205 protein-coding genes, 5 tRNA genes and 10 pseudogenes (2 of these 220 cut by a window edge) are annotated in these 230686 nt (G+C 48.8%); 130 read left to right on the forward strand and 90 right to left on the reverse strand.

Features of this window, described 5'->3' with window-relative positions; genetic code table 11:
* A protein-coding gene (gene tyrA, locus AC566Q_RS09205; protein ID WP_105936071.1) for a bifunctional chorismate mutase/prephenate dehydrogenase crosses the window boundary here: on the forward strand, positions 1–29 show its end. The gene continues 1123 nt to the left of window position 1, outside the view; the window shows 29 of its 1152 coding nt (coding positions 1124–1152); its start codon lies beyond the left edge, outside the window; it ends in the stop codon at positions 27–29.
* 33 nt (positions 30–62) lie between these two features.
* On the opposite strand, the gene pheA is transcribed toward tyrA, so the two are convergent.
* The 3 genes from pheA to AC566Q_RS09220 form a co-directional block, all read right to left on the reverse strand.
* A complete protein-coding gene (gene pheA / locus AC566Q_RS09210; RefSeq protein ID WP_105936070.1) occupies positions 63–1247 on the reverse strand; it encodes a prephenate dehydratase in 1185 nt (394 codons plus the stop codon).
* Between the two features lie 221 nt (positions 1248–1468).
* Positions 1469–2269, reverse strand: coding sequence for a response regulator (locus tag AC566Q_RS09215; RefSeq protein WP_499616007.1), 801 nt, complete (start codon positions 2267–2269; stop codon positions 1469–1471).
* 56 nt (positions 2270–2325) lie between these two features.
* Positions 2326–2652 (reverse strand): SUI1 family translation initiation factor, encoded by a 327-nt coding sequence (locus AC566Q_RS09220; protein ID WP_123324160.1) that lies wholly within the window; start codon positions 2650–2652, stop codon positions 2326–2328.
* Positions 2653–2787: 135 nt separating this feature from the next.
* Between AC566Q_RS09220 and AC566Q_RS09225 the strand changes: the two genes are divergently transcribed.
* From AC566Q_RS09225 to AC566Q_RS09240, 4 genes are all read left to right on the forward strand, one after another.
* On the forward strand, positions 2788–3090 hold the full coding sequence (locus AC566Q_RS09225; RefSeq protein ID WP_105936067.1) for an STAS domain-containing protein: 303 nt from the start codon (positions 2788–2790) through the stop codon (positions 3088–3090).
* A 20-nt stretch (positions 3091–3110) separates the two neighbouring features.
* On the forward strand, positions 3111–4787 hold the full coding sequence (locus tag AC566Q_RS09230) for a fused response regulator/phosphatase (RefSeq protein WP_105936066.1): 1677 nt from the start codon (positions 3111–3113) through the stop codon (positions 4785–4787).
* A 97-nt stretch (positions 4788–4884) separates the two neighbouring features.
* Positions 4885–5325, forward strand: coding sequence for a tellurite resistance TerB family protein (locus AC566Q_RS09235; RefSeq protein ID WP_105936065.1), 441 nt, complete (start codon positions 4885–4887; stop codon positions 5323–5325).
* Between the two features lie 72 nt (positions 5326–5397).
* Complete coding sequence (locus tag AC566Q_RS09240) at positions 5398–7416, forward strand: putative bifunctional diguanylate cyclase/phosphodiesterase (RefSeq protein ID WP_499616012.1); 2019 nt, start codon at positions 5398–5400, stop codon at positions 7414–7416.
* Here AC566Q_RS09240 and AC566Q_RS09245 read toward each other — a convergent pair whose 3' ends face one another.
* A complete protein-coding gene (locus AC566Q_RS09245; RefSeq protein ID WP_146129616.1) occupies positions 7417–7770 on the reverse strand; it encodes a hypothetical protein in 354 nt (117 codons plus the stop codon).
* Positions 7771–7841: 71 nt separating this feature from the next.
* Positions 7842–9059 (reverse strand): hypothetical protein, encoded by a 1218-nt coding sequence (locus tag AC566Q_RS09250; RefSeq protein WP_499616015.1) that lies wholly within the window; start codon positions 9057–9059, stop codon positions 7842–7844.
* 322 nt (positions 9060–9381) lie between these two features.
* Between AC566Q_RS09250 and AC566Q_RS09255 the strand changes: the two genes are divergently transcribed.
* The 5 genes from AC566Q_RS09255 (at position 9382) to AC566Q_RS09275 (ending at position 14654) form a co-directional block, all read left to right on the forward strand.
* Positions 9382–9630 carry an EF-hand domain-containing protein gene (locus AC566Q_RS09255; protein ID WP_105936062.1) on the forward strand — a complete coding sequence of 83 codons (249 nt, stop codon included), beginning with the start codon at positions 9382–9384 and terminating at the stop codon, positions 9628–9630.
* A gap of 55 nt (positions 9631–9685) precedes the next feature.
* Entirely contained in the window at positions 9686–11143 is a 1458-nt protein-coding gene (locus AC566Q_RS09260; protein ID WP_499616019.1) for a sensor histidine kinase, read from the forward strand.
* Positions 11144–11145: 2 nt separating this feature from the next.
* Complete coding sequence (locus AC566Q_RS09265; protein WP_499616022.1) at positions 11146–11727, forward strand: hypothetical protein; 582 nt, start codon at positions 11146–11148, stop codon at positions 11725–11727.
* On the forward strand, positions 11724–13064 hold the full coding sequence (locus tag AC566Q_RS09270; RefSeq protein WP_105936059.1) for a sigma 54-interacting transcriptional regulator: 1341 nt from the start codon (positions 11724–11726) through the stop codon (positions 13062–13064). Before AC566Q_RS09265 ends, AC566Q_RS09270 begins: the two co-directional genes overlap by 4 nt.
* Before the next feature lie 165 nt (positions 13065–13229).
* A complete protein-coding gene (locus tag AC566Q_RS09275; protein WP_499616025.1) occupies positions 13230–14654 on the forward strand; it encodes a hypothetical protein in 1425 nt (474 codons plus the stop codon).
* Between the two features lie 15 nt (positions 14655–14669).
* Here the strand turns inward: AC566Q_RS09275 and AC566Q_RS09280 are convergent, their stop codons facing one another.
* Positions 14670–15557, reverse strand: coding sequence for a DUF72 domain-containing protein (locus tag AC566Q_RS09280; protein ID WP_499616028.1), 888 nt, complete (start codon positions 15555–15557; stop codon positions 14670–14672).
* 196 nt (positions 15558–15753) lie between these two features.
* On the opposite strand from AC566Q_RS09280, the gene aspS reads away from it, so the two are divergent.
* The 19 genes from aspS to AC566Q_RS09375 all read left to right on the forward strand — a co-directional run bounded on the left by aspS (position 15754) and on the right by AC566Q_RS09375 (position 29374).
* Complete coding sequence (gene aspS, locus AC566Q_RS09285) at positions 15754–17517, forward strand: aspartate--tRNA ligase (protein ID WP_499616031.1); 1764 nt, start codon at positions 15754–15756, stop codon at positions 17515–17517.
* Positions 17517–17957, forward strand: a complete 441-nt coding sequence (gene nudB / locus AC566Q_RS09290; protein WP_499616034.1) for a dihydroneopterin triphosphate diphosphatase — start codon at positions 17517–17519, stop codon at positions 17955–17957. Before aspS ends, nudB begins: the two co-directional genes overlap by 1 nt.
* Positions 17954–18475 carry a crossover junction endodeoxyribonuclease RuvC gene (ruvC, locus tag AC566Q_RS09295; RefSeq protein ID WP_240622029.1) on the forward strand — a complete coding sequence of 174 codons (522 nt, stop codon included), beginning with the start codon at positions 17954–17956 and terminating at the stop codon, positions 18473–18475. Before nudB ends, ruvC begins: the two co-directional genes overlap by 4 nt.
* 42 nt (positions 18476–18517) lie before the next feature.
* A complete protein-coding gene (ruvA, locus tag AC566Q_RS09300; protein WP_499616037.1) occupies positions 18518–19150 on the forward strand; it encodes a Holliday junction branch migration protein RuvA in 633 nt (210 codons plus the stop codon).
* Positions 19151–19212: 62 nt separating this feature from the next.
* Positions 19213–20217, forward strand: coding sequence for a Holliday junction branch migration DNA helicase RuvB (gene ruvB, locus AC566Q_RS09305; protein WP_499616040.1), 1005 nt, complete (start codon positions 19213–19215; stop codon positions 20215–20217).
* A gap of 99 nt (positions 20218–20316) precedes the next feature.
* Entirely contained in the window at positions 20317–20502 is a 186-nt protein-coding gene (locus tag AC566Q_RS09310) for a YgaP family membrane protein (protein ID WP_105936051.1), read from the forward strand.
* 474 nt (positions 20503–20976) lie between these two features.
* Positions 20977–21378 (forward strand): tol-pal system-associated acyl-CoA thioesterase, encoded by a 402-nt coding sequence (gene ybgC, locus AC566Q_RS09315; RefSeq protein ID WP_499616044.1) that lies wholly within the window; start codon positions 20977–20979, stop codon positions 21376–21378.
* Positions 21368–22051 carry a protein TolQ gene (tolQ, locus tag AC566Q_RS09320; RefSeq protein WP_123324142.1) on the forward strand — a complete coding sequence of 228 codons (684 nt, stop codon included), beginning with the start codon at positions 21368–21370 and terminating at the stop codon, positions 22049–22051. The genes ybgC and tolQ overlap by 11 nt, the downstream gene beginning before the upstream one ends.
* A gap of 28 nt (positions 22052–22079) precedes the next feature.
* The gene (gene tolR / locus AC566Q_RS09325) at positions 22080–22502 is read left to right on the forward strand and encodes a protein TolR (protein WP_105936048.1); all 423 of its coding nucleotides are present in this window, start codon (positions 22080–22082) and stop codon (positions 22500–22502) included.
* Positions 22503–22516: 14 nt separating this feature from the next.
* A complete protein-coding gene (tolA, locus tag AC566Q_RS09330) occupies positions 22517–23287 on the forward strand; it encodes a cell envelope integrity protein TolA (RefSeq protein ID WP_240622023.1) in 771 nt (256 codons plus the stop codon).
* 5 nt (positions 23288–23292) lie between these two features.
* Positions 23293–24651 (forward strand): Tol-Pal system beta propeller repeat protein TolB, encoded by a 1359-nt coding sequence (gene tolB, locus AC566Q_RS09335; RefSeq protein WP_105936103.1) that lies wholly within the window; start codon positions 23293–23295, stop codon positions 24649–24651.
* Positions 24652–24696: 45 nt separating this feature from the next.
* On the forward strand, positions 24697–25263 hold the full coding sequence (gene pal / locus AC566Q_RS09340; RefSeq protein ID WP_105936047.1) for a peptidoglycan-associated lipoprotein Pal: 567 nt from the start codon (positions 24697–24699) through the stop codon (positions 25261–25263).
* Between the two features lie 49 nt (positions 25264–25312).
* A complete protein-coding gene (gene ybgF, locus AC566Q_RS09345) occupies positions 25313–26074 on the forward strand; it encodes a tol-pal system protein YbgF (protein WP_105936102.1) in 762 nt (253 codons plus the stop codon).
* 222 nt (positions 26075–26296) lie between these two features.
* Positions 26297–26372, forward strand: a tRNA-Lys gene (locus tag AC566Q_RS09350).
* Positions 26373–26398: 26 nt separating this feature from the next.
* Positions 26399–26474 (forward strand) — tRNA-Lys (locus tag AC566Q_RS09355).
* A gap of 46 nt (positions 26475–26520) precedes the next feature.
* Positions 26521–26596: transfer RNA gene (locus AC566Q_RS09360), tRNA-Lys, on the forward strand.
* 318 nt (positions 26597–26914) lie between these two features.
* The gene (gene nadA / locus AC566Q_RS09365) at positions 26915–27973 is read left to right on the forward strand and encodes a quinolinate synthase NadA (RefSeq protein ID WP_499616048.1); all 1059 of its coding nucleotides are present in this window, start codon (positions 26915–26917) and stop codon (positions 27971–27973) included.
* 110 nt (positions 27974–28083) lie between these two features.
* A tRNA-Ser gene (locus tag AC566Q_RS09370) sits at positions 28084–28174 on the forward strand.
* 270 nt (positions 28175–28444) lie between these two features.
* Entirely contained in the window at positions 28445–29374 is a 930-nt protein-coding gene (locus tag AC566Q_RS09375; protein WP_499616051.1) for a hypothetical protein, read from the forward strand.
* 407 nt (positions 29375–29781) lie between these two features.
* Here the strand turns inward: AC566Q_RS09375 and AC566Q_RS09380 are convergent, their stop codons facing one another.
* From AC566Q_RS09380 to AC566Q_RS09395, 4 genes are all read right to left on the reverse strand, one after another.
* Positions 29782–30162: a VOC family protein gene (locus AC566Q_RS09380; RefSeq protein WP_105936044.1), complete on the reverse strand. Its 381-nt coding sequence runs from the start codon at positions 30160–30162 to the stop codon at positions 29782–29784.
* Positions 30163–30184: 22 nt separating this feature from the next.
* The gene (locus AC566Q_RS09385) at positions 30185–30688 is read right to left on the reverse strand and encodes a hypothetical protein (RefSeq protein WP_499616054.1); all 504 of its coding nucleotides are present in this window, start codon (positions 30686–30688) and stop codon (positions 30185–30187) included.
* Positions 30689–30721: 33 nt separating this feature from the next.
* The gene (locus AC566Q_RS09390; RefSeq protein ID WP_499616056.1) at positions 30722–31399 is read right to left on the reverse strand and encodes a YehS family protein; all 678 of its coding nucleotides are present in this window, start codon (positions 31397–31399) and stop codon (positions 30722–30724) included.
* 188 nt (positions 31400–31587) lie between these two features.
* A complete protein-coding gene (locus AC566Q_RS09395) occupies positions 31588–32502 on the reverse strand; it encodes a LysR family transcriptional regulator (protein ID WP_499616058.1) in 915 nt (304 codons plus the stop codon).
* 120 nt (positions 32503–32622) lie between these two features.
* On the opposite strand from AC566Q_RS09395, the gene AC566Q_RS09400 reads away from it, so the two are divergent.
* Genes AC566Q_RS09400 through AC566Q_RS09410 form a run of 3 tightly spaced genes read left to right on the forward strand, consistent with a single transcriptional unit; the run spans position 32623 to position 36742 of the window.
* The gene (locus AC566Q_RS09400; RefSeq protein WP_499616061.1) at positions 32623–34299 is read left to right on the forward strand and encodes an ABC transporter transmembrane domain-containing protein; all 1677 of its coding nucleotides are present in this window, start codon (positions 32623–32625) and stop codon (positions 34297–34299) included.
* Positions 34292–35329 carry an efflux RND transporter periplasmic adaptor subunit gene (locus tag AC566Q_RS09405; protein ID WP_499616064.1) on the forward strand — a complete coding sequence of 346 codons (1038 nt, stop codon included), beginning with the start codon at positions 34292–34294 and terminating at the stop codon, positions 35327–35329. Before AC566Q_RS09400 ends, AC566Q_RS09405 begins: the two co-directional genes overlap by 8 nt.
* Positions 35330–35338: 9 nt before the next feature.
* The gene (locus AC566Q_RS09410; protein ID WP_499616067.1) at positions 35339–36742 is read left to right on the forward strand and encodes a TolC family protein; all 1404 of its coding nucleotides are present in this window, start codon (positions 35339–35341) and stop codon (positions 36740–36742) included.
* A gap of 43 nt (positions 36743–36785) precedes the next feature.
* Here AC566Q_RS09410 and AC566Q_RS09415 read toward each other — a convergent pair whose 3' ends face one another.
* The 7 genes and pseudogenes from AC566Q_RS09415 to AC566Q_RS09445 all read right to left on the reverse strand — a co-directional run bounded on the left by AC566Q_RS09415 (position 36786) and on the right by AC566Q_RS09445 (position 42273).
* Complete coding sequence (locus AC566Q_RS09415; RefSeq protein ID WP_499617434.1) at positions 36786–38126, reverse strand: S41 family peptidase; 1341 nt, start codon at positions 38124–38126, stop codon at positions 36786–36788.
* Positions 38118–38891 (reverse strand): annotated as a pseudogene (locus AC566Q_RS09420) (S41 family peptidase); the annotation flags it as partial. The gene AC566Q_RS09415 and the pseudogene AC566Q_RS09420, both read right to left, overlap by 9 nt.
* 45 nt (positions 38892–38936) lie before the next feature.
* The gene (locus AC566Q_RS09425; RefSeq protein WP_499616070.1) at positions 38937–39347 is read right to left on the reverse strand and encodes a hypothetical protein; all 411 of its coding nucleotides are present in this window, start codon (positions 39345–39347) and stop codon (positions 38937–38939) included.
* A gap of 122 nt (positions 39348–39469) precedes the next feature.
* Positions 39470–40450: an IS5 family transposase gene (locus AC566Q_RS09430; RefSeq protein ID WP_230237739.1), complete on the reverse strand. Its 981-nt coding sequence runs from the start codon at positions 40448–40450 to the stop codon at positions 39470–39472.
* A 22-nt stretch (positions 40451–40472) separates the two neighbouring features.
* Complete coding sequence (locus AC566Q_RS09435) at positions 40473–41255, reverse strand: PD40 domain-containing protein (protein WP_146129548.1); 783 nt, start codon at positions 41253–41255, stop codon at positions 40473–40475.
* 134 nt (positions 41256–41389) lie between these two features.
* Positions 41390–41602, reverse strand: coding sequence for a helix-turn-helix domain-containing protein (locus tag AC566Q_RS09440; RefSeq protein ID WP_105934650.1), 213 nt, complete (start codon positions 41600–41602; stop codon positions 41390–41392).
* Between the two features lie 2 nt (positions 41603–41604).
* Complete coding sequence (locus AC566Q_RS09445) at positions 41605–42273, reverse strand: DUF2975 domain-containing protein (RefSeq protein WP_105934651.1); 669 nt, start codon at positions 42271–42273, stop codon at positions 41605–41607.
* 393 nt (positions 42274–42666) lie between these two features.
* Between AC566Q_RS09445 and AC566Q_RS09450 the strand changes: the two genes are divergently transcribed.
* The 3 genes from AC566Q_RS09450 to AC566Q_RS09460 are packed head-to-tail and all read left to right on the forward strand — an operon-like array spanning position 42667 to position 45436.
* On the forward strand, positions 42667–44295 hold the full coding sequence (locus tag AC566Q_RS09450) for an ATP-binding cassette domain-containing protein (RefSeq protein WP_499616077.1): 1629 nt from the start codon (positions 42667–42669) through the stop codon (positions 44293–44295).
* A 40-nt stretch (positions 44296–44335) separates the two neighbouring features.
* The gene (locus AC566Q_RS09455) at positions 44336–44797 is read left to right on the forward strand and encodes a hypothetical protein (RefSeq protein ID WP_499616079.1); all 462 of its coding nucleotides are present in this window, start codon (positions 44336–44338) and stop codon (positions 44795–44797) included.
* A gap of 30 nt (positions 44798–44827) precedes the next feature.
* Entirely contained in the window at positions 44828–45436 is a 609-nt protein-coding gene (locus tag AC566Q_RS09460) for a GNAT family N-acetyltransferase (RefSeq protein WP_499616082.1), read from the forward strand.
* On the opposite strand, the gene AC566Q_RS09465 is transcribed toward AC566Q_RS09460, so the two are convergent.
* From AC566Q_RS09465 to AC566Q_RS09475, 3 genes are read right to left on the reverse strand one after another with little or no spacing between them, the layout of a single operon-like run.
* Positions 45423–47444: a transglutaminase TgpA family protein gene (locus AC566Q_RS09465; protein WP_499616085.1), complete on the reverse strand. Its 2022-nt coding sequence runs from the start codon at positions 47442–47444 to the stop codon at positions 45423–45425. The two genes, AC566Q_RS09460 and AC566Q_RS09465, sit on opposite strands and share 14 nt — an antisense overlap.
* Positions 47431–48420: a DUF58 domain-containing protein gene (locus tag AC566Q_RS09470; protein WP_499616088.1), complete on the reverse strand. Its 990-nt coding sequence runs from the start codon at positions 48418–48420 to the stop codon at positions 47431–47433. Before AC566Q_RS09470 ends, AC566Q_RS09465 begins: the two co-directional genes overlap by 14 nt.
* Entirely contained in the window at positions 48420–49379 is a 960-nt protein-coding gene (locus AC566Q_RS09475; RefSeq protein WP_276309512.1) for an AAA family ATPase, read from the reverse strand. The genes AC566Q_RS09470 and AC566Q_RS09475 overlap by 1 nt, the downstream gene beginning before the upstream one ends.
* A 205-nt stretch (positions 49380–49584) precedes the next feature.
* Here AC566Q_RS09475 and seqA point away from each other — a divergent pair, with 205 nt between their 5' ends.
* The 10 genes and pseudogenes from seqA to AC566Q_RS09525 all read left to right on the forward strand — a co-directional run bounded on the left by seqA (position 49585) and on the right by AC566Q_RS09525 (position 61803).
* Complete coding sequence (gene seqA, locus AC566Q_RS09480; protein WP_499616091.1) at positions 49585–50211, forward strand: replication initiation negative regulator SeqA; 627 nt, start codon at positions 49585–49587, stop codon at positions 50209–50211.
* Between the two features lie 39 nt (positions 50212–50250).
* Positions 50251–51903 carry a phosphoglucomutase (alpha-D-glucose-1,6-bisphosphate-dependent) gene (gene pgm, locus AC566Q_RS09485; RefSeq protein ID WP_499616094.1) on the forward strand — a complete coding sequence of 551 codons (1653 nt, stop codon included), beginning with the start codon at positions 50251–50253 and terminating at the stop codon, positions 51901–51903.
* A 191-nt stretch (positions 51904–52094) separates the two neighbouring features.
* A complete protein-coding gene (locus AC566Q_RS09490) occupies positions 52095–54575 on the forward strand; it encodes a glycogen/starch/alpha-glucan phosphorylase (protein WP_499616097.1) in 2481 nt (826 codons plus the stop codon).
* Between the two features lie 513 nt (positions 54576–55088).
* Positions 55089–56477 (forward strand): group II intron reverse transcriptase/maturase, encoded by a 1389-nt coding sequence (ltrA, locus tag AC566Q_RS09495; protein ID WP_499616099.1) that lies wholly within the window; start codon positions 55089–55091, stop codon positions 56475–56477.
* A gap of 110 nt (positions 56478–56587) precedes the next feature.
* The gene (locus AC566Q_RS09500) at positions 56588–57625 is read left to right on the forward strand and encodes an IS110 family RNA-guided transposase (RefSeq protein ID WP_105933382.1); all 1038 of its coding nucleotides are present in this window, start codon (positions 56588–56590) and stop codon (positions 57623–57625) included.
* Positions 57626–57993: 368 nt separating this feature from the next.
* Positions 57994–58418, forward strand: a pseudogene (tnpA, locus tag AC566Q_RS09505) (IS200/IS605 family transposase).
* A 198-nt stretch (positions 58419–58616) separates the two neighbouring features.
* Positions 58617–59942, forward strand: coding sequence for a putative bifunctional diguanylate cyclase/phosphodiesterase (locus tag AC566Q_RS09510; RefSeq protein WP_499616101.1), 1326 nt, complete (start codon positions 58617–58619; stop codon positions 59940–59942).
* Between the two features lie 109 nt (positions 59943–60051).
* Positions 60052–61080, forward strand: coding sequence for a succinylglutamate desuccinylase (gene astE, locus AC566Q_RS09515; RefSeq protein WP_499616103.1), 1029 nt, complete (start codon positions 60052–60054; stop codon positions 61078–61080).
* Positions 61073–61486: an HIT domain-containing protein gene (locus AC566Q_RS09520; protein WP_499616105.1), complete on the forward strand. Its 414-nt coding sequence runs from the start codon at positions 61073–61075 to the stop codon at positions 61484–61486. The genes astE and AC566Q_RS09520 overlap by 8 nt, the downstream gene beginning before the upstream one ends.
* Positions 61483–61803, forward strand: coding sequence for a heavy metal-binding domain-containing protein (locus tag AC566Q_RS09525; protein ID WP_123325731.1), 321 nt, complete (start codon positions 61483–61485; stop codon positions 61801–61803). The genes AC566Q_RS09520 and AC566Q_RS09525 overlap by 4 nt, the downstream gene beginning before the upstream one ends.
* An 11-nt stretch (positions 61804–61814) precedes the next feature.
* On the opposite strand, the gene AC566Q_RS09530 is transcribed toward AC566Q_RS09525, so the two are convergent.
* Genes AC566Q_RS09530 through AC566Q_RS09545 form a run of 4 tightly spaced genes read right to left on the reverse strand, consistent with a single transcriptional unit; the run spans position 61815 to position 64151 of the window.
* Positions 61815–62000, reverse strand: a complete 186-nt coding sequence (locus AC566Q_RS09530; protein ID WP_499616108.1) for a DUF2897 family protein — start codon at positions 61998–62000, stop codon at positions 61815–61817.
* Entirely contained in the window at positions 61997–62680 is a 684-nt protein-coding gene (locus AC566Q_RS09535) for a M15 family metallopeptidase (RefSeq protein ID WP_499616111.1), read from the reverse strand. The genes AC566Q_RS09530 and AC566Q_RS09535 overlap by 4 nt, the downstream gene beginning before the upstream one ends.
* Positions 62677–63804, reverse strand: a complete 1128-nt coding sequence (dapE, locus tag AC566Q_RS09540; protein ID WP_499616114.1) for a succinyl-diaminopimelate desuccinylase — start codon at positions 63802–63804, stop codon at positions 62677–62679. The genes AC566Q_RS09535 and dapE overlap by 4 nt, the downstream gene beginning before the upstream one ends.
* On the reverse strand, positions 63804–64151 hold the full coding sequence (locus AC566Q_RS09545; protein ID WP_499616116.1) for an ArsC family reductase: 348 nt from the start codon (positions 64149–64151) through the stop codon (positions 63804–63806). The genes dapE and AC566Q_RS09545 overlap by 1 nt, the downstream gene beginning before the upstream one ends.
* Positions 64152–64448: 297 nt before the next feature.
* Here AC566Q_RS09545 and AC566Q_RS09550 point away from each other — a divergent pair, with 297 nt between their 5' ends.
* Positions 64449–64880 (forward strand): OsmC family protein, encoded by a 432-nt coding sequence (locus AC566Q_RS09550; protein WP_499616119.1) that lies wholly within the window; start codon positions 64449–64451, stop codon positions 64878–64880.
* Positions 64881–64891: 11 nt separating this feature from the next.
* On the opposite strand, the gene AC566Q_RS09555 is transcribed toward AC566Q_RS09550, so the two are convergent.
* On the reverse strand, positions 64892–65404 hold the full coding sequence (locus AC566Q_RS09555) for a PTS glucose transporter subunit IIA (protein WP_499616121.1): 513 nt from the start codon (positions 65402–65404) through the stop codon (positions 64892–64894).
* Between the two features lie 341 nt (positions 65405–65745).
* On the opposite strand from AC566Q_RS09555, the gene AC566Q_RS09560 reads away from it, so the two are divergent.
* Both AC566Q_RS09560 and AC566Q_RS09565 read left to right on the forward strand, forming a co-directional pair.
* Complete coding sequence (locus tag AC566Q_RS09560; RefSeq protein WP_499617437.1) at positions 65746–66822, forward strand: patatin-like phospholipase family protein; 1077 nt, start codon at positions 65746–65748, stop codon at positions 66820–66822.
* 114 nt (positions 66823–66936) lie between these two features.
* Positions 66937–67013 (forward strand) — tRNA-Val (locus AC566Q_RS09565).
* 519 nt (positions 67014–67532) lie between these two features.
* Here the strand turns inward: AC566Q_RS09565 and AC566Q_RS09570 are convergent.
* Together AC566Q_RS09570 and AC566Q_RS09575 are read right to left on the reverse strand one after the other, a co-directional pair.
* Positions 67533–69473: a RecQ family ATP-dependent DNA helicase gene (locus tag AC566Q_RS09570; protein ID WP_499616124.1), complete on the reverse strand. Its 1941-nt coding sequence runs from the start codon at positions 69471–69473 to the stop codon at positions 67533–67535.
* Between the two features lie 337 nt (positions 69474–69810).
* Positions 69811–70086 (reverse strand): hypothetical protein, encoded by a 276-nt coding sequence (locus AC566Q_RS09575; RefSeq protein ID WP_499616127.1) that lies wholly within the window; start codon positions 70084–70086, stop codon positions 69811–69813.
* A 168-nt stretch (positions 70087–70254) separates the two neighbouring features.
* Here AC566Q_RS09575 and AC566Q_RS09580 point away from each other — a divergent pair, with 168 nt between their 5' ends.
* A complete protein-coding gene (locus tag AC566Q_RS09580) occupies positions 70255–70482 on the forward strand; it encodes a DUF2271 domain-containing protein (protein ID WP_499616129.1) in 228 nt (75 codons plus the stop codon).
* Here the strand turns inward: AC566Q_RS09580 and AC566Q_RS09585 are convergent.
* The 4 genes from AC566Q_RS09585 to AC566Q_RS09600 form a co-directional block, all read right to left on the reverse strand.
* On the reverse strand, positions 70427–71527 hold the full coding sequence (locus tag AC566Q_RS09585; RefSeq protein ID WP_499616132.1) for an ankyrin repeat domain-containing protein: 1101 nt from the start codon (positions 71525–71527) through the stop codon (positions 70427–70429). The genes AC566Q_RS09580 and AC566Q_RS09585 overlap by 56 nt on opposite strands.
* 10 nt (positions 71528–71537) lie before the next feature.
* Positions 71538–72893: a DUF1552 domain-containing protein gene (locus AC566Q_RS09590; protein WP_499616135.1), complete on the reverse strand. Its 1356-nt coding sequence runs from the start codon at positions 72891–72893 to the stop codon at positions 71538–71540.
* Positions 72862–75339, reverse strand: a complete 2478-nt coding sequence (locus AC566Q_RS09595; protein WP_499616137.1) for a DUF1592 domain-containing protein — start codon at positions 75337–75339, stop codon at positions 72862–72864. The genes AC566Q_RS09590 and AC566Q_RS09595 overlap by 32 nt, the downstream gene beginning before the upstream one ends.
* Before the next feature lie 224 nt (positions 75340–75563).
* Positions 75564–75692 carry a hypothetical protein gene (locus tag AC566Q_RS09600; protein WP_499616140.1) on the reverse strand — a complete coding sequence of 43 codons (129 nt, stop codon included), beginning with the start codon at positions 75690–75692 and terminating at the stop codon, positions 75564–75566.
* Between the two features lie 132 nt (positions 75693–75824).
* On the opposite strand from AC566Q_RS09600, the gene AC566Q_RS09605 reads away from it, so the two are divergent.
* From AC566Q_RS09605 to AC566Q_RS09615, 3 genes are read left to right on the forward strand one after another with little or no spacing between them, the layout of a single operon-like run.
* Positions 75825–76478, forward strand: coding sequence for an ABC transporter ATP-binding protein (locus AC566Q_RS09605; protein ID WP_499616143.1), 654 nt, complete (start codon positions 75825–75827; stop codon positions 76476–76478).
* An 11-nt stretch (positions 76479–76489) separates the two neighbouring features.
* Positions 76490–78775, forward strand: coding sequence for an FtsX-like permease family protein (locus AC566Q_RS09610; RefSeq protein ID WP_499616146.1), 2286 nt, complete (start codon positions 76490–76492; stop codon positions 78773–78775).
* Positions 78772–79839, forward strand: a complete 1068-nt coding sequence (locus tag AC566Q_RS09615) for a lipocalin-like domain-containing protein (protein WP_499616149.1) — start codon at positions 78772–78774, stop codon at positions 79837–79839. Before AC566Q_RS09610 ends, AC566Q_RS09615 begins: the two co-directional genes overlap by 4 nt.
* On the opposite strand, the gene AC566Q_RS09620 is transcribed toward AC566Q_RS09615, so the two are convergent.
* The 3 genes from AC566Q_RS09620 to AC566Q_RS09630 all read right to left on the reverse strand — a co-directional run bounded on the left by AC566Q_RS09620 (position 79826) and on the right by AC566Q_RS09630 (position 82693).
* Positions 79826–80773 (reverse strand): septation protein IspZ, encoded by a 948-nt coding sequence (locus AC566Q_RS09620; protein WP_499616152.1) that lies wholly within the window; start codon positions 80771–80773, stop codon positions 79826–79828. The genes AC566Q_RS09615 and AC566Q_RS09620 overlap by 14 nt on opposite strands.
* A 124-nt stretch (positions 80774–80897) precedes the next feature.
* Entirely contained in the window at positions 80898–81347 is a 450-nt protein-coding gene (locus AC566Q_RS09625; RefSeq protein WP_499616154.1) for an energy transducer TonB, read from the reverse strand.
* 62 nt (positions 81348–81409) lie between these two features.
* The gene (locus AC566Q_RS09630; RefSeq protein ID WP_499616157.1) at positions 81410–82693 is read right to left on the reverse strand and encodes a nitrate- and nitrite sensing domain-containing protein; all 1284 of its coding nucleotides are present in this window, start codon (positions 82691–82693) and stop codon (positions 81410–81412) included.
* A 480-nt stretch (positions 82694–83173) separates the two neighbouring features.
* Between AC566Q_RS09630 and AC566Q_RS09635 the strand changes: the two genes are divergently transcribed.
* The 14 genes and pseudogenes from AC566Q_RS09635 to mobA all read left to right on the forward strand — a co-directional run bounded on the left by AC566Q_RS09635 (position 83174) and on the right by mobA (position 99063).
* On the forward strand, positions 83174–84037 hold the full coding sequence (locus tag AC566Q_RS09635; RefSeq protein WP_105936662.1) for a formate/nitrite transporter family protein: 864 nt from the start codon (positions 83174–83176) through the stop codon (positions 84035–84037).
* A 6-nt stretch (positions 84038–84043) separates the two neighbouring features.
* A complete protein-coding gene (locus AC566Q_RS09640; protein WP_499616161.1) occupies positions 84044–85768 on the forward strand; it encodes a bifunctional protein-serine/threonine kinase/phosphatase in 1725 nt (574 codons plus the stop codon).
* Between the two features lie 302 nt (positions 85769–86070).
* The gene (nirB, locus tag AC566Q_RS09645) at positions 86071–88617 is read left to right on the forward strand and encodes a nitrite reductase large subunit NirB (protein ID WP_499616164.1); all 2547 of its coding nucleotides are present in this window, start codon (positions 86071–86073) and stop codon (positions 88615–88617) included.
* A gap of 10 nt (positions 88618–88627) precedes the next feature.
* Positions 88628–88981 (forward strand): nitrite reductase small subunit NirD, encoded by a 354-nt coding sequence (gene nirD, locus AC566Q_RS09650; protein WP_499616166.1) that lies wholly within the window; start codon positions 88628–88630, stop codon positions 88979–88981.
* A gap of 23 nt (positions 88982–89004) precedes the next feature.
* Positions 89005–90471, forward strand: a pseudogene (locus tag AC566Q_RS09655) (molybdopterin-dependent oxidoreductase); the annotation flags it as partial.
* Between the two features lie 330 nt (positions 90472–90801).
* Positions 90802–91116: pseudogene (locus tag AC566Q_RS09660) on the forward strand (molybdopterin dinucleotide binding domain-containing protein); the annotation flags it as partial.
* Positions 91117–91278: 162 nt separating this feature from the next.
* Positions 91279–91740, forward strand: a complete 462-nt coding sequence (locus AC566Q_RS09665; RefSeq protein WP_499617440.1) for a (2Fe-2S)-binding protein — start codon at positions 91279–91281, stop codon at positions 91738–91740.
* On the forward strand, positions 91724–92620 hold the full coding sequence (gene cobA, locus AC566Q_RS09670; protein WP_499616169.1) for a uroporphyrinogen-III C-methyltransferase: 897 nt from the start codon (positions 91724–91726) through the stop codon (positions 92618–92620). The genes AC566Q_RS09665 and cobA overlap by 17 nt, the downstream gene beginning before the upstream one ends.
* Complete coding sequence (locus tag AC566Q_RS09675; RefSeq protein WP_499616172.1) at positions 92601–93599, forward strand: glycosyl transferase family protein; 999 nt, start codon at positions 92601–92603, stop codon at positions 93597–93599. The genes cobA and AC566Q_RS09675 overlap by 20 nt, the downstream gene beginning before the upstream one ends.
* Before the next feature lie 266 nt (positions 93600–93865).
* Positions 93866–95257, forward strand: a complete 1392-nt coding sequence (locus AC566Q_RS09680; protein WP_499616175.1) for a CmpA/NrtA family ABC transporter substrate-binding protein — start codon at positions 93866–93868, stop codon at positions 95255–95257.
* A 108-nt stretch (positions 95258–95365) separates the two neighbouring features.
* Positions 95366–96289 carry an ABC transporter permease subunit gene (locus tag AC566Q_RS09685; protein ID WP_279318845.1) on the forward strand — a complete coding sequence of 308 codons (924 nt, stop codon included), beginning with the start codon at positions 95366–95368 and terminating at the stop codon, positions 96287–96289.
* A 28-nt stretch (positions 96290–96317) separates the two neighbouring features.
* The gene (locus AC566Q_RS09690) at positions 96318–97166 is read left to right on the forward strand and encodes an ABC transporter ATP-binding protein (protein ID WP_499616178.1); all 849 of its coding nucleotides are present in this window, start codon (positions 96318–96320) and stop codon (positions 97164–97166) included.
* An 81-nt stretch (positions 97167–97247) separates the two neighbouring features.
* The gene (locus AC566Q_RS09695) at positions 97248–98462 is read left to right on the forward strand and encodes an alginate export family protein (RefSeq protein ID WP_499616182.1); all 1215 of its coding nucleotides are present in this window, start codon (positions 97248–97250) and stop codon (positions 98460–98462) included.
* A 7-nt stretch (positions 98463–98469) separates the two neighbouring features.
* Positions 98470–99063, forward strand: coding sequence for a molybdenum cofactor guanylyltransferase (gene mobA, locus AC566Q_RS09700; RefSeq protein WP_105936653.1), 594 nt, complete (start codon positions 98470–98472; stop codon positions 99061–99063).
* Here mobA and AC566Q_RS09705 read toward each other — a convergent pair.
* Positions 99052–100209, reverse strand: coding sequence for an HDOD domain-containing protein (locus AC566Q_RS09705; RefSeq protein WP_170308562.1), 1158 nt, complete (start codon positions 100207–100209; stop codon positions 99052–99054). The two genes, mobA and AC566Q_RS09705, sit on opposite strands and share 12 nt — an antisense overlap.
* A gap of 203 nt (positions 100210–100412) precedes the next feature.
* Between AC566Q_RS09705 and AC566Q_RS09710 the strand changes: the two genes are divergently transcribed.
* The 3 genes from AC566Q_RS09710 to AC566Q_RS09720 all read left to right on the forward strand — a co-directional run bounded on the left by AC566Q_RS09710 (position 100413) and on the right by AC566Q_RS09720 (position 104301).
* Positions 100413–101591: an FIST signal transduction protein gene (locus AC566Q_RS09710; protein ID WP_499616186.1), complete on the forward strand. Its 1179-nt coding sequence runs from the start codon at positions 100413–100415 to the stop codon at positions 101589–101591.
* A gap of 8 nt (positions 101592–101599) precedes the next feature.
* Positions 101600–102952: a sensor histidine kinase gene (locus AC566Q_RS09715; RefSeq protein WP_499616189.1), complete on the forward strand. Its 1353-nt coding sequence runs from the start codon at positions 101600–101602 to the stop codon at positions 102950–102952.
* A gap of 65 nt (positions 102953–103017) precedes the next feature.
* Positions 103018–104301: a diguanylate cyclase gene (locus tag AC566Q_RS09720; RefSeq protein WP_105936649.1), complete on the forward strand. Its 1284-nt coding sequence runs from the start codon at positions 103018–103020 to the stop codon at positions 104299–104301.
* Positions 104302–104409: 108 nt separating this feature from the next.
* Here the strand turns inward: AC566Q_RS09720 and AC566Q_RS09725 are convergent, their stop codons facing one another.
* From AC566Q_RS09725 to xdhA, 7 genes are read right to left on the reverse strand one after another with little or no spacing between them, the layout of a single operon-like run.
* Complete coding sequence (locus AC566Q_RS09725) at positions 104410–105630, reverse strand: urate hydroxylase PuuD (RefSeq protein ID WP_105936648.1); 1221 nt, start codon at positions 105628–105630, stop codon at positions 104410–104412.
* Positions 105631–105632: 2 nt separating this feature from the next.
* On the reverse strand, positions 105633–106934 hold the full coding sequence (gene guaD, locus AC566Q_RS09730) for a guanine deaminase (RefSeq protein ID WP_499616193.1): 1302 nt from the start codon (positions 106932–106934) through the stop codon (positions 105633–105635).
* A complete protein-coding gene (uraH, locus tag AC566Q_RS09735) occupies positions 106934–107257 on the reverse strand; it encodes a hydroxyisourate hydrolase (protein ID WP_105936646.1) in 324 nt (107 codons plus the stop codon). The genes guaD and uraH overlap by 1 nt, the downstream gene beginning before the upstream one ends.
* Positions 107257–107781: a 2-oxo-4-hydroxy-4-carboxy-5-ureidoimidazoline decarboxylase gene (uraD, locus tag AC566Q_RS09740; RefSeq protein WP_105936645.1), complete on the reverse strand. Its 525-nt coding sequence runs from the start codon at positions 107779–107781 to the stop codon at positions 107257–107259. The genes uraH and uraD overlap by 1 nt, the downstream gene beginning before the upstream one ends.
* Positions 107768–108631: a xanthine dehydrogenase accessory protein XdhC gene (xdhC, locus tag AC566Q_RS09745; protein WP_164464628.1), complete on the reverse strand. Its 864-nt coding sequence runs from the start codon at positions 108629–108631 to the stop codon at positions 107768–107770. Before xdhC ends, uraD begins: the two co-directional genes overlap by 14 nt.
* Position 108632: 1 nt before the next feature.
* Entirely contained in the window at positions 108633–110969 is a 2337-nt protein-coding gene (xdhB, locus tag AC566Q_RS09750; RefSeq protein WP_105936643.1) for a xanthine dehydrogenase molybdopterin binding subunit, read from the reverse strand.
* Positions 110962–112404 carry a xanthine dehydrogenase small subunit gene (xdhA, locus tag AC566Q_RS09755; protein ID WP_499616197.1) on the reverse strand — a complete coding sequence of 481 codons (1443 nt, stop codon included), beginning with the start codon at positions 112402–112404 and terminating at the stop codon, positions 110962–110964. The genes xdhB and xdhA overlap by 8 nt, the downstream gene beginning before the upstream one ends.
* Positions 112405–112815: 411 nt before the next feature.
* Here xdhA and AC566Q_RS09760 point away from each other — a divergent pair, with 411 nt between their 5' ends.
* Positions 112816–113469 carry a TetR family transcriptional regulator C-terminal domain-containing protein gene (locus AC566Q_RS09760; RefSeq protein WP_499616200.1) on the forward strand — a complete coding sequence of 218 codons (654 nt, stop codon included), beginning with the start codon at positions 112816–112818 and terminating at the stop codon, positions 113467–113469.
* Positions 113466–114374: an allantoinase PuuE gene (gene puuE / locus AC566Q_RS09765; protein ID WP_105936640.1), complete on the forward strand. Its 909-nt coding sequence runs from the start codon at positions 113466–113468 to the stop codon at positions 114372–114374. Before AC566Q_RS09760 ends, puuE begins: the two co-directional genes overlap by 4 nt.
* Before the next feature lie 974 nt (positions 114375–115348).
* On the opposite strand, the gene AC566Q_RS09770 is transcribed toward puuE, so the two are convergent.
* On the reverse strand, positions 115349–116677 hold the full coding sequence (locus AC566Q_RS09770; RefSeq protein WP_499616203.1) for an NCS2 family permease: 1329 nt from the start codon (positions 116675–116677) through the stop codon (positions 115349–115351).
* 250 nt (positions 116678–116927) lie between these two features.
* Here AC566Q_RS09770 and AC566Q_RS09775 point away from each other — a divergent pair, with 250 nt between their 5' ends.
* On the forward strand, positions 116928–117941 hold the full coding sequence (locus AC566Q_RS09775; RefSeq protein ID WP_499616206.1) for an adenosine deaminase: 1014 nt from the start codon (positions 116928–116930) through the stop codon (positions 117939–117941).
* Between the two features lie 70 nt (positions 117942–118011).
* Here the strand turns inward: AC566Q_RS09775 and AC566Q_RS09780 are convergent.
* The 10 genes and pseudogenes from AC566Q_RS09780 to AC566Q_RS09825 all read right to left on the reverse strand — a co-directional run bounded on the left by AC566Q_RS09780 (position 118012) and on the right by AC566Q_RS09825 (position 131530).
* Positions 118012–119168: pseudogene (locus AC566Q_RS09780) on the reverse strand (purine nucleoside permease).
* A 26-nt stretch (positions 119169–119194) separates the two neighbouring features.
* A complete protein-coding gene (locus AC566Q_RS09785) occupies positions 119195–121672 on the reverse strand; it encodes a TonB-dependent siderophore receptor (protein WP_123325271.1) in 2478 nt (825 codons plus the stop codon).
* A gap of 282 nt (positions 121673–121954) precedes the next feature.
* Positions 121955–123346 (reverse strand): uracil-xanthine permease family protein, encoded by a 1392-nt coding sequence (locus tag AC566Q_RS09790; RefSeq protein ID WP_499616209.1) that lies wholly within the window; start codon positions 123344–123346, stop codon positions 121955–121957.
* A gap of 3 nt (positions 123347–123349) precedes the next feature.
* Positions 123350–124843, reverse strand: a complete 1494-nt coding sequence (locus AC566Q_RS09795) for an adenosine deaminase family protein (protein WP_499616211.1) — start codon at positions 124841–124843, stop codon at positions 123350–123352.
* Positions 124844–125040: 197 nt separating this feature from the next.
* Positions 125041–125406: an AraC family ligand binding domain-containing protein gene (locus tag AC566Q_RS09800; protein WP_105936632.1), complete on the reverse strand. Its 366-nt coding sequence runs from the start codon at positions 125404–125406 to the stop codon at positions 125041–125043.
* Between the two features lie 29 nt (positions 125407–125435).
* Positions 125436–126671, reverse strand: a complete 1236-nt coding sequence (locus AC566Q_RS09805; protein WP_499616214.1) for an allantoate amidohydrolase — start codon at positions 126669–126671, stop codon at positions 125436–125438.
* Positions 126668–127891 (reverse strand): pyridoxal-phosphate-dependent aminotransferase family protein, encoded by a 1224-nt coding sequence (locus tag AC566Q_RS09810; protein ID WP_499616217.1) that lies wholly within the window; start codon positions 127889–127891, stop codon positions 126668–126670. The genes AC566Q_RS09805 and AC566Q_RS09810 overlap by 4 nt, the downstream gene beginning before the upstream one ends.
* Before the next feature lie 8 nt (positions 127892–127899).
* The gene (locus AC566Q_RS09815; RefSeq protein ID WP_499616220.1) at positions 127900–128718 is read right to left on the reverse strand and encodes a sulfite exporter TauE/SafE family protein; all 819 of its coding nucleotides are present in this window, start codon (positions 128716–128718) and stop codon (positions 127900–127902) included.
* The gene (locus tag AC566Q_RS09820) at positions 128718–130316 is read right to left on the reverse strand and encodes a gamma-glutamyltransferase family protein (protein ID WP_499616223.1); all 1599 of its coding nucleotides are present in this window, start codon (positions 130314–130316) and stop codon (positions 128718–128720) included. The genes AC566Q_RS09815 and AC566Q_RS09820 overlap by 1 nt, the downstream gene beginning before the upstream one ends.
* Positions 130317–130327: 11 nt before the next feature.
* Complete coding sequence (locus AC566Q_RS09825; protein ID WP_499616226.1) at positions 130328–131530, reverse strand: amidase; 1203 nt, start codon at positions 131528–131530, stop codon at positions 130328–130330.
* A 236-nt stretch (positions 131531–131766) separates the two neighbouring features.
* Between AC566Q_RS09825 and AC566Q_RS09830 the strand changes: the two genes are divergently transcribed.
* Positions 131767–133041, forward strand: coding sequence for an MFS transporter (locus tag AC566Q_RS09830; protein WP_499616230.1), 1275 nt, complete (start codon positions 131767–131769; stop codon positions 133039–133041).
* A 56-nt stretch (positions 133042–133097) separates the two neighbouring features.
* Here AC566Q_RS09830 and AC566Q_RS09835 read toward each other — a convergent pair whose 3' ends face one another.
* The 9 genes from AC566Q_RS09835 to AC566Q_RS09875 all read right to left on the reverse strand — a co-directional run bounded on the left by AC566Q_RS09835 (position 133098) and on the right by AC566Q_RS09875 (position 140593).
* Positions 133098–133643, reverse strand: a complete 546-nt coding sequence (locus AC566Q_RS09835; protein WP_499616233.1) for an ABC transporter permease — start codon at positions 133641–133643, stop codon at positions 133098–133100.
* Between the two features lie 3 nt (positions 133644–133646).
* Positions 133647–133865 (reverse strand): ABC-2 transporter permease family protein, encoded by a 219-nt coding sequence (locus AC566Q_RS09840; protein ID WP_105936624.1) that lies wholly within the window; start codon positions 133863–133865, stop codon positions 133647–133649.
* The gene (locus AC566Q_RS09845; protein WP_105936623.1) at positions 133849–134073 is read right to left on the reverse strand and encodes a hypothetical protein; all 225 of its coding nucleotides are present in this window, start codon (positions 134071–134073) and stop codon (positions 133849–133851) included. Before AC566Q_RS09845 ends, AC566Q_RS09840 begins: the two co-directional genes overlap by 17 nt.
* The gene (locus tag AC566Q_RS09850; protein WP_499616238.1) at positions 134070–134774 is read right to left on the reverse strand and encodes an ATP-binding cassette domain-containing protein; all 705 of its coding nucleotides are present in this window, start codon (positions 134772–134774) and stop codon (positions 134070–134072) included. Before AC566Q_RS09850 ends, AC566Q_RS09845 begins: the two co-directional genes overlap by 4 nt.
* A 105-nt stretch (positions 134775–134879) precedes the next feature.
* Entirely contained in the window at positions 134880–135701 is an 822-nt protein-coding gene (locus AC566Q_RS09855; RefSeq protein ID WP_499616240.1) for a MurR/RpiR family transcriptional regulator, read from the reverse strand.
* Between the two features lie 125 nt (positions 135702–135826).
* Positions 135827–137473 carry a SulP family inorganic anion transporter gene (locus tag AC566Q_RS09860; protein ID WP_499616244.1) on the reverse strand — a complete coding sequence of 549 codons (1647 nt, stop codon included), beginning with the start codon at positions 137471–137473 and terminating at the stop codon, positions 135827–135829.
* A 25-nt stretch (positions 137474–137498) separates the two neighbouring features.
* Positions 137499–138155, reverse strand: a complete 657-nt coding sequence (locus AC566Q_RS09865) for a carbonic anhydrase (RefSeq protein WP_499616247.1) — start codon at positions 138153–138155, stop codon at positions 137499–137501.
* 231 nt (positions 138156–138386) lie between these two features.
* A complete protein-coding gene (locus tag AC566Q_RS09870) occupies positions 138387–139919 on the reverse strand; it encodes a SulP family inorganic anion transporter (protein ID WP_499616250.1) in 1533 nt (510 codons plus the stop codon).
* Positions 139920–139933: 14 nt separating this feature from the next.
* Complete coding sequence (locus tag AC566Q_RS09875) at positions 139934–140593, reverse strand: carbonic anhydrase (RefSeq protein ID WP_499616253.1); 660 nt, start codon at positions 140591–140593, stop codon at positions 139934–139936.
* A gap of 137 nt (positions 140594–140730) precedes the next feature.
* On the opposite strand from AC566Q_RS09875, the gene AC566Q_RS09880 reads away from it, so the two are divergent.
* Both AC566Q_RS09880 and AC566Q_RS09885 read left to right on the forward strand, forming a co-directional pair.
* Positions 140731–141672, forward strand: coding sequence for a hydrogen peroxide-inducible genes activator (locus AC566Q_RS09880; protein ID WP_499616256.1), 942 nt, complete (start codon positions 140731–140733; stop codon positions 141670–141672).
* A gap of 371 nt (positions 141673–142043) precedes the next feature.
* Positions 142044–142679 (forward strand): CPBP family intramembrane glutamic endopeptidase, encoded by a 636-nt coding sequence (locus AC566Q_RS09885; protein WP_499616260.1) that lies wholly within the window; start codon positions 142044–142046, stop codon positions 142677–142679.
* Positions 142680–142689: 10 nt separating this feature from the next.
* Here AC566Q_RS09885 and AC566Q_RS09890 read toward each other — a convergent pair whose 3' ends face one another.
* Together AC566Q_RS09890 and AC566Q_RS09895 are read right to left on the reverse strand one after the other, a co-directional pair.
* Positions 142690–143736 carry a DUF3080 family protein gene (locus AC566Q_RS09890; RefSeq protein WP_499616263.1) on the reverse strand — a complete coding sequence of 349 codons (1047 nt, stop codon included), beginning with the start codon at positions 143734–143736 and terminating at the stop codon, positions 142690–142692.
* A 10-nt stretch (positions 143737–143746) separates the two neighbouring features.
* Positions 143747–144646 (reverse strand): fructosamine kinase family protein, encoded by a 900-nt coding sequence (locus AC566Q_RS09895; RefSeq protein ID WP_499617442.1) that lies wholly within the window; start codon positions 144644–144646, stop codon positions 143747–143749.
* A 195-nt stretch (positions 144647–144841) separates the two neighbouring features.
* Between AC566Q_RS09895 and AC566Q_RS09900 the strand changes: the two genes are divergently transcribed.
* From AC566Q_RS09900 to AC566Q_RS09945, 10 genes are all read left to right on the forward strand, one after another.
* Positions 144842–146320: an SLC13 family permease gene (locus tag AC566Q_RS09900; protein ID WP_499616266.1), complete on the forward strand. Its 1479-nt coding sequence runs from the start codon at positions 144842–144844 to the stop codon at positions 146318–146320.
* Between the two features lie 83 nt (positions 146321–146403).
* Positions 146404–147144 carry a 23S rRNA pseudouridine(2604) synthase RluF gene (gene rluF, locus AC566Q_RS09905; RefSeq protein ID WP_499616269.1) on the forward strand — a complete coding sequence of 247 codons (741 nt, stop codon included), beginning with the start codon at positions 146404–146406 and terminating at the stop codon, positions 147142–147144.
* Between the two features lie 210 nt (positions 147145–147354).
* Positions 147355–149271: a threonine--tRNA ligase gene (gene thrS, locus AC566Q_RS09910; protein ID WP_499616272.1), complete on the forward strand. Its 1917-nt coding sequence runs from the start codon at positions 147355–147357 to the stop codon at positions 149269–149271.
* Between the two features lie 132 nt (positions 149272–149403).
* Positions 149404–149943 (forward strand): translation initiation factor IF-3, encoded by a 540-nt coding sequence (gene infC, locus AC566Q_RS09915; protein ID WP_499617445.1) that lies wholly within the window; start codon positions 149404–149406, stop codon positions 149941–149943.
* A gap of 119 nt (positions 149944–150062) precedes the next feature.
* A complete protein-coding gene (rpmI, locus tag AC566Q_RS09920) occupies positions 150063–150260 on the forward strand; it encodes a 50S ribosomal protein L35 (protein ID WP_012518091.1) in 198 nt (65 codons plus the stop codon).
* A 16-nt stretch (positions 150261–150276) separates the two neighbouring features.
* Positions 150277–150633, forward strand: a complete 357-nt coding sequence (gene rplT / locus AC566Q_RS09925; RefSeq protein ID WP_070174515.1) for a 50S ribosomal protein L20 — start codon at positions 150277–150279, stop codon at positions 150631–150633.
* Positions 150634–150859: 226 nt separating this feature from the next.
* Positions 150860–151039, forward strand: a complete 180-nt coding sequence (locus tag AC566Q_RS09930) for a hypothetical protein (protein ID WP_105936610.1) — start codon at positions 150860–150862, stop codon at positions 151037–151039.
* 279 nt (positions 151040–151318) lie between these two features.
* Positions 151319–153136, forward strand: coding sequence for an alkaline phosphatase PhoX (locus AC566Q_RS09935; RefSeq protein ID WP_499616276.1), 1818 nt, complete (start codon positions 151319–151321; stop codon positions 153134–153136).
* Between the two features lie 521 nt (positions 153137–153657).
* Positions 153658–155046, forward strand: a complete 1389-nt coding sequence (ltrA, locus tag AC566Q_RS09940) for a group II intron reverse transcriptase/maturase (protein WP_499607873.1) — start codon at positions 153658–153660, stop codon at positions 155044–155046.
* A gap of 86 nt (positions 155047–155132) precedes the next feature.
* Positions 155133–156797 (forward strand): Aq_1262 family (lipo)protein, encoded by a 1665-nt coding sequence (locus AC566Q_RS09945; RefSeq protein ID WP_499616279.1) that lies wholly within the window; start codon positions 155133–155135, stop codon positions 156795–156797.
* Positions 156798–157010: 213 nt separating this feature from the next.
* On the opposite strand, the gene AC566Q_RS09950 is transcribed toward AC566Q_RS09945, so the two are convergent.
* The 4 genes and pseudogenes from AC566Q_RS09950 to AC566Q_RS09965 form a co-directional block, all read right to left on the reverse strand.
* On the reverse strand, positions 157011–157721 hold the full coding sequence (locus AC566Q_RS09950) for a LysR family transcriptional regulator (RefSeq protein ID WP_499616282.1): 711 nt from the start codon (positions 157719–157721) through the stop codon (positions 157011–157013).
* A gap of 49 nt (positions 157722–157770) precedes the next feature.
* Positions 157771–158529, reverse strand: coding sequence for an IS5 family transposase (locus AC566Q_RS09955; RefSeq protein ID WP_499616285.1), 759 nt, complete (start codon positions 158527–158529; stop codon positions 157771–157773).
* Between the two features lie 165 nt (positions 158530–158694).
* Positions 158695–159676: pseudogene (locus AC566Q_RS09960) on the reverse strand (ISL3-like element ISPst2 family transposase); the annotation flags it as partial.
* A 2-nt stretch (positions 159677–159678) separates the two neighbouring features.
* The gene (locus AC566Q_RS09965; RefSeq protein WP_023302365.1) at positions 159679–163119 is read right to left on the reverse strand and encodes a molybdopterin-dependent oxidoreductase; all 3441 of its coding nucleotides are present in this window, start codon (positions 163117–163119) and stop codon (positions 159679–159681) included.
* Between the two features lie 120 nt (positions 163120–163239).
* Between AC566Q_RS09965 and AC566Q_RS09970 the strand changes: the two genes are divergently transcribed.
* The 3 genes from AC566Q_RS09970 to AC566Q_RS09980 all read left to right on the forward strand — a co-directional run bounded on the left by AC566Q_RS09970 (position 163240) and on the right by AC566Q_RS09980 (position 167796).
* Positions 163240–164322, forward strand: a complete 1083-nt coding sequence (locus AC566Q_RS09970) for an efflux RND transporter periplasmic adaptor subunit (RefSeq protein ID WP_499617447.1) — start codon at positions 163240–163242, stop codon at positions 164320–164322.
* A gap of 2 nt (positions 164323–164324) precedes the next feature.
* Positions 164325–167384 (forward strand): efflux RND transporter permease subunit, encoded by a 3060-nt coding sequence (locus AC566Q_RS09975; RefSeq protein WP_499616288.1) that lies wholly within the window; start codon positions 164325–164327, stop codon positions 167382–167384.
* 220 nt (positions 167385–167604) lie between these two features.
* Positions 167605–167796, forward strand: coding sequence for a CsbD family protein (locus AC566Q_RS09980; RefSeq protein WP_105936604.1), 192 nt, complete (start codon positions 167605–167607; stop codon positions 167794–167796).
* 51 nt (positions 167797–167847) lie between these two features.
* Here AC566Q_RS09980 and AC566Q_RS09985 read toward each other — a convergent pair whose 3' ends face one another.
* Positions 167848–170424, reverse strand: a complete 2577-nt coding sequence (locus AC566Q_RS09985) for a TonB-dependent siderophore receptor (protein WP_105936603.1) — start codon at positions 170422–170424, stop codon at positions 167848–167850.
* Between the two features lie 388 nt (positions 170425–170812).
* On the opposite strand from AC566Q_RS09985, the gene AC566Q_RS09990 reads away from it, so the two are divergent.
* The 5 genes from AC566Q_RS09990 to AC566Q_RS10010 all read left to right on the forward strand — a co-directional run bounded on the left by AC566Q_RS09990 (position 170813) and on the right by AC566Q_RS10010 (position 176012).
* Complete coding sequence (locus tag AC566Q_RS09990) at positions 170813–171352, forward strand: isochorismatase family protein (protein ID WP_499616291.1); 540 nt, start codon at positions 170813–170815, stop codon at positions 171350–171352.
* Between the two features lie 217 nt (positions 171353–171569).
* Positions 171570–172550, forward strand: coding sequence for a phenylalanine--tRNA ligase subunit alpha (gene pheS / locus AC566Q_RS09995; protein WP_105936601.1), 981 nt, complete (start codon positions 171570–171572; stop codon positions 172548–172550).
* Between the two features lie 11 nt (positions 172551–172561).
* Complete coding sequence (pheT, locus tag AC566Q_RS10000) at positions 172562–174949, forward strand: phenylalanine--tRNA ligase subunit beta (RefSeq protein ID WP_499616293.1); 2388 nt, start codon at positions 172562–172564, stop codon at positions 174947–174949.
* A gap of 5 nt (positions 174950–174954) precedes the next feature.
* Positions 174955–175254 carry an integration host factor subunit alpha gene (ihfA, locus tag AC566Q_RS10005; protein ID WP_499616296.1) on the forward strand — a complete coding sequence of 100 codons (300 nt, stop codon included), beginning with the start codon at positions 174955–174957 and terminating at the stop codon, positions 175252–175254.
* Between the two features lie 173 nt (positions 175255–175427).
* On the forward strand, positions 175428–176012 hold the full coding sequence (locus tag AC566Q_RS10010) for a hypothetical protein (RefSeq protein ID WP_499616299.1): 585 nt from the start codon (positions 175428–175430) through the stop codon (positions 176010–176012).
* A 7-nt stretch (positions 176013–176019) separates the two neighbouring features.
* Here the strand turns inward: AC566Q_RS10010 and AC566Q_RS10015 are convergent, their stop codons facing one another.
* The 3 genes from AC566Q_RS10015 to AC566Q_RS10025 are packed head-to-tail and all read right to left on the reverse strand — an operon-like array spanning position 176020 to position 179331.
* On the reverse strand, positions 176020–176520 hold the full coding sequence (locus AC566Q_RS10015) for a zf-TFIIB domain-containing protein (RefSeq protein WP_499616302.1): 501 nt from the start codon (positions 176518–176520) through the stop codon (positions 176020–176022).
* 23 nt (positions 176521–176543) lie between these two features.
* Complete coding sequence (ybaK, locus tag AC566Q_RS10020) at positions 176544–177011, reverse strand: Cys-tRNA(Pro) deacylase (RefSeq protein WP_499616305.1); 468 nt, start codon at positions 177009–177011, stop codon at positions 176544–176546.
* A gap of 31 nt (positions 177012–177042) precedes the next feature.
* On the reverse strand, positions 177043–179331 hold the full coding sequence (locus AC566Q_RS10025) for a penicillin acylase family protein (protein ID WP_499616308.1): 2289 nt from the start codon (positions 179329–179331) through the stop codon (positions 177043–177045).
* Between the two features lie 216 nt (positions 179332–179547).
* Between AC566Q_RS10025 and nagZ the strand changes: the two genes are divergently transcribed.
* Positions 179548–180543, forward strand: coding sequence for a beta-N-acetylhexosaminidase (gene nagZ / locus AC566Q_RS10030; protein WP_499616310.1), 996 nt, complete (start codon positions 179548–179550; stop codon positions 180541–180543).
* Positions 180533–181903 (forward strand): SLC13 family permease, encoded by a 1371-nt coding sequence (locus AC566Q_RS10035; RefSeq protein ID WP_499616313.1) that lies wholly within the window; start codon positions 180533–180535, stop codon positions 181901–181903. Before nagZ ends, AC566Q_RS10035 begins: the two co-directional genes overlap by 11 nt.
* Positions 181904–181907: 4 nt before the next feature.
* On the opposite strand, the gene AC566Q_RS10040 is transcribed toward AC566Q_RS10035, so the two are convergent.
* From AC566Q_RS10040 to AC566Q_RS10055, 4 genes are read right to left on the reverse strand one after another with little or no spacing between them, the layout of a single operon-like run.
* Complete coding sequence (locus AC566Q_RS10040) at positions 181908–182447, reverse strand: cob(I)yrinic acid a,c-diamide adenosyltransferase (RefSeq protein ID WP_499616316.1); 540 nt, start codon at positions 182445–182447, stop codon at positions 181908–181910.
* Between the two features lie 2 nt (positions 182448–182449).
* A complete protein-coding gene (locus tag AC566Q_RS10045; protein WP_499616319.1) occupies positions 182450–183841 on the reverse strand; it encodes a CsiV family protein in 1392 nt (463 codons plus the stop codon).
* A complete protein-coding gene (mfd, locus tag AC566Q_RS10050) occupies positions 183838–187338 on the reverse strand; it encodes a transcription-repair coupling factor (RefSeq protein WP_499616322.1) in 3501 nt (1166 codons plus the stop codon). The genes AC566Q_RS10045 and mfd overlap by 4 nt, the downstream gene beginning before the upstream one ends.
* 48 nt (positions 187339–187386) lie before the next feature.
* A complete protein-coding gene (locus AC566Q_RS10055) occupies positions 187387–187980 on the reverse strand; it encodes a PilZ domain-containing protein (protein WP_105936672.1) in 594 nt (197 codons plus the stop codon).
* Positions 187981–188143: 163 nt separating this feature from the next.
* On the opposite strand from AC566Q_RS10055, the gene AC566Q_RS10060 reads away from it, so the two are divergent.
* The gene (locus AC566Q_RS10060) at positions 188144–189349 is read left to right on the forward strand and encodes a lipoprotein-releasing ABC transporter permease subunit (protein ID WP_499616326.1); all 1206 of its coding nucleotides are present in this window, start codon (positions 188144–188146) and stop codon (positions 189347–189349) included.
* 98 nt (positions 189350–189447) lie between these two features.
* The gene (locus AC566Q_RS10065; RefSeq protein ID WP_499616330.1) at positions 189448–190014 is read left to right on the forward strand and encodes a phosphoribosyltransferase; all 567 of its coding nucleotides are present in this window, start codon (positions 189448–189450) and stop codon (positions 190012–190014) included.
* Between the two features lie 14 nt (positions 190015–190028).
* Here the strand turns inward: AC566Q_RS10065 and AC566Q_RS10070 are convergent, their stop codons facing one another.
* The gene (locus tag AC566Q_RS10070; RefSeq protein ID WP_499616332.1) at positions 190029–190997 is read right to left on the reverse strand and encodes an integron integrase; all 969 of its coding nucleotides are present in this window, start codon (positions 190995–190997) and stop codon (positions 190029–190031) included.
* Positions 190998–192640: 1643 nt separating this feature from the next.
* On the opposite strand from AC566Q_RS10070, the gene AC566Q_RS10075 reads away from it, so the two are divergent.
* The 9 genes from AC566Q_RS10075 to AC566Q_RS10115 all read left to right on the forward strand — a co-directional run bounded on the left by AC566Q_RS10075 (position 192641) and on the right by AC566Q_RS10115 (position 203736).
* Entirely contained in the window at positions 192641–192988 is a 348-nt protein-coding gene (locus tag AC566Q_RS10075; RefSeq protein ID WP_499614639.1) for a hypothetical protein, read from the forward strand.
* A 1370-nt stretch (positions 192989–194358) separates the two neighbouring features.
* On the forward strand, positions 194359–194907 hold the full coding sequence (locus tag AC566Q_RS10080) for an AbiU2 domain-containing protein (protein WP_499616335.1): 549 nt from the start codon (positions 194359–194361) through the stop codon (positions 194905–194907).
* 491 nt (positions 194908–195398) lie between these two features.
* Entirely contained in the window at positions 195399–195722 is a 324-nt protein-coding gene (locus AC566Q_RS10085; RefSeq protein ID WP_499616338.1) for a low molecular weight protein tyrosine phosphatase family protein, read from the forward strand.
* Positions 195723–197225: 1503 nt separating this feature from the next.
* Positions 197226–197516 carry a hypothetical protein gene (locus AC566Q_RS10090; protein ID WP_499616341.1) on the forward strand — a complete coding sequence of 97 codons (291 nt, stop codon included), beginning with the start codon at positions 197226–197228 and terminating at the stop codon, positions 197514–197516.
* Positions 197517–199679: 2163 nt separating this feature from the next.
* Positions 199680–200117 (forward strand): hypothetical protein, encoded by a 438-nt coding sequence (locus AC566Q_RS10095; RefSeq protein WP_338851449.1) that lies wholly within the window; start codon positions 199680–199682, stop codon positions 200115–200117.
* A 142-nt stretch (positions 200118–200259) separates the two neighbouring features.
* Positions 200260–200550, forward strand: a complete 291-nt coding sequence (locus AC566Q_RS10100) for a hypothetical protein (protein WP_499616344.1) — start codon at positions 200260–200262, stop codon at positions 200548–200550.
* Positions 200551–200656: 106 nt separating this feature from the next.
* Positions 200657–201076 (forward strand): hypothetical protein, encoded by a 420-nt coding sequence (locus AC566Q_RS10105; protein WP_499616347.1) that lies wholly within the window; start codon positions 200657–200659, stop codon positions 201074–201076.
* Positions 201077–201595: 519 nt separating this feature from the next.
* The gene (locus AC566Q_RS10110; protein WP_499616350.1) at positions 201596–201991 is read left to right on the forward strand and encodes a DUF6228 family protein; all 396 of its coding nucleotides are present in this window, start codon (positions 201596–201598) and stop codon (positions 201989–201991) included.
* 500 nt (positions 201992–202491) lie between these two features.
* Positions 202492–203736, forward strand: coding sequence for a type II restriction enzyme NmeDI-related protein (locus tag AC566Q_RS10115; protein ID WP_499616353.1), 1245 nt, complete (start codon positions 202492–202494; stop codon positions 203734–203736).
* A 146-nt stretch (positions 203737–203882) separates the two neighbouring features.
* Here the strand turns inward: AC566Q_RS10115 and AC566Q_RS10120 are convergent, their stop codons facing one another.
* A complete protein-coding gene (locus AC566Q_RS10120; RefSeq protein WP_499608588.1) occupies positions 203883–205004 on the reverse strand; it encodes an ISAs1 family transposase in 1122 nt (373 codons plus the stop codon).
* A gap of 180 nt (positions 205005–205184) precedes the next feature.
* Here AC566Q_RS10120 and AC566Q_RS10125 point away from each other — a divergent pair, with 180 nt between their 5' ends.
* The 5 genes from AC566Q_RS10125 (at position 205185) to AC566Q_RS10145 (ending at position 211707) form a co-directional block, all read left to right on the forward strand.
* A complete protein-coding gene (locus AC566Q_RS10125) occupies positions 205185–205397 on the forward strand; it encodes a hypothetical protein (protein WP_499616356.1) in 213 nt (70 codons plus the stop codon).
* A 1312-nt stretch (positions 205398–206709) separates the two neighbouring features.
* On the forward strand, positions 206710–207057 hold the full coding sequence (locus AC566Q_RS10130; RefSeq protein ID WP_499614639.1) for a hypothetical protein: 348 nt from the start codon (positions 206710–206712) through the stop codon (positions 207055–207057).
* A 2511-nt stretch (positions 207058–209568) separates the two neighbouring features.
* A complete protein-coding gene (locus tag AC566Q_RS10135) occupies positions 209569–209790 on the forward strand; it encodes a hypothetical protein (RefSeq protein WP_499616359.1) in 222 nt (73 codons plus the stop codon).
* A gap of 551 nt (positions 209791–210341) precedes the next feature.
* Positions 210342–210689, forward strand: a complete 348-nt coding sequence (locus tag AC566Q_RS10140; RefSeq protein ID WP_499614639.1) for a hypothetical protein — start codon at positions 210342–210344, stop codon at positions 210687–210689.
* Between the two features lie 607 nt (positions 210690–211296).
* Positions 211297–211707: a hypothetical protein gene (locus AC566Q_RS10145; RefSeq protein WP_499614645.1), complete on the forward strand. Its 411-nt coding sequence runs from the start codon at positions 211297–211299 to the stop codon at positions 211705–211707.
* A 684-nt stretch (positions 211708–212391) separates the two neighbouring features.
* Here AC566Q_RS10145 and AC566Q_RS10150 read toward each other — a convergent pair.
* The 5 genes and pseudogenes from AC566Q_RS10150 to AC566Q_RS10170 all read right to left on the reverse strand — a co-directional run.
* Positions 212392–212622, reverse strand: a pseudogene (locus AC566Q_RS10150) (IS110 family transposase); the annotation flags it as partial.
* Between the two features lie 21 nt (positions 212623–212643).
* A complete protein-coding gene (gene tnpC, locus AC566Q_RS10155; protein ID WP_499611566.1) occupies positions 212644–214200 on the reverse strand; it encodes an IS66 family transposase in 1557 nt (518 codons plus the stop codon).
* A 23-nt stretch (positions 214201–214223) separates the two neighbouring features.
* Positions 214224–214559, reverse strand: a complete 336-nt coding sequence (gene tnpB / locus AC566Q_RS10160) for an IS66 family insertion sequence element accessory protein TnpB (protein ID WP_499611571.1) — start codon at positions 214557–214559, stop codon at positions 214224–214226.
* Entirely contained in the window at positions 214559–214843 is a 285-nt protein-coding gene (gene tnpA, locus AC566Q_RS10165; protein WP_126874056.1) for an IS66 family insertion sequence element accessory protein TnpA, read from the reverse strand. The genes tnpB and tnpA (AC566Q_RS10165) overlap by 1 nt, the downstream gene beginning before the upstream one ends.
* Positions 214844–214931: 88 nt before the next feature.
* Positions 214932–215747, reverse strand: a pseudogene (locus tag AC566Q_RS10170) (IS110 family RNA-guided transposase); the annotation flags it as partial.
* A gap of 125 nt (positions 215748–215872) precedes the next feature.
* Between AC566Q_RS10170 and AC566Q_RS10175 the strand changes: the two are divergent.
* The 4 genes from AC566Q_RS10175 (at position 215873) to AC566Q_RS10190 (ending at position 218499) form a co-directional block, all read left to right on the forward strand.
* Positions 215873–216175, forward strand: coding sequence for a hypothetical protein (locus AC566Q_RS10175; RefSeq protein ID WP_034325342.1), 303 nt, complete (start codon positions 215873–215875; stop codon positions 216173–216175).
* A 123-nt stretch (positions 216176–216298) separates the two neighbouring features.
* Positions 216299–216694: a hypothetical protein gene (locus AC566Q_RS10180; protein WP_499616363.1), complete on the forward strand. Its 396-nt coding sequence runs from the start codon at positions 216299–216301 to the stop codon at positions 216692–216694.
* Positions 216695–216744: 50 nt separating this feature from the next.
* A protein-coding gene (locus tag AC566Q_RS10185) for an IS3 family transposase (RefSeq protein WP_240491637.1) occupies positions 216745–217919 on the forward strand; the annotation gives its coding sequence in 2 pieces (ribosomal slippage) (positions 216745–217012 and positions 217012–217919; 1176 coding nt in all).
* Positions 217920–218142: 223 nt separating this feature from the next.
* Entirely contained in the window at positions 218143–218499 is a 357-nt protein-coding gene (locus AC566Q_RS10190; protein ID WP_499616366.1) for a hypothetical protein, read from the forward strand.
* Positions 218500–218851: 352 nt separating this feature from the next.
* Here AC566Q_RS10190 and AC566Q_RS10195 read toward each other — a convergent pair whose 3' ends face one another.
* Positions 218852–219052: a hypothetical protein gene (locus AC566Q_RS10195; RefSeq protein WP_499616369.1), complete on the reverse strand. Its 201-nt coding sequence runs from the start codon at positions 219050–219052 to the stop codon at positions 218852–218854.
* A 68-nt stretch (positions 219053–219120) separates the two neighbouring features.
* On the opposite strand from AC566Q_RS10195, the gene AC566Q_RS10200 reads away from it, so the two are divergent.
* From AC566Q_RS10200 to AC566Q_RS10215, 4 genes are all read left to right on the forward strand, one after another.
* On the forward strand, positions 219121–219357 hold the full coding sequence (locus AC566Q_RS10200; protein WP_071951665.1) for a DUF4160 domain-containing protein: 237 nt from the start codon (positions 219121–219123) through the stop codon (positions 219355–219357).
* On the forward strand, positions 219338–219592 hold the full coding sequence (locus tag AC566Q_RS10205; RefSeq protein WP_105934834.1) for a DUF2442 domain-containing protein: 255 nt from the start codon (positions 219338–219340) through the stop codon (positions 219590–219592). The genes AC566Q_RS10200 and AC566Q_RS10205 overlap by 20 nt, the downstream gene beginning before the upstream one ends.
* 112 nt (positions 219593–219704) lie before the next feature.
* A complete protein-coding gene (locus AC566Q_RS10210; RefSeq protein WP_499616373.1) occupies positions 219705–220502 on the forward strand; it encodes a hypothetical protein in 798 nt (265 codons plus the stop codon).
* Positions 220503–220635: 133 nt separating this feature from the next.
* A complete protein-coding gene (locus tag AC566Q_RS10215) occupies positions 220636–220947 on the forward strand; it encodes a hypothetical protein (RefSeq protein ID WP_499616376.1) in 312 nt (103 codons plus the stop codon).
* Positions 220948–221032: 85 nt separating this feature from the next.
* Here the strand turns inward: AC566Q_RS10215 and AC566Q_RS10220 are convergent, their stop codons facing one another.
* A complete protein-coding gene (locus AC566Q_RS10220; protein WP_499616379.1) occupies positions 221033–222013 on the reverse strand; it encodes an IS5 family transposase in 981 nt (326 codons plus the stop codon).
* 8 nt (positions 222014–222021) lie between these two features.
* On the opposite strand from AC566Q_RS10220, the gene AC566Q_RS10225 reads away from it, so the two are divergent.
* From AC566Q_RS10225 to AC566Q_RS10240, 4 genes are all read left to right on the forward strand, one after another.
* Positions 222022–222249 (forward strand): hypothetical protein, encoded by a 228-nt coding sequence (locus AC566Q_RS10225; protein WP_499616382.1) that lies wholly within the window; start codon positions 222022–222024, stop codon positions 222247–222249.
* A 184-nt stretch (positions 222250–222433) separates the two neighbouring features.
* Positions 222434–222652 (forward strand): addiction module protein, encoded by a 219-nt coding sequence (locus AC566Q_RS10230; protein WP_013783722.1) that lies wholly within the window; start codon positions 222434–222436, stop codon positions 222650–222652.
* A gap of 3 nt (positions 222653–222655) precedes the next feature.
* The gene (locus AC566Q_RS10235) at positions 222656–222952 is read left to right on the forward strand and encodes a type II toxin-antitoxin system RelE/ParE family toxin (RefSeq protein ID WP_105933275.1); all 297 of its coding nucleotides are present in this window, start codon (positions 222656–222658) and stop codon (positions 222950–222952) included.
* A gap of 853 nt (positions 222953–223805) precedes the next feature.
* Positions 223806–223922 carry a DUF4160 domain-containing protein gene (locus tag AC566Q_RS10240; RefSeq protein WP_499616385.1) on the forward strand — a complete coding sequence of 39 codons (117 nt, stop codon included), beginning with the start codon at positions 223806–223808 and terminating at the stop codon, positions 223920–223922.
* 11 nt (positions 223923–223933) lie between these two features.
* Here AC566Q_RS10240 and AC566Q_RS10245 read toward each other — a convergent pair whose 3' ends face one another.
* Positions 223934–224692, reverse strand: coding sequence for an IS5 family transposase (locus AC566Q_RS10245; RefSeq protein WP_499616285.1), 759 nt, complete (start codon positions 224690–224692; stop codon positions 223934–223936).
* A 37-nt stretch (positions 224693–224729) separates the two neighbouring features.
* On the opposite strand from AC566Q_RS10245, the gene AC566Q_RS10250 reads away from it, so the two are divergent.
* From AC566Q_RS10250 to AC566Q_RS10270, 5 genes are all read left to right on the forward strand, one after another.
* The gene (locus AC566Q_RS10250) at positions 224730–224918 is read left to right on the forward strand and encodes a DUF4160 domain-containing protein (protein ID WP_499617450.1); all 189 of its coding nucleotides are present in this window, start codon (positions 224730–224732) and stop codon (positions 224916–224918) included.
* Positions 224899–225153, forward strand: coding sequence for a DUF2442 domain-containing protein (locus AC566Q_RS10255; protein WP_499616388.1), 255 nt, complete (start codon positions 224899–224901; stop codon positions 225151–225153). Before AC566Q_RS10250 ends, AC566Q_RS10255 begins: the two co-directional genes overlap by 20 nt.
* 136 nt (positions 225154–225289) lie before the next feature.
* Positions 225290–225568 carry a type II toxin-antitoxin system RelE/ParE family toxin gene (locus AC566Q_RS10260; protein ID WP_020745301.1) on the forward strand — a complete coding sequence of 93 codons (279 nt, stop codon included), beginning with the start codon at positions 225290–225292 and terminating at the stop codon, positions 225566–225568.
* Positions 225568–225864 (forward strand): HigA family addiction module antitoxin, encoded by a 297-nt coding sequence (locus AC566Q_RS10265; RefSeq protein ID WP_020745300.1) that lies wholly within the window; start codon positions 225568–225570, stop codon positions 225862–225864. The genes AC566Q_RS10260 and AC566Q_RS10265 overlap by 1 nt, the downstream gene beginning before the upstream one ends.
* A gap of 95 nt (positions 225865–225959) precedes the next feature.
* Positions 225960–226385, forward strand: coding sequence for a hypothetical protein (locus tag AC566Q_RS10270; RefSeq protein WP_499616392.1), 426 nt, complete (start codon positions 225960–225962; stop codon positions 226383–226385).
* Between the two features lie 96 nt (positions 226386–226481).
* On the opposite strand, the gene AC566Q_RS10275 is transcribed toward AC566Q_RS10270, so the two are convergent.
* From AC566Q_RS10275 to AC566Q_RS10285, 3 genes and pseudogenes are all read right to left on the reverse strand, one after another.
* Positions 226482–226769 (reverse strand): type II toxin-antitoxin system RelE/ParE family toxin, encoded by a 288-nt coding sequence (locus AC566Q_RS10275; protein ID WP_499616395.1) that lies wholly within the window; start codon positions 226767–226769, stop codon positions 226482–226484.
* The gene (locus AC566Q_RS10280; RefSeq protein WP_499616398.1) at positions 226766–227050 is read right to left on the reverse strand and encodes a type II toxin-antitoxin system TacA family antitoxin; all 285 of its coding nucleotides are present in this window, start codon (positions 227048–227050) and stop codon (positions 226766–226768) included. Before AC566Q_RS10280 ends, AC566Q_RS10275 begins: the two co-directional genes overlap by 4 nt.
* A gap of 339 nt (positions 227051–227389) precedes the next feature.
* A pseudogene (locus tag AC566Q_RS10285) lies at positions 227390–227515 on the reverse strand (IS110 family transposase); the annotation flags it as partial.
* A gap of 152 nt (positions 227516–227667) precedes the next feature.
* Here AC566Q_RS10285 and istA point away from each other — a divergent pair.
* Together istA and istB are read left to right on the forward strand one after the other, a co-directional pair.
* A pseudogene (istA, locus tag AC566Q_RS10290) lies at positions 227668–229188 on the forward strand (IS21 family transposase).
* Positions 229189–229203: 15 nt separating this feature from the next.
* A complete protein-coding gene (istB, locus tag AC566Q_RS10295; protein ID WP_276309522.1) occupies positions 229204–229977 on the forward strand; it encodes an IS21-like element helper ATPase IstB in 774 nt (257 codons plus the stop codon).
* Between the two features lie 30 nt (positions 229978–230007).
* On the opposite strand, the gene AC566Q_RS10300 is transcribed toward istB, so the two are convergent.
* Positions 230008–230686, reverse strand: the 3' portion of a protein-coding gene (locus tag AC566Q_RS10300) for an IS110 family RNA-guided transposase (RefSeq protein ID WP_499616401.1). Its footprint extends 239 nt past the window's final position; the window shows 679 of its 918 coding nt (coding positions 240–918); the start codon falls outside the window, past its right edge; it ends in the stop codon at positions 230008–230010.

Raw genomic sequence — 230686 nt, forward strand, 5'->3', positions numbered from 1 at the left:
CTGATGATGACCAAATGCTGAGAACCTGAGAAGTGCCCTGTTTGGCACTTCTCAGATAAAAATTACCCTGCCGTCAGCGCTTTTGATGCCGCAACCTTAGTGGGGTTAATTTCTTCACTGGGGTAGCAACCCAGCACCTTCAGGTAACGGGTGATGCGCTTGAGCTCAATCAACGCACTCTGCACCGGTCCATCCTGAGTGTTACCTTCCACATCAATATAAAATAACTCTTCCCACGGGTTACCCGGGATCGGACGGGATTCCAGTTTAGTCATGTTGATGTTGTTTTCTTTAAGCACCATCAAGGCCTCAACCAGAGCGCCCGGCTTTTGCACGGTCGACATAACAAATGTGGTTTTAGCCGGTACCTGTAACGGTACCACTACCGGCTGTTTGGCCACTACGATGAAACGGCTGTGGTTTTCTTTCTGGTTAGCCAGGTTCGACTTGATGGCAAACAGGCCATACAGATTACCGCCGGCTTCGCTGCCGATAGCCGCCACATCGTCACGGTTCAGTTCACTCACCTTTAGCATGGCCGAAGAAGTGGCATCCATGGTTTTTACTTCAACATTACCCAGTTCGGCCAGGAAGTGGCTGCACTGAGTGAACACCTGAGGGTGTGCATAGAGCGTTTTGATATTGGCTAGCGTGGTTTCTTTGGCAACCAGCAGGGAATGCTTGATAGCGTGAGTCAGTTCGCCAATGATGCTTAATTCGGTATTCTGCAGTTGGTCATAAACCTCGTTAATGCTGCCTGAGGTAGTGTTTTCTACCGGCAGCACGGCGTAATCAGCTTCATTATTTTCTACTTTACCAACCACTTCGCGGAAGCTCTGGCAGCCCAGCTCTAACAAGTCGCCAGGGCGACGGGAAAAGTACTTCTGGGTGGCCAGGTAGCTGTATGAACCGCGATCACCTAAAAACGCTACACGGTTAAGAGGCAGGGCGCTGCCGGGGTTGGCTCGCTCGGCCAGCATCGCCTGCTGGTTTAATACCGAGTCTTCAATGATCACATGAAAAATCTGCGTGATGTAGTGGGCATCTAGTCCTTTTTGCTGACCTTCTTTAATCAGCCGAATCAGCAATTGCTCTTCGCGAGCCTGGTCGCGCACCGGAATATGGTGTTTGATTTTGGTTTCAGCAACCTGGTTGGTCAGGCCACGACGTTCAGATAGCAAGCTGAGTAGCTCGGTATCCAGCGCTGTAATACGCTCTCTAATTTGATCTAATTCAGGGGCAGACATAAATTCTCTCTTAACACTTCAGGCAAAAAAAAACCTCCCGTAGGGAGGTTTGTTCGCACGCGCTACGTATCCTCCCTCAGATGAAGGTGATAAACACGAAGAAGCGAGCGATGATGTTTGGATTACATAATTTCATACCGGTACTTTATTTCGCCACTGGCTGACTGTCAACCCATTTTTACGCGTGAGGTAATATTATTCATGGGTATTTCTTGACAGGCTTAGTCACTCAGCAGCGCCGCCAACATGGTTCTCACTTCCGCCGGTTCAAAGGGCTTGTCACACAAAGCGTTGACACCGGTTTGCTGGATATTGGCCATGTGAACACTGTTAGCGGCTTCGGAGGTCACCATAATGATCGGGATATGCGACGTTTCCGGATTAAAGCGAATGAACTCGGATAGTTCCCGGCCGTCCATCTCTGGCATGTTGTAGTCGGTAACCACCAAATCAAAGGGTTCGTCTTTAATCAGCGTTAACGCCATGGCGCCATTTTCTGCCTCTTTAATTTTTTGCAGCCCCATGCCCTCTAATACCCGGCGAATATGATTTCTGGCCAGCTTACTGTCATCTACCAGCAGTACGCGTACTTCATGGATGTCAAACAGGTCGAGTTCGAGTTCGTCGGTGTTGAGCAAATCCAGGCTGGCATTCAGCGCCCGGTGCAAATGAATTGTTTCAAACGGTTTCGGCAGGATAGCCGCCACACCGGCTTGTTTAAATTCTTCAAGCTTGCTGGTGCGGGATTCACTGGACACCAGCATAAAAGGAATATGCTTATAAGAAGCATGTTCTTTGGTAAATTTGAGTAAATCCAGCGCCGTGCCGTCTTCAAAATACATGGCGCTGACAATCAGGTCGGCACCGTGCAGCTCAACCACTTTTGTGGCCTCAGCAATGTTGGCTGCGGTGTCGATTTGCTTCACATTTTCTTTTGTGAGCATGCCGGAAATAATCTTACGCTGTGTATCGGAAGGCTCTACCAACACGATATTCAGATCTGAGATTGATAACTTTTCCATTCAAATTCTCTTCGTTGTGTATTCTGGTTGTTATTATATTGACGTTTGGATTAGTACTAACCACCTGCCACTTTGGATTTGATACCCTGCTGTTCAAGTAATTGCTGAATTTTATCCCTGGCGTCAGTTTGCAGCTCAATGGTGCCGGCCTTAACCGCGCCACCACAGCCACATTTTTTCTTTAATACAGTACACAGCGCTTTTAATTCATCAGCATTTTGGTCGAGCCCGGTAATGATAGATACCCCTTTACCTTTGCGACCTTTGGTTTCGCGCTGAATACGGGCGATTCCATCTTTATTAACCGAGCGGGTGTCCGCTGCTTGCCGGGACTGATCGACTTTACCGCCATCAGTGCTGTAAACGAGTCTCGAATTTTGCATACTTTGCTGTAACTCTTTAAAACTGGACTACAATCAAATAAGCCGAAGTGGTTGTAACAACTTATTCTGCAGTGGATAAATTAACGCGTTGCTAGTATTAATAGTAGCAAACGCCAGTTGTGAGTGGGAGCACAAATGAGTATAAAAGCTGAAGTTGTCAATGATTCGACCTTCAACATTAAAATTGGTGAGCGGTTTGACTTCTCGTTGGTAACCGAGTTTCGTAATACCTACGAAGATCTCGATCCCCGGGTAAACCAAATCGACATTGATTTATCAGCCACACAGTATATGGATAGTTCGGCTCTGGGCATGTTGCTGAATATGCAAAAAGTACTGGCAGAGCGCCAGTTAACCTACCGTATCCTGAATACCCGACCACAAATAGCGCGGATCCTGCAAATTTCGCGATTTAATAAAAAGTTTGATATTCAATAGAAGCGGGTAGTGGTCTCTGCATGATAAAAATCCTGATAGTTGACGATGAAGAAATCAACCGCATTATGCTGCGGGAAATACTCATTGAAGCGGGCTACAGTGATTTTATCGAAGCAGGCAATGGCCTGGAAGCGGTTGAAGTAGCCCGGCGGCATAAGCCGGATATTGTCTTGCTCGATGTGATCATGCCGGGGATGTCGGGCATAGAAGCAGCCCCGCAAATCAAAGCCTCGTCACCGGATTGTTATTTACCCATCTTGTTTATTACCAGTCTGGATGACGAACAAAGCCTGGTAAAATGCCTGGAAAGCGGCGGCGATGACTTTATTTCCAAACCCTTTGAAAAAATCATCCTGCATGCCAAGGTAAAAGCCCATGAGCGAACCCGGCAGCTGAGTCTGGAAATTCAGGATAAAAACCAGTCGCTCACGTATTTCCAACTGGAAGTGGAAAGAAATCACCATATTGTTGAGCATATTTTTGATAATGCCATTGGTCGCAATCCAATAACCACGGATTATTTCGATTTTTATACCCAGCCTGAAGCACAATTCAACGGCGATCTGTTTTTATGTGAGCAAAGCCCCTCCGGCGGGGTTTATTTGTTTATCGGCGATTTTACCGGTCATGGTCTGGCTTCGGCGATTGGCGCTATACCGGTTGCCCAACTGTTTACGGCCATGACATTAAAAGGCCTGGCTGTGGGCGAGATGGCCTCAAGGCTTAATCGCTTGCTGGTTAACTTATTACCTGCTGATATGTTTTGCGTGGCCAGCATCCTCGAGATTCATGCTAACGGCAAAAATTTTACGCTGTGGAGCGGTGGCCTGCCCAGGCTGGCAGTGAAAACACCAGAGCAGGAGATTCGACTGCTAATTGATCCACAGCATATGCCGCTGGGCATTCTCGAAGATCACGAGTTTGACAACCAGACCCAGAATTTTGAAACCGAGTGGGGCGATACCTTACTACTCTACACTGATGGCCTGATGGAAAGTCATCATAAAGAATTAGGGATGCTTGGCGAGGAAGGGGTGGAACAGTGGTTTACCCGCAACAACCAGGTAAATGCTCAGTTATTGGTCGATAAGGCAGAGCTCTATCGCGCCGGAGCTGCGGCTGAAGATGATATTACCATTGTCTTGTTCAAGAGCAGGCCATTTCAGTTTAAACTCCCGGAGCTGCTGGCTGAGCCAATTCCGTTTAATCTGTCATTTCATTTAACCGCGCAACACATTAAAGACGCTCAGGTGATCGACCAGGTCGTTGCTATCGTAAACAGTATTCCGGGTCTGGCCGCGATACGTTCTGAGCTGTTTACTGTTATCACCGAGCTTACCAACAATGCCATAGAGCATGGCATTCTGGGCTTATCATCAGACCTGAAAGCCGAACCGGAAGGGTTCATTGAATATTATGAACAGCGCACGGAAAGAATTGAGCAGTTGGAGCAGGGCGATATCTGGATTACCGTGGAGCGGCTGATGCCAGAAAACGTGTTGGAAATTAGTATGCAGGATAGTGGCCCTGGTTTTGACGCGGCATCGCTTAAAAATTGCGAAGATGAAACCTTTGGCCGCGGTTTCGTGCTGATAAAAGAATTATGTCAGTCCTTGCAAATATCCGGTTCTGGCAAGCAAATCAAAGTAATACTACCCATTGCTCCCATTATTGATGATGCCGATATCCCCAGTTAGGTTCAGTGCTACAAAACGCAGGATTAACGAAAGATTTCCTGGCTCAGTTCGCGGTCAAATTAATGAACTAATGGACAATAGCAAAGCGGAGTAAAGCATGTTGAAATCCATCCTGAATCTGTTTAAAGATTCACCAGAAGTCAGCCAGAGCCCTCATCAGGTGGAGATCGCTACTGCGGCGTTATTGAGTGAGGTGGTCAGAGCAGATAGCCTGTCCGATGAACGTGAATTGGCTACACTTAAACAACTAATTCGCGAAAACTTTGATCTGACTGAAGAAGAGATAACAAATATTGTCAGTGTGGGTGAAAAACGTTCAGAAGAAGCCGTAGATTTAGTACAGTTTACCAAAGCATTAAATGAAGGAATGAGTGCTGAACACAAGGAGCGGGTGATGAGAGGGTTATGGCAGATTGCTTTCGCAGATGCAACGCTGAGCCCGGATGAAGAACATATAATACGTAAGATTGCCGACCTGCTTTATATTCCTCATAGCCGTTTCATTAAGGCAAAGCTGGAAGTGCAGACCACGAAATAAGATGATGAGATAACCTTTATAATGTTCAGTAGTATCCGAACGGCGATGGCCGTGATATTGAGCATCGTTGTGATGACATCTTCAACATGGGTGCTTTGGCTCGCTGTTGCTGAACATGAAGAACTTTTTCTCGAATCGCAGAAGAACAACCTGTTCGCGCTAACCCGCAATATGGCTAACGACTTGGTGCCCTACATGGAGCAGACCGAGAGGGATAGTTTTGCGCTGAGTATCGTGTTGTTGAGGCTTGAGCCGTACAATAATGTGATCAACGCCACTATTTATGACAACGAGTATAACCAGGTTGAGCATTACGTAGGGCGCGGCGCACGCCGAACTGAGCAGGGCTTACAGGACCCGCCGATAGATCCGTCAGTGTATGAACTGGGAATTAACATTGAACAGGGCAAACTGATTAGCCTGGAACGTATCGGTGAACAGGCTTTCCCGGTTGGCTATCTGTTGATCGTAAATGATCTGAACACCAGCCTGGCAGAAAGCCGCCGCTCATTAATTTTCAGAACAACACCCTGGGTGGTACTGCTTCTGACTGCGACTATTTTTCTTTCTTTAATAATGCTTCGGCGCTCCTTTAAGCCGTTGGAGCTGTTATCCCGTTTTACCCAGATGGTCATCGACTCCAAGGATTACACCTCCCGTCATGATGTGCAGGGTACCTCAGAAATCAAGCGTCTTGGCGAACACATCAACCGCCTGATGGCGACCATTGAAGATGAACTATCAATTAACCAGCAGCAAACTCAAACATTGATGGAGCAGCAGGTCACCATGACCCGGCTGGCCAACTTTGACAGCCTGACCGGTTTACCTAACCGGCAGTTTGTAATGGATACGATTCGAATTGAACTGTCGCGGGCAAAGCGTGCAGACAGCGACCTGATCCTGATGTTTTTCGACCTTGACGGCTTCAAAGGTATCAACGACTCTTTAGGTCATGAAACCGGCGATATGATCCTGATCGAAGTGGCTGAAAGGGTGAAAGCTATTCTGCGTGATGGTGATATTCTCGCCCGGCTGGGCGGTGACGAGTTTTTAATCATCCCGGACCGCGATGTTACTGAACTGAATATGGCCACCGTATCGGAACGGGTATTGTCGGCATTTGCAGAGCCTTTCAAACTAAAAGGCCTGTCGCTGAGAGTTGGCGTGAGTATTGGCGTGGCGAAAGCCCGCGAAGCCGGTTACGACCTCAGTCAACTGGTGAGTAATGCCGACCTTGCCATGTATCGTTCAAAAGCGCGGGGGCGGGGTGTTTATACAATATTCGACCCTGAGATGTCGGAATCTCATAAGCGCAAGATCCTCATCGCCAACAGCATAGAAGCGGCGATAGAAGAAAACCAGTTCAGCTTACATTATCAGCCTAAAATTAACCTGAATGGCGAGATTGATTCGCTGGAGGCGCTAATTCGCTGGCACCATCCTGAGTTAGGTCCGGTCATGCCCTCTGAGTTTATCCTGGTCGCTGAACAGGCGGGTAAAATTACTTCTATTACCCAGTGGGTACTTAATCAGGCCAGTAAGGAACTGGCCGAGCTGATGAGTATCTACACACCTAAAATACGCCTGGCGATCAATTTATCGGTGCATGATTTGCGTCATAGCGAGTTATTTGACTGGATATATAATGCGTTTCAGGCTCACTCCGTCAATCCGGAGAATGTGGAGTTTGAGGTAACTGAGTCTGCCTACCTCGACAACTTTGAAACCAGCGAATCCTTATTTAAGCGCTTGCACAACCTCGGTTGTACCATCGCATTGGATGACTTTGGCACCGGCTACTCGTCGCTAAGCTATCTGACCCGGATTACGATAGATACCCTCAAAATTGACCGTCAGTTTGTGATGGAGCTGGATACCTCTGAACGCAGTCGGTTGGTGACTATCTCGATTATCGATCTGGCGCGGCGGCTGTCACTGAAGATTTGCGCCGAAGGTGTGGAAACGATTTCGCAGTGGGAATACCTTAAGGCGTTAGGCTGCGACACGCTACAGGGATACCTGTTCAGTAAACCCCGGCCATTAGCCGACATTAAAAACCAACCGGACTATCAGCGTCAGGCTGGTTAGTTACTGCGCAGAGCTGCGATAAATTATCTTAATATCTTCGGGTAATGGCGTGCCTTCCGGCAGATACCCTATGGTGTCTTTTGAAGACTCTATCATTAAAATCAGCTCATCAATACTGTCTGCGGTCTCTGGCCGTTGTTGCCGACCGCTGAAGCGCATTTGCGCCCAGTATGCCTGGATCCGTGACTCGGTGAGTCCGATGACCCTGATGTTAAAAATCGAGCGGGCCACTTCTCCCGGCGACAGTGCAATGGGTGTTACGTCAGGCAATGCCAGATTACTCATAAACAGGTTTCTCAGTTGAGATTTACTGATGGTATTAATGGATGAGTCCTGACGCGTTATAACGACCACATGATCACTGCTTTTAGCATGAGTCGCTAGGCAATTGACTAACAGACAAGTTAAAAGGAATAAACGTTTCATCAGAACACCCACTCCAAAGCCACCTGATATAGCGTGGCAGAATTGTCGAAGTCAGCATTTTTTACTTCAAAAAAGGCTCTCTGCTGGCCTTGTCCGCGCAAGAAGGATACATCGCCTTTGATAGCGAAGTGGGCGTTAAAATCGTAGCGCATGCCAATGGCAATACTGTTCAGTGAGTCACGGTTAAACTGGTCAAAAATCGATTCGTAAGCGGTAGATAAAACGTCTAACTCTGGCGAGAGTCCAAGGGGGATCTCATTTGTAGGCTCAGGATATGAAACTGACGATGTCGCCAGAGTAACATGGTAAGTCATAGGCGGACTGTAGATGCCGGTTGTCAGGTAAGCGCTGAGCATAGCCGGAAATGCCGATGGCTCGCCTATGAGTTTCATCACCTCAGCTTCTGCAAAATAATCAAAGCTATGATATGACAGACCAGCAGTTAACACTTCTACTTTGCCTTTCGGTGACAGGGAGTCTGCCGACACACTATAACCAGCAGACTGCAGAATTGAGCGGAAATCATCCAGCTCCTGCAGGGTCACATCGATATCGCCACGATGGAAAGCCAGCGTAAACTGCAGATTCTGACGATTTATCCGACCAATAAAACCATGCAGATTCGTTACATCGGGTTTTACCTGTACATCGGCAATTTCGTATTCATCGTTATAACTGCCCCAATAGGCTTCAATGGATGCCTGTATGTCTTCGTTACCAAACCGATAATTAACATTCACCCCTTCATAGGTAGGGAACAGTACACCGTTGTAAAGTTGCTGAGGCGGGTTTATCCAATGATAAGCAAAACCAACATTAAGCACGTCGGAATAGTGGAAAAAAGGCGTACGCTGTTTTCCGGCACGAAACTGCCAGTTGTCATTGAGTTGATAGGTCAGGTATAACCATTCTACACCAGATTCCCGATCTGAGTTACTGTGAGCCAGTAATTGCGAGGTGACGCTGAGTTTATCAGTTGCCTGCCAATCGAGCTGCAATGCTGCCAGAGACTGACTGTCAAACTTGAACTCATCGGTGTAATCAAGATAAGCGGCATCGCCGGTATCCAGATAGCCGCCAATAACACGGCCGAAACCGGACACCTTAAACCCGGAGGCCAGCTCCACATCCGCCTGGCTTGCAGCCGGGACAAGCATAAAAAAGGTGCTAAGCAGGCAGACAACAGGAGATAAATGCTTTTTAAACCACATCATCATTTACCAAACATACTGATGCATTAAAAGTAATCCAAGCCCTGGGTTTTCACAAGTTTACTCGCGGCTTTATTTGCTTTATCTGCGGGGCTGCGAGCATTGAAAGTAGCTTGGTGGCTTTACCGTTATTACAAAAACGCTGCTAACGAGCGGGCCTTTCTTGCAAAGAACTGTTGCTTAATAGCAACAAATAAGTGTTGTCAGAACGCCGAAATATCTGGTGATTATATTTAAGTATATGAAAAGTATATAAAATGATGTTTTGGTACGAGTTCTGCTCTGGTAAGGAAACATAACCGAATAAAGACAATAAGCGGAGACAGCCATGCGTACTATTATTCTGGCCTTAGCAGCGGTAACAACCTTTTCAGCAGCAGCGATTCCAACCAGTCAGGAATTCATGGAAAAGATGGACTCTGACGATGATGGATTTATTACCCTGCGCGAAGCAGTAAAAAACACCGATTTGTTGCGCGAGTTTGGTGACATCGATATCAACGAAGATGGCAAAATCAGTGAAGCCGAATTAATCAGTTCAGATTATGGCCGTGAAGTACTGTCGCTGTCAGTGTAAATCAGCGTTTTGCAGCCATTTAGTCCGGTGAATTTGCCAAATAGGCGTTAACACGTTGTCGAACTCTCAACGCTATGCGATGCTTGCGTCACGTTTAATAGATAGTGGTTCGCTCTTGCGTTTAGGGTCGTTACGTCAGCTCATTATCGGCAGCTTTTTAGTTGCCCTCATCCCGTTGGCCGCCTTGTTGTGGCAAAGTCATACTGACTTAACCAGAGTTAGTCGGATGACCATTGATGAAACTCAGCAAATAGCGGGTATCGTCTCGAAAGTGCAACAACTCGAAAGTGCCAGCGTGGTGCTTGAGCGTGCTTTGCGCCAGTATCAGGTACTTAAAAACGACGTCGCGGAACGGTTGGTGCAAAATGCGTTAATACGTTTTGATGAACGCTATGCGGCATTGTGTGATGCTAAGGTCAGCGTAGATGGCTGTGAATCGGTAAATACTGTTCTGGCCGAACTTAAATCTTTGTCAGCCTTTACCAGCGAAGCCGATTTAGCGCCCGGGCTGGGACGTTTGCGCACAGCGCTGGTGGATGTTCACGAAAGTGTGGATGATGCCATTGAGGCGCGCTTAACGGTACAGCGCCAGGACGTGGCAGACATGCAGGCTAAGCAGTCCTGGCTGAGCGCATTGTTAGTATCGGTATCGCTGGCGCTGATTTTGTTAGGCAGCCAGTTGGTTATCAACCCGGTGCGTAAGTTAAAATTAATCATCCGCATGCTTGCCAGACAACAAGGCCGATTGCCGCCGCTGTCGACCCGGGCACCCAAAGAACTGGTCGGTGTAGAGAAAGATCTTCACTGGCTGGGCGAGCGGCTGGCGCAACTGGAGCATATTCGCACTGCACTGCTAAGACACGCCGCTCACGAATTAAAAACCCCGTTAGCGAGTATAAAGGAAGGGTGTGCTTTACTTACTGATGGCACGGTGGGGGCATTATCCGAACCCCAGCAAGAGGTAATGAGTTTACTGGCCAGCAGTACGTCGCGGTTAAACACGTTGATCGAGAAACTGCTGGATTACAATCTGCTGTTGCAGCAGGCCCAGGCCAGTTTTACCCGCGTCGATGTGGAACAAATGGTTAGTCAGTGTATCGAAGATTATCAGTTGGCCTTGCAGAACCATAAATTAGCGGTGAATATTGAAGCCAGCACGATCAGCGCAGACGCTGAACTGTTGCGCCGCATATTCGATAATTTGTTGTCTAATGCCGTGGCGCATGGTGCGTTAGACAAAACCATTTACATCCGGGTAGCTGTTGATGATGGTACCGCGCTGATCGACGTAGCGAATCACGGTAACAAAATCCCCCCGGAAAAAATTAGTAATTTATTTGAACCCTTTGTGCGGGGCGATGGTGCCCGGAACGATAATGTAATAGGCACCGGACTGGGATTGTCCATTGTGGCCGATTGCGCCAGGATCATGCACGGAGAAGTAAATGTGATTGACGTAGATTACGCCGAGGTTTGTTTTCGGGTTGTAATCCCTCAGCAGGAAGACCAATAACAATGAAGCACTTTGCTGCCCTGAGCGCAGCTCTTATTTTAACCGGTTGTACGTTAACACCGGAAAAGGAACCCCAGACTCAGCCTGACAACTATCAACCGACGCTGGAGGCGAGTGAGGACGATTGTGTGTTTCAGTCAGACATGCAATTGGATCCGGCCCGCTGTGATTTAAGCTTCTGGCTTGATTATTGGGCCCAGGTTGATCAAATGACCTGGCCAAAGCGGGAATCACTGATTGAGCAGCTTGGGGATGCCCCCGACATGTTGTTGCAAAAAGTCATTTTGTCGCAGCCGGTTAATACACCCTACAAAGCCAGATTGCGCGCTCAGCACTGGTTTGAACAACTGCTGCCGGCATTATCGCCAGCAAATCAGCAGCGCATGAAAGCGATTATTCATAAGCCGAGTGAACATATGCTGGAGTTTGAGTCGGCAGTAACACTGCTCAGCAAAATGAATAACGGCCAGGATAAAACCATTGAGGCCCAGGAAAACCAAATTAATGAGTTAAAAGCCCAGCTTGAGGCATTACTCAATATCGAATCAAACCTGATGAGTCAGGAAGAGGAGACACAGCAGTGAGTGTTAACGCAGAGCAGCCATCGCATATTCTTTTGGTCGATGACGATCAAAGCCTGTTACGCTTAATGACCATTCGTCTGCAAAGCGAAGGGTTTCAGGTAACCGCAGTTGAAGATGGCCAGGCAGCCCTCAAAAAAATCAATACCGGTACCTTTGATCTGGTGCTAAGTGACCTGCGCATGCCGGGGCTGGACGGTCTCAGTCTGTTTGAAGAAATTATGGCCATCCGCTCTGATATCCCGGTGATCCTGATGACTGCCCACGGCACCATCTCCGACGCCGTTGAGGCAACCCAGCGCGGCGTATTCGGCTTCTTAACCAAGCCGGTGGATCACGATAAATTACGGGAGTTGCTGGGCAAGGCGCTGCAACATTCAAAAGCCGCCGAGCCGGGCGAGTGGTGTAAGGAAATTATTACCCGTTCACCCGAAATGTTGCATGTGCTTGATCAGGCATACCGTATTGCCAAGCGGGAAGTCAGTGTGCTGGTTACCGGCGCCAGCGGTACAGGTAAAGAGTTGCTGGCAAATGCTATACATCGCGCCAGCGACCGTGCGGATTACCCGTTTGTCGCTATTAACTGCGGCGCGCTGCCGGAGAACCTGCTGGAGTCAGAATTATTCGGTCACGTAAAAGGGGCTTTTACCGGCGCCGTTACCGCTAACCAGGGCCTGTTCAGAGAAGCTCATGGCGGCACCTTGTTCCTCGACGAAATTGGCGATATGCCCATGACTCTGCAGGTTAAGTTACTCCGTGCACTACAAGAACGTCAGATCCGACCGGTGGGCAGCAGTAAGTCGGTGGATATCGATGTCCGGGTGATTTCTGCAACGCACAAAGATTTACACAAGGAAATGGAAGAGGGCAGTTTTCGGGAAGATCTGTTTTATCGCCTGAATGTGGTTAACCTTAAATTACCTGCACTAAAACAACGCAGCGAAGATATTCCGCTACTGGCCCGCAGCCTGCTCAAACAAAGTGCTGAGCGCCACGGTGTAAAGGTTACTCAGTTTTCTGAAGATGCCATGCAATTACTGGTAAAAAGTGACTGGCCGGGCAATGTACGCCAGCTGGTAAACGTGGTGGAGCAGTGTGTCGCCCTCACGCAAACGCCTGTGGTGCCGTTACACCTGGTTGAACAGGCGCTGTCTGCCACGCGTCAAAGCTGGCCAACCCTGACCGAAGCCCGCGATGCCTTTGAACAGAAATATCTGTTTAAACTGCTTAAAATGACCGACGGTAATGTCACCCGTGCAGCTGAGCTCGCCGGCCGCAACCGCACCGACATGCATAAATTGATGAAAAAACATAGCCTCGACGCCGGCGACTTCCGCTAGGCTGATCTTATCTGGTAACGCCGGGGGACAACGTCCTCCGGGTATCCGGGCCTTCCATCGATAGTTAATAAAGCGTAAACAGCAGCCATTTTTAGGTTGGCAAAAAGAGTCAGTCATGGGATAGTGTGTCGATATTGGACGACAGTATACTTTTGACCGGTAGTGATGGAAGCACGTATTAACATCTGGATTATTGTAGCAAGCTTTATTGTCATATTTTGTGGACAGCCTGCTCAGGCACAGGCAATGAAAGAATCGCAGATCGTCACCCGGTTAAATGACATTATTCGCGCAAAAAATACGCCCGCCAATCTACAAATCGACCAGGTTAATGAGTTACTCGTCAGCGCCAATGCATTGCATGCCGATGCTGCAGAAAATGCTATTCTGGCTTACAAGTTACTTATCACAGCACAGCAGGAAAACTTCGAACCCGTTCGCAGCATGGCCGATGAAGTGCTGACCACAGCCGTTCGTCGTCAGGATTATCGTTCACAGGCATTTACTTTGCGGGCCAAACTGCGCTATCAGGCCATCGCTTCTCCCGATGACGTAGAGTCGAGTAAACAACAGTTGCTTGGTCTGCTATCCCGTCGTTTATCCGCTGAAGATAAAGCACAAATATTGTTTGATATTGGTGTGGCAGATATTCAGACCGGCAACGTTATGTCGGCGCTGGAATACTTTAATCAGGCTCAGGAAGCGTTCTGGGCACAAAGTAATTATGTCAGCTGGCGTGAAGTGTTGAATCAGCAAATAGAGTTACTGGTTGCCATGCAGTGGTTTGACCGGGCACTGGAAAAAGTTCGTCAGTTGGTCGACTTTTCAAAAGATGTTGGCGGCGAAGCTGGCATAGCGCTACACGATAAGTTACTGGCTATTATGGCAGCAGATAATCAGTGGCAGGACATGGAGACGGTTGCCCTTACGCTGCTGGAAGAGAGTGCTGAAAGTGGCAGTATCAAAGGGCAGTTTATTGCTGGCTACTGGCTTATGCATGCGAATGTGCAGCAACAGAACATGGATCTGGTGGTACGCTGGAACCGTAAAATTGAAGACTGGCTGGATGAACACCCGCAACTTTCAGCGCCAAAGTTATATACTCTGAATAAAATTACTTATTTGATTGAATCCGGTGATCTGTCTGCCGCAAAGTCGCTACAGGCGTCGGTGACGATGGGCAATGAGGAAGACGTTTTATTGACTTACCTGACTACCCGCCAACATTTACTCAATCAGGTTGGTCTTGCCGCAGCGAATAATAATATTGCAGGTATTACATCAGCCTATGAAGAGCTGATTGCCTGGATGGACGCAGAGCGAAACCGTGTATTAAGCCTCACAATGGATCAGATTTCTCAGGATTTCGCAGCCATGCAGCGCAGCACTCAGCGAGAAATTCTGTCGCTCAATCAAACACTCGAAAGTGAAAAAGAAGCGGTCAGCAAAGAAGCCACTTTTAATAACCTGTTAATTGTTATTGTTGGCTTACTTATGGGCGTTATCGCCGTATTAAGCTACTTCTATATTCGCCTCAAAAACCAGAAACATTCCACTCGTCGCCGACGCAGTTCACGCTCGCGTACTTAAACCCAATCAGGTTTATCAGAACAGTTGGTTTTGCAGATCATCCTGGTCTGGAGCAAAGTGTAGTGCTGGTATGGCAGCGTCCGGAAAACGCTGATTATACGCTGCAATAAACTGCTGAGCCAACCAGGGCGCGTCCTGATTGTCGGGACGATGAAAAAATAAATAGCAGGCTTTACCCTGTTTCCGCCATTGCTGACATTTATCTATCCAGGGTTGTAAACAGGCCGCATTGTCCTGCTCGTTATTGTTACCCACAAAGCGCATTACCGGCTGATTTGAGGTAGCGATAACATTCACTGGCACCCGTGGCTTCTTGGTTCGCACTTCGGCCGTCAGCGCACTATCCTCTGGCCCGGTAAACAAAGCCCGGGTATCCATTATCACACGGTTAACACCATGCGTCATAAGCAGCCTGTTAAGGGCTTTCTCTTCCTCACCCTTGGCAAAGAATGCCAGATGACGGACTTCCACCGCATAACTGAAAGCCGGCGATAAACGCTTAAGGAATGCTTCCAGTACCGGTAGCTGAGCGGGACCGAATCCGGCGGGTAACTGCAGCATCAGCTGGCCCAATCGATGCTCTAAGCGAGCCAGCAGATTAAGTTGCTCCGTTACCAGGTGGTCACAATGCTGTAAGCTGCTTTTGTGACTGATGTCACTATGAAATTTAAACGTGAAACGAAAATCTGCTGGTGTTGCCGCTGCCCAGTTATCCAAGGTCTGAGGCGAGGGTAGGTGATAAAATGTGGTATTTCCCTCAACACTGTTTAGTTGCCTTGCGTAATCGGCCAGTTGCGTGCCCGATCGGTTAGCAAACCAGCGTTTTGGCCAGCTACTGTGCTGCCATTGGGGAAGACCGATAAAAACAGGGCCTAATGTGCTGGTTGATTGGATATTTGTCATTGGGCTTTGGGTAGCATTTGTTTATACTATGCGGCCTTAAATTTAAAACATAACAGACGTGTTGGCGGTCATTATCCTCATGCCGGTAAAGCAGGTAAAGGAATAATCAGGTGATTATCGGTAGATTCAGGTCGGTATAGCCAGCACCTTCACGCAACCACAAAATAGCTAACAAAGTAATTAGGGGTCGAAGACCATGCGCACAGATTACTGTGGGAAAATTAACGCATCTTATATTGGACAAGAAGTCACGCTGTGTGGCTGGGTAAACAAACGCCGCGACTTGGGTGGCCTGATTTTTATCGACCTGCGCGACCGCGAAGGTTTAGTACAGGTCGTTTTTGACCCTGATTTACCTGAAGTGCAGGCGCTGGCCAATACACTGCGTGCCGAATTCTGTATCAAGTTAACCGGTACGGTGCGCGCTCGTCCTGAAGGCCAGGTAAATAAGCAAATGACCACCGGTGAAGTGGAAATTCTTGGTACTGGCCTGGAAATCTTTAATAAGTCTGCCGTGTTACCACTGGACTGGAACCAGGAAAACTCTGAAGAGCAGCGTTTGCGCTATCGTTATCTTGATCTGCGTCGCCCGGTAATGAGCAACAAACTGCAGTTTCGCGCCAAGGTTACCGCAGCAGTACGCCGTTACCTTGAAGGCGAAGGTTTTCTGGATATCGAAACGCCAATCCTGACCAAAGCTACGCCGGAAGGGGCTCGTGATTATCTGGTGCCAAGCCGTACCCACAAAGGTGAATTCTTTGCTCTGCCGCAGTCTCCACAATTGTTTAAGCAATTGCTGATGATGTCGGGGATGGACCGCTACTACCAAATCGTTAAGTGCTTCCGTGACGAAGATTTACGTGCCGATCGTCAGCCTGAATTTACCCAAATCGATATCGAAACCACCTTTTTAGGCGCTGATGGCGTAATGGCCATTACCGAAGGTCTGATCCGCGATTTGTTTAAGCAAATGCTTGATGTGGACTTAGGCGACTTCCCGCAAATGACCTACGCCGAAGCGATGAAGCGCTATGGTAGTGACAAGCCGGACTTACGTAACCCGCTGGAACTGACCGATGTGGCAGATCTGCTGGCTAACGTTGACTTTAAAGTGTTTAGTGGTCCGGCTAACGATCCGAAAGGACGCGTTGCCGCTATCCGGGTACCGGGTGGTGCATCACTGTCGCGTAAGCAAATTGATGAGTACACCAAGTTTGTTGGTATCTACGGCGCGAAAGGCCTGGCCTGGGTCAAAGTTAACGAAAAAGCCAACGGCCTGGAGGGGTTACAGTCGCCAATCCTTAAATTCCTTAACGCTGAAATCGTTAGTGAAATCCTTGCTCGTACCGGTGCTGAAGATGGCGATATTCTGTTATTTGGCGCTGATAATGCAACGGTTGTTACCGAAGCCATGGGGGCATTACGCCTGAAGCTGGGTGAAGATTTTGAGTTGTTGGAAGGTGATTGGCGCCCGCTGTGGGTGGTTGACTTCCCAATGTTCGAAGAAGCCGATGGTCAGTTGCACGCGCTGCACCATCCGTTTACTGCACCGCGCAACTTAACGCCGGAGCAACTGGCACAAGCGCCTGAAACCGCTTTATCTGATGCCTATGACATGGTGTTAAATGGTGTTGAATTAGGCGGTGGTTCGGTTCGTATCCACGACCAGGCCATGCAATCGGCAGTGTTCAGCATTCTGGGTATTGAGAAAGAAGAAGCCGAGCTGAAATTTGGCTTCCTGCTTGAGGCGCTGCGCTACGGTGCACCACCACACGCTGGTCTGGCTTTCGGCCTTGATCGTCTGGTGATGCTGATGACCGGTGCTACCTCTATCCGTGATGTGATGGCGTTCCCGAAAACCACCACTGCCGCTTGTCCGCTGACCGATGCGCCGAGCCCGGCTAATCCTCAGCAACTGGCCGATTTGGCCATCGCAACAGTGAAGAAAGACGCCGAATAATGGCTTATAAGCGTCCCGAGTCGGTCCTGGTTGTGCTCTACAATGAGCACAACCAGGTGCTTATTATGCAGCGCAATGATGATGCGGATTTCTGGCAGTCGGTGACCGGCACCATCGAAGAAGGCGAACTGCCGCTCGCGACAGCCTATCGTGAAGTCGCTGAGGAAACTGGCCTTATGCTGTCTCCCGAGTCAGGTGACATTATTGATTGCCAGCACATTAATCAGTATGAGATCCGCCCCGAGTGGCGCTACCGCTATCCCCCCGATGCCTTTGTGAACACAGAATACGTGTTCGTAGTACAAATCAGCAGTCAGGCACCTATCATCTTAACCGAACACTCCGCTTACGAATGGGTTGAAAAATCCGTTGCCGCAGAGCGTGTTTGGTCACCTTCTAATCAAGCTGCCATTCTGGCATTTGTACCTGAGTCAAAATAATGGTAATACTGGGTATAGATCCAGGTTCTCGCGTCACCGGCTATGGTTTAATTCGTCGGCATCAGGGCAAATTACATTATGTGGCCAGCGGTTGTATTCGTTTAACCGATAAACCATTGGCGCCCCGGCTGGACAAAATTTTTATTGGTGTGAGTGAGTTAATCGAGCAGTTTAAACCGGATTGCCTGGCCATTGAGCAGGTGTTTCTGGCCCGCAACCCCGACTCAGCATTAAAGCTGGGCCATGCCAGGGGAGCGGCGATGATTGCCGCAACGCAGGCCAGTTTAAGTGTGTCAGAGTATTCCGCCCGGCAAATAAAGCAAGCTGTGGTAGGCACCGGTGGCGCCGATAAAACCCAGGTGCAGCATATGGTGAAACACCTGTTAGGGTTATCCGGCACACCGCAGGCCGATGCGGCCGATGCGCTGGCAGTGGCATTATGTCATGCCCACAGTGAGCAAAACCTGGTGAAGTTAGCCGGCCAGGCGCGTAAAACGGTACGCGGTCGGTTGCGGTAAACGCCTCACTTCGAGCATAGCAAAACGGAGTAAAAGAATATCATGATTGGACGTATTCACGGCCAGCTATTGGAAAAAGCACCACCTGATGTGTTGGTAGATGCAGGCGGTGTGGGTTATGAGCTGCAGCTTCCCATGACCAGTTTTTACCAGTTACCCGCGGTGGGAGAGACCTGCACGTTATACACGCATTTTGTGGTGCGTGAAGATGCCCAGCTGCTATTTGGCTTTGCCGATAAACTGGAGCGTGGCCTGTTTCGTGAGCTTATTAAGGCTAATGGCGTGGGGCCGAAACTGGGGTTGGCAATCTTATCCGGAATGTCTGCTAAACAGTTTTTACAGGTGGTTCAGCACGAAGACGTAACCTCGCTGACCAGGCTACCCGGTATCGGCAAAAAAACCGCAGAGCGATTAGTGGTAGAGTTGCGCGACCGGCTGGCCAAGTTTACCCAGAATTTAGAAACATCCGGCAGTGAACTGCTTGTTGCTGGTAGTCTCGACAATGGTGGCGAAAACGCTATTGTGGCGCTCAGCGGCGTAAAAGAAGAAGCCATGAGCGCATTGGTAGCGTTAGGTTATAAACCGCCGCAGGCAAGCAAAATGGTGAATGCGGTGTATCAGGACGGTATGGATAGCGAGGCCCTCATTCGCCAGGCGCTAAAAGCCGCTTTGTAAGCGCCAGTCAGTGGCGTGTTGAATTCAGCAATAAGTATCAGCAGTGATAGAGAGAACAGTAAATGATTGAAGCAGACCGTTTAATATCTGCCAGTGAAAGCGACGAAGACGCCGTGATTGACCGGGCGATTCGGCCTAAGCTGTTGCAGGATTATACCGGGCAACCACATGTCTGCGAACAGATGGAAATCTTCATTGAAGCTGCCCGTCGTCGCGAAGACGCGCTTGATCATTTGCTGATTTTTGGCCCGCCGGGGTTGGGGAAAACAACACTGGCCAACATCGTGGCCAATGAGATGGGGGTAAACATTAAAACTACGTCCGGGCCCGTCCTCGAGAAGGCCGGTGATTTAGCGGCGCTGCTGACCAACCTGGAGCACAACGATGTGTTGTTTATTGACGAAATTCACCGCTTAAGCCCGGTGGTGGAAGAAATACTCTATCCGGCCATGGAAGACTATCAGTTAGACATTATGATTGGCGAAGGGCCGGCAGCGCGTTCCATTAAACTGGATTTACCGCCCTTTACACTGGTAGGAGCGACCACCCGGGCTGGCTCACTAACTTCACCGCTCAGAGACCGGTTTGGCATTGTTCAGCGTCTGGAATTTTATTCGGTAAAAGATCTCACCGACATCGTTGCTCGCAGCGCGCATTATATGCAACTGGAAATGGACGAGAGCGGTGCGTTTGAAGTGGCTAAGCGGTCTCGTGGTACACCGCGTATTGCCAATCGGCTATTGCGCCGGGTGCGGGATTACGCCGAGATTAAATCGGATGGGACGGTAAATGGTGGGGTAGCGGCCGCTGCACTGGATATGCTCGATGTGGATAAAGAAGGTTTTGACTACATGGACCGCAAGCTGCTAAATGCCATCATCGAAAAATTTGATGGCGGTCCGGTAGGCCTGGAAAACCTCGCTGCGGCCATTGGCGAAGAAAAAGAAACCATTGAAGATGTTATTGAGCCCTTCCTTATTCAGCAGGGCTTCCTGCAGCGCACCCCGCGCGGACGCATAGCCACCCAACGCGCTTATCTGCATCTGGGATTTCAGGTGGGCAGCTAATAGCTGCCCTACAAGACCAGGGTCTGATTTTAATCAATATTCAACTTGCCAGCGTATCTACTATAGCGATGACATTATCGTATCAGTGGAGGATAACAAATGAACGCAAACGTTGGTGGCATAGATAAAGTACTAAGGGTCGTATTTGGACTACTCATCATTTCGGCTGGCGTGTATTACCAGTCCTGGTGGGGTGCAGTTGGCGCCATAATTCTGCTCACCGGCATTATTAATTTTTGCCCGTTATACCTGCCATTCGGTATTTCTTCCTGTAAAAAAGACTGAGCCGCTAATATCCCGAGTGACATTATGATGATACAGAGTGCTGTATTGTGGTTTACTGTGTTTGTGCGAAAAATAAAATCACCCGAAAAACAGGCAAAAAAAACCCGCTTCAGAGAAGCGGGGTGAGAACAACAAGTGTTGAAGGAAAAAATCCAGGGAACTCATGTCTAACAGGCAATAAATAGAGAACTCATTCATCTGTCGACTTGATGAGGCGTATTATAGAGATAATTTGGTTGCTCACAATTGAGAATATTTTAGTTTTAAGATTAGAAAAACTAATCTGTAAATGAAATGTTAACGGCGGGGATTTTTATCCTTAGCCTAGTAATATTAAGCTTTTGCGGTAGATTTCTGGTGGCTGATGCAATTCATCTTGCGATACATTTATTTGGTCGTAGTTCTCAGGCGCTATAGACAGCAAACCGCCTTTTACCTACCATGTGAAGCATCTTAATTAACAGAGATTTCAAGGTGCACACACTCAGTATACGGGTCTACTACGAAGATACCGACGCCGGTGGCATAGTGTATTACGCTAATTATTTAAAGTTTGCGGAGCGGGCCAGAACCGAGTGGCTTAGAGATTTAGGCTTCGAACAAGACGAATTGCTGGAACAAAACATTGCCTTTGTCGTCAAACACGTTGAAATGCACAATAATGCGCCTGCTCGCTTCAATCAAATGTTGAGTATTCACTCGCACATTGTAGAATTGAAGGGCGCTAGCATGACATTTAAACAAGATATTATAAATGCACAGGATCAGAAACTTCTGGTTACCGTGCAAGCAAAAATCGCCTGTGTGGATTTGGCCAATATGCAGCCGCGTCGGATACCAGAGGCAATGTTAGGGGAATTTTCGCGTGTCATCTGATTTAACCTTTATAGGCTTGTTTTTACAGGCAAGCTTTGTAGTACAGCTGGTTATGTTATTGCTAATCAGTGTTTCCATTGCCTCCTGGGCGTTCATTTTTCAGCGTCAGAAAGCACTTAACGGTGCACGCAGCGAAATGAAGAACTTTGAAGATGAGTTCTGGTCGGGCGCCGATCTTAACCGCTTATACCAACAACTCTCCAGCGAAGAGCAGGTGAGTGGTATGGGCCATATCTTCTGTGCTGGCTTTAAAGAGTTTGTGCGCCTGCGTAAAAGCAATACCAACGCTAATGTGGTTGTCGACGGTACCTACCGGGCAATGCGCGTGGCGTTATCACGGGAAGTGGACAACCTTGAAAGCCGCCTGTCATTCCTTGCCACGGCCGGCTCTATCAGCCCTTATATCGGCTTATTTGGCACCGTATGGGGTATTATGAACGCCTTTATTGCACTGGGCGAAGTTCAACAGGCTACATTATCTATGGTTGCGCCGGGGATTGCTGAAGCACTGATAGCCACCGCGATAGGTTTATTTGCCGCGATCCCTGCGGTGATTGCCTATAACCGCTTTAGCCACCAGGTAGAGAAACTGGAAAACAGTTACGTCAACTTTATGGAAGAGTTTTCAGCCATCCTGCAGCGTCAGGCCCATGCGTCGCAGCAAAGCGCATAACATCCTAAGTTAACAGGAGAGTCCCGCTATGTATGTGCGTAAACGCCGTCGTCCGGTTTCTGAAATAAACGTGGTGCCTTACATCGACGTAATGCTGGTGCTGCTGATTATCTTTATGGTTACCGCTCCTTTGATCTCCCAGGGCGTTAAAGTGGATTTACCCAAAGCCAGCGCCCAGCCCATAGAGCAGGAAGATAAACCACCCATTATTGCGTCGGTGGATATTAAGGGCGATTACTACCTTAATCTGGGCGATAACCAGGAGCAGGCCGTTGATGAAGAAGAAATGGCGGCACTGGTTCAGGCGCAGTTAAAGCAAAGCCCTGACACGCCGGTAGTGGTTAAAGGGGATGGCCAGGTTGCCTATAACGAAGTGATTCAATTGATGGTACTGCTGCAAAAAGCGGGTGTGCCTTCGGTCGGCCTGATGACCGATCCGGTTGAAAAGTAAAACAGGCGCAGATTGTGGATCAAGCGGATAAATCGGCCTTAGTTAAATCACTGGGTTTGCACCTGCTCCTTGTGATAGTGTTGCTAATAAGCGTCAGTTTGTCATCGTCACCGGTAATGCCAGTGGCCAACAGTACGCCTGCGCCGGTGATTAAAGCTACTTTTATAGATGCGCAGGCTATTTACGATCAGCAGCGAGCCCAGGCCCAGGCAGAAGCTCAGGCCCGGGCCGAAGAGCAGCGCAAACGCCAAGCGGCTGAAGAACGAAAGCGCCAGGAAGCGGCTGCACGCAAAGCCCGTGAGCAAAAAGCCCGGGAAGCGGCAGAAGCAAAACGCCAGTCTGAATTGCGCCGGTTAGCCGAACAAAAGGCACAGGAACGCAAAGAGCGCGAAGCGGCCGAGAAAGCCGAAGCGGCGCGTAAAGCCAAAGAGGCAAAAGAACGCGCCGAAATGGAAAGAATTATGCAAGAGCAGTTAGCGAAAGAGCAGGCGGCTATGCAGCAGCAGCGTCGCCAGCAGGTATTGTCGGAAGTTGAGCGTTATCAAATAATGATACAACAAACCATCATGCGCTATCTGAATGCAGACTTTAAAGGTAAGAGCTGCCGGCTGAAATTAAAACTGGCAACCACCGGTTTTGTTTCCCAGGTCAGCATAGTCGACGGCGATAGCGCATTGTGCAGGGCTGCCGAAAGTGCGGTAAGACGCGCTGAAACACTGCCTATGTCAGAAGACCCGGCGGTTTACGAAGAACTTAAAGACATTGATTTGAAGGTGGAGTTGTAATGCCTATGAGAAAACTGGGTTTATGGATTACCCTGGCCTATTTTAGCGTGGTTGGTCAGTTACATGCTGCGCTGGAAATTGTAATCACTGAAGGCGTGGACAGTGCCCGGCCTATTGCGGTGGTGCCTTTTAAATGGGAAGGCGAGGGCATGTTACCCGGTGATCTGACCGATGTGGTGATGAACGACTTACGCCGCAGTGGCAAGTTTAACCCGGTTGCGCGTTCAGCTATGCCGGAATACCCGTCTACCGATAGCGAAGTTAACTACGGTGCCTGGGCGGCGCAGGGTATTGATACCGTGGTAGTCGGCAGCGTTAAGCCTGAAGGCGTCGACCGCTATCTGGTGAGTTTTGAGATCATTGATGTGCTGCGCGGACAAATAACCGGTGGTCAGTCGAAAGTACTTAATAAAGACGGCGGTCTGATTAACAGTAAAGACCATATTATTGATGAACGTGCGGTGGTCATTGGCGGCGATGATTTCAGACAATACTCGCACCGAATTAGTGATGTCATCTATGAAAAACTGACCGGTGTTAAGGGGGCGTTTTTAACTCGTATCGCATACGTGATTGTGCGCGACCGTACTAAGGTGAAGCTTCCTTATCAGCTGGTAATCGCGGATTACGATGGCTTTAACGAAACCCGATTGCTGTCGTCGCCAGAGCCATTAATGTCACCATCATGGTCTCCGGATGGCGAAAAACTTGCCTATGTGAGTTTTGAAAACAAACGCCCGCAAATTTTTGTGCAGAATATTTATACCATGGAGCGTGAGCGGATCACGAATTTCCCGGGTATTAACGGCAGCCCGGTGTTCTCGCCAGACGGCAAGCAGATGGCCATGGTACTGTCGAAAGATGGGAACCCTGAAATCTATGTTATGGATTTAGCCAGTAAAAATTTACGCAGAATTACCCGAAATCGGGCAATTGATACCGAGCCAGCCTGGGCTCCTGATGGCAAGAGTCTGATATTTAGCTCCGAACGGGGTGGTAAACCACAGATTTATCGCGTAAATTTAGATACTGGCACAGTTAGGCGTTTAACCTTTGAAGGTGAACAGAACTTAGGAGCCACTTTTACACCCGACGGCCAGGAGGTCGTTTTGGTGAACAGGACCCGCGGCGACTACCACATTGCCAGACAAGATGTGGATAGCGGTGCGATTCAGGTACTGACGAGAACCTATTTAGATGAATCTCCCAGTATCGCTCCGAATGGAAGCATGATAATTTATAGTACATTATACGGGGATACTCAGGTATTGTCGTTGGTGTCACTGGATGGGCGCTTTAAAGCGAGATTACCGGTGGCTGACGGGCAGGTTAAATCGCCGAGCTGGTCACCTTATTTGTTTTAACAGATTTGATAGAATCACAACGATATAAGTATAAGGATTAAGAGGATGCAAATGAATAAAGTAATGAAGAGCTTCATCATCGCCCTGCCAGTGGTGACTATGATGGCATGTTCATCAGGTCCTAGCGAAGAGGAACTGGCTGCAGAGCGTAACCGCATCGCGCAACAACAAGCCGCTGAAGAGCAAGCCGCTCAGGAAGCAGAAGAAGCGCGCGTTAAGGCTGAAGCAGTAAAACGTCAGCAAATGGCTGAAGAAATGGTTAAACAAGAGCTGCAGGCTCTGCAGAATGAACAGACTGTTTATTTTGATTTCGACCGTTCAAATATCAAATCTGATTTCTTCCCGGTACTGGATAAGCATGCCGAGTTCCTGATTAAGAATCCAGGTACTAAAGTGGTGATTGAAGGCCATACTGATAGCCGTGGTACGCCTGAGTACAACATCGCCCTGGGTGAGCGTCGTGCTAAATCTGTACAAACCTACCTGCTTAACGCTGGTGTTAGCTCAAGCCAGATTTCAGTAGTCTCTTACGGTGAAGAGAAGCCAGAAGTGATGGGTTCTTCTGAGTATGCATTTGCTCAGAACCGTCGTGGTGTAATTGTTTACCAATAAGATGAGCAATCCCAACAAATCCTATAAGAAAGCCATTGCACCTGTTGCAATGGCTTTGTTGTGTCTGCCGTTAGGTGCTTTAGCGCAGTCGACAGGTGCGCCTGTTTACAACGTTAATGATAACGACATCGAATCACGGTTAACCGTGTTAGAACGAAAAGTTGATAACCGTTCGCAAATGCAACATCGCCTGCAACAACAGATCGACAACATGCAAATCGAGTTGGACGAGCTACGCGGAGCCGTTGAGGTACATACTAATCAACTGCAAAAAGTACTCGACCGACAACGCGAATTGTATCTGGAAATCGATAAGCGCGTAGAGGCGTTAAAACAGTCAGGATTTAGTGGTGGGGCAGGCAACGGCGCTGCGGCCGTAACCAGCACGCAGCCAACGGTGACGCCGTCATCAACGCCAGCTTCAACGGCAAACGCTGCGGCAGGGATGTCGGAGTCTGATGCTTACGAAAAAGCCGTAAATCTGATCCTTAAGTCCCGTGAGTACGATAAAGCGATCCCTGAGTTTCAGGCCTTTATTGAGCGCTTTCCGGACAGCAGTTATGCGCCTAATGCCCACTACTGGCTTGGACAGCTGCTGTTTAATAAGCAACAGTGGCAGGATGCCGCCGCGCAATTTGAAGTGGTGGCGACTAAGTTTGCGGATTCAGCTAAGCGTCCTGATGCATTACTTAAACTCGGTGTAATCGCCGAGAAAGTAGGTAATCAGGCTCGGGCTAAAGCGTTATTCGAAGAAGTGATTAACACTTATCCGGACTCGTCGGCTCGAAAATTAGCCGAGGCCAGACTATAATTTTCTGACGCGGTATCAATGTTTAAAAAAGGAGCCAGCGGCTCCTTTTTTATTTTACTGAGGAACATTCAGTTCGATTACCATCCGAATTGATTTGTTTTTAAGCGGTTAAACGGTTTTTGCCACAAAAGTACAAATAAATCGTTTTTTAAGGTTGCACCGCCGCCGGAAATGAGTAATATATGCGCCCGTCGCCAAGACAAGGTGACGCGATAAATCGAAGGGTCGTTAGCTCAGTTGGTAGAGCAGTTGACTTTTAATCAATTGGTCGCTGGTTCGAATCCAGCACGACCCACCACTCCTCGATTTATCACCATTTGAAATGGGTCGTTAGCTCAGTTGGTAGAGCAGTTGACTTTTAATCAATTGGTCGCTGGTTCGAATCCAGCACGACCCACCATTTCAAAGATTCTCAGGTTACTCCCGGTTTTATACCAGATTAAGATGGGTCGTTAGCTCAGTTGGTAGAGCAGTTGACTTTTAATCAATTGGTCGCTGGTTCGAATCCAGCACGACCCACCATCTTCCTCAATAGCAATAACCCTATCACTGTATGAACAAACCATACATGCCCGCGTAGGATACGAACCAGCGAAGCTGTTCGACACTAAACTATTCCTCTTATCAGCTCGTAGTAGGGCAAAGCTTGAGGAGTGGTGTCTACGCTCTAGATCTGCTGCTTGAAAGAAGCAACACCAGCCCCACATCTACAAAGAGAGGCAAACCGTAAACATTATTCTGATTATTTAATAAACAAGCGTCCGAGTGTATGAAATTTTTATGACACTCGTGTATAATCGCCGCCCGTTGAGCCATAACCAGGTTAGGTATTTAGTAGCCATGACAATAGCGTATCGTATCGACCAGATTGATTATCCGTTTCCGGCAAAACCAGCCGTGCTGTCTGACGCCCGTAAAGCGCAGCTTAAAGATAAGATCAAAGCGTTGCTGAAAGAAAAAAATGCAACCATGGTCGCGCACTACTATACCGAACCTGAAATTCAGGCGCTGGCAGAAGAGACCGGAGGTTGCGTTGCAGATTCACTGGAAATGGCGCGTTTTGGTCGTGATGCCGCCGAGCAAACGCTGTTGGTTGCCGGCGTAAAGTTTATGGGCGAAACAGCCAAAATCCTGAGCCCCGAAAAGCGCGTTTTTATGCCTACCATGGAAGCAACCTGCTCGTTGGACTTAGGCTGTCCTATTGAAGAGTTCTCTGCGTTCTGTGATGCGCATCCTGATCACACTGTAGTGGTGTACGCTAATACCTCAGCCGCGGTTAAAGCTCGTGCCGATTGGGTGGTTACTTCCAGTATCGCGCTTGAAATCGTCGAGCACTTAGACAGCCTGGGCAAACCTATTATCTGGGGCCCGGATCGTCACTTAGGTTCTTACATTGCCAAGAAAACCGGTGCTGATATGCTAATGTGGCAGGGAGAGTGTATCGTTCATGACGAATTCTCCTCACAAGCACTCCAAGACATGAAAGCACTCTATCCTGAAGCGGCAGTACTGGTTCACCCCGAATCGCCGGCCAGCGTGGTTGAGATGGCCGATGCCGTGGGTTCTACCAGTCAGCTGATTCAGGCTGCACAGGATATGCCTAACCAAATTTTTATCGTTGCTACCGATAAAGGCATTTTCTATAAAATGCAGCAGCTGATGCCTGAGAAGCAGTTTATAGAAGCCCCTACGGCCGGTAATGGCGCAACGTGTAAAAGCTGCGCACACTGCCCGTGGATGGCTATGAATGGCCTTGAAGCTATCTATGAGTCGCTTTCTACCGACGATACCAGTGCTCACGAAATCTTTGTTGATGACGCCCTGCGTGAAAGAGCTCTCATTCCTCTTAACAGAATGTTGGACTTTTCTGCACAGTTAAAAGCAAAGAAAAGCGCATAGTGTTTAATTAATCAGCATTTGACTGATTTTTTAAGGGTAGTTCTTGATTCGAAGCGCGGCTTTACCTACTATACGCGCACTTATTCGCAGCGATGCGGTAAAAACAATTTGGAGAGATGGCTGAGTGGCTGAAGGCGCACGCCTGGAAAGTGTGTATACGTTTATAGCGTATCGAGGGTTCGAATCCCTCTCTCTCCGCCAAATATAAAGAAACCGGTTTTTGCCGGTTTTTTTATGTCCGATAGAGATTGGATGAGAACCCGGGTGCAAGCCTCGCCTCGCGAGGCTTTGTATTATCAAGACCACAGAGAAACGGCATAACCACCTACTTGCGCAAAAAGACAGGTCGTGACTGTCCACTATTCTCCACTATCCACTATTCTCTATTTCGAAAACGTTGCACTTTTGACTCTATTTTAATAGCCTTCGATATGAGGACGATGCATTTTAAACTTATATAAGGATATATTTATGTCAAAAATTGTATTATTAATTGTTCTGTTCTGTTCTGCTCAGATTGCTATTGCGCAAGCAAGCCAAAGTATCTCATCGACAAACTCAATATATTGCCATGGTTGTTCTGAGTCCACTTTAAGGCAGGAACTTTATGAAAAAGCCCTGGAGATTGGTTTTCCCGATCCCATGTTTGACCCAGATGATAACATACCAGTAACGGTATATTCGTTTGATATTGCTACCGGTATGGCTAGTAGTCATGATGTTTATAATCGGATGGATTTGTTAACAAATTCTCCATATATGACACTAGATGTATCGCATATGGTGCCCGGAGAGGTAGGTAGTGCTTGGTATGAATTTTCAAGTACTACGAAGGATTTTTTTAGTTCGCCATTTGAAAGCTCTTTGAATGGGTATGATGTTCTTTTAAGTCCGCAACTACAAAGTCAGGTTGCTAGTGATATCAATAACACTTGGTATATATTGGTTAACGCCGCAGTTCGCGATTTGGACGTGCTTGGAGCTATTTTTAAATCTATTGATTTTAGTGTTATTAGCTCTATCAATGTGACTTTTGCTGACAATATAGTAATGACTTTCAAACTGGAGAACATTGAGCAAGTTACTCTAAATGACATTTCTAATTTAGATTTAAAATACCTTCCAGATAGCGCTTTTCTTATTATGGAAGACGGTACGCTTTTAAAAATACCGGACGATTCTTCAGATAATTTTGGTCCATTAGTGGTAACGCTGACTGAGGACGAAGCTCTGCCTTTGTACGATTATTTAAGCAATTATGGATATACAAGTACCGGCGGTGGCGCGCTTGGTGGATTTGGTAATTCCAATATTGTGTGTAATGTGACACATGTCGAAGAAACCGTAGAACCAGATGGAACGATAAAGCGTTCAGCGACTTATCGTTGTACAATTCAATAAGAGGCTGGTATGGGAAATAATCATTTATTAGCGTTAATAATAGCATTTATAATTTTATTATCTGTCTTGAGTCTATTGCCAATCTACCTGTTCAGAAATAAGTTTTATTCAAAGGCCGAAATGGTCGTATGGGGAATTGTTTTTCTGCTCTTTCCATTTGTTTCAGTGCTGATCTTTTTGATTATAAAGCTATCATTTCCAAAAAATGAATGTGGTAAATAATTAAAGTAAACACAGTAAAGCGCAATGATTGTCCTCTCTTTGCGTTTTACTGCTCTATATCCGGATGAAACTGCGTGCTGAGATTGGCAATCAATAAATCGGATAATGACTGTCCGGTATTGCGAATTCTACTCTATTTACTTTGCATAATGGCAGTAGCTGGGACCATAAGCCTTTTTAAGCTATCAGGCTTTGATGTTGACCTTCCAGGGCGGGTTCAGCCGATTGTCACCGGCCCAATACAACTTAATTTTGTTGCCAGAAGGATCGTGCAAAATGGCCTCTTTCCACAGATAACGTTGCTCTGTGGGCGGTTGCTCAAAAACGATACCCTTTTCAAGTAACTCCTCGTAGAGCTCATCGAGCGCTTCATGTTCAAAATAAATCACCGTAGGATTGGTTATCCCGGCATCTTCCAGCGACAGTGAGAAGGTGGTATCGCCATCAGGGCAACTAAAGCGCGCGTAGTGGGGTGTATCAACAATCTGGGTAAAGCCCAGGGTTAAATAAAACTGCACCGCTTGTGACATGTCCTGCACTGGCAGGGTGACCTGATTGAGCTCCATATCGCTGATTTCCTCAACTGTGTTAATAATGCTTTTTACGGGTGTGCCATTGCACGGCATAAAATATAACCGCCCCAAGCATACCATTGTACAGACAGAGTTTGTGCAGGGTACTCACAGATATCATTCCCAGCAACGGGTTATCCAACGTCAATGGATACGCGGGCTGGACATCGCCATGCATGATGGCATCCAGTCCCACGTGGCTGTAACTGCCAATGAAGGCGCTCAGAAACGCGACCCACCAGGCGATAATGATTGGCTGGGCGGGCTTAGCGATACCTAACAATCTCAGACCAAACTCGGATAAATACTTACCGGTTAACGCCGCGAAAACAGCAATGAGTGAGCTACCGACTATAGTGTGAGAAAAACCGTGCAGGTGGCCGTGACCCACAATCATCACCCATAACGGCTGCACGTCCATCACAATTTGCGTCCAGCCAAATACCATCAAACTAAAGCTACCTTGTAGTAGTGCTTTAATCAGCAGGCCCGGGCCCATATGTACAGGTGTAAATGGCATAACAGGTTGTGGTTATCAGTTAACTGGTGGCTACTAATCCTGCTCGCGGCGTTTTGCCGGGCGTTTGGCTTTCTTACTATCATCCGGCTTATGCCATACGGAGATGCGGCCACCAGACTTAGTCCGCTTTTCATCCGGCTTGTTAGTCGCTCCCGGGCGCTTGGGTTTAACTTTCTTTTTCAGCGATTTTTTGATGGCAGGGGAGTTAACCGGTGCACCATTGTCGGTTACCGGGGAAGCGACATCGGGTCTTAATTTACGGGCCAGACCGAGCAGAAAATACCGCAGTACCTGATCGCCGCAGGGTTTAAAATTACGATGGTCGGGCTTACGGAAAAACGCCGACATTTCACCCTTACTCATATTGAAATTGCCGAGCTTCATCACTTCCAGCATATCGTCGTCACGAAACGACAGGGCAATTCGCAGTTTGCGCAGAATTTCGTTATTGCTTAAAAACTCTCCCTTGGCCAGCTGTGGTGGTGGCGTATCAGACTGCGCTCCGCGCATTTTGATGATCAGGCCATCCAGAAACATGGCCATCACGCTGTCCCGGCAGGGCAAATAACCCGCTTCTTCTTCTTTTCGCATGTTGGCTTTCAGATACTCAATATCCATTTTATAGCCAGCTAACTTAAAAATATTAATGGCGGCGGTATCGTCTATTCGCAGGGCGAAGCGCACTCTGCGCAAAACATCATTGTGGTTCATATTAATTGGGACTTATAGGTTGTCGAAGGTCTGTTGTGCCATGGGATCATTTGCGTGTTGCATGCAGCAGGATGAGCCAGTAAGGCAGGCAGGCCCGAAATAGGTGGCGGTAAGTGCCACGTCGCTGGTTAACAGTATACGTTAATTCGGCCTTGCACGTATTGTTTGTTGCTGGCCATAGCTAATTTTTACAAAGTTTTATGCTGATCCTGGCCAAGCAGGTTTTTTGCCTCATCTACGATACGGTTAACCAATATGTGCTGAGCACGGTTCTTGCCGGTGATGGCATAAAAGCGCTCGGTAATATCGGTAATCTCGCCAATGCATGCCACGTTGTAAAAATCTGCCACGTGGTCAGCGATTGCTGATGGCGCGCAAAATACGCCAAAGCCCTCGCTGCCAAACACTTTAAGCAGCGCGCTGTCGTCAAACTCGGCCACAATTCTGGGATGCAACTGGTTGGCTTCAAGCCAGCTTGTAAGGCCAAGGGTAATGCCTGATTTTATGCCCGGTAACAATAAACTCACGCCGTTAAGCGAGCGTGGGAAATCCTGATGATGACTAAGCTGGCCATGACTGGTAAAAAAGCTTAAGTGGGATTCACCCAAAAAATAGCTGCTGGCATTTAACTGAGTACCGGGAGCCACCCCACGGTCGGCGATTATCAGATCGACGTGGTTTAACGCTAAGTCACTGATTAACGAGTCAAATGGTCCTTCCCTGAAAATAAAGCGTACATTATTCGACAGGGCCATGGTGGAATGCACAAAATCATAAGCCAGGACCTTGGGGATGGCATCAGTAATCCCTATAACAAAAGTCTGATCGATGATGTCATTATCGGCATGGAGTAACTCAACCAATCTGGCGCCTTTTTGAAATATTTCGCTGGCATGCTGGTAAACCAGTTTACCTTTACTGTTAAGGTAGAGGCGCTTGCTCACCCGATCAAACAGCGAATAACCCAGTTGTTTCTCAAATGTACTAAGCTGACCGCTAACGGTTTGCGGTGTAACATGCAACAGTTTAGCGGCACTGGCGATACTGCCTTCACGGGCGATGAGGTAAAAGTAGTAAAGATGATGATAGTTTAGTTGATGCATAATAAGGAAAATTCGATGTTTATAGTAGAATATAACAGTTTTATTCTTTTTTGTGGTCGTTTTATTATTGCCTTTAGTAAATGATTTTGCATTCTTATCTTTAGTTGGATAAATATTGAAATGGAAAAACACATCGATTTACGACAAACCAGAAAGTACCTGATTTCCTTATTAAAGCCGGAAGGCGGCTTTTTTGGTGTGGCAGCGGTATATGGTGTGGCAATCAGTTTGCTCACCCTGGCCGTGCCGATTGCGGTGCAAACCCTGATCAACAGTATTGCCAACATAGGCTCTATCCGCGCCGTAACGATTCTGGCAGCGATCCTGTTTACTACACTTTTTGTATCGGGCATTTTCAGTGCGCTGCGTATGCGGGTGATGGAGTACTACGAGCGCCGTGTGTACACCCGGCTGGTTTCACAACTGGGGCTTAAAACCATTATGGCGCCCCATAGCTTTTTTGAAGGGCGGCGTAACACGTCGATTACCCACCGCTATTTCGACATCATGACATTGCAGAAAAACATTCCATCACTGATGGTCGATGGGTTTGCCTTAGTGCTACAAATTATTGTGGGTTTTACCCTGGTGTCGTTTTATCACCCGTTTTTGTTTGTACTCAATATGATCATATTGCTGGTGATGTACCTGGTGTGGAAAGTATGGGGCCCGGGCGCGAAACGCACTGCTATTGAGTTATCTCAAACCAAATATGATACCGCGAAGTGGTTAAACGATGTGGCGGCTGCCCATGAGTTTTTTAAATCCTCCGATCATATGGAATACGCCGGGCGTAATACCGAAAGCTTTATCAAAAACTACATTGCTAAACACAAGGGCCATTTTACTTTTACCTTTTCCCAGGCGGTGTCCTTTTTACTCCTGTATGCCTTTGCCAGTGCTACCTTGCTCGGCCTTGGCGGCTTTCTGGTTGTGCAAGGGCAACTGTCGATTGGTCAGCTTGTTGCGGCAGAGCTGATTATGTCGGCGGTGTTCTTTGGGATCTCGAGGTTCAGCCAGTATCTTAAACTGTACTACGAGTTGTACGGTGCAGCAGAAAAAATAGGCTCTGCACTGGTTATCCCGCAGGAAGAAACTCATGATGACGGCGCACGCATTCCTTCTTCTTCCAAGCTGGTGTTTAAACGCCTGGCCCTGAGCCATTTTGATGACAGTTGTTATCTGGATGCCACGCTGGAGGCGGGCCATAAATACTTTATTACTACCCGTAAGAGCTGGGTACAAAAGCAGCTGGTAGGTTTTCTTAAGCGCTTTGAACGCCCGGCAAAAGGGGAGATTCTGCTCGGTGATTACAGTTTGTTCGACTACGATATGTACGAATTAAGGCAGGCCGTGAGTACGCTCGACCGCTCATTGATTGTGGAGTGTACCATCGAAGAATACCTGCGTCTGGCGGCCCCTGAGGCAACCGTAGCAGAGGTGCGTAAAGCCCTGGAGTACGTCGGACTAGATGAAGTTATTGATAATATGGAGGAGGGGATTGCAACGCGTATTTCGGTATTGGGCGCTCCCCTGCAGCCGTTGGAATTCTTGTTGTTAAAACTGGCTGCCGCTGTCCTTTCCAAGCCACAGGTACTGGTGATCAATCAACATTTCGACGCCATTCCTCAAAGTATAAAAGTACGCTTGCTGGAGCGCATCGACCGGCTGGACTGCACGGTTTTATACTTTACCAATACGCCGCTGAAAGGCATGTTTAATGCCACCTTAAACTTGCAGGACGTGTTATACGTGGAAGACAGCGTTGCCGACAACAAAGGAGACGGTCATGAGTAAAGCTGAAAACCGTTTTATGCAAAATATCACCTCCTTGCCAGCGCAAATTATTCCCAGCGTGCATAAGGTAGTGTGTTGGGTGATTGCCTTTTTAGTGCTGGTGGTGGCAGCTGGACTCTACTTTACGCCGTGGATCCAAACCGCACATGGCTCGGGTGCGATAGACTCACTGGATCCGGTCGATCGTATGCAGGCGATTTCAGCGCTGGTTGATGGCCAGATCCAAACCTGGCATGTACGAGAGGGAATGCAGGTGAGAGCTGGCGATCCCATTGTTACGCTCATTGATGTGGATGCCCAGCGACTGGAAAAACTGCAGTCGCAGTTAGCGGCCACAAGGCTGGCTCATCAGGCCAATGAAACCGCTGTTGCCAATGCCGAAAGCAACCTGCAACGCCAGCAGGCACTTCAGGAGCAGGGGCTGGTATCCCGTAAAGATGTGGAAGCGGCGCTGATCAAAGTACAGGAGCTAAAAGCTAAGGCGGCTTCATCATTGGCCGACATCAATCAGGTGTCCATGGTGCTCTCCCGTCAGGCCACCATGACCAAAACGGCACCGGTGGACGGTACTATCCTGCGGTTGTTTAACGGCGGTGGTTCAACTTTTGTGAAAGCCGGTGATGTGCTGGCGCAGTTTATCCCGAAAAACGCCGAGCGCACGGTACGGGTGATCATCAGCGGGCTGGATGCACCACTGGTGAAGCCCGGCGCAAAAGCCCGCCTGCAGTTTGAGGGCTGGCCGGTGTTTCAGTTTAGCGGCTGGCCTGGCACGGCCGTTGGCACCTTTGGTGGGGTAGTCACTTATGTTGAGCCTGTGGCGGATGCCACCGGTGCCTTTCAGGTGTGGATAAAGCCCGATGAGTCCGAGATGCCCTGGCCGGAGGAAAGCATTGCCCGCTTAGGTAGTCGGGTGAAAGCCTGGATCCTGCTCGAAGAAGTGCGCCTGGGTTACGAGTTATGGCGACAGCTGAATAACTTCCCGCCCCAGAAACCGGCCACGCAGGCCAGTTCGTCTGCTCCAGGCTGGTAGGGGGCCGCAATGACTAAACGCATTTTAGCGGCCGCACTCCTTACGCTTACCGGCGGTACGGTGACGTCGCTCAAGGCTGAGCAGGTGCTGCCCACGGTTCCCTCGCTTATCAACAACATGCAGCAGTTGCACCCGTATGTGAATGTGCTGACTGAGAAAAATAACCAGTTGGTTTACGGCCTCGATAGTGCCCAGAGCGAATTCGACGGCCGCATTGAGCAGGATGTCAGTGGCCGGGTAGCCGGTTATTACGACGGCTCTGCCGCGGCCCAGCGCTTTGTAAAACCACTGGGTGACATGAACGCTAAGCTCATCAGTGAGTACCGTGTTGCCACCGGCGACTTTCCGGTTTACGAAGAGCAGTACAATACCTTATCAGGCGGTGAGGCCAGTATTGGTGTCGCCCTGTCGCTGCTGCAAAACCGCAGTATCGATAAGCGCCGGGTAGGGGTGAGTAACGCCGCGTTAGCTATAGAGCAGTACCAGGCTGAATTAGCCCTGAGCATGAATGACTTTTTGTATAAGGGCCTCAGCCAGTATTTAAAATGGTATGAGGTAAGCCTTAAAATTGCCGCGGTACAAGAGCTGCTTGGTACCCTGAAATACCGGCGCGAAGGGCTGTCTACCCGTTTGGAACGCGGCGACTTAGCCGAAGTTGATCTCACTGAGTTTGAAGCCAGTATTCTGGAGCAGAAGCTGGCCTTGTCACAACTACGTCAAACTCAACGTGCCTCGGCACAGGCGCTGGCTTTTTACTGGCGTAACAGTGATGGACAGTCACAGGTGATTGCCAGCGATGCCGAGTTGCCAGAAGATATTCAGTGGCCGTTTAACATTACCCCGGCGCAGGCGGCCCGGTTGCGTAATGCCATCATGCAACATCCGGCGTTGGCGGTGCTGCGCACCGAACAGAGCGTAACGCAGAATAAGTTTCGATTGGCAGAAAACCAGTTGTTGCCCAAACTCGACGTAAAGGCGCTGGTGGCTAAGGACATGGGCAGCGGCCCCACATCACTGGCCGAAACCGAAGGTAAAATTGGCCTGACGTTCTCGTATACGCTGGGTAACCGCAAAGCCAAAGCTGAACAGGCGACCATGCGTTCAAAACTTAAAGTGCTGGAGTATGAGGTTAGGTTGGCGCAGGACCAGCTAAATCAGCAATTTGAACAAGCTTATGCTTACTGGCAGCAGGCCCACGAAGTATTAGCACTGCAACAGCAAAATGCTGAGCTGGCGGTCACTCTGTCGCAGCTTGAACGTAAGCGGTTCGACGCCGGTGACAGCGATATGTTTAAGCTAAATGCCCGGGAGTCGGGAGTGCTGAAAGCGAAACTAAAAGCCATTGAGGCACAGGTGGATTTACTGTCTGCGGAGCTTAGCCTGCATAAAGTAGTAGCGGCGATTACGTCGTAAGAAAGAAAAGCGCTGCCCTGTTAATAGGGCAGCGCAGGTTTCGTTATGGCTCAATGTCACCCGCAGGTTCAGTAACGCCAGGATAGGCCTGAGGCGTTAAAGGTTTTACCGGACGCTGCTCAATACGCTGCTGCAGATACTCAATCGCGGCATCTAGCTGCGCATCTTCACCCCTAAAAGTGGCATGAGGCAGGTTGTCTACTTCAATGTCCGGAGCAATCCCCAATCCTTCGGTGATCCAGCGGCCATCTTCGGCAAAGACCGGCAACTCCGCTACCCGCGCCATGCCGTTATCGGCCAGGCGGTTACGGCCACGCAACCAGATGCCGGCACCAGCGGTTTGTTTGCCGATCACCGGGCCTAAATCCATGGCTTTCACGCCTGCCGTGAAGGTTTCACCGTCAGAGTAAGTATATTGGTCGGCCAGTACCACCAGGTGACCACGGAAAGTCTGTTGCATGTTGGTATTCGGCTCGCGGTTGTCACTGGTCCAGAACATCCACACTTTACGTAGCAGTTTCTCTAAAATCCAGCTATCGATATTACCGCCGCGATTACGGCGTACATCAATGATCAGGCCGTCTTTCTTGTAGGCGGCGTAAAACTCGCGAGCGAAATCCGACACATCGTTGCTACCCATGGCATACAAATGCAGGTAGCCAATATCCTGGTCGGCCTGTTCGACTTTCTGGCGGTTACGGGTTGTCCAGTCCTGGTAACGCAGGCGTGCATCGGTGCGATTGCTTACCGGGTACACAATAGTTTGTAAGGCTTCACCATTACGGTTAAGACCCAACAGTACCTGACGGCCAGCCTGATTAAGCAATGCCTGATTTAATTCAGCCAGCGAGCCAATCGGGCGTGCATTAATACTGGTAATAATGTCACCTTCTTTGGCGTCAGTGCTCGGTTTTAACAACGGTGAGGCTTTGGCAGGCACTTCGTTGTCGTACTGGTATATGCTGGCAATTTGCACGCCTTCATCGGTTTGCAGCAAATTGGCGCCTAAACTGGCCGGCGCGGGGCGATCAGGCTCCTGCGGTGTGTCGCCGCCATATACCTGTGAGTGCAACACATTAAGCTCACCGGTCATCTGGCCAAGCACGTCATTAAGTTCAGCGCGGTCGGTAATGCGAGCGATCAATGGCTGGTATTTTTGTTTTATTGCCGCCCAGTCAACACCACGCATGGCCTTGTCGTAAAAATAGTCACGGTGCATCAGCCAGGCGTCATGAAACAGTTGTTGCCATTCCTGCTGTGGATCGATGCGTAACTTCCAGGCCGACACATCGGCTTTTTGATCGGTGGTGTCTGAAGGAAAACTGCTGCCAGCGCTCACAATATAAATCTGATCGTTATTGCTGCTTTGTTTTAACACCAGCATACTTTTGCCATCAGTACTAAGCTTGTAGCCGCTCAGGCCTGCCGTAAAGGTGCTGGTTTTATGATGCGGTGTTTGTTCAATTGCTTTAAGCACCGGTTTGCTGCCGGGCTCCGTCACCCGATCCCTGACATACAGGTATTTGGCGTTGGCTGCCAGGTCGCTATAGTTGCCGGGACTCACCGGTACCTGCCAGAGTCTCTCGCTTAACTGCTCCCAGTCAATAAGCGGTGCCTCTGGCGCATTCTCGGCTTCCTCGCTGTCGTCATTTTCTTCCGGTTCGGATTGTGTGTTCAGTTCGGTAGGCTTTTGGAAGGGGAAAGTCGCCTCGGCTTTCAGTGCATAGGCGAAAATCTGAGTGCGGCGGTCAAAAGTAGTCCCCATATTGCGGTCGCCCCAGGGCGAACTAGTGGTGGGGGTAAATTCCCGGTCCGACAGGAAGTACAGCCATTGCTGGTCCTGACTAAAGGCCGGAGAGTATGAGTTGTACTTGTCGCTGGTCAGCACCTGGCCGCGGTTTTCGGCAAAGTTGTGCACATAAATGCGCTGGCGTTCGTCGCCGAGTTTACTGGTGGTAATCGCCAGTAATTCACTGTCGGCACTAAACACGATATCGGCGTAAGGGCTCATTTCGGTCTGGCCTGAATAGAGCTTTTGGGTATCGCCGGTGTTGATATCGAGGATCCACAGATCGCCGTTGAAGTCGTCGTAAGCGAGCTTTTCACCGTTTGGCGATAACACCAGTTGCCAGCGGCTAATGGCGGCGCCGCTGGTGAGCTGTTTGCGCTTGGATGAACCATCGGCAGCAAACTGTCAGATTTCCATTTCGCCACTGGCATCATTAATCGCGTACACCCATTTACCGTCATGGCTTAAAATGGCTTTACGGGAGCGCGAAGCGGGGGGGGTGTCAATTTCTACCAGGCGTTTGCCGTCGGTGCTGGCTATGGCCAGACGGCCGCGGGCGGTAATGATGACCTGTTTGTGGTCGGCATTAAAATCCAGTGAAGTCAGGTATTGGGTGGGTTTAGTCAGCCAGTTCTCCCGTAACTGAGGGAAGTCGCCACTCAGGGCAATGTCCAGCGTGCGGGTGCGGCGTTTGGCAATGTCGTAAATTTTAAGGTCTGCGCCATGCTGAAAGATAATCCGGCCGTTATCGAGGCTGGCCCGTTTAATGGGAAAGTCCTGAAAATCGGTTAGGGAAACTGCGAATAAGTCCTGCAATTTAGTTCTTGAACCAGCCTTTGCACTTACCGTCTAATTTTTGAACGCTAAAATTTCAATTTCGGCAAATATACTGCCGTTTTAGGCCTGATTTCGGCCTTATTCCGGGTTATTCCCGGATTTCAGATAGATCTTGGCTGTCGCCTTAACATCTGGTCTACTTTAAACAGGTTCGCTAAGGTGAATAACATGGCTAACTGTGAGTCATTTTTCATCAGCCCTTTATAACGTGCTTTGATAAAGCCAAACTGACATTTGATGATCCGAAACGGATGCTCCACTTTTGCTCTGATGCTGGCTTTTAAGTATTCGATGTTAATGGCCGTTTTGTTTTTGCGAGGATGCTTTTTCAGTGCCCGGACTTTTCCGGGGCGTTCAGCAATCAGCCATTCCACATTCGTATCTTGCAACTCTTCCCGCATCGAAGCGCCCTGATAACCGGCATCGCCGGAAACGAATTCTTCTTCGCCATGCAACAGGTTCTTCAACTGGTTCAGGTCATGCTCGTTTGCGGCGGTGGTCACCAGCGTATGGGTGAGGCCACTCTTGGCATCCACACCAATATGGGCTTTCATACCGAAGTGCCATTCATTGCCTTTCTTGGTCTGATGCATATCAGGGTCTCGTTCATTCTTTTTGTTTTTAGTGGAGCTGGGTGCTTCAATAATCGTCGCATCCACCAGTGTACCCTGCGTCATCATCACACCGCAGTCAGACAGCCATTGGTTGACCGTTTTGAATAATTTGCGAGTCAGCTTGTGCTTTTCCAGCAAGTGCCGAAAGTTCATAATGGTAGTGCGGTCTGGAATGGCTTTATCCAATGACAGTTGCACAAACTGACGCATCGAGGCAATTTCATATAACGCATCTTCCATGGCTTCATCACCGAGGCTATACCATTGCTGCATACAATGAATGCGAAACATGGTCTCAAGCGCGTACGGACGTCTACCATTGCCAGCTTTAGGATAAAAGGGTTCAATCACTTCCAGCAGTTGAGGCCACGGCAGCAGTTTATCCATTCTGGATAAGAATATCTCTTTACGAGTCTGGCGGCGCTTGCTGGAAAACTCACTATCGGCAAAAGTTAACTGTTGGCTCATGGGCGGTAATGGCTGTGATTTACTATGCAGCTATGATCTCACATCGGGGACTTATTCGCATCTTCCTTAGCGCTTTGGCGTTTTTACCGGAGGCCGACATTACCCACAGGTTGTCGTTACCGTTTTGATTACTCACAAAATACAGTTTGTCGCCAGTCACCATGGGTTCGCGTGCCGAAGCGTCGTGGGCGTCGGTAAGCAGCAGCGCCTCGGTTTGGCTACCCAGCTTGTAACGCCACAATTCGCCCTGGGCACCACCGCGATAATAACGGGCGTTGTCGCGTGACACCTGCAGGCCAAACTGGGTGAAATAAAGCGTGTCAGAAGCTTCGTCAATGGCGCCTTCAATGGCATCGGCAACCGGTACTTCCTCGGTATTCAGGGTAGCCGGATCCACCTGTTTTAACGACCAGTTATTAGCGGGGCCTACCCGGGTATTGGTGCTGTATAACAATTTACCGTCGCTGGTCCACTGCTGCAGATACACGTAGCTGTTTTCAAAGGTTACCCGCCTGGCTACTCCGCCTTCGGTGGGGATCACATACACTTCGGTTGCGCCTTCATAGTTAGCGGTAAAGGCGATTTGTGTTCCGTCTGACGAAAAGGCCGCTTGTTGTTCCTGCGCCAGATTAGTGGTCAGGCGGCGGGTGGCTGCGCTTTCCATGTCATGTAACCAGAGGTCGCCTTCGGCGGTAAATACCACCTGGTTATCGTGCAGGTCCGGGTCGCGGTGGTAGCCGGATTTGGCCATCGAATGGAAGGACATGAGCAATAGGCTCATGCCGACAATAGTTCGTTTTTTCATGGTGTTATTCACTTTGTCGTCGTTTTTTATAGTAGGTCGTGCTCATGGCAGTAAACGAGAGAAAGTGAGTAAAGTCAAACCGGGGCCGACCGATGGCTGTAAATCCCGGTTTGCTGGCAGGAGCAGGGCTAATGCTAATCTTCTTCCAGTTGAATAAGGTCGCCCGGCTTGCAATCCAGTGCCTCACACAGCGCCAGTAGAGTGGAGAAACGAATAGCTTTGGCTTTGCCGGTTTTCAGGGTAGACAGGTTAGCCATGGTGATACCAACGCGTTCAGATAACTCGGTGAGTGACATCTTGCGCTGCAGCATGACCATATCCAGATTTATTTTAATGGCTTTAGACATAATTATATGGTCAGTGATTGTTCTTGTTTCATCTGAAAAGCGTACTCGAGTATCTGGGCCAGTACCAGCAATGCCCCGCTAATCAGAATGCCCTCGATAGGTATTGAAACATAGGGAGAAAGTTGAAGTTGTTTATGAAACTCACCGATTTCCGCCAGTATCGCCATGCCGCACAGGTAGGTAAGAAAAGGCGAGACAAGGCTATAAACCAGGATAAGCAAGCCTAGCTTTTTTACATAAGCGACATTTTCCAAATCGAAAATACGCTGAGTAGCCAGGTTAGCGAACAATTTACGCAGGTTATAAAATGCCAGCAAACTGAATATACCGCTGATGAGTATGGAATCTGTATTAGCAATAAAAAAGGCTGCCCGGCCGCTGGTATTATTGAGTTTAAGTTTGCCATCGACCTGCATAATTTCACTCGCCGCTGCGGTGACATCATTGGCAATCACCGTGGCGTTAAACCAGTATTCGATATCGGTGTGGCGCTCGCTGATTTCCCCGGGAATATTTAATCCGACAACGAGGATAAAACCAGCTCCTACCAGCATTGCGAGTCCACTTAAATAATAAAGAAAGTCGAACCACGTCTTGAGCGCCGGGGTGTATTTCGGGGCCGGTAACTGGCTGCTGGTATTCATAATATCTGATGATTCCTGACTGGTCATGGTCAATTCCTTGCTTAGTTATGCTGACTATTACTTTAGCACTCGCTTCTTCTTTTACAATAATTATTTATCGAAAAACAATAAACATTTATCGTTGTTCGTTGTTTTTCTTTACTGTTCAGCTGCTTATATAAGCGCCGAATCTGTAACAAAATGTTGTTAGCGCTTGCAATGAATAGGGTTGTTGGTTAAATTCTGCACACTACATTATTCGGAGTTACCGCCATCATGAACAACTAAGCCTGTCGTCCATTTTTATCGTTATTTTTTTGGATCTACAGGGTTAGTCGGCGTAGCTCACTATCGTAATAGTATGGCGTTTTACCGGCGCGATGCTGCCTCTTAAATTTGCAATGTGCTGCTAAGCTGAAGCCCGCTTAACGGGAGGCGTTAATGCCTATACTTCAAGCACACAATCTTAGTTATCAACTGCCTGCGGGCGACACGCTTTTTCATTCTGTTTCGGTATCAATGTCTTGCCGCCGTGTGGGGCTGGTGGGCCGTAATGGTGCCGGTAAATCGCTATTGGCAACAATTTTAACGGGTAAGCGGGTGCCTACCGGTGGCACCGTAGTTTGCAATGCCGATACCGGCGTATTCTGCCAGCAACCTTCGCACTTGCTGGCGAGTGAGGCGACTATCGCCGAAGTTCTTGGCGTGGCACCTGTACTTGATGCGCTTTCGCGAATTACCAAAGGTGAATGCACTGACCATTTGTTTGAGTCGGTGGGTGAGCAGTGGGATTTGCCTGCCCAGCTTGCCAGTCAACTGGCAACGCTGGGCCTGCCTGATGATCCGCAAACCCGATGCGCAACACTCAGTGGTGGTCAACTGGCGATACTACGCCTATGGCAACTTTTTAAGGGCGAACACAACTTGTTAATTCTGGATGAGCCATCTAATCATCTGGATCGCCGTGCCCGGCGCTGGTTACAAGCGCAAGTTCAATCCACTGCGGCAGCGGTACTGCTAATAAGTCACGACCGTGAATTATTGCAGGGAATGGCAGAAATCTGGGAGCTTAATCAAAACGGGATAACAGTGTATGGCGGTAATTACGCTCAGTATGCCGCGCAAAAGCAATCTCATGAGCAGGCATTAAACCGTCAGATTGAAACACTGCACAAGCAGCAAAAGCAAGTTCAGCAACAAGCCCAGCGAAGCCTTGAGAAGGCCGCGCAACGCGCTGCCCAGGGGCAAAAATTGCGGGGCAGTCAGGCTAAATGTTTACTGGATAAACAAAAGGACCGCGCGACGGCCAGTGCTGCTAGTCGCAATAAGAATATCGAAGGCAGGCAAAAACAGTTACAGCAACGAGCGAGCCAGTTGCAATCAGTACAATGCAAAACACAAAAGCAGGCTATTCATTTATCATTAGTTAATGCGGGCAATAAAAAAGCTATCACCCTGCTCAACGGCGTGCTGGCATTTGGTAGCTCACGGCCAGTTAATTTGCAGGTTGGAGAGGGAGATAAACTGCACCTGCAAGGCGGTAATGGTAGTGGTAAATCCACTTTACTAAAAACGCTGACGGGCCAGCTATCGCTGCAAGCTGGAGAGCTGCATGTTAATACTCCGCTGTGTTATCTCGATCAGCACTTTAGTTCGGTGGTGCCTACGCTCAGTTTACTGGATAACCTTTTAAAGCAGTGCCCGGCGTTAAGCGAGTCTGACGCGCGCACTTTACTGGCTGGTATCGGCTTTCGCCGCGACAGTGTTTTTAACCCGGCCGAAAGCTTAAGTGGCGGAGAGAAAATGAAACTGGCTATGTTAATCGTCAGTCATCAGCCGCAGCAGCCATTTTTGTTACTCGATGAGCCCGACAATCACCTGGATTTGAATGCAAAAATCCTGTTGGCAGCAGCGCTAGACCGATATCAGGGCGGTTTTATTTTAATTAGTCACGATAGCGCATTTGCTATTGAGGCCGGGGTTAAAAGTGCTTATCACCTAAACAGTGGCGAGAGTCAGGCAGCATTTGGTGCTGGTATTTTGTCAGACGTTACTGTACAAGGGCGGTAAATTTACATAGGGACTACGCTTTTATGAGTCATGAGCAGCAGTGAAAGTTTATCCTCAAGCCGGAATAGACCGGTTATATTTTGGCATGACCATGACCCAGGTACGCGAGGCCTGGGGGCAACCAGAAGACATCTACCATTTCCATCCACTTTGCGACAGCCTGGAAGAACGGGATGTGGTATGGCAATACGCCAACGGTACTGAGCTGAGTTTTTCATCCAGCGACAATTTTGTGCTCGGGACGATTTCGGTGTCATCCACCGAAGCTGAGCTGGAAGGTAAATGTGTTATTGGTAAATCGATTCTGGAAATTCGCTTAATGTTTCCTGAGTTGGAATTAGATGATGATTTCGATGAATTTGGCCAGGACTACCTGCTGGCCGACAAGGATGTGTCACTGTGGGTGGTTGCTGGCAAAGTTGACACCATTAGTCTGTATCCTGACTATGATGAACATGGCAGTATGAGAGTTAATCAACCGCTCAGCGAGCAGGGCAGTTAAGCGGTTATTATCAATCGTTGAGAGTATGGCATGACGACCTTTGTTAAATCTGTAACCCTTAGCGCTAACGGCGTGACGATGATACCACTGGAAGCCGCTCATGAGGCAGGTTTAAAGGCTGCTGCCGCCGATGGCGAATTATGGCAGCTGCGGGTGACTTCAGTACCCGAGCCCGAGGCCACGGCGGATTATATTAACGCAGCACTGCGCGCCCGCGAGGCCGGTGAGCGCTTTGCCTTTGCGGTGATCGAGCAGACAACAGGAAATGTGCTGGGGACAACCAGTTACCACGATATTCTGCCTGCGGTTAAACGTCTTGAAATTGGCTATACCTGGTATGCCAAAAGCGCCCAGCGAACCCATGTGAATACCACCTGCAAGTTGCTGATGCTGTCACACGCTTTCGATGTACTCAACTGCCACGTAGTCGGGTGGCGCACCGATAATTATAATTATGCCAGTCAGCGGGCCATAGAGCGTTTAGGCGCGAAAAAAGACGGTGTGATCCGCGGCCATCATATGCGCCGCGACGGCACCATCCGCGATACCGTGATGTACAGCCTGCGCCAGGGCGAATGGCCGGAAGTGCGTGCCCACCTTAATTACCTGTTAAGCCAGCACGGTGTTAAAGAGCTTTAGCCTGGCGTATAAACGTTTTGCACTGCGTAATAAAAGCATTGCTCTGGGCGCTGACCTCACCATCGCGTGCGTAATTGAGAGCGATAAAAGCCTCACAGATTGCCTTAAACTGACTGGCCGATTGGGGAGATAGCCGCTGCGCAGCGCGTTCGGCAAAGTGCTCCGGACCGTCATTATGACGCTCAATACCGGTAATCTGCTCAGCCTTTTGGCTGGCCTGTAAAAACCAGCGAAGATTGGCTGGTGGGCGTTTACGCTGCCAGTGCGGGATAAAGTAAAGTGCCAGCAACAACCCGATCACCAGGCATATTCCCAGCATCAGAAACATAATCCGCTGAGTGGTCACCTTGCCCAACAACAGTGCCAACAGGTTCTGCTGACGTTCGGCGTCGAACCCCAGCACCCAGCGGCTCCACTGGTAATCCAGTAAACTGTAAAGATTGCGTAGCTCGGCAAACAGCGGCAGCTGTTGCAGTCTGGCCATCTGGTTATTGGCCAGGAAGGACTCTTCTTCCACGGCTTGCTGTAATCCCAGCTCCAGTCGGGCCGGAGCGACAATACCGCTGGGATCAAACCGGACCCAGCCGCGGCCGTCCAGCCATGCCTCTACCCAGGCATGAGCATCATACTGATAAACGCTAAGCACGTCTGGTTGTAACGATTCGCCGCCATGATACCCGGCTACCATTCTGGCCGGAATGCCCAGTAACCGCAGTACATAGCTCATGGCACTGGCATAATGAGCACAAAACCCTTCCTGATGGATGAACAGAAAATCATCAATGGGATGATCCGGCATAGGGGGCGGTGTAAGGGTATAACGGAAGCCCTGGTCGACAAAATAATCCAGCACTGCCTGCACCCGTCCAACCTGGGTAGCGTTGTCGGTGGCGATTTGTTCGGCCCAGGCCTGGGTTAGCGGATTAACCGCTGTATTATTCGGTAACTGCAGGTTAAGCCGGCTGTCGATGCTGTAGAGTGTCTGGTCCATCGGCGTGGTGGGATAAGAACGCACCCGATAAGCTCGCCGCGACGTAATCGGTGTTTCGCTGAGCAAGGAATAGTCACTGCTTTGCCAGATGGCTTGTGAACTGTTCAGGTCGTCGGGTATGGCCACATCTATGCTGAATAACCAGTGCTTGTTAGTGGGCTCGGTAATTACCTCATACTCCCACCAACTGCCACTCACCCGGGGCTTAAACTCGTTATTAAGTAAGCGATATTGCTTGCGCACCTGTTTGCGCAGCGGACTGACAGACCACTGTTTGCCATCAAAATACTCAAGGGTCAGGGCCCGCCAGTAACGTTCAGCCGGTGGCGGCAGAGCGCCATCAAACGTGGCTCTGAAGGCCAGTTTGCCGGACTGAGTCAGGTTGGCAATATCGCCTGGGCTTACCGTATCGGTTAAGCCGGTTTCGGTACTTTTCGATACCGGCATTTTCCATAAGGGGGGCAGCTTAGGTAATATCAGGAACAACAGGATAGCGATGGGCAGAGCCTGCATACTCATCACTGACAGCCGTTTGATATGCCAAGGTAAATGCTGTGAAGGTGAAAAGTAGCGACCAATGGCAACTAACAACGACAAGGTTAACAGGCCATAAAATAACGTCATGACGACAGATTGATGGAAAGTAAAACCCATGCCAATAACAAACAGGCAGGTGCAAAACAGGTGAAACAAATCCCGTGGCCGGTTGAGTATAATGAGCTTTAAGGCGCCTGCCAGGATCAGTAAATTAACCATGGTGAGCAACAGGCCAATCTGCAGGCTGAACCAGCCCAGACACAGGCAGCATAACAACCCCAGTAGATTAATGGTACGCAGCGAGGGCATGGGCTGATACCAGCCAAAGTACATCACGAGGCGAATGCCGGTAGCGCACAGGGAAATTAGTAACACCCAGAATAACAGGGGGGCAAACAGACTCAGGCTCAATACGCAAAACACCAGAGCGATAAGTGCACTGGCGGTTTGGTTGCGAATGGGTTTATCAATCGGCTGCATAGTCTTGCTCGGATTGCCGGTAACGGGCCAGTGATTTAAGGCAACGATGTTTATGAGCCTCGCCGGTGGCGGGCTCTATGCGTTTATTGCCAATGCTCAGGCCGAAAACATGTTGCTGAGAAGATAACCGGTTAACCTGATAGGTAAGCAGGCCCAGGGCTTTCTCAAGAGGTTCACCGGCGTAAGTATCGAGGCTCAGCCAGCCGCCCTCCTGTTGCGCCTGGTTAAAGATTTTTGTGCTCAGTTCGCCGCCTTTGGCAGCTTGTTTCCAGGCCACTCTGTTCATTGGATCACCGGGCTTAAAGGTGCGTAGCGTGTCAAATTCGTCAATACCGGCCACGTTTCCAGCTGTATCGCCCTGACTGGCGTCGGTGGACGTCAGTTTTAACGCCGAGGCGATGGGCTTGGGGTAGATGGCCAGCGACTTATTAAAATCAAGGTGCGTCCAGCAGCGAAACAGGCCAAGAGGGTAGGTAGATGACAGAGTGATTCTGGGTAAACGAAAAATACCGCGTTGCGCAGCGGGCAGCAGTAATTTAACTTCGCGGTCCTGGTCCGCGCGGCGATTCAGCAAGGCCAGAGAAGTGCCCCGCAGCTGAATATGTAACCCCCCGTAAAAGGGCATGTCCTCACTATTGACGTGCAGTTGCAAACTCAACAGGGCGTGCTCTGAAACGTAGACCGGCTGGATATCCTTCAACGATAGCGATACGGCGGTAAAGTTACGGTAGCTGACAAATAGATGCAGCAAGAAGATAGCCAGCAGAAACTGGCACAATAACAACATCAGGTTGTTCTGATAGTTGGTACCTAAAATAAACAGCCCCACACAGGTGAGCAGGTAGCCAAAGCCAAATCGGCTGGGGAAAATAAACACGTTTTTCAGGTTTAGCTGATAGCGTGGGCTCGGCGGTATTCGCCGCTGCAACCAACGGTTTTGCAGATTGTAAACTGAACGTTTAATTCGCGAGACCATCAGGCAGCGAGCGGATCAGTAAGGTCAAGAATACGCTGGCTGAGCAGGCCATCTTCACGGTAGTCGGTCTGACTGCCACGCAGGCGGTGCTCAGCAACGGCGGTAAAGATTGCCTGTAAATCTTCAGGCAATACAAAATCCCGCTGATGAAGTAATGCCCAGGCCTGCGCGGCGCGCATCAGCGCTTTACTGGCCCGCGGCGAGAGCGGGTAGGGAAACTCGCTGTTATCACGGCTTTGATTGACCAGCCGTAGCAGGTAATCCAGGATCGGATCGCTCACATGAATATCGCTGACCTGCTTTTGAATAGCCTGTAATTGTTCGGCACTTAATACCTGACTGGCAGGCTTTTGGTGATGACTGCTGACACCTGCTGATTCTCGCAACATGCGCTTTTCAGCTTCGCCGTCGGGATAGCCCAGGCTGATACGCATTAAAAAGCGGTCAAGCTGAGACTCTGGCAGCGGATAGGTACCGGCCTGATAGCTGGGGTTTTGCGTGGCGATAACAAAAAACGGCGAGGGCAGTGAATGCGTACTGCCGTCTATGCTGACCTGATTTTCTTCCATGGCCTCAAGCAGTGCACTCTGCGTTTTCGGGCTGGCCCGGTTAATTTCATCCGCCAGCACTACCTGACTAAATACCGGGCCCTGATGAAATTCAAATTCGCCCTGCCGGGTATTGTAAATATTGACCCCTAACATATCAGCGGGAAGCAGGTCGGAGGTAAACTGGATGCGGGAAAAGTGCAAACCAAACACCGTTGCTAAAGCATGGGAGAGGGTGGTTTTTCCCATGCCGGGTAAATCTTCTATCAGTAAATGTCCGTCTGCCAGCAGGCAGGTCACCGCGAGCTTAATCTGATGTTGCTTACCAAGGACCTGGCTATCGAGATAAGCCAGCGCCGGTGAGAGATCTGTATGCATGATAATGTCCGGTTTTAGCGCTTTCGTTTTTATACGTCAATTCCATTAGCAGGATTACTCTAGCAAATATAAACAGCAACTTAGGTGATTGTCCTGATACTTAAGTATAGGAGAGAGTGGCGCCCCTGACAGAGATTTTAGGCAGTCGGTTGGCGATCGGTTGAAGTTGTCTGTATAAAGTGCTGCGATCCTCAGCCGGGTTGACTATAATGACCGCCAAAAAACGGAAGTAGTATGTATGAAAACAATAGAAATAGATGATGAGCTGTATGCGTTTATCGCCAGCCAGACAAAACATATTGGTGAGAGTGCTTGTGAAATTTTACGTCGGTTACTGATCGACGAGCCCGGAATCGTTACTACCGTAGTAACCAGCGGCGCTCCAATTCCTGCGACATCCGCTGCACCCGCTCAGGCAGAAACCACTCCGGAGCCGGTAGCTGCAACGCCGGTTAAAACCACTCCGGAGGCAACGCCAGCGCCTGCGCCAGTAACAACAGCCTCTGCGCCGGCATTATCGGGCGATGACTTACTGCAGTGCGTTAATAAAGATGCCCTGAGCCAGTTCGACAAACGGGTTGATCAGTTTCTGTTTATTCTGCAACAGATTTACCTGCAGCACCCGGGCGATTTTGCCAAAGTTGAATCGATTGTGGGCAAAAACCGTAAGTACTTTGCCAGCAGCAAAGAAGAACTGCTTAAATCTGGTAGTAGTACTAATCCCAAAGCCATTCCTCAAAGCGGTTTTTGGGTAGTAACAAACAACAATACGGCAAAAAAACTGGCCATGCTGAGCCAGGTTTTGCAGATTTTAGGATATGACGATAAGGTAGTGGAAACCGTTAGCGAAACCTTTGATTCGTAAACAATGATGTGATTTCACGACTTACAAAAGGATATTTTCATGGCGTTACACCCGGAAGCTGGTAAGGCGGCTGCTCCAGAGCAGCTTATTAATGTGGCCCAACTGGTTAGCCAGTATTTTAGTTATCAACCGGATGCCACCGACCCTGCTCAGGCGGTTAGCTTCGGCACCTCAGGCCACCGTGGTACAGCGGCACAAACAACCTTTAACGATATGCATATCGCTGCCATCTGCCAGGCGCTGGCGGAATATCGTGAGCACCAGCAAATTAGCGGCCCGGTGTTTATTGGTAAGGATACCCACGCGCTCTCAGAGCCGGCCATGATTACGGCAATTGAAGTGCTCAGTGCTAACAACGTATCGGTAGTGATTCAACGCGATGATAACGATTCTAAAGGGTACACGCCAACGCCGGTTATTTCCCGCACCATTATTCGTTACAACCGCGGCCGCAGTGAAGGCCTGGCTGATGGCATTGTTATCACGCCTTCACATAACCCGCCGTCTGACGGTGGCTTCAAGTATAATCCGCCGCACGGTGGCCCGGCCGACAGTGATGTTACTAAGATCATTCAGGAACGGGCAAACAGCCTGATTGTCAATGGCAATAAAGACGTTAAACGTATCGATTTAAAAGCGGCTATGTCCTCTGACTTCGTATCGGAGCAGGATTTTATGGTGCCGTATATTGAAGACCTGGCAGAAGTGGTAGATATGCAGGCCATTGCTAAAGCCGGTTTAAAGCTGGGCACCGATCCGCTCGGTGGCGCCGGTGTGGGGTACTGGCAATATCTGGCAGAACATTATGGCCTGGATATTACCGTGGTGAATCCGCAGGTTGACCCGCAGTTTGGTTTTATGCGCCGTGATAAAGACGGTAAGTTACGGATGGACTGTTCTTCGGCCTATGCCATGGCCGGACTGATAGAGCTTAAAGATAAGTTTGATTTAGCCTGGGGCAACGACCCGGACTTTGACCGCCACGGTATTGTTTGCCCCAGCAGCGGTCTGATGAATCCCAATCATTATCTCGCGGTTGCCATTAATTATCTGTACCAGCATCGACCGCAGTGGGATGCCAGCCTGAAAGTAGGTAAAACACTGGTCTCCAGTTCCATGATCGATCGTGTAGTGGGCGATATGGGTCGCGAACTGGCAGAAATGCCAGTGGGCTTTAAATGGTTTGTTGAAGGACTGTCGGATGGCACGCTCGGGTTTGCCGGCGAAGAAAGTGCCGGTGGTATTTATCTGCAACGTGACGGACAGACCTGGGCCACCGACAAAGACGGCTTTATCATGTGTTTGCTGGCGGCGGAAATTCTGGCCGTTACCGGTAAGGATCCCGGCGAGCATTATCAGGCACTGACCGAGAAATTTGGTTCACCCTGTTATCAGCGTGTGGATGTGGCGGCCAGTCTGGAAGAGAAAGCCAAACTCTCGGCCATGGACGCCAGCGTAGTTACCAGCGAATCGCTGGCCGGCGAGCCGATAACCAACGTGCAGACTCATGCGCCTGGTAACAATGCCGCCATCGGCGGGGTTAAAGTGTCGACCGAAAATGGCTGGTTTGCTGCGCGTCCGTCTGGTACCGAACAAATCTACAAAATTTATGCGGAAAGCTTTAATGGTGAAACTCACTTACAGGAGCTCATTAAAGAAGCCGAGCAATTAGTAGCAAAAATTATCAAATAGCTACTTCATCTCATTAATTGTTGTAAAATAAATGTTAAAATCCAGCGTGTTGATTAAAATTCATGCTGGATTTTTCTATTTTTAACAAATATTTTACAAACAAGCTGTTCCTTTGCTGTTATATTTGAACTATAGAGTTGTAATTAAATTACATTTTACTGTTAACCAGACATCTATAGTGAGAACCACACATGAGCGCCAAGAAACCCAACGTTGAACGCAATGTGACCATCAACAAAAGCGAATTTAAAGCTGCGGTTGTTAAGCACCTGCACTGTACTTTAGGTACAGATGAGAACAAAGCCAATAACCATGCATGGTGGAAGGCAACCTGCTCAGCCATACAGGAGCAAGTGCTGGAAGGGATCCGCAAAACCCAGAAAACCCATTATCTGAATGATACCCGTGCGGTACATTATTTTTCGGCCGAGTTTTTGATGGGCCGCTTACTGTCCAATAACCTGCAAAACTTTGGTTTGTTTGAGGTCGCGAATGATGCACTCAATGAACTGGGGGTTAGCCTGAGCGATGTCTTGGAAGAAGAGCCGGACATGGCGCTGGGTAATGGCGGCCTGGGCCGACTGGCTGCTTGTTTTATCGACTCATTAGCCACCATGGAATTGCCAGCCATTGGTTATGGTATTCATTACGAACACGGCTTATTCCGCCAGGAGATTCAGGGTGGCGCGCAAATTGAGCGTCCCGATAGCTGGCGTGATTATGGCAACCCTTGGGAAATTTGCCGTCCTGAGTCGATTCAGGAAGTCTCGTTATACGGTTACGTAGAAACAAAGTACGGTGAAAACGGCCGTATCCAGAAAGAGTGGCACCCGGGCCACATAGTGAAAGGTATCCCATGGGATATTCCGGTAGTAGGCTACGGCGGCAAAACCGTTAACGTCTTGCGTTTGTGGCAAAGTAAATCATCAGGTTACTTTAACTGGGATGTCTTTAACGCTGGTGGTTATGTCGATGCACAGGTCGAAAACGTGCAGGCCGAAACCATCTCAAAAGTGTTGTACCCGAATGATGAAACTGAAGCGGGTAAAGAGCTGCGTCTGATCCAGCAGTATTTCTTTTGTGCCTGTTCACTGAAAGACATTATTCGCCGTTATAAGCGCGCCCACGGTGATGACTGGAGTCGCTTTATTGATCAGGTGGTTATCCAGTTAAACGACACCCACCCGGCTATCGCTATTCCGGAGCTGATGCGTATTTTAGTCGATCGCGCCGAGCTCGACTGGGATAAAGCCTGGGGTATTTGTACCAAGGTTTTTGCTTATACTAACCATACCTTGCTCCCAGAGGCGCTGGAAAAATGGCCGGCACGAATGTTGGAGAAGATCCTGCCGCGTCACCTGGAAATTATTTACGAAATTAACCACCGCTTCATGAAAGAGGTTGATAAGAAATGGCCAGGTGATAATGCCGTAAAAGCCCGCTTATCAATTATTGAAGAAGGCAACGAGAAAATGGTCCGCATGGGGCATCTGTCTGTTATTGGCTCGTTTGCTGTTAACGGCGTGGCTGAACTGCATTCGCGTTTGGTTAAACAAAACCTGTTCCCGGAGTTTGATGCATTGTGGCCAGGCAAGCTGACTAACGTCACCAACGGTATTACGCCGCGTCGTTGGTTAAAAGCCTGTAACCCGGCACTGTCTAAACTTATCGATAAAAAAGTCGGCGCCGACTGGCCGCTGGAACTTAAAAAGCTTGAAGGGCTGGAAAAATACGCCGGTAACAAAACCTTCCAGAAGCAATTTATGCAGGTGAAGCAGCAGAATAAACAGCTGCTGGCCGCCGAAATTAAAGAATCGCTGGGTTTTGATGTAGACACTAACGCCATCTTTGACGTGCAAATTAAGCGTCTGCACGAATACAAGCGTCAGCACCTGGCGTTACTGCATATCATGGCGCTGTATCGCCGACTGCTGGAAAACCCGGATTACGATATGCATCCCCGGGTGTTTATCTTTGGCGCCAAAGCGGCACCAGGCTATAAACTGGCGAAAGATATTATCTATGCCATCAACAAAGTGGCCGATAAGATCAATAACGATGCACGGGTGAATCAAAAACTCAAAGTGGCGTTTTTGCCTAACTATCGTGTGTCGCTGGCCGAGAAGATGATCCCTGCGGCCGATGTGTCAGAGCAAATCAGTACCGCTGGTAAGGAAGCTTCGGGTACCGGTAACATGAAACTGGCATTAAATGGTGCAGTAACCATCGGGACCCTGGATGGTGCTAATATTGAAATTGCCGAGGAAGTGGGCGATGACAATATCTTTATTTTTGGTTTAACCGTAGATGAAGTCAACGAGCTTAAAGCGTCTGGCTACAAGCCGTACGATTACTACTACAAAAACCCGGAAATAAAAGCAGTGCTGGACTGGCTGGAAACCGATTACTTCACGCCAGGTAAACCTGGTGCGCTGGCGTCAATTAAGCAAAGCCTGCTGGATCATGGCGACCAATACCTGGTACTGGCCGACTATGAAGCTTATTCCAAAGCGCAGGAAGAAGTGGATAAAGCCTACCGCGACAAGGAGCGCTGGGCGAAAATGGCCATCATTAACACTGCCAAAATGGGTAAATTTACTTCCGACCGTTCAATCAGAGATTACGTTGAACGCATCTGGAAGCTAAATGCCTGTCCGGTACGAAAAGGCTAACTGCTGGTTTTACTAAAGCCCCGTTACGGGGCTTTTTTTATTTTGTGCGCCGGGCATGGCGCGTAGTGCGAAAGCACTGTTCGATTCATTGTGGTGGTGAGTCGATGACTTGGAGGTGAAAGTCCTCTGCACACCCGGCAAGGGGAAGTGCTAGCCGAACGGCAAGGGTGTTCATCGCGAGGTGAAATCTGAAGGAAGCCGAAGGCAAAATGCTGGCCTGACGAACAGGAAGCGGTTTAGGCGTTGTTGCAGGGTGAGGTGGCGATTATCACTAAAGCCCAATACTTGCACGGAATGCAGCAACGTAAAGCCGACAGGCATAAGCAGGAAGGTCGCGCGAATTACCCCGGGAGGTCTGGTGTTCTGCCTCTGATTTTTTTTTAACAGTGTGCTACTGACATCGAGAGGTGTCAGGACGGAATACCAGAAGTCAGCCGAGGCCGTAGTAGTGCTAGTAAACCGATAGCGTGAAGGGCTGAACATACTTAACCGTGATTAGGACACTGTTACTCGATGTCGATTAATGATGCACAAGCGCAGAATACTGCGGCCAGTGAGTGCGATGACGGGCGGTACCCGTCGGGATACGCCACGGGTGCTGAAATTGACACGGCGGTCAGTGGGCGAACGAAAGCGGAACCATCGGTGACGATGGAAGCAGTGACAGACCGAGCCAATATGATGTTGGCCTATCAGCGGGTGGTGGAGAATAAAGGCGCAGCGGGTGTAGATAACCTGAGCACGCTGGATTTAAAACCGTGGCTGAAACAGCACTGGCAAGGTGTGAAGGTATCACTGACAGAGGGCAGCTATCTACCGCGGGCCATCCGTAAAGTGGACATCCCGAAACCGAATGGCGACGTCAGGACGTTAGGCGTGCCAACGGTGGTAGACAGACTCATCCAGCAAGCGATAGCACAACGGCTAAGTCCGTTGGTGGAACCGCACTTCTCTCAGTCCAGCTACGGATTCAGACCAAACCGCAATGCATGGCAAGCCGTGCAACAAGCACAGCAATACATACGTAGCGGAAAGCGATGGGTTGTAGACATGGATTTGGAGAAGTTCTTCGACCGGGTAGACCATGACATCTTAATGTCGAAACTGGCGCACCTGATAGAAGATAAACGGCTGTTGAAACTCATCCGCCGCTTCCTTGAAGTGGAAATGATGGCCAATGGCCAGCGGGTAACGCGGGACAGAGGCATGCCGCAAGGCGGCCCACTGTCACCATTGCTATCAAACATCCTGCTGGATAGCTTAGACAAGGAATTAGAGCAACGAGGTCATAGCTTCTGCCGCTATGCTGATGACTGCAATATTTACGTGAGCAGTCAGAAAGCAGGCGAGAGCTTACTGGCCGATATCACCGACTTCCTGTCTAACGAACTGAAGCAGCAAGTCAATGCCGACAAAAGCGCGGTAGCCCGGCCGTGGGAACGCAAGTTCCTAGGCTATAGCTTTACCCGGCACAAAGAGAGCCGGGTGAAAATCGCCGTGCAAAGTGTAAATCGCTTCAAGGATAAAATCCGCGAAATGACGACAGGGCATTACTCTCGCTCTATCAGTGAGACAATACACGTAATGACACCCGTGCTTCGGGGTTGGATAAGCTACTTCCGCCTGACAAAAGTCAAAGGCGTGCTGGAGGAACTGGACGGTTGGATACGACGAAAACTCCGCTGCCTGTTATGGCGGCAGTGGAAACGCGTATACACCCGCGCCAGAAACTTAATGAAAGCAGGGCTTGACGAGAATCGGGCATGGTGCTCAGCGACCAACCAACGAGGCGCATGGTGGAATGCGGGGGCCAGCCACATGAATCAAGCCTTTAGGAAAGGATGGTTCGACAAGATGGGGTTGGTATCGCTGCTGGATTGTCACCGACAGTTCCAGTGTTAATATGAACCGCCGTGGTACGGAACCGTATGCCCGGTGGTGTGAGATGTATGGACTCCCTTCCCTGAAAGGGGTACGGTCTTAATTGTCAAATTAGCCAAAGGGGTCCATACATGATTAAGAATACAATTATTGCAATTGACCTTGCAAAGCATTCCTTTCAGGTTTGCAAGTTCAACAGTGACGGAAAAATTGATTATAACAAAGCAATGAGTCGTAAAGCATTGATAGCACTTCTGGGAAACCATGTGTCAGCGTTAGTGGCAATGGAAGCCTGTGGTGGCTCGAATTACTGGGCGCGTTTAGCGAGGCGGCATGGTCATCAAGTAAAAATCATTCAGCCTCGCGCAGTAAAAGGGCTGCAATTAAAGCAAAAAACAGATAAAAATGACGCCTACGCTATCGGTATTGCGGCTCAATTACCTCATATAAACTCTTGTGGCATCATGGAGGAAGATGAACAGGGTCTTCAGGCCCTGGAGCGGGTGCGAATGCTGCAGTTGGAGCAAAGGACGGCGTTGGCAAACCAGATACGAGGACTGTTGACGGAATTCGGGATTGTGATAGCAAAGGGGTTAAATCATTTAGTCACTGCGCTGCCTGACATTTTAGAAGATGCAGAAAACGGCTTGCCGATGAATTATCGTCAGGCTTTGGCTGCGCAGTCACAAATGTTACAACTCTATACGACTCAAATAGAAAGTTATGACAGGCTCATAGCAGAACACACGCGGCATAATCCTGTTTGCCAGAAATTAAGTAAACTCGAAGGCGTAGGCCCTTTGATTGCTTTGGGGTTAACCGTTCGATTGGGAAATGCGACAGAGTTCAATACAGGCCGGGATGCATCAGCATGCATAGGTTTGACACCGAAGCAGCATTCGACCGGCGGTAAAGAGCGATTGGGACATATTTCTAAAAACTGTGCAGATAAAAGATTGCGAAGTTTGCTCTATCAGGGAGCAATGTCGGTAGTGAATAAAGCAGTATCCAGAGAGCCTAAGACTGTGAAAGAGCAGTGGCTGAAGGCGTTAGTTGACCGAAGGGGAAAGAAGGTTGCTGCCATCGCGTTAGCAAATAAAACGGTGAGAACCGCTGTTGCTCTAATAAAGAATAATGACGATTACAATCCGATACTGTTAGCAGCCTAAGAGTTAGTAAATCAACAAATTGCGAAAATAAATGGTAAGACCAACCAGCAGAATTCAGCCAGTCCTCTCAAGTGACTAAACACTGTGTGTGAGAATTGAACTGTTGGTGCGTATACATCGAAGGGCAGGAGTAGCTCTCCATTTAAAGCCCGTATATAAGAGCGCATCTACTACTAATTTTTCAAAAGATGTTGATTACTTCAGGGAGTCCATATAAGAGGACGGGAGTTGTAAAACTCCCTCCTACTCGATCAGCCCTAAACCACCTACTTCAGTAGGTGGTTATCATGCATGGTAGGGCTTTGCCCGTATACCTACCCATGTTAAATCTCCCTTTGATTTTTAGCGAAGTCAAAAAGGAAATTAACATGAGTAGATACGAGCAAGCATCGCATGTGTTCTGGCGATGTCAATATCACATAGTTTGGACGCCGAAGTATCGGTTTAGGTTTTTGAAGAATAAATTAGGAAAAGATGTTTACAGGTGTATTGCCAGCAACTCGGCTGCATAGTAGTGGAGTTGAATGTACAGATTGACCATGTCCATCTGGTAGTAAAAATTCCTCCAAAGTTATCCATATCGAATTTAATGGGAGCTTTAAAAGGAAAAATAGCATTGAAGCTATTTAGCAAATATCCGCATTTGAGAAAGAATAAGATGTGGGGCAACCACTTTTGGCAAAGAGGCTACTTCGTTGACTCAGTTGGCATAAACGAAGAGATCATAAGACGGTATGTTCGTCACCAAGAGAAGGTTGAAAGACAAGAGCAAGCTCAGCTAGCCCTTGAATAGAAGGCCCCCTTTTAGGGGGTTAACGCAAAGCCACCTTCTTTAGAAGGTGGATTCTTTACTGCCTGATTAGGCGAATTTGTAAATAATACTAAGGTATTGCGAAGAATACGTGAAAGCGCTTGCATGTCAGAGTGTTCAATGTTTCTATAGTTTATTATCAATAACTTGCGTTATTTTGTTTTAGGATTTCATCACTGCATGCTTCGCACACATTTATCGCTGGCCACCATCCCCAATCGATATGCGTTTATCGATAAAATAGCACATTGCGGGGATCGTCACGACCAGCTTTCGCTGATGCTGATTGATGTGGTGCGCTTCTCAGACGTAACGACCAGCTTCGGCATTGAGGTAGGCGATCAATTCCTGCTGGAAATTGCCAACCGTTTGCAGGGACTGTTTAATCACGATTTTGAGTTTGGCCGCATTAGTGGTGATGTATTTGGTGTGGTGTTGCCCGGTGTTCACTCGCCGGTGGTGTTACAGCAACAATTTGAGTTCCTGGTTGAGCATTTCAAATCGCCCATGTATTACGACGGCCATGCGTTCATTGCCGACTTTAATGTTGGCGTGGTGTCTAAGTCCCAGGGCGAATTTGATCTTACTCTGTTTGTTTCACGGGCTGAAACCTCGCTTAAGCAGGCAAAGGAAAACAAATACGAAAACTTTTATCTGCTGGGCATGATGGATAAGGCCGAGACCGGTCGCAGCCTTGCACTAAAAGCAGATTTAAAGCGGGCGCTGGCCAGAAATGAACTGGAGCTGTACTTTCAGCCCAAGGTCAATTTACAAACGCTGGAAATCGTTGGGGCAGAGTGCCTGCTACGATGGAACCATCCAACCGACGGTTTGCTGTTTCCCGGGCCGCTTATCGAAGCTGCCGAGTCCTACAACATGATGAATGAACTGGGGTACTGGACGTTAGAAACAGCGTTAAAAGGCCTGGTGGATTTTGACCTGCAGGGGCTTGATATCACCTTATCAGTGAATATTTCCCCAACCCAGTTATACGATACCCGCCTGATTGCCAATCTCAAATCCTTAAGTCACAAACACAATATCCATCTGTCCCGTCTTGAACTCGAGCTCACCGAAGACATTGCGGTGTCCAATTCACTGATGGTGAAAAAGCAGCTAGCCGAACTTCATCAACTGGGCATTAAGATTGCCGTGGACGACTTCGGTAAAGGGTATTCTAATCTGGCGTATATTCGAGAAATTACTCTGGATGCGCTCAAGATTGATAAAACCTTTGTAATGGAGTTGAGTGATAACCCGGTGAATAAAGCCATCATTGAAGCGGCCCGGGTGATTGGCAATGCTAAACACTGCGAAGTGATTGCCGAAGGCGTGGAAACCATAGAGCAACTGCATGTACTTAGAGAAATTGGCATCAAAACGGGGCAGGGCTACCTGTTTTCCAAAGCCATCCCGAGTCATGAATTTGTGCGTCTGGCGAACGGCGATATTATCGTTGGCGATTCGCCTTCCCGGCGTAAAGTGGTAGCTGCCAGTCATCGCTGAAACGCCAGCTTGACAGTTCTTTTCTAACAACTTTTTGTGTTGCTGTTATCCTCTGTGCTATCGCGCTAAACTATTCCTACGTTATTTTAGGACTTAACACAGACTTGATATGGAACTTTCCGATCTGGCGAATGGCCAGTTTCTGCACCTTTCCCGTTTTCAGCCCGACACCTTTGTGCAAACCCGGCAGTGGGCGTTACCCTCCGGTGATAAAGTGGTGGTCTCGGCACCTGGTATTATCGTTATCGAACCAGTTGATGCCGGCAACAAGCACATAGTGCTTTCCTGTGGTGTGCACGGCAACGAAACCGCTCCCATTGAAATTTGCTCAGATATTCTGGATGCAGTGTTAACTGGCGCTTTGCAGCTTAAACACCGCGTATTGCTGATTTTTGGCAATCTGCCAGCCATGAATATTGGTAAACGTTTTGTTGAAGAAAACATGAACCGGCTGTTTAGTGGCGCCTGGCAACAGGGCAGTAACGCAGAGTGTCAGCGGGCAAAGCTTCTTGAAGAAACGGTTATCGATTTCTTCAGTCAGGCTGGCGAGGGCGATGAAAAACTTCACTATGATTTGCACACCGCTATTCGTGACTCCAAGAACGAAAAGTTTGTGGTCATGCCGTATCTTGATGACGAGCGTGAACACAGCGCCAAACAGTTTGGTTTTCTGGCTGCCTGTGGGGTCCATACGTTCCTGCTGTCCTCAGCACCCACCACGACTTTTAGTTATTTCTCTACCGCTACCTGTAAAGCCCGCGGGTTTACCGTAGAGCTGGGTAAAGTAAGACCATTTGGCGAAAATGATATGGCGCGCTTTGCCGCGGCCCGGGCATCTTTAATTGCCTTGCTCAGCGAAACCGATTATGCCCCAGAGGTTAACGTGGACAGCTTGCTGATTTACCGGGTCAATCAGGTGATTAACCGCCATCATGCCGATTTTAAACTGCATTTCGATGACGATACCCCCAATTTTACCGATTTTAAGCAAGGCGAGGTGTTAGCCTCTGAGCCTGGTTGCGAATACGTGGCCGAACACGAAGGTGAGGCGATAGTATTCCCTAATGCAAAAGTGGCTATAGGCCAGCGGGCACTGTTAACCGTGGTGCCAACCACAGTGGAGAAACTGGATGTTTGAACTGGACCCGGTACTTGGTGCCGACACGCTGGTAGTGGGGGATTTACCCTTATGCCGCGTATTATTGATGAATGACAGCCAGTATCCCTGGCTTATTCTGGTGCCCCGGCGCCCACAACTGGTGGAGTTGGCCGACTTAGATGAACAGGACTACCTGCAGTTTTGTGCCGAAAGTCGCACTGTGGCAATAGCGATGATGAAGCATTACGCTGGCCATAAAATGAATATCGGCGCTTTAGGTAATGTGGTGGCTCAGCTTCACATTCATCATGTGGTGCGTTTTCATGACGACCCAAGCTGGCCGGCTCCTGTGTGGGGCAAACTACCCGCCGTAAAATATACCGATGCGGAGGCGGCCCGCCAGGTCGCACAATTACAACAAGTACTATTTAAGGGATCAGCATGATATTAACGACAACACCGACCATTGAAGGTAAAGAGATCAAAAGCTACCACGGTATTGTGATTGGCGAAGCGATTATGGGCGCCAATATTTTTAAGGATCTGTTTGCCTCTATCCGTGATATCGTGGGCGGGCGTTCGGGATCTTACGAGGATGAGCTAACCAAAGCGCGGCAGATTGCTTTTCGCGAGCTGGAACAAGAAGCTCTGGGCATGGGAGCCAATGCCGTCGTGGGTATCGATTTGGATTACGAAGTGCTGGGCGACAAAAACAGTATGCTGATGGTAAGCATCAGTGGCACAGCGGTGACGGTTGCCTGATAGCGTTAACGCTAGTCGGAGCGCTTTTGCTCCGATTCCTCACCGCTATCTGCTTCTGCCTGTTTTTTACCGGGCACTTCCGGCGGCGTATAGGCCTTTGGCATTTTGAATTTCGCACTGTATTTCAGCAACATAATATTGCTAATGATGATGCCCAGAACACCAACAATAATACCAATAACCACCCACATGCTCATCGCTGCTGTACTCCCTGATTTAACACAAAACGGCTGAATAATTCGTCCAGCATGGCAAGCACCGTGGATTTACCTTCCATGGGCGCGTTGCTTAAGCATTCATAAAGTGCTTGTTGATTGCGTCGGGCTTCAAACGCTGCCGCGCTGCTGCGGTGGGTGAGATGCCATAACTCGGTGGCAACGCCGCCGTTATCCTGCAAAAAAGGCCGGCTAAAGCCAAAGTCTGCCAGGTGTTTATCCATCCACTGGGCCAGCGCATAACAAGGCCCACCCGGGCGGTATTCTGCATCAACCAAATCAAACTGGCCGCCACAGGCGTCTACGGTGGCTTTATCATAAACATCCAGATCGGTGCCCCAATGGTGACGACTGCCTCCAGGCAGGGCCGACCAGATTAGTATAGCGTACACTTTTTCCTGGTCTGATAAGGAAGCGGCATCGAGTTGCTCGCCCTGATGGTTATACAGTGGCAATTCGCCACGCCATTTACGATTCCAGATAGACAACTGGCGGTTAAAGTTACGATAGCTGCTAACAATTTGCATATCCTGACCGGTCTCGCGGGCATGCTGTTGCATAGCGTTAAACGCTTCGGCTACTGCTGGCAGCAGCCAATGCTGTTCACCTACGTTAATCAGGGCGCTGTCATCGCGCCCGAGCCAGGCTTGTTCCAGGTTCATGTCAGCAGGTTTTCCAACAGGCGATAGTAAATGCGCTCCAGATGATACAGGTCTTTAATCCGCACGTGCTCATCAATTTTATGGATGGTGGCATTCACCGGCCCTAATTCAACCACCTGAGCACCGGTAGGCGCAATAAACCGCCCGTCTGAAGTACCGCCAGCGGTAGATAAAACCGTATCAAAATCCATTTCACTGGCAATGGCTTTTTGCGTGGCGGTTAACAACTCGCCGTGGTCGGTTAAAAAAGGCTGACCGTTAAAGGTCCACTTTATTTCGTATTCCAGGCCATGCTTGTCGAGGATGTCTTCTACCTTAGCGATAAGCTGCTTATCGGTGACTTCGGTTGAGAAGCGGAAGTTAAAGCACACATGCAGTTCGCCGGGGATCACATTACCGGCACCGGTGCCGCCGTGAATATTGGAGATCTGAAAGCTGGTGGGCGGGAAAAAGTCGTTACCGTTATCCCAATGGGCTTGTGCCAGCTCGTCCAGAGCTGGGGCAGCCTGATGTACCGGGTTACGCGCCAGATGCGGGTAGGCCACGTGCCCCTGAATGCCTTTTACCACCAAATCGCCGGTAAGTGAGCCACGACGACCATTTTTCACCACATCGCCAACAATATCGGTACTGGAGGGTTCGCCCACTACGCACCAGGTGATTTTTTCGTTACGGGCTTCCAGCGTATCGATAACCCGGGTTGTACCATTAATAAACGGACCTTCCTCATCACTGGTGATAAGGTAGGCGATGCTGCCATGGTGATCCGGGTAATCCGCCACAAATTGGCGGGTAGCTGCGAGCATTGCGGCCAACGAACCTTTCATATCGGCTGCGCCACGGCCATGCAGGTTGCCGTCTTTCTCGGTAGCTACAAACGGCGGCGTTTGCCAGGCATCTTCCGGGCCACTGGGAACCACATCAGTATGACCGGCAAAACAAAATACCGGGCCATCACTACCACGGCGGGACCACAGATTGGTGGTATCCTCAAACACCATGGTTTCATTTTCAAAGCCCGATTCTGCCAGCCAGGCTTTCATAAAGTCCTGACAACCGGCATCTTCAGGAGTGACTGAACGGCGATTAATCAGCTCTTTGGTTAACTCGAGTACGTCGGTCATTAGTTAAAGATCTCCTCGTACTGCGCCGGCTTAAAGCCCAGGTGCATGGCATTATTGGTAACCAGTAAAGGGCGTTTAATCATCGCCGGATTGTCTATTAGCAATGCCAGCGCGGTGGATGCCGAAAGGTTTGCTTTTTGTTCGTCGGAGAGCTGGCGGTAAGTGGTACCACGCTTGTTTAACACATTTTCCCAGCCAAGCTCGTTAAGCGCTTCAGACAGTACGTCCTGGGGCACACCCTGTTTGCGATAGTCGTGAAATGTGAAAGAAATATCGTGCTCAGTTAACCAGTTTTTTGCTTTTTTGATGGTATCGCAGTTGGGAATACCGTACATCACTACCGTCATGCTGTTGCCTCGTTGAATCGATAAATGCTGGCAAGTCTATCCTGACCACCTCAAGCTGTAAAATCGGCTGAGCGAAGAAGACACTGCCAGTATGAAAATTTTGTGCAATGCCGGTAATTATGACACAGACAGCCGCCGGAGTTTAACTATTTGATACTGCAAAGATAACCTCATTGCCTGCCAGTAAAGGCTTGCAGGGCATTTGCCCACACCGGCATGACACATGCTTCATCGACTATACATCATTATTGTCGGCCGATTCAGCGCCGGCTTCAAACAGACTATCGGAGGTCATCGATGAGTATTGTAAAAACGGCATCTGCACATTATCAGCCACTGGGCAAACAGGGGAAAGGTAAAGTCAGTACCCAGAGCGGAGCACTGAAAAATCAACCTTATGGTTTTAATACCCGCTTTGAAGACGAGCCGGGCACCAACCCGGAAGAGCTACTGGGCAGTGCCCACGCCAGTTGCTTTGCCATGGCCTTATCATTTGCATTGGCCGACGCGGGCTTTGACGATGGCGAACTATCTGTAGAAGCGCACGTAACGTTGGAAAAAGATGGCGACGGCTTTAGCGTGGTAAAATCAGAACTGGTACTCGACGCCGTGGTTAATGGCATCGAGGAAGCACAGTTTAAGGAAATTGCTGGCGGGGCAAAAGATAACTGTCCGATTTCCAAAGTACTGAATGCCGAAATTACCCTGACACATACGCTGAATAAATAATGGGTGATGGCTCAGGCGTAAAGGGTGAGAAAATCATCGTCATTGATTCTGATCTTCGGGTCGGAGGTTAAAACGATGGCACCGAGCCTGCCAGCATTTAATAAAGTCAGGACGCACACCGGAAGTGCGTCCTGCTGTTTTATCCACAATGGATCGCTTTGTAGCAAAGGCGTTCCGGCCTCACAGCGCTGGCCTTTTTTAACCAGCCATTTAAGTCTCTCTCCGTAACTAATCTCACCAGGCTGACCGATTTGTAATTGAAGTTTAAGGCCTTTGGCGTGCACCAGTACTAATTGCGCTTTGGCAATATTAATATTTTGAACCACTGCGGTTATTGGCGCACTTACTTCACCGGTGGTCATATTAATAGCAGCGCCAGTGCCCGTAAGACCAGCCTGAAGCAGCGGATGAGGCAATTCATCCAGCCGCAATACCTCGCCGGTAGCAGGCGCATTAAGCCGCATTACCGCTTCGCCGGAAGCGGGTGCTGAGAAACTGAGCGGTTTGGCAATGGAGAAGGTCATAAAAGGCCGGGTAACTTAATTCCACATCATTTATACCTTAACCAAAATCCGAACCCAAGTGTTATTTTACCAGGCAAAGGTTATCCACTATATCTGTGGATAACTTTGTTGAGTAGTTATGTGGTAACTTGTAAGTTTATGAAAATAATGATTTTATCTGGCTGTATAATATATGTTCAGTATGTTGATGGGCATAAATCAGAGCAGGAATCCAGACTTTTTCACAACTTTTTATGGTGAGTAAAACCTGTACCTCAGGGCAATTTACCTGATCAGGCCATTAGGGTAGGATTAAGCAATAAAATCATAATTTAACCGTAAAGGTACATACCGTTTTGGGAATGCCGCTCTCCATTTATGCCGGGCCAGCTGCACTGGCAAGTATTCGTGAACACGGGCTGACGCCTGCTTTATTCTTTCATGTGCTGGGCGCCTCGGGCGGGCCCAAGTGGTTTGTGCTGGCTGGGATCGACCGGATCCTGTTTCCGGCGTTTTTTGCGGGCTCTTCACAACCGGTTAATGTTATTGGTTCCTCTGCCGGCGCTTTTCGTTCGGCTTGTTTCGTTCAGCGCGATCCAGTTGCCGCCATTAACCGGCTGGCCGAACACTATTCTCAAACCGTGTATTCACCTAAACCTGGCCCCGGAGAAATCACCCATAAAGCCCGCGAGCTGATCGATTATGTGATGGGGCGTAATGGTGTAATGGAGGTACTTACCAACAGACGGTTCAAGCTTCACGTAATTGCCGCTCGCTGCCATGGCTTAATGCAGCATTACGGCCGGTATCGCCAGATGCTCGGCCTGGGAGTGAGTGCGGCAGCGAATACTATGAACCGCCGGTTACTCAAAAAGCTGTATACCCGCAGTGTCTTTTCTGCCCCGGACAGCGAATTGCAGATTAACGATCCATATCAGTTAAACACCGAATATATCGAACTGGGCTTTAATAACGTAAAAGACGCCTTATTAGCCTCTGGCTCAATCCCACTGGTAATTGACGGGGTAGAGCGCATGGTGGCAGCGCCAGAGGGAATGTACCGCGATGGCGGGATCATCGATTATCACTTTGATTTATCGTTCGGTCCTCAGGAGGGCCTGGTGCTGTACCCGCATTTTTATCCCCGGGCCATTCCCGGTTGGTTCGACAAAGCGCTTAAGCGACGTATCCCCCACGCCAGCAGTTTTGACAATGTGGTGATGCTGGTGCCATCGGATGAGTTTGTTGCATCCTTGCCCTATGGCAAAATTCCCGACCGAAAAGACTTCGAAAAGCTCGATGCCAGCACCCGTATTAAGTACTGGCAAACGGTAATCAGCGAGTCAGATCGCTTGGGTGAATGTTTTGCGGATATCTATCGGAAGGGCAATATTATGGATGTTATCCAGCCGCTGCCTTTCCTGTGCCGGGCAAGTTAACTTGTGATTGGTTAAACTACAGGCAATTAAAGCAATTCTCGCAATTTATGCTTGCACAGTGGCGGGGGCATAGCTATTATACGCGCCACTCGGTATTCACCGACGTTCAGATTTGCGTCTATAGCTCAGTTGGTTAGAGCGCTACCTTGACATGGTAGAGGTCCCCTGTTCGAATCAGGGTAGACGCACCATCTATTTACTGGCCTTAAAAGTAACACCCTGTGTTTTTAAGACAATAAAGCGCCCCATTTCAGTCCCACTATTGTACCAAAATCCAGTATTAGTCGATTTTTATCTCAGCGGCCTCTAGACGGTTCCATTCAACGTGCCCTTTTAAATATATTTCTGTGGTTCTTGCATTGGTATGCGCTGCACGTTGTTGCGGGTTAATGTGCTGCTCTTTAAAAAGGTGGATCGCCAGTGCTCGGATCTCATGAAAGGGACTGTAAGTTCGTGTGTGTAAGTCGTGGCCACTTCCCCTTTAATGACGCAGTTCTAAACTAGAGTTTTCCAGTTCGCGCTTATTGTGCGACTGGCCTTACATGTTGCTGCGGTCTGATTAAATCAACTTCTACCGAACTGAATGCTCGTCATTACCTGTTTTCGGTTTTGACAGCAGGCTTTCCAACCGTATTTTAATTTATGAATAGCTTGTGGTGCATTGCTGAGCTTTCGGGCTAATCAGCTGATTACGAAAACGGCGCCCTGATTCAATGTGACGGATTAGTCAGCACATTTTGTGCGCAGGCGAGTATTGTGCTGTAAGACACATTTTCATGTTTACCAAACTGCGCGTGCTGGCGGACTTTTAGTTTGGTAAATACCGGCTGGGTTAATCCTGCCGCAAAACGTGTAAGCAGTGCAGCAGTTACGTGGATATCCGGCGATTGCTGAGACAGCCAGCATTGGATCTCCCGTAAATCCTCAGTCAGTAACGAGGGATTGACGCTATCTTCGTTTTTATCGAGCCGCAGCACCTGACTGCGGCATACCGAACAATGCCCGCATCGCTCCGGCGCGTTCTTGTCGCCAAAATACAGTGCAAGATTATGATTAAGGCAGCGGTTTAAGTTAAAAAATCGCAACATGGTGGCGATTCGGGCTAATTCCGATTGTTCGTTGGCTTCGCAATAAAGTTGGAGTTGCGTGGCTAACTTAGCCGTTAACTGATCTGGCTCAACGCGGTAGACGTCAGTTAGTTTTTTGGTTTCCACCACAAGCTGGTTGGCATCGGCGAGTTGATTAAGAAGCGTTATCACCGTGTCTCGGTTGAACCCCTGCTGGTGAAGTTGCGTAAAATCAGGCTCACCCCAAACCTTTTTGAACCGAGTGTGCCGGACAATAGCGTGAAAGAGAGCCTGCTGTTCATTCGGCAGTGCCTGGCTGATTTGCTCAGGGTGGGTTTGCCATTTTAGTTTGATGTCTGCGTAATAACTGTATTTTGCCTGAATAGCGCCGCATAACTCGAGCTGAACAAGCAGGGTTTTAAGCGGTAAGGCGCGTATATTGGTTAACTGTGAAAGCCCGTAAGACTGCGTTTCCCACTGGTTGTCTTGGGCAGTGGTGGCAATATCATGCAACAGTGCCTGAATAGCATGCGGCTCAGGCGTATCGCCAAGAACAAAATTCTCCAGCACATTTAAGCCATCCAGACCAGCCAGTAAAATACAGCGGCTGGGTAGGCCATCTCTGCCAGCGCGGCCAATTTCCTGGCTGTAGTTTTCGATGGATTTTGGTAAATCAAAGTGGATCACAAAACGAATATCCGGTTTATCGATACCCATTCCAAACGCAATAGTGGCAACAATAATGGCAGTTTCACCTGTCATAAAACGGGTTTGAATGGTACTGCGAAGGTCACTATTCAGCCCGGCATGGTAGGCGCAGGCATTATAACCACGCTGCATTAAAAAGGTGGCTATCTCTTCCGCTGTTTTCTGTTGAGTCACATACACAATGCCTGCGCCCTCTGTTCGTTCTAGTGCTGTGAGTAGCGACTGTTGTTTATTATGGTCATTAGCCGGGACAATATCCAAATCCAGGTTTGGTCGGTAAAAACCGGTTTGTACGATATGCGGGTAGGCAATGCTAAACTTCAGTGCCATGTCTTTTTGTACTCGTCGCATGGCGGTTGCGGTAAGTAGCAGTACCAAGGGAATATTAAGCTGTTTTTGATAATGCGGGAGCTTTAGATAATCAGGTCGGAAATTGTGCCCCCATTCAGAGATACAATGCGCCTCGTCGACCACCAGCATCGATATTGGCACAGTTTCAATGAAGCGGCGGAATCGTTCGTTTTTAAACCGTTCAACTGAAATCATTAAGATCTTTAATTCACCCTCTCGTACCTGTTGGATCACCTGTTGCGCTTCCTCGTTACTTTGCGTGGAGTCTAAGCTGGCTGCCGGGATCCCTTTTTTACGCAGAAAGGTCAATTGGTCGTGCATCAGCGCAATTAACGGTGAAATGACCAGGGTGAGGTGAGGGAGCAGTGTCGCGGTAAACTGATAGCACAGTGACTTGCCCGAGCCGGTAGGGAATACCGCCAGAGTAGAGTGGCCGTTAAGCAATTGCTCAATCGTTTGTTGCTGGCCTTCGCGGAAATGAGAAAATCCGAACTGGTTCTCAAGCTGTTGTGTCAGGTTATGCATAGTGGCTGTAATGTGTTTAAGGCTCTGCTGATGTTAAGGTTTCTTGTTGTCGATATTTACGGTATCACTTTAATACTGATAAAGCATCGCGCTGCTGCAAAACTGTACTTTTTAATACGTTAAATTATTCGAGGGCAATTCAAGGTGTATTGAATTTTGTCGACGATCGTTGATTCGGCTTGTCACATGGAGCCTGTTTGAAGCGCGTTTAAGGGCTGTAAGTCAGGATTGGGCTCCTTGTGGATAGTCTGTTGCTGGCGGGCTGAAAAACCACGCCAGGATGATGTGACAGGAATATTAAGAGTGCGGAACAGCGGTCATCAACGTTATGGTGCTCTCAAACTCGTTTAAACAGCAAAGCGCCCGCGACTAGCTGAACCAGCCAATCTTTGTGATCGCGCCAAATTAAAGCCGCAACAATACCGACAGCCCAGATGGTAAAAAAGGTCCAGATTTCCCCACAACGAGCGATCAGCAAGATATGTTGGCTCCAGGAGGCCCAGAAATAGGCACCGCAAGCGGTCACTAACCTGGCGATGCTGCCAATGTTCAGGCCGCGGATCAGTTCAAACCCAAATCGACCGGCCTGCTGTTTGCCACGCGTAACGGCCAAAAATAGCAGCCAGCGAATGATGTTATCTGAAAACCGGATCTGGTTACTCAGGCGGGAACGTTTCTAACAGTTGAGGTAATAAAGCATCGGCTTAAATCTTTATAACCACTTTCTTGTTTACGTGCTCTTCTTCTGTGTTAACCGTAAATTTTAAATTACCTGAGTTTAATGTCGTCAATTATAACGCGCCCTTATGCTGCTATTTTAGTGGCGTCAAACAAAGCCAGTGGAACCCTGGCGCTGTTTCACTCAGACAGCCAGCTCAAAAATAAATGGCTGGTTGATATACGCCGGTGGTGGCGAAAAGCCGGCCGGTACGGCAACGTTAATTTACCCGATATTAAATACCCGCCAGTGACGGGGTGTTCTGTTGCAGCAATTCTACAATGGGGGTGAGATTATTTTGCTCGGCAATTTCCAGGGGCGTCAGCTGTGGTGGAATATAGTTTTCGGTTTTAAAGTTGGCCTCGTATCGCCACGTTAGGGTTGATGGCTCACTACGCTGATTTGGATTAGCGCCAAGCGCCAGCAGCCTGGCAACCATCTGTGGCTGATTGGCTTTAACAGCGGCATGGAGCAGTTGATAGCCATCCCGGTCGTATGCGGAAACAACGGTATCAATGCTTTGCTCATCCATCAATGCCGGTAGTTCACTCATATACCAGGTTAAAAATGCGTAGTTTTTCGCATATACCGCAAGTTGCGTTGCTGTAGTGCCATCTTTTGCGGCTGCAAATATGTCGGCGCCCAGTGAGATAGCTATCTGAGCCGTTGTACTATCCTGACTTTTGATAGCAAAAAATAGCGGGCTATAACCCGCAAGAGTTTGTGCATTAATATCGGCGCCTGCATTCACCAGATATTGCAGGCTGTGGGCGTTCCCTTTGGCAGCCGCAAACATCAGCGTGGTTTGGCCATGCTCATTGCTGGCATGGATATCTGCGCCCAGGCTTACCATCTGATCCAATACTTCATAATTAGCTGAACCCGCACACAAATGGAGTGCCGTAGTGCCGTCTTCCACCGCATCACCAGGGTTTGCCCCGGCTGCCAGTAACGCGTTAATGATCTCAGTGTTGCCGTAGCGGCAGGCCTGAATGATAGGCGTAAAGCGGTTACCGCCGGTGGGATTAGCATTAGCGCCGTTTGCCAGTAACAGGCTAACCAGTTTCGGGTCCTGAGTTTCCACTGCCCAGGCCAGCAAGCTGGCGTTATCAGGTAACGGGTGATTAACGTCAATCTGGCTACTAAGCTCTGTGAGTCGGCTTATATCAGAAGCCAGAATGGCCTGTTTGGCCTCTATGAGCAGGCTATCGTGTTGCTGGCTGGTTAGCGCAGGTCTCGCATCGGTGGTCTGTAACTCAGACTGACAGGCCGATAACGCGGCAATGCCCAGCGCAACCACGAGAGCCTTAATCGGGAAATTAGTGATTGAATTCATTGCTTACTCCTCAGGCAATCAAACCGTCCAGCGGCCCGGTACTGTCGCCAAAGCTTTCCACCGGTACGTTCATTTGCTGCAAAACCGAAAGCAGTAAATTGCACATGGGCGTATGTTTTGGAGTGGCAATATGCCGGTTCCCTTCCAGACCGCCACCGGCGAGTATGATGGGTAAATCCATATGATCGTGTTCATTCGACTCACCCATACAAGCGCCGCGGATCACAAAGGTATTGTCGAGCAGAGTAGATTCTCCGTCCGGGATGCTGGCCATTTTCTCCAGATAATCGGCGAACAGCTGCATGTGATAGGCGTTTATTTTTACCAGTTTATCGATTTTTTCCGGCATATTGGCATGATGGCTCAGGGCATGATGGCCGTCTGGAATACCCAGATTGTTATAGGCGTGATTACTCAGTTCCCGGCCGAGCATAAAGGTACTCACCCGGGTCATATCCGTTTGCAGTGCAAGCATCTGCAAGTCGAGCATGATCTTCACGTGTTCTTCGTAATCCACAGGGGTGTTAGCGGGTACGATAAAGCCTTCCAGATTCATTTCGATGGACGTTTCCCGCGCTTTGGCAATACGCCGCTCCACATCGCGAACGGATTCCAGGTATTGGGCCATTTTATGCCGGTCGTTAACGCCTAACCGTTTATTTACCCGCTTGGCTTCATCGTTAATAAAATCGAGTATGCTGCTTTTATGGGCCAGTTGCATCTGGCGGGTTTGTTCGTCAATGTGATTGCCGTCGCCAAACAGGTGCTCAAACACATCGCTGGGAGCGACCATGGCGGGCAACGCCTGAGTAGGGCTCTTCCAGGAAATGGTGTTGGTATACGTACAGCTGTAATTAATATCGCAACTGCCCATTAAGCTGGGTGGCTCAATACCCAGTTCCAGCGAGGTGAGCTGCGTGTCTTTAGCGAAGTAACTGGCGGCTACCTGATCGGCAGAAATACCACATCGAATATCGGCACCCTCGGTGGCCCTGGCATGAGCTCCGGTTAAAAAGGCCGGGCAACTGCGACCATGGCCGGCCGGCGGTGCACCGAATGCACTGGCCTGATAATGGGCCAGACCCGAGATAACCGAAAACTTATCACGTACTTTTTCAAGGGGCTTTAAAATGGGCGTCATCGCGTAATTTTTGCCGGCAGTTACCGGTGTGTAACGCTGCATTCTTACGCCGTTAGGCGAGTAAAAAACGGTCATCCGTTTAGGTCGTCGTTCCAGGGATTTGGCCATGGCAGCAGGCACCAATGATTCCATTGCCGGCAACGCCATGCTAACGCCCAGGCCTTTTAAAAAGGTACGGCGGGATAACATTGAATTACGGCGCTTTAGCGACTTGTTGTGGTTCATTAGCGGCCTCTGGTGCTTTTTTAAAGTTAAATGGTGTACTGGTAACAACCGCTTCGATAATGCTGTGAATGCGGTAGTTATCGTCACTGGCTTGTCTTGCAATGGTGCGGATGACGGGCTGATCGTAGGCTTCTAATCCGCGGCCCAGAGCGTAAGTGAGCAGACGGTCGATAAAGGCCTGGGTAAAGCGCTCCCGTCGGTCCCACAGGACATCGTGAAGACCGCTCAGGCCCTCAAATTGAGTGCCATCGGGCATGGTAGCGCTGGCATCAATGGCCTGGTCGGCATAGCGGGTACGAAAAGCGCCCACGGCATCGTATTGCTCAAGCGCCAGGCCGAGCGGATCCATGCGTACATGGCAGGCGGCGCACACCGGGTCAGCCCGGTGCCGTTTGAGTTGTTCTCTGGCCGACAGCGCCATACCGTCGTGTTCGGCAACCAGTGCGGGCACGTCCGGCGGCGGTGGCGGAGGACTGGCCGCGAGCAGGTTATCCAGGATCCACTTACCACGCTTGACCGGCGAGGTATGATTGGGGTTGGAGGTCAGGGTTAAGATACTCGCCTGGCCCAGCAATCCGCCGCGATGGGATTGGTCACTTAAACTGACTTTGCGTAAGGCATAGCCTTTCACGCCGTCGATACCATAATGCTTTGCCAGCGGTTCATTAAGGTAACTGTAATCGGCATTTAAAAAGTCGAATATGGGTAAATCGTCTTTCAGAATGCGGGTAAAGAACAGTTCCGTTTCGCGCTGAATGGAATGCCTGAGCGGGATAGTAAACTCTGGAAATTCAAATGCATCGGGAAAATGGTAGGGCAGATTACGTAAATACAACCATTGTCCGGCAAAGTTATCGGTAAGCGCGCTGGCTTTGTCTGATGCCAGCATGCGTTTGAGTTGCTGCTTAAGCACCTGCGGCTCTCTTAACGTACCCGCACTGGCCAGAGCGGTAAGTTCCTCATCCGGCAAGCTGCTCCATAAAAATAACGCTAGCCGGGCGGCGAATTCTGTATCGCTAATGCGGTAAACGCTGCCAGGCTTAACATCGGCAGGCGGAATTTCCTGCAGGTATAAAAACTGAGGTGATACCAGCAGTGCCTGCAATGTGGTGGCGATGCTGGCGCGAAAGCCGACATCTTTGCGGGCGCGTTCAAAAATGGCCAGTAAGGGCTTTATATCGCTGTTGTTGACCGGGCGGCGATAAGCCTCAGTGGTTAACCGGCTGATAATTTGCCGGGCACAATTAAGCTCTGACTCAGCGGTGGCTTCGGCCTCAGGCAGGCAACTGAAAATTTTGCGGGTGCTGGCAGTGTGCCATGAGGCATTGGTTTGGTCTGAATCCAGCGGCCCGATAACCTCTATCTCCAGTACATCGCGTAAAAAGGCAGCCTGAGAAAAACGAGGCGATAGGTGGTAAGACGGCACCTGCGTTGAATGGCGGCGAGCGCCATCTACAATAAAATCGAGATCCAGTGTTTCCGGCTCCCTGTCGGGCAGCACTACATGGTCGGTGCCTTTGCGGACGGTGGGTATATGTTCGCTGAGTGCCAGGTCTTTACGAAAGCTCATACCAATTTGGTGGTTGCCTGCGCTAAGCGTTAGTGTGTGGCTATAGCGATGAATATCAAGCCGGTCGACTTCATTGTTGGTATTGGCATTTAAATAGCCGGCAATTTCGTAAAACCCGCTAACCGGTGCATAAAATTCAAAACTGCCGCCGCCTCTCGAGTCCAGCGGCAGCGCATCACTCATGCGTAGATCAAACGAGGGCACGCCGCTGTTTTTTACCGGGCCGTCTTTAGGCACCATGTAGCTCTCTTTACCGGCAGTATCGCCTGCCGTACCGGTAGCCAGTTTGCTGAGTTTGCCTGCCACAAATAAATAGCGTTCAAGCAGGGTGGTGGACACGCCCAGTACATCGGCGTTGTTATCGAAACCATAGCCGGAATCATCGCCGGGCAGGGAGTCGGTAATATCCACTTTCAACGCCAGCAGGTCCTGCACTGAGCGGGCGTATACGTTGCGGTTCAGGCGTCTTAAGGTAGCTCTGCCTGGGTTAGGATTGGCCGCGCTGTAATCATCCAGCGAGCCTGCCAGCCAGTTCAGAAAAGCGCTTTTTTCCCGTGCGGTTAACTGTTTTTTATCGGCCGGTGGCATATCGCCCATGGCAACCGATTTAAGAATGCCTTCCCACAGCTTTTGATTTTTGCCTTTGGTAATATCGCTCACATGAATATCGGCCACAGACCAGTTCCCGGCAAACTCGTAGTCGTTGTGGCAGGTTTCGCATCGGTCGTCGATGATGTCGGCAGCCAGATCGCGGGTAAATGCCAGCTCCTGGGAAAAGGCATAAGGACTCAATACCAGAGCGAATAACCAGTAAGTCAGAAAAAGGCCGGAACGCCTCAGGGAAAAGCCCAACTTTGGGGAGAGATAAAAGACCATTTGCACTCTCTTAGCGCAACTGCAGTGCTAACAGCGCGTTTCACGAATAAGTCTTGGGAAGTAGCAGTTTGCATGCCAAATGTCTTTTTAATCAGATGGTTACCTCAGCAGGATGTTATCAGTTTGTGTGAGCCGGAGAGGCTGGAGCCCGTCTAAACGGGTTCGTTATTGCTAACTATCTGATACTTAAATTAAAACGATAGAATACCGATAAAGTATTAGTGTTACCCGGCGATTAACATTTTAATTACCGGTAAAAACGGAGCAAAAGTCTGATGCACCACATTGATCGATTGTTCGCGGGCATGTCTGGCATTACGGCGATAAGCGAAAACCAATGGCAGGTAACTCACTCCGGTTTGCCTAATGAATTGATGTTGCTCATCTTGTGAGCTTGTAATTAATCTTAATTGGATTAAATTACGTTAAACTAGAGGTATACAGCGCCTCGTTAGGTGCGGTCGATTAAGGAATAAAATCGAATAATGATCGCAGTATCTGGTCTCCTTAAACACTACCCTGGTTCAACCACCCCTATCATCGACCAGCTCTCGCTGGAAGTTGCGGCCGGTCAGTCGGTGAGTATTCAGGGTGCATCCGGTTGCGGGAAATCTACCTTACTGGCGCTACTGGCGGGCTTCGAGCAAAGCTCTGGCGGCACCATTGTGATTGCCGGCCAGGCGATAGAGCGTTTATCTCAGGATGCTGCCGATGCGTTTCGAATGCAACACCTTGGCGTTATCTTTCAGCAGTTTAATCTGCTGGACTGTTTTAACGTTTGGGATAACGTGGCTTTTACTGCCCGCTTAAAAGGTAACTACAACGCAGAACGTCAGCAAACCTTGCTCAACAAACTGGGGCTGGCGGAGCGGCACAAAGCGCCGGTCAGTATGCTTTCCGGTGGCGAACAGCAACGGGTAGCTATTGCCCGCGCGCTTAACCACCTGCCTGATGTGGTGCTTGCTGATGAACCCACCGGAAACCTTGATGAGCAAACCAGCGATGTGGTAAGCCAGTTGCTATTTAATTACTGTCAGGAGCAGGGCGCTGCGTTGGTGGTAGTTACTCACAGCCCGGATGTTGCCAGGGGTGCTCAAACTCAGTATCGGCTCCATCAGGGCCGGTTAGCGCAACTATAATGTCGCGGGCCATGCGAGTTCTTATCCTGGCACTGCGCACCCAACTGGCCACCTATCGGCGACGGTTTTGGGAGCCATTGCTAATCGTCGTGGCCATCTTTATTGCCAGCGCTGGCCTCACTGCCGTAACACTTATCAATGCCGGTGCGTCTTCGCAGTTAAAGCAGTTTGTCTTAGGGGACGTACCGGTTAATTTTCGTGTCGTTTCGCGTAGTGAAAATAACCCAATTACGCGCTCTGATTATGCTCACCTGCGGCGACAGGGGCTTAACGCCTTAGTGGCTTACACTCAAACCAGTGATCGGCTAGCGGTTGATACGGTTACGCTGTTTAATCTGCTGCCAGAGACTAATGGTGGTACATCACAGCAAAACAGCTTTGCACACCAGGCCGCGCTCAATGGTATTGAAGATATCAATCAGTTTTACCGTAGCGAGGTTACATTACAAACCCATCCGCTAAGCGGCCTGCTGGTAATGGGGGCGCTGTCTCCCGAGCAGTATAAGCTGCTCGAAGAATCACTCCCTGCACACCTTCAGTTAGCGCCCTTTGAATTGACTTCCTCCGCCAACAATCTGAGTGACAGTTTCAGCCTCAATTTGTGGGCCATGGGCGCGCTGATGGTGTTGGTGAGCATTTTTATTGTATTTAATGCCTTTAATCTGCTGTTGGCTGCGCGCACGCCGGTGTTGGTAAAGCTGCGCCAGCTGGGTGTTAGTCAGGCAATATTACTCCGGGTGTTGCAACTAGAAATGTTTATCCTGGCGCTGGTTGGCGCGGTTGGCGGAGTATTTGCCGGGGCTTCGCTGGTTAGTGCTATCACGCCGGTGCTGAGTAACATTTACCGGTTTTTACTGGACGGGCAGTTTAGCGGTGGTCAGTTTTCCACACCGCGACTGATGTTGCTGGCCGTGGTGTTTTGTGCAATAGCAGTGATGATAATGGGGCTGTTGATCAGGCAACGTCTGGCCCACAGTCTGGCCCGGCGCAGTTATCTGGTGGCGGCGTTTAATCGGCGTTTAAAACCGCTCTATAACGTCTGGCTGTTGCTGAGCTTAATGTTAGTGGCGCTTGGTGCGTGGCTGGTAGCCAGCCAGTTACAGGCACTCTTATACATTGGTCTGGTTTTAATTACCGGTTGCACTACGGTGGTGTTGCTGATGCCGCAGTTAATGAGCCTGGTTGCACAGCGGATAAGTACAACAAAGCCGCTACTGCACTGGAGCATGCACAATGCGGTGAGTCTGTCGCAGCGCACCAGACTGGCGGCCTGTGCATTTTTTATCGCGCTGGCGGCCAATATTGGCATGAATGTGATGGTCGACAGTTTTCGCCAGGCCACCGAGCAATGGCTGGAACAACGCCTGTTTGCACCGTTTTATCTCTACACAGATTTTGAAGGGGATTTGTCGGCCGAAGAGGGCGCGCCGGTGCCACTGTTAGCCCGTTATGGCAAAGACGTCCGCGTTAATGGGCAAACCCTTGAGCTACGCAGTTTTCCCGATGGCGCTGAATATCAGCAGTACTTAATGCTTGATAGTGAGTCAGCCAATGCCTGGTCTGCCTTTTATGCACAGCGCGGTGTGTTCATTAATCAACAATTTGCCTATCGGCAGGGGCTTAACACCGGTGATGCTGTTAGCCTGCCTTCAAACGCCGGGTTGCAGGCCTTTGAAATAGTAGGCGTGTATCCGGATTACGGTAACCCGAAAGCGCAGGTGTTGCTGCCAGAGGCATTGCTCTCTGGTGAGTATGAGTTGATTTCAGCGTATGCCGCTTTTGCTTCGTCTTCAGAGCAGGCTGCGCTCGAAAGCTGGCTTAACGAGCAGAGTGAGTCGGCACGTCTTATCCCGCGAAGCACCCTGATTGAGCAGTCGATGATGGTGTTCTCCCGCACATTTTTAACCACTGACACGTTAAACCTGGTCACTATGCTGGTGGCCGCGCTATCGTTTTTTGTATCGATTACGCTGCTGGTGATGGATATTAAGCCGCAGTTGTTGCTGCTGCGCAGCGTTGGCGTCAGCCCGTTGCGTATCAAGCTGTCGTTGTTTACGCAGTATTGTTTTATTGCGGTGAGTTGTGCGCTGCTGGCACTCCCATTTGCGCTGTTACTGGCCTGGCTGCTGGTGAATAAGGTGAATCGTTTTGCCTTTCACTGGACTTACCCGTTAATCCTCGATCCGATGATTATTATGCAAAGTTTGCTAATCGGGCTGGGTCTCTTATTGCTACTCATGGCATTGCCGCTTGGCAGGTTACAGGCCCGATTTTATTCGCAGCAGGAGGCATTATGAACAGAATATGGCTTTTACTGCTGGGACTGGGCTGTGCTTTTTCAGCGCCGTTGCACTCTCAACAAGACAACCGTGCTTCACTGTTTGGCGGTTTTAAAGCTGACAATAAGGCGCAGGTAAGCATTGCACAACCTGTGTCTTTACCCGCCGATCACGCACCGCATCAGGGCTATCAGATTGAGTGGTGGTACCTTACGTTACTGATGGAAAACGAGGCAGGTGAGCCGTTTAATTATCAGTTTACCTTGTTCAAATTTGCCCGCCCTGAATTAGCCTCAAATTGGGGCGAAGGTAATGTCTGGATGGGGCACTCCTCGTTGCACACTCAGACTCAGCATTATTTTGATGAAAAATTTGCTCAACAGGGTACCGGTATCGCCAGCTTTAGTTCTGCGCCAGTAGCGTTTTATATTGATAACTGGCAGTGGCAAAGTAAGCGGGAGGCAGCGTTATTTCCTGCAGCGCTTAATACCACCTCTGGCCCTGCGGCGCTAACACTGAAACTAACTGCCGATAAGCCGTTTGTAAAACACGGCCAACAGGGCGTGAGTTTTAAAACCGGTGACGGACGTTATCGTTCTTACTACTACAGCCAGACGTTTATTAACGCCAGCGGCCAGATCATTTTAGATGGCGTAACCCATAAGGTTAGCGGCCTTGGTTGGTACGATCACGAATGGACATCACAACTGGCCGACGAGGACGCGCTGGGTTGGGACTGGTTTTCACTGCATTTTGACGACGGGCGAAAACTGATGGCCTTTACCATGTATGTGGATGGCGGCGAGTCATACACCACAGGTACATTAATCACTGCTCAAGGCGAACCGCAACCGCTGGGTCCTAACGAGCTGCAGATTTTACCTCTTAACACCAGTGAAGTCGCGGGCCGGGATATCCCTACTGAGTGGCAAATTAGCATTCCCGCTCAGCAAATCGACATTACTACTAAAGCGTTTAAAACCGATCAGTGGAATCACAGCCGCTTTCCTTATTACGAAGGGGCAATTTCCTTTGGCGGCAGCCATGCCGGTAAGGGCTATATGGAGCTTACCGGTTACTGATTTCGGACGCTTCTTTTTGGCTTGTTTTCGATATCAGCATAAAGAACAAAATGAGATAGAGGGGCATATCAATAAATGTGGTGTAGGTTAACCACTGATCTTCGGTAAGCAGTATCGCCACAGCGTAATTAATGCCTGCCATTAATAGCCCGAGAACACTCAGCCCTATTACAAATGGCTGATGTTGTATCGGTGCATTCAGGTAACGCTCAAAACGAGGGGCGAAGTACTTTCCTTTACGGAATACGCCATCGATTAGCAATACCAGTGCGCCCAGCACTCCCATTATTGTGCCTTTTAGCTGAACAAATAACTCACTGTCGAAAGTGAGCGATAACAATGCGGATATCAACAGCATAACCGTGCCAAAAACAGCAAAGCCGCCGAGTAAGTCAACTTTAACAAAGCGCTGTACCACCACCAGAGCTAAGCCTAAAGCGATGCTGGTAAATGCCGCCACGGTTAAGTCGCCGGTTGTTTTGGACACAATAAAAAATGCCGCGCCTAAGCCGATATCGGCGAAGATAGAGTGTTTGTTCTTGCGCCACTGTTCACTTTGTTTCTGGCGTTCCTGTTTGAGTGTTTCGGTCTCTTGTGCGTGGGTACCGGCGAGTTTTTTTAGTTTCTTATCGGCAAAGTAAATGTCGTTATCCGGGTGACTGGCGTAGATGCGCTCATGGTTATGGTAAACCTCAATGCCAACGGTCAGCCAGTTGATATAGCCCACCGACACTTTTAGCGTATTGCCTGCGTCATCAGATTGGACATTATGGGTAAGTACTTTTAGCTCGTCGATAAAGTTACCGGTTAACTCATCAATCAGGTGTCCGTTTTTATACAGCCGCGATGTATAAGTAGTAAATGAAAACGAATAGTGGGCTTCATAGTTGCTGTTGTCATAGTAGAAAGGACGCCGATAGGTCCATAATCGCATCAGAGTTCTCCTTAAAAACCGGGGAGTTTGACGCAACAACGTTGCGTCTGATCAGGGTTATTCCGGAAAAATGGGAGTGGAACAACCGGGAGTGGCGAGCCCATTAATCGCCGCACCATCTTTATTAAAACGAAGGTATCTTTATACTACAGCGTTGTTCTGCTTCGGTGATGTTTTTGCTGTACTGGACCATAAAGTCCAACTGCACGGTAGAGCGGGCCGGCTGGTTATCCGGGTTAGCCGTTGTGGGTTTCCAGCGCCACCGCTTTAAAGCCTCAATGGCCTTCTTTTCAAATACGCCCTTAGGGAATGAGTCGGTCACTTGTTGTTCTGTAACCCTGCCTTCATTGTTAACCACAAATGACAAATTCACACAACCTGATAAACCGTCTTTTGCTGCGCTGATGGGATATTGTGGATTTACCCGTTTTGTCTGGGTCCAGAGTGATGCGAACTCAGACTCATCTGCCGGTTGTTCGAGCCCGCTGTCTACCGCCTGTGAATCTGTGGTCAGTTGGTTACTCGCACAGCCGGCAAGCAGGCTTATCAGACTGATAACAAGGTACTTCTTCATGGCTATGTCCTTTAGCTAATTACGTTGGCAGCGATTTATAGCAAAATTTTAGCAGTGCGTCATTAGCCAACACGGCTCACTACTCGCTGGGCCAGATCCGATAGGCGCATATTTTGCTCCATGGCGGAGCTTTGTAATTTGCGGTAAGCCTGCTGCTCCGACAAGTTGCCTTGCTGCATCAACAGCAACTTGGCCCGGTCAATCACTTTTTGCTCACTAAGTGCCTGTCTGGCGGCACCGAGCTCATCGGCCATATCCTCAATACGCTGAGCCTGACCGCGGATAAGGTCATAAAATGATTTATGCGCTGACAGGGCAGAACCTTCGGGCAGTTTTTTCGCTTCTCTTCCGGCGCCCTTAAGGCCCTTTACCGTATTGTCGTAAAGCATGGTAATTGGCGTATCAGTAAGTGGTGGTGAACTGTTCAGTGTTGCGATCAGTAATTCATGATTACGCAGCTCTTCTTCGGCCTGTTGAATGCGCAGTGTAGCCTGATCGGTAAGGCGGTCGGTCAGGTGCTCTTCAATTGACTGCATGGCATCAATACGCTGCGTCGCGATGTCGTACCAAATTTCGCTGAGTTCAGCCGAGCATTCTCCGCCAGAGGCCAGCGACTGGATCATTTCGCGTAATCGGGTGATCTGGGTGGCCGTGTCGCTGGTTTGCTGTAACTGCCACATTTGCATTTCTTCTTCATCAGCAAAGTTTTCGAAGGTTTCAAAACAGTGTAGTTGAGAATCACTGAGGGCACTCACCCGATCGCCCAGATCACTGTCGAAGTGACTCTCGGCAAAGCCAATGGCACCCCACGCCCGTTCCTGCCCGGCGTATTCTTTTCCCTGCATAAAGTTAAACAGGGCAACCAGTAAGCGTGTCATGGTGGGATCGCTGGCCACATCGGCCGCCTCAAACACTACGTCGAGTAAACCGGTAATTAAGCGGCAGTACGCGTTGGTAGATTCCAGCGGCGTAAGTTGTTGCTTGGCAATTTTATTGCGCAAATCGGGTAAGTGATCCATACCCTGCAGGGCAAAGGTGATACTGCTAAGCAATCGCATGGACTGGCCGTTGTCGTGCTGGCCAAGATAAAGCGACTTAAGCAGGCTGCGTAAATTCTGCTCGCAGACTTCACTGGCGGTTATTTGCTGCTGACGTTGCTCACCAAACCGGTCGCCCTTAGAACCTAAGAATACATTGCTTAAACCACGTTCGCGCTGGAGCTGATGAATCATGTCTTTTACGGCTTTTACCGTGCGGCAGTTTGAAGACAAATGCTGTAATGCCTGAATTTCCTGATGCTTAGCTGACAATAAAAATCGCTTGGTAATGTCACTGTGTTTGCTCATCAGGCGCTCCGAAATGTTCGCTGGCTGTTAAACCTGAGAGATAAGCAATTCTTATTCCTATGTAATACTTTAGTCATAAAGCGCGCTGTTTGCGGTTTAAATCAACAGTAAATGGACGGTTTGCCTAAAATACGCGCAATAATAACCGCAGCATAGTAAGTTGTACCGTTAATGGATGCACTTAATTGGTGAAATTGCGCTATCGTGGCGCGCTATGCTTAAGGGGAATTGTTTTGAAAAATTACAGACTATTTTTAAGTTGTTGATAAATAGATTTAATTTGTTTTTATATGAATTGGCATCGAAATTGTATTTGTAAAAACAGCAAACCGTAATGGTTTTACAATTGGAAAAGAATTCGGATAAAGGCGTCCGCAACTTACTTCTCAGGGGGTGAGTGCGGACGCCTTTTTTTGTGCCTGACGATTGTAATGAAGTGTTTGTGGGTGTGTTTTTGTTCAATATATTTAGGTGATTAATATGGCGTATTTACTACCTTCTGAGTTTGCAACCAAAATGGTTGATGCGGGTGAATCGAAGATTTACATGTCGACCCGCGACACGTTAATTCGTGCTTTTATGGCTGGTGCTATTCTGGCGCTTGCTGCAGTATTTGCGATTACAATCGCTGTTAAAACCGGTGTGTTTCTGATTGGGGCTATCCTGTTTCCGGTTGGGTTCTGTATGCTTTATCTGATGGGCTTTGACCTGTTAACCGGTGTGTTTGTATTGGCGCCGCTGGCCTGGCTGGCTAAACGGCCCGGTGTTACCTGGCCGCAAATTTTACGTAACTGGGGACTGGTGTTCCTGGGTAACTTTGCCGGTGCGTTAACCGTTGCTTTTATGATGTCGTTTATCTTTACCATGGGTTACAACACCGATGGCGGCGCTATTGCTACCAAAGTGGCCGGTATCGGTGAGGCGCGTACTCTGGGTTATGCTGAATACGGTGCAGCTGGCTGGTTTACTATTTTTATCCGCGGCATGCTGTGTAACTGGATGGTATCACTGGGTGTAGTCGGTGCGATGATTTCTACCCACGTGAGCGGTAAGGTACTGGCGATGTGGATGCCTATCATGCTGTTCTTCTTTATGGGTTTTGAACATTCAGTGGTTAATATGTTCCTGTTCCCGTTTGGCCTGATTATGGGGGGTGACTTCTCTGTGATGGATTATTTCATCTGGAACGAGATCCCAACAGCTTTAGGTAACCTGGTAGGTGGTTTAGCGTTCACTGGTCTGACGCTTTATTCAACGCACGTTAAAACGGCACCTAAGCGTGTACTGGCCACAGGTGGTACTAACAAAGCAGTGCCTGCGGCGAAAGTGAACGATAAAGTATAATATTTTATGCCTGAAGTACGCTGGGGAGCATTCTCCGGCAAAGGAATAAAAAACATTAATCAGGACTGTCACGCTGTGACAGTGCCTGATTTTTCGCGTTTGCAGCGTCGTGGCGTGATTGCCGCCGTAGCAGACGGGATCAGCAGTAGTCAGGTAAGTCAGTACGCCAGCGAACTGGCTATAAATGAGTTTGTTCGCGATTACCTGATGACTGCCGACGTATGGTCACCAGCGCGTGCCGCCGAGCTGGTCCTGCGAACCCTTAACACCCGCTTGTATATCAAGTCACAGCTTAGCCCTTATCGGGAGAATCCGGATAAGGGCTACGTGTGTACTTTTAGTGCCGTGCTGCTGCATGGTGACAAAGCCATCTTGCTGCACTGCGGTGACAGCCGTATTTATCATGTGCGTCAGCACAAGGCCCAATTGTGTACCGTAGACCATCGTCAGCAAGGTGAGGGCGGCCAGTATTATTTGAGTAATGCACTGGGTATTAAGCCCGAATTACATGTCGATATTAGCGTCAGGGATATTCAGCCCGGCGATACCTTTGTGGTGATGACCGACGGTATCGCCGAAACGCTTAGTGTCGAAGACTGGTTAGCCGTTTTACATCAAGCTAACACCGACTCCGACTTAAATAAGGGCTGCGAACAGGTTGCTACGATGGCACTGGATTTTGGTTGTAATGATAACCTGACCATCGCTGCGGTTAATGCTGAGTCCATTCATCCGCCGGCACCGGTGAGCTATGAGTCATCCGGTTACCTGCCATTTATTCAGAGCCCGCTAACCACTGGCAGCGTTATTGACGACTGGCGAGTGGAAAAGCAGCTTAGCAACACCGAACGCAGTAGCGTGTATCTTGCACGCCATCAGCACTTCAATGAGCTCGTGGTGCTTAAACTGCCTGCCGTGTCGATGCAGGATAACAGCGGCTTTCTGGATGAAATGATTAAAGAGGAGTGGGTGGCTAAGCGGGTGAGTCATCCACAATTACTTGCTGGCGTTGGTGAGACGTTTTCCCGCAGCTGTTTTTACGTTGTGCTGACATACTGTCCGGGCATTAGTATGCGGCAGTGGCGTGATGATAATGGCGCGCCTGATCTGATGGTACTCAGAGACTGGGCTACGCAAGTAGCGGGCGCATTAACTGCGCTGCACCGGCAGGGGATATTGCATCAGGATATTCGTCCGGAGAATGTGCTGGTTGGCGACAACAATACCCTTACGCTGATTGACTATGGCGCTGCCAGCATTTCCGGTCACAACTTTTTAATGGCCAGCGAGCAGTTGTTTATTCCCGGCGACTTGCTGTTTGCTGCGCCGGAGTATTTCGTTGGCCTGTGGCCAGATGAGCGCGCTGAGCAGTTCTCTCTTGCGGTATTACTGTATTACCTGTTGTCGGGGGAGTATCCCTATGATGCGGGCGTGGCCAAAAAGACCAGTTATTCAGCCTTACTCAAACTGCGCTACATCAGCTTAAATCAGCGCAATGTGTCGGTACCGGCGTGGCTGGATGCCACCATAAAGCGTGCCTGTCATCCTCAGGCTACCAAACGCTACGAAAGTTTGTCGGAATTTGTTTATGACCTGCACCATCCTAATCCGGCGTATGGACGCACGCTACCCTTGATGGAGCGTCACCCGGTTCGGGTATGGCAGGGAATCTCCGGCATTCTGGCTATTACGGTAATTGTATTGCTGGTGCTGCTGTTCGACGCACCCTAAAGTAGCCAGTGCGATGCACCAAGAACAGGATTCTGCTTCGTTTTGGTGCGTGTCAGTATGGGGCAGATGAGCATTAAAAAAGCTAAGTGATTGAAAGTCATTAATTATAAATGTTGGCACTTAACTTGTATTGCTTTATTGGTATCAGATTTACATCAAGACTCTTGTGCCATTTACATTGCTAAGCAATAGCGTAGTACAAGAGCCTACACAAACAGATTAGCAAATGCTTAAACAGGCAACGAAGCCCACAACCAGGAATGGTTGTGGGTTTTTTTTTGCCTTTAAAAAAGGTAGACGAAATGAACATGTCATCACGGCAACAACGCATCGTTATTATTGGTAATGGTATGGTGGGTCACCACTTTGTTGAGCAATTGATTAACAGTGAGCATAACTGCCATATCACGGTATTAAGTGGCGAAAGCCGACTGGCTTATGACCGTGTTTATCTCTCTTCTTACTTTTCCGGCAAAACCGCTGCTGACCTGGCGCTGACCGATGAGCAAACCTATCAGAACTGGGGCGTAAATGCTGTCACCAACGCCTGGGTTACCAACATCGATCGTGAAAAGCAGGTTGTTACAACCCAATCAGGCGACACGTATGAGTACGATACCCTGGTACTGGCAACCGGTTCTTACCCTTTCGTGCCGCCTATTCCGGGTAACGATCAGGAACACTGTCTGGTGTACCGGACTATTGAAGACTTAGAAGCCATCAGCGCTTCTGCCGCGCAAAGCAAGGTGGGCGTTGTGGTGGGCGGCGGTCTGTTAGGCCTGGAAGCGGCGAATGCGCTGAAACAGGCCGGGCTTGATACCCATGTGGTGGAATTTGCCCCGCAGTTGATGGCCGTCCAGCTTGACCCGATGGGCGGTGAGTTGCTGAAAGACAAAATTGAAGCGCTCGGCGTGCAGGTTCACACGCAAAAAGCCACCGAATGTATTGAAGCCGGCGAAACCTGTCGCTACCGCATGAAGTTTTCCGACGGTACGCACCTGGAAACCGACCTGGTGCTATTTTCTGCCGGGATCCGTCCCAGCGATCAGCTGGCTCGTGAATTCGGGTTAGTTATCGGCGAACGGGGTGGTATTGTTATCGATAATCAGTGTAAAACCTCTGATAAGAATGTTTATGCCATCGGCGAATGTGCCCTGTGGGATAAGAAAATTTATGGTCTGGTTGCGCCTGGTTATGCCATGGCTCGCGCTGCCGTCGCCGATATCATCGGTAATGAAGGTGAATTTGCCGGCTTTGACATGAGCACCAAACTGAAACTAATGGGCGTAGAAGTAGGCTCAATTGGTGATGCCCATGGCCGTACACCAGGCGCGTTGTCATACACCTACCACAATCAGCCGGAAGGGGTGTATAAAAAGCTGGTTGTCGATGCTAATAAATCCCTGGTGCTGGGCGCCGTGTTAATTGGTGATACCAGCGATTACGACACCTTACTTCAGTATGCATTAAACAGTATTGCGTTACCGGATAGCCCGGAGTCTTTAATTTTACCGTCAGCAGGGGAAAAACCGCTGCTGGGGGCCGATGCGCTGGGTGATACGGCAACCATTTGTTCGTGCCACAACGTTTCTAAAGGCGACATCGTGGGTGCCATCGACGGCGGTTGCTGCTCGGTAGGCGATGTAAAATCCAGCACCAAAGCAGCTACAGGCTGTGGTGGTTGTGCGGCATTACTGAAAAACGTGGTCGACAGCGAACTGGAAAAACGCGGCGTAGAAGTGTCCAAGGCCATTTGTGAGCACTTTGACTACTCCCGTCAGGAGCTTTATCACCTGATTCAGGTTGGCAAAATCCAAAGCTTTGAAGAACTGCTGGAAAAACACGGTAAAGGCCTTGGCTGTGATATCTGTAAACCGGCTGCCGGATCGATTTTTGCCTCGGTGTGGAACGATTACATTCTGGCTAAACAGCATCAGCCGCTGCAGGACACCAACGATACCTATCTGGGCAACATGCAGAAAGACGGTACTTATTCCATTGTGCCGCGTGTAGCAGGTGGTGAGATCACGCCGGATAAACTCATTTTATTAGGTGACGTGGCCAAGCGCTATAACCTGTATACCAAAATTACCGGTGGTCAGCGTATCGACCTGTTCGGTGCCCGTGTCGACCAGCTTCCGGCTATTTGGGAAGAACTGGTGGCCGGCGGCTTTGAAACCGGGCATGCCTATGCTAAAGCCTTGCGTACCGTTAAATCCTGTGTAGGCAGTACCTGGTGCCGTTATGGCGTGCAGGACTCAGTGGGTCAGGCAATTGATTTAGAAAACCGCTACAAAGGCCTGCGTGCACCGCACAAAATTAAATTTGCTGTGTCTGGTTGTACCCGTGAATGCGCTGAAGCGCAGGGTAAGGACATTGGCGTTATCGCCACCGAAAACGGCTGGAACCTCTACGTGTGTGGTAATGGTGGGATGAAACCGCGCCACGCAGATTTATTCGCCACCGATCTGGACGATGCCACGCTGGTGAAATACATCGACCGGGTGCTGATGTTTTATACCAAAACGGCCGATCGTCTGCAGCGTACATCAGTATGGATGGAAAATCTTGAAGGCGGACTGGAATACTTAAAATCAGTCGTCATTGACGATTCGCTGGGCATTTGCGACGAGCTTGAAGCGCAGATGCAGCATATCGCCGATACCTATCAGTGCGAGTGGAAAACCACCGTTGAATCGCCTGAAGCATTAAAACGTTTTCGTCAGTTCGTTAACAGTGATGAGTCGGATTCAAATATCCAGTTCGTTACCGAACGCGAGCAGATTCGCCCGGCCACCAAGGCCGAAAAATTTTCGGCTGGTAAAGCCATTCCCGTAGAACTCGTGTAGGAGAATTATCATGCAGGCTCAGGCTAATATTATTGCTCAATGGCATGATGTGTGTCATGTGGATGACCTGGTCACTAACAGTGGTGTGTGTGCGCTAATCGGCGATGTACAGGTAGCGATTTTCAGTGTCCAGCTCGACGGCGAGGAGAATCTCTATGTTATCAGTAACTGGGATCCGATTGGTGAGGCTAATGTGCTGTATCGCGGCATCGTGGGCACGCTGACCGATAAAATTGTCGTGGCGTCACCGCTTTATAAAGAACACTACGACCTGGCTTCGGGAACGTGCCTGGAACGTGATGATATCAGCGTTAACACCTATCCGGTGCGCGTTGATCACGACCGTGTGTTAATCGAACTTTAATCACGAGCGAAACTATGAATGCCATGCTGCCAGATGTAAGCCCCCAACGCCAACCAGCCAGTAAACTGGTGCAAACCACCTGTCCATATTGTGGTGTGGGGTGTGGTGTGGATGTGATGCAAAGCGGTGGCATGACAGGTAGCCTCAGCGAGCTCAAAGGTTCCGCTGAACATCCGGCTAACTTTGGGCGCCTGTGTATCAAAGGCACCCATCTGCTGGAAACCCTGGACGGTAATAAGCGTTTACTCAAGCCCGTGGTGTTTGGTCGGCAGGCCAGCTGGGATGAAGCAACGTCGATCATTGCGGCCAGAATGAAAAGTATTGTTGAGCAACATGGCCCGGATGCCGTAGCGATTTATGGCTCAGGTCAGTTGCTTACCGAAGATTACTACGTTGCCAATAAGCTGATGAAAGGGTTTATTGGTACTGCGAATATCGATACTAATTCGCGGCTGTGTATGTCTTCTGCGGTGGTTGCTCATAAACGGGCATTCGGTGAAGACATCGTGCCGTGCAATTACGAAGACCTCGAACACACCGATTTACTTATTCTTACCGGCAGCAACGCGGCCTGGACGCACCCGGTATTATTCCAGCGCATCGAACGGGCTAAACTGCGTAACCCGGACATGAAAGTAGTGGTCGTAGACCCCAGAGAAACCGACAGCTGTTCACTGGCCGATTTGCATGTGGCGCTTAAGCCAGGCACCGATGCCGTATTGTTTTGTGGCCTGCTGAATTATCTTGCCCATCACAATTCCCTAGACGATACGTTTATCCAGAATTCAACCAATGGATTTGCCGAGGCGCTGGCTGAAGTATCAGCGTGGACGGTAGCGAAGGTTGCTGAAACCTGTGATGTACCGGTTGCCGTAATAGAGTTGTTGTTCAACTGGTTTACGAGCCTGCCCCGGGCTATTACGTTTTTCTCCATGGGCATTAACCAGTCAACCAGTGGTGTGGATAAAGGCAATGCCATTATCAATTGCCACCTAGCCTCAGGCAAAATCGGCAAAGAGGGCAGTGGGCCGTTTTCGATTACCGGTCAGCCTAATGCCATGGGAGGCCGTGAGGTTGGCGGTTTATCCAATATGCTGGCCGCGCATATGGATATCGATAATCCTCAGCACCATGCTACGGTTAAAGCATTCTGGCAGGCGCCGAATCTAATCACTAAGCCCGGTTTACGGGCGGTGGATATGTTTCAGGCGGCGGCCGATGGCAAAGTTAAATGCCTCTGGATCATGGCAACTAACCCGGTAGCCAGCATGCCAAACCGGGCGTTAGTGGAAGCCGCGCTAAAAAATTGTGAGCTGGTCATCGTATCAGACACCGCAGCACAAACCGATACCCTTAACTATGCACATATTGCGCTGCCAGCCACCGGCTGGTCGGAGAAAAACGGCACCGTAACTAACTCTGAGCGGCGGATTTCCCGTCAGCGCGGATTGGTTGAACCTATGGGTGAAGCCAGGCACGACTGGGAAATTCTGTCGATGGTAGGCCGGGCAATGGGTTTTGAAGAGGCGTTTGCCTATCAGCATCCGGCCGAGATTTTTGCAGAGCATTGTGCGCTGACCGCTGCCAACAACAACGGCAGCCGTGCGCTGGATTTAGGCCCGTTGGCCGATTTAAACATCGCACAATACGATAGTCTGCGCCCGCAGCAATGGCCCCTGAGTAACACCCACCGTATTGGGACAGACCGGCTGTTTGCTGACGGGTCTTTTTACACGCCAGACGGCAAAGCTAATTTTGTGGCCATCACGCCACGTTTACCTGAGCAGCAAACCAGCGCCGAATACCCGTTTGTGTTAAACACCGGCCGCGTGCGGGACCAGTGGCACACCATGACCCGTACAGGTAATGCGCCGCGCTTACTCAAACATATCGACCGGCCCTGGTTAAGTATTCATCCAGTGGATGCACAAGCACTTGATGTTAAAGACGGTGATCTGATCAAAGCGGAAGCTGCCTGTACTGGCGATTTAGAAGTCATTTTGCCGGTAAAAATCGATGATAAACAGCGTCGTAAAGAAGTGTTCGCGCCGTTTCACTGGTCTGCTACCTGGGGCTCTCATGCCCGGGTTGGCGCCTTATTGAATGGCGTAAACGATGCGCTGTCTGGTCAGCCGGAATTAAAACACGGTGCTATTAAATTAAGCCCGGTGAAGATGCAGAGCTATGGCATTATTTTTGGTGAAGAATCACTGGTACAGCGTTTACAAAAGGCGGCTTATTATTATCTTAAGATGCCAACGCCTGTGGCGCACAGTATTGATGTGGCGGACCCGCGCATGCCACAGGAAGTGCTCAGCGATATCCTGCCGTGTTTACCGCGAGATGCGCAGTGGGCTACCAAGCAAGGGCCTGACCAGCTAAGTGTTGTGGTTACCCGGAAAGAAAAGCTTATTCTCGCCGTTCTTATTAACCACCGGCCAAACGATATACCGCGCGACTGGCTGGACTCATTGTATAGCAGTGAGTCACTAACACCTGAACAGATTAACGGCTTGTTAGAACAGCAGCCAGACGAAGCATTCCGCCTCGGTAAAGTGGTATGTAGTTGCTTCGGCGTGCGTGAAAAGACTATCACGCAAGCCATTAGCCAGGGCACTAACACCGTTAGTGAGCTTGGCAAGACGCTGAAGTGCGGTACTAATTGTGGTTCGTGTAAAACCGAACTGGCCAGTCTGATTGCATCGATGCCCCTCGATGCGCAGCAAAACGAGGAAACGACTAATGAATATGCGCTTTAATACTCTGATGATGCCGCTAATGTTAAAAGTGTCCCGTTTGGGTGCGGCATTGTTTGGCCCGCAACATGATACTCCGGCAGACAGAAATACCGCCGGGCGAACTGGTCAAACTGGTGAAGTGTTTATCGTTGGGGCCGGACCGGGTGATGCTGAACTGCTCACGCTGAAGGCACACCGCTTATTACAGGAAGCCGACGTGGTGTTATTTGACTGGCTGGTGGATCAATCGGTACTCGATTGTATTCCCCGTCATGTGGCCCGCGAGTTTGTGGGTAAACGTTGTGGCAAGCACAGCGTGCCCCAGGAAATGATTTGCCAGAGGCTGGTTGAGCTTGGGCTTGAGGGTAAGCGGGTAGTGCGCTTAAAAGGCGGCGATCCGGCGATTTTTGCCCGCACCAGCGAAGAAACCGATGCCCTGCATCAGGCGGGTATTCCGTTTGCTATTGTGCCCGGAATAACGGCGGCGTCCGGCGCTTCCGCTTACACCGGCATTCCACTCACTGATCGCCGTTTTGCTCAGTCTGTGCGATTTATGACCGCGCAGTTTAAGGACCCGGCCAAAGAGGCAGACTGGCAGGCCATTGCCCAAAGCAGTGCGCGGGAAACCACGGTGGTTTATATGGGGCTGAAGCGTTTAGCGTTGTTATCTCAGCGTCTTACAGAAGCCGGTGTTGATGCTAACTTACCCGTTGCAGTGATTGAAAACGCGTGTTGTAATCAACAGCAGGTTATCGTTGGCACCGTCAGCGATATTTATCAACGCGTGCTCGACGCGGCAATCGAAGGACCGGCACTTACCGTGATTGGTCATGTGGTTTCTGCCCGTCAGCCCATCACCGCCGATTTGTTACATCATACCTATGAGCAACGCGCCATTTAGCGAATACATCAAAGCCCTCGGCAAAGGCCAGCGGGGCGCCCGGCATCTTACTCAAGCTGAAGCTTTTGATGCTTTTTCTCAATTACTCAACCAATCTATAGCGCCGGAACAAGCCGGCGCTTTTTTGATGCTGCTGCGCATGCAGGAAGAATCTGTTGAAGAGCTATGCGGCTTTATTGCCGCCTGTCGCGACAAGTTACCCGCCGCATTAAGCGCAATGCAAGCCAGTGTGGATATTGGTTGTTATGCCGGTAAACGCCGACAATTACCCTGGTATTTATTGAGCGCGGCGTTACTTGCAAGCGTTGGCTACCGGGTGTGCCTGCATGGGGCGTCAGAACCCGGTTCAAAACGCTTTTATGCCAGCCATGCCCTGGCCGAGTTGGGTTTGCCACTGGCAACGTCGGTGCAACATGCCGAGCAAACCATGGGCAGCATGAATGTCTGTTATCTGGATTTAGGCATTGCCCTACCCGAGCTTGATCGCATTATTAAACTGCGCGAATTATTTGGCTTACGGTCCTGTGCCAATACCCTGGCAAGGCTGTTAAACCCCAGTAATGCGCCGTTTGCAGTACAGGGGGTATACCATACTCACCTGGATGAGCGACATGCCAAAGTTAATGAAACCTTTAGCTCACAGCAGTCACTGGTGTTTCGTGGCGACGGCGGCGACCCTGAGGTGAATCGCGACAGACCAACAGATTTGTATTACACCCGAAGCGGCGCCACTACCAAACTGGTGTTACCCGAAGCGGATGGCTGGGCAATGAAAGAACGTGATTTCTCAGTGGCGACGATGTTAGCGGTGTGGCGGGGCGATCTGGAACACGGTTATGCCCGTCAGGCCGTGATTGCTTCGCTGGCGGTGTATCTGATGTTACTGGAAAAATTAAGCCAGCAAGAGGCCCAACAGCGGGCAACAGAGCTATGGCAAATGCGCCATAAGCAGGCATTGCCTTTTCACAGTGAGCACTGACAGTGCACAAAATGCACTACGATGAGTCGCTGAATTTCGGCGACAAATAACCGAAATTCATAAGTTGTTGAAATTAATGGTTATTAAATGTTGGCACTAAATGTGTATATATCTAAATAGCAATACTAGTATGCGCTATACCTAAACAATTTATTAATACCTTGCTGTCTTCTAACGAGGCGAGGTACACGGCAACGAAGCCCACCCGTTCACAATGACGATGTCATTTCGAACGGGTGGGTTTTTTTTTGGCTTAAGGAAAGTACATGTTACACAAGACTGTAAAACACAAGTTCAAGCAGGTGGCAGGTTCTCTGACACTGGTTGCGTCATTATTTACTGCCTCAGTGACTACCGTGTCTGCTGAGGATATTGGCTGGCCAGAAAAAGAAGAGCTGAAGTTTGGTTTTATCAAGCTTACCGATATGGCGCCACTGGCGATTGCTTATGAAAAAGGCTATTTCGAAGACGAAGGTCTGTACGTCACGCTGGAAGCTCAGGCTAACTGGAAAGTGCTGCTCGACCGCGTTATTGACGGCCAGCTTGACGGCGCGCACATGCTGGCTGGTCAGCCGCTCGGCGCCACCATTGGTTTTGGTACCCAGTCCCACATTATTACTGCTTTCAGCATGGACTTAAATGGTAACGGGATCACCGTTTCTAACGATGTCTGGGCTGAGATGGAAAAGCACATTCCGGTTGAAAATGGCAAGCCAGTACATCCAATTAAAGCCGACTACTTAAAGCCGGTGGTGGAGAGTTACAAACAAGCGGGCAAGCCATTTAAAATGGGCATGGTATTTCCGGTTTCCACGCATAACTATGAGCTGCGCTACTGGTTAGCCGCAGGCGGCATCCACCCAGGTTACTATGCACCGCACAAAGGTGATACCTCAGGCCAAATCGATGCTCAGGCGCTGCTGTCGGTAACGCCACCACCGCAAATGCCAGCGACCATGGAAGCCGGCACCATTTATGGTTACTGCGTAGGTGAACCGTGGAATCAACAAGCGGTATTTAAAGGGATTGGTGTACCGGTTATTACCGACTACGAAATCTGGAAAAACAACCCGGAAAAAGTGTTCGGTGTGAGCAAAACCTGGGCCGAAGAAAACCCCAATACGCACATTCGCGTGGTTAAGGCGATGATCCGCGCGGCCATGTGGTTAGATGCAAACAACAACGCTAACCGCCCGGAAGCCGTTAAAATTCTGGCCAAGAGCAGCTATGTAGGTGCCGATGCCGACGTTATTGCTAACAGCATGACCGGTACCTTTGAATACGAAAAAGGCGATAAGCGTGACGTGCCAGACTTTAATACCTTTTTCCGCCACAACGCGACTTACCCGTTCTACAGCGATGCAATTTGGTATTTAACCCAGATGCGCCGTTGGGGACAGATTGCAGAGCCTAAGTCTGACGACTGGTACATGCAAACAGCAAAGAGCGTATATCGCCCTGATATCTACACCCTGGCTGCAAAAGCGCTGATTGAAGAAGGTCTGGCCGATCCTAAAGATTTTCCTGACTTCGACACAGAAACCGGCTTTAAGCCGCCGCAAACAGAGTTTATCGATAACGTGACGTTTGATGGCAGCAAGCCCAATGAATACTTAGAGAAATTCTCAATTGGTCTGAAAGGCGACACGGTTCTGTAACCGTGCCTCCCGGACCCTCGATGATAAAAGGTAAAGACGATGAGTAAATCGGTACCAGTTGTCAGCCATATTGGCCAGATCCGCGGTAAAAATGTGTTAGGGAATATTATGTCCACCGTACCAAAATTATTGATGCCTGTTGTTGGCATATTATTATTCCTCGCGATTTGGAATGTGGTAGCCAAAAACATCGATACGTCGCTGGGGCAGTTTCCTGGCCCGGCGCAGGTGTGGGAACAAACCTTTACGTTAATCGATGAACACAGTGCACAGCGTGAAAAGGCAGAAGCTTTCTACGCTCGTCAGGAGGAGCGCAACGCAGCACGGGTAGCAAAAGACCCGACCTACGAGCCGAAAATCCGTGATTTCACCGGCGCGCCAACGTTCTTCGATCAGATATGGACCAGTTTATACACGGTGATGGTGGGCTTTTTTATTGCCAGCATCGTGGCGGTGCCGGTGGGAATTCTGTGTGGTTTGAGTAAGTCCGCTTACTCGGCCATGAACCCGCTGATCCAGATTTTTAAACCGGTGTCACCGCTGGCCTGGTTACCTTTGGTGACCATGGTGGTCAGTGCTGTGTATGTCAGTGATGACCCGATGTTTTCCAAATCGTTTATTACCTCGGCTTTCACAGTATCGTTGTGCTGCTTATGGCCCACGCTAATTAATACTGCAGTAGGCGTTTCCAACATCGATTCAGATCTGGTGAACGTGAGTAAGGTACTGCGGTTAAAGCCATTAAGCCATGTGCAGAAAATCGTATTGCCAGCGTCTATTCCAATGATTTTTACCGGTTTACGTTTGTCACTCGGCATAGGCTGGATGGTGCTGATTGCGGCTGAGATGCTGGCACAGAACCCGGGCCTGGGTAAGTTTGTCTGGGACGAGTTCCAGAATGGCAGCTCAGAGTCACTGGCACGCATTATGGTAGCGGTTATCACCATTGGTTTAATTGGTTTCCTGCTCGACCGTCTGATGCTGTCGGTACAGCGGTTGGTGAGCTGGGACAAAAACGCAGTGCTGCGCTAAGCGGCTAACACATTCGAGGAAATAAATTATGCAAAGCAGACATTTAGAACTCAGTCAGGTAGGGATTGATTTTCCTACGCCTAAAGGGCCGTTTACTGCGTTAACCGATGTGAATCTGAAGATTCAGAAAGGGGAGTTTATCTCGCTGATTGGTCACTCAGGCTGCGGTAAATCTACCGTATTAAATATTGTCGCCGGTCTGCATCAGGCAACCACAGGTGGCGTTATTCTCGACGGTGCTGAAGTGAAAGAGCCTGGCCCAGAGCGGGCGGTGGTGTTTCAGAACCATTCACTGCTGCCCTGGTTATCCTGCTACAAAAATGTAGAACTGGCTGTAAAGCAAACCCAGAAAGGAAAATCCAAACAGGAAATCCGCGACTGGGTAATGCACAACATGGAACTGGTGCATATGACCCATGCACTGGACAAGCTGCCATCGGAAATCTCTGGCGGTATGAAGCAGCGGGTGGGCATTGCCCGGGCGCTGGCCATGGAGCCCAAAGTGCTGCTAATGGATGAACCCTTCGGTGCCCTTGATGCGCTGACCCGGGCTCATTTACAGGACTCACTGATGGAGATCCATGCAGATTTGGGTAATACGGTGATCATGATCACTCACGATGTAGATGAAGCCGTATTGTTATCTGACCGCATCGTCATGATGACCAACGGCCCAGCAGCTACCATTGGCGAAATTCTCGACGTTAAACTCGAACGTCCCCGGGACCGTCTGGCACTGGCTGATAATCCTGAATATAACCACTATCGGCATGAAGTACTGACCTTCCTGTACGAAAAACAGAAAAAAGTGGAAACCGTTTCGGGCCATAGAAAAAACAAGCAGTCCGGCGCCAAAAAGAAGTCTGACGCCGCTTAAGTAATCTTAATAAAAACAATTTTTTAGCTCGGCCTTAAGAGGCCGGGCCGGGTATTCTCACGCTCAATTTAGGAATTTATCATGAAAACACAATGCACATTTTTCAAACGAGGCCTGCTGGCTACGGTTATCTCTGCGGCCTTATTACCTGCCGCTCAGGCGGCTACTGAGTGGCATGATGCCTTATCTGACTCCAAGGCATCAGCCAGTTTTCGCCTGCGTTACGAGGGCGCGAACCAGGATAATGCGGTAAAAGATGCCAGCGCACTGACGCTGCGTACTTTACTGAGCTTCGAATCCGGTGAGTATAACGGTTTTTCATTTAAAGCGGATTTGGAAGATGTGACCATCGTAATGGGTCAGGGCGACTACACCGTTGGCCCGGCTGGTTACAACCCAGGCGAATATTCGGTGATTGCCGACCCGGAAACCACCGAACTGAATCAGGGCTATGTTCAATTTAAAAATGACGGCCTGACCGTAAAAGCCGGACGGCAGATTATTGCGCTGGACGGCCACCGTTTTGTAGGACACGTTGGCTGGCGTCAGGACTGGCAGACCTATGATGCGGTATCGGTAAACTATAAGGCCAGTGATAAACTCAACGCGTTTTACGCCTACCTGAATAAGCGTAACAGCATTTTTGGTGAAGCGGCGGATATCGACTCAAAAGACCATTTGCTCAACGTAAGTTACCAGGATGACTTTGGTAAGTTAACCGCTTATGCCTACTTGCTTGAAGTGGATAACAACACTGATAACAGCCTGGATACCTACGGTGTAAGTTATAGCGGAGCTTATAAAACGGATTCGGTTAAATGGCTTTACAACGCAGAGTTTGCTACCCAGTCAAGCGAAGCGGCAGCGACTGATTATTCTGCCACCTACGCAATGTTAGAAGCGGGCGCGGTGGTTTCAGGCGTAACAGCTAAGTTAGGCTATGAGCTACTGGGCTCTGATGATGGCATGTACGGCTTTGCCACACCACTGGCGACCCTGCATAAATTTAATGGTTGGTCTGATCAATGGTTAGGTACGCCAGCCCAGGGCTTACAGGATGTCTACGTGAGTGCCGCAACCAAGTTTGCCGGTGGTAAATGGTTGTTTGTGTATCATGACTTCAGTGCAGATGAAGCGAGCAGCACGGTTGACGACCTGGGTAGTGAGATCAATATCCAGTACACCACCAAAATTGCTGAAAAATTTAGCTTCGGCGCTAAATATGCCAATTATTCAGCAGGCGACATTAAGGTAGATACTGATAAACTATGGGTATGGATAGCCACTAAGTTTTAATCAGACCATGACAGCAGCCGCGATAGATAAGCTGATCCAGCAGCCTCCGTATCACAGCCTGGGATTCATCCTGGCCGGAGGCAGCTCCAGACGAATGGGGAGTGACAAAGCGCAACTCAAAGTGGGTCAGCAAACCATGCTGGATATCGCGGCTGATGTGCTTCGCGCGGCAGCGGTGAATCAGCATTTTGTGGTGGGCGGTGCTCTAGCTGATTTAGTCGAACAACAGTCAGGGCAGGGGCCTGCCAGTGCTATTTGTGATGTGCTGGCGCGTTTTTCTGCAGCAGAGGGGAGTCAGCGTCTGGCTTTGTTTATGCCGGTTGATATGCCCCGTCTTTCTGTTTTCAGCATCAATACCTTACTTGAGTACGCCAGGCGTAGCCAACAAACCGCTTATTACAGTGCGCACTATTTACCCTTGGTTATACCTGTCAACATGCAATCTCAGGCGTCTGCGCAGAAGTTGATTGCCGCTGACTCGTCACCTTCGGTACGTAAATTACTGGCCTGCCTGAATGCCCAGCCCGTGGCATTTAGTGGCAAAGCGGGTGAGCTGGTAAATATTAATCGCCCTGAAGAACTGGCCGGGTTAAGTTTTTAACAGGGCTTCCTTTACGTCCTCGGGCAACGTACTGGTATAGTCTGCCAGATCCTGACTCTTATCTTTTACCGTAATGTATTGGTGGGCGTAGTAGAGTATGTTGATCCAGGCTTTATCTTCTTCAAGCGGCGCATCCTGAATATCCAGTAGCGGCGCGATTAACTCTTCCGGGAAACACCACAGGGTAAGTAAAAATACCGTAATAAGAATATCCGGATGCGTGCTCACTTTGTTTAGCTGGGCAGCCAGTTGCGGTGAGTTCTCATTGACCATTGCCAGTACCAGTCGGCCAGTGCCATTTAATACCGCTGCGGTAAATACCTTTTCCTTGCATTTGGCCGGACAATTCAGTGCAACCGCCAGGGCTTTGCCACAGGCCGCCATTTGACTGGTGCTTTCACAGACTTGCTGGTGGAGCGCGGCGGGCATGAGATGCGCGGTTTCAGTCTCCAGTACAAAACTGATGGTCAGGGCGTAAAGTAACTGTGTACCAAGTCTGCTAATGGCTTCTTCAAGGGTATCGGTGGTGCGCTGGAAACCCAGGTAGGCCGAATTGGCAACCTGCATAATACGCGCGCCGATCAACGGTTCTTCAAGAATAATATCGGCAATCTGACTGGCGTTTGTGTTTTCATCATTTAGCGCGGTACGTAACTTTTCGATAATTTCGGGCAATACCGGCAACTGGCTTAACTGACCCAGGCATTGTTGTTGGGAGTGGGTGACCGGCAGGGCTTTTAGCTTCTCTACGTGGCTTAACAGTTCACCGAGATGTTCGTCGCTAAAAGGTTTATTGAGCAGGCTGTGGGCATTGCCGCTATTGCCAAGCAAGATTTCGTCCCGGGTATCGCCGGTCATCAGTACGCGAATAGACAAAGGATATTTGTGGGCGACTTGCTGGAGTAACTCTGCGCCGTTGATCCCCGGCATTCGGTAATCGCAAAATACAATATCCGGATAGGCTTTCTCTCGCAATGACTCTTGCCATGTTAACGGCTGATTGATGAAAGTGGCATCCCAGTTTGGGATCAGGCGCCGTGAAGTACGCCTGATTGCCTTGAGCATCAGTTCATCGTCGTCGATAAACACTGCATAGTAGTTATTGGTCATCGTTGCTTTACTGCCAGCCTCAATAGCAAAAGTCATTCTGCCCGCCATCTTGTACCTATAGCCGCGAGAGTTGCTTCACATGGCTAAATGGAAATATAGGGCATTACTGGTTATGCTTATTTATACGATATTTTTTTGCAAGTTTACTGTTCGTAACCTATATAAATCAATGTAAAAATTAAAATATAAGTCATTATTGTGTAAATTGCGACAATTGTGACAATCGAAGGGTTTTGGCTATGCATATCGGTGTCAATCGCTTCCCTCTGGATGCGAAAGGATCATTTGGCGAAACGTGCGTGATATCTGAACTGGACAAAGCGGACATCAATATTGCTTTCGGTGATGTCGCAGCGGTAACTGCTCTGGCAGGCACTAATAAGGCTGACAATAAACGAAACGGTGCGCGCTGGATTGCTTCGTCCAGTTGTCTGGGGGCGATGAGCCATTTAGGCACTGATAAAGGCGAAAGCTATCTGCATGTGCTTTCTGTGGCCGATATTGATGGCGGCGCGGGCGTGGCCTCAGCGGATCTGGCGCCCGGTAAGGAGAGAGCTATCGCCGAGGCGACGCTGGTGAATGCGATGCAGGACGCGGGCAAGCTGGGTGAAATGCCGTCGTTGGTCTGGTTGATTGTGGCGCCTGGCAATGAAGAAGAAGTGCTCATTGGCCTGCATGGCGTGCTTGGTGACAGCGTGCCGATATTTGGCGGCAGCAGTGCCGACAACAGTATCGAAGGTAAATGGGTGCAGTTTGATGGTCATGAACTGCATCACAACGGTATTGTGGTCGCAGTACTTTATATGAGCGAACCGGTGTCCTGTTATTTTAGTTCGGGCTACGAGCCGACAGAATTGTCTGCTCAGGTCACTGCCGGAGAAGGTCGAAAAATTTATACCCTCGACGGCGAGCCGGCTGGCACCGTCTACAATCGCTGGCTGAATCTGCTGGAGCAAGCGCCACTGGAACCGGGCAATATATTGCAGGCAAGTACCTTTTTTCCAATTAGTCGTCACCAAGGCGCAGTGAGCCTCGGTGTGCCGCTGCTTAGCCATCCGGCACGACTGAATGACGATGGCAGCATTGAGCTGTTTGCCAGCCTGGAAGTCGGCGAGCAGATTACGCTGATGAGTGGTCAACCGGATAATCTGATTCGGCGCGCTACCGAAGTTACGGAAGTTGTGCTGCGAACCCATGAGCTGAATTATGAATGTCGCCCTAAGGCGTTAATCATTGTTTTTTGTGGTGGCTGTATGCTGGCTGTTAAGGAGCATCTTGATGAGATCCAGCGTTCTTTGCTGGTACTGGCTCAGGATGTGCCATTTATCGTGGGATTCACTTTTGGCGAGCAGGGCTGTTTCTCAGATGGCATCAGCCGTCACGGTAATTTAATGATTTCTGCAACGGCGATAGGGTGAAATAGTTTGTGACCGATGTAGAAAAACTCCACGAAACGATTCAAAAGTTACGTTACGAAAACGGCCAGCTGCAACGCTTTAAGCAGATTAATCAGTTAATGCTGCATAGCCTGGATGCGATCATGTCGTCCACTCACCGAAGCGAGGTGTTTGCGCGTTTATTTGAAGTTATTGGTGAGATATTACCTTGTGATCAAATCCTCATTGCCCATCATAATGAAGAGCAAAGTACGGTGATTCCGGTTTGCAGCAGCATAGAGGGGAAAACCTTTAAACCCTTGCGCTACACCGATTTAACCAACGTTTTTGAAGAAACAATGAACGTATTTAATGTGGCTTTGATCCCGGGGTGGAAAGCCCATCTGGGGGATTGGTTACCGGATGCGAACTCGGTGCTCATTCACCCAATCAGTACCTCCCAGGCAAAATATATCTGGCTGATATCCGATAAAAATATTGGTGCATTTTCTAAGCAGTACGAAGATATCTTCGTATCTTTTAGTGCGTTTGTCGCGAATACCTTGTCTCATTTTGAACAACGTAGTCTTATCCGCGAGCGCGAAACCCTGCTTGAGGAACGCGACCGTATTGAAAAATCGATGATTCACCAGGACAAAATGGCCGCGCTGGGACAATTGGCTGCCGGTGTTGCCCACGAACTGAATAATCCGCTGGGTTTTATTAACAGCAACTTGTCCAGTTTGCAGGATTACATTGGCGATATCAGTGAGTTTGTCAGTAAGGCAACAGAATCGTCTGAGGCGATGAAAGCGCTGCACAAAAAGATGGATATAGACTATATTTTAACAGATACGGACGATTTGATTGATGAGTCGCTGCAAGGCATTCGGCGTGCCAGCGATATTATTGCCAATCTTAAGTCTTTCTCGCACCCGGATGAAAAAACCCGGGTTGATCTGGATTTAAACGCTGTTATTGAGCTGGCGCTGACAATAATCAAAACCCAGGCAAAAACGGTAGTGGATATCGATTTTACCCGTTGCGAAGAAAAGCCTGTCATTCACGTTAACGCTAATCAGCTTGCCCAGGTCTTTATCAACATTGTGACTAATGCAATCCAGGCGATAACCGATAAAGCAGGTAGGATCGCGATCACTATTCAGGCGGGAAACAATAGCGTGGATTGCCGCATAGCAGATAACGGGCCGGGTATTCCGGCTGCGGTGGCGGCTAAAATTTTTGATCCCTTCTTCACCACCAAAACCGTGGGAATGGGAACCGGACTGGGATTATCCATTTCAAAAGCCATTGTTGAAAAGTACGGTGGCGAGTTACATCTTGAGTCGAGCAGTGCTAAAGGCACCTGCTTTTTGATCCGATTACCACGGGTCAGTAAATAATCGATGCACGCATAGCGCAGGGTAATTAAAAGGACGTTTACAGCCGGTTCAGAGTGGAGGAATCAATGGCTAATGAGACAACACCGAAAGTATTTGAATCGACCTTCGAACAGTGTGGCATAGGCCTGGCCCATGTTAGCCCTGAAGGGGGATTTATTCGCGTCAATGCCGCACTCAGTAGCTTTCTTGGCTACAGTAAAGAAGAGTTGGTAAAGCTGGATTTTCAGGATATTACCCATCCTGACTATCTCGACAAAGACCTACAGCGCGTGGCGGAGTTACTGGATGGATTCTACGATTCCTATCAGATGGAAAAACTCTATATCCATAAAAATGGCAAGATGGTGTGGGGTAACCTTACCGTTACGCTGGTGCGAAATGAAGATGAGACGCCGGCTTTTTTCATCTCTGTGGTGGAGGATATTGATGAGAAGAAACGTATAGAACAGGATTATTTTGAGTCCCAGGAAACCCTTCGTTCTATTATCAGTTCGTTATCTGATCGCATGGCAGTGAGCGTCGTCAGCCCCGACCTGACGTCTTTAGTTTACATTAATGAGGGTTATCAGCGTATCTGGGGGCGCAGTGCCAAGGAACTCTACGATAATCCAAGAAGCTTTATCGGTCACATCCATGTGGCAGACAGGCCCCGGGTAATGGATTTTTACCGGCACACCATTACTAACCCCTGGACCTTTGAATATCGTATTATGCGCGATGATGGCGAGCTTCGATACATTCGAGAACGTGGCGAAGTGATCCGCGCTTCCTGTGGTGAAGTGATAAGTCTGGTGATTACTGCAGATGACATTACTCACGATAAACAAATGCATGAAGCATTAAAGTCTGCCAATGAAAAGCTAAATGTGTTGTCCAGAACCGATGGCCTGACCGGGATAGATAATCGCCGCGAATGTTTAGCTGCATTGGATGCCGAATTTAAACGCCTGCGGCGAATTGGCGAACGTACCACGTCCACTCTGGCATTCTTAGATCTTGATAAGTTTAAGCAGATCAACGACCAGTATGGTCATCAGAAAGGCGATAAGGCACTGGTGCTCCTCACCGAACGGATAAAATCCACCATGCGCTCAAATGACCTGGTGGGGCGCTATGGGGGCGATGAATTTTTGCTGTTGTTAAGAGATACCCGGGACTATGAAGCCCAGCATCTGATTGACCGTATCTTTGCTGAGCCTTTGATAGTCAGGAGTGAGCGTTCACAGGAGATCCTGATTCAGTGCTCAATTGGCATGTCCCAGTGGCATCAGGAGCTGGAAAACGTTCAGCAATGGATTGAGGAAGCTGACAGACAGATGTATCACGTAAAAGGGAATAAGGCATCCTAGCTACCTTTTTAATAGTTAACAATTATCTTTGCCAGTCCGGCCGCACAGCTGCCTTACCCTCATGTGTATGTTGCACAATCAGGTAAGGTTAGCTGGGCCGGTGTAAGACTAATAGCCTTGCTCTTTGCCCCAGGCGGCAATTGTGGCTCTTTCCTCATCGGTCATATTGGTTTTATTTAAAAACGGCATATCCCGGGTAACGGTGGTGCGATTCACCAGCTGACGGCCCTGACGCTCAATGTCGGCCCAGTTATCGAGTTTCACTCCCAGCGGCGCAACCTTGAAGATGTCGTCGGTAGGGGTCGCTGAGTGACAGCCTACACAGTGGGTTTCTACCAGTTCCAGCACTTGCTTATCCAGCGCCGACAGCGAAGCGGTTTGCCCTTCACTCACTGCCGCTGTGGGGGCAACGCTTACCTCAGGCGGCGGTTTTGGCCAGGACACCCACAGCGCTACTGCAAGTAAACCCAGCATACCACTTACCAACACAGCCGGACTGAACTTACCCACATGACGCAAATTAAAAAAGTGCCTGATCCACGCAGATAGTGCCATGATCGCTACTAATACTAACCAGTTTTGCGGGTGCTGATAAGTCATCGGATAATGATTACTAATCATGATGAACAGGATGGGTAACGTCAGATAGTTGTTATGCACCGAACGCAATTTAGCGCCTGCTCCCCAGGCCGGATCGACGGCTTGTTTAGCGGCAACGGCATCAACCATTTTGCGCTGCGCGGGCATGATGTTGAGCCACACATTGGCCACCATAATCGAACCAATTAGGGCGCCTACGTGAATATAAGCGCCGCGGCCACTGAACCAATGGGTCGCCAGATAACTGGCCACAACTAACAACGCGGTAAGGGCAATGGCGAACACTTTAGGGTAGTTGGCAAGCGGTGAACGACAGGCCAGCTCATAAAGCAAAACACCGCTGGCCAGTAAACCGAGTCCGCGGGCAATTGCTTCACCTTCGCTAAGCGCCATCACCGACGGGTCGATAAGATACGCCGATGCGGCAAAGTAATACACGATGATCAGCAACGCGAAGCCGCTTAGCCAGGTGGAGTAGGCTTCCCACTTAAACCAGTGCAGGGTTTTTGGCATGACTTCAGGGCCATAAGCATATTTGCCGACCTCATAAAAACCGCCGCCGTGCACAGCCCATAAATCGCCTTTAATGCCTTTTTGTTTTTTCCAGTCCGGCGGTGTTTCCAGGCTGTTATCCAGCCAGATAAAATAAAACGAGGCACCAATCCACGCAATGCCGGCGATTACGTGAAACCAGCGTACAAATAATGAAAGCCAATCAAGCCACACCATGGTTAGAGCTCCTGTTGTTGATATTGTGGTTGACCTGCCACATAGGTGGCCACAGTGGCGCGATCGTCGCCGAGCATGGTCAGGGCAAAAAGGGTGTCTTCGCAGGTACTTTCTGTATCGATGCGTAGCTGAGTAAGGGCATCAAAGCGGGGATTAAGCACCACAAAGTCGGCATCACTGCCCGGATTAAGGTTACCAATTTGATCACTGAGTCCCAGACTATCAGCGGCGCCCTGGGTCAGCATATAAAAGCCTTGTAGCGACGACAGGCTGTAATTGCGTAACTGGCAAATCTTATAAGCCTCGCCAAGGGTTCTGAGCAGGTTAAAACTGGTGCCGCCGCCTACATCGGTAGCCAGTGTGACCGGTACGCCGAATTTTTCGGCTTTGCTCAGTTCAAATAAGCCGCTGCCTAAAAATAAGTTAGATGTCGGGCAGAAAGCCGCAATGGCGCCGCTGTCAGCCATGCGCTGCCACTCACTGTCAGACAGATGAATACAGTGGCCATAAACCGCTCTGGGACGCACCATATGGTATTTCTCGTACACCGCCAGGTAATCTTCGCACTCGGGGTACAGCGTTTTAACCCAGGCGATCTCATCGTGATTTTCTGATAGGTGGGTCTGGATAAAAACGTCTTCATATTGCTGCGCGAGCTCTCCCAGTGCAGCCATTTGTGCGCTACTGCTGGTAGGTGCAAAGCGCGGAGTGAGGGCATAGTAATTGCGCCCCTTGCCATGATAGCGGTCGATTAAGTCGGCACTATCGCGCTGAGCTGATTCGGGCGTATCCTGTAGCCAGTCCGGGCAGTGCCTGTCCATGCACACTTTACCGGCCACGGTGAGCATATTGCGCTGGCTGGCCGCCTCAAACAGCGCCTCGGTAGCGACCTTATGCACGCTTGAATAAACCAGCCCGGTAGTGGTGCCGTTTTTCAGGCATTCGGTTAAAAAGGCGTCGGCCATGGTGTTGGCAAAGTCGGCATCTTCAAACTGTCGCTCCGCCGGAAAGGTAAAGTTATCCAGCCAGGTCAGCAATTGTTCACCGTAACTGGCTATTATCTCGGTTTGCGGAAAATGCAGGTGGGTATCAATAAGTCCCGGAATAATAACCCGGCCTGAGTAATCGATAACGTCTACATCGGCATAGCGTGCTTTCAGCGCTGAAAAGTCGCCAAGATCGGCAATTTTGCCGTCTTTTATCAGCATTGCACCATCTTTAAAGCTCTGCAGATCGCTGTGATACTGTGTTGTTGAGCGCGGGTAATGATAAAGCGTACCGCGAATGAGTTGTGTCGTTGCCACTAGCTACCCCGGTAACTGCTAAAACCAAACGGCGAGATAAGCAGTGGCACATGGTAGTGGCCACCGTCTTCGGTCATCTCAAAATGGATATCAACGAAGGGATAAAATGACTGACCATGGTTAGCAATCAGGTAGTCTTTGCACTCAAAACGAATGGCATAAATACCGGCGCTGAAAGTCATATCGGGCCAATCCATACAACGTCCATCGCTGTTGGTAACGGCGGTTACCTGACTGCCGTCCGGGCCGGTAAGTGTGACCGGCATATCGGCAACCGGTTTACCTGAAGTGGTATCTAGCACATGGCTGGATAAACTGATCATTATGAAGCTTCCTGTGTTGGTGCGCTTAACCCTTTGGTCAGGCGTAGCAGGGTGATTTTGATTTGTTCGGCAGCGGCGTTTTCGAGCTCGCTGACCGTATCGTTGGGCAAGCGTTTTTGCAGCGCTTGAAGCATGGTATCGGCGCTAAGCCCGGTGGCACAGATAATAAAGATAAAGCCGTGTTTGTTAAGGTACTCATGATTAAGCGTATGCAGCACCTGCAGTGTTTCTTCGCTGGCTACCGCAGTGCCTTGCTGTTCTGATGCTGCGGTGTCTTTGGTGTTGGCGAATTTGGCCCTGAGACTGTTTACATCACCAATCATCGGGTGCGCTTCAAAGGCCTGGCGGTAATCGCTTTCGGTGAGCGATTCCCACACTTCTACCGCGTAGCTGTATACATCAGCAGCGCTTTTATACGGCCGGCCTGTGACCATGGCATTAACCCAGCGCTCAGCCGCGCAGCTGGCTTCAAACCAGTCGTAAGCGGCATTATCGTCCAGTTGATTTAATTCATTGAGTGTCATGAAGTACTTCCTTTTTCGTGTTGACAGTGCCGGATGCTGCTGAGCCAGTAACCCCATGCAAGCGCTGAATAATTTGTGCGCTTACCGATACAGCCACTTCCACGGGCAGTTTGCCCGGTATTTCACTAAGGCCAATGGGGGTCACGAAGTGCGCGAGTTGCTGTTCGCTGATCCCTTTACTTTGTAAACGGTGGACAAACCGTTTCGCTTTGGTCTGAGAGCCAATCATACCTACGTAAGGTAAATCCGGGTGTTTGAGGGCTTTTTCGGCCAGCTCAAAATCCAGTTGATGATCGTGGGTCATAATTACCACCCAGCTGCCACCGGGTAACAATGGAATTTCGCCAACCGGCTCATCGTCACACAGATAGTCCACATTCGCCGGCAGGGGGCCGGTGGGCGTAAGTGACTCGCGGTTATCAATCCAGCGCACAGACAGTGGTAGCTGCGCGAGGACAGGCACCAGTGCCTGGGCCACATGACCCGCGCCAAACAGCGCCAGTACCTGGCGGTGACTAACGTGGGTTTCTATCAGCAATTTTACTGCGCCGCCACAGCACTGGCCCAGTTTACTGGCCAGCGGAAAAGGGTGGACCGCCTGTTGGTTCTGGCGCTGGTTGACACTGTCTGCCAGAGCCTGCCGGGCCAGCTCTATGGCTTTAAACTCCAGGTGACCGCCACCAATGGTGTCAAACTGGCGGTCAGCAGTGACGACCATTTTGGTGCCTTGTTCACGGGGCGTGGAGCCAGCCGTGGTAAGTACCGTGATAAGCGCATAACCCTCGGCGTGTTGTTCGCAATAGTGAATAGCCTCGAACCAGCGTCGTACCTGCCATTTTTCGTTTTGCATATTACTGCTCTCCACCGGCATTCTGTATGGCGTTAATGGCCATCAGGACTTTTTCTGGTGTGGCCGGGGCAGGCAGATCAGGATCCACCTTATAATCGGCCAGACTGGCAATGGCGTCTTTAATTGCGCACCACACGGAGATGGCCAGCATAAAGGGTGGCTCCCCTACGGCTTTGGAGTGATAAATACTGTCTTCGGCGTTGGGCCGATCAAACAGCGCGACGTTAAAGTGTGCAGGCGTATCGCCAATTGCCGGTATTTTATAGGTGGCCATGTTATTAGATATTAACCGGCCGCTGTCATCCCAGCGTAAATCTTCGGTGGTGAGCCAGCCCATGCCCTGAATAAAGCCACCTTCAATCTGGCCGCGGTCAATGGCGGGGTTAAGGCTGGTACCTACGTCATGGAGGATATCCACTTTATCGAGGGTATATTCGCCGGTCAGGGTATCCACACTGACTTCAGAAACAGCCGCGCCGTTGGCAAAGTAAAAGAACGGCCGGCCAGAGCCGGTTTCGCGATCGTAGTATATTTTGGGCGTGCGGTAGTAGCCGGTAGCCGATAACGAAATACGCGCCATGTAGGCATTCTGAATTAACTGGGTAAAGGGCAGGTGATGACCGCCGGCGCTTACCTGACCCGCCGCAAAGATCACATCTTCTGCCGGCACGTTAAATTGTTCGGCAAAGAAAGCGGCCAGGCGCTCTTTAATAGTAATACAGGCATTTTGTGCGGCTTTACCGTTAAGGTCGGTACCACTTGATGCCGCTGTGGGCGAGGTATTAGGCACTTTATCAGTGCGCGTGGCGGTTACCTCGATATTATCCAGCGTTACGCCAAATTCATGGGCCACAATCTGGCCGATTTTAGTGTGCAGACCCTGGCCCATTTCGGTACCACCGTGATTAACCTGAATACTGCCATCGGTGTAGATATGCAGCAGTGCACCAGCCTGATTAAGGTGTTTGGCGGTAAATGAAATACCAAATTTTACCGGCGTCAGGGCCAGACCTTTTTTGATTATCGGGCTGGCAGCGTTAAACGCTTTTACTTCTTCGCGGCGCTGCCAGTAATTGCTGTTGGCCTCCAGTTTGCCAATCAGGTCGGCCAGAATATCCTGCTCCAGTGGCATCCCGTATGGGGTAACCGTACCATTCTCTTCACCATAAAGGTTGAGCTTACGCACGCTTAACGGGTCCAGCCCGGTTTTTCGGGCTACCACGTCCATCATCAGCTCGGCCATAATAAGCCCTTGTGGGCCGCCAAACCCCCGGAATGCCGTATGTGACACAATGTTGGTTTTAAGGCGGTGGCCGGTGATATGGGTATCGCCTAACTGATAGGCGTTATCAACGTGAAACATGGCGCGGTCGACAATGGCGTCTGATAAATCCGGTGAGTGGCCACAGTTGCCCGATACGGTGACTTTGGCACCCAGCATTTTGCCGGTTTCATTAAAGGCAATTTCATAGTCGTTTTCAAAAGGGTGACGTTTGCCGGTGGCTTGCATATCGAGCATGCGCGGCAGGCGCATTTTTACCGCGCGCCGGGTACGCAGTGCAAAAACCGCAGCCAGACAGGCCCACTGGGCCGCCTGGGATTCTTTACCACCAAAACCACCACCCATACGGCGCATGTCCACTGCCACGCGGTGCAATTTGACATCCAGCACTTCGGCCACCAGTTTTTGCACCTCACTGGGATGCTGACTGGAGGTAAAAATGCTCATGCGATCTTCTTCTTCAGGGATCGCCAGGCTCACCTGACCTTCCAGATACATATGTTCCTGACCGCCCACTGATAAATGACCAGATGCGGTAAGTGGTGCGGTTTGCAGGGTGTTACTGACATCACCACGACCAAATTCATGGGTAGGGCGCACCTTGGCATCGGCAGCCAGCGCTTCATGAGTGGTGAGAATAGCCTCTGCCTCGGCAAAGGTCATGGTGGCTTTAGTGGCGGCAACCCGCGCTTGTTCCTGGGTTTCTGCCAGTACGGCGAAGACCGGCTGGCCATGAAATTTGACTTCGTTATCAAGCAGAATGGGGTCGCCACCAAACACCGGGCCTATATCGGTATGGCCGGGAATATCACTGATAGTAATGATGTCGATAACACCGGGAGAGTGTTTTACGGCGCTGAGATCCAGTGAAGTCAAAGTGCCACTGGCGACATTGGTCACTCCAACGCTGGCATAGCATAACGATGCTGGCGCGGGGATATCGTCGACATACCTTGCGCTGCCCGAGACCTGGCGGATGGCACTTTCGTGTTTTTCAGAGCGCAGCAGCGGTGAGTGTTCGGCCTTGTGTGAAGGTTGATCGACAAGTTTACGCATATGCTGTCACCCGGGTTGTGGCTAATAGTTCAGATTGTGTTTCAAACCAGAAGCGCTGCCATAAATTGGCGAGAATTTGTTTACGATAGCTCGCGCTGGCCCGCACATCATCAATGGGGGAAAAAGCCTCAGCCAGGATTTTCATGCCCAGTTGGCGGGTACTTTGATCACTCCAGGTTTTACCCAGCAAGCGCTGTTCCAGCTCTTCGCAACTAACCGGAGTAGCGGCCACACCGCCAAAACCTGAGCTGATAGCACTAACGCTGCCGTTGTCCAGCGTTACCGTGAACACGGCACAGACCGCAGATATATCATCTTCGTGGCGTTTGGAGACTTTATAGGCTTTTAACTGTGTCTGGTCATCCAAATGGTTAAAGCGAATAGCGCTTATCCACTCTTTATCGGCCAAAACGGTTTGGCGATAGCCGGTGAAAAATTTATCGGCCGGGACCTCGCGGTATTCGCTGCCGTTATCAATAATAACGGTGGCATTCACGGCCAGTAGTACCGGCGGCATATCCCCGATGGGAGATGCATTGGCTATATTGCCGCCAAGCGTGGCCTGATTTCTTATAGGCAGGGAGGCGAAGCGGTCAATCAGTTCGTGTAACTGAGGAAAATGCTCGTGCAGCACCGGTGCGATGTCGCTGAGGGGCAACGCTGCACCAACGGTAACCGCTTGTTTGTCTACCTTCAGTTCACGGCATTCCTTAACCCGGGTAGTGCTTACCAGGGTTGGGAGGGTTTTTAACTGTTGGGTATATTCAAGTGACAAATCGGTGCTACCGGCAACAAAACGGGCATCCGGATGTTCCTCTAGCAAGGCTGCCATGGCTTCACGGCTCGAAGGTAAATAAACCTTGTTTATCACCGGCGTGGATGTCTCAGCGGCGATGGCCTGTAGCTGTTTAAGTACCTCGCTCTCCTGTACGGTGAACTTATCCGCGTCCCGATGTGCGCAACTATCTATTGTCGCATCTATGATTGGCCGGTAGCCGGTACACCGGCACAGATTGCCTGACAGCGCTGTGTTAACGGTTTCACGCGTAGCGGGTTGGTCAGTATGGTAAAGCGCAAACATCGACATCACAAAACCCGGCGTACAAAAACCACACTGACTGCCGTGATGTTCAACCATGGCTTGCTGCACCGGGTGCAGGGTGTTGCCGTCACTGAGGTGTTCCACTGTGATCAGCTGTTTACCATGTAGCGCAGCCATGAGCGTTATACAACTGTTCACACTGCGGTAAAAAATACCGGTTTGGGAAGGGGCAATTTCACCAAGAACGACCGTGCATGCACCACAATCGCCCGCTGCACAGCCTTCCTTGCTGCCTGTCAGCGCTTTCTGGTCACGCAAGTATTGCTGTACAGACACTTCTGCAGCATCTTTTTCTAACGTAACTAATTCATTATTAAGTAAAAATTTTATCATCCTGTGCTCCGGGCCTGAGATGGCGGGCTAATTAGCGCATACCATACCGGAAATACTATTCAAAAAGTAGACCAAGTGGTCAGTTTTTTGTGTTTAAATAGCGCTGCAGCCTAACCGGCATGCGAACCAGGCGTTATCAGGTAGGACGCCTGCCAGGCTTCTGCCTGCTCTTGGTAAAGTGTAGCGCAGGATACTGCGACGACAATTACGTGGACTGACCACTTGCTCTGCAAAAAAATGACTAAGTGGTCAGGAAATTGCTGTAAATCAGACTCAGTACTGAGACAAAGCAACGAGAAAGTGACAAGATATAGCATGAATGGACATCCGCCCGCTATCACAGGCAGGGCGATGCCTGATGACATTCAGGTGCTCAGTCAATTTCAGTGAAAAACAAGGAACGCAGTATTAATGGCGAGTAAATCGAAAATGGACGGTAGTATCGGGGCTAAGAACAAACAGAAAATTCTGGTCGCGGCTGAAAAGGCTTTCGCAACTTACGGTTTTAAGGGTACTTCGGTACAGCAAATTGCTGACGAGGCGGAGTTACCGAAAACCAATATTCTGTATTATTTTAAATCCAAGCAGGGCTTATACGTGGCCATGTTGCAGGACATTATGTCGCTGTGGAATTCACGCTTCGACCAGGTGACCGAAGACGACGATCCGGCAGAGTCGCTGGCTGATTATATCGCCGATAAAATGACCATGTCGCGAACCCATCCCCAGGCGTCTAAAATTTTCGCCATGGAAGTGCTCAATGGCGCGCCTTATCTCAATAAGTTTTTCAGCAATGAGCACGTAGCCTGGATGGAAGGGCGTGTTGCTATTTTGAATAGCTGGATAGCCCAGGGGCGGATGACCGCCGTAGATCCGCTGTATCTGTTATTTCATATCTGGGCCTGCACCCAGCACTACGCCGATTTTTCGGCACAAATTACCAGTTTGCGAGGCAAGACCATGAAACGGGCAGACTTTGATGAAGCTACCCGCCAGCTGGTGCAATTGATATTGTCAGGCTGTGGTCTTACCGTGCCTGAAAAATACGCGGAGTCAGCGAAATGAGTGATTATCCAAGAGATCTGATTGGCTACGGTGCCAACCCACCGCATCCACGCTGGCCGGGCAATGCTAGAGTGGCGGTACAGTTTGTGCTGAATTACGAAGAAGGCGGTGAAAATTGTGTGCTGCACGGTGACAGCCACTCTGAGATCTTTCTGTCCGAGATTATTGGTGCACAAGCCTATCCGGACCGGCACCTGAGCATGGAATCAATCTATGAATATGGTTCCCGTGCTGGCTTCTGGCGTCTGCACCGCCTGTTCACTCAGGCTAACATTCCACTCACCGTGTTTGGCGTGACCATGGCACTTGAGCGTCACCCTGAAGTGGTTAAAGCCATGCTCGATGCCGACTGGGAAATCGCCAGTCATGCACTACGCTGGATCCATTTTCAGGACATGGATATCAACGAAGAACGGGCCCAGATTGAAGAGTCTGTGATGCGCCATAAAGCGCTCACGGGTAAAGTCCCCGCAGGTTGGTATACCGGCCGCACCAGTCCGAATACTTTGGCATTAATCGCTGAGCGTGACGATATTCTATATTGCGCCGACTCCTATGCCGACGATTTACCTTACTATGATACGCATTACAGTAAGCCGTTGCTGATGATACCTTATACTTTGGATACCAATGATATGCGGTTTGCCACACCACAGGGCTTTAACAGTGGTGAACAGTTTTTCACTTATCTGAAAGATGCTTTCGATGTGTTGTATGAAGAAGGGCAGGACGCCCCCAAAATGTTATCCATAGGTTTGCATAATCGTATCATTGGCCGTCCGGCCCGGTTTGCTGCGTTAAAGCGCTTTGTTGAGTATGTGCAGAGTCATGATCAGGTATGGTGTTGTACCAGAGAGCAAATCGCTCAGCACTGGGCCGAGCACTTTCCTTACGGCGAAAAATAACCGTTGTACATTGAGTAGTTATTATAAACTTCACCGTCATACCGGATAGCTGCCAGGGCAGCTTCCGGCATGACGGTGTCTTTTTCGTCGCACCGGCTGAAAAAACTGTCATACCGGCCCAATAGTTCGCAATAACCGAACGGGTAAAAGCCGGTGTCTTAACATCGTATTGTAGCCTTAAAAATCACTGTAATACCGCCCAAATAAATCTGTCATACCGGCCTGCGAGCCGGTATCTTTTAAACAGTTTGACTACCTGAAACAGTATTTTTTGGGTGAGCAAAACTTTTCTGGAGATACCGGATAGCGGCTAAAGCCGCTTCCGGTATGACGAGTAGAGGTGAGTTCGGCGCGTTAGCGTGTTTTTGCTTTTTATTTGGTTCTTTGTATCGCGAAATACTGTCACCGGGCAGATCAAGTAAAAGCGAAGAGGCATCATGGATGATGGCTCCGGTCAGGAGGGCAGGACGCCCTCTCTGACCGATAGGTTTTACCTGCCCGGTGACAGTATGCACCTTCGCGATTAAAGAACTGGAAGGTTTCCAAAGGGGAGCCATCTCCCCTTTGGGTGCAGTCGGCACCCCGACAGGATGTGGAGATTACCGAAGATGTTGATATCACTCTTGTTGACTGAGCAAAACTTTTCAGGAGATACCGGATAGCTGCCAGGGCAGCTTCCGGCATGACGGTGTCTTTTTCGTCGCACCGGCTGAAAAAACTGTCATACCTGCCCGGTGACAGTATGCACCTTCGCGATTAAAGAACTGGAAAAAAGCTGTTGTGAAGAGCAAAGGGGAGCCATCTCCCCTTTGGGTGCAGTCGGCACCCCGACAGGATGTGGAGATTACCGAAGATATTGATATCACTCTTGTTGACTGAGTAAACCTTTTCAGGAGATACCGGATAGCTGCCAGGGCAGCTTCCGGTATGACGGGATGCAATAGTCTATTTTGTTACCTGGTGTATCTCATACTTTAAAGGCCGAAGGCGTAGCGCAGAATAAACACCAGTGCCAACAGATAAGTAATAAAGCTGATTTCCTTGTGCTTACCAGTACCCAGCTTTACACCCACATAGGTGATGAAACCCAGCGCTATCCCTTCACTGATACTAAAGGTGAGTGGCATAGCCATTAGGGCAACGACTGCTGTAGCGGTAGCGCCAAGATCATCGAACTCAAGATGACGAATCGATTCCATCATTAAGATACCCACCATCACCAGTGCCGGTGTGGTGGCCATCAGCGGAATGATTTTCATCAGAGGTGTTAAAAATAGCGCCAGCAGGAAGCAGATACCCACCACAATAGCGGTGAGGCCGGTTCGGCCACCGGCTGAAGCGCCGGCTGCTGATTCCACATAACTGGTTACCGGTGAAGTACCTAAAGCCGCGCCGACCACGCTGGCAGACGCATCGGCGGTCATCGCAGCGCCAATCTTTGGCAGTTTGTCTTCTTCATTGAGCAGGTTAGCCCGGCGTGAAACGCCAATCAGGGTACCGATGGTATCGAACATGTTGACGAACATCAGGGCAAATATCAGATCCCAGGTTTCAGCGAAATGTTCCAGCGGATACATAATATCCATGGCAAACCAGGTGTCACTGATAGGCTCAGGCATACCGACAATAGCCTCTGGTGTCGGCGTTAGCATGCCGTCTTCAGTTGGAATAATAAATCCCATCAGGGTGAGCAGAATAATCGACAGCAGAATACCGCCGGTAACGTTTTTCTTTACCAGAATGACAGTAAGCAGAATCCCGGCGAGGGCAAGCATAACCGCGGGGTTAGATAAGTCACCAATGGTTACAAAGGTTGCCTGGTTAGACACGATCAAACCGGCATTTTTGAGACCGATAAATGCGATAAACAAGCCGATTCCGCATTGCACGCCTATTTTAAGAGAGGGAGGAATGGCTTCGGCAATTAAGGTTCGCACCCCGGTCAGGGTTAATAATAAGAACAGCACACCGTTCCAGAATACGATGCCCAGGGCGGCTTCCCAGGGGATTTCCCGGGTCATACAAATGGTAAAAGCAAAAAAGGCGTTAAGGCCCATACCCGGTGCCAGTGCAATCGGGTAGTTGGTCATAAACGCCATTAGCATGGTGCCCAAACAGGCGGCCAGTGCCGTAACTGTTATCAAGCCGGTAGCCGGCATGCCGCTTAAGCCCAGAATGCCCGGGTTAACCACCAGAATATAAGACATTGCTGCAAACGTGGTCAGGCCGGCGATCACCTCGGTTTTAATGGTGGTGCCGTGGGCCTCAAGTTTGAAAAGCCGCTCTATCAGCGATGATGACATAGTGAATCTCTTTTATGGTTTGTAATTGTTGAGTGTGTTGGCTTAGTGCAAGCAAAAAACTGACCATTTAGTCAAAGAGTTGGTCTGGTATCTGCTAGACTTTTATATATCACAATAAACGGTTGGTACCGAACAGACCAATCTTACTATAAATCAGTTTGATGCAGGCTATTTTGGCATGGAGCCATTCAAAGATGCACCTAAATGGTGAATTTGCCTGACAACAGTGCGCGAGGGAGCCCGTTACGCGATGAGACTTATTGATTTAATTGAGCAATTGCCAAAAACCGAATTGCACCTGCATATAGAAGGCACACTGGAGCCAGAGCTGATGTGGGCGCTGGCGGAGAAACACGGGGTGTCGTTGCCCTACGATTCCGTAGAGGCCATTAAAGCAGCCTATCAGTTTGACAATCTACAGAGTTTCCTGGACCTGTATTATCAGGGCGCAGACGTGCTGCGCGAGGAAGAAGACTTTTACCAGCTGATGCGCAGTTATTTACAGCATTGTCATGCCGATAACATCGTACATACCGAGATCATGTTTGATCCGCAAACCCATACCGAGAGGGGCGTCGGATTTGATGTGTTTATGCCGGGTTTCCTACGCGCTATTGATGAAGCGAAAGCTCAATGGGGTATTAGCGTATACCTGATAATGTCGTTTTTGCGCCATCTCTCTGAGGCATCGGCTATTGAAACGCTTAATAACGCTCGGGACTATTACCCGGTTATTAAGGCAGTGGGGCTGGATAGTTCGGAGCAGGGTAATCCGCCGGAAAAGTTCGTGAAGGTGTTTACTGCCGCACGGGCGTTGGGCTTCAAATGTGTTGCCCATGCTGGTGAGGAAGGGCCACCGGATTACATTTGGCAAGCTCTGGATCTGCTTAAAATAGATCGCGTCGATCACGGTGTCAGAGCCGAGGAAGACGCACAACTTATCAAGCGTTTACGCGACAGCGGCATGGCGCTAACGGTGTGTCCGCAAAGTAATATTAAGTTGTGTGTATTTGATAATATGGCGCAACACAATATTCTCGATCTGCTCGAGCAGGGGCTGTGTGTAACGGTTAACTCTGACGATCCGAGCTATTTTGGTGGCTATCTGAACGACAATTACAAAGCGTTAATGACCCATCTGGCGATGAATGAAACGGCGCTGGTTCAACTGGTTAAAAACAGTTTTATTGGGTCCTTTTTGCCGGCCGAGGAAAAGAATAAGTGGCTACGGTGTATTGATAACCTGGTGGCCAAAGCGGCTTAAGTTTTTCGTTGCGGATAACAAGAAGGGGCCAGAAGGCCCCTTTCTTGTATTCGCTGCAGGTTCTGCAGAATTACTGCTGACCCGGCAGGGTATCCTGATACTTGTCCCAGTTAAGGACAATTTCATCAATCACGGTACTACCGACTGTATAAGCGGCTTCCAGTGATGGCAGCATGCCGGCATAGCCAGCGCCGGAGCTTTCCGAGGCGAGGTTTTCGGCAGCGGTCATGCCTGTTGGCTGCATGGTAAAGTTACTGGCAGTACGTAACACCATCACGCGTTTTTTATCGGCCAGACCGGCGTTATCCAGGTAGGTCAGAGCCTGATAGCTGCCGGTGTCTTCCATGCCGGAAGTCATAAAGTTGCCTTTGCCGTTGGTCCAGAAAGCTGTCCAGTCGTTTGCCCAGTCGTTAAACAGTTTGCCATGCCAGAAGGTAGATGCGGACAAGTGGTCGCCGCGTAAAACTTTAGGAGGCAATTGCGCTGCCGGCATTTCGGTGTACTTGCTGCGTAATGCCAGCATGGCATCGGTATCCATTAACTCGATATCCTTGGTGAGGTTGAATGCCCAGTCTACCAGCGTGGTATTCAACTGAAAGACTTCACCGTTACGGGCAACAACCTCTCCTTCCTGCTCTGGATAAGGTTCGTTGGCAAAGAGAGGGAAGTAACCTGTTGACCAGTCTTCCGGGATTTCCCGGGCATCAATCTGATGCGCCAGATCGCCGTCAACCAGGTAATCCGTCCATACCGCAGAGCCAATAGAAGCATCCTGAGGGTCGATACCGGCAATACCCGCAATCAGCCAGTAGGCTTTGGTTAAATCAAAGGAGAGTCCAGTCCCAGCGCGGTAAACGCCGATGAAGCGCGGGCAATCCCCATACCGGTGACCATGCCCAGTACGCCTTTTTCCGGGTTGTAATAAAGGTCGTGGAAGCCGTGCGGGAAGGGATACTTTTCAGTCAGGCCGTAACGCTCTTTCCAGAACTGAAATTCGCCGGGGCGATCACCTTCGTCTTCGCCAATTTCAAACATGGCAACAACAACGGCTTTTACTTGCAGTTTTTCGGCGCTTTCAGCCGGTGTTTTTACCGCTTCTGCGGGAGTGGTTTGTGTAGGAGCATCCGTGCCCGGCTGGCAGGCGCTCAAAGCCAGACAGCTCAATAAACTTAATAAAACGATACGCATAATAACTCCGTTAAACAAAAAAACTGCATGCCAAAGCATGCCGTTATTATCGTACAAAATGTAGCTTAGAACTTATAAGAGAACTTAGCACTGAAATGGCGAGGTAATTCCGGTAACACTATTTGTCCGCCGAACAAGTCCGGGAAGTTAGCACGGAAGTAACGCTCATCGGTCAGGTTTTTCACTGTCAGGTTCACGCCAAAGTTTTCGTCCTGATAAGACAGACCTGCGTTAACCACGGTATAGGCTGGAAGCGTTACCGCACCAGAGAAGCCTGACTTTGTAGAATCAGCGTCAATAACGCTAACGCTGGTCGCATAGCCATTCTGGAAGTCATAGGTTGCCGTTAACGAGTAAATGTTTTCCGGAATACCGGCTTTAATCGCGCCAGGGTTAGTCGACCCTTCACCAACAGCAAAGTTACCGATTGGCAGACCACCGTAGATAGCTGATGGATTTTCCAGATCAGGGAAGTCTTCAGCACCCAGGAATCCAAACTGGAAGCCGTTGTCTAAGGCTGTAATATTAACCACTTCAGTATTAGAGTACCCGGCGGTTACTACTAAACTTTCGTTAACTACCCAACGCAGTTCAAACTCAGTCCCTTCAGTTTTAGTGGTGTTGTTGGTGATAACCATTTGCGAGTTAAGGTCAGTACGCTCTTGCTCATAGATTGACAGGGCGAAGTACAAAGTATCTTCCAGAAACGAACCTTTAACACCGTATTCAACCAGCTCTGAGGTATCCATAGCGGCACCAGACTCGATATTGGCAGTCCAGATTTCCGCACCCTGACCGGCTACCAGAGTAGTCTGGTCAGCAACCGTTACATAAGGGATCAGGCCAAACGGCGTATTATAAGAAATACTGGCATTCCATGAAGTACCGTCGAGTGTGTTTGAGGCACTGACCGGAGCGGTTACGTCACCTTCACCACCAAAGCCGAGAATGGACTGGCCATCTTCAGACAGGCTGATAAATGAATTGGAACCATTGCCGAACAGCAGTTTATCAACCGGTATACGGCTTTCCAGATCGACGCTGTCGTAGCGTGCGCCGAGAACAACATTAAGACCCCAATCCCAGGTCAGATCGGTCATTACCGCGAAACCCAGATCCAGGTAATTACCGATGTAATAATCAGTGTAGTCGTTGTCATAGCGAGTAGACAATAAGCGTCTGTCCAGCGCCGTTGATGGCATAGTCAGGTCGCGACGGTCAAAGAACTCGTGGTGAAAATCATCGCCGTGCTCAAAGTCGGTATAACGCAGAGAGGGTGACACCTGAACCTTGGCGTAAAGCGAATCAAACTCATAGTCGGCGCTGAATACCACTTTGTCCTCAACAACCCAGCTGTCGTGGAACTGCGAGAAACCATAAGCATTTTCGTTGATATTTTCGTAGGCTTCGTAAAACAACTGGTTTTTGATTTCCCAGTTAGAGTCCGAATAGTAAATAACGTCAAAGTACAACGTTGTTACATCATTTTCCAAACGGTCATCAGCGGCAACCAGTACCTGATTACCTTTAAGTTTAGCGGTACCCGGATTATCCAGTTGCATCAAATCGTCAAAATCATCATCCGTCCAGCCAGCTGGCGTTGGAGTATAAATGAAGGGGTTGATAAGATTTTCGACGGCATCGTATTCCTGATGCGAAATCGAGCCATCGCCATCAGTATCCAATGGCTTGGCGGTACCTGTAATGTAAGTACCGTTATCAATCAGGTCCTGTGTTAATCGGTTCCAACCGGCAACCTGATTACCCGCGTAATCGTGGTACATACCACCAAACTGAATGTTAACGTTATCACTCACATCAACGTCAAAAGCTGCCTGAATGATAGTTTGGTCGGTCTGGGTGTTGTCATAATAACTGCCAGAATTCTCAAGCTCACCGTACACGTAGAAACCCATATCTTTACCAGCGATGGTCGCCGGACCACCCACTTCAGCGGTCAGAACGCTTTTATCCCAGGTGCCCATGGTGTAAGACATTGCGCCAGTAGGCTCATCAATGTACTTACCACGTCCCACTGCAGCTGATTTTGGATTAAAGTTCAGATAACCGCCAATTTTAGCCGGACCATAAATTGGCGAGGCCGGACCACGAACAATATCAACCCGGCTTGATGCACCAATTGGCGTAGGGTAGTTACCCGGGTTGTCCAGACGCTTCATGCCACGGAAATAAGCTTCACCAGGGTTACCACGAATATCCAGGGAACCGGCTACACCAAAAAATGACTGGGTAAAGGTACCTGGAGCGAAAGCGACCAGTTCGTCAATGTCGGATACGTTAAACCGTTCCATCTGCTCATCAGAGATAGTTGATGCTGAACGAGGCGTTTCCAGAATTGACTTACCAAAACCGAAAACAGCTTCGACGTCCTGGCCAGGTAAGCTGCCCAGAGATCCTTTTACTTCAATTTTTTCGATTTCAGCATCAGAAGGCTCTTCCTGCGCAAAGGCAGCAGTTGATAGCATCAGACTGCTGGTGACGGCCAGCGCAATCGGTGCCACACTAAATTTGGTCGTTTTCATGGTGTTCCTCATGTTCTCGGATTTTTTGTTAATTTAAGTGAGATTTAGCTATGCAGACTTGCACATTGCAGGTTTAGTGCCAAAATCCTGTCCATGTGGTCAGGGTTGGTTTTGTTTTTAATTGATTGATATTTAAAGATAAAAATCATGGCCCTACAATGTCTTTTCGTTACTTAATTGTTAACGACGAATGTTTGTTCAGTGCGATGCACCATTTCAGGGAGTATTATCTGAACACTGCACCATGTAAACCTGAAGCCCGATCGGGACCGGGCCAGCTGTTTATTTCTCTGTAAATGGCTGTTGCTTTGTATCGTCAGTTTGCAAACTATCGGTACTGGTTTCGGCTTCTTTATTGCCAGGTAACACCACGGTCAGGACAATTGCAGTTAACCCGGCGGTGGTAACCGGAGATACAAATATGTTGCCGAGCCACGGTGGCAACTGGGCAAGCACGTCACCCACCATCATCACGCCCAGTCCCATGCCAAGCGAACAGGCGGTAATCAGGCTGTTGCGCTGAGTCAATGGCTCGCTGGTCAGGATTTTAACACCGCCAACAGCGACCATGGCAAACATCACCAGTGTAGCGCCGCCCAGCACAGGTTTCGGAATAGCTTGCAGGACTGCACCGATAAAGGGAAATACGCCAAGAACTACAAATACTGCCGCCACAAAGTAGCCCACTTTACGACTGGCTATGCCTGTCATCTGTATTACGCCGTTATTTTGCCCGAAGGTGGTGTTGGGAAAGGTACAAAAGATGGCCGCCATCAATGAGTTAAAACCATCACCCAGAATGCCGGCCCGGATCCGTTTGAGGTATTTTTCACCGCGGATCGGTAACTGACAAAATAAACTGTTGGCGGTGAGATCGCCGGCCGTTTCAATAGCCGTAAAAAAGTAAATTAACGCAATAGGTAAAAACAGCGACCAGTCAAAGTTGAAGCCGTATTTAAAGGGTTGCGGAAAGCTGAAAACCGGTAGCGATGTCAGCGCCGTGAAATCGGTCATGCCAGCAAAAAAAGCGATAAGTGTACCCAGGCTCATACCGATAAAAATGGCGGATAATCTTAACCAGCGGTTACGATGGGCATTAAAGAAAATAATCACCAGTAGTACAGTTAGTCCCAGGTTTAAATTTTCCACACTGCCAAAATCATCACTGTTAAAACCGCCCGCCAGGTCTGTCATGCCGACCTTTATCAGTGAAATACCAATGGCAATGATCACAACTCCGGTGGTAATAGGGGTTATCACGCGTTTGAGCTGAGTAATAAACTGGCTCAGAATAATTTCAACGAATGCGCCCCAGAAACAGACGCCAAACATCATGGCGAGGATATCGTCGTTCGTTCCTCCCCGGGCTTTAATCGTCGTCCCGACCATCAGCAAAGCACTGATAAAGGCAAAGCTGGTACCCTGAATCGCCACCAGCCCACTGCCTACCGGGCCAAATCCCCGGGTCTGGATAAAGGTTCCGATACCGGTAACCAGCAGCGCCATGCTGATCAGGTAGGGCACTTCTGCCTGTAAACCCAACGCCGATGCGATGATCAGCGTAGGGGTGACTACGCCAATAAAACTGGCCAGAACGTGTTGCACCGCCGCCGTCAGGCTGACCATAAAGCCGGGCTTATCTTCCAGTGCGTAAAGTATGTGATGCTGTGACATTCGCTATCCTTGATGACACAAAGTGGGTTGATAGTCGCAGATAAAACGCCGTTTGGGGGCGGCTTGCGGTAATGACGAAACGCCGTCACGGGCAAGGGCTTCTGCAAACTGGCGCAAACGCTGCTCGTAAGTGGTTAGCGCGGCTTGTTTATCGTCTTCGGCTAAAAAACTGTGTTTAAGTGACTGACGGGCAAGGCCGGTCAGCTCCTGCCAGGATAAGTTAAACTCTTTTACCGCTACGTAATATTCATCGGTAAGAGTGCTGTCCCACATACCGCGATCGTCAGTAGCCAGCGCCACCGGAATATCGGTGCGCAAATACTCCGGAAATGGATGACTGGCATAATCTTCTGTGTAGTCGAGCAGGCGGTTACTGATCAGGTTAATTTCAATGAGGTACGGGCCATGGCGCATCAACAGCAGGGTGTCCGGATCGGTAATGGTGTTCAGGCCGTGGCCAATGCGCTGCGCGCCAAGCAGCAGGGTGTCTTTTACATGCTGGTTAGGTTCATCAACTTCACCGGCGTGAATAGCCAGATTAATCGCCGGATACTGGCGGCGTAATTCCCGTAACACCGGCAGGAAACGCAGAGGATAACCTTTGTCGTTATCCTCGCGGCCCACCATGTTTATGCCCACATAGAGGTCGCGATGCTGATCGACAAAGTCATACATCCAGCGCAAATGCTTTTCTGCATGGGGTAAAAAGCGCAGCAGAGCGTATTGAAAACGCACCGTAACGCCGGTTTGTCTGGCGGCTTTTGAGGCCAGCATATCGGTATAGACCTTCAGCGACGCTGCCGGCGACATTAACTCGCCCTCAGGAGTAATACTGCGATCCACATTCACCTGCGTTTCAAGGTATTGTAAGCCCTCGGCCGCGAATGCCTGCATATTTTTCAGCAGAATGTGGGCGCCAATATGCGGGTTGTTCGTCAGTTGGTTAAGTCGCTGCCAGTGGCGCTCAAAGAACTCATTGCGCCCTTCATGGGCTTTATCCAGGCGAATACTGTTGAACCAGGCGAGTTTGGTATTTTCGTCCAGTTCACTGAGTAATTCGTATTCCTGTTTTTCACAGTCATTCAACGCGGCATAGGTGGAGGCCTGAATGGTCCGGAATAACAGGTTCTGCGGATTAGGCCCGAACTCATTGGTACCGTAGCCGCGGCATTGCAGTAAACGGGTTTTAGTGTAGTAACGGTAACCACCATTTTGTTCCGGGCGGGTGGCAATGTCGTACCACCATTCGCTAAAGCCGGCACCACTTAAGTGATGGTGCAAATCGCCGCCTTTTGGCAGTGACCACAGCAATTTATAAAGGGTCTGGTCACTGGCACTCTGCTTGAATTCCCGGAACCAGGTGTTCATGTCGGCACTGAATACCGACAGTGAAGTCAGCGTCAGGGCGGCGGCAAACAGGATACGAAACAAAGGGGAGGCTGAACGGCGGCTATTGCACCGGTAAAACATACTGCACATATTGCTCACTGTAGACATAAAAAAAGACGTTACGGGTGAAGCAATAATCTGACCATTTGGTCCGAATGGCGGGGCAACATTTAAGTTGCTGTATTTTAAAGATTATAATTACGCTGTGTAGTTTGCGCTTGCGGCGTTAAAAAGCCACTGCACCAGAGAGGGGCGTGACTGACTCATGAGCAGCCAGCCCCATACGGAGAACTCTGTGCGTTTAATTAATAAGGGAAGCCGTCGGGCAGGGTAACAAAAATCGAATGGCGGACTTCATTGTACATGGCGCGGCTGCAATGGCCTTCGCCTTCGGTATCTTCCAGTAATAACACATCACCGGCACCGTACACGTGGCGCTCTCCATTCGACACGGTAAACTCAGCGCGGCCTTTTAAAATGAACAGTAACTGGCGTGCTGGTGCAGGGTGCCATTTAAAGTCGTAGTCGGCGGGTGTTTCGCGAAAAATAATCGAACCTGCAGGGATCTTCTCTGATAATAAGCCGATTGGGCCGCCATCTTTAAGCGGGATTTCGGCTTCACCAAAATGGCTCTTACCGTCTGCATCATTATAAATTCTGGGTATCTTCATGCGTATCATCCTTCTACTTGATAAATGGCCTAAAAGTCAGGCGAAAAAGCGTCTAAAAATCGATAAATAACCTGTAAGCTGGCGGCAACGTCGGCGCTGGTCACTGACTCACCAGGATGGTGACTAATACCGCCTTTGCAGCGCACAAACAACATGCTTACCGGGCATATAGCATCCATGGCCATGGCATCATGGCCAGCTCCCGAGGGTAAACTAACAGCGTTATGGCCGCTTAGCTGAATAGCCTGGGACAAGGTTTGCGACAGGTAAGGATCGCAATGCACGGCATCGGCATGGTGGGTTTGCTGCCAGTTAACATCTATATGACGGCGCTGGGCAATATCGCGGAACACTTCTTCAATCAGTTGCAATGCCGCGTCCCGTTTATGGTCGTGCTCGCTGCGGATATCAAGTGAGAAGTTTACCTGACCAGGGATCACGTTTACTGCACCCGGCCTGGTTTCTAGTCGGCCGACGGTGGCCACAATGCCAAACTGGCTGGCAATAGACTCTACCGCCAGGACCATTTCGCTTGCGGCAACCAGGGCGTCCTGGCGCATATCCATGGGGACCGTACCCGCGTGCCCGGCCATACCGTTTAACTGCACATTCAGGCGTTTAGCCCCGGCAATTGCGGTTACCCAGCCTACCGGCAGGTTCTTGTCTTCCAGTACCGGCCCTTGTTCTATGTGTACTTCGAGGTAGCCCAGCACGCTGTCGGGCTTAAGCGTTGCATCGCCCACCTTATCGAAAGCCAGACCGAACTCGGTCATCGCTTCAGGCAGTGACACCTTGTTCTCATCACGCAGTAACTGCCAGTCTTCTTTCCAGCGGCCGGTTAACGCGCGGCTACCCAGCAACGTAGAGCCAAAGCGGGTACCTTCTTCATCGCCAAAGCCGACGATATCAATATGAAACGGAAAACGGATGCCGTTTTCGAAACAATGATGTACCACCGCCAGCGGCGCAATGACGCCTAGCATGCCATCGTACTTACCACCGTTGGGCACGGTATCGAGGTGACTACCAAGCACCAGTGAACGCGCGTTGGCGTCGGTGCTGTGATAACGGCCCCATTGATTACCCGCGGCGTCCTGCCAGACTGTCATTCCGGCCTCGCGCATCCATTGGGCGACTACATCATTCGCCTGACGATGCTGAGGGGTAAGGTAGCGACGGTCAACGATGCCGGGCGACTGCGTAATCGCACCGAGCTGATCGCAACGTAACATCACCTGGTTGGCCAGGCTGGCAAAATCCATCATAGTGATGAACCCGAAAAGCTATCCAGCGCGGCGTCAACACCACCACCAGCAGGCAGCTTGTGCCCGGCGCGGCGTAACACGGTTTCCAGCGACTGCAGGGTGTGCAGTACGGCATCTTTTCGCGCGTTGTAACCCATGGTGCCAATCCGCCAGATACGGCCTTTCAGCGGACCGAAGCTGGTACCAATTTCAATATTAAAATCCAGCAACAGTTGCTGGCGGATTTGCTCGCCATCCACGCCATCAGGAATTTCCACGCCCACTACGTTATGCATTTTGTGCGCGAGGTTACCAAAAGGCTCAAGGTTCAGCGCCTGTACACCGGCCAGCATGGCATCGCCGGCCTGTTTATGGCGGGCAATACTGTTATCAATGCCTTCCTCGATCAGATTAATGGCGCATTCCCGAGCACAAAACAGCATCGAAGCGGCTTCGGTGTGGTGATTCAGGCGTTCCTCACCCCAGTAGTCAAGCAGCATGGGAATATCAAAGTAGTTAGAGCGTATGCGACTGCCCGAGCCTGACTGGTGGGCAGATTCGCGAATACCGGCTTCAACGTGATGACGCTTGCGCACCAGTTCTACATAGCGATCGCTTAAGGTTATCGGTGCGCTACCAGAAGGGCCGCCTAAACATTTCTGCAGACCAACGGATACCGCATCGAGCTGCCATTCATCGGTTTTAAACGGGTTACCGCCAATGGATGCCGTGGCATCAGAGTAGAACAACACGTCGTAGCGTCGGCAAATCTCACCTAAGTGCTCCAGTGGCTGCAGCATGGTGGTGGAGGTATCGCCCTGAACTACCGCCAGCATTTTAGGCTGTACTTCGCGAATGGCTTTTTCGATTTGCTCAGGTTCAAATACCTCGCCCCAGGGCACTTCAATACTGTGTACTTCGGCACCGGCACGCTCGGCAATTTCACACAGCAGGTGGCCAAAGCGGCCAAAAATGGGCACCAGCACCTTATCGCCGGGCTCCAGTGCGGAGACCAGCACGGCTTCGATACCCGCGCGTGAAGTACCATCGACTAACAAAGTATGGTGATTGTTGGTCTCAAAGACCTGACGATACAACGCCATCACTTCATTCATGCAACTGGTCATAGCCGGGTCGTACTGGCCAACCAGCTGTTGTGACATGGCCGTTAACACCCGCGGATAGCAGTTTATCGGACCTGGGCCCATCAGCAGTCGGGGTGGCATGGTTAAGGGTTTCATTTTTTCTCCTAGAGCACGCTCTGAGCAAGCATTCTTACGCCGGTGATAAGCAGTACCACGGCAAACACTTTCTTGAGCTTTGCGGCATCCAGTTTGCTGGCCAGGCCAGCACCAACCGGTGCGAATAACACAGTAAGGGGGACAATGGCGGCAAAGCCAATCAGGTTAACCAGGCCGATGGTGCCATCGGGCGCATCGGCTGGCGCCTGACCAAAAATCAGCATGGTTACCGCTGCCGGCAGCGAGATGATCAGGCCAACCGCAGCGGCGGTGCCTACTGCACGGTGCGCCGGGTAATTACAAAAGGTCAGGGTAGGAACGGTAAGGGTACCACCACCAATGCCGACCATGGCGCTGAATAAGCCAATGCAAATGGCAATAATGCGCTGGCCAAGGGCACCAGGCAGGTCGTTAAACCAGGCGCTTTTGCTGCCGATAAACATGTTAATGGCAGACAAGCTGGCAATAACGCCAAACAGCAGGGTTAATACTTCACCGTTCACCTGGGTTACCGCGTAACTGCCAAGCAGTACGCCGAGCAATATAAACGGGCCCCAGCGTTTGAGCAGTTCGCTGTCGACGTTGCCTTTTTTACGGTGCGCGCGGATTGAGCTAACCGACGTAGGAATGATTGTTGCCAGTGAGGTCGCCGTGGCAATCAGCATGGCAGAGTCGGCCGACACGCCAAGGGCCTGAAACAAAAAGTACAGTACCGGCACAATAACAATACCGCCGCCTACGCCGAGCAGGCCAGCCAGAATACCGGCAAATACGCCGGTGGCCATCAGGGCCAGAATCGTTGGCAGTAACTCCATGATTGCATCCATTACTGTACTTCTCCTGTTGCGGTACAAGCTTGCGCGAAGGCTTTGCCATCGCTGCGCGGATCGGTGGCCGCTTCGGTGGTGTCATCTGTGTGCAATACCACTGCGCCGGCATGGCCCATGAGTTCATTGCAGGCATCAACCACCACCATATCGTGGCCGCGGGCCAGCAGATCTTCGCCAACGTATTCGTTAAGGTCGCGTTCTACTTTGAGGTTATGCGACTGATCGCCCCAGGTGCGACCCAGTAACCAGCGGCCAAGGGCAATGGATTTATCCAGTGGCTGGTTGTGGTATACATAGCGGCTGAATAAGGCAGCCTGAGTTTGTGGCTGACCTTCACCGCCCATAGTGCCGTAGCTGATCCGGCGGCCATCATTAAGCTCAGCAAAGGCCGGGTTTAAGGTATGAAACGGTTTTAAGCCGGGCTTGAGTTGTTGTAAGTGGCCGGGCGTAAGGCTGAACGATGTACCACGGTTATTCCACACAATACCGGTTTGCGGGCTTACCACACCGCTGCCATACTCCCAGTAAAGGCTTTGGATATAGCTGACCATGCGGCCTTCGTTATCACAGGCCCCCATCCAGATGGTGTCACCCAATTTGGCTTCCTGCGGCCAGGGCAGGGCTTTGTCCAACTTAATGGCCGCGGCCATTTCATCGAGCGCTTTATCGGTCAGGAAACTGTCGAGTTCAACACTTAAACGGCCCGGATCGGTAAGGTATTCGTTGCGCTTGATAAAGGCTTGTTTGGTACATTCAATCAGCAGGTGAACCATATCGGCGTCGCTGCTGCCCTGGCTGACCACGCGGTCGTACAGAGCCAGAATAATTAGCGAGGCGATGCCCTGAGTAGGCGCCGGCAGGTTGTAAAGTTTGCCTTTCGAGGTTGAGACACTTAGCGGCGTAACGACGTTGGCCTGGTACTGGTTAAAATCGCTCAGACGAATCGGTGAGCCAGCGGCCTCAAGATCCGCTGCCAGTTCGCGGGCGATATCGCCATGATAGAAATCGTTCAGGCCGTTGTCGGCCAGCCGCTGTAAGGTATTAGCAAGCTTGGTGAGTTTAACAATTTTACCTTTTTTAAGGGCCTTACCTTTAATTAAAAACTGCGCAAAATGTTCGTCACCGGCTAACTCATCGAAGGTTTTGAAACTGGCATCCGACATACTCTGGGTTACTTCGATGCCCCAGTTAGCCTGACTGATGGCGGTGGCCAGTAAGTCCTGCAGCGGCATTGAAGATTGCCAGTTGGCACTGATCTCCAGCGCTTTTTGCCAGCCAGCCACAGCACCGGCCATGGTTAACGCCGCTTTGCCGCCACGCGAGGGAATAGCATCGAGGCCCTGATAAAAATCGCTGTCGGCCAGACCGGCAGCGGTGCCGCAGGCGTCGATAGCTACCGGCGCTTTGCCCGGTTCACTGATTAGCCAGAAACCGTCACCACCAAGGCCGTTCATATGCGGGTATTCCACCGCAATGGAAGCCGCTGCGGCGACCATGGCTTCAATGGCGGTGCCGCCGCGTTGCAGGATATCGTTGCCGACTGTCGATGCAGCATAATGTGGCGCGGTAAAAGCAGTGTGTTGTTTTTTTGTCATGCTTTCTATTCTTATTCCGTAAGGGTACGAGCCAGAGCAAACAGGCTGGTTTCACTGCCCGCAGGGCCTATCAGTGATAAGCCACAGGGTGCGTCATTCAGACGAAATAACGGCAAATGCAGTTGTGGTAAACCCGCCAGTCCGGCTAAGGCAGTTAATGATAATAATTGTTTGCGGTAGTCAGTCAGTTCGGCCGCACTGGCGGTTAACCGTGGTGCACAACCCGGCGTAGTGGGCAGCACAATGGCGCGGTTATCGTTTAGCAGTGCAGCTAACAGCTGACGTACCTGTTGTTGTATAGGTGTTGCGTGCTTTACCTCAGCGTCGCTGATCTGCGCGCTTTGGTTAAGTCGCTCGGCAATATCCGGTGCAAATACCGGCTGCGTATTGGTGATCCACTCGCCGTGGGTTTGCCAAATCTCACGCCCCTGTAACACCCTGAATGCTTCAGCCAGCGGTAGCTGTTCCAGCTGACTGAAATCACCTGCCTGTCTGGCTATTGGCAGGGAAGCAAGCCATTGATTAGCGGCGCTTGCCTGCTCACTGTTATCCACCGCCTTTTGGTACACCACCAAAGACGTCAGAGCCGGGGTATCAGTCACCGGCGAGTCGAATAAACAGCTCATGCTACGTTCGAGCAGATCAAGGCTTTTTGTCATCACGCCGATAGTATCGAAACCCGGGGCGAGGGCTACCAGGCCGTCGGTGCTGATACGACCGTGAGTAGGCCGCATGCCGTACAGAGCGTTATAACTGGCGGGTACGCGAATGGAGCCGCCGGTATCGGTGCCCAGGCCAATGTCGGCCAAACCGGCCGATACTGCTACGGCCGAGCCACTGGATGAACCGCCGGGCAGGCGCTCAGGCGTTAGTGGATTTTGCGGGGTACCGTAATGGATATTTTGCCCGTTTAAGCTGTAAGCCAGTTCGTCCGTAATGGTTTTGCCCGCGACTTCGGCACCTGCTGATACCAGTTTGGACACGGCGCTGGCAGTGGACTGGGCTAACGGGTGCGTTGCCAGCCAGTGCGGATTACCCGCTGTGGTGGCAGTACCTTCGATAGCAAACAGGTCTTTCACAGCCACGCGCAGGCCCGACAACGAATTAACGCTATCGTTTACTGCATTAAGAGCAGGTGTACTGGCTTGTTCAGCAGGCACCACAGTGGGCGCTGGTTGCCAGACAAATGGCGAACTAACGGTAAAATGATCCATGAAGTTTAATGTTACAGAAGGATACCTCTATGAAACAATCGTTTCACTCATAAGTCAAGTGAAACGTTTGTTAAATTGTTGTGTTTTTTGTTAACAGTGCAGGTGCGCCCCGGGGAGTAACCGGTCGGTAAGGGCATGGTGTTCGGGTTATCAGCGTTAAAAATACTGACCGCCTTGGCAATTTTACGTTCACTCTGTATCGTAAAGGTAATACTTTTCTTCGCGTGACTGTTTTTATGGTTCGTTCTCTGATCCCGATATCCGCGCTGTTGTTGTCTGATGCACTGTTACTGCTGGGTCATGGTTTACTGTTGACGCTATTGCCGGTGGCCGCCAATCAGCTCGGTTTTTCTGCCATTGAAGTCGCCTTAACCGGTTCGGCCTATTTTCTGGGGATTATCGGAGGTTGCCTGGCGACGCCTCATGTGCTCAAGCGGGTGGGGCATATCCGTGGGTTCGCGGTATTGGCCTGTGCTTATCTCATTTTCACCTCGCTGTTTGCCTGGTTACCGTCGTTTGTGTTGTGGCTGGCGCTGCGTTTTGCTCTGGGCGCTGGGGTGTCCGGGTTGTATATGATTATTGAGAGTTGGCTTAATGAACGCGCCGATGCGAGTAATCGCGGTACGATTTTATCGTTTTACTCGATGCTCAACCTGTTGATGATCACTCTGGCTCAACAGCTACTCCTGTTAGCGGATGTCAGTTATCCGTTACTATTCAGTATTGCTGCAATCTTTATTGCGCTGTCGATAATACCCGTATCGCTAACGCTGTCGCTGGCGCCAGCGAAGGTCAACAATGTAAAAGTGAGTTTTAAGAAAGTCTGGCAGCATTCGCATATCGCCATGATTGGCGCAGTGATCCTGGGTCTGGTCACCGGCGCTTTTTGGTCGCTGGGGCCGGTTTTTGCCGCCGAGAGCAACTTTAGTAATGCCCAACTGGCTATGTTTATGTCGGCCACGGTATTAGGGGGGGCCTGCTTCCAGATCCCGGTAGGGCGTTTTTCCGACCGCTATGACAGGCGTATCATTTTAATCTACAACGCCCTGGCGGGCGGTTTCATTTCACTGGGCATTGTGCTGGCGTCCTACTGGTCGGGTTTTGCCGGCTGGCCGGCAGCAATACTGGCGTTTTTTTGGGGCGGTACCTGTATGACCTCCTATGCGATTTGTCTGGCCCACGTGAATGACAATGCCATGGCAAAGGATTTTCTGCCCATTGGCAGTGGAATGCTGATCACTTATGGCATCAGTTCTGCCATCGGCGGACCGTTAGCCGCGTTTCTGATGGGGGTTATGGGCGCTAAAGGACTTTATGCCTATATGACATTCTTTTTATTGTTGTTTGCCGTTATCGTGATTATTCGCCGTCGTAGTCACGTGTTACCTGATACCAGTGACTCGCATCCCACATTTCAGCCGTCGGCGGGTATTACCACGCCTGCGGCATTTGAGATTGATCCGCGCACCGAGCATTTACCGGAGCAAAAAACGACTGATACGGGTGTGTAAGGTTGAAACCAGATTTAGTCCTGAGCGCTGGTAATATCTGTCGGGGCGATTGTCTGTTAGCCAGCGCGTTTGTAGCTGGCTGCCAGTAACGTGCTTAACCAGAATAACCCCGTGGCCACGGCCAGTGATAACCAAACTGCGAGATGCCGAAGCTCTGCAGTGCCGCCCATTGCCGACATCGTCATATAGCTCCACGGATACCAGACCCAGTATTCTGAACTGCCAATTTGTACAATGCCCATGGTGGCCATTACCGCTACCGAAAGCGGTACAATGATGTTGCCAAACCGCCAGCTCACCGCGTGCTGGATGATCAGTACGGGCAGGGAAGTAAGTATTAAGGCTGGCATCGCGTTGAGTAATACCCGGCCGTATTCCGTTTCCGCTGGTGTCCCTAATACGTTCATCAGCAAGGTGGCAAGCAAACCACTCATCCACAGCCATAGCAGAGCGGTCGCGGTTAACAGCACGGCAAGGAGCAGTTTGGCAATATAAAGTGAGTAGAGGTTGACAGGTAGTGCCAGCATCAGGCGCCAGCCGTGATTTTTGTGCTCATTACCGTTAATGGCGCCGGTGATGAGCGCAATAAACATCGGCAGCATAAATTAGCTCCATAACGCCATGACGCCCATCCACCAACGTTGCCAGGCCTGGTGGTCAAACGCTTGCAGATTTTGTGATTTAACGGCTAATCCCGTGGAAAACAGCACCACCAGTAGCGGCAGGGCAAATACCATCAGCAGCGTTGATGTGCGCTTGAGCTTGAGACACTCAACTACCAGCAGTCGGCTCAGGCCCGGAAATGGATTAATCGGTATGTTCATTGGTAAACCATTGCTCTAACGAGGCTTTATTTTGGTAAGACTGAAATAACTCAATGCCTGCACCCACCAAAAGGGCATGTAGCCGGGGTTGCTCATTACGGGGCAGTTTGTCGACCCGTACCGTGTTGGGAGCAGTAATTGTGCTACGAAAACCGTGTTTTAAAAGTTCCGTATGAGCAGCGTTGGCATCGCCCACTTCCAGCGTCATATTGAACTGTTGTGCGGCTTTCCAGCTTGGGATATCCGATTCAAAACGGTGGCCATTTTTTCCACTTCGTCGAGGTTATGGGTAGAGAAAAATACCGTGGTGCCGGTGCTGGCCGGTAGTTCACTGAGCAACTGACGGATATCGCGGATACCGCTGGGGTCGAGGCCGTTAGTGGGCTCATCGAGGATCAGCAATTTGGGATCGCCCAGTAATGTGTGGGCAATGGCGAGCCGCTGTTTCATGCCTAACGAGAACTGGCCGATGAGCCGTTTGGCGGCATTGGTTAAGGAGACCACTGCTAATACCCGGTCTATTTCACTGACCGGCAGGCCTTTAATAGCACAGCCAATGGATAAAAATTCGGCGGCGGTCAGGTTGGGGTAAAGACTGGGCGCATCAATCAGTCCGCCAAGCCGGTGTAACAGGCGGTAGTCTGGCACAAACCGGGCTGAGCGTGATAACCAGGCACGACGCCGGGTATAAAGCGAGTCTCCGCAAATTGCCACACTGCCAGCATCCGGTGCTTCAAGGCCAGTGAGCACTCTGATGGTGGTGGATTTTCCTTCGCCGTTGTTGCCTAAAAACGCGTACACACTGCCATAAGGGACAGCCAGGTTAAGCTGACTTAATACCGGTTTGTCTGCATAGGTTTTGCAAATCTGGTTAAGCGCCAACGCGTTTTCGCTGGGTTGACTGAGCATCCGTACGGCATCCTGTTCACTTAGTTCCTGTAAGTGGCGGGTATTTTACGCTGGCGGCAGGATTCGCCAAGCCTTTGATTGTTTCAGAATATGAATGACAACAGGTTATTCCGGGTCGAGCTCACCCATCTGAGCATAGAGCTGACTGATGGTGGACACCCGGTGATCGCCTTCCTTTCCCAGCAATGTGTAGGCCTGGTTACAGATTACGGAGACCAGACTCATGGGCGCGGCATAACTATCAAAGGCGAACTGGTTGCCCAACTGACATACCAGCGTATGGCCGACGCGGTCCTGATAAACCTGACCGGTGGGATCGGTCAATAAAATGGTGCGCTGAGGGGGCAATGCATCTATCATGCGGGCAAAAATACGTGGGCGACGGCGAAAGCCAAACACCACGATAACTTCGTCGTCTGCCAGATCCATTAAATCTTCACTCAGACTTTGCCCTGGCTGAGGTAATAACCGAACATTGGGCCTGATCTGCTTGAGTTGCTGGCGGCAGTGCAGGGCCACCGGATAACTGTTGCGATAGCCAATAAGCGTGATCCGCGGCGCCTTGGCCAGAATGGCGGCAATTTGGTTAATTTCTTCGCCCGGAATCGACTCCAGGGTACGTTGCAGGTTGCCAAGCTCGGCAGCAATATAATCATGCTGGGTGAGCGTTTGTTTAACCGGAATACCGGCGTCACGCTGCAGTACTACGTCCTGTTTGGCATCCTGATGGGATGCATAACCCAGTTGACGAAACAGCCTGCTAACGGTGGCTTTGGAGGTATTGGTTTTGGCCGCAATTTCGGCGGTGGAGTCGCTGATGATGGTCAGCGGAAACTGTTGCAGGTAATTGGCGATAGCCCGCGCAGAGGGCGACAAGTCGGTATACTTGTCACGAATTCGTGCTAAAACACCATTATTATCAGCCACTTCAAAGTCCAGCTATTACGTATATTTCATAATTAGTGTAGCGGACAAAGCGCCAAAGGTGTATCTGTTTTTCCAGGCACAAAAAAAGAGCGCCAGTTGACGCTCTTTTCATAATCGATTACATGTTAAGCATGAGACAGTGTGGAACTGCCATCATGCTTTGGCGACTTTTTTCCGCTATCCTCGATAATCGACACTGCCGACTCCAGAGCTTCAAGTAAGGTAGGGTAGGTGAGAATTTCCGCAGAGGAAGCATTCACATTACCCAGTACTTCTTTAATTTTGTCGGAAGCGCCGCATACCATCAGTTGTCGGCCGGAACTCTTGGCATCGGATGTTACCGTCTCCACGGCCATAGAAGCGGATACGTCCATGGTGGGCACCCTGGAGAAGTCCAGTATTAGCACTCTTGAGCCAGGCTTAACCCACTCGCGTACGTGGTGACCTAAATCAGCCGCTGCACCAAAGCTTAACGGGCCGCCAAAACTAAAGATACTGACTTTGCCTTTGGCTTTTTCAAGCAGCGCGTTTTCTTTTGGATCGTTGAGCGTATCGGGAATTTTCTTGAGTTCTTCAATTTGCAGTTGGGCAATCTGACGAACGTAAGCCAATGCCGCTAATACCACACCAACACCTACGGCTGTGATCAGGTCAACAAATACGGTTAAACCCAGTACCAGCAGCATCAGCGCAAAGTCCCAGCGGGGACCGCTGTGAGCGCGTTTCAGGTAGCTCCAGTCCACAATATCCAGGCCCACTTTTACCAGAATACCGGCCAGCACAGCATGCGGAATAGCACTGGCCAGCGGGCTCAGGCCAAGCACAACAGCCAGTAGTACCAGCGCATGCACCATGCCTGATAAGCGTTCTTTACCGCCGCTGCGAATGTTAACCACGGTACGCATGGTCGCGCCAGCCCCGGCAATACCACCAATCAGGCCGGCTACGGTATTACCGATACCCTGACCAATCAGTTCCTTGGAGCTGTCGTGACGAGTACGGGTCATGTTATCGGCAACCAGTGACGTTAACAGGCTGTCGATGGCGCCCAGAATGGCCAGAATAAACGCCGCTTCCAGTACTAAAAACAGCGTAGAGCTCTCAAAAGTGGGTAGATGCAGGCTTGGCAGTCCGGTTGGAATGTCGCCTAAAATGGGGACATTGGTAATGAACAGGCTGACAAGGGTACCGATAATTAACGCAGCCAGTGCGCCCGGAACATATTTTCCGAGGCTGGCTGGCCATTTATAGGCAATCACCAGTGTACCGATACCCAGTGCCAGGGTGGCAAAGTTTATGTCGGCCAGCGCGGTGGGGATATAACCCAGTGCACCCAGGGTGCCTCCTGGTGGTTCATGGCCCAGTAAGCGGCCAATCTGCAGAATAATAATGATGGCCCCGATCCCCGACATAAAGCCCGAAATAACCGGGTAGGGCACCAGGCGGATATAGTTACCTATGCCCAGAAAACCAAATAAAATCTGGAATAAACCCGCCAGTAAAACGGCCGTAAAAATGAGCTCTACGTCGCCTGATAAACTGGCAAATAAACCGGCCAGTACCACCACCATTGGCCCGGTCGGGCCGGAGATTTGCGATGGCGTACCACCGAACAGTGCCGCAAAAAAGCCCACTGCAATGGCGCCATACATACCTGCCATCGGACCAACACCGGACGCAACGCCCAGCGCCAGTGCCAGCGGCAGCGCAACTACGCCGGCGGTAATACCGCCGGTAATATCGCCACGAACATTAGCAAATAAGTTCTTCATGACTTTTCCTTAACAGTTGTTAGGTTTACTTGTGTTTAGAAACCAGCTCGGCGGTATATTTTTCGTCCATGGGGCCGAACTTACCGGTTTCTTCCTGATAACAGGTGACTTCTGCAGTTTCAATGTTGTAAAACCAGCCATGCAGTTTTACCTGTCCGGTGGCTAGTTTTGCTGCGACCGCCGGGTGTGTTTTGATGTGTTGTAACTGTTGTACTACATTTTCTTCGGTGACTAACTGTAAATGATCTTCTGCATTCAGTTCATCACAGCCGCATTTCTCTTTTACTACTTCAGTCGCTACCCGGCAGTGACCCAGCCATTCTTTCACATGGGGCAGGCTGGACAACGCTTCTGTGTTAATCGCTCCTTTCATTGCGCCGCAGTCTGAGTGACCACAAATTACGATGTGAGTAACTCCAAGTGCTGCAACCGCAAACTCAACAGAGGCAGTCATGCCGCCAGTTTCGTTACTATGGGGCGGGATAACGTTGCCGGCATTACGGCAGATAAATAAATCACCCGGTTCAGTTTGAGTGACCAGATTAGGGTCGATACGTGAATCAGAACAGGTAATAAACAATACTTCCGGATTTTGGCCGTTGGCGAGTTTCTTAAACGCGGCTTTTTTTCCCGGGAACACTTCATTTTGAAACTTTGCTACGCCAGAAATGACATGATCCATACCAACTTGCTCCTCGTCGTTTGTAAGATTTATGATTGTTAAAATATTGTTATATTATAGTCTCATAGAAAAATAGCGCACCTCGTGATAGTTAAAAGCTATAAGTGCGGGGCATTTTATTCAACTAAGGTGGGATAGATATAACAAAAAGGCAGCCAAATGGCTGCCTTTTACGTTAACGACGCGGTTTGAAAACCCGGTAGGTTGGGATACCGGGTTTTCGGCGTGGAGTTAAAACTTGATAGTTTCGACCTGAATGTTTTTCGTTTGTGCCTGGTCGATGTAATCCTTAATCATTTCCTTCACATCAAATGCAATGGACTTGGTGTTAGAGAAATCCAGCACAACTTTTGAATTACCCGGTATCGAATTGAGCTTTTTCAGAATGCTTGGCTTATTAAAGAACGAAACATCCTCGGCCAGTACAATATGATGCGTTGTTTCACCATGGTCTTCATTGATGGTTTCTTTAAACTGATAAGCATTAAGGAAGCTGCTTTTAAGGGTAAAGAAGATACTCACGCCCAGTCCGGCAAACACACCGGTTAACAGGTCGGTAAAAATCATCACCACAATGGTAGTAACAAACGGCAGAAACTGTTCCCAGCCATTTTGATACATCACCTTAAACATGACCGGCTTGGTTAGCTTATAACCTACCACTATCAGAATGGCAGCCAGTGAGGCGAGCGGGATCAGGTTTAACATGGAAGATATCGCCAGTACCGCCACCAGCAGGAATACACCGTGCATAATGGCTGACAGCTTGGTTTTACCACCAAACGCGATGTTGGCCGAGCTTCTTACGATAACCTGCGTAATCGGCAAGCCGCCCACCAGACCAGAAATAATATTACCCATACCCTGAGCTTTCAGTTCACGGTTGGTCGGCGTCACATTTTTGTGTGGATCCAGCTTGTCGGTGGCTTCCACACACAGCAAGGTTTCAATACTGGCCACTGCAGCCATTACAATAGCAATGGTGAGCACGTCCATATTAAAGATTTGCGAGAAGTCCGGGAACGCCAACTCCTGGGTAAAGTCGCTAAAGCTGTTAATTACCGGTAATGATACCAGCATGCTCGGATCCAGTGGCGTACCGGCCTGGCGCATCATTACTGAAGCCAGAATACCTAACAACACTACAACAATAGGGCCTTGAATAAGCTGGAATATTTTATGACGTGGCACCAGAAACTTATCCCAAATCACCAGCAGAACCAGCGATACGCCGGAAATCAGTATCGCGGCAGGCGACATCAAACCAAGCGCATGTTCGATAGCAGAGAAGGTATTCTCGCCATTGGCGTGCACAAAGACTTCCTCGCCGAGGAAGTCGGCATGCCAGCCAAACAGGTAAGGAATTTGTTTAAGAATGATCAGTAATCCAATACCGGCCAGCATACCGGTGATCACTGACGTGGGGATAAAATACGCAATAAAACCAGCCCGGGCAAAGCCCATAATAAGCTGAATAACACCAGATAACACCACCGCAACCAGGAATAACTCCCAGCTGCCCAGGGTGGCAATGGCGTCGAATACGATGACTGCGAGGCCCGCAGCCGGGCCACTAACGCCCAGCCGTGAACCACTGAATAAACCGACAACGATACCGCCGACGATACCTGCAATAATACCGGAGAACAGCGGCGCACCGGAGGCGAGCGCTATACCCAGGCATAACGGCAGGGCAACGAAAAACACCACGATACTGGCGGGTAAATCGTTCTTTATTTCACTGAAAGATAGGTCCAATTTCATTTACAAGATCCCTGTTACTTATTTGCTACCAGTTGCTCCTCGGCGGCAAAAGCAGACTCCATTGGCACGAATTTACCGGCTTGGTCATCGTAGTTAAGTACTTCAGCCGTTTCGATGTTGTAGAACCAGCCGTGCAGCTGTACCTGACCGGTGGCGATTTTAGCCGCTACCGCAGGGTGAGTACGCAGATGTTGAAGTTGCTGCACTACGTTTTCTTCGGTAACCAGCTGTAAGTGGTCATCTTTATTCAGTGAGTCACAGCCACAACGCTCTTTCACTACATCGGTAGCAACGCGGCAGTGGCCCAGCCATTCTTTTACATGAGGTAGCGAGGTAAGTGCTTCCGGGGCAATGGCACCTTTCATCGCGCCACAGTCAGAGTGACCACACACAACGATGTGAGTAACACCAAGCGCTGCAACAGCAAACTCGATAGACGCCGTCATACCACCAGTTTGGTTGCTGTGTGGCGGTACTACATTACCGGCATTACGGCAGATAAACAGGTCGCCCGGTTCTGTTTGCGTGACCAGATTCGGGTCGATACGTGAATCAGAACAGGTAATGAAAAGCACTTCAGGATTTTGACCAGTGGCAAGCTTTTTAAACGCTGCCTTCTTTTCTGGAAAAACTTCTTGTTGGAATTTTGCAACACCAGAGATAACGTGGTCCATTTAGTCGCTCCTAAATATGAAAATAGAAAATTATATACAATACCAAATCATTGTTACCTGATAGGTTAATAGAAAAATAGTTTACTTCGTGATAGTCTAAGGCTATATGTTGGCATTGTTTATTTGGACTTAAGTTTATGGTCACCTCAACCAAGTCAGTTACCTACACGCAGTTTCGCTACTTTGTGGCACTGGCGCGGGAACTAAGTTATCGTCGCGCGGCGCAGGTATTGGGCATAAGTCAGCCAACCCTGACCTCACAAATTAACGTGCTGGAGAAAAGTCTCGGTATATCACTGTTTGAACGGTCCCGCAGTGGCACACTGCTTTCGCCGGAAGGCCGGGCCTTGTTGCCGCTGGCAGAAGATGTGCTGCAGTCGTCCATTCGGTTTGAAGAGAAAGCCCGGGACATTGCCGGTGGTAACCAAACTACCTACCGGCTCGGGGTGCCGCCAACATTAGGGCCGTATTTGCTGCCATTTATATTGCCGCAGTTACATAAAAGGTACGCCAAGCTAAAGTTCTATGTGCGAGAAGCCGCGCCCACGCAACTGGTGCAGGGCCTGTTCGATGGACATTTTGATATCATTATCTCGCCGGGCTCCCAGGAATCCTCGCAACTGGTAGCCAGTAAACTGTTCATCGAACCCTTAAAATTTGTGGTGCCCAGCGACCACGCTTTATCCGGCCTTCGTTACATAGAGCCGGAGCAAATTCATGGCGAAACGGTATTAACGCTGGAAGAAGCTCACCATTTTCACCATCAGATCCATGAGATCTGTATGAAAATCGGCGCCCAGGTGACCCGGGATTACGAGGGCACGAGTTTAGATACACTCCGGCAAATGGTGGTTATGGGCATGGGCGTAGCATTTCTGCCGGGCCTTTATGTTCACTCTGAATTACATCAACCCGACGAACTGCATGTTTGTGAATTAAAATATACGCCAATTGAGCGTCAGCATAATCTGGTGTGGCGGAATACTGCGCCGGGGCGGGTGTTTTTCCGAGAGCTTGGCAATGAGATACGGCGCATCCTGTCCGATACCCTTGGTCATGCGGTTAGAGTAGACAGCTAATCAGTTCCACAACGGTAATCCATACGGTGAGTCGGCCAGGCCTACTGGCCGGTAATATTTACCGCGAACACCGCAGCATTTACCCTTCATTTTGCTCTTTGCGCTACCAATACCTGTAAGACGGTGCGTCGCGGTTCACTGCCGTTAATTCAACCATTTGATTTCCCAGCACTTTGGCAAACGGCCCGATGCTCCAGGCGATTGTGCATATATTTTGCGTAGCTCACCCGCCTATACAACCTTTATACAGGTGCGAGTCAGAGCTCGGTGAAAAGTATAAAAAATACGCTGATTAATCGTTTGTCACGTCAAATTAGTATAAAATTCATCTTAGCGTCATAAATTTTTCATATTGGTATGGGTTATCGTTAATGCAAGTAAAACGCTGGCTTGAGTTGTTCAGCCTGTTTATTGTATTGCCGCTGCTGTTTCTGGCCGGGGTAAAACAATTTGGTCCCTATCTGCTGGTATTGCTGGCGGGTGTTGGCGGCGTTTGTTTGTGGCTGCTGGTGTCTGATCAGAGTTTTAAACGGGTGCGGTTATGGAACTGGCAGGAAGGTAAACCTCATCTCAAAGCGTCGCTGCGCCTGTTTTTACCCTGGGCGCTGGCAACTGCAGCCATTGTGTACTTTTGGTTACCGGAGTCATTCCTGCAATGGCCAGCCGAACAAACCTCTCTGTGGCTGCTAACATTGCTGCTCTACCCGTTATTCTCGGTGATCCCGCAGGAAATTATCTACCGTACATTTTTCTTTCACCGCTATAAAGCCATTCTGCCCACCCATTCGCTGCGGCTGGGTGCGAGTACCTTTTTATTTGGTTTTGCCCATGCCATTTACGGTAACTGGCTGGCAGTAGCGCTGTCTGCGGTAGGCGGAGCCATGTTTGGTATGCGCTATCTGCAAAGCCGCTCCACAGCGGTGGTAGTTATTGAGCACTCTTTATGGGGCTGTTTTTTGTTTACCATCGGCCTGGGTTCCTACCTCTCGCTACAGCATACTGTGTAGCGATATTCCTTTAGCCGGGGGCTGTAGGGGATAAATGACAGCGCCCCAAAAAGCGCTGCCATAATTTCACATGGTCCTGCATAGCCCGCTGATAGGCGGCAAAACGAGTTTGCCGGGCGGTTATAAACGCTCGGAACGAATCGGGCAGCGCTTCTTCCTCGCGCCATTTATTTAGCAGCGGCGCAAACTGATAGTTAAAATCGTTGATATGACCGCCGAGGGGCTGGATCCGCTCAATGAAAAACAGGTAAAACACATTGCGTAAAATGTTTGCCTGCTCTGTGGCACTGCCATCGGGGCAGGCTGTGTTGGCAAGCAAGGGATCCAGCTGTGCGGTAAGAGTGGGTAAGCGCGTTGCTATCTGATGCTGAGCCTGCCATACCGAGGCAGGTAAGCGGGTAGCGCCAATCCCCTGCAGCTGTACTTCCAGACTCGCCTCTATATCGGCGCCGGGCGATAAGTAACTGTCGAGTTGCCGAAACAATGTGAGTTGGCCGGCAATGTCCAGGGTATCGGTAAACAGCTGAGCTGGCTGAGGCCGGCTGAAGGCGGCCCGGGTCTCGTCGCTGAGCACCAGCATATTGCTCCAGTGCTCAGGGTAGGCTGCCTGCTTGGCCACATACCAGTTTTCCATCGCAGCCAGCAACTCACTCGCTGTCTCATCGTTTTGTTGGCTCACAAAGGTTATGCAGTCTGCCAATGCCGCCAACAGCTGGCGTTCATACACCAGACGCTGAGAATAATGCTGTATTTTGCCCAGCGCCGTGTTGCGCTCGGCCACCAGGTTGCCCAGCTCACACTGCTGCAACTGATAAAAACGAGTCAGGTTAATGTCCAGCTGCGCCGGCGCTGAAAGCAGCAATTCACGCTGCGGATAGTCAGATGCTGGTTGCACTTCAGCTGTAATTAGCCCGGTCTCCAGTACCCGGCTCAGCCGTTCGCTGTATTCGCTGATATCGTCGCTCACCTGATGCGGTGAACAAGCGGTTATACTCACCAATAACGCGAGGGAATATAGCATCCCCCTGGCACGGTGCTGCCAGCCAGATTCCTGCAATGAACTGCCCTTAAAGTAATTGTTGATTCAGTTGTACGATGTCGTCCTGCGCGGCCTGCAGGTAATGACCGCCAAATAATACGGCATGATTAAGGATGTGGTAAAGCTGGTATAGCTTGCGCCGGCTCCGGTAACCCTCATCGAGCGGCCAGATAGCGTTGTACCCCTCGTAAAACGCGTCGGGCAGGCGGCCAAATAATTCGGTCATGGCGACGTCGGTTTCTCTGTCACCAAAGTAGACAGCCGGATCGAATAATACCGGCTGATGGTGATGAAAACCCAAATTACCGCTCCACAGATCGCCGTGTAATAAAGATGGCTGCGGCTGATAATCCTGCAGAAAATGGTAAATCTGCGTGGTACAGACATCAATGTTACACCACACATGGCCTTGCCGCGCCAGCAGTTCCAGCATGGCCCCGATGCGGCTTTCAGCAAAGAAGGTGGCCCAGCTGTCGGTGGCAGTATTCACCTGTACCGAGCGGCCTATGTAATTATCCCGGGGCCAGCCATATTCCGGGCCGCTGGTAGTGCGGTGTAAATGGGCCAGCTGTTTACCGCAGGTCAGCCAGTCTTCGCTGGCACTTTGCGACAGCTTTAAATACTGCATTACCAGGTACTCATGTACCTGATGATCTTCTTCCAGTACACCGTAACAAATCACTTTTGGGGTGCGAATACGGGCGGCATTGGCGAGCGCTTTTAAACCGTCGGCTTCGGCGTCCAGTTCGGTATTGTCTACCGAGGTCAGTGTGCGGTATTTAACAAAATAGCGCTGGCTGTCATCGCGAATAACCGCGCATTGGTGGGTGTCGCCTCCGGCTACCGGCTGACGGTTCTGACAGACAAATAAGTGGCCGGAGTGCTCACTGATTTGTTCGCTGATAAATTGCCACATGGTTGTATGCATCTTCACACTTTTCCTGAGTATGGAATATATTTGCCTGTTTGCCAGTTCCAGCCACGACGATCAGTGGTGTTTTCGGCGACATTAACTGTCTGAATCCGACAAACCGCTCAACATAACAAACGAGAGCGCTTGATTTAATGTACTTTTTTTGTCTTTATAACAAGTTACTACCATAACAATACGTTGTTTCTTCTTATGGCGCTTTCAACCAAGCAAGTAGGGCTGGGCCTCGGCCCGGCAGTTTTTCTGGGTATTTTACTGGGATTCAGTCCTGACAATCTGAGTCAGCAGGGCGTGGCTGTGCTGGCTGTTACCTTGTGGGTGGCAACCTGGTGGATCACCGAAGCCATACCGATTAGCGTAACGGCATTATTACCCATTGTACTGTTACCGCTGTTTGGCGGCGTAAATATCGCCGATGTCACGGCCTCTTATGGGCATAAATACATTTTCCTGTACATGGGTGGCTTTATTCTGGCGATTGCTATTGAGCGCTGGAACCTGCATCGGCGTATCGCCCTGAACATTATTTACTTCGTTGGCAATAACGTGCCACGAATTATTCTGGGTTTTATGTTGTCTACCGCTTTTTTGTCGATGTGGATTTCTAACACGGCCACTACGGTGATGATGTTACCCATAGGGGTGGCGGTGGCGAGCCAGTTTCTTGGCCATTCAGCATTAAATCCAAGGGAAGGTGAACAATTCAGTAAAGCACTGATGCTGGCAATTGCCTACTCGGCCTCTATTGGCGGAATGGCCACGCTTATCGGTACGCCGCCCAATCTGGTGTTAGCCGGTATCCTGCAGCAAATCTATGGCATAGATATTAGTTTTGCCACCTGGTTTATGTTTGGCTTTCCTATCAGCGTGGTGTTGCTAACCATTTGCTGGGTGTACCTCACCCGTTTTGCCTTTGCCTGCAAAGACAGTCAGTTCCCCGGTGGCCGCGAGGAAATTGCCAGGTTAAGGGATGAACTGGGTCCCATGACCTATGAGGAAAAGCTGGTGCTTACCGTGTTCGTTGGGACAGCGTTAATGTGGGTGTTCCGTTCTTATCTGCAACACTTTGTGTCGCAACTCGACGATACCATTATTGCCATTACCGGCGCGACCAGCCTATTTTTGTTTTCTTCAAAAAACAAACAACAGCCTATTATGACCTGGGAAGAAGCGGTGCGAATGCCCTGGGGAACGATTGTGCTGTTTGGCGGCGGCATCGCCATTGCCGGCGGTTTTCAAAAATCAGGGCTGGCAAATTGGATTGGACAGCATTTGATACTGCTTGAAGCCTTACCGCTGTTTTTGTTGGTGGCGATCTTAATTGCAGCGGTGAATTTTCTTACCGAAATCACCTCCAATCTCGCCACAACCACGGTTCTGTTGCCTATCCTGGCACCCATGGCGCTGGCTTTGGATGTCCATCCTTACACGCTGATGGTAGCGGTCACTGTGGCTGCTTCCTGTGCTTATATGTTGCCCGTGGCCACACCGCCCAATGCCATTGTGTTTGGTTCGGGATACCTGAAAATCGCGGATATGTTCAAAACCGGCATCTGGATGAACTTTATTTCGATTATTTTACTGTCCTTCGCCGTGTACTGGTTATTGCCAACACTGTGGGGCTTTGATCTCAATAAGTTTCCGGTATCTTTCATGAATACTGGCAGTTAACTCGGTGGGCTGTGTTGCCCATCCGCAGTGGCTGGCTGTATAATCCCGCGCTTCGTAACAGCGCGCGTTAATGAGGATGCAGTATGAGCACAGAGAACACAAAGCGTCTTAATAAGTTCATCAGTGACACCGGGTTTTGTTCTCGTCGTGAGGCCGATAAGCTGATTGAGCAAAAACGCGTCACCATTAACGACAAGTTACCGGAACTGGGTACCAAAGTGGCGCCGGGCGACGTAGTCAAAGTCAACGGTAAGCGCATTGGCGCTGTGGCTAAAGACAAATCTGATCGCGTGTACATTATGTACAACAAGCCCATCGGTATTACGTGCACTACTGAGCGCCATGTAAAAGGCAACATTATCGACGCCATTGGTCACAAACAACGGATTTTTCCGATTGGCCGGCTGGATAAACCGTCTGAAGGGCTAATCCTGCTCACCAGTGATGGCGATATTGTGAATAAAATCTTGCGTGCTGAAAATGCCCATGACAAAGAATATGAAGTCACGGTAAATCAGCCGATCAGTGAGCGCTTTTTACAAAAAATGGCCAAAGGCGTGCCCATTTTAGGCACAGTGACCAAACCCTGCAAAGTTTCTGCAAACGGCAAATATAAGTTTACTATCATCCTCACCCAGGGACTGAATCGGCAAATACGCCGTATGTGCGAATTCTTAGGTTACGAAGTGACTAAATTAAAACGTACGCGGATCATGAATATAGAGCTGAATAAGCTTAGACCTGGCCAGTGGCGTAATCTTACCGACAAAGAATTATCTACCTTGAATCAGGCACTTAAAGGTTCGCGTAAAACAGCAGGTTAGTATGTTTTAAGCGTATATTAAAAAAATTTACCCGGATTGCTCGTTTCTTCGTCTTTGTATCGAATCTATGATTGCATGTGCGGTTTGTCAGGTTATAATCCCCGGTAATCAACGGCTAATGCGCCCATCACGCACCCTTAGAGGTGTTTTTTTATGACCATTAAATGCACAAGTGGCACAGAGTAGGTGTCACCACTGTAAGGATATTTCATGCCAGTTATTACTCTTCCTGACGGAAGCAAGCGCTCCTTCGATAACCCTGTCTCAGTTTTAGATGTTGCCAACGATATCGGTCCTGGTCTGGCTAAAGCCACCGTTGCCGGTAAAGTGAATGGCGAGCTGGTGGATGCGGTTGATATCATTGAACACGATGCAGACTTACAGATCCTCACCGTTAAAGACGAAGAAGGTCTGGAAATCGTTCGTCACAGCTGCGCGCACTTATTAGGGCATGCGATTAAACAGCTCTATCCGGATGTTAAAATGGCCATTGGTCCGGTCATCGACAACGGCTTTTACTACGACGTGGATATGGAGCACTCGCTCACTCAGGAAGATATTCAGCAGCTCGAAAAGCGCATGCTGGAACTGGCCAAGACTAACTACGATGTAGTTAAGAAAACCGTTAGCTGGCAGGAAGCCCGTGATGCGTTTGTAGAGCGTCATGAACCGTACAAAATTGAAATCCTGGATGAAAACATCAGCCAGGATGATAAGCCAGGTTTGTATCACCACGAAGAATACGTGGATATGTGCCGTGGTCCTCACGTGCCAAATATGAAGTTTTGCCATCATTTTAAACTGATGAAAGTGGCCGGTGCCTACTGGCGTGGCAACAGCGACAATAAAATGCTGCAACGGGTTTACGGCACCGCCTGGGCAGATAAGAAACAGTTAAAAGCATACCTGACTCGCCTTGAAGAGGCGGAAAAACGCGATCACCGTAAAATTGGGAAAACGCTGGATCTGTGGCATTGGCAGGAAGAAGCGCCGGGCATGGTGTTCTGGCATAACGATGGCTGGTCGGTTTATACCGAGCTGGAAAAATTTGTTCGTGGCATGCTGCGTAAATATGCCTACGACGAGGTAAAAGGGCCATTAATGATGGACCGTACCCTGTGGGAAAAATCCGGACACTGGGACAAGTACGCCGAAAACATGTTCACCACCGAATCAGAAAAGCGTGAGTATGCTATTAAGCCTATGAACTGCCCGGGTCACGTACAAATCTTTAACCAGGGCCTTAAATCCTACCGCGATCTGCCGTTGCGTATGGCAGAGTTTGGTTGCTGTCACCGCAATGAACCCTCTGGCGCATTACACGGCCTGATGCGGGTACGCGGCTTTACCCAGGACGACGCACATATTTTCTGTACCGAAGAACAGATGCTCGATGAAGTGTGTAACTGTATCGACATGATTTATGATGCCTACGGCACATTCGGCTTTGAAAAAATCGAAGTGAAACTGTCTACCCGTCCGGAAAAACGAGTGGGTAGTGACGAAATCTGGGACAAAGCCGAAAAAGCCCTGGCCGATGCACTGCACAGCAAGAATATTGAATTTAAATATTTGCCGAGTGAGGGCGCGTTCTACGGTCCGAAAATCGAGTTTACTTTATACGACTGTCTGGATCGCGCATGGCAGTGCGGTACCGTGCAGGCCGACTTCTCCATGCCAGGCCGCTTAGGCTCGTCGTACGTGGCAGAAGACGGTGAGCGTAAAGTACCGGTAATGATTCACCGTGCGGTACTGGGTTCACTGGAACGCTTCATTGGTATTCTAACCGAAGAGTACGCCGGGCTATTCCCATTATGGCTTGCACCTAAGCAAATGGTGGTGATGAACATTACCGATAATCAGGCCGAATATGCCCAACAGGTGGTCGATTCTCTACAAGCGCAGGGCTTTAGAGTGAAGACCGACTTGAGAAATGAGAAGATTGGCTTTAAAATTCGTGAACATACGCTAAAACGCGTACCTTATATGCTGGTGGTTGGCGATAAAGAAATGGAAGCAGGCAAGGTTGCTGTGCGCTCCCGTCGTGGTGAAGATTTAGGCAGTATGCCTGTGGAAGACTTTATTGCGTTAGCGAATGAAGAAATCGCTGGAAAAATCATCAAATAACGGTATACTCGCGCATCTGATTATGCAGCGTGGCTGTCGTTGTATTATACATATAAGCAAGTGTCTGATTTCCATATAACTTGTTGAAAACAGGGAATCAGGTAAAGATTAAAGTAGTTGGAGGAATAGCACATTAAAGGCGCTAACAATAAGGCTCAGGGTGATAAAGCCCGGATTAACGATGAAATTACTGCAAGAGAAGTGCGCTTAATTGGCGCTGATGGAAGCCAGTTAGGCGTTGTTTCGATAAGCGAAGCAATGAGTTCTGCCGAAGCAGCAAGTTTAGATCTTGTTGAAATTAGTCCGAACGCTGAGCCGCCAGTCTGTAAAGTTATGGACTACGGTAAGTTCCTCTTCGAAAAATCGAAGGCTCAGAAAGAGCAAAAGAAAAAACAGAAGCAAATTCAGGTCAAGGAGATTAAATTTCGCCCTGGCACTGATGAAGGCGATTACCAGGTAAAACTGCGCAACCTGCGTCGCTTTCTGGAAGGTGGCGATAAAGCCAAAGTCACGATCCGTTTCCGCGGACGTGAAATGGCTCACCAAGAGATTGGCATTGAACTTTTAAACCGCGTTAAAGGCGATTTGGAAGACATTGCTAACTGCGAGTCTTTCCCACGTCGTGTGGAAGGCCGTCAGATGATCATGGTGCTCGCCCCAATTAAGAAGTAGTAGTGGTCTAAAGTTTTTGGGAATCTGCACCCCAAAACACCCTGCTGCAAACATTAACTGGCTATAAAGGTGACTGCACACCGATAATTAGCCACCCTAAACAATGCGGAGTTTTAGCAATGCCTAAAATGAAAACTGTTAGTGGTGCTGCCAAACGTTTCAAGAAAACGGGCTCAGGCCGCTTTAAAAGCAAACAGTCTCACTTACGTCACATTCTGACTAAGAAGAGCTCTAAGCGTAAACGTCACCTGCGTGGCAAAAAACTGGTTCATGACTCTGATACTAAATTAGTTCAGCGCATGCTGCCTTACGTTTAATCGAGGAGACTGAATAATGGCAAGAGTTAAACGCGGCACTATTGCACGTGCACGTCACAAAAAAGTTTTAAAACAAGCTAAAGGTTATTACGGTGCTCGTTCACGCGTTTATCGCGTAGCGGTACAGGCTGTAACTAAAGCTGGTCAATATGCTTATCGTGATCGTCGTCAGCGTAAGCGTCAATTCCGTCAACTGTGGATTGCACGTATCAATGCTGCGGCTCGTCAAAACGGTATGTCATACAGCCGTTTCATTAACGGTCTGAAAAAAGCGTCTGTCGAAATCGATCGTAAGATCCTTGCCGACATCGCAGTTCATGACAAAGCGGCTTTCAGCGCATTAGTCGACGCGGCTAAAGGCGCATTAGCTTAATTATTAACTAATTAAGTTTAAGTTCTTTCGGAAAACGGCGAGCAGGATGCTCGCCGTTTTTCGTTTCTGCAATGAAGATTCCACAGCTGGTACACTTGACCACAAAAATCAAAACCGGCAATACTAGCACTTCAGCTATATAGAAGCTGGCCACTGCAATAACAGCGATCAAATTGTCTGGTACGCGGCTTGCCGTACTATCACTATAAGTTAGAAGGATTTAACCATGGTCTATCTGGAAATTACCGGCCTTATTCTCTTTATCGTCTTAATGACCCTGGGCTACAGAAAAAACAACCGCAATATGATGCTGATATCTGCCTTATGCCTGCTAATCGGGCTGGCTGCTCCTGAATTTATCAGTGGCTTTATTGAAGGCTTTAATGCCGTCAGGCAGGCCGCGTAGTTTTTAAGCCCGCAATTAAAAATCGCTTTCTTACGAAAAAGCACAGGCGCACTAACCGCTGCTCAAAAGAGGTGGTTGCTGCATGGCTGCTGGCCTGTCTTATCACCGCAACGCTTTTCTAACTTGCTGATTATTATATTGTATTAATAAAACCTTCACCTATTTGTCATGTGGCTTTCACCGCATTTTCACACCTTGTGTTCAAGCTATGCGCGCAAATTTAATCCGGGTACAGCACTCAGGCCGCTGTATTCATGCACACACAAGATGGAAAAAATAATGCAAAAAGAACTATTTCGCGGTATTCGTTACTCTGCGCTGGCGCTTGCCATTGCAATGGGGTTATCAGCTTGTTCACTGGACGGTGATGACGGTGTTGATGGCGCAACGGGTGCTGAAGGCCCACAGGGCGCACCAGGCGAACAAGGCCCGCAGGGAGAGAGCGGCGATTCTGTAGGTAAATTAACCCGTATCGCTACCGTACCACTGGGTGCTGAAGTCACCGGTATCTTTTTGACTGACGAGGGCGATCTGTTCTTTAACGTGCAGCACCCGTCGGGCACCAATACTGCTACTAACAGCATTAACAGCATGCCAATCAATACCGGTACTGTAGGTGTACTAGCCGGCGTTAACTTTAATAATCTGCCAGCTACTTTACCGGATTCACCGGTACCAGCATCGGAAGAAGAAAAGCAACTGGTCACCACTGCGATTGGTCAGTATCAGGTGTTAGGTCAGACTGGTGACACTTACAACGGTGATCTGCCTGAAGGTCTGGGCCACATCTATACCCTTGATGGCGGAACGTTGGTGCTGGAAAACGATATGCCTGACTTTAACGGCTTCCTGCCAACGGGCGATGGCCAGGGCTTCCTGTTTTCTAACTGGGAAGAGCTGCCAGGTGGCATGAGCCGTATGCAGATCGAACGTGATGAACAGGGCATGTGGACAGTTACCGATGTCATGATGCTCGACTTCTCACCAGTATGGGGCACCGCCGCTAACTGCTTTGGTTCAATGTCACCGTGGGGTACACCACTGACATCAGAAGAGTGGGTAGTTGATTCAACTGTCGACAGCACCACTGATGCCAGCTGGAATGATCCCAATGAAGTGGCTACCAACGCACGTATCGGCCGCATGTGGGAAATGACCGCACCAGATGTACCAAACCCGTATAACTATGGTTACATTGCTGAAGTCACTGAGCCTGCTGCCGACGAGCCGGTGATTGTGAAGCACTTTGCGATGGGCCGTTATGAGCACGAAAACTCAACGGTAATGCCTGATGGCCGCACTGTGTATCTGTCTCAGGACGATACCGGCGGCGTGCTGTTCAAGTTTGTTGCTGATGTAGCTGAAGATTTAAGCGCCGGTACCTTATATGGTGCGAAACTGACTCAGGATGTGGGCCAGAACGATCCGGCTACCACTGGCTTTGATGTTGAGTGGGTAGAGCTGGCCAGTGGCGACAACCTGACCATCCGTGCCTGGATTGATGAGTACAATGGTATCGGCACCGACGATTATGTTGATGGCGAAAGCTCTTATATCACGCTGGCTGATGTTGCCGCCTGGGCCAACGGCGGTGGTAAAGTGACTGCCGGTCAGCCAATGGATGACCGTGTGGCGTTCCTTGAGTCACGTGCGGCGGCGAAAGCCATGGGCGCAACGGCAGAATGGCGTAAGCTGGAAGGTATTTCAATCAATCAGAAGCGCGCTCAGGAAGCCGTTGAGGGTGTAGATACTATCGAAGGTGAAATCGTTACTGATGCTTACCTGTATATCGGCATTGCCGACATCGATAACACCATGGTTGACGGCGAAGGCGACATGCAGTTGTCTACCCGCGTTAAAGACTGTGGTGGGGTATACCGTGCTCGTCTTGGCGAAAACTACAATATCTCTCGCATCGAACCTGTGGTAATGGGTTCTACTTACCGTTCGAGCCTGACCGGTGCAGAGCGTTGTGATGTGGATCAGCTGTCCCAGCCGGATAACGTTATCGTAATGAACGATGGCCGTATTCTGATTGGTGAAGATGGCTTCCAGGAAAACAATACCCTGTGGATGTATGAGCCAGCTCAGAAGTAAGTAACACCCTTTCCATTTTGTCCGGGTGCCTGGCACCCGGATTTTTGCGTTGTGCGCCGGGCATGGCGCGTAGTGCGAAAGCACTGTTCGATTCATTGTGGTGGTGAGTCGATGACTTGGAGGTGAAAGTCCTCTGCACACCCGGCAAGGGGAAGTGCTAGCCGAACGGCAAGGGTGTTCATCGCGAGGTGAAATCTGAAGGAAGCCGAAGGCAAAATGCTGGCCTGACGAACAGGAAGCGGTTTAGGCGTTGTTGCAGGGTGAGGTGGCGATTATCACTAAAGCCCAATACTTGCACGGAATGCAGCAACGTAAAGCCGACAGGCATAAGCAGGAAGGTCGCGCGAATTACCCCGGGAGGTCTGGTGTTCTGCCTCTGATTTTTTTTTAAACAGTGTGCTACTGACATCGAGAGATGTTGGGATGGGATATCAGAAGTCAGCCGAGGCCGTAGTAGTGCTAGTAAACCGATAGCATGAAGGGCTGAACATAATTAACCGTGATTAGGACACTGTTACTCGATGTCGATTAATGATGCACAAGCGCAGAATACTGCGGCCAGTGAGTGCGATGACGGGCGGTACCCGTCGGGATACGCCACGGGTGCTGAAATTGACACGGCGGTCAGTGGGCGAACGAAAGCGGAACCATCGGTGACGATGGAAGCAGTGACAGACCGAGCCAATATGATGTTGGCCTATCAGCGGGTGGTGGAGAATAAAGGCGCAGCGGGTGTAGATAACCTGAGCACGCTGGATTTAAAACCGTGGCTGAAACAGCACTGGCAAGGTGTGAAGGTATCACTGACAGAGGGCAGCTATCTGCCACGGGCCATCCGTAAAGCGGATATCCCGAAACCGAATGGCGACGTCAGGACGTTAGGCGTCCCAACGGTGGTAGACAGACTCATCCAGCAAGCGATAGCACAACGGCTAAGTCCGTTGGTGGAACCGCACTTCTCCCATTCCAGCTACGGATTCAGACGAAACCGCAATGCATGGCAAGCCGTGCAACAAGCACAGCAATACATACGTAGCGGAAAACGGTGGGTCGTAGACATAGATTTGGAGAAGTTCTTCGACCGGGTAGACCATGACATTTTAATGTCGAAACTGGCGAACCTGATAGAAGATAAACGGCTGTTGAAACTCATCCGCCGCTTCCTTGAAGTGGAAATGATGGACAACGGCCAGCGAGTAACACGGGACAGAGGCATGCCACAAGGCGGCCCACTATCACCATTGCTATCAAACATCCTGCTGGATAGCTTAGACAAGGAATTAGAGCGACGAGGCCATAGCTTCTGCCGCTATGCCGATGACTGCAATATTTACGTGAGCAGTCAGAAAGCAGGCGAGAACCTACTGGCCGACATCACCGACTTCCTGTCAGAAGAGCTGAAGCTGCAAGTCAATGCCGATAAAAGCGCGGTAGCCCGGCCATGGGAACGTAAGTTCTTAGGCTATAGTTTTACCTGGCACAAAGAGAGCCGGGTGAAAATAGCTGCGCAAAGTGTAAATCGTTTCAAGGATAAAATCCGCGAAATGACCACCGGGCATTGTTCACGCTCAGTCAGTGAAACGATTAAAGCATTAACCCCAGTGCTTCGAGGTTGGATAAGCTACTTCCGCCTGACAAAAGTCAAAGGCGTGCTGGAGGAACTGGACGGTTGGATACGACGAAAACTCCGCTGTTTGCTATGGCGGCAATGGAAACGCGTATACACCCGGGTCAGAAACTTAATGAAGGCAGGCATTGACGAGAATCGGGCATGGTGGTCATCGACCAACCAACGAGGCGCATGGTGGAATGCGGGGGCTAGCCACATGAACCAAGCCTTCAGGAAAGGGTGGTTCGATAAAATGGGGCTGGTGTCACTGCTGGATTGTCACCGACAGTTCCAGTGTTAATATGAACCGCCGTGGTACGGAACCGTATGCCCGGTGGTGTGAGAGGACGGGAGTTGTAAAACTCCCTCCTACTCGATTATAAAACTATGAAAAAAACATCAATATCACTATCAACGGTAATACTGCTGAGCACCTTGCTTATCAGTGCCTGTAACGACGAAAGCGCGCTACAAAATAGCGCCCAAGACACGGATTATCCCTATTCGGAAGGGGATGACATCCCCGCACTTGCGTACATGGAGCACAATGAGGTGTATAACCCTGAGTCGGTTATTCCACCGCAGTGCTATACCAAAACCAACGGCAAAAATAACCCGTGTTACGCCTGCCACCAGAGTTACGATAAAAGCGAGAACCGGCCCAACCAGATGGGCGATGGTACCTTGCAGGGCAACTATGAATTTTCAGATGTAGGACTCACCAACAGCTGGAAAAACCTGTTTGTGGACCGTCGCGAGCTGATTGCTGATATCAGTGATAAAGCGATTCTGGACTATATCGGCGAGGATAACTATACCGCCAGCACTGAAAATGGCTTACCGGCTGAGATGCAGATTAAGCAACTCAGTTACCCCGATGAAGCCTTCGGTGAGCATGGCATTGCTAATGATGGTAGCGGCTGGGTAGCGTATAACTACAAGCCTTTCCCAAGCACGTTTTGGCCCACTAACGGCTCAACCGGCGATGCCATGATCCGTTTACCCGCCGCGTTTCAGCAGCGTCAGGGCGAGTATAGTGAAGATGTGTATCTGGCCAACCTGACGCTGCTGGAAATGGCCCTTAAAGATGTAAATACCCTGGCGGTGCCGCAACTTAATGAAATGGTTATCGGCATGGATTTAAATGGCGACGGCGCGCTCAGTGAGGCAGTCACTCACATTCAGCGTCAAAGTCATTTTGTTGGCGATGCCAGCAGTATTGAACTCAGCTATCAGCTTTATCCGCAGGGCACAGAGCTATTGCACACCGTGCGTTATATTGGGGTGGATGACGAGGGGCAAATTTACAATGCACCGCGCATGAAAGAAGTGCGCTACATGCAAAAAGCACTGTTTCGCAGCAAAGAGAGTCTGGCCTCGGCTTATTATGCGGAAGCCAAAGACAAAGCGTTTGAAAAGCTTCCGCAAACGCGTTATCTGGGCGAGGAAAAGGGCATTGATAACGGCTTTGGCTGGACACTGAATGCTTATATTGAGGATAAACAGGGGCAACTGCGCCCGCAGCATGAACAGGAGCTGGCTTTCTGTAATGGCTGTCATAAAACCGTGGGCTCAACCTTTGATCAGACTTTCTCCTTTGCCCGTAAGGTGTCTGGAGCCAAAGGCTGGGGTTACATCAATCTGCGCGAAATTGACGACGTGCCCAATATCAATGAGCAGGAAGGTGAATTTCTCACCTACATGAAGCGTGTTGGAGGCGGTGATGAATTCCGCCAGAACGCCGAAATGTTGGCACGCTGGTTTAACGCAGATGGTAAGCTAAACGAAGCAAAAGTAAAACAGGCTAACTCGGTGTATGAGCTTATTACCCCGAGCCCGGAGCGTGCCCTGGCGCTGAACAAAGCTTATCAGACCATCGTGAAGGAGCAGAGCTACCTGTTTGGCCGTGATGCCACCATCACCGAAGCGACTAACGTATTGAGCGAAATCGATGCCGAACAACCGCCGTTGTTACCGGAACATCGCTATCACTGGGATATGCGCCTCGACTGGTTTGCCGGGAATGAAAGCAAGGTGGCTGATAACCGTTAATCAGTAATGCTTAACCGGCTTAACGGCCGGTTAAGATGTAGCCATAGCCGTTAATGCCTGCCATAAAAACGTCGCCACTGGCCCCCGGGGGCGTTTCTTTTCCCTTACCAGGTTTATCTCGCCACGAATGGATGAGGTCACATCATCCAATACCAGTTGTATCAGCGTGCCCGCTTGCAGTTCTTCGGTAATGGTATTGTGCGGAATATAACCTCAGCCAGCCCCGCGCAATAACAGGCCCTTCTGGGTGGTTGTATCGTTGGTTCGAATGGTTGAGCTTGGCACCACGCCCATGACTTTTTCAATATTCAGATCAATATCAAAAGACTGTGGCATCAGTAACGGGATGTCCCTGAGCTGACTGGAGGACGTGGGCAAGCGGTTAAACTCTTTGAGCAGTCGCTGGTGGATAACGGCTACCACTTCGAAGCGGCCGAAGGGCTGGGTTTCAAAGCTGGCCAGTTCGTGAAACGAATGGGTCCAAGGGGAGACCGCGATATCCGCCGTACCATCGATGAGTCGCTGAATCGCTCCTAAGCGCTGCACCGCCGAAAGATATAACTCGGTTTGCGGAAATCGTTGTTGGGTGGTGATGATGGCGTCGAAAAAACTGTCCTGCTGGCATATAGTATCAAAAGCGAATTCGATTTTACTCTCATGGCCCTGTTTTAAATGAGAAGCAAGTGTGCCGATATCCTTTTCCTGACGTAACAGATAACGGCAATGGGGCAATAAACGTTGGCCGTCAGCGGTCAATTGCAATCGATTTGCCGTTTTTTTCAGCAAGGAAAGCTGTAATTCCTCCTGAAAACGTTTGATAGCAATGGATAAAGCCGGCTGGGTTTTGTGCAGTATTTCAGCCGCTCTGGCGATACTGCCGTGCTCTGCAACGGTAACAAACATGCGTAGCTGCTCTAGTGTCATAAATTAAATTTAAGTTTTTAGAGGCTGTTGATCTTTGAACATTATTTGTTCAGCAGTACATTGGTAGCCACATCATCATGAATGCCAATGCGACTGTACTGCTATAGTTTCGAGCTAGCTTGTCGTATCTTGTTGATATTGCCCGGTACCTTTTTATCCTCAAAAACGCGTTTTCAACAAGATGCCTATATCGATACAGGCACCAGTCCATATCGTCATTACCTAATTTGTTATTTCGTTTGCGTGGAATATTGGCATCTGCTCCACTTTCTTCTACGTAAGCTCTAAAAGCTTCACTGTCATAGCCTTTATCAGCACAAACAATATCGGCTTGTGGGGAGTTTATTATCAGACTTTGTGCATGTACGATGTCGTTCACTTGACCACCGGATAGTTCAAAATAAACGGGCAGGCCACCGCTATCTACCGCAAGGTGAATTTTCGTTGAGATACCACCTCGACTTTTTCCGATGGCCTCATCTTGTTTACCCGCTGCACCGCTACTATCCTGATGCGCTTTAACTATACTACCATCAAGAAACAACCATTCTGGGTCACCCTCGGAGGCTAAGCTTTCAAATAACTTTTGCAATATGCCTTTCTTCGACCATAAATTAAATCGTCGGTAGACCGTATTCCAGAGACCAAATTCAGATGGCAAATCCCGCCACTGAATGCCGGTACGCATTCGGTAAAGTATGCCCTCCAGGGTATTTCGGTGCTCATATTTGTTATAGACTCTGCCACTCTCCTTTAGCAGTACTTTTAGGATTTCCCACGCATCATCTGTTAACATCGTTCTTGGCATAGCAACATTACGGTTAATTATTTTTGGCGAAACAATTATACCTCGTTGCTATGCCGGCTGCTTTTCATACAAAGATCAACAACCTCTAGTAAAATAGATTAAATATTGGGTATACGGATTTAATGGTTGATGGGGCACCTTCACCCCATCAATCTGATACCACCCTCAGATGGTTGATAGATCGACTCCGTAGTTGAGTTCCTCTGCGAAGTCCGGCAGTCCGTAACCGATGGTTTTCTTGTAGAAAGGAGAGACCTTCGCAGTCGGTGCCTTCTTCTTGTGCTTCGTGGTGTAGAGCATTCGTGCCCGCATCACCTCGAAGGAGTAACCGCGCCCTTCACGGTTCTTGTCCTTGGCCAGTCGGTTGATGGACTCCGTGTAAGCGTTGGTGACGGGCATGTCCGTCTCGAAGTAGGTCATGGTCTCTTCGCGCCAGTTTCCCACTGCCCTGACCAGATCGCTCCAGACTTCCTTTTGGCCCTTCGGGATGGTGGCTATCCACTCGTCCAGGGCGGCTTCTGCCTGGAGCCGTGTGGTGGCGTCCCAGATGCCGTAGAAGCGCTCCTTGTGCTCGTAGGCGGCCAGCAGTTGCGGGAACGCGCCTGTCCAGGTCTCCATGATGAGGCGCTCCCGGTCTGAGACTTCGTGAGCGCGTTTCAGCAGGATTTTCCGGTCTCCCTTGAGAGTCCGGCTCTGGGACGGTTTCAGCTCCTTTCTGAGGCCCTTGCGCACTCTCTCTAGGGCATCGTTGGCCATGCGCACCACATGGAACTTATCGACCACGATACGGGCCTGTGGCAGCAAGGCCTTGACCGCTGCCCGGTAGGGGTTCCACATGTCCATGCTGACGATCTCGACCTTCTGCCGGTCTTTCAGCTTCATCAGGTAGTTGGTCACCACGTCCTGGCGGCGGGTGGCCAGCAGGTCGAGCAGGGTTCGCTCCTCAATGTTGGTCAGGATGCAGCGGTAGCGCTTGTTCAGGTATAGCTCGTCAATGCCCAGGATGCGGGGCGTCTCGAAGCGGTGCCAGCGCCCCAAGAACTCGGCGCGGGCGTCCGTTGAAGATGTCGCGTACCGTCTTCTCGTCCAGACCTGTCTGTGCCGCCACGAAGGTGTAGGGGTGGTTGAAGGATTCCTTCTCCACGTATCTCAGGCATCAATAGTGATATCACCGGCAGGTATGCACTGGCATGTCAAACATGCACCCTCATCAGAGGGTTCCACACCATTCAGATGCTGCACGTTCCCGGCAATCACCTTAGTTGAACAGCTTTCACATTGTCCAACACGACAACCACTAGGCATTTTAATCCCAAGTTTTTCTCCAAAATTCAGCAGAGTACCTTTATCCGTGGTCCAGATCTCTTCTCTTCCTGATTTTGCAAAAATTACTTTATGACGTAATGAGGGATCATTATTTATTTTTGTCGGAGAACGAAATATCTCGTAGAAAATAGCAAATGCAGGTACACCTCTCTCCTGAAGCCCTCGGGATATCGCATCCATCATAGGCTGCGGACCACACATGTAATAACGAGCATTATTCTCAATAAGATATGCCTCGACATCTCCCGCACCAACATAACCAGCTCTATCATAATCCAATCCTGGAATATCACAGTCGAGGGGCTGGTTGTAGATATTAATTACTTTAAGCCTGTCAATAGACGCATTTAGCTCCGCAATTCTTTTCTTAAACGCATGTAGCCTACTATTTTGATTAGCATAGAAAAGCCAGATTTCCGGACCTTCCGCTTGGGGGTTAATAGACTCCAGATAGGAAATGAATGGAGTAATTCCAATACCGCCAGCAAATATTACGACAGGCTGGACGGCATTGAGCGGGACAATGAAATTCCCCCCAGGAGGCGTAAGTTCAACATCCTTGCCTATCTGCAAATGCGTGTTTATGTAGGATGACATTATTCCTTCTACATATTCACCTTTCTCATCAGTCGCTTTCTGATGACGGACAGAAATGGAATAGGTTTTACGGTCATGAACAAACGCAGGGCCTGTCAGCGAATACGCCCGGGTAACGATCTCTTCAGAATCGCTCATCGGACAACAGCTAACAGTGATATGCTGGCCCGGTTCATAATCAGGTAAGTAGCCTTCACTATTCGATTGGAAGGTAACTGTCGTAACATTATCTGCTTCTTTTTTCAGTTCAATGACTTTGAATGTTTTACGACCTTCCCAGGGGCGTCTTATCAGCTCAAAATCATTCAAGCGGCGAATGCGGCAGCGGAATGAACGCAAAGGTAAAGCACCGCTGACTGGATCATAGCTATCACCGCTGATTAAGCTATTGTAATTGCTACTGTACTCACCTTTAACCGGGTATGAAGGTTTGCCAAAATCAGGACAAGCCTGCCACCACCCAAACTCAGCAATTACAGTTTCATGAGAGAGTTTGGCTTCCACTTTTGCTCTAAATCGAGCAAGACCTGCTCTCGTTTCAATTTCTACCCAATCCCCCGTCTTGATACCTTCTTCGTCAGCCAGAGCTGCCGAAATGTCTACCGTTGGATAAGGTGCTTTTTTTCGTAGGCTAGTCAGGCTTCGATGTTGGCTATGACAGAAGAATCCGCTTTTAACGGATGTCAGCATTAGTGGATAATCAGGATCGTTGCGCTGGTATTCTTGCGGCTGTACATACTCAGGTAAAGGATTGTAACCATAGCGATGAAGGATCTCAGAGTAAAACTCTGCACGTTTTGTTTCTGTATTGAAACCTGCCAGATATCCACTATTTGGGTCTCTGAAAGCATATTTTCTGACTTTATGCTCAAGCGGGATATCGTAACCTTCTGGCTTATTTCTGAGCATCTCAACAGTCAAACCTAATGGTTCTAGTTGATAATTCCAGGCTGCCTCAATATTGCCGTCGAAGAACGCTTCATTCATTCCTAACCGGCATGCAAGATCGAAAACAATCTCAAGGTCGGAACGGCTTTCACCGCGCGGAGAGACCATTTTTTTTCTCAACTGAATGTGGTCCTGAGCAGCAGCACTACTTTCAAACCCGGTTCTTAGGCCTTCGCGCTCCCAGGCAGTGTTTACTGGCAGAAGGATATCAGCATACTTTGATGTAGGCGTTTCAAACAAATCTACATGGGCATAAAACTCAAGTGCCTCAAGCGCCTGTTGTCCGAGAGAAGTATCACTTTGTGAAAGTAATATGTTGGCACCAAAGCCAATTAACCCGCGAATTTTATAGGGTGTACCTTCTAATACTGAATGCCAGATATCCTGAGAATGAACCCAACCTTGTGAAGGCGGCCCGATAGGCCTTTCTTCAAGACCTAATGCTTTATCCCATTGTGATTTTGGCATCAGTGTCGGTGAATTAACCACATTCACCGGGTGGCTGGCATAGATTCGATTACATCCTTCCTGATCGAAACAACCGGTTAAAGCATACAGTGTCGCAATCGCACGTTCTGTTTGGGTGGCATTAGTGTGTTGTGCCACTCCAGACCAGCTGTGGTAGGCGATTTTCTTGGCCCCGGCAATCAAACTCGCAGCGGCTTCAATTGATGCAACAGATACCCCGGTGATACGGCTTACGTTTTCTGGGTCATAATTAGCCAACATATCTTTAAAAGATGAAAACGCCGTTTGGCAGGAAATTTTTGCACCATCAGCTATTGCAACTTCAACATTACCCTCAAGTGCAGCTGTAGGCGTCAGCGTTTCTTCAGTTCGAGTCTCGGAATCGATAAATGTGACTTGCTGGTTGTGTTCGTCCCAAACTGTATAGCGATTACTGATGGCAAGTGGGTTAATATCTTTTTCCCGAAGAAAATAACCATTATCATTTCGAACCAACAAAGGACCATTAGTCCAGTTTCGAACAAACTCATGATTAAACAGGTTTCTTTCTACCAGGAGATGGCTTAACCCCAAAGCTAATGCACCGTCAGTTCCAGGATTGACATCAAGCCAGGCATTTGCTTCTTTCGCTAAAGGTGTCGGGCGAGGATCCACGACGATCAGTTTTGCACCGTTATTTCGACCAGTACCAATCGCGCTAGCCTGGGCAAGCCAAGTATTCGCGGGGTTATGCCCCCAAAGAAGGATAAGATCGGCATGGGAATAGTCAGCAACAGGGATGCCGCAGCCAAAGGTCCATCGATGTGCAACGTCTTTATGCCAGTTACATATTTCAGTTCCATAGCTGGTGTTTGGGCTGCCATAGATACGAACAAATCGCTCTAACCATTCAATTGCATCGCTGAGGGGGGTACCGCTTGGGCTCGTAAAACCGAAAGCGACAGATTCAGCTCCGTTCTCTCGTTTAAATTTTTCCAGTTGTCCGGCTATCGTTGACATAGCCTCTTCCCAACTTATACGTTTCCAGCCCGGGTTCTCGGCACCTTTAGGATGGGTTCTCTTCATCGGGTACAGAATTCTATTTGCGCTGTCCACCAGCTCAGGTGCCGCTTTGCCCTTCATACACATGGCCTTACCATTAGGATGTTCAGGGTTGGCCCGTACCTTGATCAGGTGGTCATTTGCTACTTCATTCAACGTCCCGCAACGCGAACGGCAAAGTGTGCAATATCCGGGAATAATATCTGACATTGTAAACCTCACTACTAAAAACAGTTAATATATTTTAAAAACCACATTGCTTAATATTATTTTGGTTTAAGTTAGCGTATATTGCCAGTGCCTACTATCAGGAGAGATAAAGTGAACCTAATGAGTCTGACTCGCAGCAGCCTGGTCGCTGCGCTGTTAATTGCGATTACCGGTTGCAGTGGTGAAGCACAAACCACCGCCGCCGAAAACCAAAATGATAAACTGGTGAAAACCATTACCTTAAGTAGTGTGGACCGCGGTGGTTACCGAGAGTTTCCTGCGGTGGTTGAAGCCAGTGAGGAAGCAACACTGGCTTTTCGCGTGTCAGGTGAGCTCAACTCACTGTATGTCACTGCCGGTCAGCATGTTGAAACCGGCGATACCATGGCCACACTGGATCCCACTGATTATCAGATAGCCGTGGATCAGGCTAAAGCCAATTACGATTTGGCCAAGGTGCAGTTTGATCGCGCTAAAACCCTGCTTGATAAACAACTGGCTTCTAAGGCCGGTTTTGACGAAGCGCAGGCGCAGCTAAAAGTAGCCGAGGCGACATTAAAGTCGGCCAGGACAAACCTCGCCTATACCGAATTACACGCGCCCTTTGCTGGTCAGGTTGCACAGCGCTTTGTAGAAAATTACGAAAGCATCACCGCCCAGCAACCGGTCTTTTCGTTGCAGAAAAATACCGTCGTGGATGTTGCTGTGCAGATTCCCGAAGACATGTTGTCGAATGTGGATAAAGACAGTCAGTATCAGCCGGAGGTTCGCTTTGATACTCACCCCGACCAGGTATTCCGAGCCAAGCTAAAAGAATACGATACCGACGCTGATGCCGCGACTAATACTTACAAAGTGGTATTTCAGCTGGCTCGCCCGGAAACCTTTAATGTGTTTCCCGGCATGTCGGCGACTGTCCGAGCGCAACTCGATCAGATCATGAAAGTGAAAAACGGCGGCTGGAACGTGCCCGCCGCGGCCATTTTTTCAGATGGCACCGGCGCAAGCGAGCAGAGCTACGTGTTTGTGGTGAATAACAGTAACCAACTGGAAAAACGCGCCGTTACCTTAGGTAGTATCACCGACGATGGTTTTGTGGTAACCGGCGGATTACAAAATGGCGAGCAAATTGTGGCCGCTGGCGTGCACCGCTTAAAGGCTGGTGAAACCATTCGGGTCTGGCATAAAGAGCGGGGGCTGTAAGGGTGAACATTGCCGGATATTTTGTTAAAAACCGCACCACGAGCTGGCTGGTCACGCTGATCCTGCTCATTGGCGGTACTGTTGCCTTTTTTGGCCTGGGCAGACTCGAAGATCCTCAGTTCACCATTAAAAAAGCCATGGTGATCACCCAGTATCCCGGAGCTTCGCCTACTCAGGTTGAAGAGGAAGTGACGTACCCCATCGAAAACGCCATTCAGGAATTACCATACGTCGACAATATCACGTCGATTTCTACGGCGGGCCAGTCGCAAATTACCGTAGAAATGAAAAGCATCTACCGCAAAGAGGCGTTGCGCGGGATTTGGGAAGAGATGCGTCGTAAAATAAACGACCTTACGCCATCTCTGCCATCCGGCGTTTACCCACCCAGGGTCATGGATGATTTTGCCGATGTGTACGGTATGTTGATAGCCATCAACGGGGAAGGGTACCAATACAAGGATATCAACGATTATGTGGATTACCTTAAGCGGGAGCTGATCCTGGTGGAAGGCGTTGGCAAGGTCACCGTGCAGGGTGAGCAACAGGAGCAGGTGTTTGTTGAAATTGCTCGTTCACAGATTGCCTCACTGGGGATAAGCCCCAGCCGCATCAGCGCGTTGCTGGTGAGCCAGAACCAGGTCTCAAATGCGGGTAAGGTCAAAATTGGTGACGAGTACATCCGTATCAATCCTACCGGCGAATTTGAATCCGTACAGGAGCTGGAAAACCTGCTGATTAGCCAGACCGGCGCCTCAGAGCGCATTTACTTAGGTGACGTAGCGCGTATTTACCGCGGCTACGAAGAAGTGCCGTCGAATCTTATCCATTACAACGGTGAGCAGTCCCTGTTGCTAGGCATATCCTTTGCCGATGGCGTTAACGTAGTGGATGTGGGCGAGCGCATTATGCAACGGCTAGAGGAGCTTGAATATATGCGCCCGGTCGGGATGCAAACCAGCTTTATCTACAATCAGCCCATCGAAGTGGATAACTCGGTGCAGGGGTTTATTCTTAACCTGGCCGAGGCCGTTGGCATTGTAATAGTCGTGCTGCTGCTTTTCATGGGCGTTAAATCCGGCCTGCTGATTGGCCTTATCCTGCTGTTAACCGTGCTCGGCAGCTTTATCTTTATGCAGCAAATGGAAATCAACCTCCAGCGTATATCGCTGGGCGCGCTGATCATTGCGCTGGGGATGCTAGTGGATAACGCCATTGTGGTGACCGAAGGCATACTCATTGCCATGAAAAGAGGCTACAGCAAAGCCCAGGCGGCTTCTTACGTGGTGAGTCAGAATATGTGGCCGCTTTTGGGGGCCACAGTCATTGCAATTATTGCCTTTGCGCCTATCGGGCTATCGAGTGATGCCACTGGTGAATTCGCCGGTAGTTTGTTCTGGGTATTGTTTGTCAGCTTATTGCTAAGCTGGGTGACCGCCATTACCCTCACGCCATTTTTTGCCTCGTTGCTGTTTAAAGATGCCGATAACGCCGGCGAAGATGAACTTAAAGGCAGCGAAGAGCTCTACAACGGCCTGATTTTCGATGTATTCAGCACCATTCTGCACGTTGCGCTTAAGTTTCGCGTGGTTACGGTAGTGGCCATGGTGGCCTTGCTGGTCAGTGCGGTGATTGCCTTTGGCAGTGTGAAACAGTCGTTTTTCCCGCCGTCGACCACGCCTATGTTCCTGGTGGATATCTGGCATAAGGCCGGTACTGACATTCGCGTGAATGCCGATAAAATTAATCATATCGAACAACACCTGTTAAACGAAGACGGTGTGGAAGAAGTCACTTCGACAGTCGGACAGGGCCTGACCCGCTTTATGCTCACTTACCAGACTGAGAAAAGTTATCCGACCTATGCACAACTGGTGATCCGGATGCGCGATGGCGAGGCCCTGGAAGCTCAGTTACCGCGTTTACGTGACTACATGGAAACGGAATTCGGCGAAGTCTTTTATAAGATCAAACGGCTGGAAATTGGCCCATCCACCGACGCTAAGATTGAAGCGCGCTTTAGTGGGCCGGAGCCAGCCGAACTGCGCCGTCTGGCCGAGGAAGCCAAAACGATTCTTGCAGCCGATAGCGGCGCGCGTAATATTCGCGATAACTGGCGTCAGCAAACCAAAGTGATCCGTCCTATCTTTAATGAAGCGGCCGCCCGCCGCGTGGGCATCAGTAAAGCCGATCTGGACAATCTGCTGTTAACCAGTTTCTCCGGCGCACAAATAGGCGTGTATCGCGATGGCACGGATTTATTGCCGATCATCAGCCGGCCACCGCCGCAGGAGCGCTTAACCGCCGATAACCTGGAAAACCTGCAAATATACTCGGCCACGGCGCAGCAGTATATTCCGGTAACGCAGGTGGTAAAACGCTTTGATGTCAGCTGGGAAGATCCCATCATCATGCGTCGCGACCGCAAGCGTACGCTAACGGTTATGGCCGATCACGACATTCTGGGGAATGAAACGGCGGCAAAATTATTTTCCCGGGTGCGAAGTCAGATAGAGGCTATTCCACTTCCGGATGGTTACGAACTGGAGTGGGGCGGTGAGTTTGAAGCCTCCAGTAAAGCACAGAAAGCCATTTTTGGTTCGTTACCGATAGGTTATCTCATCATGTTTATTACCACAGTGCTGCTGTTTGCTTCCGCCCGCATTGCCGGCATTATCTGGGCCTGTATTCCGCTGGCATTGATTGGCGTTAGCTATGGGTTGCTGATCACCGGTGCACCTTTTGGCTTTATGGCTTTGCTGGGCTTTTTGAGCCTGTCGGGCATGATCATCAAAAACGGTATTGTCTTAGTTGAGCAGGTGAAGCTGGAACTGGAAGAGGGCAAAGCGCCTTACTCTGCGCTGTTTCACGCTACACTCAGTCGGGTGAGACCGGTTTGTATGGCGGCGATTACCACCATCCTGGGGATGATCCCGCTGTTATTTGATGACTTCTTTGCCAGCATGGCGGTGGTGATCATGTTTGGATTAGGCTTTGCCACGTTGCTGACGCTGGTGTTTGTACCGGTGCTCTACAGTCTGGTGTTTAAAATTCAAAAATAGCCAGCCGGCAGGTTGCATTCGCAACCTGCCTTGTAACTCTTGCACTAACAGCCTGTAAGAGTTTTCTATGATGGTTTCATTCTTGTTACCGTAATTCTTAATATGTTGAAATATATAAATTTAATTGTTGGTACAACTCTCGCATTAGTTCTTGTGTTGTTTTCATACGCGCATCAGTTTTTCAACGCTTGCGCAATTTTTCATAGACAAGGAGCAAGACATGAATACCGATATTGCGAAAGGTAAGTGGAATCAGTTAACCGGTAAAGTAAAGCAGAAGTGGGGTAAACTTACCGATGACGAAGTGGAGCAAATGGAAGGGAACTTCGAAGAGTTCTACGGCAAAATGCAGGAAAAATATGGCATGAGCCGAGACAAGGCGCGTCAGGAATTTGATTCGCTGAACAGCTAATACAAGCGCCCCGGCAAACGCCGGGGCTTTTTTTGGTCGGCTAAGCTGCGCTTAGAAAGCGTAAGTTAGCGTTAGCGAGAAGGTGCGGCCGGCTGAGGGCTTAACGACCACAGAGTCAAACAAATCTGCTGAAGTGTAATATTCCTCATCCAGCAGGTTGTTAACCTGCAGCAGTCCGGTGAAAGGACCCTGTGCATAACTGACCGAGCCATTTACAATGCTATAACTGGGTAACATTACCGTTTGCATAATGTCGGTGTAAGTTTCATCTACCCAGGTAAGACCCAGGCTACCGGTCACATCACCCTCGCCGAGTTCCTGAGCCCAGGTACCATAAATACTGACAATATTATCTGGTAAACCGCCGCGTTCCATACGGGTGTTCATGCCCACAAATGCCGAACGGGGACCCGCAATCCGGCCACCATACACATCTTCCGGGTTCAAGCCATTCTGAGCGGCAAAGTCAGCACCGTTGATAACTGCCAGTGCACCGTTACTGACTTCTTCGGTATTGGTATGGGTAGCGGTTGCCAGTATCGACAGGTTTTCATTCACCAGCGCGCGCATTTCAAACTCCAGACCATCTCCGTACACGGCAACCAGGGCACCGGTCTGGCTGTCACGGTAGGTTTTGTCCTGATCGTACCAGGCGATAGCGGTATACAGGCGGTTATCCAGCAGGTTCAACTTCACCCCGATTTCCTGCAGGGTCGACTCCTGAATATACTGGCTGTTTTCAATGGTGGTTGGAATGATCCCGCCCAGCTGGTTGGTACTCAGAGAGTTCGACTCTGAGTAGGTCACGTAAGGAATGATACCATCGGCATTGTATGACAAGCTGGTATTAAAGCTGAACGCGGTATCACTGCCTGAGATCACGCCGTTACCCTGGGGATCACCTAAGTAAGCTACCCAGCCATTTTCAGACTCCACATCAAAGTAGTCGTAACGGGCTCCCAGCAAAAGGTTGAGGTTGCCGTAGGTTACGTCGGTCAGGAAGAAGGTGCCTGCGTTAGCGGTTTTAGACAGATGTACTTCGTTGAAATTACGGGTTAGTGTACCTTCCACGCCGGTGACGTTGCCGTCGGCGTCATACAGTAAAGTGGCATTCTGGTATGGATCGAATGATGCCGGGGAGATCCGGTCGTTAGCCGTTGGCCCAACAATAATATCGCGAAAGTCAAAGGTTTCATCCATCCACGCGGCGTAATTATCGAGCTCTTCATAACGATAATTAACGCCGACAATGCTGTTAGCCATAAAGCTATCGCCCTCGTATTCGAAGGTCAGGCTGCTGCGCAATTCATACAAATAAGCATCCGGGTAATAAGCGGTAAAGCCCCAGCTTTGATACTTGGTGTGATCCATGTAGTCGTAAAACGCTTCGTTTTTCCATACCGTGCCGCTGTCAAATTCGTGGGTAATATCAAAATAAGCGGTTACTGCCGTGGTATCGGCATAGTCATTATCGTCGATGAAGGTCGTCTGATGATCAATTTGTGCCGTGCCAACATCGGTTAGTGCATAAGGGTTGTCGAGCGTGCGGTCGGCTAAAAAGTTTCCAAAGCCACCGGCACAGCTCACTGCAAAGCCGTTATACATCGCGTTGCCGCTACCGGCATCTGCCGCCGTACACCAACTGTTTACGTTGCTGAATGCGTTGTTGAGGAAGCTCGGCGCAAAAGGCGCAATAAAAGAAGATTCCTGAGGTAACAGGGTATCGGCACCAACAGGGTTGTCGGAGTTACGAACAGGAGCCGCCCCGGTAATATAAGTGCCGTTATCAATTAAATCCTGAGTAACCCGGTTCCAGCCTGGTACCTGAATACTGTCGGTGGTTTGATACTGCAGGCCAAACTGTAAGGTGGTATTGTCAGACAAATCAAAGTCAACGGCGGCCTGAATGAGTTCGCTCGAAGGCTCGTAGCCGTCAAAGTAAGACTCAGAATCTTCCACTTCAGCAAACAGTTGCAATCCGCCGTACTTACCACCGATTTCCAGTGGAATACCAAGACTACCGGAAATGATCCGCTGATTATAAGAACCTACGGTAACCGACAGTTCACCGGTGACTTCATCGATGTATTTACTGCCGCCAACCTTGGCCGATTTAGGGGTATAGTTAAGCTGTCCGCCCACACTACCGCTACCGTATAACGGTGAAACCGGCCCACGCATGACTTCGAGCTTTTCAGCACCGCGAACAATGGTATTGAACGCGCCGGGGTTAGCTATTCGGCGAAAGCCCCGGAAATAGTTATCGGCGGGCTCGCCGCGAATATCCATGGCACCTTTAATGCCAAAAAACGAACTGGTGAATGCGCCAGGAGTAAGACGAACCAGATCATCCACGCTACGCAGAGCAAATTTGTCGACCAAATCTTCACTGATTTCGGTAATGGAGCGCGGCGTTTCATACAGGCTTTTGCCCAAACCAAATGCGCTGCTGTTTTCGCCATCCGGCATAATCGAGTAGTAGTCTGTTTTTTTACCCAGAACATCGATTTTTTCAACGTCAGCTTCACTGACCTCGGATGCTTCCTGAGCGTAAGCGGAGAACTGGCTGCTAAGAAAAAATAACGCAATACCGGCCGCGATGGGGTTAAACGAATAGGTGTGCTTCATAGAATTCCCTGTGAGTGTTATGGAAAAGTCCCGCCACGGCAGAGCATATCGCGTGCCAAAACCTGACCACTTGGTCTTAATTAGTCAAAAGTATAAAGTAATACAATTAATGCAAATTCCATGAAATTGAAATAAAAACTATATATTTCAGGATTTTATGTTGTTTTAGAATGGCATGATATTTTTTTGAGGTGCTCACGGAATTAAGGTGACAAAAGCGGTCGTCGTAAAGCAATCTGCACGGTTTTGCACCAAAAAAGCGCCGCTATGCACGATAAACAAACAAGAAATTGCGACCAGTAACCAGTTGAGTCATACAGGTTGGTATTAATACATTCAGGTGGTTATTTGCTATAGTCAGAGCGTCTTTATCAAACAGGAGTAGCTTGTGTTAGTACAGCAGGAAACCGGCCTTATCGTTATTGATGTGCAGGGCAAACTGGCAAGATTGGTCGACAACAGCGACGCCATGATTGACTCAATAGCCACCATGATCAGAGCCATGCAAACCCTGGGCATCCCGGTGCTGTTTGTGGAGCAGTTACCCGATAAACTCGGGGCCACGGTAGAGGAGCTGAATCAGTTTATTCCTGCCGGAGAAGCCTTTGCAAAAGCCACCTTTAGCGCACTTCGCACCGAAAGCATTGAGCAGCAAATTAAAGCCCTGAATCGTTCACAATGGCTGGTGTGTGGCATCGAAGCGCATATCTGCGTATACCAGACCGTGATCGATTTACTGGCCAGTGGTAAGCAGGTGCATTTGCTCAGCGATTGCGTGTCATCCCGTAATCCGGCCAATAAACAACTGGCGCTACAAAAAATGCAGGGCGCCGGGGCACAGCTCACCGGGGTGGAAATGGCCTTATTCGAATTGCTTGAAAGGGCTGACACGGAGCAGTTTAAATCGATACTCCCGTTAATAAAGTAGCCTGACAGAGCAAAAAAATCGCCGGATAGGGTGGTTTTCGCCCCATTTCCCGCTTTTTTTGATTTTATTTGCTGAAATCAGCTTGTTAGGGTAGCCGCGGCTTTTATCCTTTGTGTAAAATAACGGCCTTTTATTTACCCGCTGCTGCGGCTGTCCCGCACAGGGCAATAACAGCGGTGGGTGTTAGCAGCATATTAAGTACGAAGTTGGGGAAATCATGGAGCTTGAAGCGATAGTCAGTCAGGCCAAAGCGCAGATTGACGCTGCCAGTGACGCAGCAACGCTCGACCAGGTTAGAGTTGAGTTCATGGGCAAAAAAGGCAAGCTGACCGACCTGTTAAAAGGGTTAGGGCAGTTGTCGGCCGAAGAGCGTCCTCTGGCCGGACAAAAAATTAACGTAGCCAAACAAGAAATTCAGCAGGCAATCAGTGCCAAAGGCGACGCCTTGCGTAGTGCTGAATTAAATAAAAAACTGGCAGAAGAAGCGGTTGATGTGACCCTACCGGGCCGTACCGAGTTAAACGGTAATCTGCATCCGGTATCGCGCACCATTGCGCGCATCGAACAGTTTTTTGGCGAACTTGGCTTTGCGGTAAAAACCGGCCCTGAGGTGGAAGACAGCTTTCACAACTTTGATGCGCTGAATATTCCGGCCAATCACCCGGCTCGTGCCGACCATGACACCTTTTACTTTAATCCTGAAATCATGCTGCGCACGCAGACTTCAGGCGTGCAAATTCGCACCATGGAAGCCGAGAAGCCGCCACTGCGGATCATCTCGCCCGGCCGTGTTTATCGTAACGACTACGATCAGACCCACACGCCAATGTTTCATCAGGTGGAAGGTCTGATGGTAGACAAGAATGTCAGCTTCACCGAGCTCAAAGGCATTTTGCATGACTTCCTGCAAAACTTCTTTGAAGAGTCGTTGCAGGTGCGCTTCCGCCCGTCTTATTTCCCGTTCACCGAACCTTCTGCCGAAGTGGATGTGATGGGCAAAAACGGTCAGTGGCTGGAAGTGCTGGGCTGCGGCATGGTACATCCTAATGTACTGCGGGCGGTGAACATCGACCCGGAAGAATATACCGGCTTTGCCTTTGGTATGGGCGTAGAGCGTTTAACCATGCTGCGTTATGGCGTTAACGACCTGCGCGCATTCTTTGAAAACGACCTTCGGTTCCTCAAGCAGTTCAATTAAGGCAAAGCAAAATGAAATTCAGTGAAAAATGGTTAAGAGAGTGGGTTAACCCCGCCGTATCACGGGATGAGCTGTGCGAACAATTGAGCATGGCTGGTCTGGAAGTGGATGGTGTAGAACCGGTTGCTGGTGAATTCAGCGGCGTGGTGGTAGGTGAAGTGGTGGAATGTGGTCAGCACCCCAACGCTGACAAGCTGCGAGTCACCAAAATTAACGTAGGCGATGATGAACTGGTTGATATCGTCTGCGGTGCACCAAACTGTCGTCAGGGCTTAAAAGTTGCTGTTGCCAAAGTGGGCGCGGTACTGCCGGGCGATTTTAAAATTAAAAAAGCCAAACTGCGTGGCGAACCGTCTTTTGGCATGCTGTGCAGCTACTCTGAGCTGGGCGTTAGTGACGACCACAGCGGTATTATTGAATTGCCGCTGGACGCACCGGTAGGTGAAGACATTCGTGACTACCTTGGTCTGGATGATGTCACTATCGAAGTTGACCTGACGCCTAACCGCGCTGACTGCCTTGGCCTGCGTGGTGTTGCCCGCGAAGTGGGCGTACTGAATAAAGCCGATGTGTGCGAGCCGGTTATTGCACCGGTTGCTGCGGCGATTGAAGATAAACTTACCATTAGCTTAAGCGCGCCGCAGGCGTGCCCGCGTTATCTTGGCCGTGTAGTTAAGGGCGTCAATGTAAAAGCCGATTCACCCTTATGGCTGACCGAGAAACTGCGCCGAAGTGGTATACGCAGTATCGACCCGATTGTAGACGTAACCAACTATGTACTGCTGGAGCTGGGTCATCCGATGCATGCGTTTAACCTGGCTGCCATTGAAGGCGGTATCAATGTACGCATGGCAACGGCCGGTGAAAAGCTCACCTTACTGGATGAAACCGAAGTTGAGTTAAAAGACAATACCCTGGTTATTGCCGATGATAACAAAGCGCTGGCTATGGCTGGTATCTTTGGTGGTCTGCATTCCGGTACCGACGAAAATACTACCGACATTCTGCTGGAAAGCGCGTTTTTCCACCCGGATGCGATTATGGGTAAAGCCCGTCAGTATGGTCTGCACACCGATGCTTCACACCGCTATGAGCGTGGTGTGGATCCGCAATTACAGGCCACGGCAATGGAGCGTGCTACCCAACTGATTTTAGAAATCTGCGGTGGTGAGGCCGGCCCGGTGGTTGAAGCGGTGAGCGAAAGTGATATTCCGACTCGTGCCGAAGTGACTTTACGTAAAGCGCGCTTAGCTAAAGTGCTTGGCATTGATATTGCGGCTGATACAGTGAGCGATATCCTTGCGCGTTTAGGGCTGGATGCCAAAGAAACGGAAGAGGGCTGGGTTGCTACGGCACCAAGCTATCGCTTTGACATTGAGATTGAAGAAGACTTAATTGAAGAAGTGGCCCGGGTATACGGTTACAACAGTATTCCTAATCAGGCACCGGTAGCGGCGTTGTCGATGTTACCGGCAACCGAGAAGCAGTTATCGGTCAATGCAGTGAAATCGGTATTGCTGAATCGCGGCTATAACGAAGCCATTACCTATTCGTTTGTCGATCCTAAAATACAAAATGCACTTTTCCCTGAGAGTAATGGCCTTGTGCTGCCACATCCTATATCGGCGGACATGTCGATTATGCGGGTAAGTTTATGGCCGGGGCTGTTACAGGCAACGTCATATAACCAGAAGCGACAGCAACAGCGTATTCGTTTGTTTGAAACCGGACTGCGGTTTGTTCCGGATGCAGAAGCACCCAACAGCATTCGTCAGGAACCGATGCTGGCAGGGGTTGTTGCCGGTCGTCGTTATGATGAACATTGGGATGCCAATGACAAGCCGGTTGACTTTTTTGATGCAAAAGCAGACGTTGAAGCACTTTTAGCATTGACGGGAAAGGAAAAAACGGTCACTTTTAATACAGAAACGCATTCTGCATTGCATCCGGGTATGTCGGCGGCGATTTACCTGGACGATAAATGTGTTGGCTGGCTGGGCGCGGTACACCCGCAGTTCAGTAAGCAACTGGGCACTAACGGAAGAGTGTTTGTGTTTGAACTTGAATTAGCGGCCCTCACAGACCGCAAATTACCTCAGGCACAGCCGATTTCGAAGTACCCGGCAAACCGCCGTGATATCGCCATTACGGTCAAACAAACCGTGAAAGTAGGCGATATAATAAAATTTGTTGAAAAAATTGGCGTAAATCAACTAGTTGGCCTAAACTTGTTCGATGTGTACACAGGACAGGGAATTGCTGACGGTTATAAGAGCCTGGCATTGTCTTTAATCCTGCAGGATCCGGGCAAAACACTGGAAGATGCGGAAATACAAGCAGCGGTAGATTCAGTGATTCAAGGGCTTGAGTCGGAATTCGGGGCAGCGTTAAGAGAGTAAATTTTATGGCACTAACCAAAGCCGAAATGGCTGAACACTTATTCGAAAAACTGGGTATTAATAAGAAGGACGCTAAAGATTTAGTGGAAGTGTTTTTTGAAGAAATCAAAGGCGCACTGGAATCCGGTGAACAAGTGAAACTATCCGGTTTTGGTAACTTTGATCTGCGCGACAAAAACGAACGTCCTGGCCGTAATCCAAAAACCGGCGAAGACATTCCGATTAAAGCGCGTCGGGTGGTGACATTCCGCCCGGGTCAGAAGTTAAAAAGTCGCGTGGAAAATTCCAAACCACCGACAGAGTAAACCTCGTAGCAAAGATGCGGGCCGGTACCTGCCGGCTCGCAATTTTTATCACCACAAGTGCTGTTAACCGAGCCATCGGTGCTGAGAGCGGTACAGACGCGCAATGCGTTTTGTGCTCAGGCGTAGTAAACTATCCTTTCTAACTTTCTTTCCAATGTGTTGTACAGGTTGTTATGTTTTCAAAGAAAATTGTCGTTGTAATTGGCTTAATCCTGCTGGCCGTAGCCGCTTTCTGGCAGTTCAATGGCGCTGATGAGCCTGCCATGCAGGAGTATGATGAGGCTAAGCTGGCGTCAATGGCGTTTCGGCAGCAAATTCTGCACGCCAGTGATCTGGTGGCAGGTATGTCTACTGCGGTAAAAAATGACGACCAGGCGGCTATTGAGCAATGGCAGCAAAAAGCCGTAGAGGTGGCCAAAGCCGCCGAGCTGACCGACAGTGATATTGCTTTTATCCGTTCAGAGAAGGGCCGTGAATATCTGGTCTTTCATGCTAAACGCGCTTTGTTTAACGAGGCTTTTGAGCAGCATTATTATGAACTGAAAGGGATTGACGCCTTAAAAAACAAATACCCCGAAGCCCGTGATTTATTTGCTGAGGCAGACCGGCTGATTGCGGCCCGTGACGCTATTATTTTGGATATTGCACGTGAGCTTAGCGACACAGAAACACCCGACGAGGCGGATATCAAACAAGCCAAGGCACTGTGGCAGGAACGTTTTCGCCAGTCAGCTGAGGCACAGATAACTCAGGACTAATAAATCACTACCAGCGGGTCAGGTAGTCGGCCAGTTCAAAGAGTTTATCTATTTTGTCACTGCGCTTTATCCATCGGTCCCGCCAATGCGCCATCCCCTGAATGGCCGCTGGACGGTGTTCACTCATTAATTGCTGGCGTAGCAGGGCACGCTCTTTAGGGTTAAGCATTAACGCCTGTAATTGGGACAATTCGCCGCTGTCCAGCCATATGCCACCGCAGCCCGGACATTCATCGATTTCCACCACATGCAGAGGGCTGTAAAAGCGGCGAAGCATCACTGTGTCATTGCACGCCGGGCAATTAACCCGCTCATCCATTGCGGGCAGGGCATGATGAAACTGACGCAAATGCTTTTCCAGCGCCCGGCCGCGTTCTTCCTGAGGGGATTCAAACAAAGCCAGTGTCTGGTTTTCTAAAAACACACCACCGCAAGCTTCGCTTACAAATACCGGCACTTTGCCGACCTTGATAAGTGTGAGTTCACTTTGCGTTCGCGGGCATTTCATAAGGCACTCGGCATCCCATTAATTTACGCGGCCAGCGGGGCAAAGGTAGCGCGGGTCAGGCTGGCAAGCACTTGCGGGGCGAGTTCGATTTCTAGCCCGCGTTTACCAGCACTGCAATAAATCAGTTCGAACCCGGCTGCGCTTTCGTCGATAAACGTGGGTAAGGCTTTCTTCTGGCCCAATGGGCTAACACCACCAAGTACATAGCCGGTGGTACTTTCCACTTTGGCCGGTGGCGCCATCTGCGCCTTTTTTGCCCCGGCTGCTTTGGCCAGTTGTTTGAGGTTTAATTGATGGGTGACCGGTACAATAGCGACCACGAGTTTACCCGAGTCCAGTTCGGCCACCAGGGTTTTAAACACGGTGGGCGCTTCCAGGGAGAGTTTTTCAACCGCTTCCAGGCCGAAGGACTCGGCCTGTTTATCATGCTCATACCTAAGCACCTGGTGAGCATGTTTACCGCGCTCGAGCAGTTTTATTGCAGGGGTCATTGTGGCCTTTCTCAAATTACCGGTTAGTCGTTTACTCTGGCATAAAAGTGAGCGTATGCAAAGGCTTACCTGGCAATAGTGGGGTCATGCGATGCTTGGCATAGTCATCGAAACCGGCTTTGTAAAATGCCGAAAGCGGATGACCGGACTGCCCGCCCGGAATGGTTAATACCGCTTTATCAAGCTGGCCGGGGCGCACAAAAAATCGTTGGGAAGCCCCAAAACTGCGGGCCTGAACCGCTGGGATAAAGGTGTCGCCATAGCCAGGAATTTCCGGCATGTTTAACGCCTTGCCAAATACCGGGATCTGCCCGGCAAAAGGATGGGTAATGGCTTGCTTATTGACCTTGCCCCAGGCCAGGGTCGATAAGTCTTTTGACGCGCCGTGTTTATCCAGTAACTGTTGGCGCGCCTGTTCATACTGACTCAGCATATAGCTTTGCCAGTCGTTATGGTCCTCAGGTAACCACTGGGTGTTATCACTGCGAATCAGCTGCCAGATAGCCGGTTCGAGGTTACTGGATACATACCGCAGACTCAGATGCTTAGGTTTAAGGGCTTCATTAAGTGGTGCAAATGTGGTGTTAATTACCTGACGGCGAAAGTGCTTCACCAGGGTGTAGCCTACCGACTCGGCGCAGGCACAGTTTTGCCAGTTATCCAGCGCTTCGATATCGGCGGCAAAGTAGCCGGAATTGCGCTTTAACAACTGACGGAGCAGGGCGTGCCAGGGCTGCAGAAAGCGCGCTTCATTATCGAGCTGGATTTGATAGAAACGTTGTTCGTCAAATTGTTCATAATCGAACAGGCGGTCGCGGATCTGCTGAGCACGTGCGCCAAGGGCATAACCACCGTCGCCAAAGCGGGCGAGGTCGTCAGTGCCAATGACTCGCGAGTTGGCGGTCCATATACGATGTGATGACGGGTTCATCACCACTGGCAGGTCCATTTCATCGACGTTCCATAACCCGTCCAGCTGCTGTGGTGTAATGGCCGTGTTATGTGGCACTTTACGGCCAGGGACGGCACCGGCTGGCATCCAGGCAATGTTACCGGCAGTGTCGCCAAGCGCAATGTTCTGCACCGGGATGCCAAGCTTTCTGACTACCGGAATGGCTTCCAGCACCGACAGCCTGGTGTCTAGCTGGTTAAGCATGAGATTCACCGCGTAGGGTTCCTGAGCGGTCCATTTTAAGGCGTAAAAGCGTGTGCCCAACTGACGAACCGGGCCATACTGGCTGGTTAGCCGCTGATAAGTTTCTGGCTCACCTTTCACGCTGATGGTTTCATCCACGGCGGTTACTTCGCTGCGGTCAATCAGCACCCAGTCGGCGGTATCCACATAGGCATTGGTGAAACCCCAGGCGATATGACCATTAGTGCCGGCAATGACGCCAGGCACGCCGGGTAAGGTAACCCCGGTGAGCGACACGTCGTATTGCTCCACCGCATAATTGAGCTGGGCGCGATACCAGATAATGGGTACGCGCATCCCTAAATGCATATCACTGGCCAGCAGCGCGTCGCCGGTTTCGGTGAGGGCGCCGCCAACAATCCAGTTGTTACTGCCAATTTCGGTGCGAAAGGCCATTTGCGCGGTATTGTTGCTCACTGCGGCCGCCCGCGCTTTGAGCAATGGAATTTCTACATCACCGCTGAGCTGGCTGTTATCCAGCGCAGCCTGATACTGACTCGGCTGCAAAATAAAATCGACCATGGGCTGGCCAAACTGATGCTTAATTTCGGTCAGGGTAAGGTCGCGATTCACATTTCCGCTTTGTAAATCGAGGTACATGCTGAGGATCACCAGGATGCTGTCCTGGGGTGACCAGGGAGCCTGCTCAAAGTTAGTCAGAATGTATTCGAAGGGACGGGCAGATTGTTCGCCGACGGCCTGATTAACCCCTTCGGTATAAGCGATAAGAATGTCCTTTTGCGCCTGAGGTAACTGCGAATAGATGGTATTGGCGCGGCGACGAAATTCGTGAAAACGACCAGTTTTATCGACATCGAGGGCCATGCTTCCCAGCCACTCAGACAGCTCGCCGGCGGCAACCCGTCGCTGCAGATCCATTTGGAAAAAGCGGTCCTGCCCGTGGGCAAAGCCCAGTAAATACATGGCTTCCTTGCGTGAATCGGCCTGAATAATTGCCTGGCCGAGGGCGTCGCGCGATAAGGTGGCGGGTTGTTGAACCTGACTGACAATGCGATCACCGTCTAAGGCGGGGAGCGACTGACGAAGGGTAAAGTAAACCGCCATGACAGCGATAACCAGTAGGCCGATGACCCCTAACGTAATCCGTTTTAACCAATTTAACACGTGTAATACTCCCTGTTTTTTCTTATGCTTAAAGCCTTTCGGCGGCAGTTTGGTGGCTTATATCACCCGCGCTTCACAATTGCCTCAGGCAAAGCCTTTGGTTTGCAGTTAGCGCCATTGCGCTGTAGGGCACTTGTGAAGCCTGTACTTTTGTTTGTCGCCACGTCCTAAGCCGTTTAGCATTGTAAAACAATGCATTGGAGTCCAGGAGTCAGCATGGGACCAGTAATGATCGATTGTCGCAGCCTCAGTTTACAGCAAGATGAACGCGACATGCTAGCGCACCCGCTTACCGGAGGTGTGATCCTGTTTACGCGCAATTATGAGTCGGTAGATCAACTCAGGGCGTTGATACAGGATATTCGTGAGGCGGCAGGTAAACCGCTGATCATCGCGGTGGATCATGAAGGCGGCCGTGTACAGCGTTTTCGCCTCGGATTTACCCGCTTACCGGCCATGGGGCAGATACTGCACTTAACCGATAATGAGAATGACGCCGACGCATTGAGTTATGCCTGCGGTGTGATTATGGCTTACGAACTTAAGCAACTGGATATCGATATTAGTTTTGCGCCGGTACTGGATATTAACGGTGTGTCTAATGTTATTGGCGATCGCGGATTTTCGCCCGAACCTGATGCAGTGAGTCGTCTGGCGGGGTGTCTGATAGACGGCATGCATGCAGTAGGCATGCCCTCTACCGGTAAACACTTTCCCGGCCATGGCAGTGTGGTAGCGGACTCACACATTGATACGCCGGTGGATGAACGGGACTGGCAAACCATAGAACAGCAGGATTTGGTGCCTTTTGCAGATCTCATCGCCCGGCAAAAAATTGATGCCATGATGCCCGCTCACGTGCGTTTTACGGCCATAGACGATAAACCCGCCGGTTTTTCCCATTACTGGTTGCAAACCATTTTGCGCGGCAAGCTCGGCTTTGACGGGGTGATCTTTTCAGATGACTTATCGATGGAAGGCGCAGCCGTGGCCGGCACTTACCCCGAGCGCGCTCAACAGGCCCTGGCAGCTGGCTGTGATATGGTGCTGGCGTGTAACAGTACAGCCGGTGCGCTGGCTATTTTAAACGGCCTGCCAGGCACTACTGCGCCCTCCCATCGACTGAACAGACTTACCGGCTGGCCGCTTTCATCAATGGCAGATCAGGCCTATCAGCAAGCATGTGAGGTATGGCAACGCTATGAAAGTTAAAAATAAGGTTATCGTATTCAGCGCTGTGGTCAGCGCATTGCTGTGGGGCGTACTGGCTGCGAATGGCTTTGAGCAGGCACTAAGCCTTACGGCCGCGCTAACGTTGTTAATTGCCATTTTGTGGGTGACCGAGGCACTGCCCATTCCGGTTACTTCGTTAATTCCGTTTGTGGCTTTTCCCATGGCAGGCGTCATTGATTACAAAGAGGCTGCATCGGCCTTGGGGAGCCACGTGATCCTGCTATTGATGGGCGCCTTTATGCTCTCCAAAGCACTGGAAAAGTCGGGCGTGCACCGCCGTATTGCGGTGTATATGCTGCGCTTATGCGGGGCGTCCAGTGCCAAGCGCTTAGTGCTGGGCTTTATGCTCACCTCGGCGGTGCTGAGCATGTGGATATCCAATACCGCTACCACTTTAATGTTATTGCCCATTGCTATGGCCATTATCACTTCGATGAACTCGCCTAAGCTGGCGGCAGCCTTGTTACTTGGCATCGCTTACTCAGCTAGTCTCGGCGGGGTGGGTACACCCATCGGCACACCGCCGAACATTATTTTTATGAGTGTGTATCAACAAACTACCGGCACTGAGCTCAGTTTTATTAACTGGATGATGACCGGTGTACCTATAGTGCTGATAGCGATTCCGATTATGGCCTTCTGGCTGACCCGCAAGTTAAGCGATATGCCGGATTGCGACTTACCCAAAGCCGGTGACTGGCACCCGGCGGAAAAACGGGTACTGGCAGTGTTTGGCATTGTGGCGCTGGCCTGGATATTCCGCCCTTACTGGTCGGTATGGACGGGTATGACGCTGGTGAGTGACAGCACCATTGCCATTGCCGGTGTGGTGCTGATGTTCCTGGTTCCCAATGGCGATAAAAAGGAGCCGGATCAGTTGCTCGACTGGAAAACCGCTGAGGCGATCCCCTGGGGCATGTTATTGCTGTTTGCCGGGGGGATTTGCATGGCTAAAGCGTTTACCGCTTCCGGTTTAAGTTTATTACTTGGCGAAGCGCTGACCGGACTCTCAGCCTTACCCATCGTGCTGACCTTACTGTTATTGTGCCTGGCGGTGAGTTTTGTTACTGAAATTACCTCTAACACCGCTACCGCAACCTTGCTGATGCCCATTCTGGCCAGTGCGTCGGCCGCGATTGGCGTGGATCCCATTGTGCTGATGATGCCTGCCGCTATAAGCGCCAGTTGCGCCTTTATGATGCCGGTAGCCACGGCGCCCAATGCCATTGTGTATGGCAGCGGCCGGATCCCTATTCAAACCATGGTGCGCGAGGGCACCATGCTGAATATTCTGGTGGGACTGGTGATTACTGGTGTGGTGGTTGTAACCCGGTTATAAACGGCTAGCGGCTAACCGGCACATCTGCTACACCGGCTCTGGCATTGAGATACCGCGCAAACACATACAGCCAGTCTGATAAGCGATTAACGTATTGCTGGGCGAGTTCGGAGACTTCGGTATGTTTGGCCATGCTGATCATGCGTCGCTCGGCACGGCGGCACACCGTACGACAAACATGAGCCTGCGCAGCCGCCATACAGCCGCCGGGTAAAATAAAGCTGGTTTGGGGTGGTAAGTCGGCTTGCATCACATCGATATGGGATTCTAAATCCACTACCGCATCCGGAGCCAGGGTAGAACTGGCCGATACCGCAAATCCCACACTGAACAAGGCATTTTGAATGGCCGCCAGCATAGCCAGGTCGCTTTCACTGCCCAGTTTATCTTGTTGCAGACGAGCGCTGAGCAAGCCTATGTGCGCATTGAGTTCATCGAGGCTGCCGTAACATTCAATAATGGCATCGTCTTTGGCCACTTTTTGCGGCTTGTTGACGTAGAGCTGGGTTTCACCCTGATCGCCGGTTTTGGTATAGATTTTCATGATTAGTCTTGCTCCTCGGCGGGTGGCGGCGCTGTGGGGCGATCGTAACGACGGATTTGTACCAGCATGCCAAACAGCGGGTGGTCAAAGTAATGCAGTTGCGTACTGATCACACGACGCTGCTGAGAAAACGGAATAGATACCAGCTCGTAGGCCGGTGGCGCACCGGGCAGGGTATTGGCTGACAGCACCGGCTGCCGATAAAACAGCTCGCTGTTAATGTGCAGGTAAGGCACCCGGTTGATGTATTTAAGGTATATCTGAATAAACCCATCCAGCTCCCAGATAGGTGATAAGCGCTTCACATCCGACTGGGTATTGCCGTCGTCGTTGGTTTCTGGTGGTGCCGTCATGCCGGCAAAACTGATTGGCTGCGGATTATTGAGGCGCTGATTCAGCTCGGCAAAAAAGCTATCTGCCGGTTCGGCCAGCTCGGCGTTTTGTTCTGCCAATGGATCTTCACCGGACGGCAATTGTTGCGGGCGCAGATCGCCATTTTTAGTAAACTGCTGAGCAAAGTTCTGACCGGCAAATAAACGCAGGGTTTCGGCTTTGTCCTGACCAAATTTAACCTGCTGACGCCAGCTAAAATGCGCCAGGCGATCGACCCCTTTGCGCCAGCGAATGCTGGTATAGATATCATCCTGAGAAAGCTGGTTAGTTGGCAACAAGTGCGGGCCGTTAGCTCGTTTAAAATTAGCACCGTGTACATAAAGCGGCGTTTGCTGACGCGGTGGTACGTAAAGATCCGGCTGTGGCCACTGCCAGCTTTGCGGGTTTAAAGTCGGCTTTGTGGGTGTCACGCAATTGAGCGGGCGGCGTTTTACGCTTACCGGCGTGAGCTGTTCTTCATTTAAGTTAAATAACAACCAGTAGGCCGCAATGGTCCCAGGTTCAGGGGGAATAATTTCAGGCTCTGGTTCAACAAACGTATTTTCTGAAGCCGCTAAGCTTTGAGTGGGTTCATCAGCCAGCAAAAACGGTTCGTCGTCAATAACTTCGCCGTTTTCATCGCTGAATAACTCGCTATCCTCATTGTTATGATCATCCAATGCAGGCTCTTCGGGCTCCGGCTCGAGATAATAATCGCGCAGGATCTCCTCCTGTGACGGCGCTTCTGCCCACAATGGTGACGTGGGGGCGTTGCAAACCGGTAATGAGTTGTACACCATCGTAATGTCTGGCTGATAATACCCGGTGAGTAAATCCCAGTCGGTGTTGGGTGTACTTAATACCTGTTGACGTTCAAACCGCTCGGCCAGATCGCTCACCGCGGTATCGCGAGAGAACAGCATTACCTCGATGTCGAACCACCATTTATCTTCGTCGTTTGCGTGAACCGGGTTAGCGGTTAAACAACTGAGTGCGAGCAGGCTACCAATTATACGCCTCATGCCTGGCTGATCTCCCTGGCAAATTCTTCTATAAGCCCGTCCACCATAGCTAATCGTTCGCGCGCTGTCTCGGTTTTCTTCACGATCCGCAGTTTCTGACTGCCTTCGAACTTAAACATTTTATTGCGGGTTTGTACCAGCTGAATAATAAAACCGGGGTCTACCGGGGTGTCTTCATTAAATTCGATGGTACCGCCGGTGGCGGTCATTTCGACCTTGTGAATACCTACGCGGCGGGCTTTGAGTTTAAGCTCGGCCACCGCAATCAGGTTTTTAGCTGCATCCGGCAGCAGGCCAAAGCGGTCGATACATTCAATCTGGAATGCTTCGATATCGTCGCTGTTTTTACAACTGGCCAGTTGCTTGTACAAGGATAACCGGGTATTCACATCGGCAATGTAATCTTCTGGCAACAGCGCCGGAATGCGCAATTCTATTTCGGTATGCAGGCGGTTAGCATCGCTGAGTGACGGCTCTTTACCGGCTTTAAGGGCATCTACCGCTTGTTCCAACATATCCATGTACAGTGAATAACCCACACTGGCAATTTGGCCGGATTGATCTTCGCCGAGCAATTCACCGGCACCTCGAATTTCCAGATCGTGAGTGGCCAGCGCAAAGCCTGCGCCCAAGTCTTCCAGACTGGCAATGGCTTCCAGGCGCTTAGCGGCATCGCGGGTCATCCGCTTAGGATGCGGGGTTAACAAATAGGCATAGGCCTGGTGGTGTGAACGGCCAACCCGGCCGCGTAGCTGGTGCAACTGCGCCAGGCCAAGATGGTCGGCGCGGTCCATAATAATGGTATTGGCGGTGGGCACGTCGATACCGGTTTCGATAATGGTAGTACACACCAGTACATTGAAGCGCTGATGATAAAAATCACTCATTACCGATTCGAGTTCACGTTCGCGCATTTGGCCGTGTCCTACGGCAATACGTGCTTCCGGCACGATTTCGGCGATTTCTTCGGCGGTGCGGGCAATGCTTTCGACCTCGTTGTGCAGGAAGTACACCTGCCCGCCACGCAGGATCTCCCGCATGATAGCTTCGCGAATAACCGCTTTATCGCGCTGTTGCACAAAGGTTTTGATGGCCAGCCGTTTGGCCGGGGCGGTGGCGATAATCGATAAATCACGCATGCCCGACATCGCCATATTCAGCGTACGCGGAATGGGCGTAGCAGTAAGGGTAAGAATGTCTACATCGGCGCGCAGGGCTTTAAACTTCTCTTTCTGGCGCACCCCAAAGCGGTGTTCTTCGTCGATGATAACAAGGCCCAGATCGTTAAACTGAATGGAGTCGCCGAGCAGTTTATGAGTACCGACTACTATGTCTACGGTACCGTTTTCGATGCCGTCCATAACCGATTTGGTGGCTTTACCGCTCACAAAGCGGGAGACCACCTCAATACGGAACGGCCAGTTGGCAAAGCGGTCTTTAAAGTTTTCGAAGTGTTGTTGCGCAAGCAGGGTAGTGGGCACCAGAATAGCCACCTGTTTACCCTGATTAGCCGCTAAGAAGGCTGCGCGCATGGCCACTTCGGTTTTACCAAAGCCCACGTCACCGCACACCAGGCGGTCCATGGCCTGCGGGCTACCCATATCCTGAATAACCGCGTTGATGGCCTGCATCTGATCGGCGGTTTCTTCAAACGGAAAGCTGTCGGCAAAAGATTGATATTCTTCCCAGGTAATGGGGTAAGCAAAGCCGGGTTTGGCGGCACGCTTGGCGTACACATCGAGTAATTCTGCGGCGACGTCGCGAACCCGTTCGGCGGCTCTCTTCTTGGCTTTTTCCCAGGCATCGGAGCCCAGGCTATGCAAAGGCGCAGAATCCTGCTCACCGCCGCTGTAGCGCGAAATTAAGTGCAGCGAAGCCACCGGCACATATAACTTGGCCTGTTTGGCGTACTCAATGGTTAAAAATTCGGTAGTGACGCCACCGGCATCTAAGGTTTGCAGACCAATATAGCGGCCTACGCCGTGGTCGAGATGTACCACCGGCTGGCCTACAGAGAGCTCCGCCAGATTGCGAATGATGGCATTTTCGTCGGTAGGTTTTTGTGCGGTGCGTAAGCGGCGCTGACTGATTTTATGACCGAGCAGCTGGGTTTCGGTGATAAACAGCAGCTCACCGTCGGGGTTTTTCCAGCGGAAACTGTGTTCTACCATGCCGATGGAAATACCTACGGTTTCATGGCTGGTAAGAAAATCGTCGAAGTGGGCAAACTCTACAGGCTTGATTTGATACTTGCCTAAAATGCCGAGTAAGTTTTCCCGGCGGCCCTGTGATTCGGCACAAAACAGCACTTTGGCACCGCGCTCGCTGGCGTCTGACAGAGTGGCTAATAAGGCTTGTGCGGGCTGCTTCTTTTGCGGGTTTAAGGCGATATCGTCGAGCTTCTCACAATGCAGATTGTGTTTACCGGCAGCCTCGTCGAGGGGCTGTGAAGCCAGGGCGACCCGCGGCCATTGTTTGAGGCCGGCAAATAATTCGTTAACCGGTAAAAACAGTTCCATGGGCGCCAGCAACGGGCGGTGTTTATTATAGCGGTATTGCTCGTAGCGCTCGTTCAGGTCGGCCCAGAAGAATTCGCAGGCATCGCTGACATCGCCATGCAGCATAATAAGCGTGTCGGGATGAAAGTAATCAAATAACGTGGCGGTTTTTTCGAAAAACAGCGGCAGATAATACTCCACACCACTTGGCATGGTGCCACGGGTAATTTGATTAAACACCGACTCGGCGCTGTTGCTTGCGTCGAAGCGCTCTAAAAATTGTTGGCGAAACAGGTTGAGCGCGGCTTTATCGGTGGGGAATTCCCGGGCCGGTAACATGCGAATTTCATCGACTGCATTGCTTGAGCGCTGGGAATCCGGATCGAACAGGCGAATACTGTCGACCTCATCATCGAACAGGTCAATGCGGTAAGGATCTTTAGAGCCCATGGGGTAAAGGTCGATAATACTGCCGCGAATAGAAAACTCGCTGTGACTCATTACCTGGCTGACATGCAGATAGCCGGCTTGCTCTAACTGTCGGCGGAACTGGTCGCGATCCAGTTGCTGGCCACGCTTTAACAACAATAAATGCTGGCCAATGTATTCTACCGGGGCCAATCGTTGCATCAGGGTATTGATGGGCACAATAAAGATGCCGCTGGGTTCCTGGGTTAACCGGAACAAGGTTTCCAGTCGCTGGGAAATAATATCCTGATGCGGCGAGAACGTATCGTAAGGCAGAGTTTCCCAGTCTGGGAACAGGGTAACCGGAACACTGTGCTGACTGCCCTGAAAATAGCGGATTTCTTTTTCGAGTTTGAGCGCCGAAGGCGTATCGGCGGTGACCAGTACGATAGGGCGGCCGGCCTGCTGACTGGCCTGAGCTACGGCAAGCGCGCGGCTACTGCCTTGCAACTGCCCCCATTGTTGTTGGTCCTGAAAACCGGCTGACGACTTGGTTTTGGGCAGTGGCAAAGAATTAAGCGTGGTTGTCATGATTCCTTAACGATTCTTTTATTGAGCGTTTAAGTTTTTACTTGCAGGTTAAGCGTTTTTATTTTGGCTGCGCTTGCGAAGCTGCTGCGTTTGTAAATGCAAACTGGCTCTGACTAACAGTTCCTGATCCTGTTCGCGGATCCGAGTAAAAATGAAGGCTATATGGTAGCCATCCGATTCCTGCTGGCAAGTAATAACTTCGCCGTAGCAAAAAATGGCCGCGGCTTCTTCTGATACAAACAATTTAAGTTCTGCCAGAGTACCAACATCCAGTGCTAAAGGGTGGTTAATGATAACGCCACCGCCGCCGAACCTAATACTCTCAAAGCGATAATCCGGATCGTCCTGCTGATGTAAAATATACGACATCATCAAATCGATTTTGCGAGACTGATGGTTAAGGTAATTCACCAGTTCGGAAGCGTGATCGCTAAGGTTACGCAACGGGCGCAGCGCCTGGGATTCGATGGAGGCCATCTCGCTGGCAATGCGAAAGGCGTAGGGCATGTGGTCTTCGAGTTGTTCGTTGTCTGGCAGGGCAAAGTGCTTGTCGAGTTGACGCATATTGACCTTAATAGCGTGGCTGATTAAGAAAAACTCATTAAACTGAGCTTGTTTTTCTGCCAGGGTTAACGATTCCACAATACTCTCCAGGCTGACTTGTGTGCAGGGTAGCTTACACGTATTATGCACCGAGCTTAAGTCTTTGTTTATCATTAAAACGTACAACGTACCGTATTGATTAAGAGTAGTGCAGGGAAGGATGAATACCAAGCCCCCACTGCCCAGGTACAGGTGAAATTTCATGGCCTATCCGCTTTCTGCCTATATTGCACTGCGTTATTCCACCGCAGGCAAACACAACAGCTTTGTAGCGTTTATTAACCGCTTCTCGGTAGCCGGGATAGCCCTGGGACTGATGTCGCTGATTATTGTGCTGTCGGTAATGAATGGCTTTGAAGCCCAGCTGCGCCAGCGGATTTTAGGCATAGTGCCACAGGTGGTAGCGCTTAACGCCAGTGTTGATGACGTGCTACAACTACCCTTAACGGAAGTGCGTGCCGCTAGCCCCTTCAGGGAAGCTGAAGGCCTGGTGCAATCCCGCCAGGCGTTGCGCGGTGTGCAATTGCAGGGCGTAGATCCTCAAACCATGGCCAATCACAGCATTGTGAGCGACTACATGCTGGAAGGTAATTTTGAGCGCCTTGAAGAGATAAAATTTGGCGCTATCATCAGCCGCGCACTGGCACAGGAGTTGAGCGTGAATATGGGCGATCAAATACGGGTAATGGCTGCCGGCGCCAGTGTTTATACACCCTTTGGCCGCATGCCGAGTCAGCGCCTGGTGACGATAGCCGCTATGTTTAATCTGGGCTCACAGCTTGACGACAAAGTGATTTACTTACGGCTTGACGATTTAACCCGGTTACTGCGCAAACCGAAAAACAGCCCGGCGGATGTGCGCCTGTTTTTAAACAATGCGTTTAATTATCAGGGTGTGGTGGCACAACTTGAACAGGCGGGTTATTCCACCAGTAACTGGCGCTCGCGCCAGGGGCCTTTATTCGACGCAGTAAAAATGGAAAAGAACATGATGTTTTTAATGCTGCTGCTGATTATTGCGGTGGCGGCATTTAACATTGTATCTGCCCTGGTGATGGTTGTTTCCGAAAAAAGTGGTGACATTGCCATTTTACTCTCCCAAGGCATGACGGTAGCCACGGTGCGCGCCATATTCATGCTAAACGGCATTTTCAACGGCCTGAAAGGCGCACTGATTGGTGCCGTGCTGGGCATTTTAGCCGTTGTATATATCAACGATATTTTGGAACTTCTGGGGATTTATCTGGCGTTATCTGCCGATGGGCCAGGCTTACCCATTGATATGCAGTGGCACCAGGTGGTTTGGGTAACCCTGTTTTCCTTAGGATTATGCCTGCTGGCGAGCTGGTACCCCGCGCAACGCGCCATGAAAGTGCAACCGGCCAAAGTTTTACAGCAGGAATCGTGAAAACTTGATTAAATGGTCAGGTTTTTGGGTTTTGCCGTGCATTGTGGCATAAAATTTTCTATAATCTTTTTCTTTTCTTTCGCTCGGTTACCGATTCTATGGATAAAGTCTTTATAACGTCGGCGGATCTGCTTCAGGATTCATTTCGACTTGCCTCAAAAGTGTATAAGGACGGCTTTCGTCCGCAATTTATTGTTGGGATCTGGCGGGGCGGGGCGCCAATTGGTATTGCGGTTCAGGAGTTTTTTGAATTTAAAAAATTCCCCACCGACCATATAGCGGTAAGAACCTCTTCTTATTACGGCATTAACAAGCAAAGCAAAGAGATTCGCGTGCATGGCCTGCATTATCTGATTGAAAATGCGAATGCCGAAGACGCACTGCTGATTGTTGATGATGTATTTGACTCAGGCCGCAGTGTAGACGCATTGATTAAGCAAATTAAAAAGCTGATGCGCCTGAACATGCCAAAAGATATTCGTATTGCCTGCCCGTATTACAAGCCAAAAAATAATAAAACAGACATCGTGCCTGACTACTACGTAAATGAAAGTGATGAGTGGCTGGTTTTCCCCCATGAAATTGCCGACATGACGGAAGAAGAAGTACGCGCCGGTAAAACCGAGCTGGCCGACGTGATGGATATTCTTTACGATAAAGAGTAATACATTTGCGGCGGCTAGATTCCCAGGCGGGATAAGGGGCTGATAACGCCATTTCCACCTTGTTGCAGAACATGCGTGTAGATTTGAGTTGTTCGCACATCGGCATGACCCAACTGATGTTGGACGGTTCGAATATCTGCCCCCGCGGCCAACAGGTGTGTTGCAAACGAATGCCTTAACGTGTGGGGCGTAACATGCTTTTTGATCCCGGCTTCAAGACTGGCTCGTTTAACGTCTCGCTGCAGTTGTTTTTCATCGATGTGATGACGGCGCAAATGCTTGCTTTCCGGATCAATACTTAATCTTTGGGATGGGAACAGGTATTGCCACTCTACGGTTTTGTTGCGGGATTGATATTTTTTGCGTAAACCTTTGGGCAGCCAGGCCCCGGCAAAAGATGGAACGTTTAAATCGCGCACTAAGGTTTGCTCTACATTTTCAATTTGTGTTTGAAGCAGCGGAATTAAGGCCTCTGACAATGTGACCACCCGGTGCTTACCGCCTTTACCAAACCACACGCGAATGCATTTGTAGTTAAAATCGATATCACCGGCTCGTAAACGGACACACTCCATCAGACGCAGCCCGCTGCCGTACAGCAGGGCCATTGCCAGATAATGCTGCTTACTTGCTCGGCCGAGAACCGCTTTTACTTCATCCTGTGTGAGCACTACCGGCAGTTTGCGTTCCCGCTTGCTGTTGAGAAAAGTCATGTCTTCGGGTAAGGGATTATCCAAATATTTGTTATAAAGAAACAGCAGTGCGTTAAGCGCTGTAGCCTGAGTGGATTTTGCACACTGACGACGGACAGCCAAATGTGTAAGGTAGGCCTCCACATGCTCAGCGTGCATATCCTTTGGCTGTGCATAGTTGTGGAAGCGAATGAAGTCGGTGATCCAGGTGAAGTAGGTTTCTATGGTACGTTTAGCATACCCCCGGGTTAGCATAAACTCATAAAGTTCGCGTAAAAACTGAGATTTCATAAAGTTAGTGAAGGCTAAAATGAAACCAGCATAAAGTACAAAGTAACGTGTAAATACTGAACGTTTGGAGGGTTTACGTTCACTTTTGAGATTTTTGCACCAAACCATGAGATAAATAGGGTTTGGTGTATTTAATTCCAACAAAAAACACCAAATCGACCTAACTCTTTTATGTAAAGGGGATTTCAGATAATCTACACTCACAAAAAATTACAATTGCACCAAAATGATGGTTTTAAACATACTTCATTGGTGTCTATTTAGTAGTTATGTGCCGCTAGACTATGCCAGATTTAAAAATTAAAACTGAATTCGCAGCAAGAGAGAAAAAGTTCTTATGGGGTTTGCTTATTTTCGTGCTACCCTTTGCCGTTGTAGTCGTTATTAATTCTTTTTCGTCCATATACATAAATCCCGGTTTTCCTTTCGTCATCATGGTGCTAGGTTTTATGTTTGCTACTTTTACATGGTATCGATGCCCTAAATGCAACTCGATACCACGTGCTTTAGGAAATCCTGGGGTGCAGCTGTTTGCTAAAAAGTGCGGAGAGTGTGGAGCTCAACTAAGGTGAAAGCACATAACAACCCAATAAACTCACTCACTGCGTTCGCTGGGACGCATACACGTGGGGCGGCTGCGCCATTATGCCCCACATGTCTGCGCCCGTTATTGGAAAGTTAGCCCCCATTCGTTAATCCGTTCAAAAATAAAAGATCGGGGCAGTGTTAACGCCGGTATCTCAACTTGTTTTAGCGTCTCACGGTCATAGGTAGTTTTTGTGTCCAGGGCTATCAACCAACCATGGTAATTTCTTCCCGTGGTTTGCGCGGCGCGGGCAATCTTTCGCTGTAAGCAAGGAGTGCTTTTATCAGCAATCGTACCGTGCAATTCTCAGCTCATTGGCAACGCAGTTTTTTCAGTTCCGGTAAAAGGTTAACGCAAAAATCAGTTGTTGTTTTTCTGGTGGTTGTTTAAGGTAAATGCATATCAGGGCAGGGCAATTATTAAATGCAAACATCTTGGTGCAGGGCAGCAAAGCTGCGAACGTTCAGTGTTGGGGCTAACAAAGTGCAGCACGGGACAATAACGCGCAGTTCCCCTTTTTTGCAAAGAGCGCAAAAAAGCGGCCCTTCGCTATTGCCCTTGTGCTAGGCGTTAGCCCCCATTCGTTAATCCGTTCAAAAATAAAAGATCGGGGCAGTGTTAACGCCGGTATCTCAACTTGTTTTAGCGTCTCACGGTCATAGGTAGTTTTTGTGTCCAGGGCTATCAACCAACCATGGTAATTTCTTCCCGTGGTTTGCGCGGCGCGGGCAATCTTTCGCTGTAAGCAAGGAGTGCTTTTATCAGCAATCGTACCGTGCAATTCTCAGCTCATTGGCAACGCAGTTTTTTCAGTTCCGGTAAAAGGTTAACGCAAAAATCAGTTGTTGTTTTTCTGGTGGTTGTTTAAGGTAAATGCATATCAGGGCAGGGCAATTATTAAATGCAAACATCTTGGTGCAGGGCAGCAAAGCTGCGAACGTTCAGTGTTGGGGCTAACAAAGTGCAGCACGGGACAATAACGCGCAGTTCCCCTTTTTTGCAAAGAGCGCAAAAAAGCGGCCCTTCGCTATTGCCCTTGTGCTAGGCGTTATACACCATGGTAACTACTGCTGATGTAATCAAGGGTGCAGTCCTTAGTCCCTTATTGGTATTTCCTTATTTCATAGTCGCTACTTTTAGTAGCGAGCTAATATTGGACGGTTTAGCGGGCGCTTTTATGGCGGCTAGTTTAAGTTTATTGGTTGTTTATCCAGTGATGCTAATTTACGGTGTCCCGCTAGCACTTTTGTTAAATAAATTTTCTATGTTTAAACCACAATACTTTTTACTAGTGGGCATAGTTCCTGGACTTTTAACAAGTTGGCATTTGGGTTTATTGGCTCTATCTATTGCTATCAGCTTATGTGGTTGGTGGGTTGCTCAGCGAAATGCAAATGGTGTATAACAAAAAAATTATGACGCCCGCAGGCGGGCTGGGACACAAACAGGCAGGCGGCTTCGCCATTATAGCCTGCCTGTTTGTGCCCCATATTTAAAAGTTATGCGCCGTTGTTTATTTCTCAAATATTGAGTGCGGCGGTAGTGGGTTAGGGTAAGGTAGTTTCAATAGGTTGTATCAGTGCCTACCGCTTTCAGTTTTCAAAACTGCTTTATCAACACTTGTTCGTTTTAACCTGGTAACACCAGCATTCGGCACGGTCAGTTTTGCTAGCCCGCTCACTTCTCAGGCAATCATTTTATCATCTGGCTTTTCGCTCAGGGTTGTTTTAAGGTAATTGTTATTATTTAAATCAACAGTTTGTTGTAGCGGGCGGTGGCGGCAAAGTCGCGTAGGGCAGGAGTCTCGCACGCATAACAAACAAATGTTGGGGACACAAACACGCGGGCTCTGCTTCGCAGTATAGCCCACGCGTTTGTGCCGCCAAATTAGGGCGTTAGCCCCCATTCGTTAATTGTTGCAAAAATAAAAGCTCGGGGCAGTGTTAACGCCGGTATTTTTTTCTTGTTTTAGCGTCCCACCGCTATTGGTTGTTTTTGTGTCCATGGCTATCAACCAACTGTGGTAATTTCTTCCCGTGGTTTGCGCGGCGCGGGCAATCTTTCGCTGTAAGCAAGGATTGCTTTTATCAGCAATCGTACCGTGCAATTCTCAGCTTAATTGGCAGCGCAGATTTTTCAGTACCGGCAAATGGCTAATGTAAAAATCAGTTGTTGTTTTTCTGGTGGTTGTTTAAGGTAAAAGCATATCAGGGAAGGGCAATTATTATATGCAAACATCTTGGTGCAGGGCAGCAAAGCTGCGAACGTTCAGTGTTAGGGCTAACAAGGCGCTGTTGTGGACACAAACACGTGGGCTGCTTCGCAGTATAGCCCACGCGTTTGTGCCCAAAGCTTAGCGTTATGCGCCGTTGTTTATTTCTCAAATATTGAGTGCGGCGGTAGTGGGTTAGGGTAAGGTAGTTTCAATAGGTTGTATCAGTGCCTACCGCTTTCAGTTTTCAAAACTGCTTTATCAACACTTGTTCGTTTTAACCTGGTAACACCAGCATTCGGCACGGTCAGTTTTGCTAGCCCGCTCACTTCTCAGGCAATCATTTTATCATCTGGCTTTTCGCTCAGGGTTGTTTTAAGGTAATTGTTATTATTTAAATCAACAGTTTGTTGTAGCGGGCGGTGGCGGCAAAGTCGCGTAGGGCAGGAGTCTCGCACGCATAACAAACAAATGTTGGGGACACAAACACGCGGGCTCTGCTTCGCAGTATAGCCCACGCGTTTGTGCCGCCAAATTAGGGCGTTAGCACTCTCAGGAGAAACATGGACGATTCAACTAAATTGAGACAGGGGCTTCATCGTCTACTCACTCAAGCAGAAATCGATTTCGAAATGTGGCAAGCAATGCGAGATGAAAGGCGCAATAAAACTTTTCAAGGTAAGTTGAAGCGGTACTCGAGGTTTTATATAGCGGCCGAAAACGCCTTGTTCAATTCGCTAATAATTATTCTTTATAAGACGGTCGAAAACCGAAAGGGCACTATCAATATTAATAGTTACAAGAAATCGTTGATTGGAGAGATTTCTGAAGATACCCAGGACTCTTTATCCAAAATTGAAAAGAGGATAAAGCCTCTAGTAACTAAAATCTGTATCCTCCGTAATAATACAGTTGGTCATCAGTCAATGAGCCTTGAAGCTGGGGATGTTTATGACAAAGTTGATTTGTGGGTAAGCGAGATAAGGCAGCTACTTAGCGATTTACAAGAATTAGTTTATATTTTGGCAAAAGACGCTCAGGACACTCATGTAACATTCAATTTACGGGGTACGCAGTCGTTTAAAAATTTAGTGAATGATTTGACGTGCTAACAATCAAATGTTGGGGACACAAACACGCGGGCTCTGCTTCGCAGTATAGCCCACGCGTTTGTGCCGCCAAATTAGGGCGTTATGCGCCGTTGTTTATTTGTCATGTGTTTAGTGCGGCGGTAGCAGGTTAGGGCAAGGTTGTTTCAATAGGTTGTATCAGTGCCTGCCGTTATAAGTTTTCAACACTGCTTTAGCAACGCTTGTTTGTTTTAGTTCGGTAACACCAGCATTCGGCACAATCAGTTTTGCCAGCCAGTTCACTTCTCAAGCAGGCGTTTTATCATCTGGCTTTTCGCGCAAGGTTGTTTTAAGGTAATTGTTATTATTTAAATCAATAGTTTGTTGTAGCGGGCGGTGGCGGCAAAGCCGCGAAGGGCAAGTGTCTCGCACGCATAACAAACAAATGTTGGGGACACAAACACGTGGGCTGCTCCGCATTATACCCCACGCGTTTGTGCCGCCAAATTAGGGCGTTATGTACTTAAGGAAACATGAACCTTTTATTCGTTTGTTCAGAAAATAGATTGCGTAGCCCAACAGCCGAAGAAGTATTCTCTGAATATGAAGGTGTTAATGCTATCGGATGCGGCACCAACCTGGATGCCGAGACACCTTTGTCTGGCGATCTCATCGAGTGGGCTGATGTTATTTTTGTCATGGAAAAGTCCCACAAAAATAAAGTATCAAAAAAATATAAAGAGCTATTACAAGGCAAAAAATTGGCTTGCTTGGATATACCAGACAATTATGATCGTATGCAGCCAGAACTGGTTCGGCTGCTTAAAAATAAAGTGCCAAGGTATGTTAGGTTGTAATCGGCACGTACATAACAAACCACTGTAGCCGCTCGCAGGCTCGCTGGGACACAAACACGGCGGCTGTGTCACTTCGTTCCGATTATAGCCGCCGTGTTTGTGCCCCTAAGTGGGGTGTTAGCCCCCATTCGTTAATCCGTTCAAAAATAAAAGATCGGGGCAGTGTTAACGCCGGTATCTCAACTTGTTTTAGCGTCTCACGGTCATAGGTAGTTTTTGTGTCCAGGGCTATCAACCAACCATGGTAATTTCTTCCCGTGGTTTGCGCGGCGCGGGCAATCTTTCGCTGTAAGCAAGGAGTGCTTTTATCAGCAATCGTACCGTGCAATTCTCAGCTCATTGGCAACGCAGTTTTTTCAGTTCCGGTAAAAGGTTAACGCAAAAATCAGTTGTTGTTTTTCTGGTGGTTGTTTAAGGTAAATGCATATCAGGGCAGGGCAATTATTAAATGCAAACATCTTGGTGCAGGGCAGCAAAGCTGCGAACGTTCAGTGTTGGGGCTAACAAAGTGCAGCACGGGACAATAACGCGCAGTTCCCCTTTTTTGCAAAGAGCGCAAAAAAGCGGCCCTTCGCTATTGCCCTTGTGCTAGGCGTTATGTGCCGCTAGACTATGCCAGATTTAAAAATTAAAACTGAATTCGCAGCAAGAGAGAAAAAGTTCTTATGGGGTTTGCTTATTTTCGTGCTACCCTTTGCCGTTGTAGTCGTTATTAATTCTTTTTCGTCCATATACATAAATCCCGGTTTTCCTTTCGTCATCATGGTGCTAGGTTTTATGTTTGCTACTTTTACATGGTATCGATGCCCTAAATGCAACTCGATACCACGTGCTTTAGGAAATCCTGGGGTGCAGCTGTTTGCTAAAAAGTGCGGAGAGTGTGGAGCTCAACTAAGGTGAAAGCACATAACAACCCAATAAACTCACTCACTGCGTTCGCTGGGACGCATACACGTGGGGCGGCTGCGCCATTATGCCCCACATGTCTGCGCCCGTTATTGGAAAGTTAGCCCCCATTCGTTAATTGTTGCAAAAATAAAAGATCGGGGCAGTGTTAACGCCGGTATCTCAACTTGTTTTAGCGTCCCACCGACATTGGTTATTTTTGCGTCCAGGGCTATCAACTAATCAAGGGCGTTTCTTCCCGTGGTTTGCGCGGCGCGGGCAGTGTTTCCTTGAGCGGCCGGTGCTTTTATCTGCAATCGTATAGCGCAATTCTATGGTTCATTGGCAACGCAGCTTTATCAGTTCCGGCAAATGGTTGCTGCAAAAATCAGTTGTTGTTTTTCTGGGGGTTGTTTAAGGTAAATGCAAATCAGGGAAGGGCAATTAAGTAATGCAAACATCTTGGTGCAGGGCAGCAGAGCTGCGAGGGTTCAGTGTTGGGGCTAACAAAGCGCAGCACGGGACAATAACGCGCAGTTCCCCTTTTTTGCAAAGAGCGCAAAAAAGTGGCCCTTCGCTATTGCCCGTGTGCTAGGCGTTATACGCAAAAGGAAACCTGTGAGTAAAAAGGAATTTATTGCTCGTGTTGTATTAGTTTGCTTACTCAATTTTTTACTTCAAATTTGGTATGTAGGTAATGCAGGCGATTTCATTGCAAATTATGTTGGTTATCCAATAAGCGTTTTCATCATTCCTATTTTCTTATCACAATTGCTCCCTTATATTGCTCTTTCAGCTAGCTCAAAGTCTCTGGCGCTAAAACAAAAACTGCAGTTATTTGGTATTCCTTGCTTTGTTTCGGTATGTTTAGTTTGTGGCTTTTACTTAATAATGCAATATGGCGGTTGATTTTGGCTATTGCGTATAACAAACAAATTATGTCACTCGCTGCCGCTCGCTGGGACGCAAACACGTGCGCGGCTTCGCCATTATTGCACACGTGTTTGCGCCCCATATTTGGAAGTTATGTGCCGCTAGACTATGCCAGATTTAAAAATTAAAACTGAATTCGCAGCAAGAGAGAAAAAGTTCTTATGGGGTTTGCTTATTTTCGTGCTACCCTTTGCCGTTGTAGTCGTTATTAATTCTTTTTCGTCCATATACATAAATCCCGGTTTTCCTTTCGTCATCATGGTGCTAGGTTTTATGTTTGCTACTTTTACATGGTATCGATGCCCTAAATGCAACTCGATACCACGTGCTTTAGGAAATCCTGGGGTGCAGCTGTTTGCTAAAAAGTGCGGAGAGTGTGGAGCTCAACTAAGGTGAAAGCACATAACAACCCAATAAACTCACTCACTGCGTTCGCTGGGACGCATACACGTGGGGCGGCTGCGCCATTATGCCCCACATGTCTGCGCCCGTTATTGGAAAGTTAGTTACCACTCGGAAGTTTGAACCTAATTTCCACAGGTATTTAGTCAGAGATATGAGCGTAAATGGTAAATAAAAGTTTTCTATTGGCTGCAGTTGTTATGGCAATTTATTATTTAATGTCCGTAATTAACTTCCGGTTCGGTTTGCCGACTACGGTAGTGCAAGTGGTCACAGTAATTTGTTTCCTACTTTTCATAGTGATATTTGTTGTAAGTATATTTTCTAAAAACAAGAAGCTCTAACCTCTATTATGCAATTATCAAGCATGTGGTAACTAACAAACCAATATAGTCGCTCACTGCGTTCGCTGGGACACAAACACGTAGGCTCCCGTCGCTTCGCTCTGGATTTTAGCCTACGTATTTGTGCCCCTAATTGGGGTGTTAGGCGTCATTTACTTACAGTATTAAAAAGTAGGTTCAAACGTGACATTCCAGCATCAAGGTTGTTTCGCTAGGTTGTCTTTACGGCTTGCTTTCTCAGTTGTTTAAACAACTTTAGCAACGCGTTTTTCATCAACACCGCAACACCAACATTCTGCATCGCGAGCTTTCTAAACCCGCTCTTTTATCCAGCATTACCGTTAACATCTGGCTTTTCGCACAGGGTTGTTTTATCTTAAATTCAATAATTTAAACACGCGGTCTATTTGGCTAGTGGTGGCAGCAAAGCTGCGTACGTTCCTTTGTACGCCTAACAAAACGCTGTTGGCACTCCCTCCGGTCGCTGGGACGCTAACACGTGGGCTGACTCACTTCGTTCGGATTTTAGCCCACGTGCTAGCGCCCCAAAGCTTAGCGTTAGGCGTCATTTACTTACAGCATTAAAATGTGGGTTTAACCGTGACACTCCATCATCAAGGTTGTTTCGCTAGGGTGTCTTTACAGCTTACTTTTTCGGTAGTTTCAACGGCTTTAGCAACGTACTTTTCATCAACACCGCAACACCAACATTCTGCATCACCAGTCTTCTAAACTCGCTCTTTTATCCAGCTTTACCGGTAACATCTGGCTTTTCGCACAGGGTTGTTTTATCTTAAATTCAATAATTTAAACACGCGGTCTATTTGGCTAGTGGTGGCAGCAAAGCTGCGTACGTTTCTTTGTACGCCTAACAAAACGCTGTTGGCACTCCCTCCGGTCGCTGGGACGCTAACACGTGGGCTGACTCACTTCGCTCGGATTTTAGCCCACGTGCTAGCGCCCCAAAGCTTAGCGTTATGCGCCGTTATTTATTTCTCATGTGTTTGGTGTGGTGGTAGCAGGTTAGGGCAAGGCAGTTTCAATAGGTTGTATCGTTGTCTTCCGCTTTCAGTATTCTAAATTGCTTTATCAACCCTTGTTGGTTTTAGCCTGGTAACACCAGTATTCGGCACAATCAGTTTTGCCAGCCTATTCACTTCTCAAGCAGGCACTTTCTCATCTGGCATTTTGAACAGGGTTGTTTTAAGGTAATTGTTAGTATTTAAATCAACAGTTTGTTGTGGCGGGCGGTGGCGGCAAAGCCGCGTAGGGCAGGTGTATCGCACGCATAACAAACAAATGTTGGGGACACAAACACGCGGGCTCTGCTTCGCAGTATAGCCCACGCGTTTGTGCCGCCAAATTAGGGCGTTATGTGCCAAAAGGAATTTGAATGCACAAGAATAATCAACTAATAATCGCTGGCAGTTTAAGTATCCTGGCTGCATTACTTCATATTGGTTGTATATTCGGCGGCCCTGATTGGTATCTCTTTTTTGGTGCTGGTCAACGTATGGCTCAACTCGCAGCTCAGGGCGACCCGTACCCAACAATTGTAACTTTAGCAATTGCTTCAATTCTTACTGGCTGGGGCTTATATGCATTTTCTGGTGCAGGTATCATCTTCAAGTTGCCACTACTAAAAACCTGTTTAACTTTAATTACTGCCATCTATTTGTTGCGTGGTATCGCAGGCTTAGCTGGTCCCTTTCTAACTTCAGACCCTGTGGTACACCAAAATTCAATAACCTTTTGGTTAGTCAGCTCAATTATTTGCTGTATTTATGGTACGTTTTATTTATTGGGCACAGTAAAGTTATGGCGGCAGTAGAGAGTGTGCTGGCACATAACAAAAAAATTAAGTACGCCCGCTGCGCGGGCTGGGACGCATACATGCGGGGCGGCTTCGCCATTATGCCCCACATGCCTGCGCCCCTTATTTAAAAGTTATACGCTGCAAGGGAAGTCAAACATTGGACGTTGAAAAAGCAAAAGAGAAAAGTCAACTTAAGCAGCTCGTGTTAACCACTTTGTTTGGTCCTCTTGGCTTGTTTTACTCAAACAAGGTTATTGCTGTTTTACTTTCAATGTTCTTTATCCCATCTACTTTGGCGTTTGGCTTCGGCATACTCGTCGGCTGGCCATTTTCAATGCTGGTAGGTGTAATATGCGTTAAGCAGTACAATATTAAAGTGCAGCCATATTTAACGCTTCAAAAGCGTAAAGCTTTGTACAAGCAAGGACGTATTAATGGCAGCGTATAACAAACAAATTATGTCACTCGCTGCCGCTCGCTGGGACGCAAACACGTGCGCGGCTTCGCCATTATTGCACACGTGTCTGCGCCCCATATTTGGAAGTTAGGTACTCATGAATAAGTTTCAATTCTTGAGTGAGGCAGAAATCAAAAATTTTAGACTGATTTTTGTAGGAATTTTCGCTTTCTGTTTTCTCATGTTTTTAGTAGCTGGGCTTTATAAAATTTATTACTTTGAACAAGCCTTTAATAGTCACGAGCGATATAACGTTAGCGGACCAGTAACTGATTTATTTGGCCCAAGTAGCTACACCTCATTTAATGTGTCTGGGGTGAATTTTCGATCTGAGTTTATGTTTGGTCCATGCTTGGATATCAGGGACGAAATTCAAACGAATAGAATAGTTGATATTGAATATATAATGATCGAGGATTGGTTATACACCAAGCGGGGCTATGGCTGTATTCTAAATATCGATTATCTCAGCCCCAAAATTAATAGGTATCGTGGACAAGCTTCGAGGAATAATTAGCACGTACCTAACAAAAAAATAAAGTCACTCACTGCGTTCGCTGGGACGCATACACGCAGGGCGGCTTCGCCATTATGCCCTACGTGCCTGCGCCCCTTATTTAGAAGTTATGCGCCGTTGTCATTTCTCATGTGTTTAGTACGCCGGTAGCGGGTTAGGGCAAGGCAGTTTCAATAGGTTGTATCAGCGCCTGCCGTTCTCAGTTTTCAAAACTGCTTTATTAACGCTTGTTCGTTTTAGCCCGTAACACCAGCAATCAGCAGCGCAATTTTCTTAGCCAGTTCACATCTCAAACAGTGGTTTTATCATCTGGCTTTTCGTTCTGGGTTGTTTTAAGGTAATTGTTATTATTTAAATAAACAGTTTGTTGTAGCGGGCGGTGGCGGCAAAGCCGCGAAGGGCAGGTGTCTCGCACGCATAACAAACAAATGTTGGGGACACAAACACGCGGGCTCTGCTTCGCAGTATAGCCCACGCGTTTGTGCCGCCAAATTAGGGCGTTAGGTGCTCTGGAGATAAATGGAATTTTCTATAGATTCATCAATATCGAACAACTCGCTCAGATTCTATAAGCGCGAGTCAGAGTACGTTACGGTTCATTTGTCTGGTGTTCTGTCAGCTTCGGTGCGAGTGTGCACCTATACTGACGAATCCGGCATTTCTAATTGGTTAAATAAACTCGCTTCATTTTCCAAACCATGGAAATCAGCAATCGAATGGCAGTCTTTAGAAAACCAATTTAGTATTTCTGCTACTTGCTCATCGTTAGGAGAGGTTCGTCTTTCTTTTCAGCTAAGTGACCTGCACGGTCATCCTGAGGAATGGCAGGTAACTTCGAGTATCGTAACTGATTTTGGTCAGTTGTCTGTTTTGGCAAAGCAAGCGGAGCATTTTTTCAATCATGCACGCACCTAACAAAAAAATTATGGCGCCCGCCAGGGCGGGCTGGGACACAAACACGCAGGCTCTGCTCCGCAGTTTAGCCTACGTGTTTGCGCCCCATATTTAGGCGTTATACGCCGATTTAGGATAGCTGTTTTAAGGCTTCAAAGGATCAGTTTTTTGGCTGGGTAGGGTGATTCGCTAGGCAGTTTTTAATCCCAACATTTTCAGTTGTTTCAACAGCTTTATCATCGTGGTTTTAGATGTTCCGCAACACCAGCATTCAGCAATCCTGGTTGTTTACAGGATCAATTTGGCATCTGGTATTTTGTAGGCTGTTGTTTTAAGGTAATTCAAGGCGTTATGCGTGGCTGGCAGTATCAGCAGGTGTTGGCGGCAAGCCGCGACAGTTCGGTGCTCGCACGTATAACAAAAAAATTATGTGGGACACAAACACGCAGGCTCTGCTTCGCAGTTTAGCCTACGTGTTTGTGCCCCATATTTAGGTGTTATGTGCCAAAAATGAGGAAAATATGAATAGTGACTTAAACGACATAATTGACAAGTACCGGTCTGACAATGAATCCGTATTCAATACCTGGTTTATTAATAATGACGAACGACTAAAAGCCTTTCGTTCGATACGCCGTGGTGTTCAAAGCGTAATCAATAATATTAAAAATAAGGAATTTGGAAATGACTACAAAGGTTCATCGCTAGAGTTTGTTTTAAACTGTATTACAGAACAAAAACAAGTTTTTATTGGAGCATCGCATGCTTTTTACTGGAAGCCAAAGTTAAGAATTCCAGATATTTATGAAAATGAAGAAAATAAAATTTCATTTGGACAATTTCTTGAAAACTGCTTCGCAGCCAAAAATGAAGAGCAAATCCTAAAGGAAATAATCAACCTAGATGAGAAGAAAATAAAGGGACTTGGTCCGGCAGTAGCAAATATTTTATATTTCCTTCATCCTGAAATAATTCCTCCATTTAATACAGCAATAGTCAATGGGTTTAATCATTTGTTCAAAGAAAAAGTTAAACTTGGTTCCTGGACTGAATACCTTCGTATGCGTGAGGTCATTTTACAAAAAAACAATAAGCATAAAAAGTCACTGTCAAAAGATTTAGGTGCGATTTCAGGCTTGCTGTTCGACATTGGTGTGAAAAAAATAATGGTTGGCGACGAAGGAAGTCTTTCGGAAAAAGAAAAAGCAAAAATTGAAAGCCTTCTCAAAAAAAGGCACAAAGAAGTAACTAGTGAAAGAGAGCAAGAAAATTTGCATACTGAAATGCAATACCATTTATTGAAGATCGGAAAAGCTTTAGGGTATCAAGTAATTAGTGCTTCTAATGATCGTTCTAGAAATTTTCAAGGGAAAAACTTTTCCTCCTTGTGCCTTCCTTGTTTTCCTGAAATTAATGTAGAAAAAGAAACTAAAAATACAATTGCATTAATCGATGTAATTTGGTTTGAAAAAAATACAAAGAATATTGTTTGTGCTTTCGAAGTTGAAAAAAGTACATCAATCTATTCAGGAATCCTCAGACTGACTGACTTATACCACTCATTTCCAGAAAATCCTTCCTCTCTGTTTTTAATAATACCAGACAATAGAGAAAAAGAGCTGTTGCTACAGTTAAGCAGACCATCAATCAAATCCAACGGAACTAAAATTCACTATATTAAATTTTCAGACCTGAAAGAAAACTGCGAAGCAATCTGTAAGTTTGGAACAGGAAAAGAAACTCTACTAAAAATAGCGAACCAATAAAAACAGGCACATAACAAACTAATCAACCGGACGGAAAATACGTCTGTGCAAAATTGAAAAGCAAAATCTAAATTGCGGTGGTGGCCGAAACGCCGCGTCGCCGCCGGTTATCATGAACCGTTATGTCAGGGCGAGAGCATGAGTGCTCAAATTTCGTTCAACGCTACCAAACCCGCCGCTAACACCTTTTCCAAGTAATCAGTGCTGCCATGCGCACGCTTCTGTTTCCGTGGCACACTCGTTTTTCTGGTTGTCTCCGCACGAAGCATGTTCAAGGCAAGCTTCCTCGCTCCTGACAGTATTTCGGCGGCATTGCCACGATATATCTGGCATTCATCTTCTTTCATTGAGACATCAAGGACCCAATGAAGACTGTTTTCTACTGCCCAATGACTACGCACTGCGTTGGCAAAGCGTGCTTTAGTTAAAGCTGCTGAACTGATGTAGTACCGGTATTCCAAAGATGCTTTACCTTTTTTTGGCTGCCGATAGCTTAACGTAACGCCTATCGTTTTCAGCCCTTTCCATTCAGGAAACCTATTCACTAACGATGCCGCATCCATAACATGGTACGCTCTTGCTTCGCCTCGTCCATGATGTTTCTCCAGACAAATGACTTCTTGGTTTACAGCACCCGCAAGCTCATTGCGCACGGCATCATGAAGTTCCTTTTGATTACCTTTTAGAGCAAGAAGATAATCACCACCACTCTCTACAATCTTCTCCGCAATAGCAGTTTGGCAGCCCATCGCATCTATTGATATCAAGCAACCTTTGATATCCAGCAGGTTCAGTAAGGCTGGAATGGCTGTGATTTCATTCGACTTACTCTGGGTCTTAATTTGCCCCAATACCACATTATTTTCGGCTGCAAACGCATTCACCATATGGATGGCTGATTGCCTGTCTTCACGATTGTAAGAACCGCAAAGCCGCTTACCATCAATCGCAATTAACTGCCTGTCGGATAACTCGGCGACTGACTGCATCCAACCGATAAAGCAACGCTGGAATTGTTCGCTATCGACTCTTGATATCACACGAGCAATCGTGTCATGAACGGGCAGTCCATTTTTGAAAAGCCCTTTCTCGCGAAACCAGTCAAAGTGTAAATCACCAAAATCTTCAATGTCTTCCCAGCCTTTGGCACCAGCGATGGAAGCACACACGACAAGGAATAAAATATCAGTGAATAAATGTGCCACCTTAGCTGATTGACGAGGATCTTCTAACTCACTAAAAAGCTGTTCAAATGCACCTGTACCCATGACTCTCTCCGCAAAAGAGAGTATAAGATCACAGTCACTAAATTTCGTCCAGTTGTAATATCTCTTGTTAACTCAGTTGGTCAATAAATGTTCGTGATCTTGCCCTGACCGTTATGTGCTTTAAGTAGGCAAAAACTTAAACTGTATTTTGTGAATAGCTCGGAGTGCTAATCTATCCGTATGAATAACAAGATGGAGCAATTGCTTTACGACCTATGTGTAGATTGGGGGTTCTGTTTACCACCCTCGGCACAAGAAGCTATTGTTGAAAAAATAGATTGGAATGCAGATGAATTTGCATGCAAGGTTCTTGAGGCAGAAGGAATGAATCCTGAATATGAAAAACGATGGCGTAAATTGATAGGCCAAAAGTTTAAAGAAAGGTTCGCTTAAAATAGGTCTTTTAAAATACGCACATAACAAACCAAGGCAGCGGGACACTAACACGTAGGCTCCCGTCACTTCGTTCCGTATTATAGCCTACGTGTTATTGCCCCTGCTTGGGGCGTTATGCGCCGTTGTCATTATTCATGTGTTTAGTGCGGCGGTAGCGGGTTAGGGCAAGGTAGTTTCAATAGGTTGTATCGGTGCCTACCGTTTTCAGTTTTCAAAACGGCTTTATCAACGCTTGTTTGTTTTAATCCGGTAACACCAGCATTCGGCACGGTCAGTTTTTGCTAGCTAGCTCACTTCTTTAGCAGCCGCTTTATCATCTGGCTTTTCGTCCAGGGTTGTTTTAAGGTAATTGTTATTATTTAAATCAACAGTTTGTTTTAGCAGGCGGTGGCGGCAAAGCCGCGAGGGGCAAGTGTCTCGCACGCATAACAAACAAATGTTGGGGACACAAACACGCGGGCTCTGCTTCGCAGTATAGCCCACGCGTTTGTGCCGCCAAATTAGGGCGTTATGCGCCGTTGTTTATTTCTCAAATATTGAGTGCGGCGGTAGTGGGTTAGGGTAAGGTAGTTTCAATAGGTTGTATCAGTGCCTACCGCTTTCAGTTTTCAAAACTGCTTTATCAACACTTGTTCGTTTTAACCTGGTAACACCAGCATTCGGCACGGTCAGTTTTGCTAGCCCGCTCACTTCTCAGGCAATCATTTTATCATCTGGCTTTTCGCTCAGGGTTGTTTTAAGGTAATTGTTATTATTTAAATCAACAGTTTGTTGTAGCGGGCGGTGGCGGCAAAGTCGCGTAGGGCAGGAGTCTCGCACGCATAACAAACAAATGTTGGGGACACAAACACGCGGGCTCTGCTTCGCAGTATAGCCCACGCGTTTGTGCCGCCAAATTAGGGCGTTATGCGCCGTTATTTATTTCTCATGTGTTTGGTGTGGTGGTAGCAGGTTAGGGCAAGGCAGTTTCAATAGGTTGTATCGTTGTCTTCCGCTTTCAGTATTCTAAATTGCTTTATCAACCCTTGTTGGTTTTAGCCTGGTAACACCAGTATTCGGCACAATCAGTTTTGCCAGCCTATTCACTTCTCAAGCAGGCACTTTCTCATCTGGCATTTTGAACAGGGTTGTTTTAAGGTAATTGTTAGTATTTAAATCAACAGTTTGTTGTGGCGGGCGGTGGCGGCAAAGCCGCGTAGGGCAGGTGTATCGCACGCATAACAAACAAATGTTGGGGACACAAACACGCGGGCTCTGCTTCGCAGTATAGCCCACGCGTTTGTGCCGCCAAATTAGGGCGTTATACACCATGGTAACTACTGCTGATGTAATCAAGGGTGCAGTCCTTAGTCCCTTATTGGTATTTCCTTATTTCATAGTCGCTACTTTTAGTAGCGAGCTAATATTGGACGGTTTAGCGGGCGCTTTTATGGCGGCTAGTTTAAGTTTATTGGTTGTTTATCCAGTGATGCTAATTTACGGTGTCCCGCTAGCACTTTTGTTAAATAAATTTTCTATGTTTAAACCACAATACTTTTTACTAGTGGGCATAGTTCCTGGACTTTTAACAAGTTGGCATTTGGGTTTATTGGCTCTATCTATTGCTATCAGCTTATGTGGTTGGTGGGTTGCTCAGCGAAATGCAAATGGTGTATAACAAAAAAATTATGACGCCCGCAGGCGGGCTGGGACACAAACAGGCAGGCGGCTTCGCCATTATAGCCTGCCTGTTTGTGCCCCATATTTAAAAGTTAGCCCCCATTCGTTAATTGTTGCAAAAATAAAAGCTCGGGGCAGTGTTAACGCCGGTATTTTTTTCTTGTTTTAGCGTCCCACCGCTATTGGTTGTTTTTGTGTCCATGGCTATCAACCAACTGTGGTAATTTCTTCCCGTGGTTTGCGCGGCGCGGGCAATCTTTCGCTGTAAGCAAGGATTGCTTTTATCAGCAATCGTACCGTGCAATTCTCAGCTTAATTGGCAGCGCAGATTTTTCAGTACCGGCAAATGGCTAATGTAAAAATCAGTTGTTGTTTTTCTGGTGGTTGTTTAAGGTAAAAGCATATCAGGGAAGGGCAATTATTATATGCAAACATCTTGGTGCAGGGCAGCAAAGCTGCGAACGTTCAGTGTTAGGGCTAACAAGGCGCTGTTGTGGACACAAACACGTGGGCTGCTTCGCAGTATAGCCCACGCGTTTGTGCCCAAAGCTTAGCGTTAGCCCCAATCGTTATTCTGTTCAAAAATAAAAAATCGAGGCAGTGCTTAGGTCGGTATCTTTTCTTGTTTTAGCGACCCACCGCCATTGGTTGTTTTTGTGTCCAGGGCTATCAACTAAGCGTGGTCATTTTTTCCCGTGGTTTGCGCGGCGCGGGCGGTCTCTCCTTGTAATTGGCTAGTGCTTTTATCAACATTTGTATCGCGCAATTTTCAGGTTCATTGGCAACGCAACTTTTTCAGTTCTGGCTAATGGTTACTGCAAAAATCAGTTGTTGTTTTTCTGGTGGTTGTTTAAGGTAAATGCATATCAGGGAAGGGCAATTATTAAATGCAAACATCTTGGTGCAGGGCAGCAAAGCTGCGAACGTACAGCGTTAGGGCTAACAAGGCGCTGTTGTGGACACAAACACGTGGGCTGCTTCGCAGTATAGCCCACGTGTTTGTGCCCAAAGCTTAGCGTTAGCCCCCATTCGTTAATTGTTGCAAAAATAAAAGCTCGGGGCAGTGTTAACGCCGGTATTTTTTTCTTGTTTTAGCGTCCCACCGCTATTGGTTGTTTTTGTGTCCATGGCTATCAACCAACTGTGGTAATTTCTTCCCGTGGTTTGCGCGGCGCGGGCAATCTTTCGCTGTAAGCAAGGATTGCTTTTATCAGCAATCGTACCGTGCAATTCTCAGCTTAATTGGCAGCGCAGATTTTTCAGTACCGGCAAATGGCTAATGTAAAAATCAGTTGTTGTTTTTCTGGTGGTTGTTTAAGGTAAAAGCATATCAGGGAAGGGCAATTATTATATGCAAACATCTTGGTGCAGGGCAGCAAAGCTGCGAACGTTCAGTGTTAGGGCTAACAAGGCGCTGTTGTGGACACAAACACGTGGGCTGCTTCGCAGTATAGCCCACGCGTTTGTGCCCAAAGCTTAGCGTTAACCCCCATTTCTTAAAGTGTCTTTTTTGTTAGTTCTTTCGTGAATTTCAATGATGGCGGTTTATTCTTCAAGGGTGTTTTCGAACTCTAACGCCATTGGGTGCTAAACCGGGCATTTTGCTATCAACCACCAAACGTTATTTCTTCCCGTGGTTTGCGCGGCGCGCACATTCTAGGTTGGCGAAACTCGTTCTTTTATCAGCATTCGTTTGTCGGTTGTTTTAGTACGTTGGCAACGTAGCTTTTTCGTCTTCTCAAAACTGCAAATTCAAAAATAGGTTGTTGTTTTCTTTACTGTTGTTTAGGGTGAAAACACTATTTTTAACTTTGCAGGTTTTAATAGGCACCTTGGCGGTGGCAGCATAGCTGCGTGGGTTCAGTGGTTGGGTTAACAAACCAAGGCAGTGGACAATAACACGCAGGCTCAGTCGCTTCGCTCCCAGTTAAGCCTGCATGTTATTGCCCCTGCTTGGGGCGTTATATGCCTATGCAAAGATTGCTTCTTCTTTTTATCTTGGCTTGCTTGTCGTACCTTACACGAGCAGATCAAGTTACCTATGAGCTTGGTTCTTATCGGGATAAATCGCTACTTACTTATTCTGAAAGCTCGCTAAAACTTATCGCTATCAAAGGTGGAAGTGAATCAGTTCTTTGTTCTAGTGTAATTTCAAAGATACGCTTGCTCACTCATTAGAGTTTTTCAAAGAGGCAGGTATCATTAGCTGGGAGCCAACGTATTTGTCGGAAGGTAAAATGGACGGCGTAGTATTTAAACTATCGGTCGAAGTTAATAACGTTAGTATTTCAAGTATGGGGCATTTAGACAGTGCCCCAAAAAAACACTGGCAACTAGTGAGATACTTTAATCAATTATTGGTTGTAAATGGCTGCTCAAAAAGCATATAACAAAAAAATTAAGTCACTCACTACGTTCGCTGGGACGCATACATGCGGGGCGGCTTCGCCATTATGCCCCACATGCCTGCGCCCCTTATTTAAAAGTTATGTTTCAGGTAGGGAATTGAATGACTGAAAGAGAAGTTACTCTAGCCATATTTATCATTATTGGTGTTTATTTGATGGTTAAAGGAAAAATAAATGTCACTGTTTCTGCTGGTCAGTCTGGAGTTAATTCATACGTAAAAGCTGACTCCCCGAAAACACCTATAAAAACTCAAGGAATAGCTGTCAGAATTCTTGGTTTTACTATTTCTGCAATCTCGTTATGGTGCTACTTGTATCTATAGTATTGTAAAACAGGAACTTTTTGGCAATGAAACATAACAAAAAAATTATGTCGCCCGCAGGCGGGCTGGGACACAAACAGCCAGGCGGCTTCGCCATTGTAGCCTGTCTGTTTGTGCCCCATATTTAGGCGTTATGTGCCGCTAGACTATGCCAGATTTAAAAATTAAAACTGAATTCGCAGCAAGAGAGAAAAAGTTCTTATGGGGTTTGCTTATTTTCGTGCTACCCTTTGCCGTTGTAGTCGTTATTAATTCTTTTTCGTCCATATACATAAATCCCGGTTTTCCTTTCGTCATCATGGTGCTAGGTTTTATGTTTGCTACTTTTACATGGTATCGATGCCCTAAATGCAACTCGATACCACGTGCTTTAGGAAATCCTGGGGTGCAGCTGTTTGCTAAAAAGTGCGGAGAGTGTGGAGCTCAACTAAGGTGAAAGCACATAACAACCCAATAAACTCACTCACTGCGTTCGCTGGGACGCATACACGTGGGGCGGCTGCGCCATTATGCCCCACATGTCTGCGCCCGTTATTGGAAAGTTATACACCATGGTAACTACTGCTGATGTAATCAAGGGTGCAGTCCTTAGTCCCTTATTGGTATTTCCTTATTTCATAGTCGCTACTTTTAGTAGCGAGCTAATATTGGACGGTTTAGCGGGCGCTTTTATGGCGGCTAGTTTAAGTTTATTGGTTGTTTATCCAGTGATGCTAATTTACGGTGTCCCGCTAGCACTTTTGTTAAATAAATTTTCTATGTTTAAACCACAATACTTTTTACTAGTGGGCATAGTTCCTGGACTTTTAACAAGTTGGCATTTGGGTTTATTGGCTCTATCTATTGCTATCAGCTTATGTGGTTGGTGGGTTGCTCAGCGAAATGCAAATGGTGTATAACAAAAAAATTATGACGCCCGCAGGCGGGCTGGGACACAAACAGGCAGGCGGCTTCGCCATTATAGCCTGCCTGTTTGTGCCCCATATTTAAAAGTTATACGCCATGATGAAATACTGTTGCTGCAACTGCCATATTAAGTTTCCTTGCACGGATGCTGTAGATGGATACAAGCTGGGCTTTAATAAAGGTTTTTTGTGCCCTTCCTGCAAAGCGAACTTAACAGAATCGTTTCTTAGTAGTGGCAAGAAAAAAGTGAAATTTGATAGTAAAGCCCATGAAAAGTGGATGTCTTACTCAGGTTTAGTTGGCATTGTCACTTTCATAACATTGTTTGTTGTTTCCGACGGCTCCTGGATAACTTTTTTCGTTACATTTGGTGTCATTCTTTCTTATTTGCTATGCGGTTATTGGCTCTGGGGTTTTACACCATACCCAAATGTTATTAGCACAAAAAAGCTATGAAAGGTTGTTCTGACTTGGCGTATAACAAAAAAATCATGTCGCCCGCAGGCGGGCTGGGACACAAACAGGCAGGCGGCTTCGCCATTATAGCCTGCCAGTTTGTGCCCCATATTTAAAAGTTAGGCACCGTTTAAGGATCGATGGATGAATAAAAGCTGCGTGAATTGTCATTTCTTTGCCAAGAAGACATCATTAAAGAATGACGACAGTGTATCTATCTCTTTAAATGAGTCAGACAGGACTGCTCTGAAAAATACAAAAGAAAAACCGAACTGTGACAAATTTTCTATAACCTTATGCCACAAGGGCGTGTGGGATGAAGGTATAATTCCTCATGAAAACTATTATTCTTCAACAGTCCTAGAGAAGCGAGATGCGTGTTTTTTCTTTCCGTTTAGACACAATATGTTATTTAAAGCCGCCGACGAATTACAAAGAAGAGAAGACGAATATACTAAATTTTATCGGACAAATAGAAATGCAGTTTGGGGTTTATGGATAGCAGGTATAGCGTTAGTGGTTAATGTTTTGGTCAAGCTATTCTGTAATGCCTAACAATCAAATGTTGGGGACACAAACACGAGGGCTGCTTCGCAGGATACCCCACGCGTTTGTGCCACCAAATTAGGGCGTTATAGGCACAATGGATGATCCGGAACAGTATTTTACTCTTGTTGCTATTTCTAATTTTTGGATGCTCGAACGAACCTCAAGAGTTAACTCCGGAAATGCAAGAGCAAGCCACCGAGACTGTGCTTGCATATTTGGAACGCAATAACCTTCCAAATGAGAATCTGGACATTGCCATTCCAAAAAATAGAGACATCGCCGACTATTCTTACATGTATAGGGGCGGTGGACGATGTATCAACTTTATTGTTAAGTGTTATGGACATACCTGCAAAGAGCTTCAGTGGTATCCATATGATAGACATGGAGAAAAGTGCCCATAACAAACCGCTGTAGACGCAAGCGGAGCTTGCTGGGACAAAAACACGTGGGCTGTCCTCGCTTCGCTTATGTGGACTCCCCCTTTGTCAACAACATTAGCGGTCAATTGAAGAATTAATGCGTGCTTATGTACGAGCTCTAATTGGGAAGCTACTCCAGGCTCTATGATATTTACGCGGACTTGTTGTCAAATCTCGATAGCGAGCTCGAAGCTCTGAGCGAAGCACTGACTAAACAAGCTGATTTTCATCTTTTATTGAGCATTTGTGTTGTTGGCAACAACCTCGATTAAGCGGCCAATAGTTCTGCTTTGTACTCTGTTCCATTCGCTAACATCGCGAATGCCGTTCTAACTGTTTTATTCGCCAATGCGACCGCTGTACAGCGCTTACCCCTACGTTCAACCATCTGCTGGATCCACCTCTCTTTTTTGGTTTTTGCTGGTCGTCTCATTGCCTGATTAACTGCCGACATCGCACCGCTAACTAAACAACTTCGGAGCATATTGTTTTTAACGTAAGCGATCAATATAGACCCGGATCACCCCATTTTATCTAAGTCGCTCGTTAATTTTTTGTCCGTGAATCTCTCTTTCCAGACTCTTGGCGTCAGGTCGAGTACGTCTTTGGCCGGATGCAGTGCTACACGCTGCAATACATCCACGAGGTAGTGGTAGGGATTCACGCCTTGCAGGCGGCAGGTCACCATCAGGCTTTGTAATATGCCCAGTTGTTCAGCTCCGAGTTCAGACCAACAGAACAAATAGTTTTTTCTGCCCATGGGAATAACCCGCAGTGCCCGTTCGAGATGATTGGTGTCCATGGGTAACGCGGGGTTACTCAGGAACACCTTGAGTTGGCTTTCTCGCTCATGCGCATAGTGAAGCGCCTTGGCGAAGGGGGATTTGGGTAGTAAATCAGTGCGCTGTCGTTGTTGGTAGACCCACCGGAAGAAGTCAGTCACGAGTGGTTCGCTGTGTTGTTGCCGGTAAGAATGGATATCGGCCAGGTCTGATTGTTTATCCCGGATGTGTTTTTCATGCCGGTAGAGCGCAGCGATAATATCCAGTGCCTGCTGTGCGGCTTGCGGCTCACTGTCGAGGGCTTTTTCAAAGCCTCTGCGCATGTGTACCCAGCAGGCAGCGTGCACAATCTGTTGTTCTTGTTGGTTTATCTGCTCAACAGTTTTGGTATAAGCAGCATAGCCGTCGGTCAGCAAGGTACCGGTAAAGTCCTGTAACTGTGCTTTGGCATGCAACATGCCTCGGCTGTGACTCCAGGTAAAGGCCACTTCATCACTGTCACCGTACATCGGCCAAAAGTAAGTTTGTTTCATGTGTCCGGGTTTTCGACCCGCGCCTTTGGTGCGCCCGGCTTTAATGGGCACTTCATCCATGGCCAGTATGTTACTTTGCAGGATGTGTTGCCACTGGGCTTTGGCAATGGGCCGAAGCAGCTCAATGCCTTGTTGTATCCAGTTGATTAAGGTAGCCCGGCTAAGGGTGATACCGCTATCAAGCATGCGTTGATGTTGGCGGTGAAGCGGTAAGTGATATACCGCTTTATCCACCATCAGCCCAGCGAGTAGTGAGACATCGCAGTAACAGCCTTCCAGTACATTGATGGGGGCTGGGGTATCCTTAAGGGTTTGCGTGGTTTTATGACGCACGACCTGACGACGATACACCAGTACCACATAACTGCCGGGCTGTTGTGCTAAGCGACGGGTTTCTTTGATATCCACGACATCATACTGGTCGGCATCCGCCCCCTGTAACTCAGGCGCAGGCACATCAATAATCAGCTGAGGCACCGTCTCATCAAAACGCAGGCCTTCATCATTCACATCCGAGTCGCGACGTTGCTTTTGTGAGGAACGGGTATGGGCCTTCACCGGTTTGGTGTCTGCCGGTAAGGCGTGTGTCTCACCCTCATCAAACAAACTGCTCTGCGCCGGATTATCCACTAACACCTTTTCAGACTTACGCCCGAACAACTGGCGTTTAAGCCAGTCGAGTTGATGCTTTAATTGTGCAACTTCATCGGATAAAGCCGCAATTTGTGCATCTTTTGAGGGATTGTCTGAGGACGTTTTCATGGCGTAAATTATAACAAAATCAGTTAATTAAATCGTCTGTTTTGTTTGCCTTTTTGCCAGTAAATCCCATCAATCAAACACTGTAACTGGGCACTGTTGAGAGAGGTTTTTGCTTTGCCGTCAGTCACTTTGGCGAAGGTGCCTTTTTCTAACCGTTTACTCCACAAACAATAACCGCCCTGGTAGTAATACAACACCTTGAGCTGGGTGCGGCGCTTATTGATAAACACAAACCAGTCACCACAATGCGCTTGCATCCCCAGTTTGCCCTGTACCAGTGCCGCCAGCCCATCAAACTGTTTGCGCATATCCGTATTTCCGGTATACAGCCAAATACGCCCATTGGATAAGGGTAACATCAGGCAGCCCGGTTCATCCGCAGCACCACACCACCGGGTAATGCCAGTTCAATCTCCCAGGCAGAGCCTGCGCTCTGGTTCGCACTTGCTGGCATATCAAAGGCAAGCCAGTTATCTTGCTGCGCAAGCGATTGGCTATCATCGCTCAGTTTTTTACGCCACAGATAGAAGTTTGATACTGTTAACGCATGCTGTGCACAAAATTCACTGACCGACAGTTCGCTTGCTGCTTGCTTATCAACCAATACCTGCCATTGCTCGCGTGTACGTCTTTTTGTTGCCATCGATTAAGTCTCCGTGAGTAAAATCTACGGGGACCATTTTACGGGGTAGCTCCGCCGGGAAAAGACGGTCTAAATTGATCGCTTACTTTTTAACGTACTTGCCCACCGAGCCTAATTTCACTTTACCGCCTGATGAATGCTGAATGGGTGTTAAACCAATACAAGCAGATGCATCGCGACCTTTTTTAAATTGCCCCATCTCTCCACAACCCAGTGCCATGTAAAGGTTCACAGCGTTTAACGGGCCAACACCCTCTAAGGCCTGTAGTGATTTACATGTTTCGTGTTCGTTTGCTGCTTTTTCTATATATAAATCGTACTGCTTTATTGATTCGATACTCCGTTGGAGTTGTTTCCAGCTTGTATTCAGGGCTTGCCTAAAAATCATTGAAAAACCGTTTTCAGCATCTTCCAGAACATTTTCAACAACACCATTTAACCCACCCTGACTGGATGACACACGGATATTAAACTCTAACAATAAGGATTTTATTTGTTGTTGCATTGCGACTTTATGTTTGATGGCCAGCTCTCGCAGACGAACTAAGGTTTGAAGCTCTTGCTGTTCCTTTGACTTACCGTTAATAAACGACACATCTGTGAGTTGCGCGGCCTGCGCAACCGCTAAAGCATCGTTTTTATCTGTTTTTTGGTTTTGTCTCACACTGGCAACAAGTTTTGCTGAAATTAATCGAGCATCATGCCCGTATTCCAATGCTTTTTGCTTCCAATAGTTTGAGGTACTACATGCTTCAAAAACAATTATCATTGGTTTTGACGACGCTAGCCAAGAACCAAATTCTGTCGGTGTCATTGCCAGATTAGATTGCACCTTGTTGCGTTTGCAAACGCAAACCTGAATTTCTTCTTTCGCTAAATCAACACCTGTGATTATATTGTGCATGTTGGACTCCATAATATTTTTTGTGTGAGAACTAAAATATTAACCCAGCTCAATGAGTTGGGGGAGTCCAATTATCTCGGATTTTAGCCCACGTGCTAGCGCCCCAAAGCTTAGTGTTATGTGCCATGAGTGAAACCAAAACTATAATCGTTTTATTAGCTGTACTTCTAGTTCATTTTGTTTTTGCAGTTATTGTTGCATCACAGATATCCAAGATGGTTTCGAAACTTCAGAAAATTAAAAATAATAGGTACGCATCAAAGAAAATAAATGAATTAGAACGCTATAAAGTATTCGCTTTGTTCGCTCCAATTTTTGGCCCAATAGTGGCGTATGGAATACTTAAAGGAATTAAGCCCGGTGTTTCAGAGAAAGGTTATATGGCAAATAATCCAAATTCACCTAATGTAAATTCAGAAGGAGATTGAGGCTTGGCACATAACAAAAAAATTAAGTACGCCCGCTGCGCGGGCTGGGACGCATACACGCGGGGCGGCTTCGCCATTATGCCCCACATGTCTGCGCCCCTTATTTAAAAGTTATGTTCTAGTATGAATAACCAAGCTCAAGTTGATTTGTTTAAAAGTCGTTGTCGGTCGTCTTTTGACGCTGTAGCCCAAGAGTATGCTCTTAAAGAGTGTATTGTTTGTGGCGGCACTTATATCAACGCGTTTAAAGTTAAGTTTAAGAATCCAGATATTTTTATTGGATTTGAGGGCATACATTGGGGCTTTGGTCTTCTAACAACATTTGGTGCAACAAAGTTGAATGAGCCATTTACAATAGAGCAAGCCATTTGTTATTTGGATGGCTTGGAAAAGTTGCGAGAACGAGATGCACATAGAACATCTGGTTACCAGAAGATCCTTGCTCTTGATATAGACTTTATCACTCAAAACCTCTCCTTCTTTCTTGAAGGCGGGTTCAAGTTGAGGTGGTTTAATTGAGTTGACCAGTCCAGTTAAGGATATAATTGAACTTTAGCTGGAGAAAGTAAATGGCCGGAAGAAAACGGTATACGAAAGAATTTAAACTGGATGCAGTGAGCCTGGTGCTAGATCAAGGTCACACGCGCTCTGAAGTCGCCAGAATGTTGGATGTGAGTCAGCAAATTATTGGTCGCTGGGTCAAAGAGTTTCAACAAGATGATGACGGCCATGCGTTCAGAGGGAACGGCAAACTGACGCCAGAGCAGGCAGAAATCAGAAAGCTTAAAGCTCAGGTAAAACAGCTTGAAATGGATAAACGCATCCTAAAGGAAGCATCGGTATTCTTCGCCAAAGAAATGAAGTGAAATACGCGTTTATCGCCGAGCGAAAGAATACCTATCCTGTTGACCGGTTGTGCCGGTTATTAGGCGTTAAGCGCAATGGGTTTTATCGATATATGAATACCCAGCATCAACCTACAACGGATGATGATAAACGAAAAGAAATAGTGGAATGGATGCGCAAGATTGCCAAAGCCAGTGAGCATAGCTATGGCAGTCGACGAATGCAAAAAGCACTGAATTGTTTGGGCTACCCTATCGGTAGACGTCTTACACGCCGACTGATGAAAGAAGCAGGTGTGCAGGTCCGTTACAAGAAGAAATACAAGGTCACCACAAACAGTAATCACACATTGCCTGTATTTGAAAATGTGCTGGACAGACAGTTTGATGTTGATTCACCCAATCTAGCTTATGTGCAGGATATTACCTATATCTGGACACAAGAAGGCTGGTTATATTTGGCCGTTGTTATTGACCTGTACTCGAGAAAAGTCGTTGGCTGGAGCATGGGGTCAAGAATGAAAACCAAATTGGTGTGTGACGCGTTAACGATGGCGATATGGCAGCGTAATCCAAAAGCGGGATTGGTTGCCCATTCAGATCGCGGTAGCCAATACGCTAGTGCAGACTATCGACGCTTGCTTAAAGGACACCAATTTGTTGGCAGTATGAGTCGTAAAGGTGATTGTTGGGATAATAGTGTGGTTGAGAGCTTCTTCGGTAGCTTGAAGCAAGAGCTAGTACACTGGAAACAATACCAAACTCGTTATGAAGCACAGCAAGATATACTGCGTTACATCACGACATTTTATAATCCTGAGCGGTTGCATTCGTATCTGGATTACAGGAGTCCAAATCAATATGAGGCGGACATGAAGAAATTGAAAAAAGTAGCTTAACTGGGTTGGTCAATTTTGGTTGACCACGTCAAGTCGGTCACTTCAGAATTAAACAAAACTGAAGTAGTACTCAGGAAGTTTTACGGTCGAACATAACAATCACATTAAGCCGCTCGCAGGCTCGCTGGGACAGTAACACGTGGGCTCTGTCGCTTCGCTCGGATTTTAGCCCACGCGTTACTGCCCCTTATGTGGGTGTTATGTGTAGGGAACCAAGCAGAAGATGGACGCAAACAAAAAACTCTTTTTTAAAAATGTTTTTGACAGTGGCATTGTTGAAATCTGGTTCAAAGGAGTAGCTTATTCACTAGCCACAGCGGCTTTTCTATATTTAGCTTTTAATGGTAATCGTGGTGCTACAGTTGTTGCATGTATCTCTTACCTATTGACTGGACTACAAGTAATCCATGGTAGTAGGAAACCTTACGAATATTTAAAAGAAATATATGTTTATCCCCAACGCAATAAGTTAGTTTCATTTTGTTTCTATGTTTTCTTTTTGTATTTCAGAATACAGATAATTCTTGTGCCAATTCAGATTTTATCTTGGACTCAGGGTACTGGTAAGCTACCGTTGTAGTACACATAACAACCAAGTCAGCGGGACACTAACACGTAGGCTCCCGTCACTTCGTTCCGTATTATAGCCCACGTGTTATTGTCCCTTCTTGGGGCGTTAACCCCCATTTCTTAAAGTGTCTTTTTTGTTAGTTCTTTCGTGAATTTCAATGATGGCGGTTTATTCTTCAAGGGTGTTTTCGAACCTTAACGCCATTGGGTGCTAAACCGGGCATTTTGCTATCAACCACAAAACGTTATTTCTTCCCGTGGTTTGCGCGGCGCGTACAATCAACGTTGGCGAAACTCGTTCTTTTATCAGCATTCGTTTGTCGGTTGTTTTAGTACGTTGGCAACGTAGCTTTTTCGTCTTCTCAAAACTGCAAATTCAAAAATAGGTTGTTGTTTTCTTTACCGTTGTTTAAGGTGAAAATACTATTTTTAACTTTGCAGGTTTTAATAGGCACCTTGGCGGTGGCAGCATAGCTGCGTGGGTTCAGTGGTTGGGTTAACAAACCAAGGCAGTGGACAATAACACGCAGGCTCACTCGCTTCGCTCCCAGTTTAGCCTGCATGTTATTGCCCCTGCTTGGGGCGTTATCTTCTCGTTGGCATTCCCGCACTTTTCATATAACCTTTTATCATGCCAACGGTATTAAAAATTGGGCCATATCGCTTTTTCTTCTATAGTAACGAAAATGGTGAACCTGCCCACATTCATATTCAACGCGAAAGAATGCTAGCTAAGTTCTGGCTTCGTCCTGTCGCGTTAGCAAGTTCAACTCGCTTTACTCCCAAAGAACTCAGAACTTTGGAAAAGCTTGTTGTCGAAAATAGAGATGCTTTTTTGGAGGCTTGGAATGGCTACTTTAGCAGTTGAACATCACCCACAAGCTCTGTCGGTGTCTTTCGATGAAAGTTCGTTAATTGTCGAATTAATCGACGGTAGAACTATTTCTGTACCCTTATCCTGGTTTCCTAGTCTTTCTCAAGCAAGCACATCTCAATTGCAGAATTGGGAACTATTAGGAGATGGCGAAGGCATACATTGGCCGCAATTGGATGAAGATCTGAGTATAGCAGGTCTACTTGTCGGCAATCGCAGCAGAAGATAACAATCAAATGTTGGGGACACAAACACGCGGGCTCTGCTTCCCAGTATAGCCCACACGTTTGTGCCGCCAAATTTGGGCGTTAGGTGCACTTCAAGGAAGGTTCGAATTTGATATGAAAAAGGAATTAAGAATTTTCACGGAATCAACCATGCTCGCAGCAATCCCAGCATTAGGCTATTGGGTAGCATTTGTATATGAGCTTGGATATTTTAGTTACTATGAACTTCCAAGTAACTTCGTAGAAGTAGCCCTAAATTCAATTTTGCTCAACTCGCTCTCGGTTGTTACCGGGCTGGGCGCATTCATCATCATCATAGACTTTATTCGTCGAATAATGTCAGGTGTAACCGAGGCTCTTAAATTCACTCTCTATAAACTGCTTTTTGCCTATTTTTTAGTTTACGGGTTCGGACTAGTTTTCAATCGGTCGCAAAAAGAAATACAAATTCTTCTTCTGATTTTAGCGTTACCTATAATATGGAGAGAGGTTCTTTGGCCTATGTGGAAATATAGGCATCTCAATGGACTTGGAAATAAGGTAGCTGCGGCAAAAGCCAAAGATTTCGAATTTGATTCTGCCATAGATAAAATTACTGAAAAGACCGGTGCCGCACCATTTTTGGTATTAGTATTTGTCTACTTAGTATCTATTTTTTCCTATTTAGCTGGTGGTTACAGCGCCAACAAACAAACTAGCTTTTTCATCAGCGATGAAAAGCCAAATTTCATATTAATTAGGAAGTATGAAGAGAACTGGTTAACAGTAAAAGTCGATTTAGAAAATGGTATGGTTCTAAAGACTTACGAGCTAATCCCCATAGACACCATAAAAACTTTTTCAAAGAGAAATATTGGGCGCTTAAAGGCTCTAAAAGAGAATATCGATGACGTTAAAGGTAGCGGCACCTAACAAGCCACTAAAGGCTCTCGCTTCGCTCGCTGGGACAGTAACACGTAGGCTCTGTCGCTTCGCTCCTAATTTTAGCCTACGTATTACTGCCCCTTAGTGGGGCGTTAGAACTGCCAGTAAACATGGAGAGTATGTGCAGAATTTAATCCAAGATTTGACTCAGAAACTTTTAGCTTCAAGCATACAGCTGGAAGGTTATAATATCTTCATAATTGAAAAGGAAGATACTTTTCGCCTTATTGACTCTAGGTGGAATAAAACTTCTTACACTAAAGAGCTCTCATTCGCGATCATTAAGAAGCTTGAGCGTGGACAAATTTTAGCTGCTTTCGCTAAATTAGAGTTTTTAGTAAATAACTGCATACTCCTCTGTCTTTTCTCTAAGGAAACTGCGAATAAGTCCTGCAATTTAGTTTTTGAACCAGCCTTTGCATTCGCCGTTTAATTTTTGAACGGTAAATTCTCAATTTCGGCCAATATACTACCTTTTTAGGCCTGATTTCGGCCTTATTCCGGGTTATTCCCGGATTTCAGACAGATCTTGGCTGTCGTCGCAACATCTGGTCTACTTTAAACAGGTTTGCCAAGGTGCATAGCATGGCTAACTGTGAGTCATTTTTCATCAGTCCTTTGTACCGTGCTTTGATAAAGCCAAACTGACATTTGATGATCCGAAACGGATGCTCCACTTTCGCCCGGATGCTGGCTTTTAAGTATTCGATGTTAATGGCCGTTTTGTTTTTGCGAGGATGCTTTTTCAGTGCCCGGACTTTTCCGGGGCGTTCGGCAATCAGCCATTCCACATTTGTATCTTGCAACTCTTCCCGTTTCTCTGCTCCCTGATAACCGGCATCGCCGGAAGCGAATTCTTCTTCGCCATGCAACAGGTTTTTCAACTGATTCAGGTCATGCTCATTGGCGGTGGTGGTTACCAATGTATGGGTGAGACCGCTCTTGGCATCCACACCAATATGGGCTTTCATGCCGAAATGCCATTCATTACCTTTCTTGGTCTGATGCATCTCCGGGTCACGTTCATTCTTTTTGTTTTTAGTGGAGCTGGGCGCTTCAATAATCGTCGCATCCACCAATGTGCCCTGCGTCATCATCACACCGCAGTCCGAAAGCCATTGGTTGACCGTTTTGAACAATTTGCGAGTCAGCTTGTGCTTTTCCAGCAAGTGCCGGAAGTTCATAATGGTAGTGCGGTCTGGAATGGCTTTATCCAATGACAGTTGCGCAAACTGGCGCATCGAAGCAATTTCATATAACGCATCTTCCATTGCCTCATCACCAAGGCTATACCATTGCTGCATACAGTGAATGCGAAACATGGTCTCGAGCGCATACGGACGTCTGCCATTGCCTGCTTTAGGATAAAAGGGTTCAATCACTTCCAGCAGTTGAGACCACGGCAGCAGGTTATCCATTCTGGATAAGAATATCTCTTTACGGGTCTGACGGCGCTTACTGGAAAACTCGCTGTCAGCAAAGGTTAACTGGTGACTCATGAGCGGTAATGTTTGTGATTTACTATGCAGCTATGATCTCACATCGGGGACTTATTCGCATCTTCCCTAATGGTTGGGGGATCACATTATCAAATGAAAGGTATCTCAATTCTCAAGGGAAAAATTATGAAAACATTGGATTGCCTGTAGATCATGAATTTGTATTTCTTAATGTGAACAATATTGAAAGCGGAATAGATGTGCAGCTTAACGAAGCAGTTAAATCTTTTAGATAGGTGCATTCAGCGTATAACAAGTCATTCAAAAGGACAAAAAACAGTTGGTTTTTGCTCCTTCGTCGCTTATTTTAACCAACTATTTTTAGCCTCTTAATGAGGCGTTAGCCGCTACTTGTAAATCCAGCCTTTCACTTCTCTCTTTTAGTGGTAATATCAAATTATACTCAATGGGAGTTATTTTATGTCTGATGCATTAAAAGTGATGCTTGAAAATATCGAGCAACTCAGTACTAAAGAGAAAGCCCTTGCTGCCCACTGTCTTTTAACGGCTATGGATACTAAGATTGATAGCGATGTGGAATCTGAGTGGGTAAAACTTGCAGAAGCTCGCAGCGCAGAGCTAGAGTCTGGTGCGGTAAAAAGCATTAGTTGGGAAGAGATAGAAAAGGATCTTAATTAAAAGATGCTGCCTGTTTCCTTTCACCCAGAGGTTAAAAGGGAAATAAAAGAGTCGTTTGATTGGTATCAAGAACAGTCACTGGGGTTGGGTCACGAATTTACCCAAGAACTCAAGGAAGCCATCGATTCAGTTAGCTCTTTGCCATCGGCATGGACAAAAATGGGGCAAACTCATCGACGCTTTGTCTTAAGCAGGTTCCCATACTCTATTATTTATAAAATTATCGAAAACAGGGAAATTAGTGTGGTAGCTATTATGCACAACCACCGAAAACCAGGGTATTGGCACGAACGCGGCTAATCGGGTAGCCGGAGGTATCTAGCCTCCAGCCCCCACAACACCCTGCATGCGGCTCCGCACAGGGCGTTTCCCAAAAGTTTTCAAAATAGGCTGGCCGATTAGCTCCAACTTATCCCAATGCTGGTTTCTGCTTTTGCGCCAACGCTCCTAAGCCCGGTCGGGCATGAAGACGTTGAGCTGCACAGGCTCCTCACTGACCTTTAGGTTCAGGCCTTCACCGTGTCCCATCCATTACGATGGGTGTTTGGCTACTATGCCGTCTGCTGACTTCTGCTTAATCATCAACAAAGTTTCCTCTATTGACGCTGTCGGTTTTCATCGTATTCGCTCTTTCCAGTTGATGGAGCTGAAAAGCCAAGGCACTTGTATACCAGAGCCTGACTGGTTAGTTACCTACCGCTTGTTAAGCAGATCTCCCCAGATAAGGACATGAACTGTCTCTGCACTGCTGCATCATTTACGGTGGCCGTTAGATCACATGGTTTCGTCGTCTTGTGCCGACTCACCTTCAGCCTACGCCTCATATGATATTCTTGTTCATCAGCTCGCAGATTTGCTAGCGGCTTCCTCCAGACAAATCCTAGCGGATTTGCCCTTGCCATTCGCTAGTAGTTATCATCTAATAGCAATATAAATCGCTAAGGATGGTGACCTTCCTACAGAGGACTTTCACCTCATTAGTTCATGCCCATGCTGGGCGTACACAAAACGCTCAAGCCACTCCCTCCGGTCGCTGGGACGCTAACATGTGGGCTGACTCACTTCGTTCGGATTATAGCCCACACGCTAGCGCCCCTTAGCTTAATGTTATCTTCTCGTTGGCATTCCCGCACTTTTCATATAACCTTTTATCATGCCAACAGTATTAAAAATTGGGCCATATCGCTTTTTCTTCTATAGTAACGAAAATGGTGAACCTGCCCACATTCATATTCAACGCGAAAGAATGCTAGAGGCTGTTGATCTTTGAACATTATTTGTTCAGCAGTACATTGGTAGCCACATCATCATGAATGCCAATGCGACTGTACTGCTATAGTTTCGAGCTAGCTTGTCGTATCTTGTTGATATTGCCCGGTACCTTTTTATCCTCAAAAACGCGTTTTCAACAAGATGCCTATATCGATACAGGCACCAGTCCATATCGTCATTACCTAATTTGTTATTTCGTTTGCGTGGAATATTGGCATCTGCTCCACTTTCTTCTACGTAAGCTCTAAAAGCTTCACTGTCATAGCCTTTATCAGCACAAACAATATCGGCTTGTGGGGAGTTTATTATCAGACTTTGTGCATGTACGATGTCGTTCACTTGACCACCGGATAGTTCAAAATAAACGGGCAGGCCACCGCTATCTACCGCAAGGTGAATTTTCGTTGAGATACCACCTCGACTTTTTCCGATGGCCTCATCTTGTTTACCCGCTGCACCGCTACTATCCTGATGCGCTTTAACTATACTACCATCAAGAAACAACCATTCTGGGTCACCCTCGGAGGCTAAGCTTTCAAATAACTTTTGCAATATGCCTTTCTTCGACCATAAATTAAATCGTCGGTAGACCGTATTCCAGAGACCAAATTCAGATGGCAAATCCCGCCACTGAATGCCGGTACGCATTCGGTAAAGTATGCCCTCCAGGGTATTTCGGTGCTCATATTTGTTATAGACTCTGCCACTCTCCTTTAGCAGTACTTTTAGGATTTCCCACGCATCATCTGTTAACATCGTTCTTGGCATAGCAACATTACGGTTAATTATTTTTGGCGAAACAATTATACCTCGTTGCTATGCCGGCTGCTTTTCATACAAAGATCAACAACCTCTAGCTAAGTTCTGGCTTCGTCCTGTCGCGTTAGCAAGTTCAACTCGCTTTACTCCCAAAGAACTCAGAACTTTGGAAAAGCTTGTTGTCGAAAATAGAGATGCTTTTTTGGAGGCTTGGAATGGCTACTTTAGCAGTTGAACATCACCCACAAGCTCTGTCGGTGTCTTTCGATGAAAGTTCTTTAATTGTCGAATTAATCGACGGCAGAACTATTTCTGTTCCCTTATCCTGGTTTCCTAGTCTTTCTCAAGCAAGCACATCTCAATTACAGGATTGGGAACTGTTAGGGGATGGTGAAGGTATTCATTGGCCGCAACTGGATGAAGATTTAAGTGTAGCTGGTCTACTTATCGGCAATCGCAGCAAAAGATAACAATCAAATGTTGGGGACACAAACACGCTGGCTCTGCTTCGCAGTATAGCCCACGCGTTTGTGCCACCAAATTAGGGCGTTATACGCGCTGAAAATTCCACTAGCAACTCGTAACCCATGAGGTTACAATGGCTGAATGATTAAGAGTTTTATACATAAAGGCCTTCAGAAGTTTTACGCTAAAGGAACCACATCAGGAATTCAGAAGAAGCATGAAAATAAACTTCGTCTGATTCTGTCTAATCTCGATCAAGCAGAAACGCCTGATGACATGGATTTACCCGGCCTTTATATGCATAAACTCAAAGGTAACAGAAATGATATTTGGTCTGTCCGAGTAAGTGGTAACTGGAGAGTTACATACCGCTTTGTTGGACGAGATGTTGAAATCGTTAACTACGAGGATTATCACTAATGAATATGCATAACCCAGCACATCCTGGTGAGATACTCAAAGATCTTGTTATTGATGCTCTAGAACTCACTATCACTGATGTAGCTCAGCATTTAGACGTTAGTCGAAAAACATTGTCAAAAGTTCTAAATGGTAAAGGAGCCATCACGCCAGAGATGGCACTTCGTCTAGAGCTGGCATTTGGTAAGCCTTCAGCTGCTCATTGGCTACGTTTGCAGAATGCTTTTGATTTATGGCAAACGCGGCAACATCAAAGTTCTTTACATGTTTCACCTTATAATCTGGCTGCGGTATAAAGGCGCGTATAACAATCAAATGTTGGGGACACAAACACGCAGGCTCTGCTTCGCAGTATAGCCCACGCGTTTGTGCCGCCAAATTAGGGCGTTATATGCCTATGCAAAGATTGCTTCTTCTTTTTATCTTGGCTTGCTTGTCGTACCTTACACGAGCAGATCAAGTTACCTATGAGCTTGGTTCTTATCGGGATAAATCGCTACTTACTTATTCTGAAAGCTCGCTAAAACTTATCGCTATCAAAGGTGGAAGTGAATCAGTTCTTTGTTCTAGTGTAATTTCAGAAGATACGCTTGCTCACTCATTAGAGTTTTTCAAAGAGGCAGGTATCATTAGCTGGGAGCCAACGTATTTGTCGGAAGGTAAAATGGACGGCGTAGTATTTAAACTATCGGTCGAAGTTAATAACGTTAGTATTTCAAGTATGGGGCATTTAGACAGTGCCCCAAAAAAACACTGGCAACTAGTGAGATACTTTAATCAATTATTGGTTGTAAATGGCTGCTCAAAAAGCATATAACAAAAAAATTAAGTCACTCACTACGTTCGCTGGGACGCATACATGCGGGGCGGCTTCGCCATTATGCCCCACATGCCTGCGCCCCTTATTTAAAAGTTAGTTGCCTACAGGAAATTTTTGCTTCTGGTGTAAAACCCTGAGAATTTGGATTACGTCTTCTCTAACGAAATACGAAACAATCATTGACACCTCTGGAATAATCAAAAGCCGTCCAGGTATTCCTTCTCTTTCAACTTCAACGCCCATCAACGGTTGCTGTATCAAGTTTTCAACTTTAGTCTCAATAATGGTGTCAGTTTTTTCCGCAGCAAGCGGGTTAAATTCGTATAAAAATTCGAAAATCACTTCTCGATCGTCCAATGAAGCTTTTTCCCAAACGATCATTTTTTGGCTCTATTCCTAATTTTCACCTTTCTCGCTTCCATGTCCAAGGAAGCTTCTTCATGAGTAACAAACTCACTTTTCCCGCTATCCAATTTGCTAAATGCGGCGTTAACCTGTTCGGTAAGCCATTGGTCATGTGTCATAACTTTGCGTTGCTGCTCAGCTAGTTCTTCAGTAAGCTCTCTACAGGCATCACTTAAAGTACGCCCTTGGCTTTCAGCCATTAATTGAGCAAGGCGTTTCGTTTCTTCGTCTACTCTGAATTGTATGCGGGTGTCCATTTTCAACTCCGGCTGTGTGTGCGCACAAATGTTAGCACGAAATTTGAATATACGGCAACTAACAATCACATTAAGTCGCTTAGCTGGGACAGTAACACGTGGGCTCTGTCGCTTCGCTTATGTGGACTCCCCCTTTGTCAACAACATTAGCGGTCAATTGAAGAATTAATGCGTGCTTATGTACGAGCTCTAATTGGGAAGCTACTCCAGGCTCTATGATATTTACGCGGACTTGTTGTCAAATCTCGATAGCGAGCTCGAAGCTCTGAGCGAAGCACTGACTAAACAAGCTGATTTTCATCTTTTATTGAGCATTTGTGTTGTTGGCAACAACCTCGATTAAGCGGCCAATAGTTCTGCTTTGTACTCTGTTCCATTCGCTAACATCGCGAATACCGTTCTAACTGTTTTATTCGCCAATGCGACCGCTGTACAGCGCTTACCCCTACGTTCAACCATCTGCTGGATCCACCCCATTTGCACCGTAATCGATCCACCTGATTTGCGGCGTAATAGATCCACTTTGGCCTGATTTTCCCCTCAAACTTCTGTTTAACTCGCGTATCGTTGACTGTTTTTCAGTCAGGAGAATACGCATGGCAAACCGGAGGTTTGAAATGTACCAATACCGACAGATCCTCGTTCGAATGCGAATGGGGGAATCCAATCGTGCGATTGCAGACAGTGGTGTCGCTGGCCGTAATAAAGTGAAAGCGATTAAGCGTATCGCTCTTGAACGTGGCTGGCTTGAGCTGGATAAAGATCTGCCTGACGACACGCAACTCGCCACTATTTTCGGCGAAAAGCCACCCAACCCGACAACCACTTCATCCGTTGCACCTTACGCCGATAAAGTCGATAAGTGGTATCAAGATGGCGTGCAAGGCACGACCATCCATCAGGCGTTGGTGGATAAATATGGTTTCACTGGCAGTTACTGGTCGGTGATCCGCTATCTAAAAGCGCTGGCAGAGAAAACACCTGTTCCCACTACTGTTATTGAGTTTGCGCCTGGCGATGCCGCACAAGTGGACTTCGGGGCGGGTCCACTCATTGTGGATACCCGGACCGGCGAGTTGCGTAAGAGTTGGATCTTCGTCATGACACTGGCCTGGAGCCGGCATATCTACGCTGAATTCATTCGCGATCAAAGTACTGCTACCTGGCTGGCCTGCCATCGTCGTGCGTTTGAATGGTTTAACGGTGTGCCCAAACGGGTCGTTATCGACAACCCTAAATGTGCCATCACCAGGGCCTGCTATCACGATCCTGAGGTGCAGCGCGCTTATGGTGAATGTGCCGAAGGCTATGGTTTCTTGATTGCCCCATGCCCTGTACGTGACCCGCAGAAGAAAGGGCGTGTGGAATCTAACGTCAAGTACATCAAAAATAGCTTCGTACCGCTAAAAGAATTTCGCAGTCTCAGTGATGCCAATGCACAGCTTAAAAGTTGGTTGCTGTCCGTCGCCGGTAATCGGAAGCACGGTACCACAAAATGTCAGCCACTTGAGCGTTTTACTGAGATTGAGCAGGCATTGCTTAGTCCGTTGCCGGAAGTGCCGCCAGAGCAAGCCGTCTGGGCTAAAGTAAAGGTACACGGTGATGGGCACGTACAGTTTGAACACTGTCGTTACTCAGTACCTTACACTCTGATCCGAGAAACACTGTGGCTGAAAGCCAGCGATACCATGGTGCGCATCTATCAAAAGCATGAGCTGAAAGCCACGCACGCCCGAATGCATCATCAGGGTGGCCGCGCTACGGTGCCTGAACATCAACCGCCCGCCGCGCAAGCTTACAACATGCAGGATCCGCAGTATTGTCTGGCTCAGGCGCAGCGGATTGGTGAGTCCTGCCATGTGTTTATTAAGCGCCTGTTTGCCAGCCGCGTACTGGATAACCTGCGTGCTGCACAAGGCGTTGTGGGCCTTGCCTAACGCTACGGTGACAAGCGCCTTGAAGCCGCCTGCTTACGCGCACTGACCTTCGACAATGTGCGTTACAGCGCCGTCAAACAGATCCTTGAAAAAGGACTGGACCAGCACCCTGATGAATCGAGCACCTTCGATACGTTAAGCGATGTTTACACCGGCGGTGGTCGCTTCCACCGAGATCCCAACAAACTTCTCCCTCACTAAAACAAGGAAAAACACATGATCAACCCGATCCCCGAACTCACACCGTTACTGAAACAACTACGCCTCTCTGGTATGACGGACTCATTAGCGATGCGTAATCGTGAGGCCATTGAACATCAACTGAGTTATCCCGACTTCCTGGCTTTACTGGTACAGGATGAAGTGGCCAGACGCGACCAGAAAAAGTATGCCACACGTCTGCGTCGTGCAGGCTTCAGAGGTAATAAAACACTGGAAAGCTTCGATCTGAACGCCAATCCCAACCTGAACCGCGCTTATATCAATGAACTGGCCGATTGCCGATTTATTGATGAATATGTGGCGGTGCTGATCGCAGGGCCGTGCGGCACGGGTAAAAGTCATCTGGCACAAGCCATCGGGCATTGTGCTGTGCAACAAGGCATTGATGTATTGTTCTTTACTCAGGCAAAACTGCTGGCGAACTTGCATGCAGCCAGAGCCACGAACACCTATGAGAAACGCTTCCAGACGTTAGCTAAAGTAGACCTACTCATCATTGATGACTTCGGTTTAAAGCCTCTCAAATCCCCTCAGGATGAAGATTTACACGACTTAATCGATGAACGATATGAACAAAAATCAACGATCATCACCAGTAACCTGGACTTCAGCGAATGGGGTCAGGCCTTCCCAAATAAACTGCTTGGCGCTGCGACGCTCGATCGACTCAGACACAATGCTTATCGACTGGTTTTAGAGGGCGAAAGCTATCGCAAATTACGTGAGCACAATGATCAGACTGGACGGGGAGGAAAAAGCGAGAAATAATCACCTTGTTTGAGGGCGAAAATGACGGTTTTAAGTGGATCCATTACGCCGCAAATGAGTGGATCTATTAGGGTGCCAATCGACAGCACCGCTAACTAAACAACTTCGGAGCATATTGTTTTTAACGTACTTGCCCACCGAGCCTAATTTCACTTTACCGCCTGATGAATGCTGAATGGGTGTTAAACCAATACAAGCAGATGCATCGCGACCTTTTTTAAATTGCCCCATCTCTCCACAACCCAGTGCCATGTAAAGGTTCACAGCGTTTAACGGGCCAACACCCTCTAAGGCCTGTAGTGATTTACATGTTTCGTGTTCGCTTGCTGCTTTTTCTATATATAAATCGTACTGCTTTATTGATTCGATACTCCGTTGGAGTTGTTTCCAGCTTGTATTCAGGGCTTGCCTAAAAATCATTGAAAAACCGTTTTCAGCATCTTCCAGAACATTTTCAACAACACCATTTAACCCACCCTGACTGGATGACACACGGATATTAAACTCTAACAATAAGGATTTTATTTGTTGTTGCATTGCGACTTTATGTTTGATGGCCAGCTCTCGCAGACGAACTAAGGTTTGAAGCTCTTGCTGTTCCTTTGACTTACCGTTAATAAACGACACATCTGTGAGTTGCGCGGCCTGCGCAACCGCTAAAGCATCGTTTTTATCTGTTTTTTGGTTTTGTCTCACACTGGCAACAAGT

The sequence above is a fragment of the Alteromonas sp. H02 genome, assembly GCF_059682525.1.

Excerpts from the sequence above, each read along its gene's own strand:
- pheA (WP_105936070.1), bottom strand. The coding sequence starts at position 1,247 with ATGTCTGCCCCTGAATTAGATCAAATTAGAGAGCGTATTACAGCGCTG.
- AC566Q_RS09215 (WP_499616007.1), bottom strand. The coding sequence starts at position 2,269 with ATGGAAAAGTTATCAATCTCAGATCTGAATATCGTGTTGGTAGAGCCT.
- AC566Q_RS09220 (WP_123324160.1), bottom strand. The coding sequence starts at position 2,652 with ATGCAAAATTCGAGACTCGTTTACAGCACTGATGGCGGTAAAGTCGAT.
- AC566Q_RS09225 (WP_105936067.1), top strand. The coding sequence starts at position 2,788 with ATGAGTATAAAAGCTGAAGTTGTCAATGATTCGACCTTCAACATTAAA.
- AC566Q_RS09230 (WP_105936066.1), top strand. The coding sequence starts at position 3,111 with ATGATAAAAATCCTGATAGTTGACGATGAAGAAATCAACCGCATTATG.
- AC566Q_RS09235 (WP_105936065.1), top strand. The coding sequence starts at position 4,885 with ATGTTGAAATCCATCCTGAATCTGTTTAAAGATTCACCAGAAGTCAGC.
- AC566Q_RS09240 (WP_499616012.1), top strand. The coding sequence starts at position 5,398 with ATGACATCTTCAACATGGGTGCTTTGGCTCGCTGTTGCTGAACATGAA.
- AC566Q_RS09250 (WP_499616015.1), bottom strand. The coding sequence starts at position 9,059 with ATGATGATGTGGTTTAAAAAGCATTTATCTCCTGTTGTCTGCCTGCTT.
- AC566Q_RS09255 (WP_105936062.1), top strand. The coding sequence starts at position 9,382 with ATGCGTACTATTATTCTGGCCTTAGCAGCGGTAACAACCTTTTCAGCA.
- AC566Q_RS09265 (WP_499616022.1), top strand. The coding sequence starts at position 11,146 with ATGAAGCACTTTGCTGCCCTGAGCGCAGCTCTTATTTTAACCGGTTGT.
- AC566Q_RS09275 (WP_499616025.1), top strand. The coding sequence starts at position 13,230 with ATGGAAGCACGTATTAACATCTGGATTATTGTAGCAAGCTTTATTGTC.
- AC566Q_RS09280 (WP_499616028.1), bottom strand. The coding sequence starts at position 15,557 with ATGACAAATATCCAATCAACCAGCACATTAGGCCCTGTTTTTATCGGT.
- aspS (WP_499616031.1), top strand. The coding sequence starts at position 15,754 with ATGCGCACAGATTACTGTGGGAAAATTAACGCATCTTATATTGGACAA.
- nudB (WP_499616034.1), top strand. The coding sequence starts at position 17,517 with ATGGCTTATAAGCGTCCCGAGTCGGTCCTGGTTGTGCTCTACAATGAG.
- ruvA (WP_499616037.1), top strand. The coding sequence starts at position 18,518 with ATGATTGGACGTATTCACGGCCAGCTATTGGAAAAAGCACCACCTGAT.
- ruvB (WP_499616040.1), top strand. The coding sequence starts at position 19,213 with ATGATTGAAGCAGACCGTTTAATATCTGCCAGTGAAAGCGACGAAGAC.
- AC566Q_RS09310 (WP_105936051.1), top strand. The coding sequence starts at position 20,317 with ATGAACGCAAACGTTGGTGGCATAGATAAAGTACTAAGGGTCGTATTT.
- tolR (WP_105936048.1), top strand. The coding sequence starts at position 22,080 with ATGTATGTGCGTAAACGCCGTCGTCCGGTTTCTGAAATAAACGTGGTG.
- tolB (WP_105936103.1), top strand. The coding sequence starts at position 23,293 with ATGAGAAAACTGGGTTTATGGATTACCCTGGCCTATTTTAGCGTGGTT.
- pal (WP_105936047.1), top strand. The coding sequence starts at position 24,697 with ATGCAAATGAATAAAGTAATGAAGAGCTTCATCATCGCCCTGCCAGTG.
- ybgF (WP_105936102.1), top strand. The coding sequence starts at position 25,313 with ATGGCTTTGTTGTGTCTGCCGTTAGGTGCTTTAGCGCAGTCGACAGGT.
- nadA (WP_499616048.1), top strand. The coding sequence starts at position 26,915 with ATGACAATAGCGTATCGTATCGACCAGATTGATTATCCGTTTCCGGCA.
- AC566Q_RS09375 (WP_499616051.1), top strand. The coding sequence starts at position 28,445 with ATGTCAAAAATTGTATTATTAATTGTTCTGTTCTGTTCTGCTCAGATT.
- AC566Q_RS09380 (WP_105936044.1), bottom strand. The coding sequence starts at position 30,162 with ATGGAGCTCAATCAGGTCACCCTGCCAGTGCAGGACATGTCACAAGCG.
- AC566Q_RS09385 (WP_499616054.1), bottom strand. The coding sequence starts at position 30,688 with ATGCCATTTACACCTGTACATATGGGCCCGGGCCTGCTGATTAAAGCA.
- AC566Q_RS09390 (WP_499616056.1), bottom strand. The coding sequence starts at position 31,399 with ATGAACCACAATGATGTTTTGCGCAGAGTGCGCTTCGCCCTGCGAATA.
- AC566Q_RS09395 (WP_499616058.1), bottom strand. The coding sequence starts at position 32,502 with ATGCATCAACTAAACTATCATCATCTTTACTACTTTTACCTCATCGCC.
- AC566Q_RS09400 (WP_499616061.1), top strand. The coding sequence starts at position 32,623 with ATGGAAAAACACATCGATTTACGACAAACCAGAAAGTACCTGATTTCC.
- AC566Q_RS09405 (WP_499616064.1), top strand. The coding sequence starts at position 34,292 with ATGAGTAAAGCTGAAAACCGTTTTATGCAAAATATCACCTCCTTGCCA.
- AC566Q_RS09410 (WP_499616067.1), top strand. The coding sequence starts at position 35,339 with ATGACTAAACGCATTTTAGCGGCCGCACTCCTTACGCTTACCGGCGGT.
- AC566Q_RS09415 (WP_499617434.1), bottom strand. The coding sequence starts at position 38,126 with ATGCTGGTGTTAAAACAAAGCAGCAATAACGATCAGATTTATATTGTG.
- AC566Q_RS09430 (WP_230237739.1), bottom strand. The coding sequence starts at position 40,450 with ATGAGCCAACAGTTAACTTTTGCCGATAGTGAGTTTTCCAGCAAGCGC.
- AC566Q_RS09435 (WP_146129548.1), bottom strand. The coding sequence starts at position 41,255 with ATGAAAAAACGAACTATTGTCGGCATGAGCCTATTGCTCATGTCCTTC.
- AC566Q_RS09440 (WP_105934650.1), bottom strand. The coding sequence starts at position 41,602 with ATGTCTAAAGCCATTAAAATAAATCTGGATATGGTCATGCTGCAGCGC.
- AC566Q_RS09445 (WP_105934651.1), bottom strand. The coding sequence starts at position 42,273 with ATGACCAGTCAGGAATCATCAGATATTATGAATACCAGCAGCCAGTTA.
- AC566Q_RS09450 (WP_499616077.1), top strand. The coding sequence starts at position 42,667 with ATGCCTATACTTCAAGCACACAATCTTAGTTATCAACTGCCTGCGGGC.
- AC566Q_RS09460 (WP_499616082.1), top strand. The coding sequence starts at position 44,828 with ATGACGACCTTTGTTAAATCTGTAACCCTTAGCGCTAACGGCGTGACG.
- AC566Q_RS09465 (WP_499616085.1), bottom strand. The coding sequence starts at position 47,444 with ATGCAGCCGATTGATAAACCCATTCGCAACCAAACCGCCAGTGCACTT.
- AC566Q_RS09470 (WP_499616088.1), bottom strand. The coding sequence starts at position 48,420 with ATGGTCTCGCGAATTAAACGTTCAGTTTACAATCTGCAAAACCGTTGG.
- seqA (WP_499616091.1), top strand. The coding sequence starts at position 49,585 with ATGAAAACAATAGAAATAGATGATGAGCTGTATGCGTTTATCGCCAGC.
- pgm (WP_499616094.1), top strand. The coding sequence starts at position 50,251 with ATGGCGTTACACCCGGAAGCTGGTAAGGCGGCTGCTCCAGAGCAGCTT.
- AC566Q_RS09490 (WP_499616097.1), top strand. The coding sequence starts at position 52,095 with ATGAGCGCCAAGAAACCCAACGTTGAACGCAATGTGACCATCAACAAA.
- ltrA (WP_499616099.1), top strand. The coding sequence starts at position 55,089 with ATGTCGATTAATGATGCACAAGCGCAGAATACTGCGGCCAGTGAGTGC.
- AC566Q_RS09500 (WP_105933382.1), top strand. The coding sequence starts at position 56,588 with ATGATTAAGAATACAATTATTGCAATTGACCTTGCAAAGCATTCCTTT.
- AC566Q_RS09510 (WP_499616101.1), top strand. The coding sequence starts at position 58,617 with ATGCTTCGCACACATTTATCGCTGGCCACCATCCCCAATCGATATGCG.
- astE (WP_499616103.1), top strand. The coding sequence starts at position 60,052 with ATGGAACTTTCCGATCTGGCGAATGGCCAGTTTCTGCACCTTTCCCGT.
- AC566Q_RS09520 (WP_499616105.1), top strand. The coding sequence starts at position 61,073 with ATGTTTGAACTGGACCCGGTACTTGGTGCCGACACGCTGGTAGTGGGG.
- AC566Q_RS09525 (WP_123325731.1), top strand. The coding sequence starts at position 61,483 with ATGATATTAACGACAACACCGACCATTGAAGGTAAAGAGATCAAAAGC.
- AC566Q_RS09530 (WP_499616108.1), bottom strand. The coding sequence starts at position 62,000 with ATGAGCATGTGGGTGGTTATTGGTATTATTGTTGGTGTTCTGGGCATC.
- AC566Q_RS09535 (WP_499616111.1), bottom strand. The coding sequence starts at position 62,680 with ATGAACCTGGAACAAGCCTGGCTCGGGCGCGATGACAGCGCCCTGATT.
- dapE (WP_499616114.1), bottom strand. The coding sequence starts at position 63,804 with ATGACCGACGTACTCGAGTTAACCAAAGAGCTGATTAATCGCCGTTCA.
- AC566Q_RS09545 (WP_499616116.1), bottom strand. The coding sequence starts at position 64,151 with ATGACGGTAGTGATGTACGGTATTCCCAACTGCGATACCATCAAAAAA.
- AC566Q_RS09550 (WP_499616119.1), top strand. The coding sequence starts at position 64,449 with ATGAGTATTGTAAAAACGGCATCTGCACATTATCAGCCACTGGGCAAA.
- AC566Q_RS09555 (WP_499616121.1), bottom strand. The coding sequence starts at position 65,404 with ATGACCTTCTCCATTGCCAAACCGCTCAGTTTCTCAGCACCCGCTTCC.
- AC566Q_RS09560 (WP_499617437.1), top strand. The coding sequence starts at position 65,746 with ATGCCGCTCTCCATTTATGCCGGGCCAGCTGCACTGGCAAGTATTCGT.
- AC566Q_RS09570 (WP_499616124.1), bottom strand. The coding sequence starts at position 69,473 with ATGCATAACCTGACACAACAGCTTGAGAACCAGTTCGGATTTTCTCAT.
- AC566Q_RS09580 (WP_499616129.1), top strand. The coding sequence starts at position 70,255 with ATGTCGTCAATTATAACGCGCCCTTATGCTGCTATTTTAGTGGCGTCA.
- AC566Q_RS09585 (WP_499616132.1), bottom strand. The coding sequence starts at position 71,527 with ATGAATTCAATCACTAATTTCCCGATTAAGGCTCTCGTGGTTGCGCTG.
- AC566Q_RS09590 (WP_499616135.1), bottom strand. The coding sequence starts at position 72,893 with ATGAACCACAACAAGTCGCTAAAGCGCCGTAATTCAATGTTATCCCGC.
- AC566Q_RS09595 (WP_499616137.1), bottom strand. The coding sequence starts at position 75,339 with ATGGTCTTTTATCTCTCCCCAAAGTTGGGCTTTTCCCTGAGGCGTTCC.
- AC566Q_RS09605 (WP_499616143.1), top strand. The coding sequence starts at position 75,825 with ATGATCGCAGTATCTGGTCTCCTTAAACACTACCCTGGTTCAACCACC.
- AC566Q_RS09610 (WP_499616146.1), top strand. The coding sequence starts at position 76,490 with ATGCGAGTTCTTATCCTGGCACTGCGCACCCAACTGGCCACCTATCGG.
- AC566Q_RS09615 (WP_499616149.1), top strand. The coding sequence starts at position 78,772 with ATGAACAGAATATGGCTTTTACTGCTGGGACTGGGCTGTGCTTTTTCA.
- AC566Q_RS09620 (WP_499616152.1), bottom strand. The coding sequence starts at position 80,773 with ATGCGATTATGGACCTATCGGCGTCCTTTCTACTATGACAACAGCAAC.
- AC566Q_RS09625 (WP_499616154.1), bottom strand. The coding sequence starts at position 81,347 with ATGAAGAAGTACCTTGTTATCAGTCTGATAAGCCTGCTTGCCGGCTGT.
- AC566Q_RS09630 (WP_499616157.1), bottom strand. The coding sequence starts at position 82,693 with ATGAGCAAACACAGTGACATTACCAAGCGATTTTTATTGTCAGCTAAG.
- AC566Q_RS09635 (WP_105936662.1), top strand. The coding sequence starts at position 83,174 with ATGGCGTATTTACTACCTTCTGAGTTTGCAACCAAAATGGTTGATGCG.
- AC566Q_RS09640 (WP_499616161.1), top strand. The coding sequence starts at position 84,044 with ATGCCTGAAGTACGCTGGGGAGCATTCTCCGGCAAAGGAATAAAAAAC.
- nirB (WP_499616164.1), top strand. The coding sequence starts at position 86,071 with ATGAACATGTCATCACGGCAACAACGCATCGTTATTATTGGTAATGGT.
- nirD (WP_499616166.1), top strand. The coding sequence starts at position 88,628 with ATGCAGGCTCAGGCTAATATTATTGCTCAATGGCATGATGTGTGTCAT.
- AC566Q_RS09665 (WP_499617440.1), top strand. The coding sequence starts at position 91,279 with ATGCCACAGGAAGTGCTCAGCGATATCCTGCCGTGTTTACCGCGAGAT.
- cobA (WP_499616169.1), top strand. The coding sequence starts at position 91,724 with ATGAATATGCGCTTTAATACTCTGATGATGCCGCTAATGTTAAAAGTG.
- AC566Q_RS09675 (WP_499616172.1), top strand. The coding sequence starts at position 92,601 with ATGAGCAACGCGCCATTTAGCGAATACATCAAAGCCCTCGGCAAAGGC.
- AC566Q_RS09680 (WP_499616175.1), top strand. The coding sequence starts at position 93,866 with ATGTTACACAAGACTGTAAAACACAAGTTCAAGCAGGTGGCAGGTTCT.
- AC566Q_RS09685 (WP_279318845.1), top strand. The coding sequence starts at position 95,366 with ATGTCCACCGTACCAAAATTATTGATGCCTGTTGTTGGCATATTATTA.
- AC566Q_RS09690 (WP_499616178.1), top strand. The coding sequence starts at position 96,318 with ATGCAAAGCAGACATTTAGAACTCAGTCAGGTAGGGATTGATTTTCCT.
- AC566Q_RS09695 (WP_499616182.1), top strand. The coding sequence starts at position 97,248 with ATGAAAACACAATGCACATTTTTCAAACGAGGCCTGCTGGCTACGGTT.
- mobA (WP_105936653.1), top strand. The coding sequence starts at position 98,470 with ATGACAGCAGCCGCGATAGATAAGCTGATCCAGCAGCCTCCGTATCAC.
- AC566Q_RS09705 (WP_170308562.1), bottom strand. The coding sequence starts at position 100,209 with ATGACTTTTGCTATTGAGGCTGGCAGTAAAGCAACGATGACCAATAAC.
- AC566Q_RS09710 (WP_499616186.1), top strand. The coding sequence starts at position 100,413 with ATGCATATCGGTGTCAATCGCTTCCCTCTGGATGCGAAAGGATCATTT.
- AC566Q_RS09720 (WP_105936649.1), top strand. The coding sequence starts at position 103,018 with ATGGCTAATGAGACAACACCGAAAGTATTTGAATCGACCTTCGAACAG.
- AC566Q_RS09725 (WP_105936648.1), bottom strand. The coding sequence starts at position 105,630 with ATGGTGTGGCTTGATTGGCTTTCATTATTTGTACGCTGGTTTCACGTA.
- uraH (WP_105936646.1), bottom strand. The coding sequence starts at position 107,257 with ATGATCAGTTTATCCAGCCATGTGCTAGATACCACTTCAGGTAAACCG.
- uraD (WP_105936645.1), bottom strand. The coding sequence starts at position 107,781 with ATGACACTCAATGAATTAAATCAACTGGACGATAATGCCGCTTACGAC.
- xdhC (WP_164464628.1), bottom strand. The coding sequence starts at position 108,631 with ATGCAAAACGAAAAATGGCAGGTACGACGCTGGTTCGAGGCTATTCAC.
- xdhB (WP_105936643.1), bottom strand. The coding sequence starts at position 110,969 with ATGCGTAAACTTGTCGATCAACCTTCACACAAGGCCGAACACTCACCG.
- xdhA (WP_499616197.1), bottom strand. The coding sequence starts at position 112,404 with ATGATAAAATTTTTACTTAATAATGAATTAGTTACGTTAGAAAAAGAT.
- AC566Q_RS09760 (WP_499616200.1), top strand. The coding sequence starts at position 112,816 with ATGGCGAGTAAATCGAAAATGGACGGTAGTATCGGGGCTAAGAACAAA.
- puuE (WP_105936640.1), top strand. The coding sequence starts at position 113,466 with ATGAGTGATTATCCAAGAGATCTGATTGGCTACGGTGCCAACCCACCG.
- AC566Q_RS09770 (WP_499616203.1), bottom strand. The coding sequence starts at position 116,677 with ATGTCATCATCGCTGATAGAGCGGCTTTTCAAACTTGAGGCCCACGGC.
- AC566Q_RS09775 (WP_499616206.1), top strand. The coding sequence starts at position 116,928 with ATGAGACTTATTGATTTAATTGAGCAATTGCCAAAAACCGAATTGCAC.
- AC566Q_RS09785 (WP_123325271.1), bottom strand. The coding sequence starts at position 121,672 with ATGAAAACGACCAAATTTAGTGTGGCACCGATTGCGCTGGCCGTCACC.
- AC566Q_RS09790 (WP_499616209.1), bottom strand. The coding sequence starts at position 123,346 with ATGTCACAGCATCACATACTTTACGCACTGGAAGATAAGCCCGGCTTT.
- AC566Q_RS09795 (WP_499616211.1), bottom strand. The coding sequence starts at position 124,843 with ATGTCTACAGTGAGCAATATGTGCAGTATGTTTTACCGGTGCAATAGC.
- AC566Q_RS09800 (WP_105936632.1), bottom strand. The coding sequence starts at position 125,406 with ATGAAGATACCCAGAATTTATAATGATGCAGACGGTAAGAGCCATTTT.
- AC566Q_RS09805 (WP_499616214.1), bottom strand. The coding sequence starts at position 126,671 with ATGATGGATTTTGCCAGCCTGGCCAACCAGGTGATGTTACGTTGCGAT.
- AC566Q_RS09810 (WP_499616217.1), bottom strand. The coding sequence starts at position 127,891 with ATGAAACCCTTAACCATGCCACCCCGACTGCTGATGGGCCCAGGTCCG.
- AC566Q_RS09815 (WP_499616220.1), bottom strand. The coding sequence starts at position 128,718 with ATGGATGCAATCATGGAGTTACTGCCAACGATTCTGGCCCTGATGGCC.
- AC566Q_RS09820 (WP_499616223.1), bottom strand. The coding sequence starts at position 130,316 with ATGACAAAAAAACAACACACTGCTTTTACCGCGCCACATTATGCTGCA.
- AC566Q_RS09825 (WP_499616226.1), bottom strand. The coding sequence starts at position 131,530 with ATGGATCATTTTACCGTTAGTTCGCCATTTGTCTGGCAACCAGCGCCC.
- AC566Q_RS09830 (WP_499616230.1), top strand. The coding sequence starts at position 131,767 with ATGGTTCGTTCTCTGATCCCGATATCCGCGCTGTTGTTGTCTGATGCA.
- AC566Q_RS09835 (WP_499616233.1), bottom strand. The coding sequence starts at position 133,643 with ATGCTGCCGATGTTTATTGCGCTCATCACCGGCGCCATTAACGGTAAT.
- AC566Q_RS09840 (WP_105936624.1), bottom strand. The coding sequence starts at position 133,865 with ATGAACATACCGATTAATCCATTTCCGGGCCTGAGCCGACTGCTGGTA.
- AC566Q_RS09845 (WP_105936623.1), bottom strand. The coding sequence starts at position 134,073 with ATGACGCTGGAAGTGGGCGATGCCAACGCTGCTCATACGGAACTTTTA.
- AC566Q_RS09850 (WP_499616238.1), bottom strand. The coding sequence starts at position 134,774 with ATGCTCAGTCAACCCAGCGAAAACGCGTTGGCGCTTAACCAGATTTGC.
- AC566Q_RS09860 (WP_499616244.1), bottom strand. The coding sequence starts at position 137,473 with ATGAAGAACTTATTTGCTAATGTTCGTGGCGATATTACCGGCGGTATT.
- AC566Q_RS09865 (WP_499616247.1), bottom strand. The coding sequence starts at position 138,155 with ATGGATCATGTCATTTCTGGCGTAGCAAAGTTTCAAAATGAAGTGTTC.
- AC566Q_RS09870 (WP_499616250.1), bottom strand. The coding sequence starts at position 139,919 with ATGAAATTGGACCTATCTTTCAGTGAAATAAAGAACGATTTACCCGCC.
- AC566Q_RS09875 (WP_499616253.1), bottom strand. The coding sequence starts at position 140,593 with ATGGACCACGTTATCTCTGGTGTTGCAAAATTCCAACAAGAAGTTTTT.
- AC566Q_RS09880 (WP_499616256.1), top strand. The coding sequence starts at position 140,731 with ATGGTCACCTCAACCAAGTCAGTTACCTACACGCAGTTTCGCTACTTT.
- AC566Q_RS09885 (WP_499616260.1), top strand. The coding sequence starts at position 142,044 with ATGCAAGTAAAACGCTGGCTTGAGTTGTTCAGCCTGTTTATTGTATTG.
- AC566Q_RS09895 (WP_499617442.1), bottom strand. The coding sequence starts at position 144,646 with ATGCATACAACCATGTGGCAATTTATCAGCGAACAAATCAGTGAGCAC.
- AC566Q_RS09900 (WP_499616266.1), top strand. The coding sequence starts at position 144,842 with ATGGCGCTTTCAACCAAGCAAGTAGGGCTGGGCCTCGGCCCGGCAGTT.
- rluF (WP_499616269.1), top strand. The coding sequence starts at position 146,404 with ATGAGCACAGAGAACACAAAGCGTCTTAATAAGTTCATCAGTGACACC.
- thrS (WP_499616272.1), top strand. The coding sequence starts at position 147,355 with ATGCCAGTTATTACTCTTCCTGACGGAAGCAAGCGCTCCTTCGATAAC.
- rpmI (WP_012518091.1), top strand. The coding sequence starts at position 150,063 with ATGCCTAAAATGAAAACTGTTAGTGGTGCTGCCAAACGTTTCAAGAAA.
- rplT (WP_070174515.1), top strand. The coding sequence starts at position 150,277 with ATGGCAAGAGTTAAACGCGGCACTATTGCACGTGCACGTCACAAAAAA.
- AC566Q_RS09930 (WP_105936610.1), top strand. The coding sequence starts at position 150,860 with ATGGTCTATCTGGAAATTACCGGCCTTATTCTCTTTATCGTCTTAATG.
- AC566Q_RS09935 (WP_499616276.1), top strand. The coding sequence starts at position 151,319 with ATGCAAAAAGAACTATTTCGCGGTATTCGTTACTCTGCGCTGGCGCTT.
- ltrA (WP_499607873.1), top strand. The coding sequence starts at position 153,658 with ATGTCGATTAATGATGCACAAGCGCAGAATACTGCGGCCAGTGAGTGC.
- AC566Q_RS09945 (WP_499616279.1), top strand. The coding sequence starts at position 155,133 with ATGAAAAAAACATCAATATCACTATCAACGGTAATACTGCTGAGCACC.
- AC566Q_RS09950 (WP_499616282.1), bottom strand. The coding sequence starts at position 157,721 with ATGACACTAGAGCAGCTACGCATGTTTGTTACCGTTGCAGAGCACGGC.
- AC566Q_RS09955 (WP_499616285.1), bottom strand. The coding sequence starts at position 158,529 with ATGCCAAGAACGATGTTAACAGATGATGCGTGGGAAATCCTAAAAGTA.
- AC566Q_RS09965 (WP_023302365.1), bottom strand. The coding sequence starts at position 163,119 with ATGTCAGATATTATTCCCGGATATTGCACACTTTGCCGTTCGCGTTGC.
- AC566Q_RS09970 (WP_499617447.1), top strand. The coding sequence starts at position 163,240 with ATGAGTCTGACTCGCAGCAGCCTGGTCGCTGCGCTGTTAATTGCGATT.
- AC566Q_RS09980 (WP_105936604.1), top strand. The coding sequence starts at position 167,605 with ATGAATACCGATATTGCGAAAGGTAAGTGGAATCAGTTAACCGGTAAA.
- AC566Q_RS09985 (WP_105936603.1), bottom strand. The coding sequence starts at position 170,424 with ATGAAGCACACCTATTCGTTTAACCCCATCGCGGCCGGTATTGCGTTA.
- pheS (WP_105936601.1), top strand. The coding sequence starts at position 171,570 with ATGGAGCTTGAAGCGATAGTCAGTCAGGCCAAAGCGCAGATTGACGCT.
- pheT (WP_499616293.1), top strand. The coding sequence starts at position 172,562 with ATGAAATTCAGTGAAAAATGGTTAAGAGAGTGGGTTAACCCCGCCGTA.
- ihfA (WP_499616296.1), top strand. The coding sequence starts at position 174,955 with ATGGCACTAACCAAAGCCGAAATGGCTGAACACTTATTCGAAAAACTG.
- AC566Q_RS10010 (WP_499616299.1), top strand. The coding sequence starts at position 175,428 with ATGTTTTCAAAGAAAATTGTCGTTGTAATTGGCTTAATCCTGCTGGCC.
- AC566Q_RS10015 (WP_499616302.1), bottom strand. The coding sequence starts at position 176,520 with ATGAAATGCCCGCGAACGCAAAGTGAACTCACACTTATCAAGGTCGGC.
- ybaK (WP_499616305.1), bottom strand. The coding sequence starts at position 177,011 with ATGACCCCTGCAATAAAACTGCTCGAGCGCGGTAAACATGCTCACCAG.
- nagZ (WP_499616310.1), top strand. The coding sequence starts at position 179,548 with ATGGGACCAGTAATGATCGATTGTCGCAGCCTCAGTTTACAGCAAGAT.
- AC566Q_RS10035 (WP_499616313.1), top strand. The coding sequence starts at position 180,533 with ATGAAAGTTAAAAATAAGGTTATCGTATTCAGCGCTGTGGTCAGCGCA.
- AC566Q_RS10040 (WP_499616316.1), bottom strand. The coding sequence starts at position 182,447 with ATGAAAATCTATACCAAAACCGGCGATCAGGGTGAAACCCAGCTCTAC.
- AC566Q_RS10045 (WP_499616319.1), bottom strand. The coding sequence starts at position 183,841 with ATGAGGCGTATAATTGGTAGCCTGCTCGCACTCAGTTGTTTAACCGCT.
- mfd (WP_499616322.1), bottom strand. The coding sequence starts at position 187,338 with ATGACAACCACGCTTAATTCTTTGCCACTGCCCAAAACCAAGTCGTCA.
- AC566Q_RS10060 (WP_499616326.1), top strand. The coding sequence starts at position 188,144 with ATGGCCTATCCGCTTTCTGCCTATATTGCACTGCGTTATTCCACCGCA.
- AC566Q_RS10065 (WP_499616330.1), top strand. The coding sequence starts at position 189,448 with ATGGATAAAGTCTTTATAACGTCGGCGGATCTGCTTCAGGATTCATTT.
- AC566Q_RS10070 (WP_499616332.1), bottom strand. The coding sequence starts at position 190,997 with ATGAAATCTCAGTTTTTACGCGAACTTTATGAGTTTATGCTAACCCGG.
- AC566Q_RS10075 (WP_499614639.1), top strand. The coding sequence starts at position 192,641 with ATGGTAACTACTGCTGATGTAATCAAGGGTGCAGTCCTTAGTCCCTTA.
- AC566Q_RS10080 (WP_499616335.1), top strand. The coding sequence starts at position 194,359 with ATGGACGATTCAACTAAATTGAGACAGGGGCTTCATCGTCTACTCACT.
- AC566Q_RS10085 (WP_499616338.1), top strand. The coding sequence starts at position 195,399 with ATGAACCTTTTATTCGTTTGTTCAGAAAATAGATTGCGTAGCCCAACA.
- AC566Q_RS10095 (WP_338851449.1), top strand. The coding sequence starts at position 199,680 with ATGCACAAGAATAATCAACTAATAATCGCTGGCAGTTTAAGTATCCTG.
- AC566Q_RS10105 (WP_499616347.1), top strand. The coding sequence starts at position 200,657 with ATGAATAAGTTTCAATTCTTGAGTGAGGCAGAAATCAAAAATTTTAGA.
- AC566Q_RS10110 (WP_499616350.1), top strand. The coding sequence starts at position 201,596 with ATGGAATTTTCTATAGATTCATCAATATCGAACAACTCGCTCAGATTC.
- AC566Q_RS10115 (WP_499616353.1), top strand. The coding sequence starts at position 202,492 with ATGAATAGTGACTTAAACGACATAATTGACAAGTACCGGTCTGACAAT.
- AC566Q_RS10120 (WP_499608588.1), bottom strand. The coding sequence starts at position 205,004 with ATGGGTACAGGTGCATTTGAACAGCTTTTTAGTGAGTTAGAAGATCCT.
- AC566Q_RS10125 (WP_499616356.1), top strand. The coding sequence starts at position 205,185 with ATGAATAACAAGATGGAGCAATTGCTTTACGACCTATGTGTAGATTGG.
- AC566Q_RS10130 (WP_499614639.1), top strand. The coding sequence starts at position 206,710 with ATGGTAACTACTGCTGATGTAATCAAGGGTGCAGTCCTTAGTCCCTTA.
- AC566Q_RS10135 (WP_499616359.1), top strand. The coding sequence starts at position 209,569 with ATGACTGAAAGAGAAGTTACTCTAGCCATATTTATCATTATTGGTGTT.
- AC566Q_RS10140 (WP_499614639.1), top strand. The coding sequence starts at position 210,342 with ATGGTAACTACTGCTGATGTAATCAAGGGTGCAGTCCTTAGTCCCTTA.
- AC566Q_RS10145 (WP_499614645.1), top strand. The coding sequence starts at position 211,297 with ATGAATAAAAGCTGCGTGAATTGTCATTTCTTTGCCAAGAAGACATCA.
- tnpC (WP_499611566.1), bottom strand. The coding sequence starts at position 214,200 with ATGAAAACGTCCTCAGACAATCCCTCAAAAGATGCACAAATTGCGGCT.
- tnpB (WP_499611571.1), bottom strand. The coding sequence starts at position 214,559 with ATGTTACCCTTATCCAATGGGCGTATTTGGCTGTATACCGGAAATACG.
- tnpA (WP_126874056.1), bottom strand. The coding sequence starts at position 214,843 with ATGGCAACAAAAAGACGTACACGCGAGCAATGGCAGGTATTGGTTGAT.
- AC566Q_RS10175 (WP_034325342.1), top strand. The coding sequence starts at position 215,873 with ATGAGTGAAACCAAAACTATAATCGTTTTATTAGCTGTACTTCTAGTT.
- AC566Q_RS10180 (WP_499616363.1), top strand. The coding sequence starts at position 216,299 with ATGAATAACCAAGCTCAAGTTGATTTGTTTAAAAGTCGTTGTCGGTCG.
- AC566Q_RS10190 (WP_499616366.1), top strand. The coding sequence starts at position 218,143 with ATGGACGCAAACAAAAAACTCTTTTTTAAAAATGTTTTTGACAGTGGC.
- AC566Q_RS10195 (WP_499616369.1), bottom strand. The coding sequence starts at position 219,052 with ATGCAGGCTAAACTGGGAGCGAAGCGAGTGAGCCTGCGTGTTATTGTC.
- AC566Q_RS10200 (WP_071951665.1), top strand. The coding sequence starts at position 219,121 with ATGCCAACGGTATTAAAAATTGGGCCATATCGCTTTTTCTTCTATAGT.
- AC566Q_RS10205 (WP_105934834.1), top strand. The coding sequence starts at position 219,338 with ATGGCTACTTTAGCAGTTGAACATCACCCACAAGCTCTGTCGGTGTCT.
- AC566Q_RS10210 (WP_499616373.1), top strand. The coding sequence starts at position 219,705 with ATGAAAAAGGAATTAAGAATTTTCACGGAATCAACCATGCTCGCAGCA.
- AC566Q_RS10220 (WP_499616379.1), bottom strand. The coding sequence starts at position 222,013 with ATGAGTCACCAGTTAACCTTTGCTGACAGCGAGTTTTCCAGTAAGCGC.
- AC566Q_RS10225 (WP_499616382.1), top strand. The coding sequence starts at position 222,022 with ATGTTTGTGATTTACTATGCAGCTATGATCTCACATCGGGGACTTATT.
- AC566Q_RS10230 (WP_013783722.1), top strand. The coding sequence starts at position 222,434 with ATGTCTGATGCATTAAAAGTGATGCTTGAAAATATCGAGCAACTCAGT.
- AC566Q_RS10235 (WP_105933275.1), top strand. The coding sequence starts at position 222,656 with ATGCTGCCTGTTTCCTTTCACCCAGAGGTTAAAAGGGAAATAAAAGAG.
- AC566Q_RS10240 (WP_499616385.1), top strand. The coding sequence starts at position 223,806 with ATGCCAACAGTATTAAAAATTGGGCCATATCGCTTTTTCTTCTATAGT.
- AC566Q_RS10245 (WP_499616285.1), bottom strand. The coding sequence starts at position 224,692 with ATGCCAAGAACGATGTTAACAGATGATGCGTGGGAAATCCTAAAAGTA.
- AC566Q_RS10255 (WP_499616388.1), top strand. The coding sequence starts at position 224,899 with ATGGCTACTTTAGCAGTTGAACATCACCCACAAGCTCTGTCGGTGTCT.
- AC566Q_RS10260 (WP_020745301.1), top strand. The coding sequence starts at position 225,290 with ATGATTAAGAGTTTTATACATAAAGGCCTTCAGAAGTTTTACGCTAAA.
- AC566Q_RS10265 (WP_020745300.1), top strand. The coding sequence starts at position 225,568 with ATGAATATGCATAACCCAGCACATCCTGGTGAGATACTCAAAGATCTT.
- AC566Q_RS10270 (WP_499616392.1), top strand. The coding sequence starts at position 225,960 with ATGCCTATGCAAAGATTGCTTCTTCTTTTTATCTTGGCTTGCTTGTCG.
- AC566Q_RS10275 (WP_499616395.1), bottom strand. The coding sequence starts at position 226,769 with ATGATCGTTTGGGAAAAAGCTTCATTGGACGATCGAGAAGTGATTTTC.
- AC566Q_RS10280 (WP_499616398.1), bottom strand. The coding sequence starts at position 227,050 with ATGGACACCCGCATACAATTCAGAGTAGACGAAGAAACGAAACGCCTT.
- istB (WP_276309522.1), top strand. The coding sequence starts at position 229,204 with ATGATCAACCCGATCCCCGAACTCACACCGTTACTGAAACAACTACGC.